160 protein-coding genes and 4 pseudogenes are annotated in these 179,717 nt (G+C 71.3%); 88 read left to right on the plus strand and 76 right to left on the minus strand.

Features of this window, described 5'->3' with window-relative positions; genetic code table 11:
* Positions 1-377 precede the first annotated feature (377 nt).
* From ACIBJG_RS02115 to ACIBJG_RS02130, 4 genes are all read left to right on the plus strand, one after another.
* Positions 378-458: a tryptorubin family RiPP precursor gene (locus ACIBJG_RS02115; protein WP_351388671.1), complete on the plus strand. Its 81-nt coding sequence runs from the start codon at positions 378-380 to the stop codon at positions 456-458.
* Positions 459-572: 114 nt separating this feature from the next.
* Positions 573-1,619 (plus strand): cytochrome P450, encoded by a 1,047-nt coding sequence (locus ACIBJG_RS02120; protein WP_399302958.1) that lies wholly within the window; start codon positions 573-575, stop codon positions 1,617-1,619.
* A gap of 297 nt (positions 1,620-1,916) precedes the next feature.
* Positions 1,917-3,119: a S8 family peptidase gene (locus ACIBJG_RS02125; RefSeq protein WP_399302960.1), complete on the plus strand. Its 1,203-nt coding sequence runs from the start codon at positions 1,917-1,919 to the stop codon at positions 3,117-3,119.
* A 207-nt stretch (positions 3,120-3,326) separates the two neighbouring features.
* A complete protein-coding gene (locus ACIBJG_RS02130; protein WP_399302962.1) occupies positions 3,327-3,710 on the plus strand; it encodes a DUF4440 domain-containing protein in 384 nt (127 codons plus the stop codon).
* Positions 3,711-3,717: 7 nt separating this feature from the next.
* On the opposite strand, the gene ACIBJG_RS02135 is transcribed toward ACIBJG_RS02130, so the two are convergent.
* A complete protein-coding gene (locus ACIBJG_RS02135; RefSeq protein ID WP_399302964.1) occupies positions 3,718-4,554 on the minus strand; it encodes an ABC transporter ATP-binding protein in 837 nt (278 codons plus the stop codon).
* 14 nt (positions 4,555-4,568) lie between these two features.
* Positions 4,569-5,453, minus strand: a complete 885-nt coding sequence (locus tag ACIBJG_RS02140; RefSeq protein WP_399302966.1) for an aldo/keto reductase — start codon at positions 5,451-5,453, stop codon at positions 4,569-4,571.
* Between the two features lie 97 nt (positions 5,454-5,550).
* Between ACIBJG_RS02140 and ACIBJG_RS02145 the strand changes: the two genes are divergently transcribed.
* The gene (locus ACIBJG_RS02145) at positions 5,551-6,135 is read left to right on the plus strand and encodes a TIGR03086 family metal-binding protein (RefSeq protein WP_399302968.1); all 585 of its coding nucleotides are present in this window, start codon (positions 5,551-5,553) and stop codon (positions 6,133-6,135) included.
* 68 nt (positions 6,136-6,203) lie between these two features.
* Positions 6,204-6,836: a DsbA family protein gene (locus ACIBJG_RS02150; RefSeq protein ID WP_399302970.1), complete on the plus strand. Its 633-nt coding sequence runs from the start codon at positions 6,204-6,206 to the stop codon at positions 6,834-6,836.
* A gap of 16 nt (positions 6,837-6,852) precedes the next feature.
* On the opposite strand, the gene ACIBJG_RS02155 is transcribed toward ACIBJG_RS02150, so the two are convergent.
* From ACIBJG_RS02155 to ACIBJG_RS02220, 14 genes are all read right to left on the minus strand, one after another.
* Positions 6,853-7,611, minus strand: a complete 759-nt coding sequence (locus ACIBJG_RS02155; protein WP_399302972.1) for a sirohydrochlorin chelatase — start codon at positions 7,609-7,611, stop codon at positions 6,853-6,855.
* A 248-nt stretch (positions 7,612-7,859) separates the two neighbouring features.
* The gene (locus ACIBJG_RS02160) at positions 7,860-8,783 is read right to left on the minus strand and encodes an ABC transporter permease (RefSeq protein WP_399302974.1); all 924 of its coding nucleotides are present in this window, start codon (positions 8,781-8,783) and stop codon (positions 7,860-7,862) included.
* Positions 8,770-9,558 carry an ABC transporter ATP-binding protein gene (locus ACIBJG_RS02165; protein ID WP_399302976.1) on the minus strand — a complete coding sequence of 263 codons (789 nt, stop codon included), beginning with the start codon at positions 9,556-9,558 and terminating at the stop codon, positions 8,770-8,772. The genes ACIBJG_RS02160 and ACIBJG_RS02165 overlap by 14 nt, the downstream gene beginning before the upstream one ends.
* 33 nt (positions 9,559-9,591) lie before the next feature.
* Complete coding sequence (locus ACIBJG_RS02170; protein ID WP_399302978.1) at positions 9,592-10,707, minus strand: aliphatic sulfonate ABC transporter substrate-binding protein; 1,116 nt, start codon at positions 10,705-10,707, stop codon at positions 9,592-9,594.
* A gap of 243 nt (positions 10,708-10,950) precedes the next feature.
* Entirely contained in the window at positions 10,951-12,294 is a 1,344-nt protein-coding gene (locus tag ACIBJG_RS02175) for a sulfate adenylyltransferase subunit 1 (RefSeq protein ID WP_399302979.1), read from the minus strand.
* A 1-nt stretch (position 12,295) separates the two neighbouring features.
* Positions 12,296-13,231, minus strand: coding sequence for a sulfate adenylyltransferase subunit CysD (cysD, locus tag ACIBJG_RS02180; protein WP_399302981.1), 936 nt, complete (start codon positions 13,229-13,231; stop codon positions 12,296-12,298).
* Entirely contained in the window at positions 13,228-13,797 is a 570-nt protein-coding gene (gene cysC / locus ACIBJG_RS02185) for an adenylyl-sulfate kinase (protein ID WP_399302983.1), read from the minus strand. The genes cysD and cysC overlap by 4 nt, the downstream gene beginning before the upstream one ends.
* Positions 13,797-14,513, minus strand: coding sequence for a phosphoadenylyl-sulfate reductase (locus ACIBJG_RS02190; RefSeq protein ID WP_399302985.1), 717 nt, complete (start codon positions 14,511-14,513; stop codon positions 13,797-13,799). Before ACIBJG_RS02190 ends, cysC begins: the two co-directional genes overlap by 1 nt.
* On the minus strand, positions 14,510-14,689 hold the full coding sequence (locus ACIBJG_RS02195) for a hypothetical protein (RefSeq protein WP_399302987.1): 180 nt from the start codon (positions 14,687-14,689) through the stop codon (positions 14,510-14,512). The genes ACIBJG_RS02190 and ACIBJG_RS02195 overlap by 4 nt, the downstream gene beginning before the upstream one ends.
* On the minus strand, positions 14,686-16,383 hold the full coding sequence (locus ACIBJG_RS02200) for a nitrite/sulfite reductase (protein ID WP_399302989.1): 1,698 nt from the start codon (positions 16,381-16,383) through the stop codon (positions 14,686-14,688). The genes ACIBJG_RS02195 and ACIBJG_RS02200 overlap by 4 nt, the downstream gene beginning before the upstream one ends.
* A gap of 114 nt (positions 16,384-16,497) precedes the next feature.
* Complete coding sequence (locus ACIBJG_RS02205; protein ID WP_316248393.1) at positions 16,498-16,581, minus strand: putative leader peptide; 84 nt, start codon at positions 16,579-16,581, stop codon at positions 16,498-16,500.
* Positions 16,582-16,741: 160 nt separating this feature from the next.
* Positions 16,742-17,350, minus strand: coding sequence for a GNAT family N-acetyltransferase (locus ACIBJG_RS02210; protein ID WP_399302991.1), 609 nt, complete (start codon positions 17,348-17,350; stop codon positions 16,742-16,744).
* An 81-nt stretch (positions 17,351-17,431) separates the two neighbouring features.
* Complete coding sequence (locus ACIBJG_RS02215; protein ID WP_399302993.1) at positions 17,432-18,655, minus strand: GAF domain-containing protein; 1,224 nt, start codon at positions 18,653-18,655, stop codon at positions 17,432-17,434.
* Positions 18,656-18,973: 318 nt separating this feature from the next.
* Positions 18,974-20,611 (minus strand): acyl-CoA dehydrogenase family protein, encoded by a 1,638-nt coding sequence (locus tag ACIBJG_RS02220; RefSeq protein ID WP_399302995.1) that lies wholly within the window; start codon positions 20,609-20,611, stop codon positions 18,974-18,976.
* A 74-nt stretch (positions 20,612-20,685) separates the two neighbouring features.
* On the opposite strand from ACIBJG_RS02220, the gene ACIBJG_RS02225 reads away from it, so the two are divergent.
* From ACIBJG_RS02225 to ACIBJG_RS02235, 3 genes and pseudogenes are all read left to right on the plus strand, one after another.
* A complete protein-coding gene (locus tag ACIBJG_RS02225; protein WP_399303284.1) occupies positions 20,686-21,798 on the plus strand; it encodes a YihY/virulence factor BrkB family protein in 1,113 nt (370 codons plus the stop codon).
* A gap of 102 nt (positions 21,799-21,900) precedes the next feature.
* Positions 21,901-22,648, plus strand: a pseudogene (locus ACIBJG_RS02230) (helix-turn-helix domain-containing protein).
* A gap of 484 nt (positions 22,649-23,132) precedes the next feature.
* Positions 23,133-23,501, plus strand: coding sequence for an alpha/beta fold hydrolase (locus ACIBJG_RS02235; protein WP_399302998.1), 369 nt, complete (start codon positions 23,133-23,135; stop codon positions 23,499-23,501).
* A gap of 6 nt (positions 23,502-23,507) precedes the next feature.
* Here ACIBJG_RS02235 and ACIBJG_RS02240 read toward each other — a convergent pair whose 3' ends face one another.
* The 4 genes from ACIBJG_RS02240 to ACIBJG_RS02255 form a co-directional block, all read right to left on the minus strand.
* Entirely contained in the window at positions 23,508-23,900 is a 393-nt protein-coding gene (locus tag ACIBJG_RS02240) for a VOC family protein (protein WP_399303000.1), read from the minus strand.
* Between the two features lie 80 nt (positions 23,901-23,980).
* Positions 23,981-25,549: a 3-hydroxyacyl-CoA dehydrogenase gene (locus tag ACIBJG_RS02245; RefSeq protein ID WP_399303286.1), complete on the minus strand. Its 1,569-nt coding sequence runs from the start codon at positions 25,547-25,549 to the stop codon at positions 23,981-23,983.
* A 78-nt stretch (positions 25,550-25,627) separates the two neighbouring features.
* Positions 25,628-26,404: a CoA-transferase subunit beta gene (locus ACIBJG_RS02250; RefSeq protein ID WP_399303002.1), complete on the minus strand. Its 777-nt coding sequence runs from the start codon at positions 26,402-26,404 to the stop codon at positions 25,628-25,630.
* A gap of 47 nt (positions 26,405-26,451) precedes the next feature.
* Complete coding sequence (locus tag ACIBJG_RS02255) at positions 26,452-27,369, minus strand: CoA transferase subunit A (RefSeq protein ID WP_399303288.1); 918 nt, start codon at positions 27,367-27,369, stop codon at positions 26,452-26,454.
* Between the two features lie 160 nt (positions 27,370-27,529).
* Between ACIBJG_RS02255 and ACIBJG_RS02260 the strand changes: the two genes are divergently transcribed.
* Both ACIBJG_RS02260 and ACIBJG_RS02265 read left to right on the plus strand, forming a co-directional pair.
* Entirely contained in the window at positions 27,530-28,441 is a 912-nt protein-coding gene (locus ACIBJG_RS02260) for a LysR family transcriptional regulator (protein WP_399303004.1), read from the plus strand.
* 109 nt (positions 28,442-28,550) lie between these two features.
* Positions 28,551-29,777, plus strand: coding sequence for an acetyl-CoA C-acetyltransferase (locus ACIBJG_RS02265; RefSeq protein ID WP_399303006.1), 1,227 nt, complete (start codon positions 28,551-28,553; stop codon positions 29,775-29,777).
* Positions 29,778-29,809: 32 nt separating this feature from the next.
* Here the strand turns inward: ACIBJG_RS02265 and ACIBJG_RS02270 are convergent.
* The 5 genes and pseudogenes from ACIBJG_RS02270 to ACIBJG_RS02290 form a co-directional block, all read right to left on the minus strand.
* Positions 29,810-31,088: pseudogene (locus tag ACIBJG_RS02270) on the minus strand (RNA-guided endonuclease InsQ/TnpB family protein).
* Between the two features lie 121 nt (positions 31,089-31,209).
* On the minus strand, positions 31,210-32,676 hold the full coding sequence (locus ACIBJG_RS02275) for a sialate:H+ symport family MFS transporter (protein WP_399303008.1): 1,467 nt from the start codon (positions 32,674-32,676) through the stop codon (positions 31,210-31,212).
* Between the two features lie 64 nt (positions 32,677-32,740).
* Positions 32,741-33,421, minus strand: coding sequence for an N-acetylmannosamine-6-phosphate 2-epimerase (locus ACIBJG_RS02280; RefSeq protein ID WP_399303010.1), 681 nt, complete (start codon positions 33,419-33,421; stop codon positions 32,741-32,743).
* Complete coding sequence (locus ACIBJG_RS02285; RefSeq protein WP_399303012.1) at positions 33,418-34,383, minus strand: ROK family protein; 966 nt, start codon at positions 34,381-34,383, stop codon at positions 33,418-33,420. The genes ACIBJG_RS02280 and ACIBJG_RS02285 overlap by 4 nt, the downstream gene beginning before the upstream one ends.
* On the minus strand, positions 34,380-35,339 hold the full coding sequence (locus ACIBJG_RS02290) for a dihydrodipicolinate synthase family protein (protein ID WP_399303014.1): 960 nt from the start codon (positions 35,337-35,339) through the stop codon (positions 34,380-34,382). Before ACIBJG_RS02290 ends, ACIBJG_RS02285 begins: the two co-directional genes overlap by 4 nt.
* A gap of 151 nt (positions 35,340-35,490) precedes the next feature.
* Here ACIBJG_RS02290 and ACIBJG_RS02295 point away from each other — a divergent pair, with 151 nt between their 5' ends.
* Positions 35,491-36,186 (plus strand): FadR/GntR family transcriptional regulator, encoded by a 696-nt coding sequence (locus tag ACIBJG_RS02295; protein ID WP_399303016.1) that lies wholly within the window; start codon positions 35,491-35,493, stop codon positions 36,184-36,186.
* Positions 36,187-36,234: 48 nt separating this feature from the next.
* On the opposite strand, the gene ACIBJG_RS02300 is transcribed toward ACIBJG_RS02295, so the two are convergent.
* On the minus strand, positions 36,235-36,825 hold the full coding sequence (locus tag ACIBJG_RS02300; RefSeq protein ID WP_399303018.1) for a TetR/AcrR family transcriptional regulator: 591 nt from the start codon (positions 36,823-36,825) through the stop codon (positions 36,235-36,237).
* A gap of 112 nt (positions 36,826-36,937) precedes the next feature.
* Here ACIBJG_RS02300 and ACIBJG_RS02305 point away from each other — a divergent pair, with 112 nt between their 5' ends.
* Positions 36,938-38,062, plus strand: a complete 1,125-nt coding sequence (locus tag ACIBJG_RS02305; protein WP_399303020.1) for an ABC transporter permease — start codon at positions 36,938-36,940, stop codon at positions 38,060-38,062.
* The gene (locus tag ACIBJG_RS02310) at positions 38,059-38,742 is read left to right on the plus strand and encodes an ABC transporter ATP-binding protein (RefSeq protein ID WP_399303022.1); all 684 of its coding nucleotides are present in this window, start codon (positions 38,059-38,061) and stop codon (positions 38,740-38,742) included. The genes ACIBJG_RS02305 and ACIBJG_RS02310 overlap by 4 nt, the downstream gene beginning before the upstream one ends.
* A 15-nt stretch (positions 38,743-38,757) precedes the next feature.
* On the opposite strand, the gene ACIBJG_RS02315 is transcribed toward ACIBJG_RS02310, so the two are convergent.
* The 5 genes from ACIBJG_RS02315 to ACIBJG_RS02335 form a co-directional block, all read right to left on the minus strand.
* Positions 38,758-39,948, minus strand: a complete 1,191-nt coding sequence (locus ACIBJG_RS02315) for an FAD-dependent monooxygenase (protein ID WP_399303024.1) — start codon at positions 39,946-39,948, stop codon at positions 38,758-38,760.
* A 98-nt stretch (positions 39,949-40,046) separates the two neighbouring features.
* Positions 40,047-41,483 carry an exo-alpha-sialidase gene (locus ACIBJG_RS02320; protein WP_399303026.1) on the minus strand — a complete coding sequence of 479 codons (1,437 nt, stop codon included), beginning with the start codon at positions 41,481-41,483 and terminating at the stop codon, positions 40,047-40,049.
* A 68-nt stretch (positions 41,484-41,551) separates the two neighbouring features.
* On the minus strand, positions 41,552-42,850 hold the full coding sequence (locus ACIBJG_RS02325) for a GDSL-type esterase/lipase family protein (protein ID WP_399303028.1): 1,299 nt from the start codon (positions 42,848-42,850) through the stop codon (positions 41,552-41,554).
* A gap of 15 nt (positions 42,851-42,865) precedes the next feature.
* Positions 42,866-43,867: an acetylxylan esterase gene (locus ACIBJG_RS02330; protein WP_399303290.1), complete on the minus strand. Its 1,002-nt coding sequence runs from the start codon at positions 43,865-43,867 to the stop codon at positions 42,866-42,868.
* Positions 43,868-44,043: 176 nt separating this feature from the next.
* Positions 44,044-44,763 carry a FadR/GntR family transcriptional regulator gene (locus ACIBJG_RS02335; protein WP_399303030.1) on the minus strand — a complete coding sequence of 240 codons (720 nt, stop codon included), beginning with the start codon at positions 44,761-44,763 and terminating at the stop codon, positions 44,044-44,046.
* Between the two features lie 169 nt (positions 44,764-44,932).
* Between ACIBJG_RS02335 and ACIBJG_RS02340 the strand changes: the two genes are divergently transcribed.
* The 5 genes from ACIBJG_RS02340 to ACIBJG_RS02360 all read left to right on the plus strand — a co-directional run bounded on the left by ACIBJG_RS02340 (position 44,933) and on the right by ACIBJG_RS02360 (position 51,612).
* Positions 44,933-46,528: an ABC transporter substrate-binding protein gene (locus ACIBJG_RS02340; protein WP_399303032.1), complete on the plus strand. Its 1,596-nt coding sequence runs from the start codon at positions 44,933-44,935 to the stop codon at positions 46,526-46,528.
* 222 nt (positions 46,529-46,750) lie between these two features.
* Positions 46,751-47,701: an ABC transporter permease gene (locus ACIBJG_RS02345; protein WP_399303034.1), complete on the plus strand. Its 951-nt coding sequence runs from the start codon at positions 46,751-46,753 to the stop codon at positions 47,699-47,701.
* Position 47,702: 1 nt separating this feature from the next.
* The gene (locus ACIBJG_RS02350) at positions 47,703-49,676 is read left to right on the plus strand and encodes a dipeptide/oligopeptide/nickel ABC transporter permease/ATP-binding protein (RefSeq protein ID WP_399303036.1); all 1,974 of its coding nucleotides are present in this window, start codon (positions 47,703-47,705) and stop codon (positions 49,674-49,676) included.
* Positions 49,673-50,680, plus strand: a complete 1,008-nt coding sequence (locus tag ACIBJG_RS02355) for an oligopeptide/dipeptide ABC transporter ATP-binding protein (protein WP_399303038.1) — start codon at positions 49,673-49,675, stop codon at positions 50,678-50,680. Before ACIBJG_RS02350 ends, ACIBJG_RS02355 begins: the two co-directional genes overlap by 4 nt.
* On the plus strand, positions 50,677-51,612 hold the full coding sequence (locus ACIBJG_RS02360; protein WP_399303040.1) for a dihydrodipicolinate synthase family protein: 936 nt from the start codon (positions 50,677-50,679) through the stop codon (positions 51,610-51,612). The genes ACIBJG_RS02355 and ACIBJG_RS02360 overlap by 4 nt, the downstream gene beginning before the upstream one ends.
* A gap of 252 nt (positions 51,613-51,864) precedes the next feature.
* On the opposite strand, the gene ACIBJG_RS02365 is transcribed toward ACIBJG_RS02360, so the two are convergent.
* Complete coding sequence (locus ACIBJG_RS02365) at positions 51,865-52,671, minus strand: chaplin (RefSeq protein WP_399303292.1); 807 nt, start codon at positions 52,669-52,671, stop codon at positions 51,865-51,867.
* 395 nt (positions 52,672-53,066) lie between these two features.
* Between ACIBJG_RS02365 and ACIBJG_RS02370 the strand changes: the two genes are divergently transcribed.
* The 6 genes from ACIBJG_RS02370 (at position 53,067) to ACIBJG_RS02395 (ending at position 56,281) form a co-directional block, all read left to right on the plus strand.
* The gene (locus ACIBJG_RS02370) at positions 53,067-53,468 is read left to right on the plus strand and encodes a rodlin (protein WP_148016803.1); all 402 of its coding nucleotides are present in this window, start codon (positions 53,067-53,069) and stop codon (positions 53,466-53,468) included.
* 286 nt (positions 53,469-53,754) lie between these two features.
* On the plus strand, positions 53,755-53,988 hold the full coding sequence (locus ACIBJG_RS02375) for a chaplin (RefSeq protein WP_399303042.1): 234 nt from the start codon (positions 53,755-53,757) through the stop codon (positions 53,986-53,988).
* Positions 53,989-54,429: 441 nt separating this feature from the next.
* A complete protein-coding gene (locus ACIBJG_RS02380) occupies positions 54,430-54,720 on the plus strand; it encodes a hypothetical protein (protein ID WP_399303044.1) in 291 nt (96 codons plus the stop codon).
* A 188-nt stretch (positions 54,721-54,908) separates the two neighbouring features.
* Positions 54,909-55,319 carry a rodlin gene (locus ACIBJG_RS02385; RefSeq protein WP_399303045.1) on the plus strand — a complete coding sequence of 137 codons (411 nt, stop codon included), beginning with the start codon at positions 54,909-54,911 and terminating at the stop codon, positions 55,317-55,319.
* Between the two features lie 231 nt (positions 55,320-55,550).
* Positions 55,551-55,754, plus strand: a complete 204-nt coding sequence (locus ACIBJG_RS02390; protein ID WP_399303047.1) for a hypothetical protein — start codon at positions 55,551-55,553, stop codon at positions 55,752-55,754.
* Between the two features lie 116 nt (positions 55,755-55,870).
* Entirely contained in the window at positions 55,871-56,281 is a 411-nt protein-coding gene (locus ACIBJG_RS02395) for a rodlin (RefSeq protein WP_399303049.1), read from the plus strand.
* A gap of 126 nt (positions 56,282-56,407) precedes the next feature.
* Here ACIBJG_RS02395 and ACIBJG_RS02400 read toward each other — a convergent pair whose 3' ends face one another.
* Positions 56,408-56,908 (minus strand): DUF5949 family protein, encoded by a 501-nt coding sequence (locus ACIBJG_RS02400; RefSeq protein WP_399303051.1) that lies wholly within the window; start codon positions 56,906-56,908, stop codon positions 56,408-56,410.
* A 374-nt stretch (positions 56,909-57,282) separates the two neighbouring features.
* Between ACIBJG_RS02400 and rsgA the strand changes: the two genes are divergently transcribed.
* Positions 57,283-58,452, plus strand: a complete 1,170-nt coding sequence (gene rsgA, locus ACIBJG_RS02405) for a ribosome small subunit-dependent GTPase A (RefSeq protein ID WP_399303053.1) — start codon at positions 57,283-57,285, stop codon at positions 58,450-58,452.
* A gap of 72 nt (positions 58,453-58,524) precedes the next feature.
* The gene (locus ACIBJG_RS02410) at positions 58,525-59,892 is read left to right on the plus strand and encodes a DNA-3-methyladenine glycosylase 2 family protein (protein WP_399303294.1); all 1,368 of its coding nucleotides are present in this window, start codon (positions 58,525-58,527) and stop codon (positions 59,890-59,892) included.
* 5 nt (positions 59,893-59,897) lie between these two features.
* Here ACIBJG_RS02410 and ACIBJG_RS02415 read toward each other — a convergent pair whose 3' ends face one another.
* The 3 genes from ACIBJG_RS02415 to ACIBJG_RS02425 all read right to left on the minus strand — a co-directional run bounded on the left by ACIBJG_RS02415 (position 59,898) and on the right by ACIBJG_RS02425 (position 64,000).
* Positions 59,898-62,039, minus strand: a complete 2,142-nt coding sequence (locus tag ACIBJG_RS02415) for a glycosyl hydrolase family 95 catalytic domain-containing protein (RefSeq protein ID WP_399303297.1) — start codon at positions 62,037-62,039, stop codon at positions 59,898-59,900.
* Positions 62,040-62,436: 397 nt separating this feature from the next.
* A complete protein-coding gene (locus tag ACIBJG_RS02420) occupies positions 62,437-62,919 on the minus strand; it encodes a DUF456 domain-containing protein (protein WP_399303055.1) in 483 nt (160 codons plus the stop codon).
* Positions 62,920-63,010: 91 nt separating this feature from the next.
* Positions 63,011-64,000 carry a helix-turn-helix domain-containing protein gene (locus ACIBJG_RS02425; protein WP_399303057.1) on the minus strand — a complete coding sequence of 330 codons (990 nt, stop codon included), beginning with the start codon at positions 63,998-64,000 and terminating at the stop codon, positions 63,011-63,013.
* 211 nt (positions 64,001-64,211) lie between these two features.
* On the opposite strand from ACIBJG_RS02425, the gene ACIBJG_RS02430 reads away from it, so the two are divergent.
* The 8 genes from ACIBJG_RS02430 (at position 64,212) to ACIBJG_RS02465 (ending at position 76,735) form a co-directional block, all read left to right on the plus strand.
* A complete protein-coding gene (locus ACIBJG_RS02430; RefSeq protein ID WP_399303058.1) occupies positions 64,212-67,982 on the plus strand; it encodes a S8 family peptidase in 3,771 nt (1,256 codons plus the stop codon).
* Between the two features lie 140 nt (positions 67,983-68,122).
* Entirely contained in the window at positions 68,123-69,694 is a 1,572-nt protein-coding gene (locus tag ACIBJG_RS02435; RefSeq protein WP_399303060.1) for a protein phosphatase 2C domain-containing protein, read from the plus strand.
* A 128-nt stretch (positions 69,695-69,822) separates the two neighbouring features.
* Positions 69,823-71,565 (plus strand): pyruvate dehydrogenase, encoded by a 1,743-nt coding sequence (locus tag ACIBJG_RS02440; protein WP_399303062.1) that lies wholly within the window; start codon positions 69,823-69,825, stop codon positions 71,563-71,565.
* Between the two features lie 87 nt (positions 71,566-71,652).
* Complete coding sequence (locus tag ACIBJG_RS02445) at positions 71,653-72,828, plus strand: NAD(P)/FAD-dependent oxidoreductase (RefSeq protein WP_399303063.1); 1,176 nt, start codon at positions 71,653-71,655, stop codon at positions 72,826-72,828.
* 82 nt (positions 72,829-72,910) lie between these two features.
* Positions 72,911-73,249, plus strand: coding sequence for a (2Fe-2S)-binding protein (locus ACIBJG_RS02450; RefSeq protein WP_399303065.1), 339 nt, complete (start codon positions 72,911-72,913; stop codon positions 73,247-73,249).
* Positions 73,230-74,684, plus strand: a complete 1,455-nt coding sequence (locus ACIBJG_RS02455) for an NAD(P)/FAD-dependent oxidoreductase (protein WP_399303067.1) — start codon at positions 73,230-73,232, stop codon at positions 74,682-74,684. Before ACIBJG_RS02450 ends, ACIBJG_RS02455 begins: the two co-directional genes overlap by 20 nt.
* Before the next feature lie 64 nt (positions 74,685-74,748).
* Positions 74,749-75,657, plus strand: coding sequence for a dihydrodipicolinate synthase family protein (locus ACIBJG_RS02460; RefSeq protein ID WP_399303069.1), 909 nt, complete (start codon positions 74,749-74,751; stop codon positions 75,655-75,657).
* A gap of 76 nt (positions 75,658-75,733) precedes the next feature.
* Positions 75,734-76,735, plus strand: coding sequence for a proline racemase family protein (locus ACIBJG_RS02465; protein ID WP_399303070.1), 1,002 nt, complete (start codon positions 75,734-75,736; stop codon positions 76,733-76,735).
* Positions 76,736-76,846: 111 nt separating this feature from the next.
* Here the strand turns inward: ACIBJG_RS02465 and ACIBJG_RS02470 are convergent, their stop codons facing one another.
* A complete protein-coding gene (locus ACIBJG_RS02470; protein ID WP_399303072.1) occupies positions 76,847-77,005 on the minus strand; it encodes an Arc family DNA-binding protein in 159 nt (52 codons plus the stop codon).
* Positions 77,006-77,055: 50 nt separating this feature from the next.
* Here ACIBJG_RS02470 and ACIBJG_RS02475 point away from each other — a divergent pair, with 50 nt between their 5' ends.
* Positions 77,056-78,279, plus strand: coding sequence for an RNA-guided endonuclease InsQ/TnpB family protein (locus ACIBJG_RS02475; protein WP_399303074.1), 1,224 nt, complete (start codon positions 77,056-77,058; stop codon positions 78,277-78,279).
* Positions 78,280-78,358: 79 nt separating this feature from the next.
* The gene (locus tag ACIBJG_RS02480; RefSeq protein WP_399303076.1) at positions 78,359-79,030 is read left to right on the plus strand and encodes a GntR family transcriptional regulator; all 672 of its coding nucleotides are present in this window, start codon (positions 78,359-78,361) and stop codon (positions 79,028-79,030) included.
* Between the two features lie 57 nt (positions 79,031-79,087).
* On the opposite strand, the gene ACIBJG_RS02485 is transcribed toward ACIBJG_RS02480, so the two are convergent.
* Positions 79,088-80,554: an aminopeptidase P N-terminal domain-containing protein gene (locus ACIBJG_RS02485; RefSeq protein ID WP_399303078.1), complete on the minus strand. Its 1,467-nt coding sequence runs from the start codon at positions 80,552-80,554 to the stop codon at positions 79,088-79,090.
* A gap of 247 nt (positions 80,555-80,801) precedes the next feature.
* Between ACIBJG_RS02485 and ACIBJG_RS02490 the strand changes: the two genes are divergently transcribed.
* Complete coding sequence (locus ACIBJG_RS02490; protein ID WP_399303080.1) at positions 80,802-83,189, plus strand: M9 family metallopeptidase; 2,388 nt, start codon at positions 80,802-80,804, stop codon at positions 83,187-83,189.
* Between the two features lie 43 nt (positions 83,190-83,232).
* On the opposite strand, the gene ACIBJG_RS02495 is transcribed toward ACIBJG_RS02490, so the two are convergent.
* The gene (locus ACIBJG_RS02495) at positions 83,233-83,622 is read right to left on the minus strand and encodes a barstar family protein (RefSeq protein ID WP_399303082.1); all 390 of its coding nucleotides are present in this window, start codon (positions 83,620-83,622) and stop codon (positions 83,233-83,235) included.
* Between the two features lie 82 nt (positions 83,623-83,704).
* Positions 83,705-84,097, minus strand: coding sequence for a ribonuclease domain-containing protein (locus ACIBJG_RS02500; protein ID WP_399303084.1), 393 nt, complete (start codon positions 84,095-84,097; stop codon positions 83,705-83,707).
* Positions 84,098-84,419: 322 nt separating this feature from the next.
* On the opposite strand from ACIBJG_RS02500, the gene ACIBJG_RS02505 reads away from it, so the two are divergent.
* Both ACIBJG_RS02505 and ACIBJG_RS02510 read left to right on the plus strand, forming a co-directional pair.
* Positions 84,420-86,390, plus strand: a complete 1,971-nt coding sequence (locus ACIBJG_RS02505; protein ID WP_399303086.1) for a serine/threonine-protein kinase — start codon at positions 84,420-84,422, stop codon at positions 86,388-86,390.
* Between the two features lie 155 nt (positions 86,391-86,545).
* On the plus strand, positions 86,546-86,944 hold the full coding sequence (locus ACIBJG_RS02510) for an ATP-binding protein (RefSeq protein ID WP_399303088.1): 399 nt from the start codon (positions 86,546-86,548) through the stop codon (positions 86,942-86,944).
* Between the two features lie 44 nt (positions 86,945-86,988).
* On the opposite strand, the gene ACIBJG_RS02515 is transcribed toward ACIBJG_RS02510, so the two are convergent.
* Both ACIBJG_RS02515 and ACIBJG_RS02520 read right to left on the minus strand, forming a co-directional pair.
* Entirely contained in the window at positions 86,989-88,068 is a 1,080-nt protein-coding gene (locus ACIBJG_RS02515; protein ID WP_399303090.1) for a DUF2637 domain-containing protein, read from the minus strand.
* Positions 88,069-88,260: 192 nt separating this feature from the next.
* Positions 88,261-89,109: a (2Fe-2S)-binding protein gene (locus ACIBJG_RS02520; RefSeq protein WP_399303092.1), complete on the minus strand. Its 849-nt coding sequence runs from the start codon at positions 89,107-89,109 to the stop codon at positions 88,261-88,263.
* A gap of 146 nt (positions 89,110-89,255) precedes the next feature.
* Here ACIBJG_RS02520 and ACIBJG_RS02525 point away from each other — a divergent pair, with 146 nt between their 5' ends.
* On the plus strand, positions 89,256-90,038 hold the full coding sequence (locus ACIBJG_RS02525; protein ID WP_399303094.1) for a GntR family transcriptional regulator: 783 nt from the start codon (positions 89,256-89,258) through the stop codon (positions 90,036-90,038).
* A 39-nt stretch (positions 90,039-90,077) separates the two neighbouring features.
* Here the strand turns inward: ACIBJG_RS02525 and ACIBJG_RS02530 are convergent, their stop codons facing one another.
* Both ACIBJG_RS02530 and ACIBJG_RS02535 read right to left on the minus strand, forming a co-directional pair.
* Entirely contained in the window at positions 90,078-90,863 is a 786-nt protein-coding gene (locus ACIBJG_RS02530; protein WP_399303096.1) for a hypothetical protein, read from the minus strand.
* 193 nt (positions 90,864-91,056) lie between these two features.
* On the minus strand, positions 91,057-92,790 hold the full coding sequence (locus ACIBJG_RS02535; protein ID WP_399303098.1) for a PucR family transcriptional regulator: 1,734 nt from the start codon (positions 92,788-92,790) through the stop codon (positions 91,057-91,059).
* 256 nt (positions 92,791-93,046) lie between these two features.
* Between ACIBJG_RS02535 and ACIBJG_RS02540 the strand changes: the two genes are divergently transcribed.
* The 14 genes from ACIBJG_RS02540 to ACIBJG_RS02605 all read left to right on the plus strand — a co-directional run bounded on the left by ACIBJG_RS02540 (position 93,047) and on the right by ACIBJG_RS02605 (position 113,131).
* The gene (locus ACIBJG_RS02540; protein ID WP_399303100.1) at positions 93,047-93,937 is read left to right on the plus strand and encodes an FAD binding domain-containing protein; all 891 of its coding nucleotides are present in this window, start codon (positions 93,047-93,049) and stop codon (positions 93,935-93,937) included.
* A gap of 2 nt (positions 93,938-93,939) precedes the next feature.
* Positions 93,940-94,533 carry a (2Fe-2S)-binding protein gene (locus ACIBJG_RS02545; protein ID WP_399303102.1) on the plus strand — a complete coding sequence of 198 codons (594 nt, stop codon included), beginning with the start codon at positions 93,940-93,942 and terminating at the stop codon, positions 94,531-94,533.
* A 2-nt stretch (positions 94,534-94,535) separates the two neighbouring features.
* Entirely contained in the window at positions 94,536-96,920 is a 2,385-nt protein-coding gene (locus ACIBJG_RS02550) for a xanthine dehydrogenase family protein molybdopterin-binding subunit (protein WP_399303104.1), read from the plus strand.
* 248 nt (positions 96,921-97,168) lie between these two features.
* Positions 97,169-98,626, plus strand: coding sequence for an NCS2 family permease (locus ACIBJG_RS02555; RefSeq protein ID WP_399303106.1), 1,458 nt, complete (start codon positions 97,169-97,171; stop codon positions 98,624-98,626).
* A 35-nt stretch (positions 98,627-98,661) separates the two neighbouring features.
* Positions 98,662-99,813: an XdhC family protein gene (locus ACIBJG_RS02560; RefSeq protein ID WP_399303108.1), complete on the plus strand. Its 1,152-nt coding sequence runs from the start codon at positions 98,662-98,664 to the stop codon at positions 99,811-99,813.
* Between the two features lie 106 nt (positions 99,814-99,919).
* Positions 99,920-103,669 (plus strand): S8 family serine peptidase, encoded by a 3,750-nt coding sequence (locus ACIBJG_RS02565; RefSeq protein WP_399303110.1) that lies wholly within the window; start codon positions 99,920-99,922, stop codon positions 103,667-103,669.
* A 179-nt stretch (positions 103,670-103,848) separates the two neighbouring features.
* Positions 103,849-107,601: a S8 family serine peptidase gene (locus ACIBJG_RS02570; protein WP_399303112.1), complete on the plus strand. Its 3,753-nt coding sequence runs from the start codon at positions 103,849-103,851 to the stop codon at positions 107,599-107,601.
* 242 nt (positions 107,602-107,843) lie between these two features.
* Positions 107,844-108,146 (plus strand): urease subunit gamma, encoded by a 303-nt coding sequence (locus ACIBJG_RS02575; RefSeq protein WP_148021623.1) that lies wholly within the window; start codon positions 107,844-107,846, stop codon positions 108,144-108,146.
* Complete coding sequence (gene ureB / locus ACIBJG_RS02580) at positions 108,143-108,472, plus strand: urease subunit beta (RefSeq protein ID WP_399303114.1); 330 nt, start codon at positions 108,143-108,145, stop codon at positions 108,470-108,472. The genes ACIBJG_RS02575 and ureB overlap by 4 nt, the downstream gene beginning before the upstream one ends.
* Position 108,473: 1 nt before the next feature.
* A complete protein-coding gene (locus tag ACIBJG_RS02585; RefSeq protein WP_399303116.1) occupies positions 108,474-110,177 on the plus strand; it encodes an urease subunit alpha in 1,704 nt (567 codons plus the stop codon).
* The gene (locus tag ACIBJG_RS02590) at positions 110,177-110,842 is read left to right on the plus strand and encodes an urease accessory protein UreF (RefSeq protein WP_399303118.1); all 666 of its coding nucleotides are present in this window, start codon (positions 110,177-110,179) and stop codon (positions 110,840-110,842) included. Before ACIBJG_RS02585 ends, ACIBJG_RS02590 begins: the two co-directional genes overlap by 1 nt.
* A 91-nt stretch (positions 110,843-110,933) precedes the next feature.
* The gene (gene ureG, locus ACIBJG_RS02595) at positions 110,934-111,584 is read left to right on the plus strand and encodes an urease accessory protein UreG (RefSeq protein ID WP_399303299.1); all 651 of its coding nucleotides are present in this window, start codon (positions 110,934-110,936) and stop codon (positions 111,582-111,584) included.
* Entirely contained in the window at positions 111,581-112,297 is a 717-nt protein-coding gene (locus tag ACIBJG_RS02600) for an urease accessory protein UreD (RefSeq protein WP_399303120.1), read from the plus strand. Before ureG ends, ACIBJG_RS02600 begins: the two co-directional genes overlap by 4 nt.
* 90 nt (positions 112,298-112,387) lie before the next feature.
* Positions 112,388-113,131 carry an SDR family NAD(P)-dependent oxidoreductase gene (locus ACIBJG_RS02605; RefSeq protein WP_399303122.1) on the plus strand — a complete coding sequence of 248 codons (744 nt, stop codon included), beginning with the start codon at positions 112,388-112,390 and terminating at the stop codon, positions 113,129-113,131.
* Here the strand turns inward: ACIBJG_RS02605 and ACIBJG_RS02610 are convergent.
* The 4 genes from ACIBJG_RS02610 to ACIBJG_RS02625 form a co-directional block, all read right to left on the minus strand.
* Complete coding sequence (locus ACIBJG_RS02610) at positions 113,118-114,386, minus strand: MFS transporter (RefSeq protein ID WP_399303124.1); 1,269 nt, start codon at positions 114,384-114,386, stop codon at positions 113,118-113,120. The two genes, ACIBJG_RS02605 and ACIBJG_RS02610, sit on opposite strands and share 14 nt — an antisense overlap.
* Positions 114,387-114,522: 136 nt before the next feature.
* Positions 114,523-115,593, minus strand: a complete 1,071-nt coding sequence (locus ACIBJG_RS02615) for a hypothetical protein (protein WP_399303126.1) — start codon at positions 115,591-115,593, stop codon at positions 114,523-114,525.
* A complete protein-coding gene (locus ACIBJG_RS02620) occupies positions 115,590-116,276 on the minus strand; it encodes a response regulator (protein WP_399303128.1) in 687 nt (228 codons plus the stop codon). The genes ACIBJG_RS02615 and ACIBJG_RS02620 overlap by 4 nt, the downstream gene beginning before the upstream one ends.
* On the minus strand, positions 116,273-118,609 hold the full coding sequence (locus tag ACIBJG_RS02625) for a histidine kinase (RefSeq protein WP_399303130.1): 2,337 nt from the start codon (positions 118,607-118,609) through the stop codon (positions 116,273-116,275). The genes ACIBJG_RS02620 and ACIBJG_RS02625 overlap by 4 nt, the downstream gene beginning before the upstream one ends.
* A 232-nt stretch (positions 118,610-118,841) precedes the next feature.
* Between ACIBJG_RS02625 and ACIBJG_RS02630 the strand changes: the two genes are divergently transcribed.
* Both ACIBJG_RS02630 and ACIBJG_RS02635 read left to right on the plus strand, forming a co-directional pair.
* On the plus strand, positions 118,842-119,291 hold the full coding sequence (locus ACIBJG_RS02630) for a DUF5707 domain-containing protein (protein WP_399303132.1): 450 nt from the start codon (positions 118,842-118,844) through the stop codon (positions 119,289-119,291).
* Between the two features lie 138 nt (positions 119,292-119,429).
* Positions 119,430-119,990: a dihydrofolate reductase family protein gene (locus ACIBJG_RS02635; protein ID WP_399303134.1), complete on the plus strand. Its 561-nt coding sequence runs from the start codon at positions 119,430-119,432 to the stop codon at positions 119,988-119,990.
* A gap of 67 nt (positions 119,991-120,057) precedes the next feature.
* Here ACIBJG_RS02635 and ACIBJG_RS02640 read toward each other — a convergent pair whose 3' ends face one another.
* Positions 120,058-121,611: a peptidoglycan-binding protein gene (locus tag ACIBJG_RS02640; RefSeq protein ID WP_399303136.1), complete on the minus strand. Its 1,554-nt coding sequence runs from the start codon at positions 121,609-121,611 to the stop codon at positions 120,058-120,060.
* 218 nt (positions 121,612-121,829) lie between these two features.
* Entirely contained in the window at positions 121,830-122,558 is a 729-nt protein-coding gene (locus ACIBJG_RS02645) for a nitroreductase family protein (protein ID WP_399303138.1), read from the minus strand.
* Between the two features lie 280 nt (positions 122,559-122,838).
* Between ACIBJG_RS02645 and ACIBJG_RS02650 the strand changes: the two genes are divergently transcribed.
* The 3 genes from ACIBJG_RS02650 to ACIBJG_RS02660 are packed head-to-tail and all read left to right on the plus strand — an operon-like array spanning position 122,839 to position 125,280.
* A complete protein-coding gene (locus tag ACIBJG_RS02650; protein ID WP_148021645.1) occupies positions 122,839-123,072 on the plus strand; it encodes an acyl carrier protein in 234 nt (77 codons plus the stop codon).
* Complete coding sequence (locus ACIBJG_RS02655; RefSeq protein ID WP_399303140.1) at positions 123,069-124,316, plus strand: beta-ketoacyl-[acyl-carrier-protein] synthase family protein; 1,248 nt, start codon at positions 123,069-123,071, stop codon at positions 124,314-124,316. Before ACIBJG_RS02650 ends, ACIBJG_RS02655 begins: the two co-directional genes overlap by 4 nt.
* A gap of 43 nt (positions 124,317-124,359) precedes the next feature.
* Positions 124,360-125,280, plus strand: coding sequence for an alpha/beta fold hydrolase (locus tag ACIBJG_RS02660; protein WP_399303142.1), 921 nt, complete (start codon positions 124,360-124,362; stop codon positions 125,278-125,280).
* A 25-nt stretch (positions 125,281-125,305) separates the two neighbouring features.
* Here the strand turns inward: ACIBJG_RS02660 and ACIBJG_RS02665 are convergent, their stop codons facing one another.
* Positions 125,306-127,714 (minus strand): endonuclease/exonuclease/phosphatase family protein, encoded by a 2,409-nt coding sequence (locus ACIBJG_RS02665; RefSeq protein WP_399303144.1) that lies wholly within the window; start codon positions 127,712-127,714, stop codon positions 125,306-125,308.
* Between the two features lie 246 nt (positions 127,715-127,960).
* On the opposite strand from ACIBJG_RS02665, the pseudogene ACIBJG_RS02670 reads away from it, so the two are divergent.
* Positions 127,961-129,187: pseudogene (locus tag ACIBJG_RS02670) on the plus strand (RNA-guided endonuclease InsQ/TnpB family protein).
* A gap of 173 nt (positions 129,188-129,360) precedes the next feature.
* Positions 129,361-129,684: pseudogene (locus ACIBJG_RS02675) on the plus strand (aldo/keto reductase); the annotation flags it as partial.
* Between the two features lies 1 nt (position 129,685).
* Here ACIBJG_RS02675 and ACIBJG_RS02680 read toward each other — a convergent pair.
* The 3 genes from ACIBJG_RS02680 to ACIBJG_RS02690 form a co-directional block, all read right to left on the minus strand.
* Entirely contained in the window at positions 129,686-130,054 is a 369-nt protein-coding gene (locus tag ACIBJG_RS02680; RefSeq protein ID WP_399303146.1) for a nuclear transport factor 2 family protein, read from the minus strand.
* 120 nt (positions 130,055-130,174) lie between these two features.
* Positions 130,175-131,017 carry an alpha/beta fold hydrolase gene (locus tag ACIBJG_RS02685; protein ID WP_399303148.1) on the minus strand — a complete coding sequence of 281 codons (843 nt, stop codon included), beginning with the start codon at positions 131,015-131,017 and terminating at the stop codon, positions 130,175-130,177.
* Between the two features lie 134 nt (positions 131,018-131,151).
* Positions 131,152-131,604, minus strand: a complete 453-nt coding sequence (locus ACIBJG_RS02690) for a DUF5709 domain-containing protein (protein WP_399303150.1) — start codon at positions 131,602-131,604, stop codon at positions 131,152-131,154.
* Between the two features lie 277 nt (positions 131,605-131,881).
* Between ACIBJG_RS02690 and ACIBJG_RS02695 the strand changes: the two genes are divergently transcribed.
* From ACIBJG_RS02695 to ACIBJG_RS02705, 3 genes are all read left to right on the plus strand, one after another.
* A complete protein-coding gene (locus ACIBJG_RS02695; protein ID WP_399303152.1) occupies positions 131,882-132,112 on the plus strand; it encodes a DUF6296 family protein in 231 nt (76 codons plus the stop codon).
* Positions 132,113-132,163: 51 nt separating this feature from the next.
* Positions 132,164-133,429 (plus strand): CaiB/BaiF CoA transferase family protein, encoded by a 1,266-nt coding sequence (locus ACIBJG_RS02700; protein ID WP_399303154.1) that lies wholly within the window; start codon positions 132,164-132,166, stop codon positions 133,427-133,429.
* A 101-nt stretch (positions 133,430-133,530) separates the two neighbouring features.
* Positions 133,531-134,115, plus strand: coding sequence for a TerD family protein (locus ACIBJG_RS02705; protein ID WP_385273163.1), 585 nt, complete (start codon positions 133,531-133,533; stop codon positions 134,113-134,115).
* Between the two features lie 60 nt (positions 134,116-134,175).
* Here the strand turns inward: ACIBJG_RS02705 and ACIBJG_RS02710 are convergent, their stop codons facing one another.
* Positions 134,176-135,057 (minus strand): DMT family transporter, encoded by an 882-nt coding sequence (locus tag ACIBJG_RS02710; protein ID WP_399303156.1) that lies wholly within the window; start codon positions 135,055-135,057, stop codon positions 134,176-134,178.
* A 131-nt stretch (positions 135,058-135,188) separates the two neighbouring features.
* Between ACIBJG_RS02710 and ACIBJG_RS02715 the strand changes: the two genes are divergently transcribed.
* Positions 135,189-136,346, plus strand: coding sequence for a winged helix DNA-binding domain-containing protein (locus ACIBJG_RS02715; RefSeq protein WP_399303158.1), 1,158 nt, complete (start codon positions 135,189-135,191; stop codon positions 136,344-136,346).
* A 28-nt stretch (positions 136,347-136,374) separates the two neighbouring features.
* On the opposite strand, the gene ACIBJG_RS02720 is transcribed toward ACIBJG_RS02715, so the two are convergent.
* Positions 136,375-137,019 (minus strand): LysE family translocator, encoded by a 645-nt coding sequence (locus ACIBJG_RS02720; RefSeq protein ID WP_399303160.1) that lies wholly within the window; start codon positions 137,017-137,019, stop codon positions 136,375-136,377.
* A 25-nt stretch (positions 137,020-137,044) separates the two neighbouring features.
* Positions 137,045-137,887 carry a response regulator transcription factor gene (locus tag ACIBJG_RS02725; protein ID WP_399303162.1) on the minus strand — a complete coding sequence of 281 codons (843 nt, stop codon included), beginning with the start codon at positions 137,885-137,887 and terminating at the stop codon, positions 137,045-137,047.
* A 146-nt stretch (positions 137,888-138,033) separates the two neighbouring features.
* Between ACIBJG_RS02725 and ACIBJG_RS02730 the strand changes: the two genes are divergently transcribed.
* Together ACIBJG_RS02730 and ACIBJG_RS02735 are read left to right on the plus strand one after the other, a co-directional pair.
* A complete protein-coding gene (locus tag ACIBJG_RS02730; protein WP_399303164.1) occupies positions 138,034-139,710 on the plus strand; it encodes an AMP-binding protein in 1,677 nt (558 codons plus the stop codon).
* The gene (locus tag ACIBJG_RS02735; RefSeq protein ID WP_399303166.1) at positions 139,707-141,314 is read left to right on the plus strand and encodes an AMP-binding protein; all 1,608 of its coding nucleotides are present in this window, start codon (positions 139,707-139,709) and stop codon (positions 141,312-141,314) included. The genes ACIBJG_RS02730 and ACIBJG_RS02735 overlap by 4 nt, the downstream gene beginning before the upstream one ends.
* A 27-nt stretch (positions 141,315-141,341) precedes the next feature.
* Here the strand turns inward: ACIBJG_RS02735 and ACIBJG_RS02740 are convergent, their stop codons facing one another.
* The 3 genes from ACIBJG_RS02740 to ACIBJG_RS02750 form a co-directional block, all read right to left on the minus strand.
* Positions 141,342-141,551, minus strand: a complete 210-nt coding sequence (locus ACIBJG_RS02740) for a hypothetical protein (RefSeq protein WP_399303168.1) — start codon at positions 141,549-141,551, stop codon at positions 141,342-141,344.
* Between the two features lie 169 nt (positions 141,552-141,720).
* Positions 141,721-142,257: a GNAT family N-acetyltransferase gene (locus ACIBJG_RS02745; RefSeq protein WP_399303170.1), complete on the minus strand. Its 537-nt coding sequence runs from the start codon at positions 142,255-142,257 to the stop codon at positions 141,721-141,723.
* A gap of 45 nt (positions 142,258-142,302) precedes the next feature.
* Complete coding sequence (locus ACIBJG_RS02750) at positions 142,303-143,025, minus strand: hypothetical protein (protein ID WP_399303172.1); 723 nt, start codon at positions 143,023-143,025, stop codon at positions 142,303-142,305.
* A gap of 294 nt (positions 143,026-143,319) precedes the next feature.
* Here ACIBJG_RS02750 and gcl point away from each other — a divergent pair, with 294 nt between their 5' ends.
* Positions 143,320-145,095: a glyoxylate carboligase gene (gene gcl / locus ACIBJG_RS02755; RefSeq protein WP_399303174.1), complete on the plus strand. Its 1,776-nt coding sequence runs from the start codon at positions 143,320-143,322 to the stop codon at positions 145,093-145,095.
* Between the two features lie 857 nt (positions 145,096-145,952).
* Here gcl and ACIBJG_RS02760 read toward each other — a convergent pair.
* The 3 genes from ACIBJG_RS02760 to ACIBJG_RS02770 all read right to left on the minus strand — a co-directional run bounded on the left by ACIBJG_RS02760 (position 145,953) and on the right by ACIBJG_RS02770 (position 149,637).
* A complete protein-coding gene (locus tag ACIBJG_RS02760; RefSeq protein ID WP_399303176.1) occupies positions 145,953-147,410 on the minus strand; it encodes a catalase in 1,458 nt (485 codons plus the stop codon).
* Positions 147,411-147,850: 440 nt separating this feature from the next.
* On the minus strand, positions 147,851-148,750 hold the full coding sequence (locus ACIBJG_RS02765) for a 2-hydroxy-3-oxopropionate reductase (RefSeq protein WP_399303178.1): 900 nt from the start codon (positions 148,748-148,750) through the stop codon (positions 147,851-147,853).
* A 44-nt stretch (positions 148,751-148,794) separates the two neighbouring features.
* Positions 148,795-149,637: a TIM barrel protein gene (locus ACIBJG_RS02770; protein WP_399303180.1), complete on the minus strand. Its 843-nt coding sequence runs from the start codon at positions 149,635-149,637 to the stop codon at positions 148,795-148,797.
* A 233-nt stretch (positions 149,638-149,870) separates the two neighbouring features.
* On the opposite strand from ACIBJG_RS02770, the gene ACIBJG_RS02775 reads away from it, so the two are divergent.
* The 9 genes from ACIBJG_RS02775 (at position 149,871) to ACIBJG_RS02815 (ending at position 158,404) form a co-directional block, all read left to right on the plus strand.
* Complete coding sequence (locus ACIBJG_RS02775; protein WP_399303182.1) at positions 149,871-151,043, plus strand: lactonase family protein; 1,173 nt, start codon at positions 149,871-149,873, stop codon at positions 151,041-151,043.
* Positions 151,044-151,128: 85 nt separating this feature from the next.
* Positions 151,129-151,368 carry a hypothetical protein gene (locus tag ACIBJG_RS02780; RefSeq protein ID WP_399303184.1) on the plus strand — a complete coding sequence of 80 codons (240 nt, stop codon included), beginning with the start codon at positions 151,129-151,131 and terminating at the stop codon, positions 151,366-151,368.
* Positions 151,365-151,742 carry a helix-turn-helix domain-containing protein gene (locus ACIBJG_RS02785; protein WP_399303186.1) on the plus strand — a complete coding sequence of 126 codons (378 nt, stop codon included), beginning with the start codon at positions 151,365-151,367 and terminating at the stop codon, positions 151,740-151,742. Before ACIBJG_RS02780 ends, ACIBJG_RS02785 begins: the two co-directional genes overlap by 4 nt.
* Before the next feature lie 176 nt (positions 151,743-151,918).
* Positions 151,919-152,428 carry a 2-oxo-4-hydroxy-4-carboxy-5-ureidoimidazoline decarboxylase gene (gene uraD / locus ACIBJG_RS02790; RefSeq protein WP_399303188.1) on the plus strand — a complete coding sequence of 170 codons (510 nt, stop codon included), beginning with the start codon at positions 151,919-151,921 and terminating at the stop codon, positions 152,426-152,428.
* A gap of 29 nt (positions 152,429-152,457) precedes the next feature.
* Positions 152,458-152,850, plus strand: coding sequence for a hydroxyisourate hydrolase (gene uraH / locus ACIBJG_RS02795; RefSeq protein ID WP_399303191.1), 393 nt, complete (start codon positions 152,458-152,460; stop codon positions 152,848-152,850).
* A 7-nt stretch (positions 152,851-152,857) separates the two neighbouring features.
* Positions 152,858-153,781, plus strand: a complete 924-nt coding sequence (pucL, locus tag ACIBJG_RS02800) for a factor-independent urate hydroxylase (RefSeq protein WP_399303193.1) — start codon at positions 152,858-152,860, stop codon at positions 153,779-153,781.
* Between the two features lie 67 nt (positions 153,782-153,848).
* Positions 153,849-155,246: a nucleobase:cation symporter-2 family protein gene (locus ACIBJG_RS02805; RefSeq protein WP_399303195.1), complete on the plus strand. Its 1,398-nt coding sequence runs from the start codon at positions 153,849-153,851 to the stop codon at positions 155,244-155,246.
* Between the two features lie 42 nt (positions 155,247-155,288).
* Positions 155,289-156,683 (plus strand): 8-oxoguanine deaminase, encoded by a 1,395-nt coding sequence (locus tag ACIBJG_RS02810; protein WP_399303197.1) that lies wholly within the window; start codon positions 155,289-155,291, stop codon positions 156,681-156,683.
* A gap of 272 nt (positions 156,684-156,955) precedes the next feature.
* A complete protein-coding gene (locus tag ACIBJG_RS02815; protein WP_399303199.1) occupies positions 156,956-158,404 on the plus strand; it encodes a nucleobase:cation symporter-2 family protein in 1,449 nt (482 codons plus the stop codon).
* Positions 158,405-158,489: 85 nt separating this feature from the next.
* On the opposite strand, the gene ACIBJG_RS02820 is transcribed toward ACIBJG_RS02815, so the two are convergent.
* The 3 genes from ACIBJG_RS02820 to ACIBJG_RS02830 form a co-directional block, all read right to left on the minus strand.
* Complete coding sequence (locus ACIBJG_RS02820) at positions 158,490-159,353, minus strand: chitosanase (RefSeq protein WP_399303202.1); 864 nt, start codon at positions 159,351-159,353, stop codon at positions 158,490-158,492.
* Between the two features lie 171 nt (positions 159,354-159,524).
* Positions 159,525-159,836: an SH3 domain-containing protein gene (locus ACIBJG_RS02825; RefSeq protein WP_399303204.1), complete on the minus strand. Its 312-nt coding sequence runs from the start codon at positions 159,834-159,836 to the stop codon at positions 159,525-159,527.
* Positions 159,837-160,024: 188 nt separating this feature from the next.
* A complete protein-coding gene (locus ACIBJG_RS02830; protein WP_399303206.1) occupies positions 160,025-160,873 on the minus strand; it encodes a chitosanase in 849 nt (282 codons plus the stop codon).
* Between the two features lie 60 nt (positions 160,874-160,933).
* Between ACIBJG_RS02830 and ACIBJG_RS02835 the strand changes: the two genes are divergently transcribed.
* Positions 160,934-161,617 carry an alpha/beta fold hydrolase gene (locus ACIBJG_RS02835; protein WP_399303208.1) on the plus strand — a complete coding sequence of 228 codons (684 nt, stop codon included), beginning with the start codon at positions 160,934-160,936 and terminating at the stop codon, positions 161,615-161,617.
* Between the two features lie 20 nt (positions 161,618-161,637).
* On the opposite strand, the gene ACIBJG_RS02840 is transcribed toward ACIBJG_RS02835, so the two are convergent.
* Both ACIBJG_RS02840 and ACIBJG_RS02845 read right to left on the minus strand, forming a co-directional pair.
* Positions 161,638-162,243 carry a TIGR03086 family metal-binding protein gene (locus ACIBJG_RS02840; protein ID WP_399303210.1) on the minus strand — a complete coding sequence of 202 codons (606 nt, stop codon included), beginning with the start codon at positions 162,241-162,243 and terminating at the stop codon, positions 161,638-161,640.
* A 37-nt stretch (positions 162,244-162,280) separates the two neighbouring features.
* Positions 162,281-163,342, minus strand: a complete 1,062-nt coding sequence (locus ACIBJG_RS02845) for an amidohydrolase family protein (protein WP_399303212.1) — start codon at positions 163,340-163,342, stop codon at positions 162,281-162,283.
* Positions 163,343-163,465: 123 nt separating this feature from the next.
* Here ACIBJG_RS02845 and ACIBJG_RS02850 point away from each other — a divergent pair, with 123 nt between their 5' ends.
* Positions 163,466-164,458 (plus strand): fibronectin type III domain-containing protein, encoded by a 993-nt coding sequence (locus ACIBJG_RS02850; RefSeq protein ID WP_399303214.1) that lies wholly within the window; start codon positions 163,466-163,468, stop codon positions 164,456-164,458.
* Between the two features lie 58 nt (positions 164,459-164,516).
* On the opposite strand, the gene ACIBJG_RS02855 is transcribed toward ACIBJG_RS02850, so the two are convergent.
* Complete coding sequence (locus ACIBJG_RS02855) at positions 164,517-165,425, minus strand: NmrA family NAD(P)-binding protein (protein WP_399303216.1); 909 nt, start codon at positions 165,423-165,425, stop codon at positions 164,517-164,519.
* Between the two features lie 103 nt (positions 165,426-165,528).
* Here ACIBJG_RS02855 and ACIBJG_RS02860 point away from each other — a divergent pair, with 103 nt between their 5' ends.
* Positions 165,529-166,089 (plus strand): TetR/AcrR family transcriptional regulator, encoded by a 561-nt coding sequence (locus tag ACIBJG_RS02860; RefSeq protein WP_399303218.1) that lies wholly within the window; start codon positions 165,529-165,531, stop codon positions 166,087-166,089.
* Positions 166,090-166,176: 87 nt separating this feature from the next.
* Here ACIBJG_RS02860 and ACIBJG_RS02865 read toward each other — a convergent pair whose 3' ends face one another.
* Entirely contained in the window at positions 166,177-166,572 is a 396-nt protein-coding gene (locus ACIBJG_RS02865; protein WP_399303220.1) for a winged helix-turn-helix transcriptional regulator, read from the minus strand.
* 158 nt (positions 166,573-166,730) lie between these two features.
* Between ACIBJG_RS02865 and ACIBJG_RS02870 the strand changes: the two genes are divergently transcribed.
* Positions 166,731-167,462 carry an alpha/beta fold hydrolase gene (locus tag ACIBJG_RS02870; protein ID WP_399303222.1) on the plus strand — a complete coding sequence of 244 codons (732 nt, stop codon included), beginning with the start codon at positions 166,731-166,733 and terminating at the stop codon, positions 167,460-167,462.
* A gap of 147 nt (positions 167,463-167,609) precedes the next feature.
* On the opposite strand, the gene aceB is transcribed toward ACIBJG_RS02870, so the two are convergent.
* Together aceB and ACIBJG_RS02880 are read right to left on the minus strand one after the other, a co-directional pair.
* Complete coding sequence (gene aceB / locus ACIBJG_RS02875; protein WP_399303223.1) at positions 167,610-169,229, minus strand: malate synthase A; 1,620 nt, start codon at positions 169,227-169,229, stop codon at positions 167,610-167,612.
* A 234-nt stretch (positions 169,230-169,463) separates the two neighbouring features.
* Positions 169,464-170,102, minus strand: coding sequence for an NTP transferase domain-containing protein (locus ACIBJG_RS02880; RefSeq protein WP_399303225.1), 639 nt, complete (start codon positions 170,100-170,102; stop codon positions 169,464-169,466).
* 206 nt (positions 170,103-170,308) lie between these two features.
* Here ACIBJG_RS02880 and ACIBJG_RS02885 point away from each other — a divergent pair, with 206 nt between their 5' ends.
* On the plus strand, positions 170,309-170,623 hold the full coding sequence (locus ACIBJG_RS02885; RefSeq protein WP_399303227.1) for a DUF5955 family protein: 315 nt from the start codon (positions 170,309-170,311) through the stop codon (positions 170,621-170,623).
* 45 nt (positions 170,624-170,668) lie between these two features.
* On the opposite strand, the gene ACIBJG_RS02890 is transcribed toward ACIBJG_RS02885, so the two are convergent.
* Both ACIBJG_RS02890 and ACIBJG_RS02895 read right to left on the minus strand, forming a co-directional pair.
* Positions 170,669-171,307 (minus strand): response regulator, encoded by a 639-nt coding sequence (locus ACIBJG_RS02890; RefSeq protein ID WP_399303229.1) that lies wholly within the window; start codon positions 171,305-171,307, stop codon positions 170,669-170,671.
* Positions 171,304-172,512, minus strand: a complete 1,209-nt coding sequence (locus ACIBJG_RS02895; protein ID WP_399303231.1) for a sensor histidine kinase — start codon at positions 172,510-172,512, stop codon at positions 171,304-171,306. Before ACIBJG_RS02895 ends, ACIBJG_RS02890 begins: the two co-directional genes overlap by 4 nt.
* Before the next feature lie 110 nt (positions 172,513-172,622).
* On the opposite strand from ACIBJG_RS02895, the gene ACIBJG_RS02900 reads away from it, so the two are divergent.
* Together ACIBJG_RS02900 and ACIBJG_RS02905 are read left to right on the plus strand one after the other, a co-directional pair.
* Positions 172,623-173,714, plus strand: coding sequence for an ABC transporter permease (locus ACIBJG_RS02900; RefSeq protein WP_399303233.1), 1,092 nt, complete (start codon positions 172,623-172,625; stop codon positions 173,712-173,714).
* 46 nt (positions 173,715-173,760) lie between these two features.
* Positions 173,761-174,441, plus strand: coding sequence for an ABC transporter ATP-binding protein (locus ACIBJG_RS02905; RefSeq protein ID WP_399303234.1), 681 nt, complete (start codon positions 173,761-173,763; stop codon positions 174,439-174,441).
* 72 nt (positions 174,442-174,513) lie between these two features.
* Here ACIBJG_RS02905 and ACIBJG_RS02910 read toward each other — a convergent pair whose 3' ends face one another.
* The gene (locus tag ACIBJG_RS02910) at positions 174,514-175,314 is read right to left on the minus strand and encodes an IclR family transcriptional regulator (protein ID WP_399303236.1); all 801 of its coding nucleotides are present in this window, start codon (positions 175,312-175,314) and stop codon (positions 174,514-174,516) included.
* A gap of 326 nt (positions 175,315-175,640) precedes the next feature.
* Between ACIBJG_RS02910 and allB the strand changes: the two genes are divergently transcribed.
* From allB to ACIBJG_RS02925, 3 genes are all read left to right on the plus strand, one after another.
* Positions 175,641-176,984 (plus strand): allantoinase AllB, encoded by a 1,344-nt coding sequence (gene allB, locus ACIBJG_RS02915; protein ID WP_399303301.1) that lies wholly within the window; start codon positions 175,641-175,643, stop codon positions 176,982-176,984.
* Positions 176,985-176,986: 2 nt separating this feature from the next.
* Complete coding sequence (alc, locus tag ACIBJG_RS02920; protein WP_399303238.1) at positions 176,987-178,102, plus strand: allantoicase; 1,116 nt, start codon at positions 176,987-176,989, stop codon at positions 178,100-178,102.
* A gap of 106 nt (positions 178,103-178,208) precedes the next feature.
* Positions 178,209-178,535, plus strand: coding sequence for a putative quinol monooxygenase (locus ACIBJG_RS02925; RefSeq protein ID WP_399303240.1), 327 nt, complete (start codon positions 178,209-178,211; stop codon positions 178,533-178,535).
* Between the two features lie 22 nt (positions 178,536-178,557).
* On the opposite strand, the gene ACIBJG_RS02930 is transcribed toward ACIBJG_RS02925, so the two are convergent.
* Positions 178,558-179,388 carry an aldo/keto reductase gene (locus ACIBJG_RS02930; protein ID WP_399303242.1) on the minus strand — a complete coding sequence of 277 codons (831 nt, stop codon included), beginning with the start codon at positions 179,386-179,388 and terminating at the stop codon, positions 178,558-178,560.
* Positions 179,389-179,717 lie beyond the last annotated feature (329 nt).

Below are 179,717 nucleotides of genomic sequence, written 5' to 3' on the forward strand. Positions count from 1 at the left end.
TTCCGTGCCGAGGCGTGGATGAGCCGGCCGCGGGGTGTCGCGCGAAGTCGTGGCAAGTCGTTCCTGAACGTTGGTGATTCAGACAATCATCGGCATGAAACCGTCTCTTCACACTCTTGCCGGGACGTGCGGTTACGGATATGGCCGAAGGGAAGTGGGCGGCTTCTCCTTGGCCCGCGGTGCGTCGATTTAAACGGAACGCGCGGCCGCTTTTGGCGGCAAGGAGATCATTGACAACGTCAATTGCTCTGGGCTGTACTCCTTTCGGCGGTCAGCCGTGGTGCGGAATTCCTGTCGAGACGGGAATCCCGTATCGCAAGCAAGGTCAAGCCGTGCCCTGAAAAAGCAAACTCGAAGTAAAAGGTGGAGGTGCTGTTATGAAGTTCCTTTTTCAGCTGAAGGAAAAGATGACGCCGGAGAAGAGCCTGAAGGCGTACGCCTGGTACCACTGGTACTAAACCGGCATACGAGTCCAGCCGGCCGAGGGTCACGGGCCCTCGGCCGGAGTCCGTGCCCGGCGTGGCCGCACCGGCCCGCCGGGCACGGGTGCCTCCCGCTTCTTGGAGACCACGATGCAGATATCCGGTACCGGCAGCCGCGCCCGGGACGTCGTCTTCGCGCCGAGACTCCAGGCGCTCCTGCGAGACCACCGGGGCGAGGAGGTCTTCCGGCTCGACCCCGGCACCGTCGGCGTCGCCGGGGCCGGCCTGACCGACCGCGTCCTCGCCGCCAGGCCGGCCACCGAGGATGAGCGCCCCACGTTCAAACCCCTCCACGGACGGTCCATTCCGCGTGCCGAGGCCGCCACCGTGATGCAGGCCATCGGCCGCGACGTGCGGACGGCCCTGAAGAAGCCCGTTCCCGAGAGTGCCGACCTCCGTGGCGAATGGCCGCACGTGGGCCACGTATATCTGCGTGACCTGATCCTCGGCGCCGATCCCTACCGGCTTCGCATCCTCATGGACCGGGCTCTGGAGTTGACGCCCAAGCTCACCTGGTCGGTCATCGTCGCCGGAGCTGCCCTGCCGGGGCGGCTCCGGCCGGGCGCCCCCGTCTCCGCCATCGCGGGCCTGACCGCCGAGGCCAAGGGCTACGGCGACCGCCGTTATGCCATGGGCCTGTACCGCAGGGGCGCGGCCCCGGTCTGCTTCACCGTCTCCACACTCGTCGCCAACGCGCTGTGGCTCGGAGCTCCGTTCGACGACGCGACCTCGAACCGGAACATCCTGTACGAGTCCATGCGACTGCTGCCGCCGTCCTGGAACATCCTGCGCCGGGCTTCCCCGGAGTACCCCGCGCTCGCCCCCCGGATCGGGGCCCGCGACGACATCCTGCTCCTGCCGCTGCTGAGCCACCGGGACCCCGCGCTGTGGGAGGACCCCGATGTGTTCCGGCCCGAGCGCTGGGACGGTCTCGACCCGGACGATCAGCCCGGCTATCTGCCCTTCGGCCACGAGTCCGAGCGCTGCTGGGGGCGGCACATGGTGATGCCGCTCGCCGAGATGCTGCTCGGCATGGTGCGGGACGGCGGTCTGACGGTGGACCCGGCACAGACGGCCTCCGATGTGCCCCTTGCCGGGCTGATGGGCGTGACAGGAGTACGCATCGTCCGACGCTGAACCTGCCCGGCTCCGCCCCGTTCGTGATGAAGCGTCACGAGCGGGGCGCAGTGCCGTCTCCGGGGGTGCGGGCCGTGGTGTGCAGCCAGCGGTGCGCAGCCGGTAACGGGCAGTGATTGTGTCGGACTTGGGTGTGGGTGGTCGACTTCCTGTGACGAAACCGTGGTCAGGAAGCCGCAGGCCCAGGGAAGGTCTTGATCTGCGCGCGTCAATCGGCAAGGGTTTCGAACCAGCCCCCGGAGATCTTCCGGCCGAGGGCCAATCCCCCCACAAAGAATGACGAGGAGATCCCTCTTCATGGCAATTCACAAGCGCGCACGCCGGTTCAAGCTGACCGCGGCCATCACCGCAGTGGCCGCAGCCGCCGGAGTCACCCTGATGGCCAGCCCGTTCGCCGGAGCGGCACCCGCCCCCGCGACCGGCAAGATCTATGGTGCCGACGCGGCGACCGCCGTCTCCGGCAGCTACATCGTGATGCTGGACCACAAGGCCGACAAGGCCGAGCTGGCCAAGGAGTACGGCGGCAAGCTGAAGCGCAACTACAGCTCCGCCATCAACGGCTTCTCCGCCAGCGGCCTTTCGGAGACCGAGGCCAAGCGCCTCGCCGCCGACCCGGCCGTCTCCAAGGTCGTCCAGAACAAGAAGTTCCACGCCAGCGCCACCCAGGACAACCCGCCGTCCTGGGGCCTGGACCGCATCGACCAGGCCGAAACCGCCGGCGACAACGCGTACACCTACCCGGACAGCGCGGGCGAGGGTGTCACCGCGTACGTCATCGACACCGGAGTCCGCACCACGCACCAGGAGTTCGAGGGCCGGGCCAGCTCGGGCTTCGACGCCGTGGACAACGATGACAGCGCCGACGACGGCAACGGCCACGGCACCCACGTGGCCGGCACCATAGCCGGGGCGACGTACGGCGTCGCCAAGAAGGCCAAGATCGTCGCCGTCCGCGTCCTCGACGACTCCGGCTCCGGCACCACTGAGCAGGTCGTCGCCGGTATCGACTGGGTCACCGAGAACCACCAGGGCCCGTCCGTCGCCAACATGAGCCTCGGCGGCGGCGCGGACGAGGCGCTCGACGCGGCCGTCCAGAAGGCCATCGCCTCCGGAGTCACGTTCGCGGTGGCCGCCGGGAACGAGTCGAGCGACGCCGGCGGGGGCTCCCCGTCCCGCGTCCCGGAGGCGATCACGGTCGCCTCCTCCACGGTGGACGACGAGCAGTCGTCGTTCTCCAACTACGGCTCGATCGTCGACATCTACGCCCCGGGCTCGGACATCACCTCGTCGTGGAACGACAGCGACGACGCGTCCAACACCATCTCCGGAACGTCCATGGCGACCCCGCACGTCGTCGGTGCCGCCGCCGTCTACCTGGCAGGGCACCCGGACGCCACCCCGGCGGAGGTCTCGACGGCGCTGACCGAGGGAGCCACCCCGGACGCCATCAGCAACGCCACCGAAGGGACGGCGAACAAGCTGCTGAAGGTCGTTGAGTAACAGGGCCACCCCCTGACCGGGTGGCCGCCGCGCCCTCCCCCACGGGGCGCGGCGGCCGCCCGGCTCGGGAAGATCGTCCTATGGTGTGCCCATGATGATGTACGCGGTGCCGTCGCCCCGGACGAACGGGAGCGGCCACCGGAGGCACGCCCCGGGCGTGCCCCGCGCGTCGGCCGACGGACCCGCGCGGACGGCCGGAGACCGGGCATGAGCGAGCCGGCCCCCGGCGTGGCCGCGGCCGTCGAGGGCGAACTCCGCCTCCTCGACCCGGCGGTCCGCTCCTCCATCCACCTCCTCGTCCGGCTCCTGCACCCCGACTACCACATGGTCGACTCCACCGGCCGGTGCTGGGACCGTGCGACGGTCATCACCCTGCTGACCTCGGGGGAGGCCCCGCGGGCCGGGCAGCTCACCGCCTCACGGATGCGCGGGGTCCAGCTCGCCGAAGACCTCGTCCAGCTCACCTTCGACTCCGAGGTCAAGGGGAAGCGCGCCCACCGCAGTTCGCTGTGGCGGCTCACGGACGCGGGCTGGCTGCTCTACTACCACCAGGCGACCCCCTTCTTCACCGCGAGGCCCGACCAGGGCTGAGACGGTGTCAGCGACGGGCCGCCCGTCGGGCCCGCGCCGTCCACCGTCCGTCCGTGCGGGTAATCCGTACCGGATGACCGAAGCAGTCACTGACGTGATCCGTGGTCAGCACCTCGTCGGCCGGCCCCGAGGCCGTACACCGCCCGCCGCGCAGCAGCATCGCGTGCGTGGTGGAGGCCGGCAGCTCCTCCAGATGGTGTGTGACCAGGACCGTCGCCAGCTCCGGATTCTCCTCGCGCAACGCGTCCAGACTGTCCAGCAACTGCTCCCGGGCGGCCAGATCCAGCCCCGTGGCCGGCTCGTCGAGCAGAAGCAGCCGGGGCTGCGGCATCAGCGCGCGGGCGATGAGCGTACGACCGCGCTCGCCCTGCGAGAGCGTCGGCCAGCGTGACGCCGTCCTGCCGCCCATGCCCAGCATCCTCAGCAGCCGCTCGGCCCGGTCCCGCTGCTCCGCCCCGGGCGACCAGCGCGGCAGCGGCACGACCGAGTTGGTCAGACCCGTCAGCACCACCTGGCTCACGGTCAGCGGGGAACGCAGCGGATGGCGCGGATCGACGTGCCCCAGCAGGGTCCGCAGCTCCCGCAGGTCCACCCGGCCGAGGGTCCGCCCCAGCACCTCCACCGAGCCCCGGGTGGGATGGGTGACCGCGCCGAGCAGCCCGAGCAGGGTGCTCTTGCCCGCGCCGTTGGCACCGAGCAGGGCCCAGTGCTCCCCACTCCGCACGGTCAGCGAGACCGAGTCGAGCAGGACGTTCCCCTCCCGTACGAGGCAGACGCGATCGGCCCGGATGACCGGCATCCGGGTGGTCGGGCCGAGCGGGGCAGGGGCGGCGGTCGTGGTCACGTGCGGGTACTCCTTCATGCGGGGGCGAGCGCCTCCAGGCGGCTCATGTCCTCGGTCGTCAGCCGGACGTCCCGTGCCCCCAGGTTCTCCGCGAGGTGCACGGGCGAACCGGTGCCCGGGGTGGGGCACAGCACGGGGGAGCGGTGCAGCAGCCAGGCGAGGGCGATCTGTCCGCGGGTGGCGCCGTGGCCCTGCGCGACACCGTCGAGCGCGGCGGCGGCCTCGCCGGTCAGCGCGCCATTGGCCAGCGGGAACCAGGGGAGAAACGCCAGGCCATGGGTCTCGCACACCTTCAGTACCGCATCCGATGCGCGGTCGAGGAGGTTGAAGCGGTTCTGCACGGAGGCGATCCCGGTCAGGGAGAGCGCCTGCTCCAGCTGGTCGGCGGTGAGGGTGTCCAGGCCGATGTGCCGGATCTTACCCTCCTGCCGCAGCGCGTCCAGAGCCCCCATCTGTTCGGCCATCGGCACCTGCGGATCCAGCCGGTGCAGCTGGTACAGGTCGATCCGGTCGGTCCGCAGCCTGCGCAGACTGGCCTCGCACATCGCGCGCAGCTGTTCGGGCCGCCCCGCGATGTGCCAGGCGCTGTCACCGGTCCGTACGACTCCGCCCTTCGTCGCGATCACGAGGTCGTCGCGGTACGGGTGCAGGGCTTCGGCCACCAGCTCCTCGGCGACCCCCGGGCCGTAGTTGTCGGCGGTGTCGATCAGGGTGACGCCCTGCTCGACGGCCGACCGGAGCACGGTCAGCGCGTCCCGGCGGTCCCCGCGCGGGCCCCAGTAACCGGGGCCGGTCAGCTGGGCGGTGCCGTAGCCGAGGCGGCGCACGGGCAGCTCGCCGCCGATGAGGAACGAACCGTCGGGGGAGGGGAGGGACGGGGAGGGGAGCGATGCAGACATGAAGGAACAGTAATCCGGCCGTCCGGTGCTCCCTGCGGCCGGTGGCTGTCGCCTTTCTTCAAGACCGGGAACGGTGATCCTTCCTAGAGTGCTGTGCATGAAGACCGAGCACACCCACATGACCGAATGTGCCGCCGAAGCCGCCCGCGTGGCCCGCGCCGTCCGCCCCGAACAGCTCGACGCCCCCGTCACCCCCTGCGCCGGATGGGACGTCCGCGGGCTCATCAACCACTGGGTGCTCTACACCTCGCACGGCATGGAGCACCGCGCCCTGCGCACGGAGATCCCCGAGGAGCTCACCGCCCGGGACTTCACCGCGGACGCCGACTGGGCCGAGCAGTACGCGGCCCAGCTGGACCGCGCCGTCGCCGCCTGGTCGGACCCGGCCGTCTGGGAGGGCGCGATCGGCACCGGTGAGTCCGCCACCCCGGCCGCCGACACCGCCGCGATGCTCATCGAGGAGACGGCCCTGCACGGCTGGGACGTGGCCCGGGCGACCGGCCAGGAGTTCCGGCTCTCCGAGGGGGCGGCCGCCCACGTCCTGGCGATCGTCGAGAGCACCGCCGCGCTCTACCGGCAGTACGAAGGGTTCGCCGACGAGGTCACCGTCGATGCGGGGGCCGACGACCTCACCCGCGCCCTGGCCCTGAGCGGCCGCGATCCGAAGTGGACCGCAACCTGAGAATGGCCCACTCCCACGGGCGCTGAATGGCCCGTGGGAGTGAGCCATCGACTGGCTAGGCTCGTCCCATGACCACTCACCGCAGCCCGGACACGGGCAGGGCCGTCGTCGACTTCTACTTCGACCCGGCCTGCCCGTTCGCCTGGATCACCTCCCGCTGGATGCTGGAGGTGGAGCAGCAGCGCGACATCGAGCTCCGCTTCCATGTGATGAGCCTCTACCTGCACAACACCGGCAACGAACTCCCCGACTGGTACCGCACGCTGGTCGACAAGTCGATCGGTCCGGTACGCGTCGCCGCAGCGGCGGCCGGACTGCGCGGCGAGGGTGTGCTGCGCGACCTGTACACGGCCTACGGCACCCGGATCCACCAGCAGAAGTGCGAGGACTTCGACGAGGTGATCGCCCAGTCCCTTGACGAACTCGGCCTGCCCGCCGAACTGGCCGCGGCCGCGCACGACCCGGCGCACGACGACGCGGTGCGCCACAGCCACGACGCCGGCAAGGACCCGGACGCGGACGGATACGTGGGCACACCCACCCTCCACGTCGACGGGACCGTGTGGTTCGGCCCCGTGCTGCGGGCGGTGCCGCGCGGTGAGGAGGCGGCGCGGCTGTTCGACAGCTTCCGGGTGCTCGCCGGCCACGAGGACTTCTTCGAGCTCAAGCGGACCCGCACGGGAAGCCTGGACGTGGGCTGAGCGAGAACGCGGCAGCCTACGCGCTGACCCGGGCGGCGACGGCACTGCGGACGCGGGCCTCGTCGTACCGGTCCAGCAGCAGCCGCGCCAGCTCCGGCGAAGGGCCCAGCACACCGGCCAGCACGTCCGCGCGGGCCTCGGCCGCCCCTGCCGCGATGCGGTCCGGGAGGCGGCCGGGCGCGATCACGTACGGGGCCACCGCCACCCGCCGCACACCGTCGGCCCGCAGGGCCCGTACCGCGTCCTCGGTACGGGGATGGGATGCGGAGGCGAACGCAGGCCGCACGGAACACCAACCGGTGTGCCGCAGCTCCCGCGCGATTTCAGCGATCACTGCGATCGCCTCCGGGTCTGCGGAGCCCGCCGAGGCCAGGACGAGCCCGGTCGAGCTTCGGTCGGCGGGGCGTACCCCGGCCTCCCGCAGCCGCCGCTCCAAAGCGGAGTTCAGTAGCGGCGAGGGGCCGAGCACCTCGGCCTGCCGCACCCGCAGCCGCGGCAGCCGGGCGCGCGCCTCGCGCAGGACCGCCGGGATGTCGGACTTGGCGTGGAACGCCCGGGTGAGCAGCAGCGGAAGCGCCACCACCGCGCCTGGGCCCTCGGCGTCCAGCCGTTCCAGGACCCGCGGCACCGACGGTGCGTTGAAGTCCAGGAACCCGGTCTCCACCCGCAGTCCCGGCCGCAGCGCCCGTACTCGCGCGGTGAGCGCGTGCACGGTCGCGGCGTGCCGCGGATCGCGGCTGCCGTGGGCGATGACGAGAAGGACCGGGGCAGTCATGTCACCCTCCGAGGGGCCGGGAATCGAGGGGCGGCGTCGCGGGGTTGGGCACGCACTCCCCCAACTCTCGGCTTCGCTCGAGCCGGGAGGGGCCCCCTCCGGCGTTGTCGTCAATCACCATGTTCCCCGAGCTCTCGGCTGCGCTCGAGCAGGGGGAGGCCCCATTCGCCATGCCTCAATCCTCCGCCTTGCAGCTGCACGCACCCAACCCCGCTCCTTCTTCCACCCCTCAATTCCCGGCCCCTCTCTCAGTTCTTGACGAGGAGTCCGCGGCTGCGCAGCACCCACCGCTCCAGCGGACTGAAGATGAGCAGATCGATCGCGATGCCGACGAACAGGATCAGGAGGATGGCGAGGAAGATCCCCGGCATGTCCGCGTTGTTGCGGCCGTTCTCCAGCAACTGACCCAGCCCCAGACCGAGATCCGGTGACGAGGCGATGATCTCGGCGGCCATCAGCGAGCGCCAGGAGAAGGCCCAGCCCTGCTTCAGACCGGCCAGATAGCCCGGCAGGGCCGCCGGCATGACGATGAACCACGTGCCCCGCAGACCGGTCGCGCCCAGGGTCCGGCCCGCCCTGAGGAAGAGCGGCGGCACCTGGTCCACGCCGGACACCAGGCCGTTGGCGATCGACGGCACCGCGCCCAGCAGGATGACCGCGAACATCATCGAGTCGTTCAGACCCAGCCAGATCACGGCCGGAGCCACCCACGCCACGGACGGCAGGGACTGCAGCCCGGAGAGGATCGGGCCGATCGCGGCACGGACGAACTTCACCCGGGCCACCAGCAGACCCAGCGGCGTACCGATGGCGACCGAGAACAGGAAGCCGAGCAGGCCGCGCGAGACGCTGGTCCACACCACCTCCAGCAGGGTCCCCTGCCGCCACATGTCGCCCACGCTGTCCCAGACCGCGGAGGGCGAGGGCAGCTTGTAGTCCTCGGTCACCTGCGCCCAGACGAGCAGCTGCCAGACGACGACGACCAGGGCCACCGCCAGCAGCGGCGGAAGGACCTTGCGCAGCAGTACCTCGCGCACCGGGGTGCGGTGCAGCTGCACGGCGTCCAGTGCGTCCAGACCGGCCTCCAGACCGGCCAGGTCGTCCTGCTTCACCGCGTCGGGCCCGACCCCGCCGGACCCCGGCGCGTCCGACTTGATATCAGTGCTGGCCATGACGGCGGATCTCCCCACGCAGTTGTTCGGTGATCTCGACGGACAGTTCCGCCACGGCGGTGTCCTCGATACGGCGCGGCTGCTCGATGTCGACCGTCCACTCGCGGGCGATGCGGCCGGGCCGGGAGGAGAGCAGCACGACGCGCTCGGCGAGACGTACCGCCTCGCGCACGTTGTGCGTGACGAAGAGGACCGACACGTTCGTCTCGCGCCAGATCCGGGTCAGTTCGTCGTGCAGGACGTCCCGGGTGATGGCGTCGAGCGCGGCGAACGGCTCGTCCATCAGCAGCAGTTGACTGTCCTGGGCGAGCGCGCGGGCCATCGCCACCCGCTGCCGCATACCGCCCGACAGCTCGTGCACCCGCTTGCCGTACGCCCCGCTCAGGCGCACCAGGTCCAGCAGCCGCTCCGCCTCGGCGCGGCGTTCCGTCTTGGGTACGCCGCGCAGCCGCAGCGCCAGTTCGATGTTCTTGCCCGCGGTCAGCCACGGGAACAGGGCGTGCTCCTGGAACATCAGGGCCGGCCGCCCGCCGGGGGTCTCGATGGTCCCCCCGGTCGGGCGGTCGAGTCCGGCCACCAGGTTGAGCAGCGTCGACTTTCCGCACCCGGAGGCTCCCAGGAGGGTGACGAACTCGCCCGGGGCGACATCGAGCGTGATGTCGTCCAGGACCAGCTGCGCTCCCGTAGGTCCGGCGAAGGACTTCGAGACATGTGCGAGACGAGCGGCGTGCCCGACCGCGACACGGTCCTCGGCCTTGGTGAGGGTGTTCGCCATGGTCGTCACCTCCTGGGGTCTTCGAGCGGCTGGTTACTTGACGCCGAGACCGGCGTCGGCGACCTCGGGCTTGCCCGCGGCCTTGAGGACCTTGTTCAGCGGCTTCAGGTCGTAGATGCCGCCCAGGTCGGGCTCCTCCAGAAGACCGGCCTTGACCGCGTGATCGGCCTGCGCGTCGAGCGTGGCGGCCAGCGGGTCGTCGGTGATCTGGATCGACTTCCAGGCCGGGTCGATGACCTCGGCCGGCAGTTCCTTGCCGGTGAGCTTCTTCAGCGCGGCGTTCGCGGAGGCCTTCGCCTTGTCCGGGTTGGCGTTGATCCAGGCGTTCGTGTTCACCGAGCCGCGCAGCACCGCCTCGACGACGTCCGGGTGCTCCTTGAGGAACTTCTGCGACACGATGATGTTCGTGATCACGAACTTGTCGTCGGGCCACAGCGTGGACTCGTTCAGCAGCTCCTTGGCGCCCTCGGCGACCAGCTTGGAAGCGGTCGGCTCGGGGACCCAGGCGCCGTCGATGGAACCGGACTTGTAGGCGTCCGGGGTCACCTTGTTGTCCGTACGGACGACGGAGACGTCGCCCTTGCCGCTCTGGGCGTCGACCTTCCAGCCCTTCTCGGAGATCCAGTTGAGGAAGGCCACGTCCTGCGTGTTGCCGAGCTGCGGGGTGGCGATCTTCTTGCCCTTGAGGTCGTCCAGGGTCTTGATCTTCTTCGGGTTGACGACCAGCTTCACGCCGCCGGAGGCGGAACCGCCCACGATCCGCAGGTTCTTGCCCTTGGACTTCGTGTAGCCGTTGATGGACGGCGAGGGGCCGATGAATCCGATGTCGATCGAGTCGGCGTTCAGCGCCTCGATCTCGGACGGACCCGCGTTGAAGGTCGAGGTCTTCAGCTGGGTGCCGCCCAACTCCTTCTGGAACAGACCCTCCTGGTCGCCAACGAGCGCGGTGGCGTGCGTGAGGTTCGGGAAGTACCCGATCCGCACGGTGTCGGCGGAGAGCTTCTTTCCGTCGGCGGCGACGTTCGCCTTCTTGGCGTCGTCGTCCTTCGCGTCGGAGCCGTAGCCGCAGGCGGTGAGTACCACGGCGAGCAGCGGCAGGGCGGCGGCAGCGGCGATGCTGCGGCGGAGCGGGGTACGAGGGGCAGGCACGGGAGGTTGTCCTCTCGGAGGCCCGGTGCTCACGTCCCTCGGAAGTCCGGGGAGGTGGCCGGGAAGTCGGCAGGTCTTCGTCTGAACTGGCGGTGCGGGCGGTGCGGTTGGTGCTGCCGGGCGCGCAGGCAGTGCGCGTACGTCAACGCGCACATCGCGCAACCCCGCCCTGGCCGCTGCCGAGGGCGCCGCTGCCGACGCGGCCGCCCTCCTTCGCGAAGGTCGAGAAGACGTCGGTGCTCATCAGAAGTCCCACTCCGCGTCGTCGTCGGACGGGGTCTCCGGCTGCGCCACGGCGGCGAAGGAGGCGCCCGCCATTCCGGCCGAGAGCGTGGTGCCGTCGGCCGGGTCGATCAGCAGGAAGGAGCCGGTGCGGCGCGAGTCGGCGTACGCGTCGAGCGCGAGCGGCTCGGCGGTACGGACCACGACGCGGCCTATGTCGTTGGCGACGAGCCGGCCGGGTGCCGGGTGCTGCGACAGGTCGTCCAGGGTCAGCCGGGACGGGATGTCCTTGACGATCGCCTTGACCGTGCGGGTGGTGTGCTTGAGCAGCACCCGTTGGCCCACGGTGAGCGGCTGGTCGGCGACGTGGCAGACGGTCGCCTCGACGTCCTGGGTGACGGCGGGGGAGTCGTTCGCCGGGGCGATCAGGTCGCCGCGCGAGACGTCGATGTCGTCGGTCAGACGCAGGGTGACCGACTGGGGGGCCCAGGCGATGTCCACACTGTCGCCGAGCAGATCGATCCCGGCGATCGTCGACGTACGGCCGGAGGGCAGGACGGTGACGGGCTCGCCGACCCGGAACACACCGGCGGCGATCTGGCCGGCGTAGCCGCGGTAGTCGGGGAGCTCGGCGGTCTGCGGCCGGATCACGTACTGGACGGGGAACCGGGCGTGACAGGCGGTGAGGTCGTGGCTGACCGGGACCGTCTCCAGGTGTTCCAGGACGGTCGGGCCGCCGTACCAGTCCATGTTCGCGGAGGGTTCCACGACGTTGTCGCCGGCCAGGGCGGAGATCGGGATGGCGGTGATCTCCGGGACGCCGAGGGAGGCCGCGTAGGCGGTGAACTCCTCCGCGATGGCGGCGAACACCGGCTCCGCGTACTCGACCAGGTCCATCTTGTTCACGGCCAGCACCACGTGCGGGACACGCAGCAGGGCAGCGACGGCGGCGTGCCGGCGGGTCTGCTCCACCACACCGTTGCGGGCGTCGACCAGGACCACGGCCAGCTCGGCCGTGGAGGCGCCCGTCACCATGTTGCGGGTGTACTGCACGTGGCCCGGGGTGTCGGCGAGGATGAACCGGCGCCGGGGGGTGGCGAAGTAGCGGTAGGCGACATCGATGGTGATGCCCTGCTCGCGCTCGGCCCGCAGCCCGTCGGTCAGCAGTGCCAGGTCCGGCGCCTCCTGGCCGCGCTTGCGGGACGCGTCCTCGACCGCCTCCAGCTGGTCGGTGAGGACCGACTTGGAGTCGTGCAGCAGCCGTCCGACGAGGGTGGACTTGCCGTCGTCGACGGACCCCGCGGTGGCGAACCGCAGCAGGGTGGTGGTCGACAACTGCTCGGCCAACTGGGTAGGTGTGGTCATTTTAGAAGTACCCCTCGCGCTTACGGTCTTCCATCGCGGCCTCGGACATCTTGTCGTCGGCGCGGGTCGCGCCCCGCTCCGTGAGCCGGGAGGCGGCGATCTCGGTGATCACGGCGTCCAGCGTGGTGGCGTCGGAGTCGACGGCGCCGGTGCAGGACATGTCGCCGACCGTGCGGTAGCGCACCTGACGCGTCTCGGTCTTCTCGTGCTCCTTGGGGCCGCCCCAGTCGCCCGCGGTCAGCCACATGCCGGAACGGTTGAAGACCTCGCGCTCGTGGGCGAAGTAGATCTGGGGGAGCTCGATGCCCTCGCGCTCGATGTACTGCCACACGTCGAGCTCGGTCCAGTTGGAGATCGGGAAGACCCGGACGTGCTCACCGGCGGCGTGCCGGCCGTTGTAGAGCTGCCACAGTTCGGGGCGCTGGCGGCGCGGGTCCCACTGGGAGAACTCGTCACGCAGTGAGAAGACCCGCTCCTTGGCGCGCGCCTTCTCCTCGTCGCGGCGGCCGCCGCCGAACACGGCGTCGAAGCGGTGCTGCTGGATCGCCTCGGTCAGCGGCACGGTCTGCAGCGGGTTGCGGGTGCCGTCGGGGCGCTCGCGGAGTTTCCCGGCGTCGATGTACTCCTGGACGGAGGCGACGTGCAGGCGCAGCCCGTGTTCGGCGACCGTGCGGTCGCGGTACTCCAGGACCTCGGGGAAGTTGTGCCCGGTGTCCACGTGCAGCAGCGTGAACGGCACCGGCGCGGGCGCGAACGCCTTGAGTGCCAGGTGCAGCATCAGGATCGAGTCCTTGCCGCCGGAGAACAGGATCACCGGCCGCTCGAACTCTCCCGCCACCTCGCGGAAGATGTGCACCGCCTCGGACTCCAGGGAGTCCAGGTGGCTGAGTGCGTACGGGTTGGCGGTGCCTTCCGACACAGTCGCGACGGTCGTCACGCTGCACCCCTCTCGCTCAGCAGCGCGTACAGCTCCGCCGCGGACTCCTGCACGGTCTGCTGGTGCGACTCGATCCGCAGATCGGGCGACTCGGGCGCCTCGTAGGGGTCGTCCACCCCGGTCAGCCCGCTGATCTCGCCCGCCGCCTGCTTGGCGTAGAGCCCCTTCACATCACGTACCGAGCACACCTCGACCGGAGTGGCGACGTGCACCTCCAGATAGGCGGTGCCCTCGGCCTGGTGCCGCTTGCGGACCGCGTCACGGCTGTCCGCGTACGGGGCGATGACCGGGACCAGCACCTTCACGCCGTTGGCCGCCAGGAGTCCGGCGACGAAGCCGATCCGCTGGACGTTGGTGTGGCGGTCCTCGCGGGTGAAGCCGAGGCCCGCGGAGAGGAACTCGCGGATCTCGTCACCGTCGAGCACCTCCACCCGGTGGCCCTCGCCGCGCAGCCGCCCGGCGAGTTCGTACGCGATGGTGGTCTTGCCCGCGCTCGGCAGACCGGTCAGCCAGACGGTGGCTCCCGTCTCCGTCACGCTCATCGAAGTCTCCTGATCAGTCGTCATCAGTCGTGCAGCCCGCATTCGGTCTTGCCGCGCCCGGCCCAGCGTCCGGCCCGTGCGTCCTCGCCCTCCAGCACCCGGCGGGTGCAGGGGGCGCAGCCCACGGAGGCGTAACCGTCCATCAGCAGCGGGTTGGTGAGCACCCCGTGCTCGGCGACGTACGCGTCGACGTCGTCCTGGGTCCAGCGGGCGATCGGCGAGACCTTGACCTTCTGCCGCTTCTCGTCCCAGCCGACCACCGGGGTGTTCGCCCGGGTGGGGGACTCGTCGCGGCGCAGCCCGGTCGCCCAGGCCGCGTACGAGGTCAGGCCCTCCTCCAGCGGCTTGACCTTGCGCAGCTTGCAGCAGAGGTCCGGGTCGCGGTCGTGCAGCTTCGGCCCGTACTCGGCGTCCTGCTCGGCCACGGTCTGCCGCGGGGTCAGCGTGATGACGTTGACGTCCATCACCGCCTCCACCGCGTCCCGCGTGCCGATGGTCTCGGGGAAGTGGTAGCCCGTGTCGAGGAAGACCACGCCCACCCCGGGCAGCGCGCGGGAGGCGAGGTGCGCGACGACCGCGTCCTCCATCGACGACGTCACGCAGAACCGCGGGCCGAACGTCCGGGTGGCCCACTGGAGGATCTCCAGTGCGGAGGCGTCCTCCAGCTCCAGGCCCGCGCGCTCGGCCAGGTCCTTGAGCTCGGCCGCGGAGAGCTCCTCGCTCTGCAGGGTGTCCGTCATATCCCGTCCCCTTCACCGTTGTTGCGCTCCAGTCCCCGGGCCAGCAGGCCCAGGAACTTCAGCTGGAACGCCCGGTTGCAGGAGGCGCATTCCCAGGCCCCGTGCCCCGCCTCGTGCGGGCGCAGGTCCTCGTCGCCGCAGTAGGGGCAGTGGAACGGTGCCGCCCGCCCGCTCATGACAGGGACTCCGCACTGGCCCGGGCCGCCCAGGTCGCGAAGCGCTCGTCTTCCTCGCGCTCCTTCTGGAAGTTCCCGAGCACCCGCTCGACGTAGTCGGGCAGTTCGGCCGAGGTGACCTTCAGGCCGCGGACCTTGCGGCCGAAGCCGGCCTCCAGGCCGAGCGCGCCGCCCAGGTGCACCTGGTAGCCCTCCACCTGGTTGCCCTCGCCGTCCAGCATGAGCTGGCCCTTGAGGCCGATGTCCGCGGTCTGGATGCGGGCGCAGGCGTTGGGGCAGCCGTTGATGTTGATGGTGAGCGGCTCGTCGAACTCCGGGAGGCGGCGCTCCAGTTCGTCGATGAGCGCGGCGCCGCGCGCCTTGGTCTCGACGATGGCCAGCTTGCAGTACTCGATGCCGGTGCAGGCCATCGTGCCGCGGCGGAACGTGGACGGCTTCACCTGGAAGCCGAGTGCCTCGAGACCGGCTGACAGGGACTCGACCCGGTCCTGTTCCACATCGAGGATGATCATCTTCTGCTCGACGGTGGTACGCACCCGGCCGGAACCGTGCGCCTCCGCGAGATCGGCGACCTTGGCGAGGGTGGACCCGTCGACCCGTCCGACGCGCGGCGCGAAACCGACGTAGGAACGGCCGTCCTGCTGCGGGTGGACACCGATGTGGTCGCGCCACCGGCTGCTGGGCTCCGCGGGCGCGGGGCCGTCCAGCAGCGGACGCTTGAGGTACTCGTCCTCCAGTACCTGGCGGAACTTGGCGACGCCCCAGTCGGCGACCAGGAACTTCAGCCGGGCGCGGTTGCGGAGCCGGCGGTAGCCGTAGTCGCGGAAGATCCCCACGACACCGGCCCACACGTCCGCGACCTCGTCCAACGGCACCCAGGCACCGAGGCGTTCGGCCAGTCGCGGGTTGGTGGAGAGACCGCCGCCGACCCAGAGGTCGAAGCCGGGGCCGTGCTCGGGGTGCTCGACGCCGACGAACGCGATGTCGTTGATCTCGTGCACCACGTCCTGCACCGGGGAGCCGGAGATGGCGGTCTTGAACTTGCGCGGCAGGTTGGAGAACTCCGGATTGCCGATGTAGCGCTCGTGGATCTCGTCCAGGGCCGGGGTGCCGTCGATGATCTCGTCGGCGGCGATGCCGGCCACCGGTGAACCGATCATCGTGCGGGGGCAGTCACCGCACGCCTCGGTGGTGGAGAGGCCGACGGCCTCCAGCTTCTCCCAGATCGCCGGGACGTCCTCGATGCGGATCCAGTGCAACTGGACGTTCTGCCGGTCGGTGATGTCCGCGCTGCCGCGGGCGTACTCCTCGGAGATCTCACCGATGACGCGCAGCTGAGCGGTGGTCAGCCTTCCGCCGTCGATGCGGACCCGCATCATGAAGTACTTGTCCTCGAGCTCCTCGGGCTCCAGCACCGCTGTCTTGCCGCCGTCGATACCGGCCCGCCGCTGCGTGTACAGGCCCCACCAGCGCATGCGTCCGCGAAGGTCGTTGGGGTCGATCGAGTCGAACCCACGCTTGGAGTAGATCGTCTCAATGCGTGTCCGCACGTTGAGACTGTCGTCGTCCTTCTTGAACTGCTCATTGCCGTTCAGCGGGGTGTAGTGCCCCAGGGCCCACTGACCTTCGCCACGGTGGCGTCCCGCTTTGCGGCGGGGCGCGGCGGGCGCGGGCTGTTCCGGGGTAGCGGCCATGACAGTACGTCCTTCGGGACTGCAGGAGGGCGGCTCTGAACTGCACACTCGCGTCTGGGCGCGGCGGTGCGCAGGGTTTGCAGAGAAAGGGTGATCGCGGCGGTGCTGGGACTCTCAGCCCGCCGGACAGATGGCGCTGGACATGCGGCCGAGGTCGACGTGGCGTCGACTCACCAAGGCAATTCCAGTTCCAGGCATGGCGGAAGCGTGTCACGCGGGTCTCGGAGCAGTCCACCACTATCCATGATGTGGACGAGACTGTCCCGGCAGGTGGGACGTTGTGGCGCCCGTCACGTGAGTGACGGGCGCCTGTCGGCCGGAAAACCGGACAACCGTGTGCATTTCTTACAGGGGAAGGCTAGGGAAGCGACGGCCGGCCCGAATCCGGCCACGGACCCGGGGTGACGACCTCGGGCTCCAGCTCCGTCCGGGTAGCGAACAGCCGGAAGCCCCGACGCTGATAGTTGCCCATCGCGTGCGGCCCGTCCTTGGAGCAGGTGTGCACCCACACCCGCTTCGTCGCGGGCCGCTCCGGCCACCGCCCCGCCAGGTCCCAGGCGCGGGCGACCCCGTACGAGAGCAGATGCCCGCCGATCCGGCGTCCGCGGAAGGCCGGCAGAAGGCCGAAGTACATGATCTCGACGACACCGTCGTCCTGCGGGTCCAGCTCCACGTACCCGGCCGGCGTCCCGTTCACGTACGCCACCCAGGTCTCCGCGCCCGGCCGGTCCAGGACCTCCTGCCACTCGGCGTACGTCATCGACAGCCGGTCCGTCCACTGGATGTCGCCGCCGACCGCCGTGTAGAGGAACCGGCTGAACTCGGGCAGCGGCACCTCGGACCGGACGATCCGTACGTCGGGCCCCGGCACGGCCGAGGGCTGCAGGTCGTCGGGGGAGGTCTGCTCCAGGGACCAGATGGTCACCTCGGCGAGGGCGGGGTCGGATGGACGCGCGGGGTTGCTCATGACTGCCAGAGAACCATGCCCCCTCGCCCCATCCCAAGCCGGTACCCGCATCGAGGCGCCCCGGACCTGCGGGAACAGGGTTCAGGGGGCGTTGCGGGCCGCCACCACCACCGGCGCCTTCGACCGCGGCAGCAGATCGCCCGGGTGCTCCGGACCGATCACCTCCACCTCGACCCCCTCGCCGAAGCGGTACGGGCGGTGCGCCAGCACCTCCGCGAGATGGCGCCGCAGCCGCGAGATCTCGGCCCGGACCGTCACCGTCCTGGTCGCGTCACCGAAGAGGTCCTCCGCCAGCTCGGACGCCGTACGTCCCTCGGGGTGCAGGGCCAGCGCGTACAGCAGCTCGGCGTGGCGCGGGGAGAGCCGCTGCGTCCACGTGCCCACCGGGCTCACCACATTCACCGCGAGGCCGCCCGGCATGCTCAGATCCAGCACGACCCGGCGCGGCGGGCTGTCCATCGCCCCGTCCGCCACCTGCACCAGCCAGCCGCCCGGCAGCGGCTCCACCCGGCACATCCCGAGCGAGGGCAGCCACACCCGCCCCGGCTGCACGGACTTCGGCAGCGGCAGCCGGTCCACCGGCGGCATCCCCGTGACCGCGGCCAGCCAGCCGTTGCCGTCCACCGCGAGCGCCCGGCCTCCCAGCCGGCACAGCATGGGCGCCGCCACCGCACGCAGGCGGTCGATCGACTGCAGGTGCCGGGTCCTGATCTCGCTCTCGGCCAGCCGGGCCACCGAACCGACCAGAGCGAGCGTCGTGGGGTGGAAGGTGTTCGCCGGACCGCTGATGTCGACGATCCCCATCAGCCGGCCGTCGCGCGGATCGCGCACCGGGGCCGCCGCGCACGTCCACCCGTGCAGACTGCGCACGAAGTGCTCCGCGGAGTGGACCTGCACGGGCGCACGCGAGGCGAGCGCGGTCCCGATCGCGTTGGTGCCGGTGATCTCCTCCGACCAGGCCGCGCCCTCGGCCAGACAGATGTCGTCGGCCCGGCGCAGGATCCCCGTGTTGCCCTGGCGCCACAGCACCCGGCCCTCCACATCGGTGACCACCATGATCTGCTGCGAGGTGTCCGTGATGCTCACCAGACCCTCACTGAGGAGCGGCATCACCTCGCCCAGCACAGAACTGCGGCGCCGGTGCTCGATCTCCTCCAGCTCCAGCAGCACGCTCCGGGTGGACTGCTCCGGATCGATGCCGCTGCGCAGTACCCGGTCCCAGGAGGCCCCGATCTCCGCACGCGGCCGGACCGGCATCCGTTGCCCCGCCATCCGTGCCTCCCGGGCCCGGTGGAGCAGGCGCATGGACGGGCCGGATCCCTGCGCAGCCGGCCGCATCACGTCGGCAGGACTTGTCTCCACGTCGGATCCCCCTCAGGTGCCAGTGCCAGTACCAGGACCGTGCCAAGGGCCACGGCGCCTATCCTGCCGCTTCAGGGGGCCCGGTGTCGCAACTCCACACAATGGTTGCAACCCTCTGCAACTCTGGCGGCGGCCCTTCGACCGTACAAGAGTGACGGAACACCGCACGGAGAGGTTTCGGCATCGAAGTGCGGTGTGCACAGCATGGGGGGTGGTGCCGTGTCGGCGCAGCACCACCCCCTGTTGCTGGCCCCGCACGGGTCAACGCTCCACGGGCCGGGCCCGCTCGACGACCGACGCCAGGTCCAGGGTGTGCGGCAGGGTCCCGAAGGCCGAACCCCACTCCCCGCCAAGCCGTGACGCGCAGAACGCGTCGGCGACCTCCGGCGGAGCCCAGCGCACCAGCAGCGAACCCTGCAGCACCAGCGCCATCCGCTCCACGAGCCGGCGGGCCCGCGCCTCGATCCCGTGCAGATCGGCGAGCTCGGTCAGCAGGTCCTTGATCGCCCGGTCGAGACGGTGGTCGGCGCCCCGCGCCCGCCCGACCTCCGAGAGGAACGCGTTGAGCGCCAGCGGCTCCCGTTGCAGGGCCCGCAGCACATCCAGCGCCTGGACGTTCCCCGAGCCCTCCCAGATCGAGTTGAGCGGCGCCTCGCGCAGCAGCCGCGGCATCCCCGACTCCTCCACATAGCCGTTGCCGCCCAGGCATTCCAGTGCCTCGGCCACCAGCGGCGTGCACCGCTTCGTCACCCAGTACTTCGCCGCGGGCACCGCGATCCGCAGGAACGCCGCCTCGCTCTCCGTCCCGGCGTCGTAGGCGGCCGCGAGCCGCATCGCCAGCACCGTCGCGGCCTCCGACTCCAGCGCCAGATCGGCCAGCACATTGCGCATCAGCGGCTTGTCGACCAGCACCCCGCCGAACGCGCTGCGGTACGTGGCGTGGTGGACCGCCTGCGCCACCGCCTGCCGCATCAGCGCCGCCGAGCCGGTCACACAGTCCAGCCGGGTCGCCGCCACCATGTCGATGATGGTGCGCACCCCGCGCCCCTCCTCACCGACCCGGCGCGCCCACGTACCGTCGAACTCGACCTCGGCCGAGGCGTTGGACCGGTTGCCCAGCTTGTCCTTCAGCCGCTGGATCGCGAACACGTTGCGCGTGCCGTCCGCCAGCATCCGGGGCAGCAGGAAGCACGTCAGTCCGCCGGGGGCCTGCGCAAGGACCAGGAACCCGTCGGACATCGGCGCCGAGCAGAACCACTTGTGCCCGGTGAGCAGATACTCCCCCTCGGCCGCGAGCGGCTCGGCGCGCGTCGTGTTGGACCGCACGTCCGTGCCGCCCTGCTTCTCCGTCATGCCCATCCCGAGGAGCGCCCCGGTCTTCTGCCCGGCCGGAAGCAGCTCCTCCTCGTACACACGTGAGGTCAGCAGCGGCTCCCACTCGGCGGCGACCGCCGGATCGGTCCGCAGCGCGGGTACCGCCGCGTGCGTCATCGAGAGCGGGCAGCCGTGGCCTGCCTCGGCCTGCGTCCACACCAGGAAGCCGGCGGTCCGGCGCACATGCCCGCCCGGCCGGTCCCAGGCGTCGGTCAGACCGGCTGTGACGGCATGGCCGAGCAGTCGGTGCCAGGCCGGGTGGAACTCCACCTCGTCGATGCGATTCCCGTACCGGTCATGGGTGCGCAGCCTCGGTGGATTCTCGTTGGCCTGCACGCCCCACTCCGCGGCCTGGGCGGATCCGGCGGACCGGCCGAGTTCGGCGAGCCCGCTGCGCGCGTCGTCGAGCAGGTCGGCCGGGAGGTGCCGCTCCACGGCTTCGGTGAGCGCCCGGTCCGCGCCGAATACGTCGTAGCCGAGGAGGGGAGGGGCCTGGTTGGACACTGTGTGGGTGGTGGCTGCCATGCCGATACGGTAAGGACGTGCAGGCAGCAAACGAAACACCCGAGCGGCCACCGGGCCGGCTCCACCGGGCCAGAGTGCTCTATCGCAACGTGTCCAAGCGGCAACTGGCCTGGCAGTTGCTGAAGGACACCGTCAACTCGTGCATGGAGTACCGCATTCTGGGACTCGCCGCCGAGGCGGCGTTCTTCACCCTGCTGTCCCTGCCACCGCTGCTCCTCGGGTTGATCGGCCTGCTCGGTTACGTCGACGAGTGGACCAGCACCGCCACGGTCGCCTCCATCGAGCGCAACATCCTCAGCGCCGCGCACACGGTGCTCTCCGAGCGCGGCGTCAACGACTTCGCCAAACCGCTGCTGGCGGACGTCACCACCGGGGCCCGGCCCGACGTCATCTCCATCGGCTTCGCGATCGCGCTCTGGTCCGGTTCCCGCGCGGTCAACGTCTTCATCGACACCATCACGGTGATGTACGGGCTCGACGGCCAGCGCGGCATCGTCAAGACCCGGATGCTCGCCTTCCTGCTGTACGTGGTGGCGCTGCTGCTGGGCGCGGTCGTGCTGCCGCTGCTGGTGGTGGGCCCCGACCGGGTCGTGGAGTTCATCCCCTGGGGCACCGAGGTCATAAGCGTCCTGTACTGGCCGCTGGTGATACTGCTGTCCATCGCCTTCCTGACCACGCTCTACCACGTGTCCGTCCCCGTCCGCTCGCCGTGGATAGAGGACATGCCGGGCGCCCTGATGGCGCTGGCGATGTGGGTGGTCGGCAGCTTCCTGCTGCGGATCTACCTCACCAGTACGGTCGAGGGGCCCACGATCTACGGCTCCCTGGCCGCCCCGATCGCGGTACTGCTCTGGATCGGCATCTCCGCGTTCGCGGTACTGGTGGGTGCCGCCGTCAACGCGGCCATCGACCGGGTGTGGCCGTCGGTGGCGACGGCGGCGGCCCGTGCCGCCAACGACCGGGTGCGTGTGGTCCAGGCGGCCGAGTTCGTGGCCCGCACCCAGGCGGAGAGCCGGTACGGCGTCCCGTACGACGACGATGGGGACGGCGACGACGGGGACAGCCCGTACATGCCGTCCGAGTTCCCGGAACGGTGGTCGCGGTTCCTGCCGCCGGACGACGTGAAGTCCCGGCTGCAGCCGAGCCGCGAGAAGGAGACGGACAAGCCGCAGCCGCACGGCGAGTGAGGGCGGCCCGGCCCGCGAGGCGACGGGCGGGGGCGCCCGGGGCCGACGGCGCCTCGGGATGCTGATTCCGCCCGTTCTCCGTCGGCGGACGAGACTGGTGCCATGGGCGACAGGTACGAAGAGCGCGCGTCGCGGGTGGACGGTGCGAAGGTCTGGACCCTGACCGTGCCGCGGGGATCGGTCCATCCCGTGCTGCCCGACGGCTGCATGGACCTGCTCTGGGTCGGCGGCCGGCTCCTCGTCGCAGGCCCGGACACCCATGCGGAAGCCCCGTCCGGTGCGGACGGCGGCAGCTACGCCGGCATCCGCTTCGCCCCCGGCACGGCGCCCGCCCTGCTGGGCGTACCGGCGCACGAACTGCGGGACCGCCGCATCGGCCTGGCCGACCTGTGGCCCGAGGCCCTGGTCAGGGAGCTCACCGAGCGGGTCGCCGGCGCCGCCGATCCGGCTGCCGCGCTGGAGGACATCGCCGTCCGCCGGGCAGCGGACACCGGACCCGGCCATGCGGTCGGTCGCCGCGCAACTGGACAGCGGCCGCACCGTCGCGCAGACGGCACAGGCGGTCGGCCTCGGCGCCCGGCAACTGCACCGCCGCTCGCTGGCCGCCTTCGGATACGGCCCCAAGACGCTCGCCCGGGTACTGCGACTGCAACGGGCGCTGGCGCTCGCACGGTCCGGGACGCCGTACGCCGAGGCCGCGCTCCTGGCGGGCTGCGCCGACCAGGCGCACCTCGCGCGGGAGATGCGCGAGCTGGGCGGCACCACCCTGACCGAGTACTTCGCCCTGTCGCGTCCTCCACCACGCACGCTCGACGCGGAGGCCGAAAGTCCTGGTAGCTCGTTCCCGTGACGACCGTGCAGGTCAATGGTTGTACGCGTGGCCGTCCGCCGGGCAGATCACGGTCGGGACGCGGCGGGCGTCCCGCTGCAGTGCCGGTGCCCGCCGACAAGATCGACCGACTGCCGCCCCTGTACGGGCCCGACCGAGACGCCGCCTGTCGAGGCGGCGTGCCCGTCCCCGTCCGCTCCGGCCGTTACCTCAGGCGTGATCGACACGTTGATCGCCGCCGTACGAGACCGGGCGAGCACCCAACGACCCGCGTCATGGGGGGGGGCTTGCCATGCCGTACTTCGAGGGATCGGGCGGAACGAGTCTGTTCTGCACCGCCGGGGACAGGGCAGGCCGGTGGTCTTCGTGACGGGGCCTGGCTCAACGGCAGCGCGTGGGAGTTCGAGATGCTCCCGCTGTCCGAGCAGGGCCTGCGGTGCGTCGGGGGCGACCCGAGCCTCCTCGAAGCGGACATGGCGGACCGGACGAAGGACCGACCGCGGGGATGGCCCAGAATACGCACGCGTTCTTCGCGACGCACCTGGGCAACAAGGTCTCCTCCGAGATGACGGAGTGGACGCTGCGGACGCGCCTCGACTGCTCGGCCGAGGCGGCCGTCGAGGCGGTCAGGATCGGCGCCTCCACCGACCTGCGCAAGGAGTCCGCCGTGCTCCCGGTACCGGCCCTGATCATCCACGGTGACGCGGACGCCTCCGCGCCCGTCCACCTCTGCGGCCGGCGGATGGCAGAACTGGTGCCGGACAACGTGTACAAGGAGTACCCGGGGGCGGGACACGGGCTCTTCATCACCCACGCCGATCAGCTCAACCAGGACCTGATCGACTTCATCGGGGCCGACGCCGCGCCCGTCTGATCCGCTTCAGGACGCGGCGGCGAACAGCGACACCGCACAGCCGTCCGGATCGAGGACCACGGCGTACCGCTGCCCCCACACCGCGTCCCACGGCTTCAGATGGCCCCGGTATCCGGCACCGGTCAGATCGGCGAAGACGGAGTCCACCTCGGCCGGGTTGTCGCAGAGGAAGGCGAGGCCGAGCCGTTCCCCGCCGTTCGCCGCGGCCCACGCGGGGTCGAAGGAGCGGACGACGTCCTCTGTGTCCCACAGCAGTCGCTGCCCGCCCGGGAGCATCACTTCGACATGGGGTGCGGATTCCGCACCGGCGGGGATGTCGAGGCCGAGCCGGCGGTAGAAGGCGAGCGATGCGGCCAGATCCGCGGTGGTGATGCCGATCGCGTCGAGTCGTGGAGTCATGGACCGACCGTAGGCCGTGGGCCGGCGCCCGGTCTTGAACGAATCGGTCAGGGCACCCGGCCCCACTCACACGGCGCCACTCACCCGGCGCCGGCTCCCTCGCCGCCCACGCAGTCCGCCGGCGACGTCCCCGGGTCCGTCAGCGCCAGGCCGAGCGCCGCGCGTTCGGTGACCCAGCGGGTCGGGCGGTGGCGCGGGTCGCCCGTCGCCCGGTGCAGCGCCCGGTGCAGCTCCAGCATCCGGGCCGCCCCGACCCGGTCGCCCCAGGCCAGCGGGCCCACCGGGTAACCGAGACCGGTCGTCACCGCCACATCGATGTCGGCCGGAGTCGCGAGCGCACGTTCCGCGATCGACGCCGCGACCGACACGATCGACGCGAGCAGCCGCTGTGCGACCGAGCCCGCCGTGTCCCGCACCACCGATACCGCGAACGGCTCGCCGCCGTCCGAGGCCCGCGCCAGCACCGCGCACGCGTCCCGCGCAGCCGCAGGCTCCGCGGCCGGGGTCACGGCCAGCACCCGGCGGCGCGCGGCCGCCGGCAACGGGTCCACCCCGAAGGTGCGCCCTGCGGGCAGCCCGTGCGTGGCCACCACGGAGGCGACCGTGGTGCCCCAGACGGGAACCAGCACCAGGGCCTCGCCGGATGGTTCCGTGCCTGTCTCGACGGTGGCGCCCGCTGCGGTCAGCGCCTCGCGCAGCGCGGCAGCGTCCGCCTCCCCGTCCGGGGACGCGGCGACGACGTGCACCGGCCGGTCCGGGTCCCCGGTGACCGGCGCCTCCGGCACGGGCGCGGCCGCCTCGGAGCCGTACGCGAACCAGCCGCGTCCCGTCTTGCGCCCGTGCAGCCCGGCCGCCACCCGGTTCGGGGTCAGATACGAGGGGCGGAGCCGGTCCTCGTGGCGGAAGCCCTCCCAGATCGAGTCGATGACGGCGGCCGTCACATCAAGCCCTGTGAGGTCCATCAGCTCGAACGGGCCCATGCGCAGGCCCAGGACGTCCCGTGCGATGCGGTCGATGCCCGCCGGGTCGGCGACCGTCTCCTCCAGCAGCGCGAGCGCCTCCGTCACCAGTCCGCGCCCGGCGTGGTTGACGAGGAAGCCGGGGGTGTCGGCGACCGTGACCGCGCGGTGCCCGCAGCTCTCCACGAGCGCGGTCAGCAGCGGCGGGATCTCCGGGCGCGTGGCAGCACCCGGTACGACCTCGACGATCCGCATCAGCGGGACCGGGTTGAAGAAGTGCAGTCCGGCCAGCCGCGTCGGGTCCTTCAGGGTGGCGGCGATCCGGGTCACCGACAGCGATGAGGTGTTGGTCGCGAAGACGGCCGATGCGGGCAGCGCCTGCTCCAGCCGGCCGAAGACCTCCGTCTTGGTGGCCAGGTCCTCCCGTACGGCCTCGACGACCAGCTCGACGTCCGGGCCGTCGGCCCACGGGTCGTCCAGCGGAATCAGCCGATCCAGTGCCCCGGCGGCGTCCGAGGCGGACATCCGGCCCTTCTGCACGGCTCGTTCGAGCATGGACCGTACGAAGCCGGCCGCTTCCGACACCGCCTCCGGCCGTACGTCGCACAGCTCGACGGTATGTCCGGCCGTGGCCGCCCACTGGGCGATGCCGCGGCCCATGGCTCCGGCGCCGACGATCCTGATGCGCATGGTGGTCATGGTCCTCTCGATGGGCCGGGTGGCAGGCAGCGGGTGGTGCGGGGGCAGCGCAGATACACGCGGTCCGGGTCAGCGGAGGTACACGCGGTCCGGGTCGACATCCTTGCGCAGCAGCCGCAACTCCGCCCCGGTCGGGGGCGGCACCTCGTCGACCGTGTCGGCGACCCGCAGGTTCCAGCCGGTCGCGGCCCGGACCTGCTCCACGGTGACCCCCGGCTGGACGGCGACCAGCCGAAGCTCCTCGCCCACGCCCGCGCGAGCCATGATGCCCAGTTCGGTGATGACCCGGGTGACGCCGGCGCCGAGCGGGCGGATGCCCTCGGCGAGCGCGCGGTCGGGGCCGGGGGTGGTGCAGAAGTCGAGCTCCGCCGGGAAGGAGCGCGGGTGGTGACGGCGCAGCACCACGAAGACCTCGCGGGAGTTGGCCATCACCTCCACGCCGCCGCCCGAGCCGGGCAGCCGGACGGACGGGCTGTCCCAGTCGCCGATCACCGAGGTGTTGAGGTTGCCCCAGCGGTCGATCTGCGCGGCGCCGAGGAAGCCGACGTCGATGTGGCCGCCCTGCAGTACACAGCCGAAGAGCATCGGCATCGAGATCACGGCCTCCGCCCCCGTGATCAGGACCGCGTCGGCGATGGTCTCCGGCAGGTGCGAGGGGTGGGCGCCGCAGACCCCGGACTCGTACACCACCTCGATGTCGGGGGCGACCGTCAGATGGGCCAGTTCGGTGGCGAGGGTCGGCAGGCCGATCCCGGCGAACACGGTGCGGCGACCGGCCAGTTCGCGGGAGGCGACGACGGAGAGCAGTTCGGAGGAGGTGACGGTTTCCGGCGGGGTGAGGGTCATGGCCCGTTCCTTCTCGTGTCCCGTGGCAGCGGTTCCTCCGGAGGCGCTCACAGCCGGCGCCCGTAGTTCACCGGTTCGCTGAGCGCCTCGCCGACGGCGAGCCCCGACCAGAACTCCTCGCCGAGCTTCTCGACGTACTCCGCGTGGTCCGCCGTGCCGCGCACCCACTCGTCCAGCCAGTCCTGGAGCCGCCGCGGGTTCTTGCTGATGTGTGACCAGGCCCGGTAGAAGGCGTTGTCCCGGTCGTAGTAGCCCTGCGCGAACGAGGGGTGCGCACCGCGCGGGCAGCAGACCACCGCGTCGACGGCGTGCGCGGGGACGAGCGTGCGGTTGGGGTCGGAGCGGATCACCTCGTCGTCGACGATCTCCTCCACGACGACGATCGCCTTGTCCGCCGCGTACACCGCCTCGGCCTGGACACCCGTCAGCCCCCATATCTGGGTGTTGCCCCGGCGGTCGGCGCGCTGGGCGTGGATGATCGTCACGTCCGGGTTGACGGGCGGGACGACGTAGATCTGCTCGGGTTCGCCGTCCGGGCCGGGATACGGCGAAGTCACCTTGCGCAGATCGCTGTTGACGGACGGCAGATCGCTTCCGCCGTAGGAGCGCAGCGGGTAGAACGGCAGCCGCTGCGACCCGGCGAGATAGCGGCAGATCATCCCGTAGTGGCTGTACTCCTCGAAGGCCAGGGCCGCCGGGTCCGCGTTCTCCACCCGGCGGCGGAGCTCACCGAGCGAACCGGCCGAGGAGTTGCCCACGAAGGAGGAGACCAGCCGCGTCACACAGCCCGCGGCGATCATCTGGTCCACGACGATGTCCGCGGTCATCCGTACGACGGTGAGGTCGCGGCGGCCCTGGCGGATGATCTCGTGGCCGGCGGCGGTCGGGATGAGATGGGTGAAGCCTTCGAGGCAGACGGTGGCGCCGTCATGGACGAAGGCGGCGATCGCCGCCTGCATCGACATGGTCTTGTCTTTCCCGTCCGTCGTGGACACGGTGCTCCTCTGCCTGTGCGGGCGCGCGCGTCGCACCACGGTGTCAGCGTTCATTGATCGCTGTCCAATACCGGATTAAGCTCGGATCAAGACGTCCGACTAATCAATGGGTGCTGAGGAAGGGGCCGGCATGGAACTGCGTCATCTGTCCGCGTTCCTGGCCGTGGCCGAGGAGCTGCACTTCGGCCGGGCCGCCAAGCGGTTGCAGATGGCTCAGCCGCCGCTGAGCCAGCAGATCCGTCAGCTGGAGAAGGAGCTGGGGGTCCAGCTCTTCGAGCGCAACACCCGCTCGGTGCGGCTGACCAGCGCGGGGGAGTCGTTCCTCCAGCCGGTGCGGACCGTGATCGACGACCTGGACACCGCCGTACGGGCCGCGAAGGCCGCGGGCCGCGGCGAGTACGGGCGGGTCACCATCGGCTTCGCGGGAGCCTCCAGCCACGAGACGCTGCCCCGGCTGACCCGGGCTGTGCGCGCCGCCCACCCCGCGATCGAACTCGCGATGACGGGCCAGACGTACGCCAACGTCGCGCTCGCCCGGGTCGCGGACGGTTCGCTCGACCTGGGCTTCGTACGACTGCCGGTGACACAGCCGGGCGTGACCTTCCGGGTGATCGACGAGGAGGAGCTGGTATGCGCGCTGCCCTCCGACCATCCGCTCGCAGCCCACGAAAGCGTTCCGATCGAGGTGCTGGCCGGGGAGCCGTTCGTCTCGTTCCCCGCGAACACCGGCTCCACCGTGCGGGACGCCATGGTCGGGGCCTGCGAGGCCGCCGGGTTCAACCCGCGGGTGGTGCAGGAGGCCCCCGACTCGTACACGATCCTGGCACTGGTCGCCGCGGGTGTCGGGGTGACCCTGACCGTCACCTCCGTCCAGCACATCCAGCAGAGCGGCCTCGTCTACCGGCCCCTTGCCGGGCCTCCGATCCGGCGGCAGGCGGCGCTGGCCTGGCGGGCCGACAATCCCTCGGCCGCCCTGCGCGCGGTGCTCGCCGTCGCCGAGGACGCGCTGCCCACTCCCTCGCACGACCCCGTGCGGGACTGATTGAGACGCACGGCGTCTTGAATCAGGGGAAACTGGATATTGGACCGACTCAGTCGGCGAGTGCGATGGTCATGGCACACCCTTGTCCCGCTCCCGGAAAGGTCCCGCTGTGCCCGACCAGAACGACGTCGTGATCTGCGAACCGCTGCGCACCCCCATCGGCCGCTTCGGCGGAGCGTTCGCCGGGCAGACGCCGGCCGCCCTCGCCGCGCGCGTCATCGCCGAGGTCGTCGCCCGCACGGGGATCGATCCGGACCGGGTCGACGAGGTGATCCTCGGGCATGCCTACCCGTCCTCCGACGCCCCCGCCATCGGCCGGGTCGCCGCCCTGGACGCGGGGCTCCCGCTGTCCGTCACCGGCCTCCAGACCGACCGCCGCTGCGGCTCCGGCCTCCAGGCCGTCCTCGACGCGGCGATGCAGATCAGGGCCGGGTTCAGCGACGTGGTGATCGCCGGCGGCGTCGACGTGATGAGCGCCGCCCCGTACTACACGCACGACGGCCGCTGGGGCATCAAGGGCCCCGGCCTCCAGCTCCACGACTCGCTCGCCCGCGGCCGTGTCACCGCCGGAGGCGCCAACCACCCGGTGCCCGGCGGCATGATCGAGACGGCGGAGAACCTCCGCCGCGAGTACGGCATCAGCCGAGCCGACCAGGACGCCCTCGCCCTGCGCTCGCAGCAGCGCGCCGGCCGCGCCATGGCCGAGGGGCGGTACGAGGCGGAGACCGTCCCCGTCACCGTCAAGCACCGCAAGGGCGAGACGGTGGTCACCGCCGACGAACACCCCCGCCCCGACACCACCGCCGAACAGCTCGCCGCGCTCCGCCCGATCCTGGGCAAGTCCGACCCGGAGGCCACAGTCACCGCCGGCAACGCCAGCGGCCAGAACGACGCGGCGGCCGCCTGCCTGGTGACCGGCGCCGCGACCGCGGAGCGCCTGGGGCTCACCCCGCTGGTCCGGCTGGTCTCGTTCGCTCGCGCGGGCGTGCCCGCCGACACCATGGGAATCGGCCCCGTCCCCGCCACCCGCACCGCGCTGGCCCGCGCCGGGCTCACCCTCGCCGACCTCGACCTGATCGAGCTGAACGAGGCCTTCGCCGCCCAGGTGCTGGCCTGCACCCGCGAACTGGGCCTCGGCGAGAAGGACCACGAGGAGCGGATCAACGTGAACGGCTCCGGCGTTTCGCTGGGCCACCCCGTCGGCGCCACCGGCGCCCGCATCCTCGCCACGCTCAGCAGGGAACTGCACCGCCGCGAGGCCCGCTACGGCCTGGAGACCATGTGCATCGGCGGTGGCCAGGGCCTCGCCGCGGTCTTCGAGCGCATCGCGGTCTGAGACGTGCCGGCACCGTGGACTAACCTGCCGGACTACGGGCTGCTGCTGCTCGAAGTCCTCGGTGAATTGACTTTCCGCTCCCCGCCCTGGCGGGCGGGGATCCCTGCCACGGTCGGTTGACCGTCTCGGTGGGTTCCTGCTTCTTCGCGCTGTGCCGGGATCAGGGATCCCGGTCCTACCTGCCTCGACAGGCTGACACCGCCAGTCCGGCGGTCAGTGCGACGTTGACCGCCGCGTTGATATCCCGGTCCAGGACGGCCCCGCACCCCTGGCACTGCCAGAGACGGATGTGCAGGGGTTTGGGACCGTCTTTGGTACCGCAGGCGGAGCAGACCTGGCTGGTCGGCTCGAAGCGGCCGATCCGGATGAAGACCCGCCCGCACAGGGCGGCTTTGTACTCCAGCATGGCGAGGAACGATGCCCAGCCCGCGTCGTGCACGGATTTGGCGAGGCGTGTGCGGGCGAGCCCGTTCACCGCCAGGTCCTCCACGGCCACCGCTTGGTTCTCGCGGATGATCCGTGTGGAAAGCTGGTGGTGGAACTCGCGCCGCGCATCAGCCACCTGCGCATGAGCCCGGGCCACCTTCACCCGCGCCTTCTCCCGGTTCCTCGAACCCTTCGCCTTGCGGGACAGGCTGCGCTGTTCCCGTTTCAGCTTCTTCTCCGCCCGGCGCAGAAACCGCGGGCTGCTGACCTTCGTCCCGTTGGACAGGACCGCGAAGTGCCCCAGCCCGAGATCGATCCCCACAACCGGATCCACCGCGGGCAGTGCATCGGGTTCCGTCTCGACGACGAAGGAGGCGAAGTACCGCCCGGCCGCATCCTTGATCACCGTCACCGTGGCGGGAACCGAGGGCAGGGCGCGGGACCACTTCACCCGCACCGCACCGATCTTCGGCAGCACCAGATCCCCGCCCGGAGTGATCCTCCACCGGGCGTTCTTCGTGAAGCGGACCGACTGACGGCTGTCCTTACGGGACCTGAACCGCGGCTCCGCGACCTTCGGCCCCTTGCGGGCACCCTTCAGCGACGCGAAAAAGTTCGCGAACGCGCTGTCCAGGTCCCGCAACGACTGCTGCAACACCACCGCCGACACCTCACCGAGCCAGGCACGGGCCGAAGTTTTCTTCGCCTCGGTGATGACCTGCCTCGACAGCTCCCCGGACTTCGGGAACGGCACCCCTGCGCGTGGGCGTCCTTGCGGGCACGCAACGCGTCGTTGAACACCACACGGGCACACCCGAAGGCCCTCGACAACGCCGCACGCTGAGGGCCGTTCGGGTACACACGGAAGGTGTACCGAAGCTGCATACCGAGCACCGTATGGCAGTGTTGTCATAGCCGCATATGAGAACATTTGCACTAGTCGGCACCGTGCTTTCGCCCTCAAGGCACACCTGGTTCTCGTCACGGAGTACCGGCGCAGGGTCGATTAACGCTCCACGGGCACCCGCGCGTCGGCCGTCGGCGTCGGCGCCACGTCCGCCAGGTGGTCGCGTTCCGCGTCCGGGTCCGTCAGCCGGTTCAGCCGCGCCGGTACGTCGAAGCCGACCAGCAGCACCACGATCACCGTGCCCGCGAAGGTCAGTACCGCCAGTGCCTGGCCCAGGTCCATCCCGGAGGCGAGATGGGCCCCGAGCACCGGGGCGACCGCCCCGCCGAGGGCGCCCACGTTGTACGTGAAGCCGAGCGCCGCGCCCCGGCTCGCGGTCGGGAAGTGACCGCCGATGTAGCGGGGGAGCAGCCCGGAGATGCCGAAGCTCGTCGCCTGGAGCAGGAAGAGCAGGATGCCGAGCAGCATCAGGTTGTCTCGCACCGCGAAGACCGGATAGACGAAGGCGAGCGAGGCCAGCAGCGTCAGCGCGTACGCCTTCTTCGTGCCGATCCAGTCGCCCAGGAAGCCCGCGACCCAGCAGCCGACCATGGTGCCGAAGCCGGCGAAGTACAGCACGTCGGTGACCTGGTCCGTGGTGTAGCCCATTTCGGTCTTCAGGTACGTGGGCAACAGGGCCTGGATGGGCCACGAGTACAGGAACGCGAAGAACAGCGTCACGATCATCGACAGGTACAGCACCCAGCTGCGCTTCCCGCCCAGCTGCACCGCGAACGCGGCGAGCGAGAGGCCGGCGATCACCGAGAGCACCGGCACCATGCCGGCGCCGCCCGGGGTGAAGACGAGGAACAGCGAGACCGTGGCCACGACGACCAGGACCGTGTTGGCGGTCGCCCGGGCCGGGGTCAGGAACAGCGGCCGGAACGGATTGGGCTTGGCGCCCTTGTCCGCGACGGACTCCGTCCACTCCTCGGCCTCCGGCAGCGCGCGCCGCATCCACAGCGCGATGGCGATCGGGATGAGGCCCAGATAGAACATCCAGCGCCAGCCGAGCGAGGGCACCACCCAGCTGTAGACCTGGGCGGCGAGGACCGAGCCGACCGAGAAGCCGGAGATCAGGAAGCCACTGGCCCGGTTGCGCAGTGCGGCGGGCCAGCTCTCCATGACGTATGTGGAGCTGGCGCTGTACTCACCGGCCATGCCCATGCCGATGGCCAGCCGGGCGGCGAACAGACTGGTGTAGTTCCACGCGAACCCGCAGGCGAAGGTGCCCACCGAGTACAGCAGGATGCTGAGCACCATGGAGAGCTTGCGGCCGTAGCGGTCGCCGATGGCGCCGAGCACGGCGCCGCCCAGCCAGCGGGTGATGAACGCACCGGAGATCAGGCTGGCCGCCTGCACCGTGCTCAGGCCGAACTCGTCACTGATCTCGGTGAGTACGAGGGTGATCAGCACGAAGTCGAAGCCGTCGAGTACGTAGCCGATCCAGGCGGCGAAGAACGACTTCCACTGGGTGCGGCTGACCTGGCGGTACCAGGGGAGCGTGGGGGGTGTCGAGGTCTGCACGGTGACTCCAGGGTGCGGGACGGTGCCCGGTCATTTGAACAGCCGTCCCGCGTGTGGGGACAGGTCAGGGCCGGGTGATGCCTGCCACGAAGCGGGCGGTGAGGGCCGTGGGAGCGGTGATGGCGGTGCCGACGACGACGCTGTGGGCGCCGCGCGCCAAGGCCTCGGCTGCTTCCTGTGGGGTGTTGACACGGCCTTCGGCGACCACCGGGACATCGATCGCGGCGGAGAGCGCCGAGACCAGATCGAGATCGGGGCCGGTCTGCTTCGGCGTCCCGGGAACGTAGCCGGACAGGGTCGTGGAGACGAAGTCCGCCCCCAGCTCCGCTGCCGCGACACCCTCCGCGAGGGTGGAGACGTCGGCCATCACCAGGGCGCCGGCCGCGTGGACGGCCTCGACGAGCTCGGCGAACGTCGAGCCGTCGGGGCGCGGCCGGTCGGTGGCGTCCGCGGCGACGACGGCGGCGCCCGCCTCGGCCACGGCCAGGGCGTGCCGGACGGTCGGGGTGATGAACACCCCGATGTCGCCGTCCTTCCACAGGCCGATGACCGGCAGGTCGACGGCTGCGGTGATCGCGGCGACGACCTCCGGGTCGTTGGCCCGGATCGCGGCGCCGCCACCGGCGACAGCCGACAGCGCGAGCCGCACCAGGGTGGACGTCTCCCGCATCGGATCGCCGGGGGGTGCCTGACAGGACACGATCAGCTTGCCCTGGAGGGAGGTGGCCAGTTCCTGCGCGGTCATCGGAGAGCTCCCGGGTGGTGGAGGGGAAGGGTGGTGGTGAGGGCGGCCGCGCCGAGCACGGCCGCGTCGTGGCCGAGGAGCGGGGGCCGGGGGACGAGCCCGCGCAGCGGCGCCATCAGCTCCGCGGCGAAGGCGGCCCGCAGGGCGTCCTCGTACAGCGCGCCGATGCGCGGGACCCCGCCCCCGACGACGACCCGGTCGGGGCCGAGCGCGTTGGCGAGTCCGCCGAGTACGTGTCCGGCGGCGGCCGCACCGGTGGTGATGGCCGTGACGGCGTGGGCGTCGCCCTCGGTGGCGCGCGCGGCGACGGTTTCCAGCCGGTCCACGGGGGCGCCGGTCAGCCGTGCGTAGTGCGCGGCGATCCCGGGCCCGGAGGCGATGACCTCCAGGTGGCCGGTGGCGCCGCAGGTGCAGGGCAGTCCGGCCGCCTCGGGGCTGGGCAGATGACCGAGGTGCCCGGCGATGCCGGACGCGCCGTGCAGCATCCGCCCGTCGACGGCGACGGCGCCGCCGACTCCGGTGCCGATGGCGGCGAAGAGCAGTGAGCCGTGGCCCTCGGTCTCCGCGTTCAGCGCGGCCAGTTCCGGGCCTGCGGTCGCGCGCACGTCGTTGTCACAGGCCACCGCGAACCCGGTGCGGTTGGCGAGCCCGACGCCCAGCGGGGTGCCGGCCCAGCCGCGGATGGAGTCGGTGGCGCTGGTGACCATGCCGGTACGGGGATCGATGACCCCGGCCGCCGCGATGCCGAGCACCGCCGCGCTGCGGGCGGGGTCGACCTCGGTGGCGGCCGCGGCGAGCGCGTCGAGCACCGCCGCCGCGCCGTCCCGGGCCGGGGTGGGCCGGCTGTGCCGGGCCAGGACCGTGCCGTCCGCCGCGATGAGCGCGGCGGCGATCTTCGTACCGCCGAGGTCGAGGCCGACGACGGGCCCCGGGCCCGGCACTGTCTGCGTCGAGGTGGTCATCGGACCGGCGGCAGACCGGCGTCGCGCAGCCGTCCGGAGACGAGCGCGACGGATTCGGCGGAGAGCTGGATCTGCGGGAACGCGGTGTCGCCGCAGTCGATGATGCCGAGCAGCTGGAGCGCCGACTTGAACGAGCCGAGTGCCGAGGAGCTGCGGCCCATGTCCGCCTCGGGGCCGACGTCGACCATGGCGAACAGCTCGATCAGCCGCTCCTGCTCCTTCGCGGCCAGCGTCCAGTCCCCGGCGCGCGCTGCCTCGTAGAGGCGTACGTAACCGGCCGGGTCCACGTTGCCGATGCCGGGGACGACGCCGTCGGCACCGGCGAGCAGGGCCGCGTCGACGGTCAGCTCGGAGCCGGTGAGGATGCTGAAGTCCGGGACCGGGCCGGTGGCGCGGCCTTCGCGGCCGCCGAGCTCGACGACGAGCCGGCGCAGGCCGCCCTCGTCGCCGCTGCTGTCCTTGAGCCCGGCGATCGTGCCGTCCTCGGCGAGCTCGCGGATCAGTGCGGCGGACAGCTTGCTGTGTACGGCGACCGGGATGTCGTACGCGAACAGCGGCAGGTCCACCTCGGTGCGCAGCCGGCGGAAGTGCCCGGCGATCTCCTTGGCGTGGGTGCGGGTGTAGAACGGCGCCGTCGCGACCAGGGCGTCGGCGCCCAGAGCGGCGGCGGACCTGGCATGCTCGATGACCCGGGCCGTGGTGGTGTCGATGACGCCGGCGAGGACCGGGACGCGGCCGTCGGTGGCGTTGACGACGGTCTCCAGGACCGTGGCGCGCTGTTCGTCGGTGAGGTAGGCGACCTCGCTGGTGGAGCCGAGCGCGAAGAGTCCGTGCACGCCGCCGCCGATGAGGTGCTCGACGAGACGGACGAGGGAGGCGGTGTCGACCTCCCCGCGGGAGTCGAGCGGGGTGCAGACCGGCGGGACGACGCCGTGCAGCGGTGCGGTCAGAGACATGGTGAAGACTCCAGCTGATCGAGACACCGGTCCGGGGCCTGAGCGGCTACCCGGATCGAGACGTGAGACGTAAGATGTCCTATGTCTAGCTTCACCTTAAACAGATGCTCCTGCGACAGGTCAAGGGGCAACGGCACCTCAGGAGGACGTTGTGGCGCGGCCCACCATGGCTCAGGACATCGAGCGCCGGATCAAGGAACTGATTCTGGAGCGACGGCTCGCACCGGGTGACGCGCTGCCCACCGAGACCGAGCTGATGGAGCTCTTCGAGGCCGGCCGGGTGTCGGTGCGCGAGGCCCTCAAATCGTTGCAGGCGGTCAACGTCGTGGAGATCCGCCGCGGTTACGGCACCTTCGTCGGCTCGCTCTCCCTGTCACCGTTCGCCGAGGGGCTCGCCTTCCGTGCGGCCGTCCGCCACCGTCAGGGCGAGCCCGGGCTCGCCGAGCTGATGAAGGTGCGGGAGGCGCTGGAGGCGGGGCTCGTCGGCGCGGTCGCGGCCGGGGTCCCGGACGAGGACCTCGATGTGCTGCGCGCCCTGGTCGCGAAGATGGAGGACGAGGCCGGGTCGGGCCGGGTGGCACGCTCCACCGACCGGGCGTTCCACCTCGCGCTCTACGCCTCGCTGGACAACCACCTGCTCAGCGAGGTGCTCGACGCGTTCTGGGCCGCCATGGACCGGGTGCGCGAGGACCTCGACGACGGTCACCAGGACCCGTGGGTCACCTGCGCCCAGCACCGCGAGATCGTCGAGGCGGTCGCCGTGGCCGACGGTGAGCGTGCGGTACGGGCGATGCGCACCCACTTCGACGGCATCCGCACCCGGCTGGAACCGTCCCCGGTCCGGTAGCCGGGGCGGCGGGCCCGGTCCGGCGCCGACGCGCGTCGGCCCGGCCCCTCACCGTCCCCGGAGCGTCCCGGTGATCGCGGTGACCGCCATGCGTACCGCGCGGTCCGTCACCGCGGCCGGGTCGTCGCCGTTCTCGATCGCCGTCGTGGCCGCGTTGACGATCCCCTGGAGGAGCAGCGAGGTGCGCCGCGGATCCTCCTCGCCCAGCTCCGTCAGCGCGCCGATCAGCGGGGTGAGCAGTTCCCGGTGGGCCCGCACCGCGCTCTCCCGCACCACGGCCGCGTCCCGTACCCCGGCCAGCGCCTGGGCGATCCGGTGCTCCCCGCCACGCACCAGGTCGAGCTGCGACGACACGTAGGCCGCGATCTTCTCCTCGGGCGTACCGGCCGCCGACATGCCGGCCCGGATCGCGTCCGTCCAGCGGGGCATCGCGTCCTCGACGACCGCGGTGAGCAGCTCGGGGCGGCCGGGGAAGTACTTGTACACGCTGTTGCGGGCGAGGCCCGTGGCCCTGGCGATCGCCGTGAAGGTCACGGCATCGGCGTCGCCGCTCTCCAGTAGCTCGCGTGCCGCCCGCACCAGGGCCAGTCGCTGCTGGGCATGGTGCTCGGCAACCGTGGCGGCTCTGATCCTGGGCACCGGCCCAGTCTAGAAGCCCCCGTAGTCGGGCCCCCACTTAGGGACGCCGCGTCCCCATCATCTATGTTGGCGACATACCGTCCCTAACATCGATCCATCGAAGGGAACCGCCGTGTTCCTCGCTCTGCTGGAGCTGCGCGCCGCCCGAGGGCGCTTCCTGCTCATGGGATCCGTCGTGGTGCTCGTCGCCGCACTCGTCGGCATCGTCTCCGGCTTCACCACCGGCCTGGGTGACGACACCATCTCCGCGCTGCGCCGCCTGCCGGCCTCGCAGCTGGTCTTCTCCTCGGACGCCCGGTCCGACCAGTTCGCCCGCAGCCTCCTCGACGAGAAGACCGCCGCCGCCTGGAGCAAGGAAGCGGACACCGAGACGACTCCGCTGGGGGTCTCCATCACCCGAGGCACGACGAATCGTGGCGCCGAGGTCGACCTGGCCGCCTTCGGCGTCGAACCCGGCTCCTTCCTCGCCCCGTCCGTCATCGAGGGCGACGGCCTCGACGGCGCGGCGGCGGACAGCATGGTGATGTCCGCCAAGCTCGCCGACGAGGGCGTGCACGTCGGCGACACCCTCGTCATCGACCGGCTCGGTATCGAACTGCGCGTCGTCGGCCGGACCGAGCGCTCCAGTTACGGCCATGTGCCCGTCGCCTACGTCCCGTTGAAGACCTGGCAGCGCATCCGCTTCAGCACCCCGGGCGCCCCGGCGTCCGCGACAGCCGCGATCCCCGGCCAGTTCAGCGCCCTCGCCCTGCGCACCCCGCCGGACGGGACCTCCACCGCCACCCTCGACGCGCGGTACTCCACCACCACCCTCACCAAGGAGAAGGCGTACGAGGCGGCCCCCGGCTACACCGGGGAGCGCGTCACCATGAACTCGATCCAGGTCTTCCTCTACCTGATCGCCCCGCTCGTGGTCGGTGCCTTCTTCTCGGTGTGGACCGTGCAGCGGCAGCCCGAACTCGCCCTCCTGCGCGCCCTGGGCGCCTCCCGCCGACGTCTCCTCGCCCACACGCTCCTCCAGGCGGCCCTGGTCGTAGTCCTGGGCACCGCGGCGGGCGCCGTGCTTGCCGGAGCGTTCGGGCTGCTGGTCGGCGAACAGGTGCCGTTCAGTCTGCCCGCCGCCACCCTCGCCGTCACGATGTGCACCGTCGCGGCCGTCGGCCTCGCGGGCACCGCCCTGACCCTGCGCCGGGTCACCCGAGCCGACCCGCTGACCATGCTGGGAGCCAACCGATGAGCCTCGAACTGAGCGACGTCACCGTCACGTTCGGCAGCACCGACGCCCGCACGACCGTCCTCGACGGCCTGGACGTCACCTTCGAACCCGGCCGCATGACGGCTCTCGTCGGCCCGTCCGGATCCGGCAAGTCCACGCTGCTTGCCGTCGCGGGCGCACTGCTGCGGCCCACCGCCGGGCAGGTCCTGCTGGACGGCGAGGACCTCGCCGGGCTCTCCGACTCCCAGCGCGCCAAGGCACGCCGGGAACGCATCGGCTACATGTTCCAGAGCGGCAACCTGCTCTCCGGCCTCACGGCCACCGACCAACTGCTCGCCGCGGTGTACATCAGTGGCGAACGCCCCCGCGCGCACCGTTCCCGCGCCGAGGAGGCCCTGACCCGGGTGGGACTCGGCCACCGGCTGCGCCACCGCCCCGAGCAGCTCTCCGGCGGCGAACGCCAGCGCGTGGCCCTGGCCCGTGCGCTCTTCCTCTCACCCAAACTGCTGCTGATCGACGAACCGACGGCGGCTGTCGACCGTTCCCAGGCCGGCGATCTGGCGGCGCTCCTGGCCGAACGCACCCACCAGGACGACTGCGTCACGGTCGTGGCGACGCACGACCCGGCCGTGGCGGAGGCCGCCGACCGGGTCGTGGACATGACCGCACTGACCGCGGACGCGACCCCGGCCGGCCGCTGAAACCATTCCCGGGCGTCACTCCCGCTGGACGCTGCCGTACAGATAGCTGCCGGCGCCGTCCAGCGTGGCCCGGCTCCACTCCGCCACCTCGCGTGGACCCATCGCCGCCCAGTCCGGGGTCCGTTCGACCATGGCGCGGCCCAGCCTGCGGCCCAGAGCGACCAGGCGGGCGCCCTCGTCCGACCGTTCGTCCGCGTACCGGCACAGCGCCTCGGCGGCCGACGACGAGGCGCGCAGGGCCCGCTCCAGACAGAGTGCGTCCTGCAGCGCCTTGGTCGCGCCGCTCGCCGTGTGCGGACGGGTGATGCTCGCCGCGTCGCCCGCCAGCAGGAACGGCGGCTCCGCGACCCGGGGCACATGGAAGTCGGCGACGTCGTGGCAGGCCAGTGAGGTGTGCGCGCCCCGGCCGACGATCCCGGCCCATCCCGCCGGGAAGTGCTCCTCGGCGACGCGTCGTACGTACTCCTCGCGCGCGGCGGTCCACGACGGCGGGGGAGGGGGGCCGTAGATGGCGTAGGCCAGCAGCCGGGAGCCTTCGGCGGCGCCCGGAATCAGGTAGAACACGCCGTGACCGCCCCGGAAACCCAGCGTGATCCAGGCGGTTCGCACCAGTTCCAGCTCCTGCGGGTGCCCGGCGAGCGCGTCGAGCGGGAGGGTGCCGCGCCACACCACGTACCCCGCCGGGACCGGCCGTACCTGCGGGGCGACAGCCGCCCGGGTGACGGACCGCGGCCCGTCCGCCCCGACGACGATGTCGTACAGCTCCTCCGAGTCCGCCGTACGGATCACGGCGCCGCCCGGCGCATGACGCAGCACCTCGGTGACGGGGCGTCCCCGGTGGTACGTCACACCGCCGGCGTTCGCCCGCAGAGTGCGCCACAACAGACCCCAGTGACAGGGCGTCACCGCGCTCTCCTGGCGCGCCAGTTCACGCGTGGTACGCCGGCCCCGTTCCCGGGTGAGCCAGACCCGCGAGGGCACCGGCGCGGTCTCCATGGCGGCGTCCAGATAACCGGCCGCTACCAACTCCGCGTGGAGCGGCGGCGGTACGACGATGCCGAACCCCCGGTCCTCCAGCGCCCCGTCACTGCGCTCGTACACCGTGACCTCGGCCCCGGCCCTGGTCCCGGCGATCGCCATCGCGCAGCCGGCGACGCTCCCGCCGACCACCCCGATGCGTAATCCGGCTCCCGCCACGTCCGCCACCGCCCTCTCCGTCACTGTGCGTGGCGCCCATTGAACGGGGTGTCGGCAACCTGCGTCCAGCCGCCCCGTGGCGACTGGACGCAGGGCCATCCTTCGGGCTACGGCGTGACCGTGACCGTCGCGCTGCCCGAGGCCTGCTTGCCGTCCGCCTTGTACGTGGCGGTCAGCGTGGCGTTCCCCGACGCGCCTGCGGGCACGGTGACCGGGACCTTGACGTTGGCGCCCTCACCGGGCCTCATCGCGGGGATCGCGGTCCGCGTGGCCGTCCAGCCGCTCGGCACGGCCAGGTCGACGGTGCCGGCGCTACGGGTCACGTCCATCCGGTTGACGACCCGGACCGTCACGGTGGCGCTCGTCCCCGCCTTGAGGGTCGCCGGCGGGGTGATCGTGATGTCGGCGCAGGTGCCGCCGAGCCACTTCAGGTCGAAGGAGGAGTAAGTGATGTGGTCGACGTTGCCGCGCTCGTACAGCAGCCCCAGCCGGCCGCCCGGCAGCCGGGTCAGCGTCGAGTAGGCCGCGGCGCCCGCGTCGACCACCTTCTTGATCGGCCAGGTCTTTCCGTTGTCACAGGACATCTTGACCGTGAGGTTCTTCCGTGACGTGGCCTCGGTGTTGCTGAACAGCAGCCAGGAGGACTGCGGGTCCGAAGCCGCGGCGTCGGGAGCGTAGCGCATGACCGAGGCGTTGTTCGCCGGGTCGGGGAGCTCGGTGTCCTGGACGAACGGGGTGTAGGTGACCCCGCCGTCCTTGGAGTACGCGATCGTCCGGTACGGCGCCGAGCGGTTGTTGAGCATGATCGTGCCGTCGTTCAGCTCGACGGTCTTGTTCTCGTCGCCGCCGGGGCCGACCGGCGTGCCCATCTTCCAGGTCGCGCCGTGGTCGTCGCTGTAGGCGCTGACCGCGTAGTTGGCCCCGTTGTTGCGGATGGCGTACTGCTGGATCAGCCGGCCCTTGTAGGCCCCGTTGCGCACCTGGATGCCCTCGCCGGACGATGCGAACATCCCGCCCCAGGCCGGGTTCTTGATCTGCTTGGTGATCCGGCGGTGGGTCCAGGTCACCCCGTCGTCGTCCGAGTAGCTGTAGTCCGCCTGCAGGACGTTCGGGTCGGTCTCGTCGTTGCCGGTGGCCGAGCCGAAGAAGCCCTGGTTCACTCCCGCCGCGTAGAACAGGAAGATGCGGCCGGTGGTCCGGTCGACGAGCAGGCTCGGGTCCCCGTAGCCCTGGGGGGCGGGGTCCTTGCGGACCACCTGCTGTGCCTGCCAGGTCGTCCCGCCGTCGGTGCTGCGCCGCAGCACGATGCCGATGTTGGACGGCAGGTCCCCGAGCGTGGGGCGGGCGTCATAGGCCGCCAGCACGGTGCCCTTGACCGACGTGGTCAGAGCCGGGATGCGGTAGTAGGGGGAGCCGACTCCGGCGACGGTCAGGTCCTGGGAGGTGAGCGTGCCGGGGGCGGGCGACGCGGCCTGCGCGGTGCCGGTCGTGGTGACCACCATCAGGGCGGCGCCGAGCAGGGCGACCGGGACAGTTCTCTTCATGGACGATCTCTCTTCTCGGAAGGGGTGGGGCTTCTCGAAGGGTGGGAGACAGGGGGAGGCGCGCCCGGCTACGGGATGTTCAGGGAACAGACCGCGCTGCTTGCCTCGAAGATCCGCAGATCCTTGATCATCCTGAGCGCGACGCGGTGGTGGCCGCGCTCGTTGGGGTGGAGTCCGTCGCTGAGGAGGGACAGGGGGACCTGGCCGCCGTTGCCGTTCAGCCAGTCGTTGTAGTGGTCGACGAAGACGGCCTTCTGCTGTGCCGCGACCTCGCCCATGACTCGCGCGTACTGCGAGAGGTTCACCCGGCCCGGCCACTTCGCCGGATCGACCGGGTTGGGTGACTGCAGGACCGGCACCGGGGAGCCGGGTAGCGCCCGCACCGAGCCCACGAGCGAGACGAGGTTGGCCCGGTAGGCGTCGAGGCCCAGCCCGGACGTCGCGATGTCGTTCGTACCGATCATGATCGACACGACGTGCGGCGAGAAGGCCGTGACCCGCTCGTCGAACCGTGCGACGAGTTCGGCGCTGGTCGCACCGCTCACCCCGGAGTCGACCATGAAGTCGCGGTTCTTCGGCTTGCCCAGCTCCCAGCGCACCCGCTCCATCCAGTGCTCCGGGTAGCTGCGCCAGCCGTGGGTGTGCAGCGCGCCGTGGGTGATGCTGTCTCCGGTGACGACCCAGGTGGCCGGGGTGTCGCTGTTGAGGATCGTGGAGATCCGGCCCAGGTCCGCGAGATCGGGGCGCGGGCTCTGCGCGACCAGTTCGCTCTCGCTCAGCACCCGGTCCCAGACCGCGGCCCGCTCGATGGTGCCGGTGCAGAACCACTCGCCGCCGGGGTGGTCGCTGTCGGTGTTGCGGCCCAGCGAGAGGGAGGTCGGCTTGGTGACGTTCTTGAAGAAGGCGCGCTGCGCCGTCTGGAAGACGGTGTGCCCGCCGGCGTGCAGCTTGGTGCCCGACGCGTCGACCGTGACGGCGACGGTGTGGCGCAGCCCGTCGTCGTACCGTGTCCGGGTCATGACATTAATGAGGACTGCGCCCTTGTCGCGTACGGAGAACTGAAGGGCACCGCCGCTCAGGTTCAGCGTGATGTTGGAGGAGGGGGCGGTGGGATCCGAGGCGCTGAGCAGCGTCATCGCTTCGTTGTGACTGGTGGTGCGGAAGGTGACGACGATGGTTCCCGCGGTGAGCGGGGCGAGTACGCCGGCCTGGTTCGACAGGTCGACGTACTCGCTGCCGTCCAGGTCCACCGGGGTGTCGTGGTCCAGGATCGGGCCGCTGCTCGAAGCAGCGGCGAAGGCGCGGCCGCCGAGCTGGGTGCTCAGGGCTGCCGCGCCTGCGGCAAGGAGCATGGATCGTCTGCGCACGGAAGGTGCCTCCGGTCAGGAGTGGCCGGCCTGCCCGGTCGGCAGGCCTGCGAACAGGGAGCGCACCCAGGCCAGTTGTTCCCGCTGCTGATACTCCGCGCCGCCCTCGTGCCCGTTGAACGCGTAGATCCGCACGTCCTTGGGCCCGGCGTAGCCGTTGTAGGCGGTGAAGCAGGTGGAGGGCGGGCAGATGTCGTCCATCATCGCGATGGAGAACAGGGCGGGGGCCGTGGCCCGGGTGGCGAGCAGTGCGGCGTCGAAGTACGACAGGGTGGAGAAGACCGACTCGGTGCGGTCGCGGTGGAGTTTGAGGTACTCGGCGATCTCGGTGAACGGCGGGCGGCTCGAGATCTCCGCCCCGCGACGGAAGTTGCAGAGGAACGGCACGTCCGGCATCACCCCGGCCAGCCCGGGCACGAGCCCCGAGACGGCGAGCGCGATCCCGCCGCCCTGGCTGACGCCGGTCACCACGATCCGGTCAGGATCGATCTCGGGGCGGGCGCGCACCGCGTCGACACAGCGCACCGCGTCGGTGAACAGCCGCCGGTAGTAGTACGTTTCGGGGCTCTCGATGCCCCGGGTGAGGAAGCCGGGTACGACGCCGGGCGCGCCCCCGTCCGGATCGGCGGTGTCGCCACCCGCGGCCGACCAGCCCTGGCCGCGGGTGTCCATGAGCAGATGCGCGTAACCGGCCGACGCCCACAGCAGGTTCTCGTGCGCCAGGCCCCGCCCGCGGCCGTAGCCGAGGAACTCCACGACGCAGCCCAGCGGTTCGCTCGCCCCGGCCGGCATCCGCAGCCAGCCGCGCACCGGCTGCCCGGCGAAGCCGGGGACCGTCACGTCGTACGTACGGACCTGGGTGAGCCCGGTCTCCACCGCCGTGAACACGGGCTTGTCCGCCGCGCAGGACCGGGCCTCGTCCAGGGTCCGCGACCAGAAGGCGTCGAAGTCCGCAGGAACGGGAAGTGTCGGCCGGTAGTCGCGGCAGTCCGCGAGTGAGAGGTCCGTGAACGGCATGGAGGTGCCCTCCTGGGGGCGCAGCGGGAAGTGCCGGGTGCGAGGTGATGCACCGGTCATCAGACGGATGACGTCTGATGTCCTGTCGGCACACGGACCCTAGGCACCCACTACGGGGGTCGTCAAGGGTCCGTCCGGCCGGCTCCACCGGCTCCGGGTGGTTCGGGGCGGGCGGCTCAGCGCCGGGCGCGGGCCTCGGAGATCCGGCGCCGGACCGGGGCGTAGTGCTCGCCGAGCGCCTTGATGAAGCCGACGCTGTCGCCGGCCCGGGCCGCGTCCACGATGTTCTGGTGGGCGGCGATCGTCGCCGTCTCGTCGGCGTGCGTGAATCCGTCCAGGTGGGGCGCGACGATCGTGTACACATCCCAGAACGCCATCGAGAGCTGACCGATCAGGTCGTTGCCGAGCGGCGCCACGAGAAGGGCGTGGAAGGCGCGGTCCGCGTCGACGAATCCGTGGCCCTCCTGGGCCCCGGTCTCGCGCATGGTGGCCACCAGGCCGTCCAGGGCGTCCAGCTGCTCCGGGGTGAGCGTCGAGACGATCCGGTCGGCCATCCCGCGCTCGAAGAGCTCGCGTACGTCAACCAGGTCGGCCATCACCTGGAAGTCGTCGTCGGGCGAGAGCAGTCCGCGGAAGGTGAGGCTCTCCACCAGGGCGGACAGGCTCAGCCGGCCCACGTAGGTGCCGTGCCCGTGGCGGACCTCCACGATGTCCAGCGCGTTCAGGATCTTGACGGCCTCACGGACGCTGGAGCGACTGGCGCCGAGCGCCTCGCACAGTGCGGGCTCGGTGGGCAGTGGATCTCCGGGACGGAGCCTTTTTTCGAGGATGTACCGCTTGATCCCGTCGACGACTTCCTGCCGGAGCAGCTGTCGCCCGGGCCTCGTTCCGGACATATGTGAACTCCCCACCTCTTGACCCCCATCAATTGTCAAGCTACGTTCCCACGCTATCAAGGCATCAGACATCTGACGTCTGATGCTTCAGGGTTTACGGCCCCCGTGAACCTGTGCCGGACCCCCCGTTTTCACCCCTGACGTCCCACCTCAAGTCCCTGGAGGACCCGTGCCCGAGCTGAGAGCAGCCGGTGTCGAGCGCCGCACCTTCCTGCGTTACACCAGTGCCGTCGGTGCCGCGGCCGCCATCACGGCGGGCCTTTCCGCATGCGGCGGACCGTCCTCGACCTCCAACGGCTCGACGGGCAAGGGCGGCGACACCGCTCTCATCGAGGCCGGCATGTCCTACCCGCTGTCGACCGGCTTCGACCCGATGATCACCTCGGGCGCGACGCCGTACGCCGCCAATATGCACATCTTCGAGGGGTTGGTGGATCTCGATCCGGCAACACTCGTGGCACGGCCTGCTCTCGCCACCGAGATGCCGAAGAAGATCAACGCGACCACCTACCGCGCCACGCTCCGCAAGGGTGCGACCTTCCACGACGGTTCGGCCGTCACCGCCGACGACGTCGTGTTCAGCTTCGAACGCATCCTGGACGAGAAGAACGCCTCGCTGATGGCACAGTTCGTGCCCTTCATCGACACCGTCAAGGCCGTCGACGCCGGCACGGTCGAGTTCAAGCTCAAGTACCCCTTCGCGCTCTTCCCGTCCCGCATCGCCGTGGCCCGGATCGTGCCGAAGAAGGTCGTCGAGGCCGACGTCAAGGGATTCGACGCCAAGCCCGTCGGCTCGGGTCCGTACAAGTTCGTCTCGGCGACCCGCGAAGACAAGATCGTCTTCGAGAAGTACGACAAGTACAACGGCGCACACCCCGCCAAGGCCAAGAAGATGGTCTGGCGCCTGATATCGGACCAGTCGGCCCGCGTCAGCGCCATGCAGTCCGGCCGCGTCCAGGCCATCGAGGACGTCCCGTACATCGACGTGAAGGGGCTCTCCGCCTCGGCGAAGACCGAGTCCGTGCAGTCCTTCGGTCTGCTCTTCCTGATGTTCAACACCGCCGACAAGCGGTTCGCCGACAAGCGGGTCCGCCAGGCCCTGCACTACGCGCTGGACACCGAGAAGATCATCAAGACCGCCATGGTCGGCAACGCCGCCGCCGCCACGGGCTACGTCCCCACCACGCACCCCGACTACCACAAGGCCGCCACCGTCTACACGCACGACGTGGCGAAGGCGAAGAAGCTGCTCGCCGAAGCAGGGGTGAAGGACCTCAAGTTCACCGTCCTGACCACCGACACCGGCTGGGTCAAGGACATCGCCCCGCTGATCAAGGAGAGCTGGGCCGCGGCCGGCATCGAGGCCACCCTCGGCATCGCCCAGTCCGCCGCCCAGTACGCCAAGGTCGACGGCGGTGACTTCGAGGTCCTCGTCGCCCCCGGCGACCCGTCGGTCTTCGGCAACGACGTGGACCTGCTGATGCGCTGGTTCTACTACGGCTTCTGGCCGGAGAAGCGCTACGGCTGGTCCAAGACCGCCGAGTACAAGAAGGTCAAGCAGCTCCTCGACAAGGCCGCCCAGTCCGGCGACGAGGCGACCCGCAAGCAGCTGTGGGGCCAGATCACCGACGTCCTCGCCGACGAGGTCCCGCTCTACCCGATCCTGCACCGCAAGCTGCCCACCGCCTGGAACGAGAAGGGTCTCACCGGCTTCAAGCCGCTGCCGACCACCGGCCTCTCCTTCCTGGACGTCGGCCGCGCCTGACCGCCACGCCCGCCGGGTCGTACGGCAGCCCCCGCACAGACCGCCGTACGACCCGGCACCCAGCACCTCTCGTCCGGACCGGCGCAGGCCGGCCCGCCCCGGTCCGGACGCGAGGCCACAGACCGGCGCCGCCCCCGCCGCGCCCGATAACCCGGTCGGGAAGACACCGGACACCCTCGGTGTCCCGGACCGGATGACCGCCCAACCGCAAGGAACCCGACGATGGTTGCTTTTCTCCGGCTCGCGCTGCGTCGCGTCGCGATGATGCCGGTGATGATCCTCGGTATCGCGTTGCTCGTCTTCGTGGTGCTGCAGTTCTCGCCGGTCGACCCGGCCTACAACGCGCTCGGGGAGAGCGCCAGCCCTGAGGCCCGGGAGGCCTTCGCCGAGGCCAACGGGCTCAACGACCCGTTGATCGTGCGCTACTTCCACTTCCTCGGCCAACTGATCCACCTCGATCTCGGCTCGACCGTCCCGCCGAGCCAGCCCGTGATCGACCGGATCACCGCCGCCTTCCCGCTCACCCTCCAGCTCACCATCCTCGGGCTCATCATCGCCATCGTCCTCGCCGTCGCGGGCGGCGTCCTGGGCGCGATGTACCGCGACCGCTGGCCCGACCAGCTCTTCCGGGTCCTGTCCATGGCCGGGGTCGCCGTTCCGTCCTTCTGGCTCGGCGTCCTGCTCATCCAGCAGTTCGCCCTGAACACCCAGATCTTCCCGACCGGCGGGTACACCAATATCGCCGACTCGTTCGGCGGGTGGCTCCGGACGATGATCCTGCCCGCCGTGTCGCTCGCGGTGCCCGTCGCCGCGTCGCTCGCCCGCCTGATCCGTACGTCGATGGTCACCGAACTCGACCGGGACTACGTGCGTACCGCCCAGGGCAACGGCCTGCCGGTCTTCCTGGTCATCCGTTCCGTGCTGCGCAACGCCCTCGTCACTCCGCTCACCGTGCTCGGCGTCAAGGTCGGTTACCTGCTCAGCGGCGCCGTCGTCATCGAAGCGATCTTCGACCTGCCCGGCATGGGCAAGCTCATCCTCGAAGGTGTCACCGGAGGCGACATCGCCCTGGTCCAGGGCACCGTACTGACCATCGCCATCGCGTTCCTGGTGGTCAACGTCATCGTCGACCTGCTCTACCTGCTGGTCAACCCGCGCATCAGGACGGTGTGACATGTTCGCCACGGGCCGTCTGGCCAAGAAGCTGTCCCGACCGGGCGTCGCCTTCCGCGCCCTCCCGGTCACCTCCCGCGTCGCCCTCGGCGTCCTGATCGTCGTCATCCTCGGCGCCGTACTCGCCCCCCTGCTCACCCAGGACCCGCTGACCACGGGCACCCCCGTCCAGGCCCCGAGCGGCGAGCACTGGTTCGGCACCGACCGGGCGGGACGCGACGTTTTCGCCCGCGTCGTGCACGGCTCGCGCTACTCGCTGATCATCGGCCTCGGCGCGACCGCCTGCGCCCTGGTCGCGGGAGCCCTGCTCGGCTCGCTCGCCGCCACCTCGCGCAAGCTCGGCGACGAGTCCGTCATGCGCACGCTCGACGTCATCATGTCGTTCCCGCCGATCGCGCTCGCGGCCGTCCTCGTCGCCGTGTTCGGCACCAGCATCCCGGTGATCATCTTCACGATCGCCTTCGTGTACACCCCGTCGCTGGCCCGCGTGGTCCGCGCCAACGTCCTCTCCCAGTACGGGGAGGACTACGTCGCCGCCGAGAAGGTCATCGGTGCCCGGCGCGGTTACATCGTGCTCCGCCACGTCGCCGTCAACTGCATGGCCCCGGTCATGGTCTTCGCGACCGTCATGGTCGCCGAGGCCATCATCTTCGAGGCCAGCCTCTCCTTCATCGGCGCCGGTGTGCAGGACCCCGACCCCAGCTGGGGCAGCGTGCTCGCCTACGGCCGGCAGATCCTCCTGGCGGGCGGCTGGTGGGCCACCTTCTTCCCCGGCCTCGCCCTCCTGATCACGGTCCTCGCGCTCAACATCCTGTCCGAAGGCCTCACCGACGCCTCCGCGGCGCCCAAGAACGCCCGCGCCGCCGCCGACCCCACCGCCACCACCGCACCCGACCCGGTCGAGGCCGCCGCCACCGTCGACATCGACGCCGCCCTCACCAAGCTCGCCCGGCACATCAACGCGACCGAGCCCGCCATCACCCCGGTCCGCGCGGACGCCGACGAACTCCTGGTCGTGACCGACCTGGCGATCCGCTTCCCGGACCGCTACGGCGAGATCCCCGTCGTCGACAAGCTGAACTTCACCGTCCACGAGGGCGAGACCCTCGGCCTGGTCGGCGAGTCCGGCTGCGGCAAGTCCATCACCAGCCTCGCCGTCATGGGCCTCCTCGCCCGCAACGCAGAGGTCAGCGGCGAGATCCTCTACCGCGGCCGGGACCTGCTGAAGCTCCCGCCCAAGGAGCGCCGCGCCCTGATGGGCCCCGAGATCGCGATGGTCTACCAGGACGCGCTCTCCTCCCTCAACCCCTCCGTGCTCGTCGGTACCCAGCTCAAGCAGCTGACCTCGCGCGGCGGTACGAAGAGCCCCGCCGAGCTCCTGGAGCTCGTCGGCCTCTCGCCCGAGCGCACCCTGCGCAGCTACCCGCACGAGCTCTCCGGCGGCCAGCGCCAGCGCGTGCTCATCGCCATGGCCCTGTCCCGCAGCCCCCGCCTCCTGATCGCGGACGAGCCGACCACCGCCCTGGACGTCACCGTCCAGGCCCAGGTCGTCGAACTCCTCATCCGGCTCCGTGACGAGCTCGGCTTCGCCATGGTGCTGGTCTCGCACGACCTCGCCCTGGTCGGCGACCTCTCCCACCGGGTCGCCGTGATGTACGCGGGACGGCTCGCCGAGGTCGGCGACACCCGGTCGGTCCTCACCGACCCCGCCCACCACTACAGCCGCGGCCTCCTCGGCTCCGTGGTCTCCCTGGAGGCCGGATCCGAGCGGCTCCACCAGATCCGCGGCGTCGTCCCCGCACCCCAGGGCTTCGGCGCGGGATGCCGCTTCGCGGGCCGCTGCGGTGCGGCGACCGACCTCTGCCGCACCACCACCCCCGTACTCGCCGGGCGCGGCGCCGCGAAGGACCACGGCTTCGCCTGCCACCACCCGGCCGAGGCGGCCGCGAAGAAGCTGGAAGGGAGCGCCCTGTGATCAGGCTCAACGGCGTTCACGTACGCCACAAGGCACGCAGCGGAGGTCTCTTCAGCCGCGACGCCGTCCATGCGCTGACCGACGCCACACTGGAGGTCAAGCGCGGCGAGATCGTCGGCCTGGTCGGCGAGTCGGGCTGCGGCAAGTCGACGATGGCCCGGGTGCTGACCGGTCTGCAGAAGCCCACCGAGGGCGAGGTCACCTTCCACGGCAAGGACCTGTGGGAGATGTCCGGGGCCCAGCGACGCGACGAATTCGGCTCCGCCGTCGGCGTCGTCTTCCAAGACCCCTCCACCGCGCTCAACCCGCGGCTCACGGTCCGCCAGATCCTGCGCGACCCGCTGGATGTGCACCGCCGCGGCACCCGCGAGGAGCGTGAGGCACGCGTCGAGGAACTCCTCGACCTGGTCGGCCTCCCCGGACACACCCTGGCCGCTCTGCCCGGACAGCTCTCCGGCGGCCAGCGCCAGCGCGTCGCCATCGCCCGCGCCCTGGCCCTGGAACCCGAGCTGATCGTCGCCGACGAACCCACCTCCGCGCTCGACGTCTCGGTCCGCGCCCAGGTGCTGAACCTCCTCGTGGACCTGCGCGAACGCCTCGGCCTCGGCATGGTGTTCATCTCGCACGACATCCAGACCGTGCGCTACCTCGCCGACCGCATCGCCGTCCTCTACCTCGGCCGCATCGTCGAGGAGGGCCGGGCGGCCGACGTGGCGGGAAGCCCCAGCCACCCGTACACCGAAGCCCTGCTCTCCGCGACGCCCAGTCTGCTGGAGACGACGGAACGCATCGTGCTCACCGGCCCGGTGCCCTCCGCCACCAACCCGCCGCCCGGCTGTCCGTTCAGCACCCGCTGCTGGAAGGCCGACGACGAGTGCTCCACCGCCTTCCCGGTGGAGACCTTCGGGCCCGGCGAACACCGCTGGCACTGCGTCCACCCCCAGACCCCCGCGTCCCCTTCCGGGGACCCGACCCCCGTACCGTCCGCAAGGAGCACCGCATGACCGCCCGAACCCCCCGCTACTCGGGAGTGATCCCGCCCGTCGTCACCCCGCTCACCGCGGACGGCGAGCTCGACCGCCCCTCCCTGGAGCGGGTCGTGGGGCATCTTCTCGACGGCGGTGTCAGCGGGCTCTTCGCCCTCGGCAGCTCCGGCGAGACCGCCTACCTGACGCCCGGACAGCAGGACGAGGTCATCGAGGTCATCGTGGCGGCCGCCGCGGGCCAGGTGCCGGTCCTCGTCGGCGCGATCGAGACCACCACCAACCGGGCGATCGAGCGCGCGCAGCGCGCCGCCGCGCTCGGAGCGGACGCCGTCGTCGCCACCGCGCCGTTCTACACCCGCACCCATGACCTGGAGATCGACCGGCACTTCCGGGACATCGCCGCCGCCGTCGACCTGCCGCTCCTGGCGTACGACGTGCCGGTGTGCGTGCACAGCAAGCTGGACCCGGAACTGCTGCTGCCGCTCGCGGCCGACGGCGTGCTGGCCGGCGTGAAGGACTCCAGCGGGGACGACGGCTCGTTCCGCCGGCTGGTCCTCGGCGCCCGCGATCTGCCGGACTTCTCCGTCCTCACCGGTCATGAGCTGGTCGTCGACGCGATGATGCTCGGCGGCGCCGACGGCTCGGTCCCGGGGCTCGGCAACGTCGACCCGCACGGGTACGTACGCCTCCACCACGCCGCGGTCACCGGCGACTGGGCTACGGCGAAGGCCGAACAGGACCGTCTCGTCGGGCTCTTCGACATCATCCGGGCCGCACGTCCCGGCACCGCGTCCGCCACGGCGGCCGGGCTCGGCGCGTTCAAGACCGCGCTGATGCTGCGCGGCATCATCACCACCAACGTGATGAGCCCGCCGATGCGCCGGCTGGACGCCGTGGAGACGGCGACGATCGCCGAGTGCCTCGACCGCGCGGGTCTCTCCAGGGCCTGACGGCCGCCGGTCCCGGGAGCCCGGCCCGGGGAGAGGGGGGGGGGGGGGCCGCGGGGGGGGGGGGGCGGGGGCGGGGGGGGCCCCCCCCGCGCCCGCCGCCCCCCCGCCCCCCCCCCCCCCACAGCCCCCGGGCCGGCCCCCCCGCTGGGGGGGGCCCCCCCCGCACCTTTCTCATGTCCGGGTTCCGGGACCTCTCGTTCGAGTCATGCCGGGCTCGCGGGGTCCGGCATGACCCGAATGAAAGGCCCTACGTCACTTCTGCGCGGCGCGGCTGCGGCGCATCAGCAGGCCGCCACCGAGCACCAGCGCGGCGCTGGCGCCACCCGCGATGCCCAGGTTGTCGTTGGCACCGGTGTGCGCCATCTGCGGCGGCTTGTGGTGCTTGGGCGGGGTGTGGTGCCAGGTGTGGGTCGGCGGGTTGTGCGGGTGCCAGGTGTGCGTCGGCGGGTTGTGCGTGGGCGGGTTGTGCGTGGGCGGGTTGTGGTGGTGGCTCGGCGGGCAGTTGTGGTCGTGGTGGTGCTTCGGAGGCTTCGGAGGCTTCGGCGGGTTGTGGTGGTGGCCGCACTGGCAGTCGTGGTCGTGGTGGCCCGTCGGCGGCTTGTGGTGCGTCGGCGGCTTGTGGTGGTGCGGGGGCTTCGGGGTGTCGACCCCGCCCGACTCGTTCTCGCACTCGTTGCCGAACGCGGGGTTCAGCAGACCCACCACGTCGACCGTGTTGCCGCAGACGTTGACCGGGACGTCGACCGGGGCCTGGATCAGGTTGCCCGACAGCACGCCGGGGGAGCCCGCGGCGACACCGTCGGCGTCCGCGCCCTGGGCGTCGCCGGCCTCGGAGCCGCCGTCCTCGTTCTCGCACTCGTTGCCGAATGCGGGGTTCAGCGCACCGATCACGTTGACGGTGTTGCCGCACAGGTTGACCGGGATGTGTACGGGCACCTGCACGGCGTTACCCGAACCCACACCGGGCGAGCCGATCGCGGCACCGTCGGCCGAGGCGTCGGCGAACGCGTAGCCACCGGAGGCGGTCAGGATGCCTGACGCCGCCGCCATGACGAGCACGCTTTTACTCAAGGCTTTTCGCATGGGTTGCCCTTCCTTAGGACATTTGGCGCGGGCGGTATTGACCCGCAATTCATTCATCAGGCGGTCCAGCAGCCGTCGGGCCTGCCAGTTCTGCTGGGTGGGCGTCCCGGCGGGCGAGCTTGACGACACCCATAACGAAGCAAAGGCGAGAGGGAAACGTGGAACCAGTGAGAATCCTGTGACCACTCGGACGGGCTACGGATAGGTGTTCGATTGACCTTTCCGTTCCATGTCGTCCGACCTCATTCGTACTCATTCGTACGGGCGTCCGTGCGGTCGTGGCATTCGGGTGAATGGAGATAACCAAACGTCCGGAAGTCAGTTGGTCAGTGCGCTCCGGTACGGGGCATCCAGTACGAGAAGGGTTCATCGTGATCAAGAAGGTCCTGGCTACGGGTGCCGTCGCCGCCTCCATCCTCGGTCTCGGCGCAACGCAGGCGATGGCCATCGGCGACGCGGGCGGCACGACCTCCGTCAACGGCAACGGTGCCTCGCAGTCGTTCGGCAACGCCGAGACGCACGGCGACGGCAGCCCGCAGTTCGGCCTGGTCCAGGGCTCGCTGAACAAGCCCTGCATCGGCCTGCCGGCCAAGGCCAACGTCGGTTCGCTGATCGGTCTCATCCCGATCGCGGTCCAGGACGTCAACGTCCTGTCCTCCCCGCAGAACCAGCAGTGCACCGAGAACTCCACCCAGGCCAAGGGTGACGAGCCGCTGTCGCACATCCTGTCCGGCATCCCGGTTCTCTCCGGCAACGGCGCCGGCAACAGCTGATCCAGCTGTCAACAGGCCCGGGCCGTCGGCGAATTCCGTCGGTGGCCCGGGCCTGCTGCTGTCCTTCTCGGGGTCGCCCGAGAAATCAGGACGACCACGGCGGTGACAGTGTGTGACTGGAACTGTGTCATTCGGGCGGATTCCGAAGAATCTCCCCGACGGAGAGTTTCGCTTACCGTCTGAAATCGTTACGAATTACAGCAGCGGAGTTACGAGTGATCAGGACCGCGCTCGTGCGGCACGAAAGTCGTGGCCGCTCCGGACTCCGTCGAAGAAAGGGTTGAAAGTGAAGTACACCAAGATTGCCGCCGTCGCCGCCGGAACCCTCATGGCGATGGGTGCCGCCGCCCCGGCCTTCGCCGACTCCGGCGCCGAGGGTGCGGCCGTGCACTCCCCGGGCGTGCTGTCCGGCAACGTCGTCCAGGTTCCGATCCACATTCCGGTGAACGTCTGCGGCAACACCGTGAACGTCATCGGGCTGCTGAACCCGGCCTTCGGCAACACCTGCGCCAACGTCTGATTCGCGCTCGCCGAATCCGTTCGGCACCGGTCTGCCCCGGATCGCATTCCATGCGATCCGGGGCTTTCCTCTTTTCTGCGTTCCGTCCCGGGAGTTCGCAGCCCTCCTCGATGCAGCGGAACGGCCGAAGACATTCCGCCGGCCCGGGGCGCGGTGCGCCGGCGGCTGGGGGCGGACATCCGGTCGGGCGCGCGGGACGGAGCACCGACAGTGCACCACTGAATCGTGTCCGGTGTCCTCCTCCGTACCCGAATCAGTGATTAGTCATGCAATCTGTCGAAGCCACGGGAAAGCAGACCCGAGAAAAGCCGAAACGTCCAGTTGCCCGGCCGCAATCGGGTCGTTACCCAGAGAGAAAGCGGCAGAAGTCACAGCTAAAGAAGGCTGGTGCGGCGCGGGGACGCGACCGAAGCGGATGCCGCTGCAGAAGGGAACCCGAAAGTGAAGTACGCGAAGACAGCTGCGTTCGTTGCCGGTTCCGTGGTTGCTCTCGGAACGGCTGCTCCCGCCTTCGCCGTTACGAACGCCACGGCCCCCAGCTTCAGCCTCGACGGAGGTGTCAACCAGGTGGTGGCTGCGGCCCCCCAGGCCGTCGACCCGGTCGTCGACACCGTCGGCGGTGCCGCCGACTCGCTGCAGAAGGACGGCACCGTCACCAAGGTCGCCGGGCAGGCCACCGGTGCGGTCAAGGGTGCCGCTCCGCTCATGGGCGGCCTTCCGGTCGGCGGCTGACCCGTCCTCACGACGTCGGTTCCCGCCTCGCTCCGAGGCACGCGTATTTCTCCGGTGCCACGCGTTCCGTAACCGTACGGATCGCGGAAGCACCGTTCGAGTGAAGCGCCACAACCATTTCTGCCACCGCGAGTTGATCAGGTCGCTCCGGACAGGCGGGCAACAGAAAACCCCAGAAGGGCTATTTCATGATCAAGAAGATTCTGGCCTCGGCAGCCGTCGCCGCTTCGATCGTCGGCGTCTCCGCCGCGATCGCGCCGCAGGCCATGGCGATCGGCAACGAAGAGGGCACCACCTCGGTCAACGGCAACGGCGCTGTGCAGTCGTACGGCAACTCCGCCACCCACGGTGACTGGAGCCCGCAGTTCGCGCTGATCCAGGGTTCGCTCAACAAGCCCTGCATCGCCCTGCCTGCCAAGGCCAACGTCGGCTCGCTGCTGGGTGCCGTCCCGATCGCGGTCCAGGACATCAACGTCCTGTCCTCGCCGCAGAACCAGCAGTGCACCGAGAACTCCACCCAGGCCAAGGGTGACGAGGCTCTGTCGCACATCCTGTCCGGCATCCCGATCCTCTCCGGCAACGGCGTCGCCAACGACTAGTCGTTACCGAGGCGCCCGCAACTCCTGGGGTGCCCGCGGTTCCTGGACCACGCGTGGGGCCGACCCGTCCTCGCGGCAGCCGGAGTTCCGGCCGCCCGGACGAGTCGGCCCCACGTCGTGTTCAGCACCGTTCCGGGGCGCGGCCCGACGCTCCCCCGAAAGGACGGGTCCACTGGGCCGGTTGCCGTAGTGCCGGCGGAGGCGCACCGCCTTACCGGGTAAGGGCCACTCATGGACCAGCACGGCAGTCAGCAACGGCGGGACCCGCACCGGTACCCGCAGGACGGCACGCCGATCTACGACCGTCTCCTCGCCGAATGGCAGGCGGCGGCGCGCGGCGGGACGGCGCCGCCGGGTGGCGCGGAGCCAGGACCGCCGGGCGCGGGCGGCCTCGTTCCCGGGGCGCGCGTCTCCGGAGAGGGGTCGCGGGGTTGACGGAACGTCGAACTTACGCCGGATCGAACCCATTTGAGTGGAACCGCGGAACCGAAGCCTCCGTAAGAGGTTGATCAGTACGTTCCAGAACGGAACGCTCCGAAAGGTGAAGCGTGATGAAGAAGATGATGGCCGGCGCAGCAGTGGCCGTGTCCCTGGTCGGCCTGTCGGCCGCCCTGGCCCCCTCGGCCATGGCGATCGGGAACGAGGGGGGCACCACGTCGGTCAACGGCAACGGTGCCGTGGACTCGTTCGGCAACAGCGTGACCCGGGGTGACGGCAGCCCGCAGGTCCAGCTCGTCCAGGGCTCGCTGAACAAGCTCTGCGTCGGAGCGCCGGTCAAGGCCAACGCGGGTGCGCTCGTGGGCCTGCTCGTGCCCGTGGCGGTCCAGGACATCAACGTCCTGTCCTCGCCGCAGAACCAGCAGTGCGCCGACAACTCCACCCAGGCCAAGGGCGACGAGGCTCTTTCCCACCTGGTGAACGGCATCCCGGTCCTCTCCGGGAACGGCATCGCCAACAACTGAGGCCGGACACGACCGCGGGCGGCCCGGAAGGTTCCGGGCCGCCCGCGGTGCGTGGGTGAGGCACCTGAGTACGCAGATGCCCACCGCTCCACGGGGGGCGGTGGGCATCGTGCGTGGCGGGGACGGTCAGCCCAGGCTGCGTACGGGAAGCACGCAGTGGGCGGAGCTCGCGATGACCTCCGGGTCACCCGCGAAGAGGCGCAACTCCTCCTCGCCCACCGGGAGGCCGGGGGCTCCCTGAGGCCACGGGCGGGTGGCGAACATCGTGTGCACCTCGCCCCGTTCGGCGGCGGCGGCCAGCCACTGGGGCGGCACGGGGTACTGGGCCTTGAAGTGAGGCAGCGTCAGGACGGCCTGTCCGGCCTGGACGAGGAGCTTCACCGGGAGGCCCGGCGTCTCGTCGGCGCGCACCGGGCCGCCGCCGGCCGGGAGTCCGCAGCGGTCCAGGGCGATGCGCATGGCGGCCTCGCCGACCGCGGGTCCTTCCGGTCCGTCGCCCAGCGAGTAGGCGAGCAGGAAGGCGACTTCGCGTCCGTCGTGGGGGTGCTCGCCGCTCCAGCCGATCAGGATGAGCGTGCCCAACTGGGCCTGGGTGAACGTGCCGGGGGCTGTCTGGGGGGAGGTCATGTCCGGCACCCTAACCGTCCGCGACCGGTCGATCTCCATGCGTATCACCCGATCGGGGGAGGGCATGTGATATTCCGGCCGGATCTCCCGGCCCGGCGCCGCCGCAGGGCTCCGGAACGGGCTCCCGCGATAAATCCGTTGACGCCACCCGGCCGCCGCGGGCTATCGTGTGCAGCGTTACGGACGGCGGAGAAGACCGCCGTGCCGGGCCGTGCGTGAAACCGGAGGTGAGGACATTGATGACTGTCGCCGCGATGGGCGCTGCCCACAAGCCGAAGATCATCGTTCCCACTTCCGTGGCCGCCGGCTGACCCACCTCGAGAACCTCCGCGCCGCAGTGCGCACTGCCGGGGCCACCCTGTGAAGGGTTTCCCTTGTCTTTCCCGTCTTCTTCCTTCTCCGCTCTTCAGGGCTCCTCGTCGGCGCACCTCCTGACCGCTTACGGCTGGGACGACGGCTGGGCGGCCGAGTTCGCCCCGTACGCCGAACAGGGGCTGCTGCCGGGGCGCGTGGTGCGCGTCGACCGCGGGCAGTGCGACATCGTCACCCCGCACGGCACGGTCCGCGCGGACACCGCGTTCGTCGTGCCCCGTGACCCGATGCGGATCGTGTGCACGGGCGACTGGGCCGCCGTCGACCCCGACGGTGACCCGCGGTTCGTCCGTACCCTGCTGCCGCGGCGCACCGCCTTCGTCCGTTCCACCTCTTCCCAGCGTTCCGAGGGGCAGGTGCTCGCCACCAACGTCGACCACATCGCCATCTGCGTCTCGCTGGCGGTCGAGCTCGACCTCGGGCGGGTGGAGCGCTTCCTGGCCCTGGCCCTGTCCAGCGCCGGCGGTGACGCGCTGCTCCGCGACGGGGCGGCGGCCGGGGACGGCGCCGCGGAGACCCTCGTCGTGCTGACCAAGGCCGACCTGGTCCCGGACGCCGTCACGCTCTCCCACCTCGTCCAGGACGTCGAGCGGCTCGCGCCCGGCGTGCAGGTGCTGCCCGTCAGCTCCGCCACCGGCGAAGGCGTCGACGTGTTCGCCGCCATCGTCTCCGGCGGTACGAGCGTGCTGCTCGGGGCTTCCGGCGCGGGCAAGTCCACCCTGGCCAACACCCTGCTCGGGCACGACGAGATGGAGGTGCAGGCCACCCGTGACACGGACGGCAAGGGCCGGCACACCACCACGACCCGCAACCTGCTGGTCCTGCCCTCCGGCGGTGTCCTGATCGACACGCCGGGACTGCGCGGGGTCGGCCTGTGGGATGCGGAGACCGGCGTCGGCCAGGTCTTCTCCGAGATCGAGGAACTCGCCGCGAAGTGCCGGTTCCACGACTGCGCCCACGAGGCGGAACCGGGCTGCGCGGTGCTGGCGGCGATCGAGGACGGATCGTTGCCCGAGCGGCGCTTCGACAGCTACCGCAAGCTGCTGCGCGAGAACCAGCGCATCGTCGCCAAGACCGATGCCCGGGTCCGCTCCGAGATCCGGCGCGACTGGAAGCGCAAGGGGGCCGAGGGCCGCGCCGCCATGGAGGCCAAGCGCGGCAGGGTCCGGTAGCCGGGGCAGGCCTGGTCGGCGTCCGAAAACCGCGAGTACGGCCGTGTCCGGTGGCGCACACTGGACGGTGTGATGGACGAAGAGACCAGGTACGAGGCGGTGAGCAGCCGCGACGCGCGTTTCGACGGGGAGTTCTTCTTCGCCGTCGAAACGACCGGCATCTACTGCCGGCCGAGCTGCCCCGCCGTCACCCCCAAACGCAAGAACGTCCGCTTCTACCCGACCGCGGCCGCCGCCCAGGGCAACGGCTTCCGGGCGTGCCGGCGCTGCCGCCCGGACGCCGTGCCCGGCTCCGCGGACTGGAACGCCCGGGCGGACGTGGTCGGCCGTGCCATGCGGATGATCGGCGACGGTGTGGTGGACCGGGAAGGCGTCCCCGGTCTCGCCCACCGGCTCGGCTACAGCTCGCGGCAGGTCCAGCGCCAGCTCAACGCCGAGCTGGGCGCCGGGCCCGTCGCCCTGGCTCGCGCCCAGCGCGCGCACACCGCGCGTCTCCTGCTCCAGACCACCGGGCTGCCCGTCACCGAGATTGCGTTCGCGGCGGGTTTCGCCTCGGTGCGTCAGTTCAACGACACCGTCCGGCAGATCTACGCCCGCACCCCGAGCGAGCTGCGCACCGAGGCCGGCACCGGGCTCGGCGCCGCACCCCGGCAGGCCCGCACCACCGGCATTCCGCTCCGGCTCGCGCACCGGGGTCCGTACGCGGCCCGTGAGGTCTTCGACCTGCTCGGTGCCGAGGCGGTCGGCCGGATCGAGGAGGTCAGCGGGGAGCCCGGCCACCGGACGTACCGCCGCACTCTGCGCCTGCCGCACGGCACCGGCATCGCCGCCGTGGACGAGCGGTCCGCCGGGTCATGGCTGGAGGCCCGCATCCACCTCACGGACCTGCGGGACCTGACCACCGCGGTGCAGCGGCTGCGCCGGCTGTTCGACCTGGACGCCGACCCGTACGCCGTGGACGAGCTGCTGGGCGCCGATCCGCTGCTCGCACCGGGTGTCGCCGCCCGGCCGGGACTGCGCTCGCCCGGTACGGCGGACCCCGAGGAGTTCGCCGTACGGGCGCTGCTGGGCCCGGCGGCCGCCGGTGAGCTGGTCGAGACGTACGGAAAGGTCCTGGACGTGCCCTGCGGCGGGCTCACCCATGTGTTCCCCGAACCGGGCGTCCTGGCGGGTGCGGTGTCCGACCCGGTGCTGCGGGCACTCGCCACCGCTCTCGCCGACGGCGGCGCACAGCTCGACGCGGGGGCCGACCGGGATGCGGCCGAACAGGCGCTGCTGCGGCTGCCGGGCATCGACCCGGCCACCGCGAAGCTGATCCGGATGCGCGGCCTGGGCGACCCCGATGTGGACCCGTACGGGACACCCGGCTCGGACCGGTGGCGGCCCTGGCGCTCCTACGGGGTACGCCGCGCGGAGGCCATGGACCGGGTGCCCGCGTAACGGGGTCAGGCCGGCAGGCCCCAGCTCGGTGCCGGCTCGTTCGCCGCGACCGGGCGGACGGTCAGGTCCGGGCGGTCGCCCGCCGCGGTGATCAGCGCCGACTCGCCCTTGCGGAGCCGGATGCGTACCGCGCCGCCGTCCAGCTCCTCGTGGGCCAGGGCGTGGCCGTGCCGGTCACGGACCTCGACGGCCCCCTCGATGCCGTGCCGTACGACGCAGGGCGCTCCCGCCTCGCTGGTGAGGCGTACCCAGCGTGTCCGGCCGCCCTCCCGCACGGCGCTGAGCAGGAAGGCGCCCTGCGTACGGAAGTCGTGGACGGTCAGGTCCTGCCAGGCCGAGGGCAGCGCTGGGAAGACCCTGATGGTGTCGCCCCAGGACTGGCAGACCATGTCGTGGAGCGACTGGGCCGCCGACAGCGGGGTCTCGATGACCGGGCCGGACTCCTTGTACATGGTGTTGGGCTGGATGAACCGGCTCATCAGCTGCCCCAGGTACTTCAGCGCGTCCTCGCCCTTGCCGAGCAGCGCGGACATGGAGGCGGCGCCGGTGAAGGTGTAGCCCTGCAGCGCGCCCTCGAAGCCGACCCAGTGGGCGAGGGACTTCTCGATCAGGGCGCGTTCCGCGTCGGTCGTCCCGGTGACCTCGTACAGCGGGTACACCGCGAGCATGTGCGAGTAGTGGCGGTGGGACTTCGCGAACGGCACCCCGGCGCCGATCATGTAGCCGTTCTCGTCGGCCGGGTACGGGGCGAGCCTGGCCAGCACCTCCTGCCAGCGGGCGGTCAGCGGGTCGTGGAGGCCCAGCTCCCGGTCCGAGTCGATCAGGGTGCGGCAGCCCCAGCGCAGCAGCATCAGGTCGTAGTTGCAGTCGGGGGCGTTGACGCCGTACTCGGGGGAGAAGGTCGCCGGAAGGTGCAGCCGGCCGTCGGCGCCCGGGGTGAGGAAGTGCAGGTAGTAGTTGACGGCCTTGCGCAGCAGCGGGAAGAGGGTGTCGCGCAGGACGGACCGGTCCATGGTGTGGCGGTAGGAGAGCCAGACGTTGTGCAGGGCCCAGGTCAGGTTGCCGACCTCGGGGGTGGGCGGGTCCTGGCCGGGGATGCCGACGCCGTAGCCGCCGTCGGCGACCGCGGCGCCGTTGACGAGCTGGGGGTCGGTGGTGCGGGGGATGCCCGCCGAGTCGGCCCGGTAGGGGGCGGCCACCTCACGGGAGAGCTGGTCCCGGAATTCGCTCAGGGCCCGGGTGACGGCGTCGAGCTCCAGGTGGTTGGAGCCGTGGATCAGCCAGTACTCCAGCTGGACGTTGAGGTTCCACCACGTGTTGGGCCACGGCGTGGGCTCCAGCCAGGGGCCCGAGGTGGCCATCACGGGGGCGTCCTTGCGCGCGGCCGACGCCGTTTTGTAGAGCTGGATCCAGTAGAAGCGCTGCAGCCGGGCGTCGGGCAGGGACAGGAAGCTCCTGCGGTAGAAGCGGTCCCACCAGGCGCGGTGCGGGGCGGCGAGCAGGGTGTACGGGAGGGGGGAGGCGGCCGTGACCGTGCGCAGGGCGCGGTCGCGGGCGGTGTTCTTGGGGTGGGAGTGCGCGACCGTCACGTACAGGGTGCGGGCGGCGCCGCGTGCCCGTTCGCGCCAGGCGGTGACGTGCTGTCCGCCCGCGAGCAGCGACTGCACGGCCGCGGTCGTCGGGCCGTGTTCCTCGACGACGGCCGGGGGGTTGCCCGTGTAGCCGTCCGGGAGTGGCTTGAAGGCGGCCCGGGGGCTGATCGCCTCGGCCGGGTGGAAGACCCAGCGGAAGTCCTTCTCGCCGGCGCTCGGGGTCACCTCGACGGCCAGCACGTCACCGGTTGACTGCACGAGGGCGCGGAGCGTGAGGGTGCCGGCCGAGGTGGTGACGGTGCCCTGCAACTCGGCGGTGTGCAGCCGCATCCGCCAGTCGACGCCCGTGATGGTGCCTGCCGGCTCCAGGGTGAAGTGGCCGATCGGGAGCCGCGCCAGGCCGAAGAGCGAACCGAACTCGGGCCGGTGGTCCTGGACCTCGGAGTGCTGGACGTTGAAGCGGATCGCCGTGGTCTCGGCGCCGGGCTCCGCGTAGATACCGGAGCCGAGCCGGCCGTTGCCCAGGTACGGGCCCTCGTACCAGGTCTTCGGCATCCTCTGCCAGCGCAGGTCGGCGTCGTCGAGGACGGTGGTCCAGCTGTCCGCGGGGGAGTGCACCAGGGTGGAGGCGGCCGGGGCGGGAGCCTGGGCGGCCTGGGCGGGGACGGCGGCGCCGCCCACCACGAGGGCTCCGCCGAGCGCCGTGCCCGTGGCGAGGACGCTTCTGCGGGAAGGGGCGGGCGAGGAATCGGTGTGGGAGAAGGCGGCGGGGTCCGGTGCTGTGGGCAAGGAAACTCCTGGCGATTCGTACGCAGGCGGGCGCATCAATTCATCCGAGCTCTGTCCTCACGGAACGTAGACTTGAGCCTTCTGTCCGTCAATAGGGGGTGAGAGATCCGATGTGTTTCCCTCTATGTGATCGCGCTTCGCCCATGTGACGATGAGGGGGTCGTCAGCCCCAGATCACCGCACCCAGCCACGCCCCCGCCACCAGCAGGCACGCGAACAGTTCGACGAGCACGGAGTAGCCGGTCGCCCGCATCACCGAGCGGACCGATGCCCAGGCAGCCCCGCGGCTGCCCAGCCGCAGCCGCTCCGCCCCGTAGATCACGCCCACGTACCCGGCGACGGCACCGACCACCGGGATCACGAAGAATCCGGTGATCGCGCCGATCCCGCCGAGCATCAGCGTCCGCCGCGGCGCTCCGGACTCACGGGGTCGCCGCGGTGGCAGGAGGGGTTTGAGTGCCTGGTTCAGCAGCAGCAGCGCCGTCGCCCCGATCAGCACACCCCAGGCGGCCGGGGTCATGTCCGTCAGCGCCCACCACAGGACGGCGGCCCAGACGATCGCCTGCCCGGGCACGCCGGGCACCAGCACGCCGATCAGGCCGAGCAGCATGACCAGACCGACGGCGACGAGCTGCCACACACTCATCTGACCAGCCTGCCGGAGTCCGGCCGGTCCCGCCCGTCGTCGCCTCCCACCATGGGCCCGTCGGCGCAGCTCAGAGGCGTGACGCCGTGGTCTACGGGCGGGGTTCGCGGGCGACCCAGCCCCGCTCGTACGCATGCCAGCCCAGCTGGAGCCGGGTCGACACCCCGGTGAGTTCCATCAGGCCCTTGACCCGGCGCTGCACCGTCCGCAGCCCCAGGTCCAGCTGTTTCGCCACGCTGGCATCGGTCAGCCCGGCCAGCAGCAGCGACAGGATCTCCAGATCCGTCGGATCGGGCCCGGTCGCGTCCTCCCCGACCTTGCCGCTCTCGGCGAGCCGCAGCGGCATCGCCTCGCGCCATACCGCCTCGAAGAGCCCCGTCAGCGACTCCAGCAGCCCCGAGGCGTGCACCACCAGGGCCGCCGGCTCCGCACCGCGGCGGGTCAACGGCACCATCGCCAGCGCCCCGTCCGCGATGACCAGCTTCGTCGGCACCCGGTCCACGACGCGGCACTGCTCGTCGCGGCTCAGCGCCGCCGACAGCTCCAGGATTCCCGACGGCAGCCCCAGCACCTCGCGCTCGACCACCACCCGGAACGACACCCCGCGGGTGGCGGCCTGCTCCTCCGACTCGTTGTCGAGCCCGCTGACCGCGATGGGGTTCCCGGTGACCAGGGCGCACACCTCGTTCGTCGCCCCCAGTTGCAGCTGATGGAAACGGTGGGCCACGGCGCTCGCCCCGGTGACCACCTCGACCAGATCGTGCACGGCCGGCTCGGCGGCGTCCGCCCGGTACTCCTCGGCCAGCAGCACCGCCGCCAGTTCCGCCTGCTCCAGCTCGTGCCGCTGCTGCGTCAGCAGCGCCCCCAGCGCGACCCCGGGCGGCGCCGCGACCCACCGCCCCGTACGGGCCGACGACTGGGCGGCCAGCCCGTGCTGCTCCAGCCGCCGCAGTGCCCGCTCGGTGTCCCGTTCGGGCAGGGCCAGCCGGTGAGCGAGATCGGAGACCTCCGCGGCTCCCACCGCCACCAGCGCGCGATAGGCCGACTCCTGCGCCTCGTCGAGACCTATGGCTCCCAGCATCCCCGGACCCCTCCCGACCGTGTTGCTTGCCTGTCCTGTCGTGCTGCTCGGCCGACCCGTCATGGCGGAAAGCGGCCACGGCGTAAACCCGCCGTGGCACATCATCGCTGTACCGCCCGTCACTCTGCCAATGTGGCGCCACCGCAGCACCAACAACCTCCGGAATACGAGCCTTTGCGCCTGTTCATTCCGGTTCTACTTGGGGAGAGCGATGCGTCCGATATCGCGTACGGCACTGGGGGCGGCCACCGCCGCCGTCCTCGCCGTCACGGTGATCGCACCGTCCGTGGCAGCGCCACAGGGCGACGCGACCGCGAGGAGACCGCTGACGGGCAGCGCGGCTGCCAGCGCCAAGGCGAACAAGCCGGTCACCGTCACGCTGGTCACCGGCGACAAGGTGCTGGTGAGCACCGACGGTTCGGGGAACGCCTCGGCCACCGCGCTGCCCCGCGAGGACGGCACGCTGCCCCTCGTGCAGACCCGCCGCTCGGGCAAGGACCTGTACGTCTACCCGGACACCGCGGTGAAGGCGCTCGCCGCGCGCACCGTCGACGAGGAACTCTTCAACGTCACCGGGCTCATCCGCCAGGGGTACGACGACGCGCACACGGACTCCGTACCGCTGATCGCGACCTACTCCAAGAACACCGCACGCAGCGCGCCCGTCACCCCGCGCGGCGCCGAGCGCGGCCTCGCCCTCCCGGCCATCGACGGCGTGGCGCTCAAGGCCGACAAGAAGCAGACCGCCGGGTTCTGGTCGGACATCACCGCGACCACCCGGTCCCGCTCCGCCGCCGGACTGAAGAAGCTCTGGCTGGACCGCAAGGTCGAGGCCAGCCTCGACCGCTCCACCAAGCAGATCGGCGCCGACCTCGCCTGGGCCGCCGGCTACGACGGCAAGGGCACCAAGGTCGCCGTCCTGGACACCGGCGCCGACGCCGAACACCCGGACCTCAAGGGCCGGATCACCGAGTCGAAGAACTTCACCGACTCCGACACCACCGACGACCGCCAGGGCCACGGCACCCACACGCTGTCCACCGTGGGCGGCACCGGCGCGGCCAGCGGCGGGAAGAAGAAGGGCGTCGCCCCCGGCGCCGACCTGCTCGTCGGCAAGGTGCTCAACGACCAGGGCTCCGGCGACTCCTCCTGGATCATCGCGGGCATGCAGTGGGCCGTCGACCAGAAGGCCGACGTCGTCTCCATGAGCCTGGGCAGCCAGACCCCGACCGACTGCACCGACCCGATGAGCCTGGCCGCCGAGGAACTCGGCAAGAGCAAGGACACCCTGTTCGTCATCGCCGCCGGCAACGCGGGGCCGACGCTCAACACCGTCTCCTCGCCCGGGTGCGCGCCCAGCGTGCTGACCGTCGGCGCGGTCGACCGTGACGACTCCACCGCCCAGTTCTCCAGCCGCGGCCCCGCGATCGTCTCGCACACCCTCAAGCCCGAGATCGCCGCCCCGGGCGTCAACATCTCCGCCGCCGCCGCGGGTGGCCGCGGCGTCTACGCGTACCAGTCCATGTCCGGTACGTCGATGGCCACCCCGCACGTCGCGGGCGCCGCCGCCATCGTCAAGGAACGCCACCCCGACTGGACGGCCCAGCAGGTCAAGGCGGCCCTCGTCTCGTCCGCGAAGAGCGACATCCCCGGTGACGTACGCGAGACCGGCGGCGGCCGGCTCGACGTGAAGGCCGCCATCGACACGACGCTCACCGGAGCGCCCGCCGTCCAGGGCGGCACCTTCAACTGGCCGCAGGACAGGACCGACCGCACCACCGTGCAGATCCCGTACACGAACACGGGCAGCAAGCCGGTGAAGCTGTCGCTCACCCTCCAGGGCGTCACGGGCAACGACGGTTCGGCCGTCCGGTCCACCGTCGCCGCACTCGGCGCGAAGAGCGTCACCGTGCCCGCCGGAGCGACGGTCCAGGTCCCGCTGAAGCTCGACCCGACCGCGAAGCTCCGGGACAGCCAGTACGGCGACGTCACCGGCCGGGTGCTGGCCACCGCCACCGGCGGCGTCAAGGTCTCGACCCCGTTCTCGCTGTACGTCGGCGCCGAGACCGTCACCCTGCGCGTCAAGCTGATCGACCGCAACGGCGAGCCCGCCACGGGCTCGTCCTCACTGGACATCATCGGCACCGACACCGCCACCGGCGAACGCCGCTTCAACGACGGCTCCACCGACCAGGTGTACGAGGTGCGTCCCGGCGCCTACTTCGTCTCCAGCTTCATCGTCTCGGCCGACCCGGATGACGCCACCGGCAGTCTCGCCAAGTCGGTCGGCTACCTCGCCCGGCCCCAGCTCAACGTCACCAAGGACACCGTTCTGGTGCTGGACGCCCGCAAGGCGCACCGGATCAAGCTGAAGACGGAGGACCGGACCACCGAGACCCGCAGTGCGACGCTCGCCTTCGGCCGCAGCTGGGACGACGTCTGGCTGCACTCCGGATCCATCGCCGGCAGTAGCGTCATCAAGGACTACCTGGTCGACATCCAGGGCCGGGCCCGTGACGGCGACTTCGAGTTCGACAGCTTCTGGCGTGCCTACGCCCCGCAGATCGAGAAGCTCGCGGTCGTCGGCGGCGTCACCCTGCACCCCACCACCGCCTCCTCCGGTTCGGTCAACCTCGACGGAACCGGGCAGGCCGCACTCGTCGACGCCGGCACCGGTACCCCCGATGAGCTGAAGGCCGCCGACGTGTCGGGCAAGATCGCCCTGGTCCTCGTCCAGGACGGCGCCGCCATGGCCGTCCAGGCACGCGACGCCCGGGCCGCCGGCGCCGTGGCGGTCATCGCCCACCGCCCGTCCGCGGGCCCGTGGAAGCCGTCCGTCGGATACGGCGCGGCGCCCCTGCCCTCGCTCGGCATCCAGGCGGACGAGGCGGCCGCTCTGACCGCCGCGCTCGCCGCCGGACCGGTGAAGCTGAGCTGGAAGGCCACCGCGTCCAGCCCGTTCGTCTACAACCTGGCCTTCCCGGAGAAGGGCACCGTCACCTCGGACCGCACGTACAAGGTCAGGGACAAGGCGCTCAGCTCGGTCGGCTCCACCTACGAGTCGATGGGCGTCAAGACCGACTTCGTGGACACGCTGCTCGTCGCCACGCCCTACGGCGCCCGGTTCGGCGTCGGCGCCTTCGACAGCGTGGCCGCCCCCGGAAAGCGCACCGAGTACTACTCGGCGGGCGACAATGCCTGGCAGCAGGCGCTCTCCTCCAGCTTCCCGTGGGGCGAGTTCATGACGGACGAGTTCCGTACGTACAAGGCCGGTTCGAAGCGCGCTGCCAACTGGTACCGGGGCGTCCTCGTCCCGTCCGCGCCCCGCGACGACCAGGGCAAGGAGATGCTAGCCGCCGAACGCCAGGACAATCTGATCGGCGTCGCCCCGGGCTTCTGGAGCGACAGCGAACACGGCGGACTCCAGGGCTCCTTCGGGGACATGGGCAGCATGCGGCTCACCAGTGGTGGCCAGGTGCTCGGTGAATCCGGCTGGCCGTCCGGGGTGTTCACGGTGCCGGCCGAGGACGCGGCGTACGAACTCACCATGATGACCATGAAGTGGGGTCAGCCCGCCGCGGTGTGGAAGCGGTCCACCAGGACCGAGACCACCTGGAAGTTCCGCTCGCACCGGGACGAGAACGCCTACTCGCAGGGCATCCCGCTCCTCTTCCCGGGCTACGACCTGCCTTCGGACGGGATGAAGACCCTGGCGGCGAAGGACGGTCAGCAGATCGGCCTGAGCGTCTCGGGCCACGCCGGTTACACGCCCGGCAAGGTCACGGCCGCCAAGGTCTCGTACTCGTACGACGGCGGCGAGACCTGGACCGCGGCCACCACCGCGCAGCGGAACGGCCGTTGGACCGCGACCGTGAACCACGCGGACGCGGCCGGCAAGTCGGTCACGCTGCGCACCGAACTGACGGACGCCAACGGCAACTCCGTCGTCCAGACCGTGACCGCCGCCTACGCAGTGCGCTGACGGCGCGTCACCCGACCGGTCCGCCGGGCGTCCTTCCCGTGGGGGGTGGGGCCGCCCGGCGGACCTCTTCCATGACGGGACTCGGCCACTATTTCCGGATGTCCCGTTTTCGCATGGCCTCCGCGGTGGACAATAAGGGCATGAGTCAGCAGGGGGAGAGGCCCGCCGCCCACGAGGACGACTGGTGGCGCAGGCTGTACGACGAATCCGCCCCGGACACCGGGGCGAGCCACGCGGCCGACAGTCTCGACGACCGCTTCGACTCGGCGTCGGGCGCGGTGGGGCCCGATGGCGGTGAGGCGTACGAGACCGCCGCCGCGGTGCCCGAGCCGAGGGCGGCACCGTCCGCGGTCACCCGAACGGAGGACGTGTCCGCGGCCCCGCCGCCCGAGGTGGCCGCGCGCGCCCCGTGGGAGCCACCCGCCGGCCCGCCAGGGCCGCGCACCTTCGCCGGTCCGCCACCGCCCCCACCGGCTCCCGCCCCCGCGCCACCACCGCCACCGGCTCCCGCGCCGGAGCCCGCGCCACCTCCCGCCGACCCCCGCATCGCCCGGAGTCTTCCGGCCGGGCAGGAGGCCGAGGCGCCGACCGTCGTGTCCCGGCCGCCCGTCGGGCCGGACGAGGCTGTGCCGCCGCTGCCCAGGCGCCCGGTCGTCGAGCGACCCCACGACTCCGTTCCGGCCGAACCCGGCCCAGCCCCGGAACCGGCCCCCGAGGCGGCAGCGCCGCGTCCCCCGGTCGCCCACGTGGGCGCGAGGCCGCCCACGTACGACGCCGAACCCACCGCGCTGCCCGCGAGCGACCCGCGCGAACTTGACGGGCTCGTCGCCGACACCGTCCTCGACGGCGCCCGGTACGGCACGTACACCCTGCGAGCCGCCTCCGTGCGGGGGGACTCCGCGCGCTTCCGGGGCGAGCCCCGCCGCGACGCACTGCTCACCGCGCGGTTCGGGACCGCGGAGGGAGCGCTCGTCCTCGTCGCCGTCGCGGGCGGCGACCGGTCGTCCGAGAGCGCGCACCTGGCCGCGGCCGACGCGTGCCGCTGGATCGCCGAAGCCGTCGGACGCAGCCACGCCCGACTCTCCGACGACATAAGAGCGGGCCGCCGCGGCGACCTCAAATCCGGACTGCACCGGCTGACCGACCGCAGTTACGGCAGGCTGCGCGCGCGGGCCGCCGAACTCGGCCGCGAACCGGACGCGTACACGACGGGCCTGCGCTGCCTCCTGCTGTCCGCCGATCCCGACTGCCGCACCCGGGTGTTCTTCGGCGTGGGCGGCGGCGGGCTCTTCCGGCTGCGGGACGGCAGCTGGCAGGACCTCGAACCGATCGTGCCGCAGACCGGTGCGCTCACCGGGGAGGCCGTCGTCGGCTACGGTTCGGCAGCGCCCGAGAGCGGGCCCGAGGGCGACCGGCTGACCATGGACCTGGGGGTCACCACCGCCCCGCCCCCGTACATCGAGGACCCGGTTCCGCCGCCCGCCGAGCCGTTCCGCTTCCGCGCATCGGTCGCCCGGCCGGGCGACACCCTGTTGCTGTGCAGCCAGGGCCTCGCCGAGCCGCTGCGCGGCGAGCCGGCCCTGGCCGAGGAGCTCGCCGAGCGCTGGACACCGGCCGAGGCGCCCGGCCTCGGCGCGTTCCTCGACGACACCCGGCTCAGGGTGAAGGGGTACGCCGACGACCGGACGGCGGTCGGCGTCTGGGAGGCGTAACCGCCCGGGCCATGGGTTGATGGACTCCGGAGAATCCGTCCGGCCGGGGTTTCGTCCTCCGGAGGCCGGACAGCCGGAAGCCGGACAGCCGGACGTGCACGGAGCACAGGCAGAGGGAGTACGCATCCATGGCCAAGCAGAACGTGTCGGAGCAGTTCGTCGACATCCTCGCCCGGGCGGGCGTCAAGCGCCTGTACGGGGTGGTCGGCGACAGCCTCAACCCGGTCGTCGACGCGATCCGGCGTAACCCGGACGTCGACTGGATCCAGGTCAGGCACGAGGAGACGGCCGCGTTCGCCGCCGGCGCGGAGGCGCAGATCACGGGCGATCTGGCGGCCTGCGCCGGATCGTGCGGCCCCGGCAACCTGCACCTCATCAACGGCCTCTACGACGCCCACCGGTCCATGGCGCCCGTCCTCGCGCTCGCCTCGCACATCCCGTCGAGCGAGATCGGCCTCGGCTACTTCCAGGAGACCCATCCGGAGCTGCTCTTCCAGGAGTGCAGCCACTACAACGAGATGATCTCCAACCCGCAGCAGATGCCGCGGCTGCTCCAGACGGCCATCCAGCACGCGATCGGCCGGGGCGGCGTCGCCGTCGTCTCGATGCCCGGCGACGTGGCCTCGCAGCCCGCGCCGGAGAAGTCCGTCGAGCACGCCCTGGTCACCTCGCGGCCCACCGTGCGGCCGGGCGACGCGGAGATCGAGAAGCTCTGCCGGATGGTCGACGAGGCCAAACGGGTGACGCTGTTCTGCGGCAGCGGCACGGCGGGCGCGCACGCCGAGGTCATGGAGTTCGCCGAGCGGGTGAAGGCCCCCGTGGGCCATGCCCTGCGCGGCAAGGAGTGGATCCAGTACGACAACCCGTACGACGTCGGCATGAGCGGACTGCTCGGTTACGGCGCCGCGTACGAGGCCACGAACGAGTGCGATCTGCTGATCCTGCTCGGCACGGACTTCCCGTACAACGCCTTCCTCCCCACCGATGTGAAGATCGTCCAGGTCGATGTGCGCCCCGAACACCTGGGCCGCCGCTCCAAGCTCGACCTGGCGGTCTGGGGCGACGTCCGCGAGACGCTGCGCTGTCTGACCCCGCGGGTGAAGGCCAAGAGCGACCGCAAGTTCCTCGACCGGATGCTCAAGAAGCACGCGGACGCGCTGGAGGGTGTGATCAGCGCGTACACCCGCAAGGTCGACAAGCACGTCCCGATCCATCCGGAGTACGTGGCCTCGGTCCTGGACGAACTCGCTGACGAGGACGCGGTGTTCACCGTCGACACCGGCATGTGCAACGTCTGGGCCGCCCGCTATCTGACGCCGAACGGCAAGCGCAGGGTGATCGGTTCGTTCAGCCACGGCTCGATGGCCAACGCGCTGCCTCAGGCCATCGGCGCGCAGTTCACCGACCGGAACCGACAGGTCGTCTCGATGTCCGGAGACGGCGGATTCACCATGCTGATGGGGGACTTCCTGACCCTCGTCCAGTACGACCTGCCGGTGAAGGTCGTCCTGTTCAACAACTCCTCGCTGGGCATGGTCGAGCTGGAGATGCTGGTCGCAGGGCTGCCGTCGTTCGGCACGACCAACAAGAACCCCGACTTCGCGGCTGTCGCGCGGGCCTCGGGGGCGTACGGCGTCCGCGTGGAGAAGCCCAAGCAGTTGGAGAGCGCCCTCAGGGACGCCTTCAAGCACAAGGGGCCGGCGCTCGTCGACGTCGTGACCGACCCGAACGCGCTCTCCATCCCGCCGAAGATCAGCGCGGACATGGTGACCGGCTTCGCGCTCTCCGCGAGCAAGATCGTGCTGGACGGCGGTGTGGGCAGGATGGTCCAGATGGCCCGGTCCAACCTGCGGAACGTGCCCCGGCCGTAGGGCTCGTCCAGGGCTGCTGACGGGGCGTCATATCCAGGTTGTTGACGCCCCCTTGGCGGGCATAGAGCAATGTGACATATTACTGGCGTGTTCACGAGACAGCCTTTGGACGTGGTCGTCGTCGGCGCCGGAGTGGTCGGTGCCGCCTGCGCGTACTACGCCGCCCGGTCCGGACTTGCCGTCGCGGTGGTGGACAGCGGACCGGTCGCCGGAGGCACCACCGGGGCGGGGGAGGGCAATCTCCTGGTCTCCGACAAGGTGCCGGGGCCGGAGCTGGATCTCGCCCTCCTGTCCGCCGCGCTCTGGCGTGAGCTGGCCGAAGTGCTCCCCGAGTCGGTCGAGTTCGAGCAGAAGGGCGGCCTCGTCGTCGCGGCAGGCCACGATTCGCTGGCCACCCTGATCGCCACTGCCGCCGGACAGCGGGCGGCAGGGGTGCGTGCCACCGCGGTGGCTGCCGACGAACTCACCTCGCTCGAACCGCATGTGGCCTCCGGACTGGCCGGGGGAGTCCTCTACCCGCAGGACGCCCAGGTCCAGCCCGCTCTGGCGGCGGCCCATCTCGTCCGCGCGGCCCGCGACGCCGGGGCGAGCCTGTACCCGGGGCAGGCGGTCACGGCCGTGCTGACCGGGCCGACGGGCGCGGTGCGCGGCGTACGGACCGGCGCAGGCGACCTGCTCGCCCCGGCGGTGGTCAACGCGACGGGCGTACGGGGCGGGGAGCTGGCGGCTCTGGCGGGCGTGGAGCTGCCCGTGCTGCCCCGGCGCGGCTTCGTCCTGGTGACCGAGCCGCTGCCGCGCCTGATCCGGCACAAGGTGTACGCGGCGGAGTACGTGGCCGACGTGTCGAGCGCGTCGGCCGCCCTGCAGACCTCGCCCGTGGTGGAGGGCACCCGGGCGGGGCCGGTCCTGATCGGTGCCAGCCGTGAACGGGTGGGCTTCGACCGGACGTTGTCCGTCCCCGTGGTCAGCCGGCTGGCCACGGCGGCGGCCGCGCTCTTCCCGGTGCTGGCCGACGCCCGGGTACTGCGGACCTACCACGGCTTCCGCCCCTACCTGCCCGACCACCTCCCGGCCATCGGCCCCGACCGCAGGGTGCCGGGCCTCTTCCACGCCTGTGGTCACGAGGGCGCGGGCATCGGACTCGCGCCCGCCACGGCCGCGTTGGTCACCGCCGCGATCCGGGGGGAGCAACCCGCCCTCGACCCCGAGCCGTTCCGCCCGGACCGGTTCGACTCGGGCCCCCGTCCCGGCTCCGGCAGCTGATGCCGCCGCTGTGACGCCGTACGCCCCGAGTAGCCCGCTGACGGTCCGGACCCGCCCGACCGCCGACTGAGCAGGAGCCCTGGTGAGACGTCCACGCATCCGCACGGCCGCGCCGACCCCCGCCGGTCTGGCCGGAGCCGTTCCCGGCCCCGCGTTCGAGATCACGTTCGACGGGCGACCGGTCCCGGCCCTGCCCGGCCAGAGCATCGCGGCCGCACTCTGGGCCGCCTCCGTCCTCACCTGGCGCACCACCCGGGTGAACGGTCGGCCGCGGGGCGCCTTCTGTGGGATCGGCTCCTGCTTCGACTGCCTGGCCACCGTCAACGGGCAGCCCAACCGGCGCGCCTGCCTGCTGCCCGCCCGTCCCGGTGATGCCGTCACCACGCAGGAAGGGAACGGACATGACGGCCCCGTCCGCTGAACCGGCCGCCGCCCGGCCCGAACGCACCGAACTCGCGGTGGTGGGCGCAGGGCCCGCCGGGCTGGCCGCCGCCGTCACCGCGGCCGACGGCGGACTCGACGTGGTCCTGCTCGACGCGGCGGACGCACCGGGCGGCCAGTACTACCGCGCCCCCGCGCCCGGCCTCGGCGCCACCCGCCCCGAGGCACTGCACCACGGCTGGGCGGAGTTCGCCGCCCTCACCGGACGGCTCGACCGGCACCGCACGGCAGGCCGGATCCGCCACCTCACCGGCCACCACGTGTGGGCCGTGGAGCGCAGCGGAGCGGACTGGACCCTGCACGCGGTCACCGGGCCCGACGGCCGGGACGGGGCCACCACGCTCGACGCCCGCCGCCTGCTGGTCGCGACCGGCTCCCACGAGCGCCAACTCCCCTTCCCCGGCTGGACCCTGCCCGGGGTCGTCGGAGCGGCCGGGGCGCAGGCCATGCTGAAATCCGGCCTCGTGCTGCCGGGCCGGCGCATCGTCGTCGCCGGCAGCGGGCCCCTGCTCCAGGCCGTCGCGGTCTCCCTCGCCCGAGCGGGCGCCCGGGTCCCCGCCCTGGTGGAGGCCTCCGGCTACGGGGCGTACGGACGCGCGCCCGGGGTGCTGGCCGCCAACCCCGGCCGGCTCGCGGAAGGGGTTCGGCACGGTGCGGCGCTGGCGCGCCACCGGGTCCGGACGCTGACGCACCGCGCGGTCACCGCCGTCCACGGCACCGACCGGGTGGAGGGCGTCACGGTCAGCCGGCTGGACCGCGACTGGCGCCCGCTGCCCGGCACCGGGCGCCGCATCGACTGCGACGTGCTGGCCGTCGGGCACGGTCTGGTGCCCCAACTCGACCTCGCCGTCCAGCTGGGCTGCGCCACCCGGTGCGGCATGGACGGCTCGGCCGCACTGGAGCTCGACGAGGAACTGCGGACCACCGTGCCCGGAGTCTGGTCCGCCGGCGAGACCGGAGGCATCGGCGGTGTCCGTGTCGCCCTGACCGAGGGCGAACTGGCCGCCCGCTCGGTGATCACGGATGCGCGCGGTGGCCGGATCACGGCCCGCACGGCGGCGTTGCTCCGGGCCCGGCGCCGGATGCGCGCGTTCGCCGAGCTGATGGGCGCGGTGCACCGTCCCGGGCCGGGCTGGACCGACTGGGCGGCGGCGGACACCGAGGTCTGCCGGTGCGAGGAGGTCACCACCGGCGCGATCCGCAGCGCCGTCGGCGAACTCGGCGCCGGGGACAGCCGTACGGTCAAGCTCCTCACCCGGGCCGGGATGGGCTGGTGCCAGGGCCAGACCTGCGGTTTCGCCGTGCGGGAACTCGCGGGCTGCGCCGAGGACACCGGGGCCCCCGACCGCCGGCCGCTCGCGTGCCCGGTCCCGCTGTCCGTACTCGCCCGTGCCACCCGCCCCGAGGACGCGTGAGGGCGCGCGGCCCACCCCGCGGCCTGCCCTCATCCCCTTCGTCACACCTCACAAGGAGCACCTCATGACGACGAATACCCCCGCACGCACCAGCCCCTGGCGGGGCGTCATGGTCGCCACGCCGCTCACCCTGCGCGAGGACCGGTCCATCGACTTCGACGCCTACGCCGCCCATGTGCGCGACCTCGTCGCCGCGGGCTGCGACGGCGTGGTGCCCAACGGTTCGCTGGGGGAGTACCAGACCCTCACCGACCAGGAGCGTGACCAGGTCGTGCGCGTCGCCGTCGAGGCGGCCGGCGACGGAGCCAGGGTGATGCCCGGCGTCTCCGCCTACGACAGCACCCAGTCCCGGCGCCGCGCCGAGCAGGCGGCCGAGGCCGGGGCCGGCTCCGTCCTGCTGCTGCCGCCCAACGGATACGTGTGCGAGGAGGCGGCGGTCCGCGCGCACTACGCCGAGGTCGCCTCCGTGGGCCTGCCGGTCGTCGCGTACAACAATCCGTACGACACCAAGGTGGACCTGACACCGCGGCTGCTCGCCCAGCTCCACGCGGAGGGTTCCGTCGTCGCCGTCAAGGAGTTCAGCGGGGACGTCCGCAGGGCCTACGAGATCGCCGAGGAGGCTCCGGGGCTCGACCTGCTGGTCGGCGCCGACGACGTGCTGCTGGAGCTCGCCCTGGCCGGGGCCGTCGGCTGGATCGCGGGCTGCCCCAACATGCTGCCCGCCGGCTGTGTCGCGCTCTACCGGGCCGCCGTGTCCGGGGACATGGAGACGGCGCTGCCGTTGTACCGGCGGCTGCACCCGCTGCTGCGATGGGACTCCAAACCGGAGTTCGTCCAGGCCATCAAGGCGTCGATGGACATCGTCGGACGGCACGGGGGGCCCACCCGGCCGCCGCGCCTGCCGCTCGGCGCCGAAGCCCTGGCCGCCGTGCGCGCGGCCACCGAGAAGGCCCTCGCCGAGGGCCTCGACTGAGAGCGACCGGCCACCGCAGAAGACATCCGCCGGCCGGAGCGTCGTACCGGGCCGGCCGGACGACCGAGGGGGACACTTGCGTACGCGTCACATCTTCCACGCCGTCGACTCGCACACCGAAGGCATGCCCACCCGGGTGATCACCGGCGGCATCGGCACGCTGCCCGGCGCCACCATGGCCGAGCGGCGCGCCCACTTCATGGCGCACCGGGACGCGGTGCGCACCCTGCTGATGTACGAGCCCCGGGGCCACGCCGCCATGAGCGGGGCCGTGCTCCAGCCGCCGACCCGACCCGACGCCGACTTCGGGGTCCTGTTCATGGAGGTCTCCGGCTGTCTGCCGATGTGCGGGCACGGCACCATCGGGGTGGCCACGGTCCTGGTGGAGACCGGCATGGTGGAGGTCACCGAACCGGTCACCACGGTGCGGCTCGACACCCCCGCCGGACTGGTGAGCGTCGACGTCCGGGTCGAGGACGGCGCCGCCACCTCCGTCACGCTCACCAACGTGCCCGCCTTCAGCGCCGGGCTCGGGCTCACGGCGAAGGTCCCGGGCCACGGCACCGTGCCGTACGACCTCGCGTACGGCGGCAACTTCTACGCGATGGTCCAACTGGAGGACCTGGGCCTGCCGTTCGACCGGTCCCGCAAGGACGAACTGCTGGCCGCCGGGCTCGCCCTGATGGACGCGGTCAACGCCACCGACCGCCCCGTCCATCCGCTCGACCCCGCCATCCACGGGCTCAAGCACGTCCAGCTGATCGCCCCCGGTTCGGACGCCGTCCGCTCCCGGCACGCCATGGCCATCCACCCCGGCTGGTTCGACCGCTCGCCGTGCGGCACCGGAACCTCCGCGCGCATGGCCCAGTTGCACGCGCGGGGCGAGCTCGCCCTGGACGCCGACTTCGTCAACGAGTCCTTCATCGGTACGGAGTTCACCGGCCGGCTCGTCGCCGAGACCACCGTGGGGCCGCTGCCCGCCGTCGTTCCCACCGTCACGGGCCGCGCCTGGATCACCGGGACCGCGCAGTACTTCCTCGACCCGGCCGACCCGTTCCCCGAGGGGTTCCTGTTGTGACCCATCAAGTCCGGGGCGGACAACGGCACTTGATTTCTTCGAGGATGCCCCGGCCTTCAGGCTGGGGGGAATCGGAGTCCTGCGGAGCAGGGCAGAAGAACCGAATCGCCGTCAGAGCGATTCGGCGCCCGCCACGGCGGCGTCACGCTCGACCTCCAGGCGGTAGACGATCTCGGAGTTGAGGGACCGGCGGGCGGACTTGGCCTGAGCGGCCAGCCACTCATGCAGGTCGGCGGGCAGGCGGAGCGTGATGCGCTTGTCTTCATCCATGACCTTAGAATAGTGGCCTAACGGTGGTCACTGACTGGTAGGATGACACCATGACGACACTACGGGGAGCGGGTGAGGAGTCCGGGCACGCCCGGTACACCTACCGGCTTCGCGTGTCGTCGACCGCGCTCGCCGGACTCGATGCCGAGTGGGCGCGCTGCCGTTGGATCTGGAACGAATGTGTGGCCATGTCCCGCAAGGTCCACGGTCTGAACAAAGACGCCACCGAGAAGACGACGTGCGGCCCCGCGCAGCTCGACAGGATGCTGACCGAGGCCCGTACCGCCATGGGGTGGCTGCGTGAAGGCTCCTCGGTGCCGCAGCAGCAGACCATCCGCGACTTCGCCAAGTCCCGCACCAAAGCCCTGAAGGACATCAAGACGGGGCTGCCGATGCGTCAGCGCGCCGGGATGCCCCGCATCAAGCGTAAGCGCGACGCGCTGCCGTCGATGAACTACACCCGGCGCGGCTTCCGGATCAAGGACGGCCGCCTGTACCTCGCGGGCGGCGTCGCCCTGACCGTGGTGTGGTCTCGTGACCTGCCCGCCGACCCCACGTCGGTGCGGGTGTACCGGGACAGCCTCGGCCACTGGTACGCCTCGTTCGTCGTGGAGGCAGCCGCAGAGCCGCTGCCGGAGACGGGTCGCGCGATCGGTATCGACTGGGGCGTCAAGGAAACCGCGACCACCACCTCGGACGCGCACGACCTTCCCCATCCCCAGCACGGCAAGAGCGCCGCCGCGAAGCTGGCCCGGCACCAGAAGCAGATGGCGAGACGGAAGCCCGCACGGGGGAAGGCCGCGTCGAAGGGCTACCGGACCGCGTCCCGCGCGGCGGCCAAGGTCCACAAGAAGGTTGCCCGGCAGCGCCAGGACACCGGCCGCAAGTGGGCCAAGACGGTCGTGCGCGACTTCGACCAGCTCGCCGTCGAGGACTTCCGCCCGAAATTCCTCGCGAAGTCGACGATGGCCCGCAAGGCCGCCGACGCCGCGATCGGCGCGACCAGGACCGCGCTCACCGAAATGGCCCGCAAGCACGGCCGCATCGTGCACCTCGTGCACCCGGCCCACACCACGATGGACTGCGCACAGTGCGGTGCGAGAACCAAGCACGCACTCCCCCTCTCCGAAAGAACGTACGCGTGCACCGCGTGCGGAGCCGTGTCCCCCCGGGACAAGAACTCCGCCCACGTGATGCTCGTCCGGGCAGGTCTCAACCCGGCTGGTGCCGACGGCAGAAGCCCTCCGGGAGCGCCGCTCCCAGAGGCAGCCTGAGCCAGGAATCCCCCTGCTTCAGCTGGGGGAGGATGTCAAATTGTATTCTTGGGCTCCGCACGGTCCTGGAGGAACAGACATGGCCCGCCTGACGTCGCTCAACGTGATCTCGGCGCAGGAGCATCTGCGCGACCAGGTGGCGCACGCGCTGCGGGCGGCGCTCGTCTCCGGCGAACTGAAGCCCGGGACCGTCTACTCCGCGCCCGCCCTCGCCTCGGAGTTCGGTGTCTCCGCGACGCCCGTCCGTGAGGCGATGCTCGACCTGGCCCGGGAGGGCCTGGTCGAGGCCGTACGCAACAAGGGCTTCCGGATCACCGAACTCACCGAGCAGGACCTCGACGACTTCACCGAACTCCGCGCCATGATCGAGGTCCCCACCGTGGGCCGGATCGCGCGGATGGGCCTCACGCAGGAGTTGGAGGCGTTGCGCCCCGTCGCGCTGGAGATCGTCGAGGCGGCGACGCGGCACGACATCCTGGGCTATCTGGAGGCGGACCGCCGCTTCCATCTCGCCCTGCTGGCGCTGGCCGGGAACCGCCGGCTGGTCGAGGAGGTCGGTGAACTGCGCAAGCGCTCCCGGCTGTTCGGTCTGAACCGGCTGGCCGAGTCGGGGCAGTTGATCGCCTCGGCGCAGGAGCACGTCCAACTGCTGGACCTGGTGGTCGCCGGGGACGCGCCGGGGGCCGAGGCCTGCATGCTCGCCCATATGTCCCATATCCGGTCGCTGTGGGCCGACGGACGGCAGGTCTGAGTCCTCATCGCGGGCGCGCGCCGGCCACCACCTCGCGAGGAGGTGGCCGGCGCGCGCTCAGCCGTCCAGCAGCCCCGCCATCCAGGCCTCGATGCCGTCCGCTGTGCGGGGGAGCGCGGCGGACATGAGGCGGGCGCCGTCCCCGGTGATCACGAGGTCGTCCTCGATCCTGACGCCGATGCCGCGGAGCGCACGCGGCAGTGACGTGTCGTCCGGCCTGAGGTACAGCCCCGGCCCCACCGTGAGCACCTGGCCCGGCTCCAGGACCCCGTCCGGGTAGACCCCGGCGCGGGCCCGGGCGCAGTCGTGCACGTCCATGCCGAGCATGTGGCCGCTGCCGCACAGGGTGTAGCGGCGGTGGAAGCCGTTCTCGGGAGCGAGTGCCTCGTCCGCGGGCATCGCGAGTACGCCCCAGTCGTGCAGCCCCTCGGCGATGACCCGCATGGCGGCGTCGTGGAAGTCGTGGAACCGGGCGCCGGGTCGCAGCGCCGCGATGCCCGACTCCTGGGCGGCAAGCACCAGTTCGTACACCGCGCGCTGGACCGGGGTGTAGGCGCCGGAGAGCGGGAGCGTGCGCGTGACGTCGGCGGTGTAGAGGGAATCGGTCTCCACGCCCGCGTCCAGCAGCAGGAGCCGGCCGCGTTCCAAAGGGCCGTCGTTGCGGGTCCGGCGCAGTACGCACGCGTGGTCTCCGGCGGCCGCGACGGTCGGGAACCCGGGGCCGTTGCCGTCGAGCCGGGCCCGCAGCGCGAAGACGCCCTCCACCCGGCGTTCGCCGCGCGGGTCGGCGATGGCCTGTGGGAGCGACCGGACGACGTCCTCGAATCCGGCGGTCGTCGCGTCGACCGCGCGCTGCAACTGGCCCTGCTCCCATGAGTCCTTGACGAGTCTGAGTTCGTCGATCACGGCGTGGAGACCGGCCGGAGCGGGCCGGAGGGCGGGCAGCCGGCGGGCATCCCCGAGCCGGGCGTCGACGGACGGGTCCACGCCGGTGAGGACGCGGGTCAGGGGCTGGGCGCCGGTCAGGAGCTTGTCCCACGCGCCCTGGTGCTCGCACCGGATGCCGGTCAGCGCGGCCGTCTCGGCCGGGCCGGGTCTGCGGTCGACCCAGAACTCCCCGTGTCTGCGGTCGCGGTGGAACTCCTGGCCGTTGCGGGAGGAGCCGGGTCTCACATACAGGACCGCCTCGTGGCGCGCGTCCCCGTCCGGTTCCAGGACCGGCACATGACCGGCCTGGTCCTCGCCGGTGAGGCCGGTGAGCCAGGCGTACGCGGTGTGCGGCCGGAAGAGGTGGTCCGTGCCGTGCGACCGGACGGCGAGGGGGCCTGCCGGAACGACGAGCCGCTCGCCCGGGAACCGTGCCGCGACGCGGGCGCGGCGGGCCGGAGGGAGGGCGTGGGCGGGGACGCGGACGCCGGCCGGGAGCGGGGCCGCGGCCCAGCCCGTGCGCATGAAGGTGTCCAGGGCCGGAGGTACCGGCAGGTCGTGGGTGGCGGTCTGCGGGGCGAGTCGGGTCTCGGTCACGGGCGGAACTCCTCGGGCTGTAGCGGCATCGTCCGCAAGCCGGGTGCGGCGGACGGGAGTTGGCGCGCAGATGAATGTGCGCCCAGCGCCTTCCAAAGAACATGTGACATGTGCCATTGTACAGACGGCTGCAGTCGGGGTCGTGCTCATGTCACGAGCTGGTTCATGGACCCGCCGTCCGGCCCCGGCCGCACCATCCCCCACGCCGCGCAACGTCGCGCGGCACCACACCGCTGGGAGGCGGCACGTGAAGAACCGTTTGGGTCGACAGAGATTCACCGGCTTGTCCACCGTGGCCCTGGCGGCCTGTCTGGGTGTCGGCATGCTCGCCGCACCGAGCCGGGCCGCCGAGCCCCGGCCCTCCACCACGGCAGCCGTCAGTACGACTGCCGCCGCGGGCAAGGCCGTTGGCGTCGAGGCGCCCGATCCGGGCGGCCCCGCCGCGCAGTCCCTCACCGCACCCGTACAGGACGCCGGCCACATAGCCGGCACCGCGCTGAAGCCCGCCGACCGGGCCCCGCAGACCGCGTCCAAGGACGCGCTGAGGCGCGACTACGACGACCCTCGCGCCTCCGCGCCGAGCCACCCGGCCCCGTCGATGAGGACGAAGGCCCGCTCCGCCGCGAAGGCCGCCGGACTCGCGCCGGCCGCCGCGTGCTCCGTCGCCGACTTCACGAGCCGCACCGGAAGCGCCCTGGTCCAGCAGGTCAAGTCGTCGACGACCGACTGCGTCAACACCCTGTTCGGGGTCAAGGGCAATGACGGCTACCTCGCCTTCCGCGAGGCCCAGATGGTCAGCATCGCGGGCGCCCTGCGTGACGGATCCGCCGCGTACCCGGGTGACAGCAGCACCGGAATGCCGCAGCTGGTGCTCTTCCTGCGCGCCGGCTACTACGTGCAGTACTACGACCCCGGCACCGTCGGCTCCTACGGCGCCCCGCTGCGCACCGCGATCCAGGGCGGGCTCGACGCCTTCTTCGCCTCCGCCCACTCGCGCGACGTCACGGACGCCAACGGCGAGACGCTGGCCGAGGCTGTCACGCTCATCGACAGCGCCGAGCAGAACGACCGCTACCTGTACGTCGTCAAGCGCCTGCTCGCCGGCTACAACTCCTCGTACAACAGCTCCTGGTACATGCTCAACGCGGTCAACAACGTCTACACCGTGACCTTCCGGGGCCACCAACTGCCCGCGTTCGTCAGCGCCGTCCAGGCCGACCCGAGCCTGCTCGACTCGCTCGCCGGCTTCGCCCGCGGTCACCTCGACCTGCTGGGCACGGACCAGTCGTACCTGACCTCCAACGCCGGGCGTGAACTCGGGCGCTTCCTCCAGGAGGAGCCGCTGCGGCCCAAGGCCCGTCCGCTCGTCATCGACCTGCTCGGCCGCAGCTCGCTGACCGGGCCCACCGCGCCGCTCTGGGTCGGACTCGCCGAGATGACCGACTACTACGACCGGGCGAACTGCACCGCGTACAACACCTGCGACCTGGCGGCACGGATCAAGAGCGCCGTCCTGCCCGTCGAGTACACCTGCAGCGCCAGCATCCGCATCCTCGCCCAGCAGATGTCCTCGGCCGACCTCACGGCAGCCTGCACCAGCCTGAAGGGCCAGGACGCCTACTTCCACGAGGTGGCCCGGGACAGCGGTCCCGTCGCCAACGACAGGAACACCACCATCGAGGTGGTCGTCTTCGATTCGAGCACCGATTACCAGACCTACGCCGGAGCCATCTACGGCATCGACACCAACAACGGCGGCATGTACCTGGAGGGCGACCCGGCAGCGGCCGGCAACCAGCCGCGCTTCATCGCCTACGAGGCCGAATGGGTGCGCCCCGCCTTCCAGATCTGGAACCTCAACCACGAGTACACGCACTACCTAGACGGCCGTTTCAACATGGCCGGCGACTTCGAAGCCGGTGTGACCACTCCGACCATCTGGTGGGTCGAGGGCTTCGCGGAGTACGTCTCCTACTCCTACCGTGACGTCGTCTACGACGACGCCGTCACCCAGGCCGCCGCCCACACCTACACCCTGAGCACCCTGTTCGACACCACCTACGAGAACGCCGACCAGACGCGCATCTACAACTGGGGCTACCTGGCCGTCCGTTACATGCTCCAGTCGCACCGCGCGGATGTGGACAGACTGCTCGGCCTCTACCGCAGCGGCGACTGGAACGGCGCCCGCACCCTGCTCACATCCACCATCGGCAGCCGCTACGACACCGACTGGAACGCCTGGCTGACGGCCTGCGCGGCCGGCAGTTGCGGCACCACCACCAACCCGCCGACCGAGCCGTCGGCCGAGTGCACCGCGGGCGACGTCCGTGAACTCGGTCAGGACTGTGCCCGGAGCGGACAGCAGGCCGGGCAGGGCAACTACTCCTACCTGTACGTCTACGTGCCCGCCGGAACCGCCAGGCTGAAGATCACCACGAGTGGCGGCACGGGCGACGCCGACCTCTACTACAACGCGAACGGCTGGGCCACCACGGCCGCCTACACCTCCCGGGCGACCGGCAGCGGCAACGCCCACACGCTGACCGTCGAGGACCCGGCGGAAGGAGCCCACTACATCAGCCTCTACGCCGTGCAGGACTTCGGCGGAGTGAAGGTCTCCACGCAGTACTGACCGGCCGGGGGGCCACGACTGCGGCCGACCGCAGCCGTGGCCCTCAGAGCAGTCGCAGGGTGCCGGGGGCGGTCTCGTCCCGGATGATCTCCAGCAGATGGTCGAAGAGCGTCGGACCGGCGCCGGCCTCCGCCTGTGCCAGCTCCTCCCGGACCTGCGGCAGGTTGCTCGGATGGGCGCGGCCGAGCAGGCCCCGGAGACGGCGGGCGGTCTCCTCGTGCCCCAACGCGCGTGCGGACACCGTGTGGTCCCGCCACTCGATGACGAAGTCGCCGTCGTCCGGCGTGCCCATCCCGCCCCTCAGGCAGTCCGCGAAGGAGTCGAGGCCCCGGCCGAAGTAGCCGCCGGGCCCGTTCACCGCCTCGCCGATCACGTCCCAGAAGCGCTCCAGGCCGGTGACCCGGGAGCCGTCGATCACATAGGTCACGGTCATGGGGGGAGCGTACAAGTACGTCGCGCCGGTGATCCGCGCCGCAGGTGGGGGGCTGCGGCGCGGACCGGACCGGGGGCGCGCCTCAGCAGTCGTGGTCGACGAGGTCGAAGGTCTCGTAGTGGTCGGCGGTGTAGTAGTCCTCCTGGACCTCCTCGCCCGTGACGATGCGTCGCGCACCGCGGGTCGGGGAGCCAGGGGTGATCACGGTGTACTCGTGGTAGTAGCCGGTGCTCTGACCGGGCAGGACGCCTTCACGGTTCTGGAAGACGGTCCCGTCCTGGTCGTACGGGTAGGGCCCGCCGGCGTCGATGAGATCGAGGGTGTCGTGGGCCTGGGACGGCAGCGCGGAGTAACAGACGCTGCCCACCGAGGTGGTGGCCGCGGTCGCGGTCGCCGTGACGGGGCCACCGACGAAGAGGACGGACAGGAGGGCGGCGACGCCGCCGAGCGTGGTGATCCGTGGGGGGATTCGCATACTCACCATGATGACGCGCGTAGATGCGGTCCCGTCAACGCCAACAAGGGTGAATTTTGCGGAAGTTAACCGAGGAGACGGCAAACACCGTGCCCCGCGGAAGTGTCCGTACGCCGGTTCCGCGCCCCTTGATGGGGTCGCCCGCCGGGACCCAAAGTAGAAGAATGTTCCAGAACTATTCCCGGAAGCGGTTCCAATGGTGACCCGTTGGGCCCCAGACTGAGTGCGTGTTGCACCAAGTCGTCTGTGCTGCAGGCGATTTCAGGGGGCGGACGCAGTCCCGGGGGACTGCGCGGCGGGACTCACGGGAGAGTGCTCGAACATGACCAGCGTGCACGACGACGACCACGGGAACGACGAGGACAACCTCGACGGCGGCATCAAGCCGCTGGCCACGACCGATCCGGCCCGCATCGGGCCCTACCTCCTGCTCGGCAGGCTCGGCGCGGGCGGCATGGGCCGGGTCTACCTCGCCCGTTCCGAGGGGGGCCGCACGGTCGCGGTCAAGGTGGTGCACCCGGAACACGTCGCGGACCCGCAGTTCAGAGCCCGGTTCCGCCGTGAGGTGGATGCGGCGCGGCGTGTGGGGGAGCGCTACACCGCGCCCGTGCTGGACGCGGCCCCCGACGCGGAGTACCCCTGGGTGGCCACGGGCTATGTCCCCGGACTCTCCCTGGAACAGGTGGTCCGTGGGCACGGCGCGCTCCCGGCCGCGTCCGTACTCGCCCTCGCCGACGGGCTCCTGCGCGCGCTGAAGGACATCCACTCGGCCGGAATCGTCCACCGCGACCTCAAACCGTCGAACGTGATGGTGACGGTCGAAGGGCCCAAGGTCATCGACTTCGGCATCGCCCGGGCCGTCGAGACGTCCGTCGACTCCCTCCTCACCAGCACGGGAATGGTGATCGGTTCACCCGGCTTCATGGCGCCGGAGCAGATCCGCGGCGAGAGCGCGGGCCCGAAGAGCGACGTGTTCACCCTCGGCTGCGTGCTGACGTACGCGGCCACCGGCATGCTCCCGTTCGGCAACGGGGTGAGCAACCAGCATGCGGTGATGTACCACATCGTCGAGGCCGAGCCCGCCATCGAGCAGGTCCGTGACGAGGGGCTGCGCGCCCTGATCGCCCGCCTACTGACCAAGTCCACCGCCGAACGGCCTTCCGTGGACGTGCTGTTGGCGGAGCGCGGCGGTGATGCCCCGGCCATGGCGGCGTCGTGGCTGCCGGCCGGAGTGGTGGGCCATCTCGCACGTCAGTCGGCGCGGCTGCTGGACGCGGAGGCGGCGCCGGTACGGGAGGAGGGCGTCGACCGTGGGACGGTCGACCTGCGGGCGCCGGAAGTGGTCTCCTCGGTCGTCCCTGTCGGCGGGACGGTCGAGCCGAAGCGCAAGCGCGAGGGCCGGCGCCGCCAGTGGATCATGTCCGTCCCCCTCGTCGTGGTCCTGGCCGGGGGAGGCGGCACGCTGGCGGTGCTGCAGCCGTTCGGCGGCGACAGCGGCAGCCACGCGTCCCCGTCCAGCGGTGCGACGACTCCGTCCGCCCCGGCGTCGCCGTCGACACCGGCGCACAGCACACCTCCCCCGGGCGCCAAGAGCCCCAAGGCGTCCAGCAGCGAGAAGAAGGGCGAGGACGGAAAGGACGGGGAGGACGGCCGGGACGCGGGGAGCCCGGGCGGCGGCGCGGGAGCACCGGACAGCGGCGGCGCATCGTCAGGGGGCGGTTCCGCCGGCGGCGGTCCGGGGTCGGGAGGCGGCAGCGACGCGACGGGCGGCGGGAGTTCCGGCAGCGGAGGCTCGACCGGTGGGACGACGACCGGAGGAACGGCGACCGGAGGAACGACGACCGGAGGAACGACGGCCGGTGGGAGTTCGAGCGGTGGGAGTTCGGACAGCGGTGGCTCGGGCAGCACCTCGGGCTCCACGACCGGCTCGGGCGGTGCCACGGGATCCACGGGCGGCTCGGGCGGCGGGGGCACGGTCCCGTCGTCGTTCGTGGGCACCTGGAAGTACGGCACGACGTACAACGTGGGTCAGCCGGACACCATCACCATCTCCCGGTCGGGCGCGGTGCGCATGACCGGCTTCCCGTACAGCAACTGCCCCTACGCGGCCGAGGTGACCTCCACGGCGAACGGCAACAGCCGCATCAACGTCAGCACGGCCAAGCTCGGCAGCCCCAACTCCGGCACGTGTCACCCGACGCTCGACGCGTCGTACTTCTCCCTCAACGGCAGTGGAGTCCAGCACAACGTGGGCCCCGCCCATGCCGACGGCTACTACTACAAACGGGCCTGAGGCCCGCACCGAGGCCTCCGCACCGAGGCCGTCCCGGGGTTGCCGAAATCACCGTCCATGTGCTGCGTCGAAGCGTGACAGCCCGTAGGCGGGGCATGCATTGCGTGAGCACCTTCGAGAACAGGGGGCGATTCACTGTGTGGGCGGGGGAAACGATGGAGCGTCAGGAACTGGCCCGACTGCATCGCAGAGTCGGCCGCGCCGATGTGGCGGCCGTCGCGGAAGTGCGCGGCGCGGTACGGGAGTTACTGCGATACCGATGGAAGGAGGAGCCCGCTCAGGTGGCCGAGCTGCTGCTCAGCGAGCTCGTGACCAACGCGCTGGTGCACACGGACGACGGAGCGGTCGTCGCCGTGAGCGTGGCGCCGCAGAAGCTGCGCGTGGAGGTAAGAGACTTCGTCCCGGGCATGCCCGTGTCGGACGTACCGGACGCCGACGACGGTACGCACGGCAGGGGACTGGTCCTGGTGGAGAGCCTCGCGGACTCCTGGGGGATCAGCCCGCACGCCCTGGGCAAGGTGGTCTGGTTCGAGCTGGACGGCGAACGGCCCTGACGGTCCGGTCGGATCGTCAGGGCCGCGTCCCGCAGGTCGCCACATCAGCCGAACTGCTGCTCCAGGTCCTTCAGCTTCTGCTCCAGCGAGTCGAGCCGGGGCAGTGCCTGGGTGTCGTCCTCGGCGGTGAGGTCGACCGTTCTCGGATCAGTCGCGTTCAGCTCCGGGACGGCCCCGGAGTTCGGGCCGTTCACGGCTTGCAGGGATGGCCGGGGTCGCAGGGGCAGCTGACCCGGCTCGGATATGGCGGGCTCCGCGACGGACTGCGCGGAGCCCGTCGCGGAGGCGATGGCCTGGACGTCCACCTGGGTGCCGCCCCGGCCGACCCGCCCCCAGGCCCGGTTCTGCCGGTTCAGGGCCTTGATCTGCGCCCGGTCCAGCTTCTCCTGGTCCCTCCTGCGCAGACGGTTCTGCTCCTTCTCCCGGCGGTCCTCGCGTACCTCGTCGACCGCTTCGTCCAGCGTGCGTACGCCTTCGAGCAGCATCAGCGACCAGGCACCGAAGGTCTCCCGGGGTGCGCGCAGCCACCGTACGATCCGGATCTGCGGCAACGGGCGGGGCACCAGGCCCTGTTCACGCAGGGCGGCCACCCGGGTCTGCTTCAGCGCCCGGTCGAAGAGCACGGCCGCCGAGAGCGACATCCCCGCGAAGAAGTGCGGAGCGCCCGCGTGGTCCAGGCCGCGCGGTGCGTGCACCCAGTTGAACCAGGCGGCGGCACCGGCGAAGGTCCACACCAGCAGCCGCGAGCCGAGCGCCGCGTCGCCGTGGCTGGCCTCGCGCACGGCGAGCACGGAGCAGAACATCGCCGCCCCGTCGAGGCCGAACGGCACCAGGTACTCCCAGCCCCCGGAGAGGCCGAGGTTCTGCCGGCCGAAGCCGACGAGCCCGTGGAAGGAGAGCGCGGCGGCGACCGCCGCGCAGCAGAACAGCAGCACGTACGAAGCGGTGGCGTAGAGCGCCTCCTTGCGTCTGCGCCGTTCCTCGCTGCGTTCCCAGGAGTCCTCGGCCGCGGATGTGTCAGAGGCGCGCTTGCCGCGCGCGACCACCGCCACCGCCGCCATGACCCCCGCCAGCAGCACGGCAGCCGGAAGCAGCCAGTCAAGCGATATGTCGGTCAGTCTCATGCGCGGTCCCTTGCGTTGCGATAGGGCGTTTCGGCCGCCATCGTGCCGGGAATTGCCTCACGTCCAGGCGGTTTCGGGGCAAGAGAACGCCAATGGGGTGGCAGAGCCGACCGATAACCGCGATCTGGTCGAATGCCCGTATGACGCAGAGGAGTTGTGTTCGATTCAGGCCACTCGTGCGGGCGGTGTGGATCAGGAGGCGGGTGCCAGCTTCCGGACCCGGTCCTCGTCGCAGGTGCGCGGGCAGGTGACACAGGTGTCCTCGGGGCGCACCGTGTAGAACATGCAGCAGCTCGCCCGGTCCCGGGTGGGCAGCGACTGCCCGTCCGGGCCGGTCAGCTCCCGGAAGCCCGCCGTGCCGACGTACGGCTTCGTGGTGCCCGGCAGGAGCGCCTCCAGCTCGGCCATCGCGCGCCGCTCCTCGCCGAGGAGATGGGCGATGTACCAGAGGCCCTCGACGATCTCGTCCGTCGCCATGCCCCACAGGGCCCGCTTGCCGCGCCGCATCCGCGGGCCGAAGCCGTCGAGCACGGGGCCGAGGTGTCCGGCCACGGACGCGAGCACCTCGGCGCGCAGCGCGGCCTCGTCGGCCACCACGCGCGCCCCCGGCAGCTCCGCCGCCGGATCGCCGGGCAGGCAGGCGAAGTCCCGTACGCGTACGGTCAGATGGCCCAGCGCCCGCTGGAAGGCGACGTCCTCGACCGGGATCCGCGGCACCCGCCGGTGCAGGAACCAGGGGACCGTCACCAGCAGGCAGGCCGGCCAGGCGTACCGGTGCAGTCCGAAGCCGGCGACCACGTCGGGCCGGGCCCGCTGCCCGTAGTCCCGCAGCACCTGCGCGTCGTCCCAGGCGAGGAAGGTGTCGAGCCCGCTGCCTCCGGCCGAGAGCTCGTGGGCGCCCACCCAGCCGGCTCCGCCGGGAGTGGGCTCGCCGTCGTTGAGCACCTCGGCGCGCAGCCCGGGGAAGACCTCGGTCAGACGCGCGTACGCGTCCGTCACCGCCGAGGTCGTCGTGCCCGGAAGCAGAGTGGGAAGGGTCATGCAGGGACCACCGAATCGCGATCGTTTGCAGGTAAGCCTTACCTTACCCGACGCGATCGATGTTTGAACTGGAGCTTCCTCCGCCTATCGTGCACACGAGGCGCCGCGCACGCGAGCCGCGCCCGCGACCGGCCGAGGAGGTACCCGTGGAGCAGGGCAGGGCCCGTGAGGAAGTGTGGGCACCGCACGCGTCCGCGGCATCCGTGGCCGCCTCCACGTCGCTCCGGGTGCCGGAGCAGGTCCGCGGCCTGCCCGAGCAGGCTCGTGGCGAGCACACCCACAGCGAGCCGCCCGCTCCCCGGGCCGCGGTGCGCCGGCACTCCGTACGCGGCCAGATCCTGGACGCCCTGCGCGCCGCCCTCGTCGACGGCGAGCTGGTCCCCGGGCAGGTCTACTCCGCCCCGGCGCTCGGCGCCCGCTTCGGGGTCTCCGCCACCCCCGTGCGGGAGGCGATGCAGCAGCTGGCCGTCGAAGGGGCCGTCGAGGTCGTGCCGAACCGCGGCTTCCGGGTCGCCGAACGCGGGCCGGGTGAGCTGGCCGAGCTCGCCGAGGTGCGGGAGCTGATCGAGGTCCCCGTCATGCTGCGGCTCGCCCGCACGGTGCCGCCGGCCCGCTGGTGCGCCCTGCGCCCACTGGCCGACGCCACCGTCGCGGCGGCGGCCGTCGGTGACCGGGCGAGCTACGCGGAGGCCGACCGGGCCTTCCACGGAGCAGTGCTCGCGCTGGCGGGCAACTCCCAGCTGGTGGCGGTGGCCGACGAGCTGCACCGCCGCTCCCAGTGGCCCCTGGAGGGCAACCCCGTCACCCGTCGCGCCGACCTGCTGGCGGACGCGGCGGAGCACACGGCCCTGCTCGACGCGCTGATCGCCCAGGACGTGGCCGTCGTGCAGTCACTCGTACGGGAGCACTTCGCCGGCTCCGGCGGCTGACGCGGGCCCGATACCGTACCGGACCGGGCCCGCGTTGCCTCAGTTCGCCTCGGCGGTCCGTGGACCCGGCGGGTCCAGATGCGGCGCCAGCCACGTCGGTACGCCGCCGAGCAGCCGGAACAGCCGGCCCGCCTCGGCGCGCAGCCGCGTCGCCGCCTCCGGCTCGGGTTCGGCGTCCGCCATCGCGATGAGCGCCGGTGCCGTACCGACCAGATAGCCCAGTTCCTCCCTTATCCGCAGGGACTCCGCGAAGCCGTGCCTGGCCTCCGCCAACTCGCCCTCGCGCAGGGCGATCAGGGCCAGATGGCGCCAGGTGGAGGAGAGCAGCAGCGCGTCTCCCTGGGCCGTCGCGCCTGCGTGGGCCCTGCGGTACGCGGCGCGGGCGGCCTGTGGCGAGTCGGCGATGTTCTGCGCGATCAGACCCCGCCGGAAGTCGAGCAGCGGGCGTGCCGCGGCGGCCGGGGCCAGGAGCGCCGCGGCACGGCTCAGGGCCACCCGCGCCTCGTCGGCCCGGTCGCGTACGCCGAGCAGGGTGGAGGCGTAGGCGAGATAGCCGCGCTCGCAGGCGGCGGCCCCGCGCTCGGCGTCGTCGTGGGCCATGGCCTCGGAGATGCGCAGCGCGTCCTCCGCGTCGGTCCAGCCCTGCCCGGTGTAGAGACACCGCTCGGTCAGCAGCGCGGTGCGCTGGAGGGCCGCGGCCGGGTCGGTGGCGGCGTCGTGTTCGAGCAGTGCCGCAGCGTCCGTCCAGCAGGCGCGTGAGCGCAGCCGCCATACCGCTGTCTGGAGCGGCGGATCGTCATCTGCTGTCGTTCCGGAACCAGACATGACGGTATCCGCCACATTGCCCTCCCCGAGCGCGCCATCGAGCTGTGGAGAGCGTCCGGCCATGGGCCGGATGCTCTGAGTCTGGCCGCATCACAGCACGGAATGGCACGCCGGGCCAAGAGGTCGAGGCAATGTCAGGTGAAACTTTTCACAATCGGCGGGAACGTGTAGGGGCCGCCGTGACCCCCGTACGTCAGCTCATACGCAGGGCGAGGAAGAAATCGAGCTTGTCCTCGAGCCGGGAAAGGTCACGCCCCGTCAACTGCTCGATGCGCCCGACGCGGTAGCGCAGCGTGTTGACGTGGAGGTGCAGCCGGGCCGCGCAGCGGGTCCATGAACCGTCGCAGTCCAGGAACGCCTCCAGGGTCGGGATCAGCTCCGCGCGGTGGCGCCGGTCGTAGTCGCGCAGCGGGTCGAGCAGCCGTGCGGTGAACGCGCGACGGACGTCGTCGGGCACGAACGGCAGCAGCAGCACGTGCGAGGCCAGCTCGTGGTGGCCGGCCGCGCAGACCCGACCCGGACGGGCCGCCGCCACCCGGCGGGCGTGCCGGGCCTCCTCCAGGGCGCCGCGCAGCCCCTCCGGCGAATGCACCGAGGCGCTGACACCCAGTGTCAGGCGGCCGTCGCCGGCGAGGCCCGCGGAGAGCGGCGCGCGCACGGCGGCCAGCAGCGCGTCGGCATGCAGCGCCGGGTCCTTGGCCGGATCCGCCGGGGCGTCCCCGTCCGCGGTCCCGTCCGCTTCCGGCCGGACGTCGGCGAGAGCGGGCAGCGGTACGAGGGCGATGGCCTCGTCACCCGTGTGGGCGACCGCGATGCGGTCCGCGGAATCCGGACCGGTCACCGCCGGGTCGACCAGGATCTCCTCCAGCAGCGCCTGGGCGACAGGGCCGCCCGCGATCCCGGAAGCGTTGCCGCCGGGCGCGTCCGCATCGTCCCACTCGACCCGGGCCACCACCACCTGCCAGTGCGGCGCGGTGCCGAGGCCGGGCAGCAGGACCGGGGCCGCGACCCGAAGCCTGGCGGCGATCTCCGCCGGCGGCGCACCGGCCTGGACGAGCTCCAGGACCTCCTGGGCCAGCCTGCGGCGTACCGTACGGGCCGCGTCACGCCGGTCCCGCTCGACCGCGATGAGCTGGGTGACGCCCTGGAGCAGGTCGAGCCGGGCGGCGGGCCAGTCGCCCGCGTCGGCCTCGACGGCCAGCAGCCAGTCGGACAGCACCGACTCCCGTGCATCGCGGGAGGCCGGCACGGCGCCCCGGCCGTTGTTGCGGATCGGGAAGAGCGAATACGTCACCCCGTCGACGGTGGCCCGGTGCGGGGCACGCCGGCCGGAGCGCACCGCGGCCAGGTGCAGCCCGGCCAGCTCCGCACCGGCCGGTCCGGACAGCGGGGCGCCCGCACCCGCGATCTGCCGGCCGGTGGGCGAGAGCACCCAGGCGTGCAGGTCGAGGTCGGAGCCGAGCAGATCGAGGACCACCTCGGGGCCGCCGCCCGCCGGGCCCGAGGTCATCAGCCTGCGGTGCCGGTCGACGACCGCGGCCAGGTCGCCGGCTCGCTCGCCGGACACCTGGCGGACCACGTGCTCGGTGATCATTGCGAACGCGACGGTCTCATGGACGGCGAAGAGCGGCAGCCGGTGACGCCGGCATGCCTCGATCAGATCGTCCGGGATGGCGCCGAGCTCCGCCTCGCCCGCCGCGAGCCCGGCGACCCCGGCCCCCGACAGGATCCGTACGAAGGGCTCCGAGTCCTCCGCGCCCCGGTGCCAGGCCAGCCCGGTCAGCACCAGCTCGCCGCCCGTGAGGTAGCGGCTGGGGTCCTTCAGGTCGGTGGTCATCACGCCACGGACCGACCGGTCCAGCTCCTCGTCGCCGCCGAGCAGCCGCAGGCCCAGCGCGTCGGTCTCCAGCAGTGCGCGCAGCCGCATCTCGTCGCCGCCGATCTCATTCGTTGGTGCGGGTGAAAACTGGGTATTGCGGTGAGGTCACCGATCCCCGCCATTCGTTCGAATCTACAAGACGAGCGAGGAGACCAGCCAACTCCTTCATGGTTTCGGTGACTGCACCAGGTGGAGCAGGGCTTGTGTACTGGGCCACACACCGCGTGAACAAGACATGAACAAGTCGAGGGCCGGCCGTCTCCAGCCCCAGCGAACAACCCGATTGAGAAGAAGAGAGCCACTCATGGACTTCCTTCGCCCCGCCAGCTGGGAGGAGGCGCTCGCCGCCAAGGCCGAGCACCCGACGGCTGTACCCATCGCGGGCGGCACCGATGTGATGGTCGAGATCAACTTCGACCACCGGCGGCCCGAGTACCTCCTGGACCTGAACCGCATCGGTGAGCTGTCCGAGTGGGAGGTGGGCCAGGAGAGCGTACGGCTCGGCGCCTCGGTCCCGTACAGCGCCATCATGGAGCACCTGCGGACCGAGCTGCCCGGACTGGCGCTCGCCTCGCACACCGTCGCCTCGCCGCAGATCCGCAACCGCGGCGGCGTCGGCGGCAACCTGGGCACCGCGTCGCCCGCCGGCGACGCCCACCCGGCGCTGCTCGCCGCGGGCGCCGAGGTGGAGGCCGAATCCGTCCGCGGAACCCGGCTGATCCCCATCGACGCCTTCTACACCGGCGTCAAGCGCAACGCACTGGAGCCGGACGAGCTGATCCGGGCCGTGCACATCAAGAAGGCCGACGGGCCGCAGCAGTACTCCAAGGTCGGCACCCGCAACGCGATGGTCATCGCCGTCTGCGCCTTCGGCCTGGCGCTGCACCCCGAGACCCGCACGGTCCGCACCGGCATCGGATCCGCCGCCCCGACACCCGTACGGGCGAAGGAGGCGGAGGACTTCCTGAACGCCGCGCTGGAGGAGGGCGGGTTCTGGGACAGCCGCGCGATCATCACGCCGTCCCTCGCCAAGCAGTTCGCCACGCTCGCCGCGGGCGCCTGCAACCCGATCGACGACGTGCGAGGCACCGCGAGCTACCGCAGGCACGCGGTCGGAATCATGGCCCGCCGGACCCTCGGCTGGACCTGGGAGTCGTACCGCGGCAACGGCCGCAGCACCGAAGGAGCCGCCTGATCATGCGCGTCAATTTCACGGTCAACGGCCGCCGTCACGAGGCCGACGACGTCTGGGAGGGCGAGTCCCTCCTCTACGTCCTGCGCGAGCGGATGGGCCTGCCCGGCTCCAAGAACGCCTGCGAGCAGGGCGAGTGCGGCTCCTGCACGGTCCGCCTGGACGGGGTACCCGTCTGTTCCTGTCTGGTCGCCGCCGGCCAGGTCGAGGGCCGCGAGGTCGTCACCGTCGAAGGTCTCGCCGACTTCGCCGCCCACCGCACCGAGGCCCACCCCGGCACCGGCTGCGCGTCGGGCGCCTGCGGCACCACGGTCGACCAGGCCCAGCGGTGGAAGGCCAAGCCGACCGGCGAGGAGACCCGCGACACCGGGGAGCTCTCCCCGATCCAGCAGGCGTTCATCGACGCCGGAGCCGTCCAGTGCGGCTTCTGCACGCCCGGACTGCTGGTCGCCGCCGACGAGCTCCTGGAGCGCACCCCGGAGCCGTCCGACGCGGACATCCGCGAGGCGCTCTCCGGCAACCTCTGCCGCTGCACCGGCTACGAGAAGATCCTCGACGCGGTCCGCCTCGCGGCCGCCCGCGCGGAAGAGACGGTCTAGCCATGGGCGTTACCGGTTCCCCCACCAATATCAACCAGGGCACCCGCACCAAGGGCGGCATCGGCGAATCCACGCTGCGCCCCGACGGGATCCTGAAGGTCACCGGCGAGTTCGCGTACTCCTCGGACATGTGGCACGAGGACATGCTCTGGGGCCACACCCTGCGCTCCACCGTCGCGCACGCCGAGATCGTCTCGATCGACACCTCCGAGGCCCTCGCCACCTCCGGCGTCTACGCCGTTCTCACCTATGACGACCTGCCGACCGCGGTGAAGAACTACGGCCTGGAGATCCAGGACACCCCCGTCCTGGCCCACGGCCGGGTCCGCCACCACGGCGAGCCGGTGGCACTCGTCGCCGCCGACCACCCGGAGACGGCCCGCCGCGCCGCCGCGAAGATCAGGATCGACTACCGCGAGCTGCCGGTCGTCACCGACGAGGCCTCCGCGACCGCGCCCGGCGCGCCCCTCATCCACGAGGGCCGCGACGACCACCACATCGGGCACGTACCGCACCCCAACATCGTCCACCGCCAGCCGATCGTCCGCGGCGACGCGGACGAGGCGGCGAAGAGGGCCGACGTCATCGTCAAGGGCGAGTACGTCTTCGGCATGCAGGACCAGGCTTTCCTCGGCCCCGAGTCCGGCCTCGCCGTCCCGTCCGAGGACGGAGGCGTCGACCTGTACGTCGCCACCCAGTGGCTGCACTCCGACCTCCGCCAGATCGCCCCGGTCCTCGGCCTGCCCGAGGACAAGGTCCGCATGACGCTCTCCGGTGTCGGCGGCGCCTTCGGAGGCCGCGAGGACCTGTCGATGCAGATCCACGCCTGCCTGCTGGCGCTGCGCACAGGCAAGCCGGTGAAGATCGTCTACAACCGCTTCGAGTCCTTCTTCGGGCACGTCCACCGCCACCCCGCCAAGCTCCGCTACGAGCACGGCGCCACCCGTGACGGCAAGCTCACCCACATGAAGTGCCGCATCGTGCTGGACGGCGGCGCCTACGCCTCCGCCTCCCCGGCCGTCGTCGGCAACGCCTCCTCGCTCGCCGTCGGCCCGTACGTCATCGACGACGTCGACATCGAGGCGATCGCCCTCTACTCCAACAACCCGCCGTGCGGCGCGATGCGCGGCTTCGGCGCGGTCCAGGCCTGCTTCGCCTACGAGGCGCAGATGGACAAGGTTGCCGCCGAACTCGGCATGGACCCGGTCGAGTTCAGGCAGCTCAACGCCATGGAGCAGGGCACCCTGCTGCCGACCGGCCAGGTGGTCGACTCGCCCGCCCCGGTCGCCGAACTGTTGCGCCGGGTCAAGGCCAGGCCGCTGCCGCCCGAGCGCCAGTGGGAGAGCGCCGGCGAGCACGCGGATATCCGCGCCCTGCCCGGCGGACTCTCCAACACCACGCACGGCGAGGGCGTCGTACGCGGGATCGGCTACGCGGTCGGCCTGAAGAACGTCGGCTTCTCCGAAGGCTTCGACGACTACTCCACCGCCCGGGTGCGCATGGAGGTCATCGGTGGCGAACCCGTCGCGACCGTCCACACCGCCATGGCCGAGGTCGGACAAGGCGGCGTCACGGTGCACGCCCAGATCGCCCGTACCGAACTGGGCGTCTCCCAGGTCACCATCCACCCGGCCGACACCCGGGTCGGCTCGGCCGGCTCCACCTCCGCCTCCCGTCAGACCTACGTCACCGGCGGCGCCGTGAAGAACTCCTGCGAGGCGGTCCGGGAACAGGTCCTGGAGATCGGCCGCCGCAAGTTCGGTACGTACCACCCCGCCTGGGCCACCGCCGAACTCCTCCTGGAGGGCGGCAAGGTCGTCACCGACGGCGGTGAGGTGCTGGCCGACCTGGCCGACGTACTGGAGGACGAGGCGGTCGACGTCGAGCTGGAGTGGCGCCACCGGCCCACCGAGGCCTTCGACCTCCGTACCGGACAGGGCAACGGCCACGTCCAGTACTCCTTCGCCGCACACCGCGCGGTCGTCGAGGTCGACACCGAGCTCGGCCTGGTCAAGGTCATCGAACTGGCCTGCGCCCAGGACGTCGGCAAGGCGCTCAACCCGCTCTCCGTCCTCGGCCAGATCCAGGGCGGCACCCTCCAGGGCATGGGCATCGCCGTGATGGAGGAGATCATCGTCGACCCGAAGACCGCGAAGGTACGCAACCCGTCCTTCACGGACTACCTCCTGCCCACCATCCTCGACACCCCGACCATCCCGGTCGACGTGCTCGAACTCGCCGACGACCACGCCCCGTACGGGCTCCGTGGCGTCGGCGAGGCCCCCACCCTGTCGTCGACCCCGGCCGTCCTCGCGGCGATCCGGAACGCGACCGGGCTGGAGCTCAACCGGACCCCGGTCCGCCCGGAGCACCTCACCGGCACCTGACCGGAGCTCCGCCACAGCTCTCCGGGCGGTGCGCGCCTGACGGGAACGTCACACTTCCTGCGCCCGCACCGCCCGGAGAGCCCAAGTTCCGCACCGCTAGCGGCCCTTGACCCGCAGTACCCGCTTTTTGCGCAGCAACAGTTCGTCTCGGGCCGTCCCCCGGGTCGTGCAGCCAGAGCATTCATCCCAAATCCCGCATCTCCACTCACCATCGCGGGTGCCCCTGTGAACCTTGGGAGTCAGGCATCATGACCCAGCATTCAGTGGAACCGAAGACCGTCGCGGAGGAAGCGGGCCCCGGCTCACGCGTCCCCGCCGGCAGATCATGGCTCGACCGGTACTTCCACATATCCGAACGCGGATCGACCGTCGCCACCGAAGTGCGCGGCGGCGTCACGACCTTCATGGCCATGGCGTACATCCTGCTGCTCAACCCGCTGATCCTCGGCGGCAAGGACGTCGACGGGAACCTCCTCAGCCAGCCCGGACTGATCACCGCCACCGCGCTCGCGGCCGCGGCGACCACCCTGCTCATGGGCTTCGTCGGCAAGGTCCCCCTCGCTCTCGCCGCGGGACTCAGCGTCTCCGGCGTCCTGTCCTCACAGGTCGCCCCGGAGATGACCTGGCCGCAGGCCATGGGCATGTGCGTGATGTACGGCCTGGTGATCTGCCTCCTGGTGGTCACCGGTCTGCGTGAGCTGATCACGAACGCGATCCCGCTCCCGCTGAAGCACGGCATCACCATGGGCATCGGGCTCTTCATCGCCCTGATCGGCCTCTACAAGGCCGGCTTCGTGGGCAAGGGCACGGCCACCCCGGTGACCCTCGGTCCCGCCGGTGAACTCGCCGGCTGGCCCGTCCTCGTCTTCGCGGTGACCCTGCTGCTGATCTTCATGCTGCAGGCCCGCAACATCCCCGGCGCGATCCTCATCGGCATCGTCGTCGGCACGGTCGTCGCCGTCGTGATCAACAAGGTCGCCGACGTCGACCCGAAGATCTGGAGCAGCGGCCCGCCCGAGCTCAAGGGCTCCGCGGTCTCCTCGCCGGACTTCTCCCTCTTCGGGGACGTCGAGTTCGGCGGCTGGGGCGACGTCGGCGCGATGACCGTCGGCTTCATCGTCTTCACCCTGGTCCTCGCCGGCTTCTTCGACGCGATGGCCACCATCATCGGCGTCGGTACGGAGGCCAAGCTGGCCGACGACAAGGGCCGGATGCCGGGCCTGTCCAAGGCGCTGTTCATCGACGGCGCGGGCGGTGCGATCGGCGGCGTCGCCGGCGGCTCCGGCCAGACCGTGTTCGTCGAGTCGGCGACCGGTGTCGGGGAGGGCGCCCGGACCGGGCTCGCCTCCGTCGTCACCGGACTCTTCTTCGCCGCCTGCCTCTTCTTCACCCCGCTCACGGCGATCGTGCCGGCCGAGGTGGCGTCCGCCGCCCTGGTCGTCATCGGCGCCATGATGATGCAGAACGCCCGGCACGTGGACTGGAGCGACCGTTCCGTCGCCATCCCGGTCTTCCTGACCGTGGTCCTGATGCCGTTCACGTACACCATCACCACGGGTGTGGCCGCGGGCGTCATCTCGTACGTCGCCATCAAGGCGGCCCAGGGCCGGTCCCGCGAGGTCGGCGCGTTCATGTGGGGGCTGACGGTGATCTTCGTCATCTACTTCGCCCTGCACCCGATCGAGAGCTGGCTCGGCGTCAGCTGACGCCGCCCCTCCGCACATCCGCCAAGGAGACCGAGATGCTGGACATCGCCGAGGAGCTCGACCGGTGGGCCGGGCAGGGACGCGACTTCGCCGTCGCCACCGTGGTCGCCGTCGGCGGCAGCGCGCCCCGGCAGCCGGGCGCCGCGCTGGCCGTCGACCGTGACGGCACGGCGATCGGCTCGGTCTCCGGCGGGTGTGTGGAGGGCGCGGTGTACGAACTGTGCCGACAGGCCCTCGACGACGGCACGACCGTACGGGAGCGGTTCGGCTACAGCGACGAGACCGCGTTCGCGGTCGGCCTGACCTGCGGCGGCGTCATCGACATCCTGGTGACGCCGGTGCGGGCGGACGACCCCGCCCGCCCGGTGTTCGCCGCCGCGCTCGCCGCCGCCTCGCGGGGGGAGGCGGCGGCGCTGGCCCGGATCACCGAAGGCCCCGCCGAACTCCTCGGCCGCCCCCTGCTCGTCCATCCCGGCGGCGGTCACGAGGGCGGGCTCGGCGGACACCCGGAACTGGACCGCACCGCGGTCGCGGAGACCCGGGCGATGCTGGACGCGGGCCGGACCGGAACCCTCGTCATCGGCGCGAACGGCTCGCGGTGCGGACAGCCGCTCACGCTGCTCGTCGAATCCAGCGTCCCGCCGCCCCGGATGATCGTGTTCGGGGCCATCGACTTCGCCGCCGCACTCGTGCGGGCCGGGAAGTTCCTCGGCTACCACGTCACGGTGTGTGACGCCCGCCCCGTCTTCGCCACGAAGGCACGCTTCCCGGACGCCGACGAGCTGGTCGTCGACTGGCCGCACCGCTACCTGGCCACCACCGGAGTGGACGCCCGCAGCGTCCTGTGCGTCCTGACGCACGACGCCAAGTTCGACGTCCCGCTCCTGGAGGCGGCGTTGAAGCTTCCGGTCGCCTACGTCGGCGCGATGGGCTCGCGCCGCACCCATCTGGAGCGCAACGACCGGCTGCGCGAGGCCGGCGTCACCGAACTGGAACTCGCCAGGCTGCACTCGCCGATCGGCCTCGACCTCGGCGCCCGTACGCCCGAGGAGACGGCCCTGTCGATCGCCGCCGAGATCGTCGCCGACCGGCGCGGCGGCACCGGTGTCCCGCTGACCGGCGCCCACACCCCGATCCATCACAGCGGCGCCGCCGAACCAGCCGGGCGCATCGGGTCCGTGGCCTGAAACCCTTGCTCCAACTCCCTTGGGGCGAAGGCGGTTTGCCGCCAAGGCGGCTTCACGCCAGGTGAGAACCTGACGGTAGTCATGGTTCTGCCGGTAGATCAGGGGCATGACACTTACTCCCTCATCCGCATCCGGCCGGGCGAGACCTGTCCGCGCGGGACGCAGAGCCCTGACCGTCGCCACGTCGGTCGCCCTGTTCGGTGGCGCGCTCCTGCCCGCCACCGCGTCCGCGGCCCAGGACGGGGCCGCGGCGGTGGACAAGGCCCCCGGTGCCGTTCACCAGTACGACATCACCCTGGTCACCGGCGACGTGGTCCACTACGCCGACGGCGTGGGCAACCAGGACACCGTCACCGTGGATCGCCCCGACGGTGCGGTCGGCGGGGTCCACATCCAACAGGCCGGCGACGACATCTACGTCCTGCCCGAGGAGACGAGCGCCCTGCTGGCGGCCGGCAAGCTGGACCGCCGGCTGTTCAACGTCACCGCGCTCGCGAAGATGGGGTACGACGACAAGAAGACCGGCGGCATTCCGCTGATCGCCACGTACTCCACCACCAAGGGCCGCGCCCTGCCGGTTGCTCCGCGCGGTGCGGAGAGGACCAGGGTCCTCGACTCGATCCACGGTGCGGCGCTGAAGGCCGGCAAGGACACCATGCGTGCCTTCTGGGACGACATCGCGCGTACCTCCACGGCCCGTTCGCTGGACAACGGCATCGCGAAGCTCTGGCTCGACGGCCGCGTCGAGGCCGCGCTGAAGGACTCCGTCCCGCAGGTCAACGCCCCGCAGGCCTGGGCCGAGGGGTACGACGGCAAGGGCTCCAAGGTCGCGGTGCTCGACACCGGCATCGACCCGACCCACCCGGACGTCAAGGACCGCATCCTGGAGACCAAGAGCTTCGTCCCGGGTGAGGAGGTCCTGGACAAGCACGGTCACGGTACTCACGTCGCGTCCACCATCGCCGGCTCCGGCGCCGCATCGGACGGCCTCAACAAGGGCGTCGCCCCTGGCGCGGACCTGATCATCGGCAAGGTGCTGAGCAACGAGGGCTCCGGCGCGGACTCGGGCATCATCGAGGCGATGGAGTGGGCGAAGGCGGAGGGCGCCGACGTCGTCTCCATGAGCCTCGGCTCCAGCATCCCGGACGACGGCTCGGACCCGATGTCGCTGGCAGTCAACTCCCTCTCGGCCGACGGCGGTCCGCTCTACGTGGTCGCCGCGGGCAACGCGTACGGCGCGGGCACGATCGGTTCGCCGGGCTCGGCGGAGAAGGCGCTCACGGTCGCCGCCGTCGACAAGCAGGACAACCGCGCGGACTTCTCCTCCATGGGCCCATTGACCCGCTCGTACGGTCTCAAGCCCGATGTCTCCGCGCCGGGTGTCGGTATCAACGCGGCCGCCTCGCAGGCCGTGCCCGGCGTGGACGGCATGTACCGGTCGATGGACGGCACCTCGATGGCGACGCCCCATGTCGCCGGTGCCGCGGCCATTGTGAAGGAGCGTCACCCCGACTGGTCCGGTCAGCGCATCAAGGACGCGCTGATGACCTCGTCGAAGGAATTGCCGGACTACACCCCGTACGAGCAGGGGACCGGCCGCCTGGACGTGAAGGCCGCCATCGACACCACCATCGAGGCCACGGGTTCGGTCGCGGTCGCCTCGTACGACTGGCCGCACAGCCCCTCGGACGCGGTTGCCGAGCGGATGATCACGTACCGCAACACGGGTACCGAGGACGTGACGCTGGACCTGGCGACGGACAGCAACGCGGACGCGTACACGCTGTCGGTGAAGCAGCTGACCGTGCCGGCCGGTTCGACGGCCGAGGCGGTGCTGTCGCTGGACCCGTCGAAGGTCGCGAACCACACCACGTTCTCCGGGCAGGTCATCGCAAGGGACGCCTCCGGCGCCATAGTTGCCCACACCGGGTTTGCGCTGAACAAGGAGCAGGAGCTGTACGACCTGACGCTCCAGCTGCGCGACCGTGACGGCAAGCCGATGGACGGCCAGGTCGTCATCGCGCAACTGGGCGACCCCAACCTCGGCGTGGTCGCCGTCCCCGGAGACCTGACGCTGCGGCTGCCCCCGGGCAACTACACCGCCTGGTCCGCCGCCGACATCAAGGGCGACACGGCCGACTCCAAGGCCGTCGCCTTCCTCGCGGCCCCCGAGATCATCCTCGACAAGCCCACCACCGTCTCGCTCGACGCCTCCAAGGCCCGCAAGGTCAGCGTGAGGACGCCGAAGGAGACGGAGACCCGTCAGCTGCGCTACGACATGGCGCGCACCGCTCCGGACGGCACCGTCCAGCGCGATGCGTTCCAGATCCCGCTGACGTACGACCAGTTGTGGGCGAGCCCCACCAAGAAGGTCACCCAGGGCAGCTTCTCCTTCCTGACCCGGTGGCGCCGGGGCGAGAAGCTCGTCGCCCTGACCGCCGGCGGCCGTGACGTCCCCGTCACCGTGCAGGGTGGTTCGCTCGTCGCCGAGGACAGCACCCGCAAGCTCGGCAGCGTCTTCGCGGGCAATGGCGCCCCGGCCGACTACGCCGGTCTCGACGTCAAGGGCAAGGCGGTCGTGATCCGCAGCAGCGACACGGTGGCTCCCGCCGACCGGGCAACTGCCGCGATCGCCGCAGGCGCGAAGGCGCTGTTCGTCGTCAACGCCGGTGACGGCGTGCTGATGGAGTCCTACGCCGACTACGGCACCACGCTGCCCATCCCGGTCGCCTCCGTCCAGCGCCTCGTCGGTGAGGACCTGATCAAGGAGGCCCGCAAGGGCGCGACGCTCACCGTCGACGAGCGGAAGTTCGCGAGCTACGTGTACGACCTGGTCGACCGGCACGACGGCACGATCCCGGACCGCTCGCTCGCCTTCGCCCCGTCCACGCGCCAGCTCGCCAAGGTGGAGAACACCTTCTACGGGGAGAAGACCCGGCTGGGCGGCGGCTTCCGCTACGACATCCCGGAGTACGGCCCCGGTCTCGGCTTCCAGGAGTACGAGCAGTTCCCCGGAACCCGCACCGAGTGGGTCAACCCGTTGCCCGGCGCCTCGTTCTGGTACGAGGACCACTCCGTCCTCACCGCCACCCAGTCCGGCACCGCGCACGAGATGCGCAGCGGCGAACTGGACTACACAGCGGGCCGCGACTACACCGCCGAATGGTTCGCGCCGGTCAGCCACCCGCGCCTGGGCACCGGCTACTGGGGTCCGTTCCGCTCCGTCTACAACGACATCCAGTTCAACTTCACCGCGTGGACGGACTCGGGCGCCGGTCACTCGGGCTCCATGCCGGAGGACGAGTACGACACCACCAACACTGCCTTCTACCAGGGCGACACGCTGATCAAGAAGGTCGCGGGCCGGGCCGGATACGCCTGGGACCTCTCGCCCGAACCGCTGCCGTACCGCTTCGTGCTCGACGCCACGCGTGACGCGCAGACCTGGAAGTCCTCGATCCGGACGCACACCGAGTGGAACTTCGTCTCGGGCGCCATGGACGAGAACGGCCCGTGGCAGGCGGACATCCCGATGCTTCAGCTGGACTACGACGTCCACACGGATCTGGCCGGTGACGTGAAGGCCGGGGCGTGGACGGAGATCGGTCTGTCCTCCACCACGCAGGAGTGGCTGGAGGGTGCCGTGAAGGCGTCGAAGGCCTCGCTGTCGGTCAGCTACGACGACGGGAAGTCCTGGAGCGCGGTGCAGCTGAAGAAGGACTCGGCCGGTTCCTGGACCGCCCGGTTCAAGACTCCGAAGAAGGGTGCCACCGCCGTGTCGCTCAAGGCGCACGCCGAGGCCGGCAACGGACTCGCCGTGGACCAGGAGATCACCCGGGCCTTTGGCCTGAAGTAGCTGGTCGCCGCCCGGGAACGGGCGGCCTCGCACCCTCTCTGGGAGGGGTGCGAGGCCGCCCGCCTGTGCTTTGGCGCCGGACATCGTCCGCCTTGCCCGGAAGGCGGGTCTCCGCCGCGGCGGTTTTCCGCCAGCAATGTCGCATGACGAACCGGTGCATCAACCGTTAGATCAGCTGCATGACATCTTCACCCTCCACCACCGCAGGGCGGGCGAGACCCGCTCGCGCGCGGCGCAGAGCCCTCCTCATAGCGACCTCGGTCGCCCTGGTGAGCGGCGCACTGCTGCCCGTCACGGGCGCCGCGTCCGCCGCGGCAGGCCCCGCGCCGGCCACCGACCGGAGCGCCCCGGTCCATGAGTACGACATCACCCTGGTCACCGGTGACGTGGTCCATTACGCCGACGGCGTGGGCAAGCAGGACACCGTCACGGTGGACCGGCCGGACGGCGCGGTGGGCGGGGTCCACGTCCAGCAGGCCGGGGACGACATCTACGTCCTGCCCGACGAGGCCACGGGCCTGATCGCCGCCGGCAAGCTGGACCGCCGCCTCTTCAACGTCACCGGCCTCGCGAAGATGGGGTACGACGACGCGAAGACCGGCGGCATTCCGCTGATCGCCACGTACCCGGCGAGCAAGGCCCGTTCGCTGCCCGCCGCCCCGCGTGGCAGCAAGACGGTCCGGACCCTGGAGTCCATCCACGGCGCTGCGCTGAAGGCAGACAAGGACACCACGCGGGCCTTCTGGGACGACATCGCGCGTACCTCCACGGCCCGTTCGCTGGACAACGGCATCGCGAAGCTGTGGCTCGACGGCCGGGTCGAGGCCGCGCTCAAGGAATCCGTCCCGCAGATCAACGCGCCGCAGGCGTGGGCCGAGGGCTACGACGGCAAGGGCTCCAAGGTCGCGGTCCTGGACACCGGCATCGACGAGGACCACCCGGACGTCAAGGACCGCCTCCTGGAGTCCAAGAGCTTCATTCCGGGCGAGGGGGTCGACGACAAGAACGGCCACGGCACGCACGTCGCGTCCACCATCGCGGGCTCCGGCGCCGCATCCGGCGGCGCCAACAAGGGCGTCGCCCCGGCCGCGGACCTGATGGTCGGCAAGGTGCTGAGCGACGAGGGCTCCGGCGCCGACTCGGGCATCATCGAGGGGATGGAGTGGGCGAAGGCGGAGGGCGCCGACGTCGTGTCCATGAGCCTCGGCTCCACCGTCCCTGACGACGGCACCGACCCGATGTCCCAGGCCGTCAACGCGCTGTCCGCCGACGGTGGTCCGCTCTTCGTGATCGCGGCGGGCAACGCGTACGGCGCCGGCACGATCGGCTCACCCGGTGCGGCCGAGAAGGCGCTCACCATCGCCGCCGTCGACAAGCAGGACAACCGCGCGGACTTCTCCTCCATGGGTCCGCTGACGCGCTCCTACGGCCTCAAGCCGGACCTCTCCGCACCGGGCGTCGGTATCAACGCGGCTGCCTCGCAGTCGGTCCCCGGTATCGAGGGCATGTACCAGTCGATGGACGGTACGTCGATGGCGACCCCGCACGTCGCGGGTGCCGCAGCCATTGTGAAGGAGCGTCACCCCGACTGGTCCGGTCAGCGCATCAAGGACGCGCTGATGACCTCGTCCAAGGTGCTGCCCGCCTACTCCCCGTACGAGCAGGGCACCGGCCGGGTCGACGTGAAGGCCGCCATCGACACGAAGATCGAGGCCACCGGCTCCGTCGAGGTCGCGACCTACGCCTGGCCGCACAGCGCGTCCGACCCCGTCGCCGAGCGGACGATCACGTACCGCAACAGCGGCACGGAGGACGTCACCCTCGACCTGGCGACGGACAGCGACTCCGACGCGTACACCCTGTCGGTCAAGCAGCTGACCGTCCCGGCCGGTTCGACCGCCGAGGCGGTGCTGTCGCTCGACCCGTCGAAGGTCGCGAACAACACCACGTTCTCCGGCCAGGTCATCGCGAAGGACGCCTCGGGCGCCACCGTCGCGCACACCGGCTTCGCGCTGAACAAGGAGCAGGAGCTCTACGACCTGAAGCTTCAGCTCCGCGATCGCTCCGGCAAGCCCATGGACGGCGAGATCATCATCGCCGCTCTCGGCGACGAGAACCTGAGCGTCGTCCCCGTCTCCGGTGACACCACGCTGCGGCTGCCCCCGGGCAACTACACCTCCTGGGCCGCCGTCGACGTCAAGGGCGACACCGCCGACTCGCAGGCGCTCGCCTTCCTGTCGGCCCCCGAGATCATTCTCGACAAGCCCACCACCGTCTCGCTCGACGCCTCCAAGGCCCACAAGGTCAGCGTGAAGACGCCGCAGGAGTCCGAGACCCGCCAGCTGCGCTACGACATGGCGCGCACCGCGCCCGACGGCACCGTCCAGCGCGACGCGTACCAGATCCCGATCACCTACGACCAGCTGTGGGCGAGCCCCACCAAGAAGGTCACCCAGGGCAGCTTCTCCTTCCTGACCCGCTGGCGGCAGGGCGAGCGGCAGTTCGACCTCACGGTCGACGGCCGGGACGTCCCGGTCACCGGTCAGTTCGGTTCGCCCGTCGACGAGGACAGCCGCGAGAAGTTCGCCACTGTCTTCGCGGGCAACGGTGCCACCGCGGACTACCGGGGCCTCAAGGCCAAGGGCAAGGCCGTCGTCGTGCGCCGCAGCGATGCGGTGACCCCCGCCGACCGGCTGGCCAACGCGGTCGCCGCGGGCGCCGAGGCGCTCTTCGTCGTCAATGACGGTGACGGCGTGCTGATGGAGTCCTACACCGAGGACGGCACCCCGGCGGCCATCCCGGTCGCCGCGGTGCAGCGTCTGGCCGGCGACACGCTCGTCGAGGCCGCCCAGCGCGGCAAGAAGGTGACCGTCGAGCAGCGGAAGTTCGCGAGCTACGTGTACGACCTGGTCGACCGGCACGACGGCACGATCCCGGACCGCTCGCTCGCCTTCGCCCCGTCCACCCGTCAGCTGGCGAAGGTGGAGAACACCTTCTACGGCGCCCAGGACGTCGTCGGCGGCGGCTACCGCTACGACATTCCCGACTACGGACCCGGCGTCGGTTTCGCGGAGGTCGAGAAGTACCCCGCCACCCGCACCGAGTGGGTCAACCCGCTGCCGGGCGCCTCGTTCTGGTACGAGGACCACTCCCACTACAACGCGACCGGCACGGACACCGCGCAGGAACAGCGCAGCGCCCACCTGGACTACGCGGCGGGCCGCACCTACCCCACCGCCTGGTTCGCGCCGATCACCCGGCCGCGTCTGGGCACCGGTTTCTGGGGCCCGTTCCGGTCCTCGTACAACGACATCCAGTACAACATCACGCCGTGGACGGACGCCGGCGCCGGTCACTCCGGTTCCATGCCCGACATGGAGTACGACAACAGCAGCATCGCCTTCTACCAGGGCGACACGCTGATCAAGGACGAGGCCGGCCGCTCGGGCTACGCCTGGGACCTCTCGCCCGAGAAGCGTCCGTACCGCCTGGTCCTCGACGCCTCGCGTGACGCGGCCACCTGGAAGTCCTCGATCCGGACGCACACCGAGTGGAACTTCGTCTCGGGTGCCATCGACCCGGCAGGGCCGTCGGAGGCCGACATCCCGATGCTTCAGCTGGACTACAACGTCGACACCGACCTGGCCGGTGACGTGAAGGCCGGCCAGTGGACCGAGGTCGGTCTGTCGTCCACCACGCAGGAGTGGCTGGAGGGTGCCGTGAAGGCGGCCGAGGCCTCGCTGTCGGTGAGCTACGACGACGGGAAGTCCTGGAGCGCGGTGCAGCTGAAGAAGGACTCGGCCGGTTCCTGGACCGCCCGGTTCAAGACCCCGAAGAAGGGTGCCACCGCCGTGTCGCTCAAGGCGCACGCCGAGGCCGGCAACGGACTCGCCGTGGACCAGGAGATCATCCGGGCCTTCGGCCTGAAGTGACCTGCTGAGACCCTCCTCTTGAGGCGGCCGCGCACCCGTACGCAGGGTGCGCGGCCGCCTTCTTGTGCTCTCTTTGACGGCCAAAATTTGCCTGCTTTGCCCGTATATGGCAGGTGATAACGCCAGAAAGGGACTTTTTGCGGTGCGGTGCGAGTTGCCACGGCATCACCCGGAGGCTTATAAGAGGAAGGTGGCCGAGGCGATTCCGGGAATTCCGGGGAGCGCCGCCATGGAGGTTTCCCATGTTTCTTACTCCGTCCGACACGGAGAAATTGCTGCTGAGCGTCGCCGGAATGGTTGCCCGTGACCGGCGCGAGCGGGGCGTACGGCTCAACTATCCCGAGGCCGTCGCGCTGCTCGCCTGCTGGGCGATGGAGCGGGCCCGCGAAGGGGCCCGCGTCGCCGACCTCATGACCGCGGGGAGATCCGTTCTCACCCGCGCCGACGTGCTCGAAGGTGTGCCGGAGATGCTGCACGACGTCCAGGTCGAGGCGACCTTCCCCGACGGGCGCAAGCTCGTCACGATCACCTCGCCGATCCCGTGATCCCCGGCGAGGTCCGGACGGGCTCCGGCGTACTGCACATTAATTCCGACCGTCAGAAGATTAAGCTCACCGTGGTGAACGACGGGGACCGTCCGATTCAGATCGGATCGCATTTTCATTTCTTCGACGTGAATCCCGCGCTTTCCTTCGACCGGCCGCCGTCGAAGGGATTCCGGCTCGATATCCCCTCCGGTACGTCGCTGCGCTTCGAGCCCGGCGTCGGCGCGGAGGTCACCCTCGTCGCGTTCGGCGGACGCGGGACGGTGCCCGGCATCGTCGTACCCGCCACGCCCCGGCCGGACACCGCAGCAGAGGAGGCCGTGTGACATGGCACAACTGACCCGCGCCGCCTATGCCGCGCTGTACGGACCCACCACCGGCGACCGCATCCGGCTCGCCGACACCGACCTCTGGATCGAGGTCGAGGAGGACCGCTGCTTCGGAGGCGAGGAAGCCGTCTTCGGCGGCGGCAAGTCGATCCGCGAATCCATGGCCCAGGCGACCACCTCGTGGGCCGAGGGCGCCCTCGACCTGGTCATCACCAACGTCGTGGTCCTCGACCACTGGGGCATCGTCAAGACCGACGTCGGCATCCGGGCCGGCCGGATCGTCGCCCTCGGCCGCTCCGGCAACCCCGACATCGCCGACGGGGTCCACCCGGACCTCGTGATCGGGCCCGGCACCGACGTCGTCTCCGGAGAGGGCCGCATCCTCACCGCCGGCGCCGTCGACACCCACGTCCACTTCCTGATGCCGGAGACCCTCCACGAGGCCCTGGCCACCGGCACCACGACCGTCATCGGCGGCGGCACCGGAGCCACCGAGGGGTCCAAGGCCACCACGGTCACCCCCGGCGCCTGGAACCTCGCGATGATGTTCCGGTCCCTGGAGAGCGTCCCGCTCAACGTCATGCTGTTCGGCAAGGGCTCCACCGTCGGCGCCGAGGCCCTGCGCGAGGCGGCGCTCGGCGGCGCGGGCGGCTACAAGGTCCACGAGGACTGGGGCGCCACACCCGCCGCCATCGACGCCGCCCTCAAGGCCGCCGACACCTACGGCATCCAGGTCGCCCTGCACGGCGACAGCCTCAACGAGGCGGGCTATGTCGAGGGCACACTCGACGCCATCGCCGGCCGCTCCATCCACGTCTTCCACGCCGAGGGTGCCGGCGGCGGCCACGCCCCCGACATCATCACCGTGGCCTCCCACCCCAACATCCTTCCGGCGTCCACCAATCCGACGCTCCCGCACACCGTCAACACCGTCGACGAACACCTCGACATGCTGATGGTGTGCCACCACCTCAACCCGCGGGTCCCCGAGGACCTCGCCTTCGCCGAGTCCCGCATCCGCGCCACCACCATCGCGGCCGAGGACGTCCTGCACGACCTCGGCGCCCTCTCCATCACCTCGTCCGACGCCCAGGCCATGGGTCGGATCGGTGAGGTGATCTGCCGCACCTGGCAGGTCGCCCATGTCATGAAGCAGCGCTTCGGGGACCGCGGCAGCGCCCTGCCCGCCGACAACGAACGCGCCCGCCGCTACGTCGCCAAGTACACGATCTGCCCCGCCGTCGCCCACGGCATCGACCACGTCATCGGCTCCGTCGAACCGGGCAAGCTCGCCGACCTGGTGCTCTGGGACCCCGCGTTCTTCGGCATCCGGCCCGCCGCTGTCATCAAGAGCGGCATGGTGGTGTGCGCGCCCCTCGGCGATGCCAACGCCGCGATTCCCACCACCCAGCCCGTGCTGCTGCGCCCCACCGCCGCCGCCGGGGCCGCCCCGCACCTCTCCGTCGGCTTCGTCTCCCCGGCCGCCCTGGCCGACGGACTCGCCGAACGCCTCGGTCTCGTACGCGAACTGGTCGCCGTGCGCCCCACCCGCCACCTCACCAAGGCCGATCTGCCGAACAACACCGCGCTTCCGGTCATCGAGGTCGACCCGGAGACCTTCGCCATCCACATCGACGGGGAGCTCGTCGAGCCGTCGCCCGCCACCGAACTGCCGCTGACCCAGCGGTACTCCATGTTCTGATGGCGTCCCTGGCCTCCCTTCTGCTCGGCGACGGACGGCTCCCGGTCGGGGCGTACACCTACAGCGCGGGACTGGAGCCCGCCGTCGCCGCGGGCCTCACCCGGGACCGGATCCCCGCGCTGCTGAAGGCCCGGCTGCACACCACGGCCGTCACCGAGGCGGCCGCCGCCGTCCTTGCCCTGCGGGCCGCGGGACAGGACCCGGCCGACTACGAACCCGTACAGCACGCCCTCGCCGCCCGGACTCCGGCCGCACCCCAGCGTGAGGCGTCGGCGGCGCTCGGCCGGGGCGTGCACCGGCTGGCCCGGCGGCTGGCCCCGGACCATCCGGCGGTCACCGCACTGGCCGCCTTGGGAGCCCGACCCCTGCGGCCGGTCGCGCTCGGCGCGCTCGGAGCCGTGCTGAAGGTCTCCGAGGAGGAACTGGCGCACGCCGTCGTCTACGACGAGCTCCAGACCATCGCCTCGGCCGCCCTGAAACTCCTGCCGGGCGACCCGCTCGACTCGGTCGCCTGGATCCTCGCCGCCGAACCCGACGCGGTACGGGCGGTCACCTCCGCCCTCGCCGTACTGAGCCCGGACCGACTGCCCGCCCGTACGGCCCTGCTCACCGAACAGTGGGCGCTCGAACACGCACGACGCGAACGGAGACTCTTCCTTGCCTGAGAACGACACCACCCCCGAGCCTGAGAACGACACCACCCCCGACCGGCAGCCGAACCCCCACTTCCACGAGCCGCTCAACCAGCCGCGCGCCCTGCGCCTGGGCGTCGCGGGCCCGGTGGGTACCGGCAAGAGCTCGATCCTGGCCACCCTGTGCCGTGAGCTCGCCGGTGAACTGTCCATGGCCGTCGTCACCAACGACATCTATACCGACGAGGACGCCCGCTTCCTGCGCTCGGCGGGCGTCCTGCCCACCGAACGCATCCGGGCCGTCGAGACCGGAGCCTGCCCGCACACCGCGATCCGTGACGACGTCAGCGCCAACCTGGACGCCGTCGAGGATCTGGAGGAGGCGTACGGGCCGCTGGACCTGGTCCTCATCGAGAGCGGCGGCGACAACCTCACCGCCACCTTCAGCCCGGCACTCGCCGACGCGCAGCTCTTCTGCATCGACGTCGCGGGCGGCGGTGACGTCGCCCGCAAAGGCGGCCCCGGCATCACCGGCGCCGACCTCCTGATCATCAACAAGACCGACCTCGCGCCCTATGTGGAGGTGGACGTGGCCGCGATGGTGGCCGACGCCGAGGCGGCCCGCAGCGGACTTCCGGTCCTCGCCCTGTCCAGGAAGGATCCGGCCTCCGTCGCCGAACTCGTCGACTGGGTGCGGTCGTTGCTCGCCCGCCACCGTGCGGGAAGTCATGTGCCCACGGACCCGGGCCCGATGGCGCCCCACAGTCACTCGTGAACGAACCGGTGGTCGTCGCCGTCGAGCGCGACGCCTCGGGGCGTCATGTGGCACGCGAGCTGCGGCCCGGGGCGTTCCTCGCCCCCCGCCCCCTCATGCCGGCCTCCGACCGGATACGGATCGCCCTGGTCGGCACCCGGGCCGGGCTGCTGGCGGGCGATCACCTCGGGCTGCGGATCTCGGTCGGTCCTGGCGCGCGCCTGGAGCTCGTCGAGCCGGCCGGTCTCGTCGCCTACGACCACCGAGGTGGCAGCTCCCGCTGGGAGGCCCGGGTGGACATCGCCGAAGGTGGCGAACTCCTTTGGAAAGGGCTGCCGTTCGTGGTCTCGGGCGGGGCGGACGTCGTCCGCGTGATGGAGGCCCGGCTCGCCGCGGGGGCCCGGATGCTGTGGCGCGACACCCTGGTCCTCGGCCGCTCCGGCGAACGGGGCGGGAGCCTGCGGGCCACGACCCGGGTGACGTACGACGGGCGTGAGCTCCTCGTCGAGGACCTCGACCTGACCGAACCGGAGCTGCGCGAACTGCCCGGCGTCCTCGGTCCCCATCGTGTCATTGGCGCCGTCACCGCACTCGGCGCGACTCCGGGGGGTCCGCCGCACCCCTACCGCGCCGAGCTGGCGGGCCCGGGTGCCCAGGTGCGGTTGCTGGACACGGTCGCCCCGGCCGTGGAGGCGGAGCTGACCGCGGTCTGGGAGTCCTGGCTGGCGAGTTGATATGCACCATACATAAAGAATGTATGGTGCATATAGAGGGCGCGCTGCGGGGGTGCGGCGCCGGACACAACGACTCGGAGGAGCAGCGCAATGACACTGGAGAACAAGGTCGCCGTCGTCACCGGAGGAGCCTCGGGCATCGGCGAGGCCGTCACCCGGATCTTCGTCGAGCGGGGCGCACGGGTCGTGGTCGTCGATCTCCAGCAGGAGGCCGGCGACACCCTCGTGGCCGATCTCGGGGACGCGGTCGCGTTCCTGCGGGGAGACGTCTCCGACCGGGCGGTCGCCGACCTGGCGGTGGCCACCGCCGTCGAGCGCTTCGGCGGACTGGACATCCTGGTGAACAACGCCAGCGCCTCCCGCGTACGGCCCTTCACCGAGCAGACCGAGGACGACTGGAAGCTCGCCCTGGACTCCGGCCTGTTCGCCACCCGCAACTTCATGCTCGCCGCGTACTCCGAGCTCCGCAAGAGCCGCGGTTCGGTGATCAACTTCGGGTCGGGCGCGGGCATCGACGGTCAGCCGAACCAGGCGTCGTACGCCGCCGCGAAGGAGGCGATCCGCGGACTGAGCCGGGTCGTCGCCAACGAGTGGGCCGCCGACCAGATCCGGGTCAACGTCGTCGCGCCGATGGCGAAGACCGCGGGCGTCGCCGCCTGGGCCGAGGCGAACCCGGAGCAGTACGCCCTCTCCGCCGCCAAGGTCCCGCTCGGCCGCTTCGGCGACCCGCGCACGGACGTCGCCCCCGTCATCGCCTTCCTGGCGAGCGACGACGCCCGTTACATCACCGGTCAGACCCTGATGGCCGACGGCGGCGCGATCAAGCTCCGCTGACCGCGTCCGGGGCCGCCGCTTCCGTCATCCGGGAGCGGCGGGCCCCGGCGCGCGCCACCGCCGCCGCGCACACCAGCGCAGGGGCCGCCGCCAGCGCGAAGCAGAGCGCGAGCGGCAGCCGGTCCACGAGCAGACCGACCACGGCGGTACCGCCCGACGCCCCGGCGTTGAACGCCGTGTTCACCCAGGCACCCGCCTGGGTGCGCCGTGCGGCGTCGACCGACTCGTCGGCGATCAGGTACGCCGTCGTGAGCGCCGGGGCGACGAAGAGCCCGGCCACCGCGACGACGGCGACCAGCACATACAGATGCGGCGACACTCCGGCCACCATCAGCGCCGCACCGAGCGCCGCGGCCACCACCGGCAGCCGCACCCGGCCTGCCGACTTCCACCGGACCGCCCCGTAGGCCAGGCCGCCGACTGCGCTCCCGGCCGAGAGGGCGGCCAGCACCCAGGACACCGCCGCCGGCTGATGGAGCCGCTCGGTGAACGCCACCACCAGCAGATCGAGCGCCCCGAGGCACAGCCCCACGGCGGCCGTCACCACGACCGCGTGCCGCAGCGCGACGATGCCGTGCAACCGCAACCGTGGCGCGGCAGGCACGCCGGCCGGAAGCCGCTCGGCACGCACCCGCTCCCGGGACACCGCCGGCGACGACACCAGCGCCAGCGCCCCCGTGAACACGAGCACCGCACCGGCCAGGACACCGGCGGCCGGTTCGGTGACCGTCACCACGATCCCCACCAGCAACGGGCCCGTGACATACAGCAGTTCCTCGGCGACGCCGTCCAGGCTGTACGCGCGCTGCAACAGTTCCCGGTCGGGGACGAGGCTGCTCCACAGCGTCCGCATGACCGGCCCCAGGGGCGGCGTGCAGGCACCCGCCGCCACGGTCAGCGCGCCCAGGACGAGGGGCGGGGCGCCCGGACGCCAGGCCGCCAGGGCGATCACCGTGAGCAGCGCCGCGTACAGCCCCGCCATCGGCGGCAGGACCCGGCGCGGCCCGTGGCGGTCGATCAGCGCGGCACGGGCGGGGGAGAGGATGACACTCGCGGCCCCGAACAGGGCCATCGCACCACCGGCCATGGAGTACGAGCCGGTGGCGTCCTTGATCGCGAGCAGGAGGGAGAGGGGGACCATTCCGTACGAGAGACGCCCCAGCAGCGCGGCACCGAAAGTGCGGGCGGCATGCGGGGTGCGGAGCACGGTGGCGTACGAAGGCGCGCGCGAGGGCGCGGGAGATGGTGTGAGCACGATGACATTCCTCGTGAGGGCAGCGCGGAGAAACCCGGGCTGCCGGCGTGCGGGGACACCGGAGTGCCGCACCCGTGACGACGGGTGCGGTCAGTGCGGGGTCCTACGCACGAGGAGATGACATGCGGGCAAATTATCAGAGCGGGCGTCGCGGCGGCAGGGGCCCCTGTCCGGTGATGTCCGGGTTGGCCGCCAGGACGGCTTCGGTGGCCGCCCCCAGCCGGGGCAGGTACCGAAGGACTTCCTCACGCCGCTCCAGGAGATCGGCGGTACAGGTGATCCCGGTGAGCTCGGCCACGGCCGTCTCGAACGCGGGCAGCCGCGCGGCGTGCAGTGCAGGGTCGTCCACGGCCAGCGCCGTGTGGCAGCGGGCAAGTGTCGCGATGATCCAGAAGACCGCCTCGCGGTGCTCGCCCCGGTCGAGGAGTTCCAGGCTGCCGTCGACGGCGATGGGGCGCGCCTGCCCGGTGAGGTCGCTGCTGAAGAAGAACGGGGTGCGCGCCACCGGGACCGTGGCGTCGAACGTGCGCGTCAGCTCGGCCACGTGGTGACGGACCAGCTCTGCGGACACGTCGGCGCAGCCGAGTAGTTCCAGGAGCTCGCGATAGAGCTCCGGCTGCCCGTACGAGGTGAGGACGTCGCGTACGGCCCGGTAGCGCAGCCGGACGGTGGGGTTGCGCAGGGCGGCGACCAGCAGGACGTGCGTGGTGACCCCGGTGGGGAAAATCCACGCCGGGACCTGCTCGTGAAAGGGGACGGAGGCGTCGAACGCGGCCAGGCGGCCCTCGACGCGCTGCCGGGCGTCCAGACACCGGCGGCGCACCCAGTCGCGCTCGGCGAAGCGGGGCGAGACGTCCGCGTACAGGGCGCGCAGCCCGCCCGTGGGATCGTCGATGACCGTGTCCCGGCGGAAGCTGCCGGCCAGATGGTACGAGGAGAGCACCGCCTTCGGGTCGCGCAGTTCGGCCCACGGCACGTACGTGATCTCCAGCAGCACGCCCTCGTGGCGGAGTTTGCCGGGCTTGGCGGGCGGGTCGTACTCCTCCGTGACGACCACGACATCGACGTCGGAGGAGGGCGGCAGCTCGGCGTCGTCGGGCCGGCCGACCGTCGAGCCGCTGAAGTACGCCCCGCGGTAGCCGGGGGCGGGACGGGCGTGGGCGGCCACCCAGCGGACCGCGGCGGCGCGCGCGGCTCCGATCCTCATGACGGAACTCCCCGGGACCGGTCCGGCCGGGCGAGCCCGAGATCGTAGGCGAGGATCGTCGCCTGGACCCGGTCGCGCAGTCCGAGCTTGCGGAGTACCGCGTTGACATGCGATTTCACGGTGCCGACGGTGATGTCGAGGTGCTCGGCGATCTCCGTGTTGGTGAGCCCGGCCGCGATCAGGGTCAGGACGCCCTGCTCACGGCCGGTCAGGCCGTTCAGCTCGCGGGGGGCCGGGGCGCCCGGGGTGCCGGCGGCCGGTGCGGACGCGTAGTGGCCGATGAGCCGACGGGTGGCGGACGGGGCGAGGACGCTCTCGCCGGCGGCCACCACCCTGATGCCGTCCAGCAGTTCGCCGGGACGCACGTCCTTGAGGAGGAAGCCGGACGCCCCGGCGCGCAGGGCGTCGAACACGTACGCGTCGAGGTCGAAGGTGGTCAGCACCAGGACGCGAGGGGCCCCGGGGCGGCCGGTGATGATGCGGGTGGCGGCGATGCCGTCGAGTTCCGGCATACGGACGTCCATGAGGACTACGTCGGGTGCCAACTCCTCGGCAAGGCGCACCGCCTCCGCTCCGTCGGCGGCCTCGCCGACCACTGTCATGTCCTCCTCGGCGTCGACCACGGCGGCGAATCCCGCCCGTACGATGCCCTGGTCGTCGACGACCAGCACGCTGAGGCTCATCGTTGTCCCTCCTCGTCGTATCGCCGCACGGCAGGTGCCGCCGTCAGCGGGAGCCGGACCCGCACCGGGCCCGAAGGGCCGCCGGCGACGGTCCCGCCGATCACCGCGGCCCGCACGGCCAGCTGCCGGCACAGGGACGGGCGCACGGAATCCGGCACTCCGGTCGCCGTGAGCGTCAACGCCGAGTCGTCCGCGTCGAGTGCCAGCACCATGGGCTCCTCGCCGCCGGCCGTGATGATCGTTTCGCAGGCATGGTAGGCGGCCAGGTCCACGGTGGTGGACAGCTGTCCCGGCATCAGGCCGGCCGGCCGTATCTCGACCTCGCGGCCGGTGGCCCGGATCTGATGGGCCAGCAGGTCAAGGGCCTGGAGCGTGGGCTGCGGACGGAGCGACGGTGGCGCCTGCGCCTCGCGGGCCGTGTCGAGCAGGCCGCGCATCGCGGCCAGGGCCTCGCGGGCGTGGTCGGCGACCGCGTCGAGCCGGCCCGCCTCGGCCTGCGCGACCATGTCGGCGGTGCGCGCCAGCACGGTGGTCTCCAGCCCGTCGGCGATCCGGCGGCGCTCCGCCCACGCGTCCCGCACCGCCTCCTCGGTCCAGGCCGCAAGGTGTTCCGCCTGCGAGCTGCGGGCCGCCCGGATGCGACGCCCGCGCAAGGACCCGGCCCACCAGGCCGCGCCGGTCACCAGGGCCGCCTGGGCCGTCCGCCCTGCGGCGAGCGCCCACACGGGTACGCCCGCGCCCCGGTGCAGGAAGGCGGCGGTCGTGGCGACAGAGTGCGCCACCACGGCCGCCACCGGGACGATCGGCAGGGCGACGCGCGTGCGGCCGTCCGCGTCGAGCGTGCCGGAAACGGCCGCGCGCACCGCGGCGGAGGCGACCGCCGCACACGTGGCGGCCATGCTCAGCACCAGTGGCAGGAGCACCGGACCGGTGTACTGGCCCACGGCCATCGCCACCGGCCAGAGCAGGGCCAGGCCCGTCACGATCCCCAGGGTGGCGAGGGGCGCCCGTCGCCGCCACAGCAGCGCGAACGCCTGCGCCGCCGCCAGCAGGGCGAAGAGCACGCCTGCCGACACCCGTGCACCGCTCGAAACGGAATCCGTACGGACGACCAGCATCGGAAGCAGCGGCTGCAGGACGAGGACGACCGCGGCCGTCAACTGCGCGAGGCGGTAGTTCCACGGGACCGGCTGCTCCACCGAGGCCGCGCTCCTGCCGGGCAGGACCGCGTACACCTCCCAGCCGCCCTCCGCCGTCGGACCGCTGGTCAGCGTGCCGCCCGCCTCCCGCGCCCGGGACCGCAGAAAACCCTGTCCGCGCCCCGAGCCGAGCCCCGCGCCGTGCGCGGCCGCTCCCGCCGGTGGCGCCGCGCTCGTGATCACGACCTCCGTGCGTGCGTCGCCGTACCGGCACGTCACCGTCGTTGCCGCACCCGGAGCGTGCCGGGCCACGTTGGTCAGCGCCTCGCGCACGATGCCGAACGCCGCGTCCGCGACGGCGCCGTCCGGCAGGGCATCGATCTCGCACTCCACCTGCCCGCCCAGCCGGGAGAATCCGGCGGCCAGTCCCAGCAACCGCTCCCTCGGCGACGGGAGCTGTTCCCGCGAGGGCGCCGGAGCCCGCACCGCGCCCAGCGCCCGGGTGACTTCGCGGCCGGTCTCGGCAGCGAACCGCAGTGCTTCACCGGCCAGCTCCGGCCGGCGCTCGCGCAGCCCGAGGGCGGCCCCCGCCGTGACGACCACGGCGGTCAGGTGGTGGGCGCTGACATCGTGCAACTCCCTTTCCATCCGCTTCCGTTCGGCTCCGGGGAGCCGATGGCGTTCGGTCTCGGCCCGGATCAGCAGTTGCCCGGCGGTCCGTCGCGCCTGCCGGGCCCGGCGTACGAGCAGCCCGGCGGCGCACGTGGCGGCGTACAGCACGGCCGTCAGGACGAGGTCGAGTCCGTCGCGGTCACTGAGCCCGTGCAGGCTGAGGTTGTGCACGGATTGCCAGGCGGCGAGTGCCAGGACGCACAACACGGCGGTGAAGGTGTCGTGTTCGCAGGCCACGGTGAACAGCGCCAGCGCGACACCGGCCGTACCCAGGACGGCCACCGCGCCCGGCGGCAGCGGACCGGCCCCCAGGGCGCAGGCGGCGGCGACCAGGACGAGGGTGGTCACCGGCCTCGCGCGGCGGACGAGGAGCGCGGCCGTCACCAGCCCGGCGACGAGGGCCGCCACGAGGAGCGCGGACCCGGCCGGGACGGACCCACGGATCAGGCCCGCCCCCGGCCACACCGCGGCCTGGGCGCAGATCAGCAGGAGCGGAAGCAGTCGGTGGTCGGTTCGATTCATCAGGGACCAAGGGTATGACCGCAGGTGAGTGGCCGTCCTCCGACCGGAGGCGGACACCGATCTCTTACCTGGGGTGCAGGCTCTGCACCCACGGTGGGAGGCCGCGATCGTCCCGCAGCCCGAGGACCGCGGGCATCTGCCGGCCCTAGGCTCGATCACATCGGGAAAGCGGCCGGTCACCGGCTTCCGCACCTCCCGCCCATCAACTCCTCCATCGATTCAAGGGGTCCCCATGTCCAAGCGCGTCCTCGTCCCGTCCCTCATCGGCGCCGTCGCTCTCGGTGCCGTCGCCGCCGGCGGATACGCCATGGCCTCGGCCACCACCGAGCCGAGCGTGAAGAACGGTTCGGCCCACTACGCGGCACCGTCCCCGGGTGGGGCGGGGGCGCTCACGTTCACCGCAGACGTGAGCGACGACTCGGGGGTACGGGGCCTCAAGGTCCTCGCCTGGCCGACGAGTTCGAAGCTCGATCCGACCGAGGCCGAGATGCGGTCCGCGGAAGCGGCCACGTGCCGCAGCACCTCGGACACCACCTCGCGCTGCACCTACACGCTGAAGGTGACACAGCAGGAGGCGGCCGGTCTGGCGGAGGGGGTCTGGGACGTGTCGGCGCTGGCGACCGCGAAGGACGGCGGCACGAAGTTCGTACCCCGCGCGGCCACTTTCACCGTCACGCGCTGAACGGTCGGTACTGAGCCTTCACGCGCGTCAAGCGGCACCCTCCGGGTCCCGCTTCCGCGATCGACTGCCGGGTATGGTCGGGAATCGTCCCGCAGATCCGTCCCCCCCCACCCCCCCAGGCTTCCGGCGAGGTTCGTGATGCGCAAGATCATCTATTCCATGTCGGTCTCCCTCGACGGCTTCTTCGAGGGACCGGACCGGGATATCAGCTGGCATGTCGTCGACGACGAACTGCACCGCTACTTCAACGAGCGCATCGCCACGATGGGCGGGTTCCTCCACGGGCGGGTCGTCCATGAGCTGATGGCTGACTTCTGGCCCACCGCCGACCAGGACCCGGCCAACGCCGGGCCGATGGCCGATTTCGCCGTCATCTGGCGGAACATGCCGAAGTACGTCTACTCCCGGACCCTGGACCGGGCGGACTGGAACACCACCGTCGTCCACGAGGTCGTCCCCGAAGAGGTCGGGGCGCTGAAGGAGCAGCCCGGCGGCGACCTGGGGCTCGGCGGCGCCGACCTCGCGGCGTCCTTCGCGGCGCTCGATCTGATCGACGAGTACTGGGTCTACGTCCACCCGGTGCTGATCGGCCGGGGGAGGTCCATGTTCCCGTCGACGGACACCAGGACCGCACTCCGGCTCGCGGGGACCAGGACCTTCGGCAGTGGGGTCGTGGAGCTGCGGTACGAGCGGGCCTGAACACCTGCGCCGGTGCCGAACCGTGGGGCGTGAGACCGGTGCCCCCGGCCCGCCACCGGCGCACGGGTCAGCGTCCCGCCTGCAGCGCCGCCCAGGTGCCCGGTCCCACGATGCCGTCGGCCGTCAGTCCCCGGCTCGTCTGGTAGCTGCGCACCGCGGTCGCCGTCCCCGGGCCGAAGCTCCCGTCGACGCCGACCGTCGAGCCGAGCGCCGCGGTCAGCGCGCGCTGGAGCCGCTTCACGCCGTCGCCCGAGGCGCCCTCGGTGAGCGTGGGCGTGTCGCCGGCGGACAGCAGCGCGGTCCAGGACCTGGCGCCGACGACGCCGTCGGCGTCCAGCCCGTGGGCCGACTGGAACGCCGTCACCGCGCTCTGCGTGGCCGGGCCGAAGGTGCCGTCCACCTCGCCCGCCGGGTACTTCTGCGCGTTCAGCAGCGTCTGAACGGCTCGCACCTGGGCACCCGTCGAACCGCTGCGCTGCGTGGCGTACGCGGTGAAGCTCAGCCCGTCGGCGCCGGTGCCGCCGTCGGTGCTCCCGCCGACCAGTTCCATGTAGCGGGTCCAGTCCCAGTACGCGCCGGGGTCGGTGTGGTCGTTGCCCGGCGCCTCGCTGTGCCCGATGATGTGCGCCCGGTCCTTCGGGATGCCGTACCGGTCGCACAGGTACGCGGTCAGGGCGGCCGAGGCGCGGTACATCGAGTCCGTGAACCAGGACGGGTCGTCGATGAAGCCCTCGTGCTCGATGCCCAGCGCCGAGGCGTTGGCGCTCCGCGCGTGGTAGGCGGTGTCGCTGTCGCGCACCATCTGGGTGATCTGGCCGTCCGAGGAGCGCACCACGTAGTGGGCGCTCACCTCGGACACCGGGTCCTGGAACCAGCTGATCGAGCCCGCGTACGAGCCCTGCGTGACGTGGACGACCACCTTGTCGATCGCCGCCGAGCGGCCCGTGGCGAAGTTGTTCGGGTCGGCCGGCACCCACAGCGCGGACGGGTAGTCGGCGCTCCGGGTGCTTGCGTCGCCCGCGGTGAGCGAACCCTTCTGCGGTGACACCGGCCGGCCCGTCACCGAGATCCGCTCGCCGTCCGGGGCGACGGTGTCGAGCCCGTCGGCCAGGAAGGTGTAGACGGTGTCGGCGTAGAGGGCGGCTGCCGGGCCGTCGGCGCCGCTGTAGCGGGCGACGGCCGGGTACCAGGCGTCGAGGTCGTCGCGGTCCCGGGCGTCGAGCCCGAGCTTGTCCGCGTAACCGCGCAGCACGGCCGCGCCGCCCAGGATGTTGGCCGCGGTGTCGGTGCGGAGTTCGGCCACGGGTTTCCCGGTGAGGCCGGCGGCCTGTTCCAGGGTCCGGTTCACGGGATTGCTGACCAGGTGCATGACGCCGAAGCCGTTCGCCTGGCTGGGGCGTCCGGAGTGGCCGTCGAGCCGGGTCTCGCCGTAGCCGACGGCGGCGAGCAGATCGCGGGGGACGTCGAACCGCTCGGCGGCCTGCTCGAACGCCTGGTTCATCGGGGGCCCGGTTCCCGTCGTGGCGAGGGCGGGGGTGCCGGTCGCGGCCAGGACGGTGGCGGTGAGGGCCGCCAGCACCGATGCGCGGGCCTTGGTGTGGGCGGCGGCGCGTGTGGGCATACCTGCTCCTGCTCTGTGGGGGAGATGAACGGCCCCCGGGCCCGGGTGGGGTGGGCCGAGAGCCGCGAAGCCCGCTCAGGCTATCGATCTGCCCAGGGCATGACAATCTCCTCTCCGTGTGTCGAACTCCCTTTCATCCCAATGGAGTTGAAGTCGCCCACGAGGAGTGTGGGTGCCGTCCGGACCCCGCCGTGGAAGCGCGGTCCGGACGGCGGGTTCTACCAGCGGTCACGGTGAATGACGTCGGCCACCGGGCGGCGCCGGATCGGTCCGAAGTTGCCCTGCGGCCATCCGACGGGAACGGCCGCGAAGGTCTGCATGTCCTCGGGGATGCCGAGCGCTTCCTTCCACTCCTGCTCCAGCATCAGGTGCCAGATGGTGACGTTCGCCGCGAGTCCCAGCGCCCGGGCGGCGAGCAGGATGTTCTGGACCCCCGGGTACACGCAGGAGCCCTCGGCCAGCGCCTGGAACCGGGTCTGGGCGCTCATCATGTGCTCGACCCCCGCCGGACCGAGAGCCTGCGCGTAGGCGGCCAGGCCCTCCTCCTCCATCCGGGGCTCCGGGAACCGGTAGCAGGGCACGATCAGCGCCGGCGTGTCGGCGAAGTGGTCGCGCTGGTACTCGATCGCGGCGACCATCCGGCCGTACGCCGCGTCGTCCATGCCCTTCGGCGCGTACTTGCCCGTCGTCGCCAGATACGCGTCCACGCACCGCTTCCACAGCGGCGCCAGACGCGCCATCACCTCACGGTCGGTCACCACCACGTACTCGTAACACTGCATGTTCCCGCCGCTGGGACCCCGGACGGCGGCCTGTATGAGCTGCTCGATCGTCTCGTCCGGCACGGGCTCCGGCTTGAGGCGGCGCATCGCGCGCATGGTGGACATGGTGGAGAACAGGGCCTCGGCCTCGGCCGTTCCGGCTGACTGCGTCGTTTCGATCGTCATGATCGCGGCGTTTTCGGGCGAAGCCCGGCCGTGAGGAGACCCGTTGACCGACCGCGGCCGGCGTGCGCGGTGGCGCCCTCGCTCGCACGATCCGCCCCCCGTGGCACCCCGGCGGATTCGCACACCTGGACAGCCCCCCACCGCACGGGGGAACGCGGACCGGCCCCGCCGCCATCAGGGCGTATAAAAGGTTCCTCCGGAACCCAGCCGGCGTCCCCCGATGGCACGCACACCCCACGCGGCAAGGCGTCACCGCGTACGACAGCGGAGGAGTGCCCCCATGAGCACGGCAGACGAGATCAGCACCTTGCTGGTGGCGAACTTCGGAACCGACCCGGTGGCGATCCGCCCCGAGACGTCGCTCCGTCAGCTCAGGCTGGATTCCCTGGCCCTGGAGGAACTGCGGCTCCTCATCGAGGACCGGATGGGCGTCGATCTCGACGACGTCCAGCTGACCTCGCGCGACACCGTCGGCCAACTGGTCGACGCCGTGCACAGCAAGGCCGCCGCATGACGGCCCCGTGCCGCCCCGAGCCGTTCGCCGCCGCCGTCACCGGCATCGGCCTGGTCACCGCGGCCGGCGTCACCGCCGCAGCCACCTGGCGCGGGGTGTCCGAGGCCGCCGAAGCGCCCTCGGTCCTGCACCGGCCCGAACTCCACGACCTGCCCTGCGACTTCATGTACACCATCACCGGCCTCGACACGAGGGCCGTGCTCGGGGTCGCCACCCAGCGGCTCATGGACCGCTTCTCGCAGCTCGCCGTCATCGCCGCCCGCGAGGCCGTCGCCGACGCCGGACTCGACCCCTCGGTCTGGGACAGCGGCCGCGTCGCCGTCGTCATCGGCTCCGCCCACGGCGGACTGCCCTTCTACGACCAGCAGCACACCGCCCTCACCGAGCGCGGCGCCCGCCGGGTCTCCCCGAAACTCGCCCCCCTCACCGTCGTCAACGGCGCGGCCAGCAGCGTCGCCACCGACCTCGGCGCCCACGGCCCGAGCCAGGCGGTCTCCACCGCCTGCTCATCCGGCACCGTCGCCATCGGCACCGCCCACCAGATGCTGCGCACCGGCGCCTGCGACATCGTCGTCGCGGGCGGCGCGGAGTCCGTCTGCTCCCGGCTGCTGATCGCCAGCGCCTGCCAGCTGAAGGCCGTCTCCACCCGGCGCGACGACCCCGAGGCGGCCTGCCGGCCCTTCGACACCCACCGTGACGGCTTCGTCGTCGGCGAGGGCGCCGGACTCCTCGTCCTGGAACGCCCCGGACACGCGGCCGCCCGGGGCGCCACCGTCCGCGCCCACATCGCCGGCTACGGGGCCTCTAGCGACGCGTACTCCGCCGTAGCCCCGGACCCCGACGGGCTCGGCATCGAACGGGCCCTGCGCGCCGCACTCGCGGACGCCGGGATGGCCGCCGCCGACATCGGCCACGTCAACGCCCACGGCACCTCGACCGTGGCGAACGACCTGATCGAGGCGACGATGCTGCGCCGCGTCCTGGGCGAGCACCCCCTCGTCACGTCGACCAAGGCGATGACCGGTCACACCCTGGGCGCCGCGGGCGGCATCGAGACCGCGCTGACCGTGCTCGCCCTCCAGCACCAACTCGTGCCGCCCACCGTCAACCTGGACGCGCCCGACCCGGAGATCCCCATCGAGGTGGTGAGCAAGGAGGCCCGGCCGGGAGTGTTCGACGCGGCCGTCAAGACCTCGCTCGGCTTCGGCGGGCACAACGCCGCCCTCGTACTCACCCGGGCCTGACCGTGCGGCGCACGTACGGACCACGGACCAAGGACCGGTGACCATGCCCATCGAGACCATCCGGAACCTGTCGGTGCACGGGCTGCGCTACAGCTACCGCGTCCTGGCGCAGCCCTCGCCCCGCACCGAGCCCGTAGTCGTCCTCGGCGGCGCGCTCCAGGGGATGTACGGCTGGCCGCAGATGGACGAGCACCTGGGCCCGCACGCCCCGGTCGTCACCGCAGACCTGCCCGGCATGGGCGGCGCCGACCCGCTGCCGCCCGGCACCGGCGACGACCTCCTGTACGCCGCCGTCGCGGGCATCATCGACGACCTGGGCGTGGACCGGGTCAACCTCTTCGGCTTCTCCTACGGCACATCGATCGCGTTCGGCTGCGCCCGGCAGAACCCCGGCCGGATCGCCCGGCTGGTCCTCGGCGGCGTACCGGCTCATATCAGCGACGCCCAGCGCAGCCACTGGGGCCGGGCGGTCGAACGGCTGGGGGAGGGCGACATGGACGGGCTCGCCACCCTGACCACCGAGGCGCTGATGTGCCAGGACCCGCGGCGGACGGTCCACCGCAGGGAACTCGCCCGGCGCTACGTCCGGCGGTCGTTCGTGCACGCGCTCACCCACTCCCCGCACGCGGCGCAGTCGTTGCGCCGGGCGCTGGGGCACCGGCCGGACTTCTCCGGCGGGCTGAGCGGGGTGCCCGCGCTCGTCTTCGCGGGCGAGCACGACACCGTGACCTCCCCCGAACGCCAGCGCGCCTTCGCGGCGACGATCGAGGGCAGCCGCTTCCTGACGATCGGCGAATCCGACCACTGGGTCGTGCTGGAGCGGTCCGACGACGTGGCGGACCTGGTCGCCCGCTTCTTCACCGACCGCCCGCTGGAGGCCGCGCCCGCGCTGCGGCCGCTCGCCTCGCTGCCGCGCCCGCGGACGGGCGCCGCAGTTCAGGTCCTGCCGCGGCAGGGCGGCTGAGCCGTCCTGCCGGGCGCCCACGGGATCAGCGGCGGCTGTCGACCTTGATCCGTACGATCTGCGGGTCGTGGTCGCTCGCCTGGTCGGCGAACTCCGCGTTGATGTGGACCACGTCGTAGTCGAACCGCCGGATGCCGGGGCTCGTCAGGATGTGGTCCAGGGTCTGGGAGTTGCCCTCGTACACGTAGCTGTACTGCTCGTTCGCCGGCAGCGTGGTGATGAGGGGCTTGAGTGCCTTGCCGGCGGTCAGCGCGGACATCGTCGGTGAGAACGCGAAGTCGTTGAGGTCGCCGAGCGTGACGACCCGCGCCGACTTGTCGGCTGCCAGCAGGGACTTGACGAAGGTGTTGACCTCCGCCGCCTGCTGGACCCGCTTCGTCTCCGAACTGCGCGACGGCTCCTGGTAGCGGCCGTGCAGCGGCTGGTCGCCGCCCTTGGAAGCGAAGTGGTTCCCGATGACGAATACGGGCTTGCCGTGGAAGCGGAACTCGCCGACCAGCGGCTTGCGGCTGTCGGACCAGGCCTCGCTCGCCGGGTCGATGCGCCCGGGCGACACCGACAGGGTGACGCCCTTCTTCGTGGGCACCGCCGCCACGGCGGTCGTCGCGTCGCCGCCCGCGCGGTCCACGAAGGAGACCCGGTGCGGGTTGAAGAGGAAGACGTTACGGATGTTGCCGCCGGGCTCGCCGCCGTCCTGGCCGTCCTGCGGGGCGACATAGCGCCAGGAGTACCGGGGCCCGCCCGCCGCCACGATCGCGTCGGTGAACCGCTTCAGCGTCGCCTCGGAGCCGACCGTGCCGTCGCTGACCGCGCCGTTGTCGTCCTGGATCTCCTCCAGCGAGACGATGTCGGGGGAGGAGAGGTTGACCGCGACGCCCTCGGCGAGGGTGTCGAACTTGGCCTGCTCGTCCAGCGCGTCCAGGTTCTCCACGTTGTACGTGGCGACGGCGAGTTCGCCGCCCTTCTGCCGGCGCGTCACCTCGCGCTTCAGGTGGTGGTCGGTGAGCGTGCCGAGCTCGGTCGCCTGGAGGTTGTAGCCGCCGAACGAGGCGTAGTCGATCACACCGGTGGTGGTGCCGGACAGCACGTCGCCGACGTTGCCGACGGGGAAGGGGCGCGTGGTGTCGAGGGACATCACCTTGATCCGGCCGGTGTTCTGGTCGGTGTACGAGGAGTACAGCGTGCCGCCGCGCCGGGTCGGGTTCTGCTTCGGCTCGACGGTCACCCAGATCTCGTCGTACGCGGTCGTGGCACCCGTGACCCGGGTGTCGGCGATCTGTACGCGGGTGCCTTCGAGGGACTCGTAGAGGTCGAGGGCGTACGCCGCCGGCTCCAGGGGCAGCGCGTCGATCGAGCCGCCTCCCGCCGAGGGGACGTACGCGGCGGGCACCGCGGCCGCGTCGAGCACCACCGGCGCCGGAAGGGCGTTGCCGGAGGAGAGGACCGTGGTCCTGGGGGAGGTGATCTCGGTGATGGACTGTGTGGTGGCCGACGGGTAGTACTCGTCGATGGTGCCGCTGACCAGGACGGAGTCGCCCACCGCGACCGCCGGGGCGGTGGAGCCGGTGTAGACGAAGACGCCCTCGCCGGTGCGCGGGTCCGCGTCCGGCGCGATGTCCTGGATCCAGAAGCCGCGCGAACCCGTGGTGCGCACCGCGGTGACGATGCCGGGCACGCCGGTCACCGCCTTGCCGTCGAGCGGGGAGAGGCGGGTGGTGCCCTGGATGTCGTGCACGCGCACGGTGCCGGGCTCGGTCGGGTTGCCCGGGTCACCCGGGTCCGTGCCGCCGCCGGACGTCTCACCGGCCGCGTTGACGGGGGTGGGGGCCGCGGCGGACAGGTCCGCGGCGTTGTCATCGGTGTCGGAGAGGGAGGCCGCGCGCGCCACGGAGGCGGTGGCGGAGGCGCCGGTCGCCGGTCCGCTGCCTTCCCGGACGACCGCGGAGCCGTAGCCCACCAGGTCGACGACACGGGTGTCGGCGGCGCAGTCGGCCGCCGTCCTGCAGGTCAGCGGAGTGGTGCCGGAGACCAGCGCCACGGTGCCACTGGCGGCGGACATGGCGACGGTGCCGGTGGCGTCCGGTGCGGGCAGGGCGACGGTGCCGCCGGTGCCCGCGGCCTCGGCGACCAGATAGCGGCCGCCGGGCGCGACGGAGCCCGTCAGCGCCGAGACCTGCCACAGCGAGCCCGCGGACGGCGCTCCGGGCAGGTACTGGACGCTGAACCCGGACAGGTCGTACGCGGCGGAGCCGGAGTTGGCCAGCTCGACGAAGTCGCGGGTCAGCGTCGCTCCCGAGTTCCCGCCGCCCCCGTACACCTCGGAGATCACGGCGGTCGAGGACGGTGCCGCGAAGGCGGCGGGCAGCGCGGTCGCCGAGAGGGTCACGGCGACCGCGCCGGCCAGCAGGACGGAACGGGATCTGGATATGCGCACGGAAACTGCCCCTCAGAGTGTGATGAGGGAGCACAAGCTATGCGCGTAGAACCGGCGATGACAAGGCATCAGAGGTTAATTCCTGAAAACGCTCCGCGGTCCGGCCCGCAGCGGCTGCTTTCGCACCTGCGATACCACATGACCTCCTCCCGGAGAATCAGCGTAGGTGGAAGGTGAAGGTGTGGTGAGGACCAGTACGAATGTTCTGATGTACGTCTATAACCCGACTGGCGTACGTTGGCTGGCATGCAACTTCGGTACACGTTCCGTGTGTACCCGAACGGTCCTCAGCGTGCGGCGTTGTCGAGGGCGTTCGGGTGCGCCCGTGTGGTGTTCAACGACGCGTTGCGCGTCCGCAAAGACGCCTGCTAGCAGGGGTTGCCGTTCCCGAAGTCCGGGGAGTTGTCGAAGCAGGTCATCACCGAGGCGAAGAAGACTCCGGCCAGGGCGTGGCTGGGTGAGGTGTCGGCGGTGGTGTTGCAGCAGTCGTTGCGGGACCTGGACACCGCGTTCACGAACTTCTTCGCGTCGCTGAAGGGCAGTCGTAAGGGGCCGAAGGCGGCGCAGCCGCGGTTCAAGTCCAATAAGGACACCCGGCAGTCGGTTCGCTTCACGAAGAACGCCCGGTGGAAGATCACCCCGGGCGGAGATCTGGTGTTGCCGAAGATCGGTGCGGTGCGGGTGAAGTGGTCCCGGCCCCTGCCTTCGGTCCCGTCTACTGTGACCGTGATCAAGGATGCGGCCGGGAGGTACTTCGCTTCCTTCATCGTCGAGACCGAACCCGAGACCCTGTCCGCTGCGGATGCGGTTGTCGGGATCGATCTCGGGCTGGGTCACTTCGCGATCCTGTCGGACGGGACGAAGGTGAGCAGTCCGCGGTTTCTGCGGCGGGCGGAGAAGAAGCTGAAGCGGGAGCAGCGGAGTCTGTCCCGGAAGGTGAAGGGCTCGAGGAATCGGGAGAAGGCTCGGGTGAAGGTGGCCCGTGCTCATGCACAGGTGGCTGATGCGCGGCATGAGTTCCATCACCAGCTGTCCACACGGATCATTCGCGAGAACCAAGCGGTGGCTGTGGAGGACCTGGCGGTGAACGGGCTGGCCCGCACACGCCTCGCGAAGTCTGTGTATGACGCGGGGTGGGCGTCGTTCGTCGCGATGCTGGAGTACAAGGCCGCCCTGCGCGGGCGAGTCTTCATTCGGATCGGTCGTTTCGAGCCGACGAGTCAGGTCTGTTGCGTCTGCCGTGTCAAGGACGGTCCCAAACCCCTGCACATTCGTGTGTGGCAGTGCCCGGGGTGCGGGGCGGTTCTGGACCGGGATATCAACGCGGCGGTCAACGTCGCGCTGGCCGCCGGACTGGCGGTGTCAGCCTGTCGAGCGCAGGTAGGACCGGGATCCCTGATCCCGGCACAGCGTGAAGAAGCAGGAACCCACCGAGACGGCCACCCGGCCGTGGCAGGAATCCCCGTTCTGTAGATGGGGAGCGGAAGTCAAATGATGTTTCAGGCCCTCTCCCCATCTCCCCCTCTCCGCGCCGTCCGATGTGTTCATCGCCGAATCTGGCGCGTCACCTCATCATGCTGGCCGGGGTGGGCTTCGAGGACAGGGGGTCGGCCCTGACCGCAGAGGTTGTCCGGCATAGGCCAGGGGCCTCGCCGGAGAACACCGCCAAGCTCGACGCCGCCGAAGCGCTCGCCCAACTGGCCGACGAGGCCGGGCTGACCCTGGTCCAACTGGCCCTGGCATTCGTGCTGGAGCACCCGGCGGTCACCTCCGCGATCATCGGCCCGCGCACCTTCGAGCAGCTGACGAGCCAGCTCGGCGCGGACCGGGTGCGGCTGAGCCAGGATGTGCTCGACCGGATCGACAAGATCGTCCCACCGGGCACCAACCTCTCGTCCCGGGACGCCGGTTACCACCCGGCCGGCCTCACCGACCCGGCGCTGCGCCGCCGTTCGCACCCGTCCGGGTAGCTCAGGCGCCCGGCACGCGGTCCAGGAATCCGCTGACCGAGCTGATCCGCCCGTCGTCGGCCAGAGCGATCACGTCCGAGCCGGCGACGGGCGCCGAGCCGTCGGCCGCGGCGACCAGCTCCCAGCTGAAGCGGGCGAGGGCGTGGTGCCCGTCCACCGCCCCGGACGGCCGGAAGGAGAACCCGGGGAACTGCTGCTGGGCACCGCTGATCGCGGCGGCCAGGGCCTCATGCCCCCGTACGTCGGCCAGCGGATCGGTGTACGTGGCGTTCTCCGTGAACGCCGCGGCGACGGCCTTCTCCAGTTCCTCGGGGGTGGCGGCGTTCCAGGCGGCGAAGTAGCGCTGGACGGCCTCGTCGTAAGCGGTCATCGTGCGGTCCTCTCCTCGGCCCCGGCCGGTGGGCCGGGAGCGCTGTGCTCGTGAGGAACACGATGTCCGACGGGGGTGGAAGGCGTCGATTACCTCAGGGGTAAGGGTGGCGGGGGCGGGTCAGCGCCGGTGCTCGTCCAGGAAGCCCATGAGCGCCGTGTTGAGCTCCTCGGCATGGGTCCAGCCGATGTTGTGCGGGCCGCCCGCGATCTCCACGAGACGGCTGTCGCGGATGAGGTCGGGCAGCCTGCGCCCGGTGGAGTCGATCGGCAGGATGCGGTCCTGGTCACCCTGCACGACGAGCGTCGGCACGTCGTTCTTCGGCAGATCGTCGCGGAAGTCCGTCAGCCAGGTCGGGACGCACGCCAGGGTGGCGTGGGCCGCCGCACCGGTGGCCACCGTCCACTGGGAGCGCAGCGCCTGCTCGCTGATCCGGGTGCCGCCGAGCTGGTCGGTGTTGTTGAACGCGTCGAGGAAGTCCGTCAGATAGGCGGGCCGATCCGCCACGATGGCGCTGATGATGCCGTCGAAGACGCTTTGGTCGACCCCCTCCGGGTTGTCGTCCGTCTTCAGCAGGAACGGCGGCACCGGCGCCACCAGCACGGCCAGACCGACCCGCCCCGAGCCGTGGTTGCCGAGGTAGCGGGTGACCTCTCCGGTCCCCATGGAGAACCCGACGAGTACGGCGTCCTGGAGATCGAGCTTCTCCATCACCGCGTTCAGGTCGGCCGCGAAGGTGTCGTAGTCGTAGCCGTCCGTGGGCCGGTCGGACCGTCCGAAGCCGCGCCGGTCGTACGTGATGACCCGGTATCCGGCCCCGAGCAGGACCGGCAGCTGCTTCTCCCACGAGGCTCCGTTCAGCGGGAAGCCGTGGATCAGGACGACGGGCCTGCCCGTCCCGTGGTCCTCGTAGTACAGCTCGATCCCGGCGGAGTTCTCCCGGCCGACGGTGATGTACGGCATGTGACTCTCCCCTGTGATGGGTGTGGTTGTGGTGGGTCCTGTGGTGGGTGCGGTGATCCTGCGAGGGGTGGTCGCCGGGGCAGGCTGAGTGCCCCCGGACCGCGGCGGCTCTTCTCAGGCGTCTGCTTGCGCGTCTACGTCTGGGCGTCCGGAATGACGTGCATGGCCGCCTCCTCGGCGGAGGCGGCCGCCCCGTCGATCCCGACGTCCTCGCCCGCCATGCTGTCCGGTTCGTCGAGGTCGAGGTCGCGGGTGAGCCGTCCGGCGCGTGCGTCCCCGACCTCGGAGTCCCAGACCTCGCCGTCCCCGTTGGACAGGTCGCCCACGTCGTCGCCGGGCGGATCGGCGGTCTCGGGCAGCTCCCGGGCCAGCCGGCCGTCCAGAGTCTCCCCGCTGAGCTGCTCGGACCCGGTGGTGCCCCGGTCCTCCACGACCCACGGTCGCTCGGGTGGCGAGTACCCCTCGTCCAGGACGTCGGTGAGCTGCCGGTTGTCCAGGGTGTCCGCCGTGTCGAGCTGCTCGACGGGGTCGGACGCCTCCGGCTGCTGGGGCTGGTACACATCGTCGCCCCGGTCGGCACCTTCCATGACGATTCCCTTCCCGGTGTCGGGGATCCCGGGTCATGCCTGCCGTACGACGCGGGAGCAAAAGGGCCTATCGGTCCGATTGCCTTTGAACTCCCCATACCCCTTCAGGATAGGCAGCCAGGGCCCGGGCCCGCACCGTGCGGGCGTGCACGGGCGGGGACGGCAGGTGTGCGAGACCATGGAAGGTGCGGGCCGGAGCGCGGACGCCGCGCAGTCGGAGCCCGCCGCACAGGCCGGCCCGCGTACTGCCCCCGAAGGCCGTCGTGAGGAGGCCGTCATGGATTACCCGGAGAGCTACCAGCTGGTGTTTCAGACGTCCGCCGTGGAGGACGACACGGTGATCGTCCGCCGGACCGCGCAGTCCGGGGCGGGCGGATACCCGGTCTACGAGGACGAGACCGGCATCGTCCGTGCGGAGATCAGCGAGCGCGGAGAGGTACGCATGCTCGCCAGTGGCGGGCACCAGCGCCTCGGAACGCCGCTGGTGGTGCCGGAGCCGTCCGCCTGAGCGGTGACGCGCCGGGCACGTACGCACGCGACGGCCCGGGATCATGTGCGCATGACCGAACCGCTTCCGCTCCCGCTCGCGGGCATCACCGTCGTCAGTCTGGAACAGGCCGTCGCGGCGCCCTTCGCCACCCGCCAGCTGGCCGACCTCGGCGCCCGCGTCATCAAGGTCGAGCGCCCCGGCGGCGGCGACTTCGCCCGCCGCTACGACACGACCGTGCACGGACAGGCCAGCTATTTCGTCTGGCTCAACCGCTCCAAGGAATCCCTGACCCTGGACATCAAGGCACCCGAGGGGCGCGAGATCCTCGATGAACTCATCGCCGGAGCCGATGTGTTCGTACAGAACCTCGCCCCCGGCGCGGCGGACCGGACGGGCCTCGGCGCCGCCGCCCTCCAGGCCCGGCACCCCTCCCTCATCACCTGTACGGTCAGCGGTTACGGCACCAGCGGATCGTGGTCCGGACGCAAGGCGTACGACCTCCTGGTGCAGTGCCAGACCGGCCTGCTGTCGATCACTGGCTCGCCCGACGAACCCGCGCGCTCGGGCATCTCCGTCGCGGACATCGCCGGCGGCATGTACGCCTACAGCGGCATCCTGTCCGCCCTCTTCACCCGGGCCACCACCGGCCGCGCCCCCTCCGTCGAGGTCTCCCTCTTCGACGCTCTCGCCGAGTGGATGAGCCAGCCCGCGTACTACACGCGCTACGGCGGCACCCAGCCGCCGCGGATCGGCGCGCAGCACGCCACGATCGCGCCGTACGGCCCCTTCACCGCCGCCGACGGCAAGGACGTCATGCTCTCCATCCAGAACGAGCGGGAGTGGGACGCCCTGTGCGTCACCGTCCTCGGCCTGCCCGGGCTCGTCGACGACCCCCGGTTCGTCACCGGACCGGACCGGGTCGCCCACCGCGAGGAACTCAACGCGATCGTCGCCGCACGGTTCGCCGGCCTCGGCAGCGAGGAGGCCGGGGAACTCCTGGACCGGGCGGCCATCGCCAACGCCGGCGTGAACTCCGTCGCGGAGTTCCTCGACCACCCCGCGCTCACCGAACGCGACCGCTGGCGTGAAGTGTCCGTGCCCGGCGCCCCCGGCCCCGTACAGGCACTTCTGCCACCGGTGGACCTCGGCGGGGTCGGAACGCGGATGGACCCGGTGCCCGAGGCGGGCCGGCACACCGAGCAGATCCTCGCCGACCTGGGCCGCAGCCCCAGCGACATCGAGGGGCTGTGCGCCCGCGGCGTCGTGGAGACCGCGGACCCTTATCACGCGGGCAAGCCCTCCGGCATCGTGCCGACGCAGGACAATGCGTCCTGACCCGTCCAACACTTGGTCGAAATTTTGCCCCTGATGGGATGCATCCGGGGGACACCAGGCACACTCGACCTGTAGGAATCTCGCCACGAAGAGGATCACGCATGATCACGTTGAAGAAGGAAGACGGCCCGGCGGATCTGGACGGGGTCACCCACCTGTCCATCGGGGTCTCCTGGGACCCCACGGTCGGTGCCAGTGGCGGGCTGATGGGGAAGCTTCGTCAGAAGAAGGGCACCGACCTCGACCTGATCGCCATCGCGATGCAGGGCGCGGAGCCCGTCCGTCTGGCCGGCCTGGACTCCCTGGACCCGCTGGGCAACGGCTCGCTGCTGCACAGCGGCGACAACCAGACCGGGCACGGTGACGGCGACGACGAGACCGTGACCGTCGACTTCGCCCGGGTGCCGACGAACATCACGTCCATCGTCTTCATCGCTGCCGCGTACAAGAAGCACAGCTCCTTCCAGAGCGCGCGCAACATCAGCTTCAAGGTGTACGACGCGACGGGTGGCAGCTCCCAGCAGGTCGCCGACATCTGGCCGAGCCTGCTCAGCAACGACAACGGCTGCGCCGTGGCCAAGGCCATGCGGGCCGGCGGGAGCTGGAAGCTCGAGGTGATCAACGAGACGGGGAAGATCAAGCAGGGCGACGAGCAGGCCCTGATGCGGTTCGCGGTCAGCAAGTAGCAACTGGCCACTGGCAGGCGTCCGGCGTGAGCGCCCCGGCCCCGGCCCGTACGCGGCGTCTCAGTCGACCCGCCGCCTACGGGCCGGGGCTGTCGCGTTCCCGGAGGCCAGGGGCGAACGCGCCAGTTCCACGCAGCCCGCGGCGATCAGGCCGAGCGCGAGCAGTTCGGGCAGCAGCCACCAGCCGGTGCGCAGGTCCTCGCCGAACAGGGTCACTCCGTACAGGATGCTGATCAGGGCGTCGCCCAGGGTCAGACACGGCTGGACCGCGACCAGTGTGCCCGCCTGCAGCGCGTTCTGAAGGAGGAACAGCGCGCCGACGCCCGCCACGGCCATCGCGTAGAGCTGCCAGGACGTGAAGAGCGCCGTCACCCCGCCGCCGCCGTCGAGCCGGGCCATGGCGTCCTTCATCAGGGCGGCGGTGAGCGCGTACGCACAGGCGGCGGCCAGGCCCAGCAGTGCCGCCCGGGGATTGCCGCGGGTGGCCAGGGCGCCCGCGATCAGCGCCGCCTCGAACAGGCCCGTCAGGATCAGCGCCGGCACCCACGCCGCCCCGTGCACCGTGGCGCTGCCACCACCCGGAGCGGCCGACGCCATGCCGAGGGCCAGGCCCGCCGTCACGGCGGCCACCCCGAACCACACGGGCCGGGGCAGCCGCACCCGCATGACGAAGCTCGCCATCAGGAGCGTCGCCGGCAGCTCGATCACGAAGATCGGCTGCACCACGGCGATGGGACCGGTGGCCAGCGCCACGGCCTGGCAGACGGCCGCGACGATCACCAGGCCGATGCCGGCCAGCCACACCTTCTGGCGCAGCAGATGGCCGATCAGCGACAGCCGCATCGCCTCGCTGTCGGGGGCGGTGCTTGCGGCGCGGCGCTGGAGGACGGAGGCCGCGCCGTTGCTGAGCGCGGTCAGGACGGCGAACACGACGCTGATCACCGGTCCATGATGCGGGTGTCCGACGCGCAATCCGGGATCCCGCCGGGCAGCGGCATGGCGCAGGACGTGCCGGCGAAGAAGCCGCACCATCAGGACCGGAGCTGACCGCATGGCCGCGTAGCGTGCCGTCCATGGCCGTGAAGAAGAAGACCTCCGCCGCCGCCCCGCCCGCCGTGCTCTCGCCGCGGGCGCTGGGGCGCGCGACCCTGGAGCGCCAACTCCTGCTCCGTCGTACGGTGATGAGCGCCGAGGACGCCGTACGCCACCTCGTCGGCCTCCAGGCGCAGAACACCAAGCCGCCGTACTACCAGCTCCTCGCCCGCCTGGAGGGTTTCGAGCCGGCCGAGCTCGCCGCGCTCATGGAGTCGCGCGACGTCGTGCGCATCGTCACGCTGCGCTCCACCGTCCACACCCATACCGCCGACGACGCCCTGACCCTGCGTCCCCTCGTGCAGGAGGCACGTGACCGGGAGCTCAGGATCTTCCGCAAGCGGCTCGTGGGTGTGGACCTGGACCGGCTCCGCGACCTCAGCAGGACGTACGTCGAACAGGCGCCGCGTACCCCGAAGGAGATCCGCGAACGGCTCCTCGTCGAGTGGCCGGACGCGGACCCGCAGGCGCTGAGCACGGCCGCGCGCTGTCTGCTGCCGCTCGTGCAGATCACGCCGCGCGGGGTGTGGGGCAGGAGCGGGCAGGTCGCGCTGACCACCGCGGAGCAGTGGCTCGCCGCGCCCTCCGCACCGGTCCCCGCGCCCGACGGCACCGTGCTGCGCTACCTCGCCGCCTTCGGGCCCGCTTCGGTCAGGGACATGCAGGCGTGGGCCGGGCTGACCCGGCTGCGCGAGGTCTTCGAACGGCTCCGCCCGCGGCTGGTCACCTTCCGGGACGAGAACGGCGTCGAACTCTTCGACCTGCCCGACGCCCCGCGCCCCGCCGAGGACACCCCCGCCCCGCCGCGCTTCCTGCCCGAGTTCGACAACGTCCTGCTCGGCCACGCGGACCGCACCCGCGTGATTCCGCCGCCGCTCAAGGGCCGCAACGGGGTGGGGAACCAGGCGTACGGCAGCGTCCTGGTCGACGGCTTCCTCGCGGCGATCTGGCGGCTGGAGCCCGGCGGGGGCGGCGCGCCGACGGCGGTCACCGTGCAGGAGCTGCGTCCCTTCACCGCCGCCGAGCGGGACGACGTCACGGACGAGGCGGTGGCCCTGCTCTCCGTGATGACGAAGGAGGCCCCCGACGGCGCCGGTGACGGCGTCCGCTTCGCCCCGTTCATCGACTTCGACCGCTGAACGGGTGCGTCCCGCCAGAGGGTGGCGCTCAGTCCGCGCGGCCGGTCGCCGCCACCGTCACGCCGAGGCCGATCATCGCGAACCCGCCCGCCCCGCCGATCATGGACAGCCGCCGGTCGGAGCGGGCGAACCAGCTGCGGGCCGCCGACGCACCGAGACCCCACAGCGTGTCCGTCACCAGACCGATGGCGATCGGCACCAGGCCCAACAGCAGCATCTGCGCCGGGAGACGACCCGTCGAGGCGTCCACGAACTGCGGCAGCACGGCGGCGAAGAACACGATCCCCTTGGGGTTGGTGACCCCGACGAGCACCCCGTCCAGCACCGTCCGCACATCGCCGCGCGCGGGCCGCCCCGGCGTCGCCACCGCGCCCAGGTTCATCTCCCGCCGGTGCCGGAACGCCTGCACGCCCAGGAAGACCAGATACGCAGCCCCCGCGAGCTTCACCGCCAGGAACACCGTTGCCGACCGCTCGACGAGCGAACCGATCCCCAGCGCGACCGCGATCACCAGCACGTAACTGCCGGCCACGTTCCCCAGCACCGTGGCCAGCGCGGTGCGCCGGCCGTGCGCGAGGGCCCGCCCGATCACGAACAGCACGCTCGGCCCCGGAATGACGATCACCAGCAGCGACATCGCCGCGAACGCCAGGTACTGATGGGTGGACACCATGTCCCTCACCTCCTCGCCGCCGAACCTACGGCAGCAGCCCCGCCCGCCGGGCCGCGACGACCGCTTCCAGCCGGGTGTGCGCGCCCAGCTTCCGCATCGCGGAGCGCAGATAGCCCTTCACCGTCTCCGGCCGCAGCCCGAGCCGGTCCGCCGCCACCGCGTTCGTCGCGCCCGCCGCGACACAGGCGAGGACGTCGACCTCGCGCGGCGACAGCCGGTACTCGCGTGCCCTGGGCACCCGCGCACCCGCCGCGGCGGCGAGCCGCCCGCACACCGCGAGCAACTCGTCGCGCAGTGCCGGGTCGACGACCTTCGGCGCGAGGGCGCGCAACTCGCGGTGCGCCTCCCGGACGTCCTCCCACGCCCCCGGGACGGCCCGGGGGTCGGTGACCTCCTCCCGGGTCACGGCGAGCAACTGCTGCACCTCGTCCCGCACGACCAGGGCCTGCTCCACGTCGCGGGCCGCCGCGACCGCCGCGTCGAACGTGCGGTCCCCGAGCGTGAGGGGCTCGCGCAGCGCCCCGTACAGCACACCCCGCACCTTGCGGCGTACGACGACGGGCACGGCGACCACCGAGCGCAGGCCCTCCGCGGCCACGGCCAGGTCGTACTCGTGGCTGATGTGGCGCGAGGAGTGGTAATCGGTCACCGCGCACGGCCGCGACAGCGCGATCGCCTTCCCGCCGAGGCCACTGCCCGCCGAGATCACGAGCCCCCGCAGAGCCTGGGTCTGCGCCCCGTTCAGCTCCGCGATCCTGGCGTGGCGGGTGTCGGAGAGCAGCCCGCCGAAGGCCACGGGCAGCCCGCTCGTCCGGCGCAGCCGCAGCAGCGCCGCTTGCATCTCGACCGCATCGACCGATTCGGACACGCTGACGCCTCTCTGCCCGGCCCCAGGGGTTCAGCCTCCCCCGCGTCACCCCCGTTCGGGGGTGGTGAGACCTGGGTCACTGTTTACATGATGTTAAACGACCGGCCCACGACGGTGACCGGTCCGGTCCGCAATGAGGAGGGCACATGTCGGCATCCAGCGCGACGGAGACGTTCCGGGCCGCCCGGGACTTTCTGCTGCGGCACCGCGAGGACTACACCGCGGCCTACGAGGGCTTCCGCTGGCCCCGCAGCGACCACTTCAACTGGGCGCTCGACTGGTTCGACGTCATCGCCCGGGACAACGACCGCACCGCCCTGCACATCGTGGAGGAGGACGGCCGGCGCACCGAGATGTCCTTCGCCCGGATGTCCGCCCGCTCCAACCAGGCCGCGAACTGGCTCCGCGCCCAGGGGGTACGGGAGGGCGACCGCATCCTCGTCATGCTCGGCAACCAGACCGAGCTCTGGGAGACCGCGCTCGCCGCGATGAAGCTGCGCGCGGTCGTCATCCCCGCGACGCCGCTGCTGGGCCCCGTCGACCTGCGTGACCGGGTCGAGCGCGGCCGGGTCCGGCACGTCCTGGTCCGGGACGCCGACACCGCCAAGTTCGACGAGGTGCCCGGCGACTACACCAGGATCTCCGTCGGCGCCGAAACCGACGGCTGGATCTCCTACACCGGGGCCGACGAGCAGCCGGAGACGTTCACGGCGGACCGCGAGACCGACGCCGACGAACCGCTGATGCTCTACTTCACCTCCGGCACCACCGCCAGCCCCAAGCTCGTCGAGCACACCCATGTCTCCTACCCCGTCGGCCACTTGTCGACGATGTACTGGATCGGGCTCAAGCCCGGAGACGTCCACCTCAACATCTCCTCGCCCGGCTGGGCCAAGCACGCCTGGTCCAACCTCTTCGCCCCGTGGAGCGCCGAGGCGACCGTCTTCATCTTCAACTACACCCGCTTCGACGCCGGCCGGCTGATGGCCGAGATGGACCGCTCCGGCGTCACCAGCTTCTGCGCCCCGCCCACCGTCTGGCGCATGCTCATCCAGGCCGACCTCTCCCAGCTGAAGACCCCGCCGCGCGAGGTCGTCGCGGCGGGCGAACCGCTGAACCCCGAGGTCATCGAGACGGTCCGCAGGGCGTGGGGTGTCACGATCCGCGACGGCTTCGGCCAGACCGAGACCGCCGTCCAGGTCGCCAACACCCCCGGCCAGGTCCTGAAGGCCGGTTCGATGGGACGCCCGAGTCCCGGCTTCAAGGTCGTTCTCCTCGATCCGGTCAGCGGTGAACCCGGCGCCGTCGAGGGCGAGATCTCGCTCGACCTCTCGGGCCACCCGGTCGGCCTGATGACCGGCTACCACGGCGACCCGGACCGCACCGCCGAGGCCATGGCGGGCGGCTACTACCGCACCGGCGACATCGGCTCCCGCGACGCCGACGGCTACCTCACCTACGTCGGCCGCGCCGACGACGTCTTCAAGGCCTCCGACTACAAGATCTCCCCGTTCGAGCTGGAGAGCGCCCTGCTGGAGCACGAGGCCGTCGCCGAGGCCGCTGTCGTGCCGGCCCCCGACCCGGTGCGGCTGTCCGTCCCGAAGGCGTACATCGTGCTCGCCGAGGGCTGGGAGCCCGGACCGGACACCGCCAAGGCGCTCTTCGCTCACTCCCGGGCCGTACTCGCCCCGTACAAGCGGGTCCGCCGGCTGGAGTTCGCGGAGCTTCCCAAGACCGTCTCGGGCAAGATCCGCCGCATCGAACTGCGCGAGCGCACCGCCCAGGGCACCGGAACCGAGTACAGCGAGGGGGACCTGACATGACCGAACCGTCCTACGCCCACGGCACCGGCACGACCCCCCTGCTCGGCGACACCATCGGGCGCAACCTCGACCGGGCGGTCCAGGCGTACTCCGGCCGGGAGGCGCTCGTCGACGCACCGTCCGGGCGGCGCTGGACCTACGCCGAGTTCGGCGCGGCCGTCGACGAACTGGCCCGGGCGCTCATGGCCTCGGGCGTGGGCAAGGGGGACCGGGTCGGGATCTGGGCCGTCAACTGCCCGGAGTGGGTGCTCGTCCAGTACGCGACCGCGCGCATCGGCGCCGTCATGGTCAACATCAATCCCGCCTACCGCGCGCACGAGCTGGCGTACGTGCTGAAGCAGTCCGGGGTCTCCCTCCTGGTCGCCTCGCTCGCGCACCGCACCAGCGACTACCGGGCGCTGGTCGACGAGGTCCGGGCCGACTGCCCCGCCCTGCGCGCCGTGCACTACATCGGCGACCCCTCCTGGGACGACCTGCTCGCCGTCTCCGGAGCGGTGACCGCGGAACAACTGGCCACCCGCGAGGCCGCGTTGTCCTGCGACGACCCGATCAACATCCAGTACACCTCCGGCACGACCGGCTTCCCCAAGGGAGCCACCCTCTCCCACCACAACATCCTCAACAACGGCTACTTCGTCGGGGAGCTGGTCGCCTACACCGAACAGGACCGGGTATGTCTGCCGGTGCCGTTCTACCACTGCTTCGGCATGGTGATGGGCAACCTCGGCATCACCTCGCACGGCGCCTGCATCGTGATCCCGGTCCCCGCCTTCGAGCCGGCCGCCGTCCTCGCCGCAGTGGAACAGGAGCGCTGCACCTCGCTGTACGGCGTCCCCACCATGTTCATCGCGGAGCTGAACCTCCCCGCCTTCGCCTCGTACGACCTCTCCTCGCTGCGCACCGGCATCATGGCCGGATCCCCCTGCCCGGTGGAGGTGATGAAGCGGGTCGTCGCCGAGATGCACATGGCCGAGGTGTCCATCTGTTACGGAATGACGGAGACCTCCCCGGTCTCCACCCAGACCCGCCGCGACGACGACCTGGAGCGCCGCACCGGCACGGTCGGCCGCGTGATGCCGCACATCGAGGTCAAGGTCGTCGACCCGACGACGGGTGTGACGCTGGAGCGCGGTGCGTCGGGCGAACTCTGCACCCGTGGCTACAGCGTGATGCTCGGCTACTGGGAGCAGCCCGAGCGGACCGCCGAGGCGATCGACGCGGGGCGCTGGATGCACACCGGGGACCTCGCGGTGATGCGTGAGGACGGCTACGTACAGATCGTCGGCCGGATCAAGGACGTGATCATCCGGGGTGGCGAGAACGTGTATCCGCGGGAGGTCGAGGAGTTCCTCTACCGGCACCCGAAGATCGCCGACGTGCAGGTGGTGGGGGTGGCGGACGAGCGGTACGGCGAGGAGATCCTGGCCTGCGTCATCCCCTCGGACCCGGCCGATCCGCCGAGCATGGAGGAGGTCAGGGACTTCTGCCACGAGCAGTTGGCGCACTACAAGGTCCCGCGCCTGCTCCAGATCATGGAGACCTTCCCGATGACGGTCAGCGGGAAGGTCCGGAAGATCGAACTGCGGGAGAACTACGGCCGGTGAGCGGTGCGGACGTGCGCCGGGGCTCCGTCAGGCGGCTTCGATGATGTCGCCCGCGGTGCCCTGCGTCGCGGCCGCCCACTCGATCAGGAGCACCTCGTAGGCCGCGGACTCCACGGGGGACCAGTCCTGGCCGGCGCGCGCGTCCACGAGCGCGCGGATCGCCTCGTTCGCCTCGACGGCGGCGGGGTGGGCCGGCTGTGCGGGAAAGGTGCTGTGCGACGGAGTCGTGGATGACACGGATGAGGCGGGTGTCGCGGGCGTTGCCGAGATCGCGGATCTCGCGGATCTCGCAGGTGTCGCGGGTGGAGAGAGTCGTGGAGTTAAGACCATGCGCCCCACTCTAGGGCCCGCCACTGACAACGGACCGAACATCTGTGGCCCCTGGCTCGAACGTGACCGATAGCACTCACTGTGGCCGGACGGTTTCTGTGAGGTGCGGCACGTCGCGCCTCATGCAGACCCGCGGCCACCGGTCGAGGCCGTGTTCCGCCTCCTCGGCGCGAATCTTTCGCAGCCCGTCCGTGAGGCCGGATTCCGTCAGGACGCGGAAGCCGAGCCGGGCGTAGTACGGCGCGTTCCACGGGACGTGGGAGAACGTGGTCAGGGTAAGTGCGTTCAGCCGCTCCGTCGCGGCCCAGTCGGCGGCGTGGTCGATGAGGGCGCTGCCCAGCCCGTGCCGGGCGGCCGACGGGTGGACGGAGACCTGTTCGATGTGGGCGGCGCCGTCGACCGGGTCGGCGATCAGATAGCCGAGTGGCCGGTCGTCGGTTCCCGCGGTCACCCAGGCGCGGCCGGCCTCGCGGTAGCCGTCCAGCAGTTCCAGGGGCGGGGGGTCGTCGTCGGCCACGCAGGACATGCCGAGGGTACGGAAGGGTTCGCCTGCGGCGCGCTCGATGTCCTGGAGGAGCGGGAGATCCGAGCGGCGGGCGGGGCGGATGCGCATGCTCAAGTATGGCGCGACGTCGCTCCGGGTCATGCGGTATCGGGCTCAGGCGCCGGTGCTGAGCAGTTCGTCCGCCGGGCTGTTCACCGGTTGCGGGGTGCCGGTGAGGTCCATGACGAACAGGGGGATGCCGAGCCCGTCCGCCCGCTCCCGGGCATCCGGCGCGTACCCCGCCAGCGAGAAGAACACGCTCGTCACCGACGTGCTCAGCGCGTTGAGCCAGAGGCATTCGACGTCGCGGAGCGTGGTCGGCCGGGTGGTGGAGTCGACCTGGGCGATCAGCCCGGCCGCCCGCAGATCGATCCGGGACGCCGGGCGTTCGGCGGGCTGCGCGACATCGCGGTAGCCCAGCCACTTCAGGTACAGCGCGGCGGCGCCGACCGCGTCGCGCGCGGTACGGATCGTCAGCGGCCGGAAGGGCGGCCGCGGGGCCGCGGCCGTACGCGGCAGCGGTATGTGCGACGGCCGCACGGACCGGGAGGACGAGCCGCCCGCGCGGCCCGGCGCCGCCACCGGACGGACCGGAATCCGCAGCACGGCCCCGCACGGGCAGCAGAGCTCCGGCTGCGGCCACTGGTCGTGCCGGCCGCACCCCCGGCAGCGCACGGTCACCCAGTCGTCGTTCCAGGTGCGGTGGGTGATCGGCGTGACGGGGGCGCCGCGCAGCAGGGGCGGGGCGGTCGGTGCGCCGCACGGGCACGGATAGACGGGAGTCAGGTACGCGTGGTCGCGGCGGCAGGCCGGGCACCGTACCGGCACTGATTCCACCCTCGGACTCCCCACTACGGCCGACCACCATGCGCCCGGATTCCGGGCCCGCTCCGCTCCGTACCTCCATGCTCCACCAAGAGCGAGGTCGCCGAGAGGGACTTGGGGTACTTCGCCGGCCCCGTCCGCGCTTGTGGCGCCCGGGGCCGCCTCTCTTGACGGTTGTCCGGGCGCGCTTTAGATTTGCTTCCGTATAGCAGAATCAAACTTCCGTAATGCGGAATTGGTGCTCTCAGGTGGCGCGACAGAGCCCGACTCCACCCAGGTCCGAGCCAGGAGCACTCAATGCCTCGAATGACCGCTGCCCGAGCGGCAGTTGAGATCCTCAAGCGCGAAGGCGTCAGCAACGCGTTCGGTGTGCCGGGCGCGGCGATCAACCCCTTCTACGCGGCCCTCAAGGCCTCCGGCGGGGTTCATCACACGCTCGCCCGCCACGTCGAAGGCGCCTCCCACATGGCGGAGGGCTACACCCGGGCCCGCCCGGGGAACATCGGCGTCTGCATCGGCACGTCGGGACCGGCCGGCACCGACATGATCACCGGTCTCTACTCCGCCATCGCGGACTCGATCCCGATCCTGTGCATCACCGGCCAGGCCCCGACCGCGGTGCTCCACAAGGAGGACTTCCAGGCGGTCGACATCGCGTCGATCGCCGGCCCGGTCACCAAGGCCGCCACGACCGTCCTGGAGGCCGCGCAGGTCCCGGGCGTCTTCCAGCAGGCGTTCCACCTGATGCGCACCGGCCGGCCCGGCCCGGTCCTCATCGACCTGCCGATCGACGTGCAGCTCACCGAGATCGAGTTCGACCCCGATCTGTACGAGCCGCTGCCGGTGCACAAGCCCGCCGCGAGCCGCAAGCAGATCGAGCGCGCCCTGGAGATGCTGAACGCCTCCGAGCGCCCGCTGATCGTCGCGGGCGGCGGCATCATCAACGCCGACGCCTGTGAACTCCTGGTGGAGTTCGCCGAACTGACCGGAGTCCCGGTCGTCCCCACCCTGATGGGCTGGGGCATCCTCGCCGACGACCACGAGCTCAACGCGGGCATGGTCGGCCTCCAGACCTCGCACCGCTACGGCAACGCGAACTTCCTGGAGTCCGACTTCGTCCTCGGCATCGGCAACCGCTGGGCCAACCGGCACACCGGCAAGCTGGACGTCTACACCAAGGGCCGCACGTTCGTCCACGTCGACATCGAGCCCACCCAGCTGGGCAGGATCTTCGCCCCCGACCTCGGCATCGCCTCCGACGCCAAGGCGGCCCTGGAGCTGTTCGTCGAGGTGGCGCGCGAACTGAAGGCGGCAGGCGGGCTGAAGGACCGCTCGCAGTGGGCCGCCGCCACGCAGGAGCGCAAGGCGACGCTCCAGCGGCGCACACACTTCGACAACGTGCCGCTGAAGCCGCAGCGCGTGTACGAGGAGATGAACCGGGCGTTCGGCCCCGAGACCCGGTACGTCACCACGATCGGCCTCTCCCAGATCGCGGGCGCGCAGATGCTGCACGTCTACCGGCCGCGCCACTGGATCAACTGCGGCCAGGCGGGCCCGCTCGGCTGGACGATCCCGGCCGCGCTGGGCGTCGCGACGGCCGATCCCGAGGGTTCCGTCGTCGCGCTCTCCGGCGACTACGACTTCCAGTTCATGCTGGAGGAGCTCGCGGTCGGCGCGCAGCACCGCATCCCGTACGTGCACGTCCTGGTGAACAACTCCTACCTGGGGCTGATCCGCCAGGCGCAGCGCAACTTCGACATCGACTTCCAGGTCAACCTGGAGTTCGAGAACCTCAACTCCCCTGAGCTGGGCGCCTACGGCGTGGACCACGTCAAGGTCGTCGAGGGCCTGGGCTGCAAGGCGATCCGGGTCACCGAGCCGGATCAGTTGCTGCCGGCCTTCGAGGAGGCGAAGAAGCTGGCGGCGGAGTTCCGGGTGCCGGTGGTCGTGGAGGCGATCCTGGAGCGGGTCACGAACATCGCGATGAGCGGTACGGATATCGCGTCGGTCAACGAGTTCGAGGACGTCGCGACGGAACCGGGCCACGCGCCGACGGCGATCCGCCCGTTCGCGTCTGCCTGACCCGTCGGGCCTGCGGCCCCCGCCTCCCCGTTCAACGGGGGTCGGGGGCCGCAGTGTTGCCGCCCGACGGGGCGGCGGCGTGTCCTCAATCGCCGGACGGGCTGAAAAGACGTCCTCAATCGCCGGACGGGCTGAAAAGACGTCCTCAATCGCCGGACGGGCTGAAAAGACGTCCTCAATCGCCGGACGGGCTTGATTTTGCCGGCCGTCCGCGGTGATGAGGCGCGAGGTTCGCGGTGATGAGGCGCGAGTTCGCGGTGGTGTCACGCGATGTCCGCAGTGATTCTTCCGCGCGTCCGCGGCGCAACCCGGCGCGTCCAGCGGCGCAACCCGGCGCGTCCAGCGTTGCAATCCGGCGCGTTCGGCGTTGCAACCCAAGCCCGTCCGGCGTTGCAACCCGGCGCGTTCGGCGTTGCAACCCAAGCCCGTCCGGCGTTGCAACCCGGCGCGTTCGGCGATGCAACCCAAGCCCGTCCGGCGATTGAGGACGGAAACCGTCAGGGCGGGGCCCTGAAGCCGCGAGGGCCTGGCCCAGGGCAAACCGAGCCCGTCCGGCGATTGAGGACGGAACCGTTCACCCCGTGGACCCGCACGCGAAAGGGCGTGGAGCACGGGACCGTAATCCGTACTTCACGCCCTGGCTGAAGGGAAAGAACAGGGGCCGCGGCGGGGGCGAGGAGGCGGCGGGCCCAAGCTCCTTCAGGTCAGGAGACCGGACCGCCACCCGCACCACCGCACTGGCATCGCACCACCGCCGCGGCCCCGGGGGTATCCGCCAGACACCCCCTCCTGCCCGCGCTCCGCGCAACCCCTCATCCGGGCGGGCGCGGCGACGCGAGCAGGGCACTGGGGGAGGCTCAGTCCTCGCGCAGGGCGCGGACGGCCTCCTCCACGCGCTTGCCGTACTCGGCATCCGCGGCGTGGAAGTGGGCAAGGTTCTTCTCGATCACGTCGTCGCGCGTGACCTGCGAGAGGCCCCCCGCGATGTTGGCGATCAGCCGGCCCTTCTCGTCGTCCGACATCAGCCGGTACAGCTCGCCCGCCTGGAAGAAGTCGTCGTCCTTCGTGTGGGCAGGCGCCTCGTGCGTGCCGGTCCAGCCGTGGACGGCCAGCGGGGCGGAGTGCGCCGCGTCCGTCTGGGCGGGGCCCGCGTGCGAGTTGGGCTCGTAGTTCTTGTCGTGCCGGGCCCCGTTGCGCGTGGCGTGCATCCCGTCGCGGCCGTAGTTGTCGACGACCGCTGTGCGCGGAGCGTTCACCGGCAGGTGGGTGTGGTTGACGCCCAGCCGGTAGCGGTGCGCGTCCGCGTAGGCGAACAGCCGGCCCTGGAGCATCTTGTCCGGGGAGGGACCGATGCCGGGCACGAAGTTGTTGGGGGAGAACGCGGCCTGCTCCACCTCGGCGAAGACGTTGTCCGGGTTGCGGTCCAGGACCAGCCGGCCCACCCGCTGGAGCGGGTAGTCGCTGTGCGGCCACACCTTGGTCACGTCGAACGGGTTGAACCGGTAGTCCGCGGCCTCGGCGGCCGGCATCACCTGCACGTGCAGGGTCCAGGACGGGTTCACGCCGCGCTCGATGGCCTGGAGCAGGTCCGTCTGGTGGGAGTTGGCGTCCTTGCCGACGAGCTCCGCGGCCTGGTCGGCCGAGAGCGAGCGCACGCCCTGGTTGGTCTTGAAGTGGTACTTGACGTAGAAGGCCTCGCCCGCCGCGTTCGTCCACTGGTAGGTGTGCGAGCCGTAGCCGTTCATGTGGCGGTACGAGGCCGGGATGCCGCGGTCGCCCATCAGCCAGGTGACCTGATGCGTCGCCTCCGGGGCGTGCGCCCAGAAGTCCCAGACGTTCTCCGCCTCCTGACGGCCCGTGAACGGGTCGCGCTTCTGCGAGTGGATGAAGTCGGGGAACTTGATCGGGTCCTTGATGAAGAACACCGGGGTGTTGTTGCCGACGAGGTCGTAATTGCCCTCGTCCGTATAGAACTTGAGCGCGAAGCCGCGCGGGTCACGCACCGCGTCCGCGCCGCCCAGCGAGTCGGCGACCGTCGAGAACCGGATGAACGTCTCGGTGCGGCGGCCCACCTCGGAGAGGAAGTCGGCGCGGGTGAAACCGGTGACGTCGTCGGTGACCTCGAAGTAGCCGTACGCGCCGGAGCCCCGGGCGTGCACCACGCGCTCCGGGATGCGCTCCCGGTTGAAGCGGGCGAGCTTCTCCAGGAGGTGACCGTCCTGGAGCAGGATCGGGCCGCCGGCGCCGGCGGTGGCGGAGTTCTGGTTGTCGGCGACCGGGGCGCCGGACTCGGTCGTAAGCACGCGCTGCGTCATGGTGTCGGGGCGACCTTCCGTACGGGAGCTGCTGAACTGCGACGGCCTGGGGGCCCAGGGGCTCCAGGAGCGTAAGTACGCCCCGAACCCGACGTCAACAGTTTGTTGAAATTCATGGTGGAGAGGTGTTCCGGACGGTGCCGGCGCCTGGGCGCGACAGGACAGGTGTCAGCGTCGACGCCGTCCGGAAGTCTGTGGGCCGGGGGTACGCACCCGGCGGGGGTGGTGCCGGCCGGGCCCCTAGGGCGTGTTTCGAAAGTCCCGCCTGCCGCGCGACGCCATGCACGCACTCTCTCGCCGTACCGGCCCCGGACCCCGGTACGTCCAGTACAGGGGCCTGGCGCCGGCACGCCGAGAGCACGCGCCTGACGCCGCACGGCCGCCCTTCGGGCGACGACGGCAGTGTGACGACAGACCCTAGCGGGGCCCGGCCGCGTCGGTCAGGCCTGGACGGGCTGACCGGACAGGCGCTCCACCGAGCGCAACAGCGCCGAGTGGTCCAGGCCGCCGTCGCCCTGCGCGCGCAGCGAGGCGACGAGCTGGGCGACCACGCCGCCGACCGGCAGCGCGGCACCGACGTTGCGGGCGGCGTCCGTGACGATGCCCATGTCCTTGTGGTGCAGGTCGATCCGGAATCCCGGAGCGAAGTCCCGGTTCAGGAAGTTGTCCTTCTTGCGGGTCAGCACGGTCGACCCGGCCAGTCCGCCGTTCAGGACGTCCAGTGCGGCGGCGAGGTCGACCCCGGACTTCTCCAGGAAGACGACGGCCTCGGCGCAGGCCTGGATGTTGACCGCGACGATCAGCTGGTTGGCCGCCTTCACCGTCTGCCCGGAGCCGTGCGGACCGCAGAGCACGATGGTCTTGCCCAGGGCGTCGAGTACCGGCTTCGCGGCGTCGAAGTCGGCCTGCTCGCCGCCGACCATGATGGACAGGACGGCCTCGATGGCGCCGGCCTCGCCGCCGGAGACGGGGGCGTCCAGGACCCGGATGCCCTTCTCGGCGGCGTTCTTCGCCAGGTCCACCGAGGTCTGCGGGGTGATCGAGGACATGTCGACCAGGAGCGCGCCGCGCTTCGCGTTCTCCAGGATGCCCTCGGGGCCGTACGCGATCGCCTCGACCTGCGGGGAGGCGGGCACCATCGTGACGACCACGTCCGCGTCCCTGACCGCCTCGGCGATCGAGGAGGCGCCGGTGCCGCCGGCCGCGGCCAGCCGGTCGACCTTGTCCTGCTCCAGGGTGTAGCCGGTGACGTCGTATCCGGCCTTGATCAGGTTCTCGGACATGGGCGAACCCATGATGCCGAGCCCGATCCACGCAACCTTGGGGAGGTTGTTGCTCATGAGGGTGCCTTCCGATAAGCGTGTGTACGAGGGGGAGTCCGCCGCTATGGGCGGGCGGCCCGCGCGGTGGCCGGGAGCCACTCGAAGGACTCGGCGCTCGCCCGGTCGCCCGGCTTGTACTCCAGGCCGACCCAGCCGTCGTAGCCGGCCTTCGTCAGCTCGTCGAGGAGCTGCTCCAGCGGGAGCGAGCCGGTGCCGGGCGCGCCGCGCCCCGGGTTGTCCGCGATCTGGACGTGACCGGTCCGGTCGGCGTACGCGGTGATGACCTGGCTGAGGTCCTCGCCGTTCATCGACAGGTGGTACAGGTCCAGCAGGAACTTCGCGTTGCCGAGGCCCGTCGCCGCGTTGACGCGGTCCACGACCTCGATCCCGGCCGGTGCGCTCACCAGCGGGTAGCGCGGCGACTCCGGCTTGTTCAGGGTCTCGATCAGCAGGACCGCCCCGATCCGGTCGGCCGCGCGGGCGGCGACGACCAGGTTCTCCAGGGCGAGTTCGTCCTGCGCGGCCGGGTCGACGCCGTCGACCCGGTTGCCGTAGAGCGCGTTGAGGGCCTTGCAGCCGACCGAGGCGGCGAAGTCTGCCGCCACCTCGATGTTGGCCCGGAAGCGGTCCGACTCCGTGCCGGGCACGGAGAGCGCGCCGCGGTCGGGTCCGGGCAGCTGTCCGGCGTAGAAGTTCAGCCCCACCAGTTGGGTGCCCGCCTCGTCGAGCGCCTTCTTCAGCGCGTCGAGTTCGGCTTGCGGAGGGGTGGGGGTCTCGATCCACGGCCACCACAGCTCGACCGCCGTGAAGCCGGCCGCGGCGGCTGCCGCGGGTCGCTCCAGGAGCGGGAGTTCCGTGAAGAGGATCGAAAGGTTCACATCGAAGCGCTGGTCCGGGTAGCCCATGAGGGTTTCGGCGCTCCTTCCGTATTGCGGAAGTTAGTTTCTGCTTAACGGAAGATTGCCCGGGAGGTGGGCGGGCTGTCAAGGGGGTGCCCGGAATTCGGCCGGTCGCGGGCCCGTTACCGCCCGCCGCGCCGGCGCCCCGCGCCATGGCCGGTGCGTCTCTTGTGCGGGCCGCCGGGGCAGGCCACTGTGGCTGACACATCCGACGCCACCGACCCCACGAGGTGCCTCGCATGACATCGCCCACCAGCCGCCGCGCCGTCCTCGGCGCACTCCTGACGGGCGGTGCCCTCGCCGCCGCCCCCGCGCTTCCCCGCGGCGAACGCCGCCCCGGCGCGCGGCCGCCGCACCCCATGAGGCCGGGGGCGCACCGGACCGGGACGCTCTTCCTGGGCACGTACACCTCGACCACCCCGGGCGGCACCGGCGTCGGCGTCGCCTCGTACGACGCGGCGACCGGCGGCGTCACCTCCCGCACCGTCGTCACCGGCGTCGAGAACCCGTCCTACCTCGCCCTGCACCCCACCGGCCGCACGCTCTACGCCGTCGACGAGCAAGAGAACGGCGGCGTCACGGCCATCGCCCTCGCGGGCGGCGCCTTCCGGGTACTGGGGACGCGGTCCACCGGCGGCGCCGGCCCCTGTCACCTCTCGGTCCACCCGGGCGGGCGGTGGCTGCTCAGCGCCAACTACGCCTCCGGCAGCGTCGCGGTGCACCCCCTGGCCGCCGACGGATCGGTGGGGGAGCGCACGGAACTGGTCGCCCACACCGCGCCCGCACCCGGACCGGGCCAGGACGGGCCCCATGCCCACCAGATCGTCACCGCCCCCGGCGGCGGCCACGTCCTCGCCGTCGACCTGGGCAACGACACCGTGTATACCTACCGGCTCGACGAGGAGCGCGGCACCCTGACGCAGCTCTCGTACGCCGCACTGCGCCCCGGAGCAGGACCGCGCCACCTCACCTTCCATCCGGGCGGCCGCCACGCCTACCTGGCGTGCGAGCTCGACAACACGGTCGTCGTCTGCGGCTACGACCCCGCCACCGGGGCCCTGACCCCGGGCGCCCCGCAGCCCACCGGTACGGGCGAGGGCACCAGCTACCCCGCCCAGCTCCTGGTCACCGCCGACGGCCGCTTCGCCTACCTCGCCAACCGGGGCCACAACAGCCTCACCCGGTACGCCGTCGGGGACGGCGGAGCCACCCTGCGACTGCTCGACACCGTGCCCGTGGGCGGCGATTTCCCCCGGCACACCGCCTTCTCCCCGGACGGGGCCCTCCTGTTCGCCGCCAACCAGCGGTCCGGCACGGTCACGTCCTTCCGGGTCGACGCGGCCACCGGGGCCCTGAGCCGGGCCGGGGTCCCGTTCGCGGCCCCGGCGGCGGTCTGTGTGCTGCCGGTGTAGACCCGGCGCGGGTTAGGGTCGTGCCCGAGCCGCGGGTCGCCCCGGACGCGGTGCGACACATGTGGGAGGCACAGTGCGCTTGAGAGTGGAGTTCACCACCGAGCCGTTCGATCTCGACGAGGCGCCGGCCCACGCGGTCGTGGCCCGCGAGGTCATCCAGGCAGCGGAACTGGACGCGGTCGACGTCGGCCCCTTCGGCAACACGGCGGAGGGCGGCGCCGACGAGGTGCTCACCGCGGTGGACTCCCTGCTGCGCCAGGCCCTGGCATCCGGTGCCACCCGGGTCTCCCTGCAGGTCAACGTCATCGGGGAGGACCCGAAGTGACCGGGCCCGCGGACCACCCCCTCGTCGCCGCCGTCAAGCCGCTCGTCGACGCCATGGGTGCCGAGCTGCTCGGGCCCGAGCAGGCGCAGGCCGACGACGTCGTCCTGGCCTGGGAGGGCCAGGACGTCATAGCCGTCCGGCTGCCGCAGCTCTCCGACTCGCTGGACCACATCCTGGCCGCGATGGAACGCCGGTACGGCAAGCCGCTCGCGGAACTGGACCGCCGGACCAAGCAGGAGGCGGTGCGGACCCTGGAGGCACGCGGTGCCTTCTCGGTGCGGCACGGCGTCGAGACGGTGGCGGGGGCGCTGGGCGTCAGCCGTTTCACCGTCTACAACTACCTCAACAGGGAAAACGCCTCCAAGGGTGACTAGTTGAGTCGTCAAGCAGATGTGAACGGCACATGAACGTGCGGGTCGTCGTCCGGATCATCGGGCGACGGCTTTTTACATGAACGGAATTTCAACAAAGTGTTGACGTGGTGTTGTGGAGGGCGTTAGCTATCCGCAGCCCGACCAACGCACAGCGAAAAACAGCCACGGAGGCTCCCGTGACTTCGAGCTCCACACCGGGCCTCGCCCGGTTCAACACCCTGGCGGACGACGAGGCGGTCACCGCGCTGCACGAGGTCTGTGCCAGCGCGGCCTGGGGAAGAGCGATCCTCTCCCGTCGCCCGTACGCCACCGCCGAAGCCCTGTTCTCCGCGAGCGACACCGCCACGGCGGCACTGGGCGCGGAGGACCTGGCCGAGGCCATGGCCGGTCACCCGCCGATCGGCCGCCCGAAGCCCGGGGACCCGACCTCCTCCCGCGAACAGCAGGGGATGGCCGGCGCCACCGAGGAGCTCAAGGCCGAGATGCTCGCACTCAACCTGGCCTACCAGGAGCGGTTCGGACATGTCTTCCTGATCTGCGCCACCGGAGCAACCGGTGAGCAGATGCGCGACGCGGTGAAGTCCCGGACCGGGAACACGCCCGAGCAGGAGCGCGCCATCGTGCGCACCGAACTGGGCAAGATCAACCGCATCCGCCTCACCCGTCTCGTCACGGAAGGCTCGTAAGAGCTCGCAGAAGAAGGAGAGTGAAGGTCTTGAGCACCTTCGCCACCGCATCGGTGTCCACCCACATCCTGGACACCAGCATCGGCCGCCCCGCCGCAGCCGTCACCATCACGCTCGCCGCCCGCTCGGGCAGCGACGCGCGGTGGGTGGCGCTCGGCGGATCCGCGACCGATGCGGACGGGCGCTGCAAGGACCTGCCGGCCCTGCCGGAAGGCACCACCCACGTACGGCTCGACTTCGAGACCGAACCGTACTTCACAGCCCAGAAGCAAGCCGAGGCGCAGCAGGACGCCCCCCGCGTAAGGGACAGCGGCGCGTTCTTCCCGGAGGTGGCGATCACGTTCGCCGTCACCCCGGGCGAGCACTATCACGTACCGCTGCTGCTCAACCCGTTCGGCTACTCCGTATACCGAGGGAGCTAGCAGACACATGCCCACGATTCTCGGCCAGAACCAGTACGGCAAAGCAGAGAACCGCGTCGTCAAGATCACGCGGGACGGCGACACCCACCACATCAAGGACCTGAACGTCTCGGTCGCCCTCTCCGGCGACATGGACGACGTGCACTACTCCGGCTCCAACGCCAACGTGCTGCCCACGGACACCACCAAGAACACGGTGTTCGCCTTCGCCAAGGAGCACGGCATCGAGTCCGCCGAACAGTTCGGCATCCACCTCGCCCGTCACTTCGTGACGTCGCAGGAGCCGATCAAGGTCGCGCGGATCCGGATCGAGGAGTACGCCTGGGAGCGCATCGCCACCTCCGACGGCAACTCGCAGTTCATCGGTTCCGACGAGGTCAAGCACTCCTTCGTCCGCAAGAACCAGGAGATCCGCACCACCCAGATCACGTTCGACGGTGACAAGTGGCAGGTCATCTCCGGGCTCAAGGACCTCACGGTGCTGAACTCGACCAACTCCGAGTTCTGGGGCTACGTCAAGGACAAGTACACGACGCTCAAGGAGGCGTACGACCGCATCCTGGCCACCGACGTCTCCGCCCGCTGGCGGTACAACTGGACCGAGAACGAGCAGCGGATGCCGAACTGGGAGAAGTCCTACGAGCAGGCGCGCAAGCACATGCTCCAGGCCTTCGCCGAGACGTACTCCCTCTCGCTCCAGCAGACGCTGTACCAGATGGGTTCGCGCATCATCAACAGCCGCAGCGAGATCGACGAGATCCGGTTCTCGCTGCCGAACAACCACCACTTCCTGGTGGACCTGGAGCCGTTCGGCCTCAAGAACGACAATGAGGTCTACTTCGCGGCCGACCGTCCGTACGGGCTCATCGAGGCCACCGTGCTGCGGGACGGCGTCGAGCCGCAGATCCCGGTCGACATGACCAACCTCTGACGCGGTGCCGCGCCGGTTCCCGTCCGTCCACAGCGGACGGGGGCCGGCCGGGCCGGAGGGAACTCCCATGGCACAGCCTGCACTTGGGCCCGTAGAAGCAGAAGGCCCATGTCCCACCCCGCCTCGGGGCCCGGTCCATCCGGTGGACGAGAAGCCTGCCCCGTCGCGGCTCGTCCCCGCCGCGCTCCAGCACATCGCCGCCATGTACGCGGGTGTCGTCACCCCACCGCTCATCATCGGACAGGCCGTCGGTCTCGACCCGGCGGGCATGACCCGGCTGATCGCGGCGAGCCTCCTGATCGCCGGCTGTGCCACCCTCCTCCAGACGCTCGGCATCGCCGGCTTCGCCGGAAACCGGCTGCCGTTCGTCAACGCGGGCTCCTCGGCCGGCATCGCCCCGATGCTCGCCATCGCCGAGACCACCGCCCCCGGACACCAACTGCCCGCGATCTACGGGGCGGTGCTCATCGCCGGGGTTTTCTGTCTGGCCGTCGGCCCGTTCTTCGGCAGACTGCTGCGCTTCTTCCCGCCGCTCGTCACCGGCGTCGTCATCACCCTCATCGGTGTCACCCTGATGCCGGTCCCGGTCTCCTGGGCCCAGGGAGGCGACAAGACGGCCGCCGACTTCGGTGCCATGAAGTACCTCGCCCTGGCTGCCTTCACCCTCGTCGTCATCCTGGTCGTCCAGCGCTTTGGCCGCGGCTTCCTCAAACAAGTGGCCCTGCTCGTCGGCCTGTTGGTCGGCACGCTCGCCGCGGTTCCGTTCGGGCTCGCCGACTTCTCGGCGATCGGGTCCGCGCCCGTCGCCGCCCTGCCCACCCCCTTCGCCTTCGGAGCGCCTGAGTTCCATCCCGCCGCGATCCTCTCCCTCTGCATCGTGATGCTCGTCCTGATGACCGAGTCGTCCGCCGGAATGCTCGCGCTCGGCGAGATCTGCGACCGGCGCACCGACGGGCGGACCATCACCCGCGGACTGCGCACCGACGGCATCGCCACCCTCGTGGGCCCGGTCTTCGGCGGATTCCCCACCAGTGCCTTCGCACAGAACGTGGGTGTGGTGTCGCTGACGAAGGTGCGCAGCCGGTACGTCGTCGCGGCCGCCGGCGGCGCCCTGCTGATTCTCGGGTTCTTCCCGGTCCTCGGCGCGGTCGTCTCGCTCGTCCCCATGCCCGTGCTCGGCGGCGCAGGCATCGTCCTGTTCGGCTCCATCGCCGTCAGCGGCATCCGTACGCTCTCCGAGGCCGGACTCGACGACAGCTCCAACATCATCCTGGTCGCCGTGGCGCTCGGCGCGGGCATCATCCCGCTCGCCGCGCCCGGCTTCTACGCGGGATTCCCGTCCTGGGCGCAGACCGTCCTGGGCTCCGGCATCAGCGCCGGAGCGCTTGCCGCGGTCCTGCTCAACCTGTTCTTCCACCATCTCGGCACCCACGGCCGCACGGCCGTGGCACTCAAATCCTCCTAGGGTCCTGCCGTGCCCGCATCGCTGATGAGAGAAGGAAGCACCATGGCAGCACCGGCAGCCGACCGAGTGGAACGCATCGTCATCGAGAACTGTTCGATCGCGACCGTCGACGCCGACGACACCGAGTACGCCTCGGGCCATGTCGTCGTCGCCGGCAACCGCATCGAGTCCGTCGGTGCCGGCCGGGCCCCCGAGGGCCTGGAGAACGTCGTACGCCGCATCGACGGCACCGGGCACCTCGTCACGCCCGGTCTGATCAACACGCACCACCACTTCTACCAGTGGATCACCCGCGGTCTGGCCACCGACCACAACCTCTTCGAGTGGCTGGTCGCGCTGTACCCGACCTGGGCGCGCATCGACGAGCCGATGGCCCGCACCGCCGCGCAGGGCTCGCTCGCCACGATGGCCCGCGGCGGCGTCACCACCGCCATGGACCACCACTACGTCTACCCGAAGGGCTCCGGCGACCTGTCCGGTGCGATCATCGGCGCCGCCCGTGACATGGGCGTACGGTTCACGCTCGCCCGCGGGTCGATGGACCGCAGCGAGAAGGACGGCGGGCTGCCGCCGGACTTCGCCGTGGAGACCCTCGAAGGCGCACTGGCCGCCACCGAGGCGACCATCGACGCCCACCACGACACCTCCTTCGGCGCGATGACGCAGATCGCCGTCGCACCCTGCTCCCCGTTCTCCGTGTCCACCGAACTGATGCGACAGGGCGCCGAGTTGGCCCGCCGTCGCGGGGTCAGGCTGCACACACACGGTTCGGAGACCGTGGAGGAGGAGAAGTTCTGCCACGAGCTGTTCGGCATGGGCCCGACCGACTACTTCGAGTCGACCGGCTGGCTCGGCGCCGACGTGTGGATGGCGCACTGCGTCCACATGAACGACTCGGACATCGCCGCCTTCGCCCGCACCGGCACCGGCGTCGCCCACTGCCCGTCCTCCAACGCCCGCCTCGCCGCAGGCATCGCCCGGGTCCCGGACATGCTCGCCGCGGGCGTCCCGGTCGGTCTCGGCGTCGACGGCACCGCCTCCAACGAGTCCGGCGAACTCCACACCGAACTGCGCAACGCCCTCCTCATCAACCGCCTCGGGCCGCACCGCGAACGCGCCCTGAACGCCCGTCAGGCGCTGCGCCTGGGTACGTACGGCGGCGCCCAGGTCCTCGGCCGCGCGGAGCAGATCGGCTCGCTGGAGCCGGGCAAGCTCGCCGACCTCGTGCTCTGGAAGCTGGACACCCTCGCCCACGCCTCCATCGCCGACCCGGTGACCGCCCTCGTCTTCGGCGCCGCCGCCCCCGTCACCCTCTCGCTCGTCAACGGCAAGCCGGTCGTCGAGTCCAACCGCCTGACCACCGTGGACGAGGACGCCATCGCCCGCGCCACCCGCGACGAGGCCCGCCGCCTCGCACAGATCGCCGCCGGAGCCTGACGGCCCGGCGCACCCCGATACCGGCCGGCCGAGGGGGACGGCCCTCGGCCGGCCGCCGTGGACCCGAGCGGGGCCCACGGCAACCGGTACGGGAGGCGCGTACCCATACGTACGCGCCTCCCGTACCGCTGAACCGAGCTGCCGCACCAGCTGCACGACCTGCCCCACCTGCATCAACGCACCACACGGGGCCCGGTCTTCCGGACCGGCTCCGGCACCACCTCCCTGATACCCGCGTCGCCGCAGACGTGTACCCGACCGGAGGAACCGCCGTGGCAGCTACGCCCAGGTTTCGCAACGACGCAAGTGCAGCCCCCGACCCCGACGGTGAGCCGGCAACGGCCCCGTCCGACCGGAAGCATCCGGTCGACGAGACGCTCCCCCCGCTGAAGATGTTCACCAGCGGCCTGCAGCACGTGGCCGCGATGTACGCGGGTGTGGTGGCCCCGCCCATGATCGTGGGGCCCGCCGTGGGCCTCACCCCCAAGGAGACCGCCTTCCTGATGGGGGCGAGCCTGTTCACCGCGGGCATAGCCACCCTGCTCCAGACGATCGGTTTCTGGCGCATAGGCGCCCGGCTGCCGTTCGTCAACGGCGTCTCGTTCGCCGGGGTGACGCCGATGGTGGCGATCGGCAAGGACCGCGGACACGACGGCATCACCGTGATCTTCGGCGCGATCATCGTCGCCAGTCTCCTCGGCTTCGTCCTCGCCCCCTATTTCTGCAAACTGGTCCGCTTCTTCCCGCCCGTCGTCACCGGCACCGTCATCACGCTGATCGGTGTCTCCCTGCTGCCGGTCGCCTTCAACTGGTCCCAGGGCGGCAACGCCACGGCTGACGACTACGGCTCCACCACCAACATCACGATGGCGGCGGTCACCCTGGTGATCGTCCTCGCCCTGAGGAAACTGCTGCGCGGCTTCCTCCAGCAGATCGCGATCCTGCTCGGGCTCGTCATCGGCACACTCATCGCCATCCCGGTCGGCATCACCGACTTCGGCGCGATCAAGGACGCCGATGTCGTCGGCTTCCCCACCCCGTTCCACTTCGGGGCGCCGCAGTTCGAGATCGCCGCGATCGTCTCCATGTGCATCGTGATGCTGGTCTGCATGACCGAGTCGACCGCGGACATGCTGGCCCTCGGCAAGATCGTCGACCGGCCGGCCGACGAGCGGACCATCGAGGGCGGACTGCGCGCCGACACCCTGGGCAGCGCCATCAGCCCGCTGTTCAACGGCTTCATGTGCAGCGCCTTCGCGCAGAACATCGGGCTGGTCGCGATGACGAAGGTCCGCAGCCGCTTCGTCGTCGCGGCCGGCGGCGGCATCCTCATCCTGCTCGGCCTGTGCCCGGTGGCCGCCTCCGTCATCGCGCTGGTTCCGCTGCCGGTGCTGGGCGGCGCGGGGATCGTGCTCTTCGGCTCGGTCGCGGCGAGCGGCATCCAGACGCTCGCCACCGCCGCGCTGGAGAAGGGCGAGAACGCGCTGATCGTGGCGGCCGCCGTGGGCATCGGGCTGATCCCGATCGCGGCGCCGGAGTTCTACCACGCGTTCCCGAAGGATCTGCTCGTCGTCCTCGACTCGGGGATCTCGACCGGGTGCGTCGTGGCGATCGTCCTCAACCTGGCCTTCAACCACCTGGGCCGGAAGCCGGACGTCGGGCCCGAGACGGATGCCGAGGACCATGAAGCGGTCAACGCGGCGCCGGTGGGCGTGCACTGACGTTCTGTCACGGCGATGTGGCGCGTACGGCTGTGCCTGCGAGGGCGGCCGTACGCGCCACAACCGTTTCCGGTACGGGTGTGCGTCAGCCGATGTGGAAGCTGTCGCCGTACACCTTCCAGTCGAGCGGCGGATCCAGGTTCAGATTGCCCTCGTCCAGGAAGACCCGCTGGGCGGTGTCCACCCGGCTGGTGTCCGAGTGGGCCTCCTCCTGCTGCATGGCCCACACCCGCGCGTCCAGGAAGGCGTTGAGGTACGTGACCTCGTCACCGCCCTGGGCCGGCGGCTTCGCCTTCGCGAGAGCGCGCTCGCGGATGGAGCCGAAGCTCGTGCTGTCGCCGCCGTCGCCGTGCATCACGATGGCGTCGTAGTACGCGAACTGGCCGAGCGTGCCCAGCCCGTCGCTCTTGCCCCGGCTGACCGCCGGATCGAAGTACACCCGGTCGCGCTCGTCGTTCTGGGCCTGCTGGAACGCCGGATCGCCGGCAGCCGTCTCCCAGGCCTCGCTGAAGCCGGGGTCGAGGCCGTCGTGCGAGTCGGTGCCGTCCACGTCGCGCAGGGCCGGCAGGTACTCCGCGAGGACGTTGTCCGGCTCCCGCTCCGTGTACAGCTCCACCAGGTCGAGCATGTCGCCGGTGCCGGAACAGAATCCGATGATGCCGGCCGTGTAGCCGCGGCCGTCACCGATGTCCTCGATGTAGCGGTACTGGCCCTTCCAGTCCAGTGTCGAGTTCTCCGCGCTGGAGACCAGCTGCATGGCGATGTCCTTCTTCGCCGGATCGTCGAGCCCGGTCGCGGCTGCCTCCTGGTGGTGAACCGCCGTGGGGGCGGGTGCGGTGCCTGCGAAGGCGGTGGCGGGGATCGCCGTGAGGGTCAGACCGAGCGCGACGAGGGCGACGCGCACGGATCGGTTGTTGCGACGTGCGGTGCGCTTGTGGGGAGCGTGCACCAGTCCTCCAAGGGAGTTCGTCGTTCCGATGGTTCTGTTAGGAAGCTTTCCTATCAGAGTCGAGCGACGGTCGTACACCCCTGCGACACGGGTGAGTTGGGCGCGGCCCGGACGCGCGCAAGCCCCGCACCGAAGCCGTGGGCGCCGGGTGCGGGGCGGGGGAGTGGCGGGTCAGCAGTCCAGATAGGCCACATGGATCCATACGCCCGTGGGGCCGCCCCACAGGTCACCCATCACCCAATTGCCCTGCTGTCCACGGTAGTTGAGGTTCTGGCCCCGGTTCACCTGGCCCAGTACGGGGTAGTCCGTCCCCGGCCCGCCGCGGAAGTTCACCCCGTTGTCGTTGACCGTGCAGACGGCGGCCGGTGCGGCCTCCACGCTGTGTGCCGCGACCGCGCGCGGGGCGGCCTGGGCGGCGGGGGAGACGGCCAGTCCGAGACCGGCGGTCAGCATGGCCGCGGCCAGCAGAATCTTCTTCATCATGTCGCAAGCTCCTCAGTGATCCGGCCCACGACGCGTGGACCGTCCGCTCGCGTCAACGGGCCGGACGGCCACCGGGACACGGGTGGGAAACGCCTGTCCCGGGTGAGTGAAAGCGCAGGTCACATGCAGTGCGCACCGGCGCACACAGCTCGCGCGGCCAACGCCTCGCGCGCCCGTCGATCATGGGTTTACGAGCCGTCCGGCCCCTTGATCCGGTAGCTGTCGTCGTACACCTTCCACCGCAGCGGTGTCTCCAGATCGAAATTGCCCTCGTGGACGAACACCCGCTGGGCCGTCTCGACCCGGCTGGTGTCGCTGTGCGAGGGCTCCTTGCGGATCGCCGCGACCCGGGCGTCGAGGAAGGCGTCCAGATACGTCTCCTCGTCGCCGCCCTCCGCGGGGGGCCGGTCCTCGGCGAGTGCCTGACGGCGCATCGTACGGAATCCCGTGGTGCCGTCCGCGTCACCGGCCCCGTGCATCACGTAGGCGTCGTAGTAGACGAACTGCCCCAGCGCGCCCAGCCCGTCCTCCTTCGCCTGCCGGACCGCGGGATCGAAGTACGACCGGTCCCGCTCGGTGTCCTGGGCCGAGCGGAACGCCGCGTCACCGGCGGCATCGGCCCATGCCTCGGTGAACGGACGCCCGAGTCCCGTGTGCGCGTCGGTCCCCTTCACCGCGCGCAGGGCGGGCAGGAACCGCTCCAGCGGATTTCCCGGCCGGGCCTCCGTGTACCGCTCGACCACGCTCAGCATGTCGCCGGTACCGGAACAGAACCCGATGATGCCGGCCGTGTAGCCGCGGCCGTCACCGATGTCCTCGATGTAGCGGTACTGGTTCTTCCACTCCAGTGTCGAGTTCTCCGCGCTGGAGACCAGCTGCATGGCGATGTCCTTCTTCGCCGGATCGTCCAGCCCGGGACCGGAGGCCCCCTTGCCGGAAGAGGTGCCGGGCCCCGCCCCCGTACAGCCGGACAGCATGGCGAGGGCCATGACGAGAGCGGCGAGGGAGACGACCGGCGAACGCGGGGTGAGCTTCACCTTTTCAGCCTGCCAGGCCGGGGGGATGATCTTCGCGCATTCGGCTGTAGCGTCATGGGTATGGATGATCAGTCTGTTGTGGATGTCGGCGATGTACGTCTGGCGTACCGGACCTGGGGCGACCCGTTCGGCTCGCCCGTCGTGCTGCTGCACGGCCTCGGCGATTGTGCCGCGAGCTGGGAGGCGGCCGGGAGTCTGCTCGGTCAGGAATGGCGGGTGTACGCCCTCGACCTGCGGGGTCACGGGGAGAGCGACTGGCCCGAGGAGTACGACTTCGAGCTGATGCTCGACGATCTCTTCGGCTTCCTCGACGCGTGCGAGCTCGACCGGGTCGGCCTGGTCGGCCACGGCATGGGCGGCGTCGTCGCCCATCTGTTCGCCCAGACGCACGCGGACCGGGTGGAGCGGCTGGTGCTGGTGGAGACCCCGCCGCCGTTCCCGGGGACGGCCGGCCCCGACGTGCGGCCCGACGGGCCGGTCGACTACGACGAGGCCGTGATCGCGGCCGTACGGAACCAGCTGGCCGACCCCGACCCGGCGTGGGAGGAGGGCCTCGGCGAGATCGTCGCCCCGACGCTCATGCTCGCCGGCGGTCCTGCCAGCACCATGCCGCAGGAGCGGCTGCAGGACATGGCCACGATGATCCCGGACTGTCATCTGATCACCCTCGGCGGTGGCCACCGGGTGCACCAGGTCCACGCCGACCAGGTCGCCCAGCAGATCACGGAGTTCTTCACCAGCTGACGCGCGGCAGCGGCCCCGGCTCAGCTCTCCGGCTGCCAGTCCGGGCGCCGGCCGCTCCGGGCGATCGCCCGGTCCAGCAGGGGCGCGTCGTCCGCGACCGGGACCGGCGGGCCGAACGGGGAGCCGGCCGGCGGGTCGTCGCCCAGGTCGGCCAGCAGCGCCAGCGTATTGCGCAGATGCGCCTCCTCGGCCCCGTACGGCTGCCCGGTCGACCTCGCCAGGTCCCAGCCGTGCAGCACCAGCTCGTTCAGCGCGACCATGCCGGCCACCTCGCCCGGCAGGTCCACGCTGCCCGCCCGGGTCATGCCCTGCCAGGCGTCGGGCGAGCGCCAGGCGGCGACCATCTCGTCGAGTGCCACGGGCATCGTGCTGCGCCACCCGTCCGCCAGCACCCCCGACTCCACCGAGGGCGCCGTGTCGGTCGTCGCTCCCAGCTCCTTGCGCGCGGCGTCACGGAACGCCACGGCCAGCCCTTCGACGTGGGCGAGTAGCGCGCCCACCGTGACGTCGGGGCAGGGGGTCGGGCCGGTCAGCCGGGCGTCGTCGATGGCGTCGAGCATCCCGGCGATCTGCCGGGCCGCGGGTCGGAGGTCGAGGAGGGGCGCCGAGTTCGTCTGCGTGTTCATACCTGTGCAGACTGCCCGAGCGCCCCGGACTCATCGCTCAGCGCACCACGTGTCCCCGCAGAATGATCCGGCTCGGGTGACCGAGCACCGCCGGATCGGCGGTCGGGTCGGTGGCGTACGCGACGAGGTCGGCCGGAGCGCCGTCCACCAGGCCGGGCAGCCCCAGCCAGTTTCGCGCCGTCCAGGACGCCGCACCGAGGGCCGCCTCGGCGGACAGCCCGGCCCGCACCAGCCAGGCCGCCTCGCCCGCGACCGTTCCGCAGGGGAACGAGTCGGTGCCGGCCAGCACCGTGACGCCCGCCTCGTGCGCGGCCCGGACGTTGCCGAACAGGGTGTCCCAGCCGGCCACCCACAGATCGCGGCCCGCGCTCGGCTCCCGCGCCCTCATGGCATCGGCCTTCGCGCCGAACACACCCAGCGTCGGCACGAACGCCGTGCCCTGCGCGGCCATCCGGTCCAGCAGCGCGGGATCCAGATGCATCCCGTGCTCCAGGCTGTCGGCGCCCGCCAGCACCGCGTTGCGGGTGCCCTCGGCGGTCTGGCAGTGCACCGCCACCTTGCCGCCGGCCGCGTGCACGGCGGCCACCACCTCGGTCAGCAGCGGGAGCGGCAGCGCGGGTTCGTCCGCGCGCCAGTCGCCGATGACCTTGCACCACCCGGACGAGGCGGCCGCCTCCTCCAGCGCCGCCCGCACGAGGCCGTCCTCGGTGACGTCCCGGCCGAATCCGGGGAAGAACCTGCCGGGCGTGGCCAGCCATTGCCCCGCTGAGGTGACCCGCGGCATGTCCGGATCGCTGTCCACCCACGCGGGCATCCGCCCGGCGGTCCCCGGCGTGCGCACCGCGAGCACTCCGGCGTCCCGGTGTTCGCCCAACTGCTCGCGCAGCAGGTCCTCGTCGAAGGGGGTACCCGGCTCCGTGGACCCCGGGTGCGTGTGCACGTCGACCAGCCCGGGCAGCAGCCAGTCGCCGTCCACGACCGTCTCGGCGTACCGGCCCGCGAAACCGCCCGGCGGCGCACCGGCCCGGAGCACCTCTCCGTCGACCCAGAACGAACGCTCCTCGCGTTCCGGCAGCACCACTCCTCGTATGCACAGCATCCGCCGACGGTACGTCAGGCGGCATGACCGCGGCGCACACCGGCACATTGCGGAAGGTTCCGCTCCGTCCCCTTGTCGGCGACCCCCGCCGCATGCGATACAGGTCTGGACCATTGCTGTCGGATGGAAGGCACCACCGTGCAACGCCCCCACGCAACCGCCGCGTTGGCCTGCTCCGCCGCCCTGCTCCTCGCCACCCTCACCGCCTGCGGCTCGGAGGCCGAGGTGGACACCGGGAAACCGACCGCGCCGCACGGGGTGACCGCCCAGGCGAGCAGCGCCACCTCCGCGCACGTCATGTGGGAGCCGGCCACCGACGACACGGCCGTCACCGGGTACGAGGTCTACCGGCAGGGCAAGAAGGTGAAATCCGTCCCCGCGGCCAAGGTGATGATCGACATCGACGGGCTGGCCGCCTCGACCGCGTACACCTTCACCGTCCGCGCCCGCGACGCCGCCGGAAACCTCTCCGGGCCGAGCACCGCCGCTGCCGTCACCACCCCCGCACCCACCCCCGCCGACCACGAGGCCCCGACCCGGCCGGTGAAACTGCGCGGCAAGGCGGACGGCGGCCGGGCGGCGACCCTGTCCTGGGGCGGCTCCACGGACGATGTCGGCGTCACCTCGTACGACATCTACCAGGAGGGCTTCCGCATCCACAGCGTGCCCGCCGCACAGACCACGGCCCGCCTGACCGGGCTGCGGCCCGGCACCGTCTACTCCTTCACCGTCCGCGCCCGCGACGCGGCCGACACCTCGTCGCCCGACAGCAACGCCGTCGACCTCACCACCCAGGCCGCCCCCGGCGCGCCCGCCGGTACCGCCCCCACGGACCTGCGGATCACGAGCAGCGTTCAGGGCGAGGAGTACGCCGTCGACCTGGACTGGAAGCAGCCGGAGACGGGCGGGAAGATCCCCGCCTATCAGCTCTACCTGGACGGCCGGCCGACCACCACGATCGTCTGGGGCGGTGAACCACCCGTCGGCCGGGCGAGCTACCGGCTCACTGTCGGCGAGCCCCGCGGTACCCGCCACTCGATGAAGATCCGCGCCAAGCTCCCCGACGGGAAGTGGGGCGACTTCTCGGCGGCGCGCACGGTCGTGCTGGGCGACTGACCCGGTCCGGGGGCCGGGGCGCCGGTCGCGGCCCGGTCTCCCGGCCGGTGCCGATCGGTCACGCGGTGCCCCTGAGGTGGTCTCGTGCCCAGGTCTCGAAGGTGGTGAGGGGGAGGCCCAGAGCCCGTGCGAACTCGGGGCGGGCGGGCTGCGGTTCCTCGTTGATGCGGGCCTGCCCGAAGCCCATGCCGGGCATCCCTGCGGCGGTCGCCTCTTCGTCGGTCATGTCGGGCGCGGTCAGCTCGGTCCCCAGGGTGCGGGAGAGCACCGCGGCGATGTCCGTCATCGTCAGGAAGTCGCCCGCCAGTTCGAGCTCGACCCTGTCGAACCGTTCCGGCGCTGCGATGGCCGCGGCTGCCGCCGTGCCGATGTCGTCGACAGCGATCAGCGACAGCCGGGTTGCGGGTTTCAGCAGGCTCACCAGGCCGCCCTCGACTCCGCGGGGGAACATGATCGCGGCGGAGGGGCGGAAGTTCTCCATGAAGAAGCCCGGCTTGATGAGCGTCCAGTGCGTGAAGCCCGCCTCGCGGACCCGGTCCTGGATCCCGGCCTTGGCGGTGTAGTAGGGCTCCATCCAGGCCCACCGGTCCTTGACCCAGCTGACGTGCTGCCCCGCGCCGGAGACGGAGGTGTGGACGAACTGCGGGACCCCGGCGGCCCGCGCCCCTTCGATGAGGTTGACGGCCTGCGCGACTTCGCCCTCGAACCCCCGGCCGTCCAAGTCGGGCATCTGGACGGAGAAGACGGCGCGCACTCCTGCGGCGGCCCGGCTCACCGAGGGGCGGTCGTCGAGGTCGCCGGTGACCAGTTCGCCGCCGAGCGCCGCGACGGCCCTGGCCCTGGCGGTTGTGGGGTCGCGGACCAGGGCCCGGACGCCGATGCCTGCCGCGAGCAGGGCGCGAGCGGTGGCACCACCTTGCTGACCGGTGGCGCCGACGACCAGAACGGGGGCGGACTCTGTGGTCATGCTGCTCCTCGGATGGCATCCGGATATAAACGGCGGGGCCCGCCGTTTATATCCGGGTACGATACGGAGGGCCCCGCCACTTAGCAAGCACGGAGACGACGCCATGACGGCCCAGCGCGTGGACGCCCGACGCAACTACGCACGGATCCTCGCCGTGGCGGAGGCGGAAGTCGCCGCACACGGCGCCGACGCCTCCCTGGAACAGATCGCCCGCACCGCCGGAGTCGGATCGGCCACCGTGCGCCGGCACTTCCCCAGCCGCCGCGCCCTGCTGGAAGCCGTATTCAGCGAGAGGATCGACGCACTGTGTTCCCGTGCCGCGGATCTCGTCGACGCGGACGACCCCCGGTCCGCGCTGCTGGACTGGCTGACCGCCCTCACCGCATACGCGACCGCCGCCCGCGGCATGGCCGACGCGCTGCTCCAGGACGAGACGGACGACGCGGACCACGTGAATGCCTGCTCGGCGCGGCTCGGAGGCGCGGTCGATCCACTCCTGGAACGCGCGGCCGGGGTCGGCGCGGTGGCGCCGGACGTGACCACCGCCGACCTGATCTCGCTGGTCACGGGCCTCGTACTCGCCGCGGAGCACCATCCGGACCCTGCCGCCGAAGCGCACCGGCTGCTCGCCCTGACGGTACGGGGGATCAGCCCGCAAGGGTGAGAAGGCGGGGTGTCCGTAGTGGCGGCGCTTCCTGGCGAAGGTGGACGGCGGTCCGCCGGAGCGCTGGACGCGCAGCCGGGGTCGGAGTCAGGAGGGCGGGGTGTCGGGGCGAGCGTCGTACATGGCGCGGGCCGCGCCAATGTGCGTCAGGTGCGTGAGGCTCCATTCCAACAGGGGCGCGGTGGCTTCGCGGAGGGTCCAGCCCATCGGAGTGAGTTCGTAACTGACGTGCGGCGGCATGACGTTGCGGACGGTCCGGGTGAGGATTCCGTCGCGTTCCAGGCCGCGCAGGGTGACGGTGAGCATGCGCTGGCTGATCCCGTCGACGGCCCGCTTGAGCTCGGTGAAGCGGCGTGGTCCCTCGCTGAGGTTGCGCACGATCAGCAGTGACCACTTGTCGCCGACGATGCCGAGCACCTCACGGGCCTGGCACGGGTCCTCCGGCAGCGCCGGCTGTGACTCGCCACCCGCTGTGCCGCTCATGGTTACCTCCAGAGAACCGAGGCACCTAAATGTGCCTTATTGATCGGGGTGCGGCAGATGCAGCACGATGATTTCGGTTCCTGAAGAGTACCGAGGCACAAAAGGGAACCGCGATGTTCTCGCGCCTTCACGCCCCGAAGAGGAAGAAGACTCACCCCATGTCGACATTTCTGCTGGTGCACGGAGCCTGGCACAGCGGCCGGTGCTGGGAGCGGTTGGTCCCGTTGCTGGAGTCGGCCGGACACCGCGTGCTCGCGCCCTCACTGACCGGCTACGGCGACAAGGCGCACCTGCTCGGGCCCGACGTGGGGCTCGACACGCACGTCGAGGACATCCTGAAGCTGATCCACGAGGAGGACCTGACCGAGGTGGTGCTCGTGGGTCACAGCTACGCGGGACTGGTCGTCTCGTCCGTGGCCAACGAGGTACCGGAACGGATCGCACACCTGGTGTACCTGGACGCGATGGTCCCGGAGCACGGCGAGACCGCCGTCGACGTGCAGCCCATGACCCAGAACCTGATCGATCTGGCCGCCCGGTCCGACCACGGCTGGCGCATCCCGCCGCTGCCCGAGATGCCTGCGCCCCTCGGCCTGTTCGGGGTCACCGACCCGGCGGACATCGCATGGCTGCGTGCGACGCTGTCCGACCAGCCGGTGCGCTGCCTGCTGCAACCGGTCCGGTTGGACAACCCTGCCGTGGCCTCGGTTCCGCGCACGCACATCCACTGCGTCGGTGCGGAGCCGGAAGGCATCGTGCGGCGGCCGGTCCCCGCGACACAGCCCAACGGCTCCCCGGCACGGATACGGGAACTGCCGACCGGACACGACTGCATGATCACCATGCCGGCGGCCCTGAGCGAGCTGCTGCTCGAAGCCGCCCTTGGGTAGCGGCCGGGGCCGCCCGGCGCCGGGTGATGGCGGCCAAGGGCGGGGCGCCCTGATGGGCGTTGCCCGATTCCGGGCTGGGTCGGGCCTTCTGGGCACGCCGACGCCCCGGCGCCGTGCGGCACCGGGGCGTCGGGGTACGCAGCCGTGTCAGCGCAGCTGCTCGTACGCCGGCAGCGTCAGGAAGTCCGCGTAGTCCTGGTCCAGGGAGACCTGGAGGAGCAGGTCGTGGGCCTGCTGCCACTTTCCGGCGGCGAAGGCCTCGTCGCCGATCTCGGCGCGGATCGCGGTCAGTTCCTCGGCCGCGACCTTGCGGGCCAGTTCCGCCGTGGCGTGTTCGCCGTTCTCGAAGACCACGTCCGCGTTGATCCACTGCCAGATCTGCGAGCGCGAGATCTCGGCGGTGGCCGCGTCCTCCATCAGGTTGAAGATGGCGACCGCGCCCATGCCGCGCAGCCACGCCTCGATGTAGCGGATGCCGACCGCGACGGCGTTGCGCAGACCGTCGTACGTGGGCTTGGCGTGCAGGGTGTCGATGGCGATCAGGTCACCCGCGGCCACCGAGACGTCCTCGCGCAGGCGTTCCTTCTGGTTCGGCTTCTCGCCGAGGACGGCGTCGAAGGAGGCCATGGCGATCGGGACCAGGTCGGGGTGGGCGACCCAGGAGCCGTCGAAGCCGTCGCCGGCCTCGCGGTCCTTGTCGGCCTTGACCTTCTCGAAGGCGACCTTGTTGACCTCGGCGTCCCGGCGCGACGGGATGAAGGCCGCCATGCCTCCGATCGCGTGGGCGCCGCGCTTGTGGCAGGTGCGGACGAGGAGTTCGGTGTACGCCCGCATGAACGGGGCGGTCATCGTCACCGCGTTGCGGTCCGGCAGGACGAACTTCGAGCCGCCGTCACGGAAGTTCTTGACGATGGAGAAGAGGTAGTCCCAGCGGCCCGCGTTCAGCCCGGAGGCGTGGTCGCGGAGCTCGTAGAGGATCTCCTCCATCTCGTACGCGGCGGTGATCGTCTCGATCAGGACCGTGGCGCGGACGGTGCCCTGCGGAATGCCGAGCTCGTCCTGGGCGAAGACGAAGATGTCGTTCCAGAGGCGGGCCTCCAGGTGCGACTCCGTCTTGGGGAGGTAGAAGTACGGGCCCTTGCCGAGGTCGATGAGGCGCTGCGCGTTGTGGAAGAAGTAGAGGCCGAAGTCGACCAGCGCGCCGGGCACCGGGGTGCCGTCGAGCTGGAGGTGGCGCTCGTCCAGGTGCCAGCCGCGGGGGCGGGTGACGACGGTCGCGAGCTCGCCGGCCGGCTTCAGGGCGTACGACTTGCCGGACTTCGGGTCGGTGAAGTCGATGGCGCGGGCGTAGGCGTCGATCAGGTTGAGCTGGCCGGTGACGACGTTCTCCCACGTCGGGGCGGAGGCGTCCTCGAAGTCGGCGAGCCAGACCTTGGCGCCCGAGTTCAGGGCGTTGATGGTCATCTTGCGGTCGGTGGGACCGGTGATCTCGACCCGGCGGTCGTTCAGCGCGGCCGGGGCCGGTGCGACCCTCCAGGAGTCGTCCGCACGGATCGCGGCGGTCTCCGGCAGGAAGTCCAGCGTGGAGGTGCGGGCGATCTCGGCGCGGCGCTCACCGCGGCGGCTGAGCAGCTCGTTCCGCCGGGGCGTGAACCGGCGGTGCAGTTCGGCCACGAACGCGAGGGCCGCGGGGGTGAGGACCTCGTCCTGCCGGGGCAGGGTCTCGGCGTCGACGATGGCCAGCGAGGACGGCGCTGGTGCGGACATGAGCTGTCACTCCTTCAGCGGGCGGTGCGGGCGACGTCTCACGGCCGCCGGGTCGCCTGAAATGGCACGGCGTGCCATGGCTCCGGGATACGGCCGTGGTCGCCGTCTGAGGTGCAGAGGGCTTCTGACCAGTGGATAGTAGTTTCCTCATGGTGGAAGTTCAATGGTTTGTTGATGTCGAGATTCTCCGGGTCGACAGAAGTGGGGTGCCGCTGGCGCAGCGTGCCAGTGCGTTCACTCAAGGTGCGTCAGGTGCTCCGTCGTGTCGATGTCGTAGGCCTGAGCCACATCCGAACACTCGACGAGCGTGATCGCATCGCGGTGCGCCCGCAGATACGCCCGGGCCCCCTGATCGCCCACCGCGCCCGCCGCGATGTCCGTCCACAGCGAGGCCCCGAAGAGCACCGGATGGCCGCGCTCCCCGCCGTACGAGGCCGCCGCCAGGCTCGTACGCGAGCGGTACGCCGCCCGCACCCGGGCCACGGCCTCCGCGCCGATCCCGGGCTGGTCGACCAGTAGGACGACCACCGCGTCCACGTCCGTGCCGCTGCCGGCGAGGGCGGCGAGCCCCGCCCGCAGCGAGGAGCCCATGCCCTCGGTCCACTCCGGGTTGACGCTCACCGTGCAGCCGGAAAGTTCGGCGCGGGCCCGCACCTCGTCGGCGGAAGCGCCGAGCACCACATGCACCGGGCCGCAGCCGCCCTCCCGGAGGGTGCCCACCGCGTGGTCGGCCAGCAGACGGCCGCGGTGCTCCAGCATGGCCTTCGGGCGGCCGCCCAGCCTGCGTCCGCCGCCCGCCGCGAGCAGTAGCCCGGCGATGACGGGGGAGGCGGACGGGGAAGGGGAGGAGGGGCCGTGCGGTGTGCTTGTCATGCCGCCTGGATACACCGGACGGGCGGTTTACGCACGGACCGGACCGGGCGGCCCGGCCGCGTCCCTGCGCGGGACACTCCGAGTTCCGTCCGTGGAGTGGCGCCCGACACCTGTCATGGCGTTAACTTGCCCGCACCCCCGGACACTTGACCACGGTTCGGGGCTCGGTCGAAACACCGGCACAAAGATGTGCGAGGGGGAGTGCTTTGTTGAAGAGCGTGGGGCAGGCGCGGGTGACCAGCAGTGGCGAGGACCCGAGAGTGACGGAGTTGCGTACAGCCGTCTCCCGGCTCCGACGGGAGCTGGCCGGACATCCCGCGGAGTTCCCGGACCGCGCGATCGCCGAGGACGAGCTGGCCGCGCTGGACGCGATGGCGGCCGGTGGCGCGCCCGAGATTCCCCGGCTCCGCCGGTCGCTGCTGCTGATCGCGGGGGCGGTCGGCTCGGTCAGCGCGCTGGCGCCGGCCCTCAGGGACGTACGGATCGCGGTCGATCTGTTCGGTGAGCCGCCGCGGCGGTGAAGCGGGCGGGAACGCGCGTCAGCGGCTTCAGTCGCTTCAGCCGCTTCAGCGACGGATGAGCCTGCGGGCTGTCGCCGCCGCCACGGCCGCGGTGCGCGAGTCCACGCCCAGCTTGGCGTAGATGTGCACCAGGTGGGACTTCACCGTCGCCTGGCTGAGGAAGAGCTTCTTGCTGATCTGGAGGTTCGACAGGCCCTCGCCGACCAGTTGCAGGACCTCCAGCTCGCGCTTGGTGAGGGCCTGGGCCGGCATCCGCATGCGGTCCATCAGCCGGTGCGCGACGGCGGGCGCCAGGGCGGAGCGGCCGGCCGCCGCCGTACGGACCGCGGCGGCCAGTTCCTCCGGCGGGGCGTCCTTGAGCAGATAGCCGGCCGCGCCCGCCTCCACCGCCGCCAGGATGTCGGCGTCGCTGTCGTACGTCGTCAGGATCAGCACCCGGGGCGCGTCAGGCGCCGCGGTGATGGCGGCGGTCGCCTCCGAGCCGTGCAGACCCGCACCGAACTGCAGGTCCATCAGGACGACGTCGAACTCACCCGTCGCGGCCAGGGTCACCGCCCGTTCGGCGGTGTCGGCCTCGGCGACGACGCGGAAGTCCGGCTCGGTGTCCAGGACGGCCCGCAGACCCGCCCGTACCACCGGGTGGTCGTCGGCGAGCAGCAGCCGGATGGGAGTGGTCTCGGTCATGCGGCGTCCTGTCCGGTCCGGCCGTCGGGGAGCGGCAGCGGCAGGGTCAGGGCGACGGCCGTGCCGTGGCCCGGCGCCGATTCGACGCTCAGGGTGCCGCCCAGCGAACGGGCCCGGGACCGCATGGCCGGCAGGCCGAAGCCGCCCGTCCCGGTGCCCGCGCTCGCGGCGGAGTCGTCCGTGAAGCCGTGGCCGTCGTCGACCACGTCCAGCGCCACCGAGGTGCCCATGAAGCTCAGGGTGATCTCCGCCCGCCGCGCGTCGGCGTGCTGCACGGTGTTGGCCAGCGCGGACTGAGCGGTACGCAGCAGAGCCACCTCGTAGGGAGTGGGCAGCTCCACCGGGGTGCCGCTCACGGCGAACTGCACGGTGAGGCCGGGCGTGGTGGTGCGGGCCGAGAGCCGTTCCAGGGCTGCGGCCAGGGAGCCGTTCTCCAGATCGGGCGGGGTCAGGGCACGGACGAAGCGACGGGCCTCGGCGAGATTGTCCTGGGCGGCCTCGCGGGCCTGTCGGACATGGGCCGCGGCGGGGGCGTCCGCGGGAAGGGTGCGTTCGGCGGCGCGCAGCAGCAGCTGGATGCTGGAGAGGCCCTGCGCGAGGGTGTCGTGGATCTCGCGGGCCAGCCGTTCCCGTTCGGCGAGCGTCCCGGCGGTGCGCTCCGCCTCGGCCAGCTCCGCGCGCGTCGAGACGAGCTCCTCGATGAGTTCGCGGCGCCGCTCGCTCTCGCGGAACAGCGCGTCGTATCCGAGGACCGTGGCGACCGCGACCGCCGCCCCGAGCAGCGGGCCGATGAACGTGCCGGGGGTGACCGCCTCACCGTGCAGCAGGAAGCTGGTGATGGCGGCCGCCGCCGTCACCACCACGGCGGGCAGGCTCCAGCGGATCGGCAGCAGGTGCAGCTGGAGGAAGTACAGCGGGAACGCCAGCCACAGCGCGTCCGGCGACAGGACCAGCAGCACCAGCCAGAGCACCCACAGCACCGCGAGCCAGAGCGCCCCCGCCCGGGTCCGGGGCTGGACCCGCGGGGCCAGTGCCCCCGCCGCGTACACCGCGGCCAGCACTCCCGCGACCGCGACGACGGCCCCGGAGTGCGGGGCGTCGTCGCTCACGGCCTGGACGGCGGCGAGCGCCAGCAGACCCAGCAGCAGGGCATGCAGGCACAGCCGCAGCGCGGCGGCGACCGGGGGATGGACACGCGTTTCCATGATTCGTCCAGCGTAGACGCGGGGTGCGCGAGGGCGGTCAATCGAAAGGTTGATGTCGGGACCGGCCCGCGGGCGATGTTTCGGCGGCCGGGAAAACCGAGGCTGGAGTCATGTTCGTCGCATGGAGAGATCTTCGGTTCGCCAAGGGCCGGTTCGCGCTCATGGGCACAGTCGTGGTGCTGATCACGCTGCTCGTGGGCCTGCTGTCCGGCCTCACGGCCGGGCTGGCCCGGGAGAACACCTCGGCCGTCACGGGGCTGAACGCCGACCACATCGCGTTCGCCGCCCCGCCCGACGGCCAGTCGGTGTCCTTCACCAATTCGACCGTCCGGGAGACCGCCTGGCAGGCCTGGGACAAGGAGCCCGGTATCACCTCGGCGCAGCCCCTCGGCATCCGCACGCTGAACGCCGCCGCGGTGGCGGGGGAGCGGACCGCTGCCGTCTCGGCGTTCGGCGTGGAGCCGGGGAGCGGCCTGGCGCCGTCGGGCACCCCGGTCGGCCCGGGCAAGGTCGTGCTCTCCGAGCAGGCCGCCGAGGACCTGGCGGCCGGCGCCGGTGACCGGCTGCGGCTCGGCGGCGACGAGGTCACCGTCGCGGCGGTCGCCGGTGACGCCTCGTACAGCCATACGCCGGTCGTGTGGACCGAGCTCGCCGACTGGCAGCGGTTCGGGGCCGACGGTGCCGGCACCACGGAGCACGCCACCGTGATCGCGCTGACCACCACCGACGGCGCCGATCTGGCGGCCGGTGACCGGGCGGCGGGCACCAGCACGCTCACGCTCGACGGTTCCCTCACCGCGATCGGCTCCTACCAGGCCGAGAACGGCTCCCTCCAGCTGATGCGTGGTTTCCTCTTCGCCATCTCCGCCCTGGTCATCGGTGCCTTCTTCACCGTCTGGACGATCCAGCGCAGCGGCGATGTCGCCGTCCTCAAGGCACTGGGTGCCTCCACGCCGTATCTGCTGCGGGACGCACTCGGACAGGCCGTGGTGATGCTCGCGATCGGTACGGGAGTGGGCACCGCGCTCGCCTCAGGGATCGGCGCGCTGGTCAGCGGCGGGGCCGTGCCCTTCGTCCTGGAGGCGTCGACCGTCCTCCTTCCGGCCGCCGTCATGATCGCGCTCGGCGCGGTCGGGGCGGCCCTGTCCATCCGGCGGATCACCGCTGTCGACCCGCTCACCGCACTGGGGAGCGCCCGATGACCAGCGTCCCGCCCCTCACCCCGCGCACCACACCCCGGAGTGCCCGATGACCCTCACGCTCACCGACGTCACGCTCACCTACCCGGACGGCGACGGGCGGCTCACCGCCCTGGACCGCGTCGTGCTCGATGTGCCCGCCGGCACGCTCACCGCCGTCGTCGGCCCCTCCGGCTCCGGCAAGTCGAGTCTGCTCGCCGTGGCGGCCACCCTGGTCACCCCCGACGAGGGCGCCGTCGTCGTCGCCGGTACGGACACGGCCGGGCTCGGCCGCGCGGACAAGGCGGCGCTGCGCCGGGAACGGATCGGCATCGTCTTCCAGCAGCCCAACCTGCTGCCTTCGCTGACCGCCGCCGAACAGCTCCAGGTCATGACGCACCTGTCGGGCCGTGCGGCGCGGACCGCCCGGGCCCGCGCGCTGGAGCTCCTCGACGCGGTCGGTCTCGCCGACAAGGCGGACCGCCGGCCGCACCAGCTCTCGGGCGGGCAGCGCCAGCGGATCAACATCGCGCGGGCCCTGATGAACGACCCGGCGGTCCTGCTCGTCGACGAACCGACCAGCGCCCTGGACCACGAACGGGGAGCGGCGGTGCTCGATCTCCTGGTCTCGCTCACCCGGCAGCGGTCCACGGCGACCGTCATGGTCACCCACGACCGGACCCATCTGGACCGGATGGACCTGACCGTCACGATGCAGGACGGCAGGCTGACCGCCCCGGCGATGACCTGAGCGGGAGGGGGCCGGACACGGCGAAGGGGTGGCCGGGAGCACGAAGGCTCCCGGCCACCCCTTCGCCGTGTCTCAGCCGGCCGACCCGCTGCTGGCCAGCGCCTCGGACAGTTCCTTCGCGGCCTGCTGGAGGATCGGCACGATGCGCTCGGTGGCGGCCTCGGTCACCCGGCCGGCCGGGCCGGAGATCGAAATCGCGGCGGAGGTGGGGGAGTTGGGCACCGGGACCGCCAGGCAGCGGACCCCGATCTCCTGCTCGTTGTCGTCCACCGCGTAACCCACCCTGCGGACCTGCTCCAGGGCGTCCAGGAATCCGTCCGGGGTGGTGATCGTCTTCTCGGTGGCGGCCGGCATCCCGGTGCGCGCGAGCAGGGCCCGCACCTCGTCCGCCGGGGTGTGCGCCAGCAGCGCCTTGCCGACGCCGGTGGAGTGCGGCAGCACCCGGCGGCCCACCTCGGTGAACATGCGCATCGAGTGCTTGGACGGCACCTGCGCCACGTACACGATCTCGTCGCCGTCCAGGAGCGCCATGTTGGCCGTCTCGCCGGTCTCCTCGACCAGCCGGGCCAGATAAGGGCGGGCCCACGTGCCGAGCAGCCGCGCGGCGGACTCGCCGAGCCGGATCAGGCGCGGGCCCAGCGCATAGCGCCGGTTGGGCTGCTGGCGTACGTAACCGCACACCACCAGCGTGCGCATCAGCCGGTGAATGGTGGGCAGCGGAAGACCGCTGCTCGCGGAGAGCTCGCTCAGGCCGACCTCGCCCCCCGCATCGGCCATCCGCTCCAGCAGATCGAAGGCGCGCTCAAGGGACTGCACACCACCGCTGGAACCGGCGGGCTTGGAGTCGGAAGTGCTGGCGTGGGACGGCGGCACGTCAACGGTCCTTTCGAAGCGGAAGAGCAAGGCAGCAGCCTACCGGGCGCTTCCCGATCGGCCCACTGGCGCAGGGGCGCCGTCCTGGCCGGTCAGGGCTCGTTTGTCCGGGTGTCCGGGGCCGGTTCGAGGGTCCGTACGTCGCCATGCCTGGCCCATTCTACATTCCACACTCCGAAATATCTCTTTTACTTTGTGGAAATCTCCAGTCAGTGTCACGCGTGGTCGGCTGAGCGGTCCGAGTGCAGGATCAGGTCTTGACGGGTCGCATTCCCGAGTGAAGACTCCTTCAACAGTTCGTTGAATTCATGAAGTGGGGAGTACGGGTGTCCGGTACGGACGTGAAGCTGGTTCTGCGCTCGACGCGCGTCGTCACACCCGGGGGCACGCGGCCCGCCGCGGTCCACGTCGCGGGCGGGACGATCGACGCCGTCCTGCCCTACGACTCCGAGGTACCGGCGGGCGCCCGGGTCGAGGACTTCGGCGACGACGTCCTGCTGCCAGGGCTGGTGGACACGCACGTCCATGTGAACGACCCCGGCCGCACCGAGTGGGAAGGGTTCTACACCGCCACCCGCGCCGCCGCGGCCGGCGGAATCACCACGCTGCTCGACATGCCGCTCAACTCGCTCCCGCCCACCACCACCGTCGAGCACCTGCGGGTCAAGCAGCAGGTGGCGGCCCCCAAGGTGCACGTCGACACCGGCTTCTGGGGCGGCGCGATCCCCTCGAACGTCAAGGATCTGCGACCGCTGTACGAGGCCGGGGTGTTCGGCTTCAAGTGCTTCCTCTCGCCCTCCGGCGTCGAGGAGTTCCCCGAACTGGACCAGGAGCAACTGGCCCGCTCGATGGCTGAGATCGCCGGCTTCGGCGGCCTCCTGATCGTGCACGCCGAGGATCCGCACCACCTGGCGACCGCGCCCCAGCACGGCGGCCCCGCCTACGCCGACTTCCTCGCCTCCCGGCCCCGCGACGCCGAGAACACCGCGATCGAAGGGCTCATCGCCCACGCGAAGCGGCTGAACGCACGCGTCCACATCCTGCACCTCTCCTCCAGCGACGCACTGCCGCTGATCGCCGCCGCCAAGCGGGAGGGCGTCCGCGTCACCGTCGAGTCCTGCCCGCACTTCCTCACCCTCACCGCCGAGGAAGTCCCCGACGGGGCCACCGAGTTCAAGTGCTGCCCGCCCATCCGCGAGGCCGCCAACCAGGACACGCTGTGGCAGGGGCTCGCCGACGGCACCATCGACTGCATCGTCTCCGACCACTCGCCGTGCACCACCGACCTCAAGACGCCGGACTTCGCCTCCGCCTGGGGCGGCATCTCCTCCCTCCAGCTCGGACTGCCCGCCATCTGGACCGAGGCCCGCAGGCGCGGCCACTCGCTCGACGACGTCGCCCGCTGGATGTCGGCCGCCCCCGCCGAACTGGCAGGGCTGCGCCACAAGGGTGCGATCGAGCCCGGCCGCGACGCCGACTTCGCCGTCCTGGCGCCCGACGCCACCTTCACCGTCGACCCGGCCGAGCTCTTCCACCGCAACCAGGTCACCGCGTACGCAGGCCGGACCCTGCACGGCGTCGTGCGATCGACCTGGCTTCGCGGTGTACGGATCGCCACCGAAGGCACCCTGGCCGAGCCCACCGGCCGCCTCCAGACAAGGAACCACTGACCATGACGGCCACAGCGCACTTCACCGGCGACGCGAACCCGTACGGCGGCGGCGACCCGTACGCCGACTACCGCACCACCGACCTCCCCTTCACCCACCTCGTCGACCTCGCCGACCGGCGGCTCGGCGCGGGTGTGATCGCCGCCAACGACGAGTTCTTCGCGGAGCGCGAGAACCTGCTGAAGCCGGAGCCCGCCCACTTCGACCCCGAGCGCTTCGGGCACAAGGGCAAGATCATGGACGGCTGGGAGACCCGCCGCCGCCGCGGCGTGAGCGCCGCGCAGCCCCACCCCACGGACGGGGACCACGACTGGGCGCTCGTCCGCCTCGGCGCACCCGGCATCGTGCGCGGCATCGTCGTCGACACCGCCCACTTCCGCGGCAACTACCCGCAGGCGGTCTCCGTCGAAGCGGTCTCCCTGCCCGGATCACCGTCCCCCGAGGACCTCTGCGCGCCCGACGTGAAGTGGACAACGCTCGTCCCCCGTACGGCAGTCGGCGGCCACGCGGCCAACGGGTTCACCGTCGACGCGGCACAGCGCTTCACCCATCTGCGGGTCAACCAGCACCCCGACGGGGGCATAGCCCGGCTCCGGGTCCACGGCGAAGTGGCCCCGGACCCCGCCTGGCTGACGGCGCTCGGCACCTTCGACCTGCTCGCGCTGGAGAACGGCGGCCGGGTCGAGGACGCGTCCGACCGCTTCTACTCCCCGGCGACGAACACCATCCAGCCCGGCCGCTCCCACAAGATGGACGACGGCTGGGAGACCCGGCGCCGGCGTGACAAGGGCAACGACTGGATCCACTACCACCTCGTCGAAGAGGCGGAGATCCGTGCCGTCGAGATCGACACCGCGTACCTGAAGGGCAACTCGGCGGGCTGGGCAAGTCTTTCGGCCCGCGATACGGGCAGCGGCGACTGGACCGAGGTGCTGCCCAGGACCCGGCTGCAGCCCGACACCAACCACCGCTTCGTCCTGCCGGAGGCCGTACGGGCCCGTGAGGTCCGCATCGACATCTTCCCGGACGGCGGAATCTCGCGGCTGCGCCTCTTCGGCTCGCTGACCGGACAGGGTGCGGCACGGCTGGCCGCCCGACACGTCGAACTGGGCGGCTGAGTTCTGGGTGGCTGAACCGCCCCTGCCGGGGACTGTCCGTATTCGGACGATACCGTAGGGATGGGGGATCCTGCCCGGGTTCCCGTACATCCACACAGGAGTCGCCATGATCTTCATCGCCGTCAAATTCACCGTCCGCACCGCCGAGCGCGACAACTGGCTGCCGGCCGTCGAGGACTTCACCGTCGCCACCCGGCAGGAGCCCGGCAACGTGTTCTTCGACTGGTCCTACAGCGTCGAGAACCCGGACCAGTTCGTCCTGCTGGAGGCGTTCGCGTCCCCCGAGGCCGGTGCGGCCCATGTGCAGTCGGCGCACTTCGCGGCGGCGATGGACACGATGGCGGACCTGGTGGCGGAGGTGCCCGAGATCATCAACGTCGAGGTGCCGGGCGAGGGCTGGTCCCGCATGGCTGAGGTGCAGCCGAGGTCCTAGCGGGCGGGCCCGCCGCCCCTGCTCAGAACTCCTCGTGCGTCTCGGGGTCTCCGCCGAACCGCTTCCGCGGACCGGCCGAGATGCGGTCCAGCTCGTCCGGGGTCAGTTCGAAGCCGAACAGGTCGAGGTTCTCGCGCTGCCGTCCGGGGTCGGCCGACTTCGGGATCGGGACGGCGCCCAGCTGGGTGTGCCAGCGCAGCACGGCCTGGCCCGGCGTCACACCGTGCGCCCCGGCGACGGCGACGAGCGCCGGGTCGTCCAGCAGGTCACGGCCGCGCCCCAGCGGGCTCCAGCTCTCCGTGACGATGCCCTTGGCGGCGTGCACGGCCCGCAGCTCCTCCTGGGGCAGCCGCGGATGCATCTCGATCTGGTTGACGGCGGGCAGTACCCCCGTCTCCTCCTCCAGCCGCGCCAGATGGTCCGCCGTGAAGTTGGAGACCCCGATCGACCGCACGAGGCCGTCCTCGCGCAGCCGGATCAGCGCCCGCCACGTGTCGACGTACAGGTCGACGCGGGGCAGCGGCCAGTGGATGAGATACAGGTCCACGTAGGCCAGGCCGAGGTTGCGGCGGGACTCCTCGAACGAGGCGAGGGTCTTCTCGTACCCCTGGTGCCGGCCCGGCACCTTGGTCGTGACGAAGACGTCCTCCCGCGGCACGCCGCCGCGGGCGATGCCACGCCCCGTACCGGTCTCGTTGCCGTAGTTCAGCGCGGTGTCGACGAGCCGGTAGCCGAGCCCCAGCGCCCCGGCGACGGCTTCCTCGGCCGCGTCGTCGTCCAGGGGCCAGGTGCCGAGCCCGACCGCGGGGATCGTGCGGCCGTCGTTGAGGGGGTGCGCCGGGGTCGCGGGCATGATGTTCCCTTCTCGCTGGGTCACTGCCCGGCCAGCCTAGGGCCTGTCGCCACACTGCCGTCGTCGCCCGGAGGGCGGCCGCGCGGCGTCAGGTGCGTGCTCTCGGCCTGCCGGCCCCGGGCCCCTGTACTGGACGTGCCGGGGTCCGGGGCCGGTGCGGCGAGAGTGCGTGCATGCCGTCGCACGGCGGACGGCAGTTTGACGACATGCCCTAGGGCGTTTCGAAAGTCCCGGCTGCCGGGCGGCGTCTGGCACTTCCCCGAGCTCTCGGCTTCGCTCGAGCAGGGGAGACCCCATTGCTCGCGGCGTTGCCGAAAAGTCCTGGTAGC

It is taken from the genome of Streptomyces sp. NPDC050422 (assembly GCF_044458665.1).
Lineage (GTDB): Bacteria > Actinomycetota > Actinomycetes > Streptomycetales > Streptomycetaceae > Streptomyces.

What these genes read in the sequence shown, in the direction of transcription:
- ACIBJG_RS02715 (WP_399303158.1), top strand. Translation starts at nt 135,189, where the DNA reads ATGGCCGTGAAGAAGAAGACCTCCGCCGCCGCCCCGCCCGCCGTGCTC.
- ACIBJG_RS02545 (WP_399303102.1), top strand. Translation starts at nt 93,940, where the DNA reads ATGCGCGTCAATTTCACGGTCAACGGCCGCCGTCACGAGGCCGACGAC.
- ACIBJG_RS02615 (WP_399303126.1), bottom strand. Translation starts at nt 115,593, where the DNA reads ATGAGGATCGGAGCCGCGCGCGCCGCCGCGGTCCGCTGGGTGGCCGCC.
- ACIBJG_RS02320 (WP_399303026.1), bottom strand. Translation starts at nt 41,483, where the DNA reads ATGAAGAGAACTGTCCCGGTCGCCCTGCTCGGCGCCGCCCTGATGGTG.
- ACIBJG_RS02345 (WP_399303034.1), top strand. Translation starts at nt 46,751, where the DNA reads ATGGTTGCTTTTCTCCGGCTCGCGCTGCGTCGCGTCGCGATGATGCCG.
- ACIBJG_RS02865 (WP_399303220.1), bottom strand. Translation starts at nt 166,572, where the DNA reads ATGAGCGGCACAGCGGGTGGCGAGTCACAGCCGGCGCTGCCGGAGGAC.
- ACIBJG_RS02455 (WP_399303067.1), top strand. Translation starts at nt 73,230, where the DNA reads ATGACGGCCCCGTCCGCTGAACCGGCCGCCGCCCGGCCCGAACGCACC.
- ACIBJG_RS02150 (WP_399302970.1), top strand. Translation starts at nt 6,204, where the DNA reads ATGACCACTCACCGCAGCCCGGACACGGGCAGGGCCGTCGTCGACTTC.
- ACIBJG_RS02515 (WP_399303090.1), bottom strand. Translation starts at nt 88,068, where the DNA reads ATGAGACTGACCGACATATCGCTTGACTGGCTGCTTCCGGCTGCCGTG.
- ACIBJG_RS02510 (WP_399303088.1), top strand. Translation starts at nt 86,546, where the DNA reads ATGGAGCGTCAGGAACTGGCCCGACTGCATCGCAGAGTCGGCCGCGCC.
- ACIBJG_RS02650 (WP_148021645.1), top strand. Translation starts at nt 122,839, where the DNA reads ATGAGCACGGCAGACGAGATCAGCACCTTGCTGGTGGCGAACTTCGGA.
- ACIBJG_RS02255 (WP_399303288.1), bottom strand. Translation starts at nt 27,369, where the DNA reads ATGTCGATGCAGGCGGCGATCGCCGCCTTCGTCCATGACGGCGCCACC.
- ACIBJG_RS02430 (WP_399303058.1), top strand. Translation starts at nt 64,212, where the DNA reads ATGCGTCCGATATCGCGTACGGCACTGGGGGCGGCCACCGCCGCCGTC.
- ACIBJG_RS02400 (WP_399303051.1), bottom strand. Translation starts at nt 56,908, where the DNA reads ATGACCTCCCCCCAGACAGCCCCCGGCACGTTCACCCAGGCCCAGTTG.
- ACIBJG_RS02210 (WP_399302991.1), bottom strand. Translation starts at nt 17,350, where the DNA reads ATGAGCAACCCCGCGCGTCCATCCGACCCCGCCCTCGCCGAGGTGACC.
- ACIBJG_RS02590 (WP_399303118.1), top strand. Translation starts at nt 110,177, where the DNA reads ATGGCGTCCCTGGCCTCCCTTCTGCTCGGCGACGGACGGCTCCCGGTC.
- ACIBJG_RS02560 (WP_399303108.1), top strand. Translation starts at nt 98,662, where the DNA reads ATGCTGGACATCGCCGAGGAGCTCGACCGGTGGGCCGGGCAGGGACGC.
- ACIBJG_RS02200 (WP_399302989.1), bottom strand. Translation starts at nt 16,383, where the DNA reads ATGGCCGCTACCCCGGAACAGCCCGCGCCCGCCGCGCCCCGCCGCAAA.
- ACIBJG_RS02215 (WP_399302993.1), bottom strand. Translation starts at nt 18,655, where the DNA reads ATGCGCCTGCTCCACCGGGCCCGGGAGGCACGGATGGCGGGGCAACGG.
- ACIBJG_RS02730 (WP_399303164.1), top strand. Translation starts at nt 138,034, where the DNA reads ATGTCGGCATCCAGCGCGACGGAGACGTTCCGGGCCGCCCGGGACTTT.
- ACIBJG_RS02155 (WP_399302972.1), bottom strand. Translation starts at nt 7,611, where the DNA reads ATGACTGCCCCGGTCCTTCTCGTCATCGCCCACGGCAGCCGCGATCCG.
- ACIBJG_RS02435 (WP_399303060.1), top strand. Translation starts at nt 68,123, where the DNA reads ATGAGTCAGCAGGGGGAGAGGCCCGCCGCCCACGAGGACGACTGGTGG.
- ACIBJG_RS02550 (WP_399303104.1), top strand. Translation starts at nt 94,536, where the DNA reads ATGGGCGTTACCGGTTCCCCCACCAATATCAACCAGGGCACCCGCACC.
- ACIBJG_RS02720 (WP_399303160.1), bottom strand. Translation starts at nt 137,019, where the DNA reads ATGGTGTCCACCCATCAGTACCTGGCGTTCGCGGCGATGTCGCTGCTG.
- ACIBJG_RS02250 (WP_399303002.1), bottom strand. Translation starts at nt 26,404, where the DNA reads ATGACCCTCACCCCGCCGGAAACCGTCACCTCCTCCGAACTGCTCTCC.
- ACIBJG_RS02930 (WP_399303242.1), bottom strand. Translation starts at nt 179,388, where the DNA reads ATGCCCGCGACCCCGGCGCACCCCCTCAACGACGGCCGCACGATCCCC.
- ACIBJG_RS02775 (WP_399303182.1), top strand. Translation starts at nt 149,871, where the DNA reads ATGACATCGCCCACCAGCCGCCGCGCCGTCCTCGGCGCACTCCTGACG.
- ACIBJG_RS02640 (WP_399303136.1), bottom strand. Translation starts at nt 121,611, where the DNA reads ATGCCCACACGCGCCGCCGCCCACACCAAGGCCCGCGCATCGGTGCTG.
- ACIBJG_RS02695 (WP_399303152.1), top strand. Translation starts at nt 131,882, where the DNA reads ATGGATTACCCGGAGAGCTACCAGCTGGTGTTTCAGACGTCCGCCGTG.
- ACIBJG_RS02770 (WP_399303180.1), bottom strand. Translation starts at nt 149,637, where the DNA reads ATGGGCTACCCGGACCAGCGCTTCGATGTGAACCTTTCGATCCTCTTC.
- ACIBJG_RS02760 (WP_399303176.1), bottom strand. Translation starts at nt 147,410, where the DNA reads ATGACGCAGCGCGTGCTTACGACCGAGTCCGGCGCCCCGGTCGCCGAC.
- ACIBJG_RS02745 (WP_399303170.1), bottom strand. Translation starts at nt 142,257, where the DNA reads ATGCGCATCCGCCCCGCCCGCCGCTCGGATCTCCCGCTCCTCCAGGAC.
- ACIBJG_RS02555 (WP_399303106.1), top strand. Translation starts at nt 97,169, where the DNA reads ATGACCCAGCATTCAGTGGAACCGAAGACCGTCGCGGAGGAAGCGGGC.
- ACIBJG_RS02260 (WP_399303004.1), top strand. Translation starts at nt 27,530, where the DNA reads ATGGAACTGCGTCATCTGTCCGCGTTCCTGGCCGTGGCCGAGGAGCTG.
- ACIBJG_RS02130 (WP_399302962.1), top strand. Translation starts at nt 3,327, where the DNA reads ATGAGCGAGCCGGCCCCCGGCGTGGCCGCGGCCGTCGAGGGCGAACTC.
- ACIBJG_RS02410 (WP_399303294.1), top strand. Translation starts at nt 58,525, where the DNA reads ATGGACGAAGAGACCAGGTACGAGGCGGTGAGCAGCCGCGACGCGCGT.
- ACIBJG_RS02540 (WP_399303100.1), top strand. Translation starts at nt 93,047, where the DNA reads ATGGACTTCCTTCGCCCCGCCAGCTGGGAGGAGGCGCTCGCCGCCAAG.
- cysC (WP_399302983.1), bottom strand. Translation starts at nt 13,797, where the DNA reads ATGACGACTGATCAGGAGACTTCGATGAGCGTGACGGAGACGGGAGCC.
- ACIBJG_RS02125 (WP_399302960.1), top strand. Translation starts at nt 1,917, where the DNA reads ATGGCAATTCACAAGCGCGCACGCCGGTTCAAGCTGACCGCGGCCATC.
- ACIBJG_RS02415 (WP_399303297.1), bottom strand. Translation starts at nt 62,039, where the DNA reads ATGCCGAAGACCTGGTACGAGGGCCCGTACCTGGGCAACGGCCGGCTC.
- ACIBJG_RS02440 (WP_399303062.1), top strand. Translation starts at nt 69,823, where the DNA reads ATGGCCAAGCAGAACGTGTCGGAGCAGTTCGTCGACATCCTCGCCCGG.
- ACIBJG_RS02175 (WP_399302979.1), bottom strand. Translation starts at nt 12,294, where the DNA reads ATGACCACACCTACCCAGTTGGCCGAGCAGTTGTCGACCACCACCCTG.
- ACIBJG_RS02425 (WP_399303057.1), bottom strand. Translation starts at nt 64,000, where the DNA reads ATGCTGGGAGCCATAGGTCTCGACGAGGCGCAGGAGTCGGCCTATCGC.
- ACIBJG_RS02350 (WP_399303036.1), top strand. Translation starts at nt 47,703, where the DNA reads ATGTTCGCCACGGGCCGTCTGGCCAAGAAGCTGTCCCGACCGGGCGTC.
- ACIBJG_RS02530 (WP_399303096.1), bottom strand. Translation starts at nt 90,863, where the DNA reads ATGTCTGGTTCCGGAACGACAGCAGATGACGATCCGCCGCTCCAGACA.
- ACIBJG_RS02115 (WP_351388671.1), top strand. Translation starts at nt 378, where the DNA reads ATGAAGTTCCTTTTTCAGCTGAAGGAAAAGATGACGCCGGAGAAGAGC.
- ACIBJG_RS02680 (WP_399303146.1), bottom strand. Translation starts at nt 130,054, where the DNA reads ATGACCGCTTACGACGAGGCCGTCCAGCGCTACTTCGCCGCCTGGAAC.
- gcl (WP_399303174.1), top strand. Translation starts at nt 143,320, where the DNA reads ATGACCGCTGCCCGAGCGGCAGTTGAGATCCTCAAGCGCGAAGGCGTC.
- ACIBJG_RS02705 (WP_385273163.1), top strand. Translation starts at nt 133,531, where the DNA reads ATGATCACGTTGAAGAAGGAAGACGGCCCGGCGGATCTGGACGGGGTC.
- ACIBJG_RS02660 (WP_399303142.1), top strand. Translation starts at nt 124,360, where the DNA reads ATGCCCATCGAGACCATCCGGAACCTGTCGGTGCACGGGCTGCGCTAC.
- ACIBJG_RS02240 (WP_399303000.1), bottom strand. Translation starts at nt 23,900, where the DNA reads ATGACTCCACGACTCGACGCGATCGGCATCACCACCGCGGATCTGGCC.
- ACIBJG_RS02480 (WP_399303076.1), top strand. Translation starts at nt 78,359, where the DNA reads ATGGCCCGCCTGACGTCGCTCAACGTGATCTCGGCGCAGGAGCATCTG.
- ACIBJG_RS02570 (WP_399303112.1), top strand. Translation starts at nt 103,849, where the DNA reads ATGACATCTTCACCCTCCACCACCGCAGGGCGGGCGAGACCCGCTCGC.
- ACIBJG_RS02420 (WP_399303055.1), bottom strand. Translation starts at nt 62,919, where the DNA reads ATGAGTGTGTGGCAGCTCGTCGCCGTCGGTCTGGTCATGCTGCTCGGC.
- ACIBJG_RS02165 (WP_399302976.1), bottom strand. Translation starts at nt 9,558, where the DNA reads ATGGCGAACACCCTCACCAAGGCCGAGGACCGTGTCGCGGTCGGGCAC.
- ACIBJG_RS02845 (WP_399303212.1), bottom strand. Translation starts at nt 163,342, where the DNA reads ATGCTGTGCATACGAGGAGTGGTGCTGCCGGAACGCGAGGAGCGTTCG.
- ACIBJG_RS02880 (WP_399303225.1), bottom strand. Translation starts at nt 170,102, where the DNA reads ATGACAAGCACACCGCACGGCCCCTCCTCCCCTTCCCCGTCCGCCTCC.
- ACIBJG_RS02765 (WP_399303178.1), bottom strand. Translation starts at nt 148,750, where the DNA reads ATGAGCAACAACCTCCCCAAGGTTGCGTGGATCGGGCTCGGCATCATG.
- ACIBJG_RS02605 (WP_399303122.1), top strand. Translation starts at nt 112,388, where the DNA reads ATGACACTGGAGAACAAGGTCGCCGTCGTCACCGGAGGAGCCTCGGGC.
- ACIBJG_RS02855 (WP_399303216.1), bottom strand. Translation starts at nt 165,425, where the DNA reads ATGACCACAGAGTCCGCCCCCGTTCTGGTCGTCGGCGCCACCGGTCAG.
- ACIBJG_RS02470 (WP_399303072.1), bottom strand. Translation starts at nt 77,005, where the DNA reads ATGGATGAAGACAAGCGCATCACGCTCCGCCTGCCCGCCGACCTGCAT.
- ACIBJG_RS02505 (WP_399303086.1), top strand. Translation starts at nt 84,420, where the DNA reads ATGACCAGCGTGCACGACGACGACCACGGGAACGACGAGGACAACCTC.
- ACIBJG_RS02690 (WP_399303150.1), bottom strand. Translation starts at nt 131,604, where the DNA reads ATGGAAGGTGCCGACCGGGGCGACGATGTGTACCAGCCCCAGCAGCCG.
- ACIBJG_RS02900 (WP_399303233.1), top strand. Translation starts at nt 172,623, where the DNA reads ATGTTCGTCGCATGGAGAGATCTTCGGTTCGCCAAGGGCCGGTTCGCG.
- ACIBJG_RS02520 (WP_399303092.1), bottom strand. Translation starts at nt 89,109, where the DNA reads ATGACCCTTCCCACTCTGCTTCCGGGCACGACGACCTCGGCGGTGACG.
- ACIBJG_RS02565 (WP_399303110.1), top strand. Translation starts at nt 99,920, where the DNA reads ATGACACTTACTCCCTCATCCGCATCCGGCCGGGCGAGACCTGTCCGC.
- ACIBJG_RS02235 (WP_399302998.1), top strand. Translation starts at nt 23,133, where the DNA reads ATGGCCCAGAATACGCACGCGTTCTTCGCGACGCACCTGGGCAACAAG.
- ACIBJG_RS02395 (WP_399303049.1), top strand. Translation starts at nt 55,871, where the DNA reads ATGAAGAAGATGATGGCCGGCGCAGCAGTGGCCGTGTCCCTGGTCGGC.
- ACIBJG_RS02685 (WP_399303148.1), bottom strand. Translation starts at nt 131,017, where the DNA reads ATGCCGTACATCACCGTCGGCCGGGAGAACTCCGCCGGGATCGAGCTG.
- ACIBJG_RS02195 (WP_399302987.1), bottom strand. Translation starts at nt 14,689, where the DNA reads ATGAGCGGGCGGGCGGCACCGTTCCACTGCCCCTACTGCGGCGACGAG.
- aceB (WP_399303223.1), bottom strand. Translation starts at nt 169,229, where the DNA reads ATGTCCGCACCAGCGCCGTCCTCGCTGGCCATCGTCGACGCCGAGACC.
- ACIBJG_RS02850 (WP_399303214.1), top strand. Translation starts at nt 163,466, where the DNA reads ATGGAAGGCACCACCGTGCAACGCCCCCACGCAACCGCCGCGTTGGCC.
- ACIBJG_RS02495 (WP_399303082.1), bottom strand. Translation starts at nt 83,622, where the DNA reads ATGACCGTGACCTATGTGATCGACGGCTCCCGGGTCACCGGCCTGGAG.
- ACIBJG_RS02335 (WP_399303030.1), bottom strand. Translation starts at nt 44,763, where the DNA reads ATGTCCGGAACGAGGCCCGGGCGACAGCTGCTCCGGCAGGAAGTCGTC.
- ACIBJG_RS02870 (WP_399303222.1), top strand. Translation starts at nt 166,731, where the DNA reads ATGTCGACATTTCTGCTGGTGCACGGAGCCTGGCACAGCGGCCGGTGC.
- ACIBJG_RS02500 (WP_399303084.1), bottom strand. Translation starts at nt 84,097, where the DNA reads ATGCGAATCCCCCCACGGATCACCACGCTCGGCGGCGTCGCCGCCCTC.
- ACIBJG_RS02190 (WP_399302985.1), bottom strand. Translation starts at nt 14,513, where the DNA reads ATGACGGACACCCTGCAGAGCGAGGAGCTCTCCGCGGCCGAGCTCAAG.
- ACIBJG_RS02330 (WP_399303290.1), bottom strand. Translation starts at nt 43,867, where the DNA reads ATGCCGTTCACGGACCTCTCACTCGCGGACTGCCGCGACTACCGGCCG.
- ACIBJG_RS02840 (WP_399303210.1), bottom strand. Translation starts at nt 162,243, where the DNA reads ATGAACACGCAGACGAACTCGGCGCCCCTCCTCGACCTCCGACCCGCG.
- ACIBJG_RS02735 (WP_399303166.1), top strand. Translation starts at nt 139,707, where the DNA reads ATGACCGAACCGTCCTACGCCCACGGCACCGGCACGACCCCCCTGCTC.
- ACIBJG_RS02360 (WP_399303040.1), top strand. Translation starts at nt 50,677, where the DNA reads ATGACCGCCCGAACCCCCCGCTACTCGGGAGTGATCCCGCCCGTCGTC.
- ACIBJG_RS02535 (WP_399303098.1), bottom strand. Translation starts at nt 92,790, where the DNA reads ATGCGGCTGCGCGCACTGCTGGAGACCGACGCGCTGGGCCTGCGGCTG.
- ACIBJG_RS02280 (WP_399303010.1), bottom strand. Translation starts at nt 33,421, where the DNA reads ATGACCGCGCAGGAACTGGCCACCTCCCTCCAGGGCAAGCTGATCGTG.
- ACIBJG_RS02285 (WP_399303012.1), bottom strand. Translation starts at nt 34,383, where the DNA reads ATGACCACCTCGACGCAGACAGTGCCGGGCCCGGGGCCCGTCGTCGGC.
- ACIBJG_RS02655 (WP_399303140.1), top strand. Translation starts at nt 123,069, where the DNA reads ATGACGGCCCCGTGCCGCCCCGAGCCGTTCGCCGCCGCCGTCACCGGC.
- ACIBJG_RS02890 (WP_399303229.1), bottom strand. Translation starts at nt 171,307, where the DNA reads ATGACCGAGACCACTCCCATCCGGCTGCTGCTCGCCGACGACCACCCG.
- ACIBJG_RS02835 (WP_399303208.1), top strand. Translation starts at nt 160,934, where the DNA reads ATGGATGATCAGTCTGTTGTGGATGTCGGCGATGTACGTCTGGCGTAC.
- ACIBJG_RS02160 (WP_399302974.1), bottom strand. Translation starts at nt 8,783, where the DNA reads ATGGCCAGCACTGATATCAAGTCGGACGCGCCGGGGTCCGGCGGGGTC.
- ACIBJG_RS02645 (WP_399303138.1), bottom strand. Translation starts at nt 122,558, where the DNA reads ATGACGATCGAAACGACGCAGTCAGCCGGAACGGCCGAGGCCGAGGCC.
- ACIBJG_RS02145 (WP_399302968.1), top strand. Translation starts at nt 5,551, where the DNA reads ATGAAGACCGAGCACACCCACATGACCGAATGTGCCGCCGAAGCCGCC.
- ACIBJG_RS02120 (WP_399302958.1), top strand. Translation starts at nt 573, where the DNA reads ATGCAGATATCCGGTACCGGCAGCCGCGCCCGGGACGTCGTCTTCGCG.
- ACIBJG_RS02390 (WP_399303047.1), top strand. Translation starts at nt 55,551, where the DNA reads ATGGACCAGCACGGCAGTCAGCAACGGCGGGACCCGCACCGGTACCCG.
- pucL (WP_399303193.1), top strand. Translation starts at nt 152,858, where the DNA reads ATGCCCACGATTCTCGGCCAGAACCAGTACGGCAAAGCAGAGAACCGC.
- ACIBJG_RS02140 (WP_399302966.1), bottom strand. Translation starts at nt 5,453, where the DNA reads ATGTCTGCATCGCTCCCCTCCCCGTCCCTCCCCTCCCCCGACGGTTCG.
- ACIBJG_RS02310 (WP_399303022.1), top strand. Translation starts at nt 38,059, where the DNA reads ATGAGCCTCGAACTGAGCGACGTCACCGTCACGTTCGGCAGCACCGAC.
- ACIBJG_RS02805 (WP_399303195.1), top strand. Translation starts at nt 153,849, where the DNA reads ATGGCACAGCCTGCACTTGGGCCCGTAGAAGCAGAAGGCCCATGTCCC.
- ACIBJG_RS02860 (WP_399303218.1), top strand. Translation starts at nt 165,529, where the DNA reads ATGACGGCCCAGCGCGTGGACGCCCGACGCAACTACGCACGGATCCTC.
- ACIBJG_RS02700 (WP_399303154.1), top strand. Translation starts at nt 132,164, where the DNA reads ATGACCGAACCGCTTCCGCTCCCGCTCGCGGGCATCACCGTCGTCAGT.
- ACIBJG_RS02925 (WP_399303240.1), top strand. Translation starts at nt 178,209, where the DNA reads ATGATCTTCATCGCCGTCAAATTCACCGTCCGCACCGCCGAGCGCGAC.
- ACIBJG_RS02905 (WP_399303234.1), top strand. Translation starts at nt 173,761, where the DNA reads ATGACCCTCACGCTCACCGACGTCACGCTCACCTACCCGGACGGCGAC.
- ACIBJG_RS02635 (WP_399303134.1), top strand. Translation starts at nt 119,430, where the DNA reads ATGCGCAAGATCATCTATTCCATGTCGGTCTCCCTCGACGGCTTCTTC.
- ACIBJG_RS02575 (WP_148021623.1), top strand. Translation starts at nt 107,844, where the DNA reads ATGTTTCTTACTCCGTCCGACACGGAGAAATTGCTGCTGAGCGTCGCC.
- ACIBJG_RS02460 (WP_399303069.1), top strand. Translation starts at nt 74,749, where the DNA reads ATGACGACGAATACCCCCGCACGCACCAGCCCCTGGCGGGGCGTCATG.
- ACIBJG_RS02585 (WP_399303116.1), top strand. Translation starts at nt 108,474, where the DNA reads ATGGCACAACTGACCCGCGCCGCCTATGCCGCGCTGTACGGACCCACC.
- ACIBJG_RS02245 (WP_399303286.1), bottom strand. Translation starts at nt 25,549, where the DNA reads ATGCGCATCAGGATCGTCGGCGCCGGAGCCATGGGCCGCGGCATCGCC.
- ACIBJG_RS02620 (WP_399303128.1), bottom strand. Translation starts at nt 116,276, where the DNA reads ATGAGCCTCAGCGTGCTGGTCGTCGACGACCAGGGCATCGTACGGGCG.
- ACIBJG_RS02475 (WP_399303074.1), top strand. Translation starts at nt 77,056, where the DNA reads ATGACGACACTACGGGGAGCGGGTGAGGAGTCCGGGCACGCCCGGTAC.
- ACIBJG_RS02630 (WP_399303132.1), top strand. Translation starts at nt 118,842, where the DNA reads ATGTCCAAGCGCGTCCTCGTCCCGTCCCTCATCGGCGCCGTCGCTCTC.
- ACIBJG_RS02205 (WP_316248393.1), bottom strand. Translation starts at nt 16,581, where the DNA reads ATGCCTGGAACTGGAATTGCCTTGGTGAGTCGACGCCACGTCGACCTC.
- ACIBJG_RS02625 (WP_399303130.1), bottom strand. Translation starts at nt 118,609, where the DNA reads ATGAATCGAACCGACCACCGACTGCTTCCGCTCCTGCTGATCTGCGCC.
- alc (WP_399303238.1), top strand. Translation starts at nt 176,987, where the DNA reads ATGACGGCCACAGCGCACTTCACCGGCGACGCGAACCCGTACGGCGGC.
- ACIBJG_RS02895 (WP_399303231.1), bottom strand. Translation starts at nt 172,512, where the DNA reads ATGGAAACGCGTGTCCATCCCCCGGTCGCCGCCGCGCTGCGGCTGTGC.
- ACIBJG_RS02220 (WP_399302995.1), bottom strand. Translation starts at nt 20,611, where the DNA reads ATGGCAGCCACCACCCACACAGTGTCCAACCAGGCCCCTCCCCTCCTC.
- ACIBJG_RS02810 (WP_399303197.1), top strand. Translation starts at nt 155,289, where the DNA reads ATGGCAGCACCGGCAGCCGACCGAGTGGAACGCATCGTCATCGAGAAC.
- ACIBJG_RS02385 (WP_399303045.1), top strand. Translation starts at nt 54,909, where the DNA reads ATGATCAAGAAGATTCTGGCCTCGGCAGCCGTCGCCGCTTCGATCGTC.
- ACIBJG_RS02825 (WP_399303204.1), bottom strand. Translation starts at nt 159,836, where the DNA reads ATGATGAAGAAGATTCTGCTGGCCGCGGCCATGCTGACCGCCGGTCTC.
- ACIBJG_RS02290 (WP_399303014.1), bottom strand. Translation starts at nt 35,339, where the DNA reads ATGTCTCTGACCGCACCGCTGCACGGCGTCGTCCCGCCGGTCTGCACC.